This is a genomic window from Lentisalinibacter sediminis, from assembly GCF_040706615.1.
GTDB classification, from domain to species: domain Bacteria; phylum Pseudomonadota; class Gammaproteobacteria; order Steroidobacterales; family Woeseiaceae; genus Lentisalinibacter; species Lentisalinibacter sediminis.
In genome coordinates this window covers 112,055-338,308 of the sequence record NZ_JAPDRF010000002.1, presented here as the reverse complement: position 1 = coordinate 338,308, position 226,254 = coordinate 112,055, and the positions used below count along the sequence as shown (strand labels likewise).

Below are 226,254 nucleotides of genomic sequence, written 5' to 3'. Positions count from 1 at the left end.
TTTCTGTTCATCACGCAGAATCCCTGGACGCTGGCGGTGATCGCGGGCAGCCACTTCGTGCTGGACCGCTGGCACGTGGCGCGCTACGTCGCCTGGCTGAAGAACCGGCCCTGGCCGGGCTCGCGGCCGTGGGCGGAGTGCTCGCAGACCGGGTTCCCCCCGGAGACCCCGCCCTGGATGGCCGGCTGGCTGCTGATCATCATCGACAACACCCTGCACGTCCTGATCAACGGTCTGGCCATCCACTACATCGGCTGAGGAGCTACCAGCCGCCGCCCCCGCCGCCGCCTCCACCGCCGCCGGAGGAACCGCCGCCGCCGCTGCCCGAGGAAGAACCCGGCGGCGTGGCTGCCGAGGCAATCGCCGAGTTCAGCGAGCTGCCGACGGCCCGGCTCATCTTCACCGGGTTGCCGGCGTCCCAGCGCCCGGCGTACCAGCGCGGGTGCCAGTCGCTGCCGGTCTCGCTGCGCAGCCGGTCGAAGACATCCGCGAACTGCTCGGCCCAGGGCTGCTCCACCTCCAGCGCGAGGGCGAAGGGCAGGTAGGCTTCGAACAGTTCCGGCGTTCGCTCCGGCGGATTCCTCAGGTTCAGCTCGTCCTTCTCCGCCACCTCCAGATAGAGGCGGAAGCCTTCCACCTTGTCGAGCAGCCTGCGCCCGTGCGGCGTCGGCGCCTTCAGGAGCCAGGCGAACAGCAGGACGCCGGCGCCGCCGGCCGCGAGTGCGACGACGGCGAACAGGGTAAGCCGGTCGGCGATCGCAGCGCCGATACCGGCACCCACCAGCAGCACGATCGCGGGCAGCAGCAAGCCGCTGTTGCTGACGAAATAGCGCTGGTAGTAGTCCCGCTTCAACGCCTTCTCGTGGGCCTTCATGGCGCCGCCGACGATGCTGTGGTACTGGTTGTCCAGCGCCATCCGGTTGGCGCTGGCGAACAGGTGTGACAGCACGGCGGATTCGCCCGGGGCCAGGGAGCCGTCGTCGGTCTTCGCCGTGCGGTCAAGCGCGTAGTCGCCGTCGTCCTCCTCGATGGTGACGAAGCCCTTCACCGCCAGGTTGAGCACGGCCGCGGTGAAGGTGCGTTTGTCGTAGCCCATCTCCGCCACGTAGCGGAGCGAGGCCGGCGAATAGCCTTCAGGCGGCTCGTAGTGCGGGAAGATCACCCCGGGTTCCGGGTCGATGCCGGTGCGCCGCCAGGCGGTCAGCAGGTAGAACAGGGAGCCGGCGGCGCCCGAGAGGGCGATCAGCAGGCCCAGGTTCTGCGACAGCAGGAAGCGCAGGTCGTCCGCCGGGGAGGGTTCGGCCACATGGCCCTTCGGCCAGGAGACGACGATGGTCAGCCCCTCGCCGGGACCGAGCACGCGGGTGCTGCGGAAGAGCGCGTTGCCGCGGAAATCCACGCCCGCCTCATAGGCCTGTCCGGTTGCGCCGAGAGGCCCCGTATAGGCTTCCACCGCGATCGCGGCCGCATCAACGCTCTCGGGCAGACGCACGGTGGCCGCGGCCTCGTCGATGGGGAAGGCCCACTGGTTGCCGGTGACGTTCCAGTACAGCTCGTCGTGGTCGTCGAAGTAGCCGAGCACCCGGTCCACCGTGTAGGTGATCTCGTAGACGTGCCGGCCGGGCAGCACCAGCTCGTCTGCGGAGCCGACGTAAAGACGTACTCCGTTGCCGCGCCGCTCGGTATGGTGCGGCTCGGCCGATCCGTTCCGCCGCACGGAGCGGAACTCGGGCACGATGCGGATGCGGTTGCCGGCTTCGTCCTCGTAATCGGTGGGGAGGTCCCGGTAGATGCCCCGGCGGATGCGGTCGCCTTCGGCGGTGACCTCGATGGTCTCCGTGACGGTGATGGGGCCGGACGCCGGTACGTCGATCTCCGCGTGGTAGCGGTGGATGCGCTCTTGCGCGGCGGCAACCGTTGCCACCAGCGCCAGTGCGGCCAGCGCGGCCCTTCCCGCCCGCAGCATCAGGCGCCCAGCTTCACGGCCGGCGCGGCTTCGGTGCCGGCCTCCGCGTCGAAGTATTCGGCCTCCCGGAAGCCAAGGCTGCGGGCCACGATCAGGTCCGGGAACGACTGGATGCGCGTGTTCAGGTCGCGCACCGCGCCGTTGTAGAAACGGCGGGCGTACTGCAGCTTGTCCTCGGTGTCGACCAGCTGCTCCTGCAGGTCGAGGAAATTGCGGTTCGCCTTCAGGTCCGGGTAGCTCTCGGCCACGGCCAGCAGCCGGTCGATGCCGCGGGCGAGTTCGTCCTCGAGGCGGGCTTTCGCCGCCGGCCGGTCCGTCTCCTCGCTGCGGCGGCGCAGCTCCGTCACCGCCGTCATGGTGGCCCGCTCGTAGTCGGCGTAGGCCTTCACCGCCTCCACGAGCCGTGGGATCAGGTCGTGGCGGCGTTGCAGCTGTACGTCGATGTCACTCCAGCCGGCCCGGGTGCGGTTACGGTCGCGGACGAGGCGGTTGAAGATGAGGACGGCCCAGACGGCGAGGCCGAGCAGCGCAAGGATGGCCAGCGTCTCCGCCACCGGCGTGTCAGGCGTCCGCGGGGCCGCGAGCCGAAGCCAGCAGTTCGTGGAGGGCCGGGTTTTTCGCCTGCAGCTCGTCCGCGTCCAGACCCAGCACCTCGTGGGGGAAGACCAGCCATTCGTCGGTCTCGTGGTTCCAGTAGTCGGGCGTCATGCTGGTGCGGTTGCGCGCGGGCTTGAACCAGGGAACAGCGATACGCACGTCGCCGGGCATATTGGCCCGGGTCTTGCGCTTCAGCTCCTCCATCACGGCGGCGATGCTCTTGCCGCTGTCGAACACGTCGTCGACGATCAGCAGCCGGTCATCGTGGCAGATCTTGTCCACGATGTAGTCGAGGCCCAGTACCTTCACGACAGCGTCCTGCTGGTCGATCCCCCGGTAGGAAGAGGTACGGATGGCGATGTGATCCGAGTCCACGCCGAAATAGTAGAGCAGCTCCTGCACGGCCATGCCCACCGGGGTCCCGCCCCGCCAGATGGCCATGATCATGGTCGGCCGGAAGCCGCTCTCGAGGATCCTGGCTCCGAGCAGAAACGATTCTTCCAGCAGTCGCTGGGCCGAAATGTAGATTTTCTCCATCCTGTCCTTCGGAGCGTACGGCGGGCGACTCAACCTCTATAATGTGGAATCCCAGACCGCCGATGTTAACGTTTTTACCCGGGGGCATCGACACGCCATGGAACGCCGCTTCATCGCCGCCAACGACCTGCTGCTGGATTCCTTCCGGCTCGCCGTCGATATTCACGACGCCGGATTCCGCCCCGACTTCCTGGTGGGCCTATGGCGCGGCGGCACGGCCGTCGGCATCGCGGTGCAGGAGGGCCTGGAGTACCTGGGCGTGGAGACGGATCACATCGCGGTGCGTACCTCCTATACCGGGCCGGACTCCTACCACAAGCGCGACCCGGCGGTGGCAGGCATACGGGTGCACGCGCTGCAGTATCTCGTGGACCGCCTCGAGGCGGAGCACCGCCTGCTGATCGTGGACGACGTCTACTCGACGGGCGCAAGCGTGCAGGCGGTCATCGCCGAGCTGACCCGCAAGACGCGCCGTAATCTGCCCCAGGACATCCGCACGGCGACGGTCTGGTATCGGCCGACAGAGCGCACTGTCGCGCCGCCCGACTTCTTCATCCACGAGACGGCCGACTGGCTGGTGCTGCCCTACGAGCTGCAGGGGCTGAGCCGCGAGGAGATCCGGGCCAACAAGCCGGCGGCGGCCCGCCTGATCGAGGATCTGGCGGAGAAGCTGGCGTAAAAGACAGGGCCGGCCGGAAGCCGGCGTGCCTGCTGCGAATGGCCGGCCTCAGGCCGGCCGGACCGGCTCGGCGAGGACGTGCGTGGCGCGCACGCAGCGATCGTCGCCGAGCATCAACAGTGCGAACAGGAGTTCGGCGAGATCCTCCGCCGCCGCCGTCCGTCGCCGCTGCAGGGTACCGGCGGCGGGCTCCAGCACCACGAAATCCGCTTCCTTGCCGGTCTCGAAGTTGCCGATGCAATCGTCCCAGGCGAGCGCGCGCGCCGCGCCCAGGGTGGCGAGATAGAGTGCCTGCCAGGGCGACAGCATCTGGCCCTGGAGATGCAGCACCTTGTAGGCCTCGGCCGCCGTGCCCAACAGGCTGAGTGTCGTCCCGGCGCCGATGTCGGTGCCCAGGCCCACCGGTATGCCGTGGCCGCGCGCCCGCGCCAGATCGAACAGGCCGCTGCCCATGAACGAGTTGGAGGTCGGGCAGAACGCGATCGCACCGCCAGCGTCCGCCATGAGCGGGTAGTCCTCGTCCTGCAGATGCAGGCAGTGGGCGAAGACCGCGCGCTCGCGCAGGAGACCGGCGGCGCGGTACACGTCCAGGTAGCTGCTCCGCTCGGGGAAGAGCTCGGCCACCCAGGCCACCTCGTTGTGACTCTCGGCGAGGTGGGTGTGCACGAACACCTCCGGGAACTCCTCCGCCAGGCGGCCGGCCAGTGCCAGTTGCTCCGGGCTCGAGGTGGGGGCGAAGCGGGGCGTTATCGAATACTCGAGACGCTCCCTGCCGTGCCAGCGCTGCAGCAGTTTCCGGCTCTCGGCGTAGCCGCTCTCAGCCGTGTCCTGCAGATAATCCGGGCAGTTGCGGTCCATCAGTACCTTGCCGCAGGCCACCCGCAGCCGGCGCGCGAGCGCGGCCTCGAACAGCGCGTCCACCGAGGCGGCGTGGACCGTGGGGAAGATCAGTGCGGAGGTGGTGCCGTGGGCCAGCATCAGGTCCAGGAAGTCGCCCGCGACGCGGTCCGCCAGCGCGCGGTCGGCGTAGCGGCGTTCGGTCGGGTAGGTATAGCGCTCGAGCCACTGCAGCAACTGCTCGCCGTATGAGGCCACCATGTCGATCTGCGGATAATGGACGTGGCAGTCGATGAAGCCCGGTACCAGCAGGCAGCCGCTGTAGTCGGTGACGGTTAGCCGGGCGCCCTGCGGATCACCCAGTTCCGCGAGGAGCGGCTCGGCCGGGCCGAGCCTGGCCACCTTCCCGTCCTCGGTGACGAGCAGGCCGTCCTCGAAGTACTCCAGCGCAGAACCGGCGTCCCCGTCGCCCGGGTCGGCGAGCAGGTGCACGATGGAGGCCCGGAAGGCGTGGACCGCCGGGCCGCTCACGGCGACGCTCCGGCGTCGGAGGACGGCAGAGCGGGCACGGCGGGTACGACCACCGGGCGGTCCAGCGTGTGGCTGTCGCAATTGTCCGCGCTGGCGACGTCGTCGATGATCAGGAAGTTCTGCCCGGCGGCGAGACCGATCAGCGGCACGTGCCAGGTGCCGGCCCGGTAATTCACGCCCTGGCTGCCGTCGGTCAGGAAGGCGCGCAGGTCGTCGGCCGACGGCGGCGCGCCGGCCGGCGCCACCACCACGACGAAGCGGAACCCGGCGAGCGGCACGAACGCCTGGCTGCCGCGGGGATGACGCTCGACCATCGGGCAGGTCACCGGCTGGCTCGCCGCGCGGCGGCAGCGGGCGATGCTCATGCCGACGCGTCCCTCCGCCGTGAGCCGGGCCAGGTCATCGTAGCGCTCGAAGCGCGCATCGTTCATGGGGTCCGCGTTCACGGTCCCCGCAGCGATCACCTCGCCGTAGGGACGGAATGTCTCCGCCGACAGCGGCTCGAGGGTCAGCGTGCGCCGCGTGTCGGTATCAGTCACCGGCGTCTCCGGTTGCCCGGCCCGTGCCAGAGCCCCTTGCATGGCCCAGGAGGCGCAGTCGGCTCACGCCGCCGTCCGGATAGATGGCGAGGCGTACGTGGGTCACCGTGCCGAGGTCGTTCAGCTCGTCGCGGAAACGGTGGCGGCTATCGGCGCCGAGCGGCACGGCGGGCAGCAGCTCCGGCCAGTCGGCCGATTCCTGCTGCAGGGAGCCGAGGTCCGCGCCCTCGATGCGGGCGGCCTGCAGGGAGGCACGGGCCGGGTAGTTGCCCTTGAAGTGGGCGGTGTCGATCTCGGCTTCCTCGATATGCCCGGGCCGGCCGAGCGCCAGTATCACCCAGTCGTGGCCGGGGCCGCGCCGGCGCCGGGTCTCCCAGCCGTCGCCCATGTTGACGCCGCGGCCGGGCACGTTGAGGTTGTGCATGCTGCCGAAATGCTCGTCGCTGCAGGCCAGTGCCCGGCCGCCGTGCTCCAGCGCGAACAGGTCGATGGGTTCCGACGGTGCCGGGGCGTCCGGGTCGGGCCGCACTTCGCCGTAGATGCGCAGCCTCGCGACGCCGCCATCCGGGTAGATGTTCAGGCGCAGGTGCGAGACCGGGCCCCTGTCGTCCACCGGCAGATAGTGGTGGGAGTCGCCGGCGAGTTCGACGCGGGGCAGGAGCACCCGCCAGGCGGCATCCGCGCCCGGTATTTCGTCCGCCGTGAAGCACGCGTCGATGGAGGCCGCCTGGGGATAGTTGCCGGTGAAGTGAGAGGTGTCGATGTCCAGGCCGTGCACGATGCCCGGCAGGCCGAGCCGTACGATGCACCAGTCGTGGCCGGGCTCCCGGCGTCGGCGGGTCTCCCAGCCGTCCATCCACTTGCCGTGATCGTCGTACTCATCCGGCAGGAACACTGCTGCCTCCGGCTTGATGAGCCGTTCCTTCGCGCCGAAGAACTCGTCGTTGGCTTCCACCACGCGGGTGCCGAAGCGCGGCTGCTCGAGCGGCGTCCACTGGTGGAAGGGCTGGCGGTCGTCCATTGGCTCGTGCTCGCTCATCGGGGGTCTCGCTCACGCGGCTGCTCGCTCATCTGATCCAGGCGGAGCCGCGCGATGCGGTGGATCTCGTCCAGGGCCCGCCGGAACTCGGTCTCCGGCGCATTGCCCAGCCGCTCTCCGAACGCCGCCAGGATGTCGCCGCGGCTGGCGCCGCGCACCGCCATCACGAACGGGCAACCGAAGCGCCGGTGATAGGCCTCGTTGAGACGCTGGAAGCGCTCGTATTCCTCCGGCGTGCACTGGTCGAGTCCGGCGCTCTGCTGCTCGGCGGTGGATTCCTCGGTGAGCGTGCCCGCCACGGAGGCCTTGCCGGCGAGATCCGGGTGGGCGCGGATCAGCGCGAGCTGGCGCTCCCGGCCGGCGTCCTCCACCACCGCGGCGAGCCGCGCCGCCAGGACATCGATCGGGACATGGACGGGCGCATCGGCTTCCGCCGGCAGATCGCCACGGGCCCAGGCCTCTCGCGCCACCCAGGGCGAGGATTCGTAGACGCCGCCATAGCGCGCGACGAAGGTCGCCTCGTCGCCCGGGATCGGCAACAGCGCATCGCGGCAGGCGCTCATGAAGCGGGCGCCTCGTGACGCTCGCGCCAGTGACGGGCGATGTCGATGCGCCGCGCCACCCACACCCGGTTGTGGCGGGCGACATAGTCGAGGAAACGGGCCACCGCCTGCGCCCGGCCCGGGCGGCCGGCGAGCCGGCAGTGCAGGCCCACGGACATCATGCGCGGCCGGCGCTCGCCCTCCGCGTACAGGCAATCGAAGGTATCGCGGAGATACCGGTAGAACTGCTCGCCGCTATTGAACCCCTGCGCCGTGGCGAAGCGCATGTCGTTGGCATCCAGCGTGTAAGGCACCATCAGCTGGGGCGGGCCGCAGCTCGTGTCCCAGTAGGGCAGGTCGTCGGCGTAGCTGTCGGCGCTGTAGGCGAAGCCGCCGTGCTCGACGACGAGCCCGAGTGTGTTCGGGCTGCAGCGGCCGAGATACCAGCCTTGCGGCGGCGCCCCGGTGAGCGCCGTGTGGATGCGGACCGCTTCCCGCAGGTGCGCGCGTTCGGTCTCCCGGTCGACGAACTGGTAGTCAATCCAGCGGTAGCCGTGGCTGGCCACCTCCCAGCCGGCGTCGAGCATCGCCTCCACGGCGGCCGGGTTGCGCTGCATGGCCATGGCCACGCCGAATACCGTCACCGGCATGCTGCGTTCCGTGAACAGCCGATGCAGCCGCCAGAAGCCGGCGCGGGCGCCGTACTCGTAGAGGGACTCCATGTTCATGTGGCGCACACCCTCGTAGGCCTCGGCGCCGACGATCTCGGACAGGAAAGCCTCCGAATGGGTGTCGCCGTGGAGCACGCAGCGCTCGCCGCCTTCCTCGTAGTTGATGACGAACTGCACCGCGACGCGCGCACCACCCGGCCAGTCGGCTGCGGGCGGGCGGGAGCCGTAGCCGACGAGGTCCCGGGGATAGTCCGTGCCGCTCACGGCTGCCGCTCCGTCGCGAGTGAACGGTACCAGCCGTCGATGACGGCGCGCTCTTCCTCCGTTATCCGCGTGAGGTTGCCGATGGGCATGGCCCGCAGCACCACCGTCTGCTGATGGATGCGGGTGGCGGCGGCCAGCACCTGATCCGGCGTCTCGAGCATCACACCCCCCGGCGGCGCGGCGAAGCCGGGATGACTCGGCGCGGCCGCGTGGCAGGAGACGCAGCGCGCCTCCAGCACTGCCCGGGCCTGCGCGAGCGACACCGGGGCGCTGGCGCTGCCGCCGTCCGCCCGAGGCGCGATGGCGGCGGCCACGCCGGCCAGCAGCAGCGCCGCGGCCAGCGGCGGCAGCAGCGGATTGCGGCCGGAGTGGCGGGCCACGAAGTACACGCGGATCAACGCGCCGGCCAGCGAGATCGCGATCAGGATCAGCCAGTTGTATTCGTGGGCCCAGGTCATCGCGTAGTGGTTGCTGATCATCACGAACAGCACCGGCAGCGTGAAGTAGGTGTTGTGCACCGAGCGCTGCTTGCCGCGCAGGCCGTCCGCCGGGTCGGGCGTCTCGCCCGCGGCGGCGGCGGCCACCATCCGCTTCTGGCCGGGAATGATCACGAAGAAGACGTTGGCCACCATGATGGTGCCGAGCACGGCGCCGAAGTGGATGTAGGCGCCGCGGCCGCTGAAGGTCTGGCACAGTCCCCAGGCCGCCGCCGTCACCAGCACCAGCAGTACGGCAGCCAGGCCCTGCTCCGTGCGGCCCAGGGGCGAGCGGCACAGGGCATCGTAGACGAGCCAGCCGCCGGCCAGCCAGGCGACGGAGATCGCAATCGCCGCGGCCGGCGCGAGGTCCGCCACGGCGGGGTCGATGAGGTAGACCTCGGCGCCCAGCCAATAGATGAGCCCGAGCAGGAACATACCGGACAGCCAGGTGCTGTAGGCCTCCCACTTGAACCAGTGCAGCGTCTCCGGCAGTACCGGCGGTGATACCCGATACTTCTGCGCATGGTAGAAGCCGCCACCGTGCACCGACCAGATCTCCCCGCCCACGCCGCGCTCTGCGTCCTTGCGCGAGGCCGGCGGTACGAGGTGATTGTCCAGCCACACGAAATAGAACGACGAACCGATCCAGGCGATGCCGACGATGAAATGCAGCCAGCGGCCGAGGAGATTCAGCCACTCGATCGCATATGCCGTCATGCGCCGGCCCCGCTCTCCGCCGGCCGCGCCGGCGTGAGACCCGCCTCCGCCGTCATGCGCTCGTGCTCCCGCAGCAACTGGGCGGCGACGGCCACCGCAATCTCTGCCGGCCGCTTGCCGCCGATGCCCTCGATGCCGATGGGGCAGACCATGCGGCCGATCTCTTCCGGCGCCAGGCCAAGTGCACGCAGGCGCTTCTCGAAACGTCGCTTCTTAGAACGAGAGCCGATCAGACCGCAGAAGGGGATATCCTCGCGGGGCAGCAGTCGCGCGCAGATCTCGAGATCGAGCGGATGGCTGTGGGTCATCACCACGCAGTACGTGCCGGCGGAGAGATTGGCGGCCGCCTCGGACGGGTCTGCGGTGACCTGACCGTGGATGTTGTGCGGCAGCGATTCGTCGGCCAGCAGCGGCCGGCTGTCGATCCAGTCGACCCGGCAGGGCAGCGGTGCCAGCATGTGCACCAGCGCACTGCCGACGTGGCCGGCGCCGAATACGGCGATGCGGAAGTCGGGTTCGCGCTCCGCCGTCAGCAGATAATCGCGCCCGCCGAAGGGGTACACCGCCGCGCCGGCACCGTCCGCGAGGAATGTATCGATGGCCGAGCGGACGTCGTCATCGCCGTCGGCTGCCGCTGCGTCGGCATTGCCTGCCGCATGCACGCGTGCGATGCCGTCGGCGTCACCGTCGACGGGGGTGACGAGGACCGTGGTATCGCTCTCCGCCATTTCGTCTGCCATCCCGTCTGCCGTGCCGCCGGCCAGTTGTCCGAGCCAGTCGGCATCGTCGGCCCGGACCGTCTCGAAATGGATGTCGACGATGCCGCCGCAGCACTGGCCGAAACTCGGACCCAGCGGAAAGCACCGCAGCTCGAAACGCGGTTGCGGTGAGTCCGGCCCGAGGCGCTCCCAGGCGAGACGCGCACAGTGGTATTCCAGTTCGCCGCCGCCGATGGTGCCGAGGATCTCCTCGCGGGTGACGACCATGCGCGCGCCCGGCTCCCGCGGCGATGAGCCGCGCGCGCCCGCTACGGTGACGAGGACGAAGGGCTCGCCCCGCGCGCGAAGCTCGAGCGCGTTCGCCACCCACTCGTTCACGGAGCCTCCCGGCTGCGCAGCTCGCCGACCGCCGCCAGCACCGCCTCCGGCGTGGCCGGCGCCGCGAGGCGCGGGCTGCCACGGTAATCGCCGGCCGCGGCGACCGCATCCCGGATAGCGTGGAAGACCGACAGCGCCAGCATGAGCGGCGGCTCGCCCACCGCCTTGGAGCGGTGGATGGTCTCCTCCCGGTTACCCGCCGAGTCGAGCATGGTCACGCGAAAATCCACCGGCAGGTCGGAGCATACCGGTATCTTGTAGGTGGACGGCGCGTGGGTTCTGAGCGCGCCGGATTCGTCCCACCACAGCTCCTCGGTGGTGAGCCAGCCCATGCCCTGGATGAATCCGCCCTCGATCTGGCCGAGATCGATGGCCGGATTCAGCGAGCGGCCGCAGTCGTGCAGTATGTCCACCCGCAGGACCCGGGATTCGCCGGTGAGGATGTCAATCGCCACCTCGCTGACCGCGGCACCACAGGCGTAGTAGTAGAAGGGCCTCCCGCTCAGCGTCTTGCGGTCGTAATGGATCTTCGGCGTGCGGTAGTAGCCGGTGGCGGACAGCGGGATACGGGCGTAGTAGGCCAGCTGCACGAGTTCCGTGAAACCGGTCTCCTCCTCGCCGATGCGTACGCGCCCGTCGCCGAATTCGATACGGTCGGGAGCCACGCCGTAGCGCTCCGCCGCGAAGGTCACCAGGCGCTCGCGGATGGCCCGGCAGGCATCCCGGGCCGCCATCCCGTTCAGATCCGAGCCGGCGGAGGCGGCCGTGGCCGAGGCGTTCGGCACCTTGCTCGTGTCGGCGGCGGTGATCTTGATGCGGTCCATGTCGATGCCGAATTCCTCGGCGACCACCTGCGCCACCTTGGTGTTCAGGCCCTGGCCCATCTCCGTGCCGCCGTGGTTCAGGTGCACGGTACCGTCGGTGTAGACGTGCACCAGCGCGCCGGCCTGATTCAGATGGGTGGCGGTGAACGAGATGCCGAACTTCACCGGCGTGAGAGCGATGCCGCGCTTTATCACCGGCTCGTCCCGGTTGGCGGCGCGTATCTCCGCCCGGCGGGCATCGTAATCGCTGTCCTGCCGCAGCCGGTCGATCAGTGCGGGCAGCACGTTGTCCTCGAACTTCTGGCCGTAATGGGTGACGTCTCGCTCGCCGATGCCGTAGAGGTTGCGCAGCCGGATCTCCAGCGGATCGCGGCCGAGGTCGCGGGCGATCTCGTCGATCACGTATTCGATGCCGAACATGCCCTGGGGTCCGCCGAAACCCCGGAACGCCGTGTTGGAGACCGTGTGGGTCTTGCAGCGATGGGAGACCACGCTCACGTCGCTCAGGAAGTAGGCGTTGTCGCAGTGGAAGATCGTGCGGTCGTTCACGGCGCCGGAGAGATCCGCCGACATGCCGCAGCGCGAGGCGAAGGTGAACTCGACGCCGCGGATCAGTCCGTCGTCGTCGAAACCCACGTCGTAGTCGATAACGTAGTCGTGGCGCTTGCCGGTCATGATCATATCGACGTCCCGGTCCAGCCGCAGCTTCGCCGGGCGGCCCGTGTGCCGGGTCATGACGGCGGCGATGCACGCGATCAGCGCCGGCTGGCTCTCCTTGCCGCCGAAGCCGCCGCCCATGCGGCGGCATTCCACCACGACGTCTTTTGCCTTCAGTCCGACGGCGTGCGCGACCGCATGTTGGATCTCGCCGGGATGCTGCGTGGAGCTGTAGACGTAGAGATCGCCGTCTTCGCGCGGCAGCGCCATGGCGATCTGGCCTTCCAGGTAGAAGTGGTCCTGGCCGCCGACGGCGGTGCGGCCGGACAGCCGGTGCGCGGAGCCCTCGATCGCACTGCGGGCGTCGCCGCGCTCGAGGCGCACGGAGGGCAGCACGAAGGACTCGCTCCGCACCGCGGTATCGGGGTCGAGGATAGGCTCCAGGTCGCCGTATTCCACCCGCGCCAGGGCCGCCGCCTTGCGCGCCTGGTCGACGGTGGCCGCGGCCACGGCGAACAGGGGCTGACCCACGTACTGCACCACGTCCTCGGCGAATATCGGGTCGTCCGCCACGACGGGACCGTAGTTGTTCTCGCCAGCGATGTCGGCCGCCGTGATGACCGCCGCCACGCCGGGTGCTGCGGCGACGGCCGCCAGATCCAGGCGCTCGACCGTCGCATGCGCGCGTGCGCTCATGCCCACCGCCACGTGTAGCAGGTCGCGGGGTTCCGGGATGTCGTCGGTGTAGAGCGCACGGCCGCTGACGTGCAGGTGGCCGCTGTCGTGGGGTATCGCCCGTCCCACAGTGCGCAGGTCGCCGGTTGCGGTGCGCCCGTCACCGTCCATGAGAATACAGCCTCGTCGTGATGCCGGACTTGGTGCTCTCGATATGGAAACGGCGCAGCAGGTTCTTCGCCACCGCGCGCCGGTAGGCGTCGCCCGCGCGCATGTCGGTGATCGGATCAAAGTCGGTGTCCATCGCCGCCATGGCGCGTTCGACCGCGGCCTCGTCCCAGGCCCCGCCCGCGAGGGCCTGCTCGGCGGCAGCGGCCCGCTTCGGTATGGCCGCCATGCCGCCGCAGGCGATGCGGGCGCTCGCCACGCGGCCGTCTTCGACGTCCAGCGCGAAAGCCGCGCAGACGGCCGAGATATCCTGGTCGAACCGCTTGGAGACCTTGTAGGCCGCCACCAGCCGGCCGGGGCGGCGGCGCGCGATGCGCACGGCCGCCACGAACTCGCCCGGCGCGAGGTCGGTCTTGCGGTAGTCGTGGTAGAAGTCCTCGAGCGCGAGCTCGCGGCGGCCGTCGCGGCTCGCCAGCACCACCCGCGCGCCCAGCGCGATCAGTGCCGGCATCGAGTCGCCGATGGGCGAGCCATTGGCGATGTTGCCGGCCAGCGTGCCGGTGTTGCGGATGGGCGGCGAAGCGAAGCGAAGGAACAGCTCTTCCAGCTCCGGATACTCGTCGACGACGGGCTCCATCGCATCGGCCAGCGTGACGGCCGCACCGATGCTCAGCCACTCGCCGTCTGCCGAGACTTTCGCCAGCTCCCGCACGCAGCCCACATAGATCACCGTGTCCAGTTCCCGGTGCTGCTTGGCCACCCACAGCCCCACGTCCGTGCCGCCGGCGAGGAGGCAGGCGTCCGGGTGCTCGGCGAGGAGCGCCGCGAGTCCGGAGGCGGTTGTCGGCGCGTAATAGCGGCGCCCGTTGTGCTCGAGTGCGAGCATGCCGGCGCCGGCCGGGTCTTCCGCCAGGGACTTCAGCCTGGCCGGCGCGTCACCGTCGGCGGGCAGATCGGCCCCGTAGTCGTACATGCGCCGCGCGGCCTCCACGATGGGCCGGTAACCCGTGCACCGGCACAGGTTGCCGGCCAGCGCGTCGTCGATCTCCCGGCGGGAGGGATCCCGGCGCGTCCGGTACAGGGCGAACAGCGACATCACGAATCCCGGCGTGCAGAAACCGCACTGGGAGCCGTGGCACTCGTACATGGCTTTCTGCACCGGGTGCAGCCCGGTCTGCGGGCTGCCCAGGCTCTCCACGGTAATGAGTTCCCGCCCGTCCAGGGTCGGCAGGAACTGGATGCAGGCGTTGACGGAGCGGTAGCGCAGCCGCTCGCCGTCGCCGTCGAGATCCGCCAGCACCACGGTGCAGGCGCCACAGTCGCCCTCGGCGCAGCCTTCCTTCGTGCCGGTGCGCCCGGCGTCCTCACGCAGCCACTGCAGCACCGTGCGGGTCGGGTCCACGTCGCGCAGCTCCACCGCCTCCCCGTCCAGGAGGAAACGCACGGCATCACGCGTCGGCTCGGGCGCGGCCATCAGCTGCCCCGGTAGGTGGAATAGCTCCACGGGCTGACCAGGAGGGGTACGTGATAGTGCTGGTCGGCGTCGATGCGGAAACGCACCGGCACCACGTCGAGGAAGCCCTCATCCGGGAAGCAGTCGCGCACGTGGAAGAGGATCTCCCACTGGCCGGTGGCGAACGCATCCTCGTCGAGCAGGGGATGGTCGGTGCGGCCGTCCCGGTTGGTCTCGGTGGCCAGTACGCGTTCGCGTCCGCCGTGCAGGCGGTACAGTTCCACGCGGACACCGGCAGCCGGTTGGCCGCGGGCGGTATCCAGCACGTGGGTGGTCAGTCGGCCCATGATTTCTCTCCCTGACGGACAGGATTCCCATATCTGTCCATGTCCGTCGGAAGGGCCATTATCCGGCCCGCGCGACGGCCGTCGCAAGCGTGGCGCGCGCCGCCTGGCTTTATATGGCGACGCCGAGTGGCTACTATCGCAACCCCGGCGGTGCCCCGGCCTCGCCACTGACGCGCCGACCCGCATATCCAGCAAGGAGACCAGATGAGTTCTGCCGCACAGCTGCTCGGCATCAGCAATGCCATCGTCGACATCCTGAGCCACGTCGATTACGGGTTCCTCGAGCGCGTGGACGCCGCGCCCGGCAGCATGACCCTGATCGACGAGAGCCGCGCCGACGAGGTGTACGGCATGATGGGACCCGCCACGGAGAAGTCCGGCGGTTCCGTCGCCAACACTGTGGCCGTCTTCGCCGGGCTGGGGGGCAAGGCCGCCTACGTCGGCCGGGTGGCCGACGACCAGTTCGGACGGGTATTCCAGCACGACATGAACTCGCTCGGCATCGACATGCGCGTGCCGCCGTCGCCCGCCGAGAAGTCCACGGCCCGCTGCTACGTGCTGATCACGCCGGATGGCCAGCGTACGATGCAGACCTATCTCGGCGCCTGCACCGAGCTCGGTCTCGGCGACGTGAGCGAGGAGACCATCGGCGCGCCGGGCATCCTGCTGCTGGAGGGCTACATCTTCGACCTGCCGGAGGGGCCGGACGTGGCGCGGCTCGCCATCGAGACCGTGCGCCGGCGTGGTGGCAAGGTCGCCGTGTCGCTGTCTGACGCACTCTGCGTGGAGCGTCATCGGGCAGCATTCCGCGAACTCGTCGAAGAGCAGATCGATCTCGTCTTCGCCGACGAGGAGGAGATCTATCAGCTGTTCGCCACCGACTCGATCGAGGGCGTGATGTCCGAGGCCTCCATGCTCGAGGGGCTGTTCGTCGTCACCCGCTCGGAGAAGGGCTCGGTGGTGATCAATGGCGACGAGTTCATCGAACAGGCCGCCTTCCCGGTGGACAAGGTCGTGGACACCACCGGCGCCGGCGACACCTATACCGCCGCCTTCCTCGCCGCGCTGGTCAGGGGCGAGCCACTGGAACGCTGTGCCCGCATCGCCTCCTGGTGCGGTGCGCGGGTGATCCAGCAGGTGGGTGCCCGCTACCAGGGCGACATCCTGGAAGGCTACCCGGAGAGCTGAGCAAACCCCATGCGCCGCACGGGTACGACCGGCGCGACGGACGCGGGGGCGGGTGCCGCATTCCGGCCCTACGAACAGGACTTCGCACGGGACCCTTATCCGGTCTACGCCCGGCTGCGCCGCGAGTCGCCCGTCTTCCACTCCGCAGAGTTCGGCATGACCTTCTTCACGCGCTACGCGGACGTGGAGCGCCTGCTGCAGGATCCCCGGCTGGGCCGCACGGTGCGCCACCGGATGTCCCCCGCCGAGCGGGCGGCGGACGACGAGCCCTGGCAGCACCTGCCCAACTACGCCCGCTACGTTCGGGTGAACGTGCTGGAGACGGAGGGCGAGGAGCACGCGCGGCTGCGCCGTGTGCTGATGCGGGTGATGAACCCGAACCGGATCCGGCGCCTGAAGGCACGCATCGAGACCCTGGCGCGCGAGCGGGTGGCGGCGCTGGCACCGCGCGGCCGCATGGAATTCGTCTCCGAGCTAGCGACGCCGCTGCCCGTGCATCTCATCGCCGGGCTGCTGGGCTGGCCCGACGACGAGCACGATCGTCTGCGGCCCTGGTCTGCGGCGATCGTACGGCTGTACGAGAAGGATGCCACCGAGGCGGACGAGCAGGCAGCGGAGACCGCTTCGGCGGAGTTCGCCACCCGCATCGGCGAACTGGTGGAGGAGCGGCTGGGGCATCCTGACGACGGCGTCATTGGCGAGCTGGCCGCGCTGGCCCGCGACGAGGGGTTGCTGGACCGGGACGAACTCGTGGCCAGCTGCATGCTGCTGCTGAACGCGGGCCACGAGGCCACCGTGAATGCGGCGGGCAACGGCCTGCTGGCGCTGCTGCGCCACCCGGAGACCTGCGCGAGACTGCGGGCCGACCCGGCGCTGGTGGATACGGCCGTGGACGAGATGCTGCGCTACGACGCGCCGCTGCATCTCTTCCACCGCTACGTGCTGGAGGACATGGAGTACGCGGGGCGACGCTTCCGGCCCGGGGATACGCTGGGCCTGCTGTACGGCTCGGCGAACCGGGACCCGGAGGCGTTCGCCGAGCCGGATCGCTTCGACATCGCGCGGAGCCCCAACCGTCACTTCGCCTTCGGCGCCGGCGCCCATTTCTGCGTGGGCGCGCCCCTGGCCCGGCTGGAACTCCGCGCGCTGTTCACCGCGCTGCTGGAAGGTCTGCCGGAGCTGCACCTGGCGGATGAGGAACCGGAATATCACACCGGCCTCGTCTTCCGCGGCCTGAAAGCGCTGAACATACGCTGGCCATAAAGCGCATGTAGGAGGGCCTTCAGGCCCGATTTGCGGAAAGATATCGGGCCTGAAGGCCCTCCTACCATTCTATTGGGGCAGTGCGTCCAGCATCTGCTGCGCCGACTCGCTGATGCTCATATTGCCGCCCGTCTCGGTCGCCTTCGTCAACGCGGCGCGCGCCTCTTCCACGTTACCGAGCTGGCTCGAGACGAACCCCAGCGTGAGCCAGGTGCGCTGATGATCCGGATTCGCCTCGGCGCCCTCGCGCAGGTGTCGGAGGGCTTCCTCGTGGCGGCCGAGGTAATGCAGGGTGAGCCCGAGGTTGTTGCGGGCCTCCGCGTTGTCCGGCTCCAGTTCCATCAGGCGTGCGTACAGTTCCGCCGCGCGGCCGTATTGTTGCTCCCGGAAAAGCATGTCGGCCTGTCGTCCCATCTCTGCGGGGTTGTCCGTGGGCATCGTCATCGCCGAACTCAGCGCGATGTCGTTCGCGGAGATGCCGCCCGGCTGCGGCGCCGGGCGCTGACGGACGGTGGCCGGGTTCGTCGCGGCACCGGCGGCGGGGGTCGCCGTCGCATCGTCCGCATAATAGGCGCGTGTCGCGCCGAAGACCGCCAGGCCGAAAGCGATCTGGAAGACCGCCATGCCCGCCCAGAATTTCCCATTCGTTTCCATATGCATTCCCGTCGATCGAGCCAGCGGCGAGGATATCCGGACGGCGGCGGCACGCAAAGCCCCGGAAAACCACACCGGCCGTGGTAGGGTTGGGCCGGAGTCAATCAAGGAGAGATCGATGAGGATACCGACCCTGTTGCTGGCCATGCTGCTGCCCGTGGCCGTGGCGGCGCAGCCGGAACCCTGGATGCGCAGCGAGACGCCCGGCGAGCTGTCCATCGCGGCGGGCGCGGAGTCCGACTGCCCGGTGACCCCGGAAGACGTGAAGATCCACATGGAGAGCGTGCTGGAGCAGGCGGGCATCGAAGCGGTGCCATTCAGCGGCAAGCCGTCGGCACTGTTCCTGGCGGGCACCGTGGAATGCGAGAAGCATGGCGACGGGGTGTGGGTATTCCGGGCGGCGGTCGAGTTCGATTCGCCGGATCGGCAACTCAGCGACTGGATCGGCGGCAAGTCCTATGTCGGGCTCGGCATCGGCGGGCGCGGCGCCATCATCAGGGCGCTGATGGCGGACATGGAAGAGGCCATCGAGGACTACAAGGCCAGTAACCGGGATTACGATTTCTGAGCCGGCCGGCACTGCTTCGTCACAGGCCCGGATGGGAGCAATCAGATGGAACCAGCCACCTCGCTCGTCGCCGCGTGTTGCGTGCTCGCGCTGCTGACTTTCGTCGTGGGCTTCCGGATGCTGCACGTGCGTATCGGGGAGATGCGCAGGCGCGGCATCGAGCCGCAGGACGTCGCGTTGTCGGGCCAGCGTGCCCAGAGACTCGAGGATACGCGCGCCTCCGACAACTACAATCACCTGTTCGAACTGCCGGTGTTGTTCTACGCACTGGCCGGCCTCGCCGTCGCCACCGCACACGTCCCCGGCTGGCTGGCCTACGGCGCGTGGCTGTTCGTGGCGCTGCGGGTGGCGCACAGCCTGATCCAGTGCACCTACAACCGGGTTATGCACCGGTTCGCCGTCTTCGTGGCCGGCTACCTGCTGCTGCTCGTCATGTGGCTGGCATTCGGCGGTTCGTATCTGACGGCGTGAGCGTGTCGCGGCCCCGGTGGCCGATCTGTTGTGTCAGACTGCTGCCGGATCTTCGCCGGCCCCGCCGGCAGTCGGAGGGAATGCAATGCGTAGGGATGTCCGCCTGGTTCCGATAATCATTTTCTGTTGCCTTGCTGCGGGCTGTACGTCGTTCTGGCAGGCCGGGTCATCGTCCGGCAGCCGCGACGGCGTCTCCAGCAGCCTGGTCGACTATCTGTATCCGAAGGGAGAGGTGCCGCCGGAGCAACCCGAGGGAATCCCGAGGCTGGACCTTCCGCTGCGCGCGGGGATCGCGTTCGTGCCATCGCGCTACATTAGCGGGTTCGGTAGCGGCATCGGTATCCCCGAAGCCACGGTGCTGTACTGGACGATCGTCGGTGCCTATCTCGTCAAGGGTACGAAGAACGCGGTCAGTACCGGCCTGCAGTCGAATGAGGCGCTGCGTCGGGAACGGACCGGGAGTTTCGCTGCCGCCATGGACGAGATGACGGTCAATCTGGAGACCGAGCTCGAGCGGTTCGAGGATCGCCTGAAGAGCGAACCGACGCTCGCCGAAGTGAACTGGGAGGAGGGCAAGGGAGGCTCCGGCACTTTCGGCCTGTTCGCGTTGCCGGCGTTGCTGGCAATGGCCCTCGCCGCGCCGCAATTGACCTCCTCGGAGCGAAGATCATAGATATTGGACGCCGTCAGCTGCTGAAACTCCTCGCCGCGCTCGGCGTCTCCACGACGATGACGGCCGGGAGGTCACCCGTGGCCGCACGCGAGCGGGCGAAGTTCGACGTCGTGGTGGTCGGCGCCGGCGTGTTCGGCATCTGGAGCGCCTGGCAGCTGCACCGGGCCGGCCGGCGCGTCGCCGTCATCGATGCCGTCGCACCGGCTCACAGCCGGGCGTCCTCGGGCGGCGAGAGCCGGGTTATTCGGGCCGGCTATGGCGACAAGGAAATTTATTCGGAATGGGCCTGGCGCTCGCTGGCCGACTGGCAGGCGCTCTCGGCGCGCAGCGGGCTGCCCGTCTTCCATCCCATGGGCGTGCTGTGGCTGCACGAGGAGCGCGACGCGCTGGTGCGCGCCAGCGCCGACGTCCTGGCGCGTCTCGGCATCCCCCACGAATTCCTCCCGGCCGCCGATCTTCGCAGCCGCTATCCGGTGCTCAGGGCGGACGACGGCGAGGCTGGTTTCCTCGAACCCCGGGCCGGAGCGCTGATGGCCCGGCGGGCCGTGCAGTTCATGGCGGCGGAGCTGGCCGCCGATGGCGTGCCGTTCTTCGGCGCCCGGGTGAACGCGATACATACCGATCAGGCGAACGGCGGATCACTGCCTGCCGTCACGACCCGCGCCGGCGAGACCATTGCCGCAGAGCAGTTCGTCTTCGCGTGCGGACCCTGGCTCGACCAGGTCTGTCCGCAGGCGATGACCGGGCGGCTGTTCGTCACCCGGCAGGAGGTGTTCTATTTCGCCGTCCCGGCCGGCGCTACCGGTGCACTGCCGGTTTGGGCAGACCTGCCGTTCTACGGCTTTCCCGAACTCGAGGGCCGCGGCTTCAAGGTGGCCGATGACACCCATGGCGCGCCCATGGACCCCGACAGCGGCGACCGGCGTGCCAGCGAGGAGGGCGAACTGAGGGCGCGGGCGTTTCTGGTCCGGCGCTTCCCGGCTCTCGCGGAGGCCCCGCTCAGCGAGGCGCGCGTGTGTCAGTACGAGAACAGCTCGGACGGCCACCTGGTGATCGACCGGCATCCGGGTCTCGACAATGTCTGGGTCGTTGGCGGCGGCTCGGGTCACGGCTTCAAGCACGGACCGGCAGTGGGCGCGCATGTGGCGGCGCTGGCGGCCGGCAAGGCAAATCCTCGTGCGCCGTTTCTGCTGGGGGCAAAGGGGAGTCGCCAGCAGCGTGCGGTGCAATGACGATCGTGCGATATGTCGGAAAATGACCTCACCACAGCGCTGGAGAAGTTCCGCGACAAGCGCGGTTACCTGTTAGCCCATCACGGCCTCATGGCGCTCGCGGGCAACGGCCTCCTGGAGGCCTACGATGCGCTCTACACCCGCCTGACGTTGACGCCGGCGTACCTGAGCCGCCGCGAGCACGAGTTTGTCTGGATGGCCGTGCTCAGCTCCATCGACGAGCCGCTCGGCACCCACCACATCCCCCGCTACCTGGAGGCGGGTGGCAGTCGGGACGAATTCACCGCCATCCTCGCCTTCACCGCCCTCGCGAAAGGGGTGTCCTGCTATCAACTCGTGGAGGGCCACTGGCTGCCGCATCTGCCGGACATGGAGCCGGAGGCCGCCTACCGCGCCGCGTTCGAGCGGGCGGCGGAGGGCGCTCCGCTGCCGCTGGCGCACATGGCCGGCGCCGCCGTGCACATGTGCCAGGGAAATTTCGAGGCGCTGGCCTGGCAGATCCGCGCCGCCTATGCCGCGGCCGCGCCGGAGCAGGGCCTGGCGGAGGCGCTGTCGCTGGCGATGTTCCCGGGCAGCGTGCCCTATTTCGCCCGTGCCACCGAGGTGTGGCGCCGCCTGATCGCGGACGGCGAGGTGGAGGCGTCGGCGGCGTTTCGGGCCTGGGCGTCGCTCACCGGTCAGGGCGGCTACGACGAGGCGTCGGGAGTTGCCGGATAGGGGGGCTCGGCGTCCCAGGGATGACCGACGTGGAGGCATTCCTCCACCAGCCAGCGGAATTCCCGGAAGCTGTCCACGATCGCGTCGGGCTGATGGGGGTGGGCTTCGGTACCGGGGAAGATCTTCGCGATCCACTCGTGCTCCCAGCCCGTCCCGTTGAAGAACACCGACGTGATGCCCGCGCGTTTCGCAGCGACGACGTCGGTGGTGCTGTCGCCCAGGTACCAGCAGTGTGGACCGGGCTCCGCGTCGAGTTCGTCCAGCGCCTTCAGCACCGGCTCCGGATTCGGCTTGCGGCGGTAGGTGTCGCCGCCGCAGATGGTGACGTCGAACAGCTCCAGCCACGCGCCGTCGTCCACCAGCGCGAACTCGTGCTCGAAGAACTCCCGGTCACGGTTGGTGAGGATGCCCAGGTGCACGTCCAGTTCGACCATCTCGGTGAGTAACTCGAGTTCGCCGCCCTCGAAAGGATGCACCTCGCCGTAGTGGTGGCGGTAGGCGTCGTTGAAGGCCTCGTGGGCGGTGTGCTTCGCGTCCTCGTCGGCGCCGAACAGCACCTCGAAGATGTCGGTGCGCGAGATTCGCCGCTCCGCCTTGATCTTCGGATGCAACCGGCGGTGGTCGCGCACGTAGTCCACCAGGCGCGCGTCTTCCGGCGTCTTGCAGAGATCGCGCGGGATCAGTTTCTCCATGAGCCCCAGCTCGGGCAGCCGGGGCAGCACGTCGTCCACCGCGTGATACATCGCGTCCAGCGTATCAACCAGCGTGGCGTGCCAGTCGAACAGCACTACGCGGGGGGCGGGCAGGGCGCGGGCCGCTTCGTCCAGTTCGCGCAACATCGGGACCGTCTCAGCCGCCGATCGGGTGCCAGGTGGTCTTCACTTCCTGGGTGTCGCGGATGTGGTAGGGGCTCTGCGCCGCCGGGCGCCGCCAGTCGGTGTCCCTGCGGTCCACCACCCGCTTGAGATTCTCCGCCGCAGCAATCTGGATGTCCTTCGCCGCCTCGGCTTCGGCCTCGCAGAAGACCACGGCGTTCACGTCCATGTGGGAGGCGAACTGGCCGGTGAGTTCGTCGCGGAAGCCGGTCAGCAGGTTTACCACCCCGCCGGGCACATCGGAGGAATGCAGCACCTCGGCGAAGCTGATGGCGGTCAGCGGACGGCTGGCCGAGGCCAGCACCACGCAGGTGTTGCCGCCCACGATGGCCGGTGCCACGTTCGAGATCAGTCCGAGCAGCCCGCTCTCTTCCGGCGCGATGATCGCCACCACGCCGGTGGGCTCCAGCGCCGAGAAGTTGAAGTGGGACGAGGCCACCGGGTTCACGGCGCTGAATATCTGCTGATACTTGTCGGACCAGCCGGCGTAATGGATCAGCCGGTCGACCGCGGCGTCCACCTCGCTCTCCGCCCGGCGGCGGTTCACGCCCTGTAGCGCCAGCTCGGCGGCGAACTGTTCCCGACGGCCCTCCAGCATCTCGGCGATGCGGTACAGCACCTGCCCGCGGTTGTAGGCGCTTGCGCCGGACCAGGCGGCGACGGCGCCGCGAGCGGCCACCACGGCCTCGCGGAAGTCCTTGCGGCTGGAGCGGCAGACGTTGGCGATCACCGTCTCGCCGTCGGGCTTGAGCGGGTAGTAGCGCCCGGATTCGGTGCGCGGGAATTTGCCGCCGACGTAGATCTTGTAGGTCTTGGCGACCGGGAGCCGGCCGCCGACCTGCCTGCCCCTGTTCTTCCCCTTGCCTTTACGCTGGCGCTTCGTGGTGTCGTTCATGGTTCAGTCCAGTGCCAGGTAGGCGTCCAGCCCGTGCAGTCCGCCCTCGCGGCCGACGCCGCTCTCCTTGTAGCCGCCGAAGGGCGAGGTGGGATCGAACTTGTTGAAGGTGTTGGCCCAGATCACGCCGGCGCGCACGCCGCCGGTCATGCGGAAGATCTTGGCGCCCTTGTCCGTCCAGATGCCGCCGGACAGCCCGTAGGGCGTGTTGTTGGCCTTCTCCAGACCTTCCTGCATGCGCCGGAAGGTCTGCACGGCGAGCACCGGGCCGAATATCTCCTCCTGCACCACCCGGTTCGACTGGGCGACGCCCGTGAGCAACGTCGGCCGGCACCAGTAGCCCTTGCGGGGCAGGCGGCAGGACGACTGGTAGATCTCGGCGCCCTCCGCCTTGCCCACCTTCAGGTAGTCCCGGATGGTCTCGAGCTGCGCTGCAGAGTTGATGGCGCCCACGTCGGTATTCTTGTCCAGCGGATCGCCGACGATCAGCGTCTCCATGCGCTCCTTCAGTTTCTCGATCACCTCGTCGGCGACGGACTCCTGCACCAGCAGCCGGGAGCCGGCGCAGCAGACGTGGCCCTGGTTGAAGAAGATGCCGTTGACGATGCCTTCCACCGCCTGGTCGATGGCCGCGTCCTCGAAGATCACGTTGGCCGCCTTGCCCCCGAGTTCCAGCGTGTATTTCTTATTCGTGCCCGCCAGCGAGCGCATGATGATCCGGCCCACTTCGGTGGAGCCGGTGAAGGCGATCTTGTCGACGTCCGGGTGTTCGACGATGGCGGCGCCGGTCTTGCCCGCGCCGGTGACGATGTTCACCACGCCCGGCGGCAATCCCGCGTCGCGCACCACTTCGGCGAATTTCAGGGCGGTGAGCGGCGTGGTCTCCGCCGGCTTCAACACCACCGTGTTGCCGCAGGCGAGCGCCGGGGCGATCTTCCAGGCCAGCATCAGCAGCGGGAAGTTCCAGGGGATGATCTGGCCGGCGACGCCCAGCGGCCGCGCCTTGCGGCCCGGAAAGGCGTAGTCGAGCTTATCGGCCCAGCCGGCGTAGTAGAAGAAATGCGCGGCGGCCAGCGGGATATCGATGTCCCGGGACTCGCGGATGGGCTTGCCGCCGTCCAGCGACTCGATCACCGCGAACTCCCGCGCACGCTCCTGCAGGATGCGGGCGATGCGGTAGATGTACTTGCCTCGCTCGGCGGGGGCGAGCTTCGACCAGGGACCCTCGTAGGCGGTGCGGGCGGCGGCCACCGCCCGGCCCACGTCGGCCTCGCCGGCGTCCGCCACGCGGGACAGCACCTGTTCGCTGGCCGGGTTTATCGAGTCGAAGTAACGCCGCTTCGCCGGCGAGACGAATTCGCCGTCGATGAACAGGCCGTAGCGCTCGTCGACGGTGACGTGGTCCGTGCTCTCCGGGGCCGGGTCGTATTGCCAGCCGGTATCGAAAGCGAGAGGGCTCGTTTCTCTGTTCACGGTCAGTCCTTCGAGAAGTAGTCGGCGGATTGATAGACGCCGGTCCGTTGCTTGACGAGCTGCATCAGCACGTCGTTCGCGAGGCTGCTCGCGCCGAAGCGGAACCACTCCTTGGTCAGCCACGCCTCGCCGAGAGTCTCGCGCAGCATCACCAGATAGTGCACCGCGAGCTTGGCCTTCGAGATGCCGCCGGCGGGCTTCATGCCGACCATGCGGCCGGTCTCCCGGTGGTAGTCACGGATCGCCTGCAGCATGGTGAGGGTGACCTCCATGGTGGCGGCCGGCTGGATCTTGCCGGTGGAGGTCTTGATGAAGTCCGCGCCCGCGTGCATGGCCAGCACGCTCGCCTGGCGCACCCGGTCGAGGGTGCCCAGCTCGCCGGTCTCGAGGATCACTTTCAGGTGAGCCGGGCCGCAGGCCTCTTTCACCGCGGCGACCTCGTCGAACACCCGCCGGTAATCGCCGGCCAGGAAGGCGCCGCGGGAGATCACCATGTCGATCTCGTCGGCGCCCTCTTCCACGGCCATGCGGGTCTCGGCCAGGCGGATGTCCGTGAACGACATGCCGCTGGGGAATGCCGTGGCCACGGCGGCGACGGCGATGTCGGTGCCCGCGAGCGCCCGTTTTGCCACACCGATCATCGTCGGGTAGACGCAGACGGCGGCGACGCGGGGCAGGTCGGGCAGGGTGTCGTGCAGGTGGATCGCCTTCTGGCACAGCTGGCGCACCTTGCCCGGCGTGTCCTGGCCCTCGAGCGTGGTCAGGTCGATCATCGAGAGCACGAGTTTCAGGGCCTCGAGCTTGGAAGCCGTCTTGATGCTGCGGGTGCGGAAGCGTGCCGCCCGCTCGGCCACGCCGACTTCGTCCACACGGGGTACCCGCGAGAGGTCTGGCAGTGCCGGTCCGGTCGCTTTGGCCGCGCGCCGGCTCACTGGGCCTGGACCGAGACTGCGGTATCCAGCGCGATACGGATCATCTCGTCGAAGGTGGTCTGGCGCTCGTCGGCGCTGAGGGCGTCGCCCGAACGGATGTCGTCGCTGACGGTACAGATGGCCAGCGCCTCCACGTCGTGCTCGGCGGCCAGGGCATACATGCCGGCGGCCTCCATCTCCACGCCGTAGACGTTGTAGCGCTCCATCACGTCGAACATCTCCGGCTCGGGGGTATAGAACAGATCGGCGGAGAACAGATTGCCCACGTGGTGGCGGACACCGTGCTCGCGGGCGGTCGCCACCGCGGGTTCCAGCAGCGCATAGCTCGCGATGGGCGCATAGTCGTAACCGCCGAATCGCATCCGGTTCACGCCGGAGTCCGTGCAGGCGCCCATGCCGATTACCACGTCCCGCAGCCGGACGTCGGGATGCACCGAGCCGCAGCTGCCCACCCGGATCAGCCGCTTCGCGCCGTACTCGGTAATGAGCTCGCTCGTGTAGATGGACGCGGACGGGATGCCCATGCCGTGCGCCATGACGGACACCGGCCGTCCCTCGTAGCTGCCCGTGTAGCCCCACATATTGCGCACGTCGGTGACCCGGTTGGCGCCGTCCAGGTAGGTCTCGGCGATGTACTGCGCCCGTAGCGGATCGCCGGGCATGAGGATGGTCTCGGCGAAATCGCCCGGCCGGGCGTTGATGTGCTTGGCTGCCATGGGTTCCTGAGCGGAGTGGGGCCTGTGCTCGTTGATGACTGGTGATCGATTGCGGGACGAGTCGGTATTCTAGCGCAGGCCGTCGACCCTTGTTGATGGCGCGCCTGCCGTTTCAGGAGAGTACCGCCATGCCCGAAGAAGTCTGGACCGAAGAACGCTGTTTCATCACCGAACTCCTGAACGACGCGAGCGCGCCGGACGTATCGCTGGCGCGATGCCGCGTCGAGCCGGGCGTCACCACCCAGCGGCATCGTCTCTCGGTGCGGGAATGGTACGTGGTGGAGCAGGGCCGTGGCCTGATGGAGGTGGGCGGTCGGGAGCCCCTTTCGGTCGGGCCCGGCGACATCGTGGAGATCCCGGTCGGCACCGCCCAGCGCGTGACCAATACGGGCGCCGGAGACCTCGTCTTCCAGTGCGTCTGCCTGCCACGGTTCACACCCGGCTGCTACGAATCGCTGGAGTGACGGCCGGCGCTGCAGGGAGTTTGTAGGTTTTTCGCAACAAATCCGAAACGAAGGCATCGTAAGCCTACCGTTCTGCGTCACAAATACGTAAGATTCGCCCTACCTATCCCCGCCCCTCCAAGGAGAACAAGATGCGTGGCAGAAAACCGACAATCCTCGATGGCGCACGGCCGACCCGCCGGCTCTGCGCGCTGGCGCTCGCGAGCCTGATCGCGCTGCCCGCGCTGCCGGCTACGGCGCTGGCCCAGGAAGACAGCGTCCTCGAGGAGATCGTGGTCACGGCGCAGCGCCGTGAAGAGAATCTGCAGGAGGTGCCGATCTCGGTGTCCACCCTGTCCGGCGCGCGGTTCCAGAACCTGTTCGACGCCGGCGAGGACATCCGCGCCCTGGCCACGCGGGTGCCCAGCCTGTACGCCGAGTCCTCGAACGGCCGGCTGGCACCGCGTTTCTATCTCCGCGGGCTCGGCAACACCGACTTCGACCTGGCCGCCTCCCAGTCCGTGTCCATCATCATGGACGAGGTGGTGCAGGAGAACGTGATCCTGAAAAGCTTCCCGCTGTTCGACGTCGAGCGCGTGGAAGTCCTGCGCGGGCCGCAGGGCACGCTGTTCGGCCGCAACACGCCGGCCGGCATCATCAAGTTCGACACCCGCAAGCCCACCGACGAGACCGAGGGTCGCGTCGACCTGTCCTACGGCCGCTACGGCTCCACCGTGGTCGATGCCGCCGTCGGCGGTCCGCTGGCCGATAACCTCTCGGTCCGCGCGTCCATGCTGTACATGAACCGGGACGACTGGATCTCGAACGCCTTCACCGAGGAAGACGACGTGATGGGCGGCTTCGAGGATCTCGCCTACCGGCTGCAGGCCCTGTGGCAGATCACGGACAACCTGAGTGCGCTCGCCAACGTGCACGGCCGCACGATGGATGGCACCGCCTCGGTGTTCCGCGCCAATATCCTGGGCCCGGGCAGCAACGACCTGAACGTCAATTTCGACCGCAACACCGTGTTTTTCGACGAGGGCAACAACAACCCGCAGGAAGCCGACGCGCTGGGCGGCTCGCTAAAGCTCGAGTGGGATGTGAGCGACACCATGACGGTCACCTCCATCACCGCCCACGAGACGGTGGAGAACCGCAGCCTGGGTGACATCGACGGCGGTTTCGGTACCTTCGACGACCGTCCGTTACAGGGTCCGTGTCCTCCGGGCAGCGACCCAGCCACGGATCTCTGTATCCCGTTCAATTCCCAGACCCAGGACGGCATCGACAACCTGGATCAGTTCACCCAGGAAGTCCGCATTGCGGCGGATGCGAGCGACCGGCTGTTCTGGCAGGCCGGCTTCTTCTACTTCGATTCCGAGTTCGCCGTCACGACCGTGCCGTTCTTCGTGCCGCCGACCACGGTCGCCCACGAGAACACCTCCTGGGCCGTGTTCGGGCACGTCAGCTACGACATCAGCGACGTCTGGAACATCACCGGCGGCGTGCGCTATACGGATGACGAGAAGGATCTTTCCGCCTTCAACTCCCCGCTGCCGGTGACGCCGGTGAACGTCTCCGACGAGCAGGTGAGCTGGGACCTGAGTCTGAGCTACGCGCTGAGCGACGACGTGAACCTGTACGGCCGTCTGGCCAGCGGCTTCCGCGCTCCCACCATCCAGGGCCGCGACATCGCCTTCTTCGGACAGCCGTCAACGGCCGATTCGGAGACCATTACCTCCATCGAGGGCGGTTTCAAGTCGACCCTGCTGGGCGACCGGCTGCGTCTGAATGCTGCGATCTACTATTACGAGATCGAGGACCAGCAGTTCTCGGCCATCGGCGGCGCCGGCAACCTGATCCAGCTGGTCAACGCCGACACCGGCACCGGCACCGGCATCGACTTGGATGCCGAGTGGCTGGCGACGGACAACCTGAGCTTCACTGCCGGCTTCAGCTGGAACGACACCGAGATCGACGACCCGAACCTGCGGGTCGCGCCCTGCGGCACCGGCCTGTGCACCGTGCTCGACCCGCTGGACGGTAACGGCAACGCGATCGTCGACGGCAACCCGTTCCCGCAGGCGCCGGAGACCATGCTGAACTTCACGGCCCGCTACACGATGCCGGTCGGCGACGACGCCGAGTTCTTCGCCTACACCGACTGGGCCTACCAGGGTGAGACGAACTTCTTCCTGTACGAGTCTGCCGAGTTCTCCTCCGAGGACACCTTCGAGGGCGGCGTGAAGTTCGGCTACGGCAAGATCGACGGCTCCTGGGAGGTGGCGATCTTCGGCCGCAATATCACGGACGAGGAGAACGTGAAGGGCGGCATCGACTTCAACAACCTCACCGGCTTCGTCAACGAGCCGAGAATCTGGGGCGTGTCGTTCAGCGCCAACTTCTAGCGCCGACACCGTGCCGCCGCTCCGGCGGCGGCCGTCCCGAACTGCGAAGCCCGGCCTCAGCGCCGGGCTTCTTCTTTTCCGGCGGCCGGATTCCTGCGACTATGCCGCGCATGCCGCCCGCCGCCCGCCTCGTCACCTCCGTCCTCGTGCTCGCCGTCATCGTCGCGGCCTGTTCGCGCGAGACGCCGCCGCCGACGCCATCCGGCGCGGGCTACGTGCGCGCGGCCGTGGCCGGCACCCTGCACTCGCCGGCCATCGTGGAGGCCAGCGGTCTCGCGCATTCCCGCCGCCGGCAGGATCTGCTGTGGGTCATCAACGACGGCGGCGAAGAGCCGCTGCTGCATGCGGTCACGCCTGACGGAGAGGCTCTGGGAGCGGTGCGCATCAGCGGTGCCGACAATCGGGACTGGGAAGACCTGGCCGCCTTCAGCTACGAGGGCTCGTCCTGGCTGCTCGTCGCCGACATCGGCGACAACGGCGGCATCCGGGATCACCTGACACTGTACGTCGTGCCGGAGCCCGATCCGGAAGACGGCGAGGTCGTGCCTGCCTGGGCCGTGCGCTACACCTATCCGGACGGACCCCACGACGCCGAGGCCGTGGCCGTGGACGGCGAGGCCGGACGCATCTACGTGCTGACAAAGCGCACCGAGCCGGCGGAACTGCACGCGCTGCCGTTGCGCCCGCCGGCATCGGCCGGAGTGCTCACCTCCACTCTGGTGACCGGCGTCGACAGCCTGCCGGGCCGGGAGGAGGCGGTGGGCCTGCTGGCCGCGGCGGTGCCCTATCACTGGCAGCCCACCGGCATGGACATCGCCGCCGACGGCGGCGCCGTGGTCATACTCACGTACGCAGACCTCTATTATTATCCGCGGCGGCCGGCCGAGGACTGGGCCGACGCGCTGGCGCGGGAGCCGCTCCCGCTGGGCATGCCGCTGGTCCCGATCGCCGAGGCTGTCGCCTTCGACGGAAGCGGCCGCTCCCTGTTCATCACCGCGGAAGGAAGACATGCACCGCTGCTCAGATTCGACCCCGAACCGCAGGCCGACTGAATCCGGCATTCTGGTCCTCGCGACGCTCGCGCTGCTGCTGTTGCAGGCCTGCGCGCGGCCCGCCGGCGAGACGGACGCACCGACCCCCGCGCCTGATTCCCCGCCGTCGGCGGAGACCGTAACGCTGATGACCTTCAACGTCGAGAACCTGTTCGATGCCGAGGACGATCCGGGCAAGGACGACCGCACCTACCTGCCCATCGAGGCGAAGCGCAATCAGGGGCATCGCTCGGCCTGCGCGAAGATCGACAATCCCTACTGGCGCGACCAGTGCCTGAACTGGGACTGGGACGAGACCGTGGTGGAGCGCAAGCTCGCCGCGGTAGCCGCGGCCATCCTGCAGGTGGAAGACGGCAGGGGTCCGGATATCGTGGCGCTGCAGGAGGTGGAGAACATCCGCATCCTCGAGCGGCTGCGAACCGACTACCTGCAGGAGGTCGGTTATCGGCCGGCCATCCTGATAGAGGGCGCGGATAATCGCGGCATCGACGTGGCCTTCCTGAGTCGGCTGGAGTCAGTCGGCGAACCCGAACTGCATGCCATCCCGTTCCGCGGTTTCCCGGAGGAGCGCATCGCCGATACGCGAGGCATCCTGGAGGCGACGTTCCGCCTGCCGGACGGCACGCTGCTGACCGGTTACTCGGCTCATTTCCCGGCGCCCTACCATCCCCACGAGATGCGTATCCAGGCCTACCGCTTCCTGACGGAACTGCGCGAGTCCCTGCCGCCCGGCCGCCCCGCGTTCGCCGCGGGGGACTTCAACACTCCCGGCGATGAGGACCGTGAGCAGGGGATGCTGGAGCGTTTCGTGAGACCCACCTGGGAGGTAGCCCACGAGGCCGGGTGCCCCGGCTTCTGCCCGGGCACCCATTACTACTCGCGCGGCGAGAGCTGGTCTTTCCTGGACATGATCCTGTGGTCCGACGGCGACGCCGGCTGGGAGCTGGTGCCCGATTCCGCGCGTCTGGCGAACCGCACCCCGGCGCAGATGACGCGGGAGGGCCATCCGCGCCGATTCCGCATGCCGGAGGCGGAGGGCGTGAGCGACCACCTGCCGCTGGTGGTCGAGATTACGAAGCCCTGATGCTGTGTAGGAGGGCCTTCAGGCCCGATCTTCGTCTGAGCTGGCCGAGCGCTGATCGGGGCTGAAGCCCCTCCTACGGGTTCTTCTTGGCGGCCTCGATGGCTTCCATGACCGTGCGGCGCGCGGACTCCGCGTTCTCCCAGCCGACGACCTTCACCCACTTGTCCTTCTCCAGCGCCTTGTACTCCTCGAAAAAGTGGCTGATGCGCTCGACCAGGATGCTCGGCAGGTCCGTGTACTCGTCCACCTCGTCGTAGAAGCGGGTCAGCCGCCGGGAGGGCACGGCGAGGATCTTCTCGTCCATGCCGGATTCGTCTTCCATCATCAGCACGCCCACCGGACGCGCGCCGAGGACGCAGCCGGGGATCAGCGGCCGGTTGCCGACGCACATGACGTCCATCGGGTCGCCGTCGTCGGACAGCGTGTGCGGGATGAACCCGTAGTTGCACGGGTAGTGCATGGCCGTGTAGAGGAAACGGTCGACGAACAGGGCGGAGCTCGCCTTCTCCATCTCGTACTTGATCGGGTCGCTGCCCCGCGGGACCTCGATGATGACGTTGATCTCGTGCGGCGGATCGACGCCGATGGGGATGTTGTCGATATTCATGAGCCGATTATGGCCGACTTCGGCACCGGCGTCGCCCCGGCCAGGAACACCGGGCCCGTTAGCGCCGCGTGGGCGGCACGGGCATAATCATGTGCCGCGCATGCCGGCGTACGACGCCGCCGCTTACCGAATAGCCCGAGGAGATGCCCGCATGAGATCTGTTCGCCGGACCCTGTCAGCCATCGTCCGACCGCGCGCAAAGGCGCTGGTCGCCGTGCCTGCCCTGTTCGCCGTACTCGCCGGCTGCGTCTCGGTGGAAGTGGAGGAGAAGAGCGAGCCGGCCGCCGAGATCGAGCGGCCCGAACTCGCGGTGCGCTGGGTGACCGAGAGCGCTGAGTACCATGCGCTGAGCCGCCAGGTGTACCGGACGGCGGGCGCCACGCTCGACGCACTGATCGCCGACGAGGGCTGGTCGGCGCTGCCGTCGCACCCGGCGGATGCGTCCCTGCCGCCCGCCATCATCCTGGACGTGGACGAGACCGTGCTGGACAACTCCCCGTTCCAGATCCTGCTGGGCGACAAGCCGTTCAACCGGACGGACTGGGACCAGTGGGTGGCGCGGGCGCAGGCGGACGCCGTACCGGGCGTGGTGACGTTCCTCGAGCAGGCCCGGCAGATGGGTGTGGCGGTGTTCCTCGTCACCAACCGGGACTGCATGCGGCGGCCGGGCTCCGACGACCGTTGTCCGCAGGAGGACGATACCCTCGACAACCTGCGGCGGGTCGGCCTGCCGTTCGACGCCGAGCACCTCATGCTGAGCAACGAGCGTCCGGAATGGACCGACGAGAAGAAAGTGCGCCGGGACTACGTGGCCCGGGATCACCGGGTCATCATGCTGTTCGGCGACGATCTCGGTGACTTCCTCGACTGCGTCCGCTCCCGGGTGATCGCGCCCTGCGAACGCCCGGCCACGGCCGCCGAGCGACTGCGCATGGTGCGTGCACACGACGAATACTGGGGCCGGGGCTGGTTCGTCCTGCCGAACCCCATGTACGGCTCGTGGGTCTCGGCGCGATAGTCGGGCGCGCGGAGAGCCGAGGTCCGCCAATGACGGAATGGTCGGAGCTGATGGAGAGCGCGCTGGCCGTGTGCGAGCACGCCCACGCGCCGTATTCCGGCTATCGGGTGGGTGCGGCCGTGATGGACGAGGCGGGCCGGATACACGCGGGCTGCAACGTGGAGAACGCGGCGTATCCGGAGGGCCTGTGCGCGGAGGCCGGCGCCATCGCCGCCATGGTCGCCGCGGGCGGACGCTGCATCCGGGCCATTGCGGTGGCCGGCGGCCACGACACCGCCGGCCCCTGCACGCCCTGCGGCGGCTGCCGGCAGAAGATTCGGGAGTTTGCGGATGCCGACACGCGCATCGTCCTGCTGGACGGTGCCGGTGCCACGGTGAGCTACGGCATCGACGACCTGCTGCCGTATTCCTTTCTGCTACAGGCCGATTAGCACGCTCGCGAGCGCCGCGCTCATCAGGTTCGACAGCGAGCCCGCTGCCACGGCCCTGAGGCCGAAGCGGGCGATCAGGTCCCGCTTTTCCGGCACCAGGCTGCCGAGCCCGCCCAGCAGTATGGCGATGGACGAGAGGTTGGCGAAGCCGCACAGCGAGAAGGTGATCACGGCCTGGGCGCGCGGGCTGAGGCCCTCCACCAGCTCCCGGTAGTGCAGGAAGGCGACGAACTCGTTCAGGATCAGTTTCTCGCCGAACAGCGCGCCGGCCACCTGCGCCTCCTCCCAGGGCACGCTCAGCAGGAACATCAGCGGCCCGAATATCCAGCCGAGCATGTCCTGCAGCGTCAGCGCCTCGACGCCGGCAAGACCGCCGAGCCAGCCGACGAAGCCGTTGAACATGGCGATCAACGCGACGAAGGCGAGCAGCATGGCGGCGATATTGACCGCCAGCTTCAGGCCGTCCTGGGCGCCGACGGCGGCGGCCATGATCACGTTCTCGTAATGACTGGTGCCGGCTTCCACCGTCGGCGTCTCGCCGGGCTCCTCCCGCTCGCCGGGCTCGTCCGGGATGATGAGCTTCGCCATCAGCAGGCCGCCGGGGGCTGCCATGAAGCTGGCCGCGAGCAGATATTCGAGCTTCGCTCCCATGGAGGCGTAGGCGAACAGCACCGTGCCGGCCACCGAGGCGAGACCCGAGACCATGATGGCGAAGAACTGGGGCTCGGTCAGGCCGCGCAGATACGGCCGCACCACCAGCGGCGCCTCGGTCTGGCCGACGAAGATGTTGGCCGCGGCATTCAGCGACTCCACCGACTGGGTGCCGATGATGCGCCGGAGCGCGCCGCCCACCAGCCGCACGACCCACTGCATGACGCCGACGTGATAGAGCACGGTCATCAGCGAGGCGAAGAAGATAATGATGGGCAGCACGTTGATGGCGAACGAGAGGTTCTCGTAATCGGTGGCGAGCTTGCCGAAGACCATGTCGATACCGGCGCCGGAATAGCCGATGACCGTCCACACGCCGTTGGAGAGTGACTGGATCAACTGTTTGCCGAAGGGCAGGTAGAGCACGAAGGCGGCGACGGCCGCCTGCAGCGCGAAGGCGGCGCCTACCACGCGAAGGTTGATTGCGCGCCGGTTGGTCGATAGCAGCACGGCGATGCCGAGGATAACGGCCATGCCGATGAAGCTGATCCAGATGCCCATCCGGTTCTCCTGTATGTCGTCCGGGGATTCAGCCGGCGGGCAGCCGGCCGCGGATCACCGGCTGCAGCGCCGGCGCTGTGTCCTGTACGGTGCACGCGGCGCGCAGGTTCGCGGCCGCCTGTGCGGCGTCTTCCTCGCTCGCGGCGTGGACGCGCGCCAGCGGCGTCTCGTGCGGTCCCACCCGTGTGCCCGTCGGTGCCACTGCCGAGAAGCCCACGGACAGATCGAGCGCGTCTTCCACCCGCCGGCGTCCGCCGCCCAGTTCGATGATGGCGTTGCCCACGGCTCGCGCGTCGACCGCGGCCAGATACCCGTCCTGTTCCGCGCGGACCTCACGCACGGCCGGTGCGGCCGGCAGGTAGTGGTCGCTGCGTTCGAGGAAGTCGGACGGACCGCCGAGGGCGGACACCATGCCGGCGAACTTCTCGGCGGCGCGGCCCGAGGTGACCGCTTCGTCGGCCATGGCGAGCGCGGTTTCGCGGTCCTCCGCCAGGCCGGTCAGGTGCAGCATCTCGGCGGACAGCCCGAGCACGACCTGGTCCAGGCGTGCCTCACGCTCGCCGCCCGTGAGATAGGCCACCGACTCGGCCATCTCCAGGGCGTTGCCGGCCGTGAGGCCCAGCGTCTCGTTCATGTCCGTGATCAGCGCCCGGGTGGGCAGCCCTGCGCGCTCCGCCGTCGCGATGATGCTCTCGGCGAGCGTATGCGCATCGTCCAGGTTGGCCATGAAGGCGCCGGTGCCCCATTTCACGTCCATCACCAGCCCCTGGTTCCCGGCGGCGATCTTCTTCGACAGGATGGAGGCGGTGATCAGCGGTATGGACTCGACCGTCGCGGTGACGTCGCGGATGGCGTAGAAGCGCCGGTCCGCAGGCGCCAGGTCCGCCGTCTGGCCGATGATGGCGCAGCCGACCTCTGCCACGACGTTGCGGAAGCGGTCGAGATCCGGCGTCGACTCGTAGCCCGGGATGCTGTCGATCTTGTCCAGCGTGCCGCCGCTGTGGCCGAGGCCGCGGCCGGAGATCATCGGGACGAAGCCGCCGCAGGCGGCGACGATGGGGGCCAGCAGGAAGCTCACCTTGTCGCCGACGCCGCCGGTGGAGTGCTTGTCCGCCACCGGGCCGCCGAGGGCATCCGCGTCCCACTCCAGCATGGTGCCGGAGGCTGCCATGCGGCTGGTGAGCTCCGCCGCCTCGTCGAACTCCATGCCACGCAGGAAGACGGCCATGGCCAGCGCCGAGACCTGCTCGGCGGGGATGCTGCCGTTGGCGAGACCGGCGACGAAGAACGCGATCTCCTCGGCGGAGAGGCTGCCGCCGTCGCGTTTCCTGCGGATGACGTTGGTCATTAACATGATTAATCGGGATCGGGCCTGAAGGCCCTCCTACATGGCCTCCAACGGACGGGGCCAGACGCGGGCCTTTTCGTCGGCCGGGATGAAGCTCTTCGCTGCGGCCAGATCGTTCAGGCGCTCGAACTCGGCGCGGATGTAGCCCTGCTCCTCGGCCAGGATGCGGTATTCGTGGCAGAGGTCGATGCCGAACAGTCCCGGGTCGTCGGAGTTGATGGACACCGGCACGCCGGCCTCCATCAGCCGGCGGATCGGGTGTTCGGCGGTGGAGGGCACGGCGCTGGTCAGCCAGTTGCTGGTAGGGCAGATCTCCAGCAGCACGTCGCGCTCGATGACGAACTCCATCACCGCCGGATCGCGGATGATGTGGATGCCGTGGCCGATGCGCTCGGCGCCGAGCACCTCGATGGCGTCGCGGACCTGCTGTGCGGCGTCCGGCGTGGGCTCCTCGCCGGCATGGGTGGTGAAGTGCAGGCCGGCGTTGCGGGCCTTCTCCACCAGCGGCAGGAAGCGCGCCTGGTTGCCGTCGTCGTGGTCCGCCATGTCCAGCCCCACGAAGGTGTCGCTGCACCCGACGATGAAGTCGGCCGTGTACTCCGCCCGCTCCTCGCTCAGGGTCTTCTGGATGATGCCGATGAGCCCGGTGGCCACAGGCAGGTCGCGGGCGCGCTCGAGGCCGGCGACAATCGCCCGGTGGATGCGCTCGAAGTCGAGATGCGGATGGGCGGCGGCGATGAAGTCCGGCGAGTAGCGGAGTTCGAAGATGCGGATGCCCTGGTCGGCGGCGTACTCCACGGCCTCGTAGGCGAGCCGCTCGATGATCTCCTCGTTCGCCCACACCGACTGGATGTTGGCGAAAGCGCGCAGTGCGGTCTCGAGGTTCTGCAGCGGTTCGGTGAGGAGCCATTCCCGGCGGAAGGCGGCCTCATCGGCGGGCACGTCGCGGCCGAGCGCCGTGGCCACCTCGCGCAGGGTGCCGGGGCGCACGCAGGCCTCGAGATGACAGTGGAGTTCCGCCTTCGGCAGAGCCGCGATCTCCTCCGGACTCATCCCGGCGGCCGCCTGTTATCATTCCGCGCACGCCATGCCGCGCCCCTGTACGCACAGCCCATGCACGACCCGGTAGAAACCATGACGAAATCCGATCGACACCCCGACATCCGACGCTCCCTCGCATTGTTGTTGCTGGCGGCGCTGGCCGCCGCCGGTTGCAGCCCGGAAGCGCCGGCAGAGCGTAGCACATCGGCCGACGAGGATCGGACGCCGGTGGACCTGATCGTGGCCGGCGACTACGTCGTGGCCATGGACGACGACTGGACCCTCATCGCGGATGGTGCCGTCGCCGTCGACGACGGACGCATCATCGCCGTGGATACAGCGGAGGCGGTGGATGCGGCATACGCGGCCGCCGAGCGCATCGCCGGCGACAACCGGGTGGTGATGCCGGGGCTCATCAACGGCCACACCCACGCGGCCATGAGCCTGCTGCGGGGCATTGCCGACGACTACGCCCTGATGGACTGGCTGAACAACTACATCTTCCCCGCCGAGGTCGCCTTCGTGGATGCCGAGTTCGTGCGCATCGGCACCGAGCTCGCCTGCTGGGAGATGATCCGCGGCGGCACCACCATGTTCGTGGACATGTACTACTACCCGGACACCATCGCCGAGGTGGTCGAGTCCTGCGGGCTGCGGGCCATGGTGACCACCGCCGTACTCGATCAGAGGACGCCGGATGCGGAGGGCGCGGGCGACGCGCTGGCGAATGGCATCGAATACGTCAAACGCTGGCAGGGGCGATCCGAGCGCATCACCCCGGCGTTCGGTCCCCACTCGAACTACACCCTGAAGCCGGAGCATCTCGCCGCGGTCCGCGACGCGGCCCAGCAGCTCGGCGTGCCGATGAGCATCCATCTCTCCGAGTCGCCATTCGAGGTGCAGATGACCCGCGAGAACTACGGCACCACCACCATTACCATGCTGGAGGAGATGGATTTCTTCGCCGTGAAGACCATCGGTGCCCACGTCGTATGGCCGCAGCCGGAGGAGATCCCGGTACTGGTCGAGCGCAGAGTCGGCGCCATCCACAACCCGACCTCCAACATGAAGACCGCCGCCGGCGTCTCGCCGGTAACGGAGATGCTCGCCGCCGGCGTGCTGATGGGCCTCGGCACCGACGGCGCCGCCAGCAACAACGACCTGGACATGTGGGAGGAGATGCGCCTCGCGGCCTTCCTGCAGAAGGTGGAGGAGATGGATCCCCAGGCGCTGCCCGCCGAGGCGGTGCTGCGCATGGCCACGTCCGGTGGCGCGGAGGCCATCGGCATGGGCGACGAGATCGGCAGCCTGGCACCCGGCAAGCGTGCCGACATCATCCAGGTCTCCTTCGACGACGTGCACTTCGTGCCGACCTACGACGTCACCTCCCACCTGGTCTACGTGGCCGACGAGCAGGACGTGGTCACCACCATCGTCGAGGGCAAGGTGCTGATGCGCGACGGCGAGATCCTGACCATCGACACGGACCGCGTGGCGAGGGAGGCGCAGGCGCTGGCGGCGGAGATCACCGCCGGCCTGGCGGAGCGCGAACGCATGATGCAGGAAAACATGTAGCCACCATGTAGGAGGGCCTTCAGGCCCGATCCTCCCGGCCTCGACCCCGCGTTCTATCGAGGTTGGCCCATCATCGGGTGGGTAAGGGTCGCGGGGACGCTCATGTGGGAGGGGCTTCAGCCACGATCTCCGCCTGAGGTGGCCGAACGCTGATCGGGGCTGAAGCCCCTCCTACATGCCCATCGAGGCTTGCAGCGCGTTCCGGACGGCCCCGCAATCCTGGTCCACCCGCAGGGGCGGCCAGGAAAGAAAAGGAGTCAGGGCAGGAAGCTCTTCCCGTAGCCCATCGGCGCCAGCTCGAAGTAAGCTGCCAGTGTCTGCCCGATGTCCGCGAACGTAGCGCGCTCACCGATCGACCCCGCCGGCAGGCCGGCGCCCGTGGCCAGTACCGGGATGTGTTCGCGGGTGTGGTCCGAGCCTTCCCAGGTCGGGTCGCAGCCATGGTCGGCGCAGAAAACGACCAGGTCGTCGTCCCCGATGGTCTCCATCAGCTCGGGCAGCCGGGCATCGAAGGCCTCCAGTGCGGCCGCGTAGCCGAGTCCGTTGCGGCGATGGCCGTAGACCATGTCGAAGTCCACGAAATTGGTGAAGACGATGCTTCGCTCCGGCGCCGCCGCCACCGCCTCCAGTGTGGCATCGAACAGCGCGTCGTTACCGCTGGCCTTCACCTTCCGGGTGATGCCCCGGTGGGCGAAGATGTCGGCGATCTTGCCGACGCTCACCACCTCGCCGCCGGCGTCCACGAGCTTGTCCAGCACCGTGGGCGCGTGAGGCGGCGTGGTGTAGTCGCGCCGGTTGCCGGTGCGCTGGAAGGTGTCTGCGCTGCCGCCGACGAAGGGCCGGGCGATGACCCGGCCGATGCGCTGCTCGTCCACCAGTTCCCGGGCGACTTCCGAGAGTTGCAGCAGTCGTTCCAGGCCGAAGGTCTCCTCGTGGGCGGCGATCTGGAACACGCTGTCGGCCGAGGTGTAGACGATGGGCTTGCCGGTGGCCATGTGCTCCTCGCCGAGCCGCGCGATGATCTCGGTGCCCGACGCATGGCAGTTGCCCAGCACGCCGGGCAGGTTGCCGCGCTGAATCAGGGCCTCGAGCAGCTCCGGCGGGAAAGTGTTCTCTCGTGCGGTGAAATAGCCCCAGTCGAACAGCACGGGCACGCCGGCGATCTCCCAGTGGCCGCTGGGCGTGTCCTTGCCGCTGGAGAGTTCCTTCGCGTAACCCCAGGCGCCGTCCGTGGACGGCGGCAGGTGACAGCCGGCCGGCACGGCGCCGGTGCTCGCCTCGGCCGCATGCATGAGGCCGAGACGCGCGAGGTTCGGCAGCGCCAGCGGCCCGCTGCGCTCGCCGGACTCGGCCGCCGCCACGCAGACCCGGGCGATGCTGCCCAGGGTATCCGCGCCCGCGTCGCCGTAGCGCACTGCGTCGTCGGTGGCGCCGATGCCAAAGGAGTCCAGTACCAGGATAATTGCGCGTCTCATGATCCGTCCGTGTGTGGGGTCGCTCAGGCGGCCAGTGAGTAGAACAGCCCGGCGAGCACCGCACTCATCATGTTGGCCAGCGTCGCGGTCAGCACGGCCTTCAGCCCGAAGCGCGCGATGTCGTGCCGGCGGGCAGGGACAATACTGCCGAGCCCTCCGAGCAGAATAGCGATGGAGGTCAGATTCGCAAAGCCGCACAGGGCGAAGGTGACCACCGTCTGTGCATGGGTGGAGAGATCGTCCTTGATCTGCACGAAGTTCGCGTAGGCGTAGAACTCGTTGATGACGAGCTTCTGGCCGATCAGGCTGCCCGCCGCCGGCGCCTCCGCCCACGGGATGCCGAGCAAAAACGCGAGCGGCGCGAACAGCCAGCCGAGGATCTGCTGCAGTGTCAGGCCCTCGTAGCCGGCCAGCCCGGCCGCGCCGCCGATCAGCCCGTTCAGCAGCGCGATCATCGCCACGAAGGCGAGTAGCATGGCGCCGACGTTCAGCGCCAGCTTCAGGCCGAGCAACGCGCCGTTGCCGATGGCCTCGAAGACGTTGACCGGCTTCTCGTCCTCCTCCACCGGGCCCACCGCGATCTCCGCCTCCCGCGCATGGGCTTCGGGCATGACGATCTTGGCCATGGCGAGGCCGCCGGGCGCGGCCATGAAGCTCGCCGTGATCAGGTAGTTGAGATCCACCCCCATGGAGGCGTAGGCGGCCATGACGGCGCCGGCGATGGTGGCGCAGCCGCCGGTCATCACGGCGAACAGCTCCGACCGTGTCATGCCGGCGAGATAGGGTTTCACCACCAGCGGCGCCTCGGTGTGACCGACGAAGATGTTCGAGACCGCCGACATGGACTCCGTGCGGGTGGTGCCGAGCAGGCGCTGCAGCCAGCCGCCCAGCACCGAGACGACCCGCTGCATGATGCCGAGGTAGTAGAGCAGCGACATCAGCGCCGAGAAGAAGACGATCACCGGCAGCACGTTCACGGCGATGGTGAAGCCGAGACTCTCGGTGGTGCGCGTTCCGAAGACGAATTCGATGCCCTCGTTGCCGTAGTCGATCACGTTCTGCACGCCCCGGACCAGGCCGGCCAGGGCGCCGCGCCCGGGCGGGAAGTAGATGACCAGCGCCGCGATGGTCACCTGCAGGCCCAGCGCGATACCCACGGTGCGCAGCCTGATGCGCCGGCGGTCCTCCGACATCAGGACGGCCAGCACGAGCAGTGTGACGATGCCGGCGAGGGCGGTGAGGAACTGCATGGCGGGAGCGGCGCCGGCTCAGTCGCCGCCGGCGTAGAAGCGTTCCTTGAAGTGCCGGCGGCACATCGAGACGTAGCGGTCGTTGCCGCCGATCTCCACCTGGGAGCCCTCGGTGACTGCGCGACCCTCGCCGTCCAGGCGGATGACCATCGTCGCCTTGCTGCCGCAATGGCAGATCGCCTTGATCTCCTTCAGGTTGTCGGCCCAGGCGAGCAGGTACTTGCTGCCCTCGAACGGCTCGCCCTGAAAGTCTGTCCTGAGACCGTAGGCGAGCACCGGGACGCCCAGCCGGTCCGTGACCTCGCTCAGCTCGAAGACCTGCTGCCGGGTGAGGAACTGGGCCTCGTCGATCAGCACGCAGTGCAGGGGCCGCTCGCCGTGTTCGCGCTCGACGGTGGCGAACAGGTCGTCGCCCGTGCGGAAGGTGAGCGCGTCGGTCTCGAGGCCTATACGGGATGTCACGCGGCCCACGCCGTAGCGGTCGTCCAGCTCCGGCGCCAGCACGAGCGTGTGCATGCCCCGCTCCCGGTAGTTGTAGCTGGACTGCAGCAGCGACGTCGATTTGCCGGCGTTCATCGACGAATAATAGAAATAGAGCTTGGCCATGGCTGCGGGGCTTGCGGTGAGAGGCGGCTAGTTTACCGGTATCCGTGATCAGTCAGAAATCGCTGGTCAGTAACCGGTGTGCGGCGCCGCGGGTGGCGGCCGGCGGAGGCGGTATAATCGCCGCCGACTGCGTAGCACCATTCCGAGCGGCCAATCCGCGCAACCAACGACGAGGCCTGCCCATGTACGTCGAAGTGGATCACCCCTGCATCCAGCACAAGCTCGCCCTGATCCGGAACAAGGACACCGGGCACAAGAAATTCCGCGAACTCACCAACGAGATCACGATGTTTCTCTGTTACGAGGCGCTGAAGCAGGTGCAGGTCGAGGAGGTCGAAGTGGAGACGCCCGTGGCCCCGGCCACCTGCAAGCGCATCGCCAACGAGATCGTGGTGGTGCCGGTGCTGCGGGCGGGCGTCGGCATGCTGGAAGGCATCCTGGATCTCGTGCCCATCGCCAAGGTCGGCTTTGTGGGCATGCAGCGCGACGAGGAGACGGCGACGCCGGTGGAGTACTACCAGAAGCTGCCCACCTTCCACAAAGACGCGCTGTACATCGTGGTGGACCCGATGCTGGCTACCGGCGGCTCCACCATCGCCACGCTGGATCTGCTGAAGGCCGGCGGCGTTGAGAAGATCATCGTGATCTGCATGGTCACCTGCCCGGAGGGTATCGCCGCGGTCGAGAAGACCCATCCCGACGTGCAGATCTACACGGCCGCGGTCGACGATCACCTGAACGAGAAGAAATACATCGTCCCGGGCCTGGGCGATGCGGGCGACCGCCTGTACGGCACGATCTGACCGGGGCGGCGGCCACAGAGAGCCGCTATCCATGCGATACTGCGGTCGGGCATGGCCGGACGAGAGGCGTTGCAGCGCCCACCGGCGAAGGGGGAGTAACCGGCGTGAACAGGCAGTCACTGCAGGAAACGGCACTGGAGTCGGGAGCGGCGGATTCACCGTGGCCCGACGAGAGTCACGGCAGTGTGGTGTTCCTGCTCGATGCGCCCGACCGGTTCGAACACAAGCTGCTCAGGGACTGGATCGAGTCCACCCGCCCGGCGGGCGAGAAGACCGACTATCGCCTGCTCGACCTGCCCCAGGACGGCGAGGGTCTTGCCGGCGCGGATCACATGGAACCGGATACGTGGCTGCAGCCCGTGCGCATCGTGTGGCTGCCCGCAGACCGGGACGAGGGCGGCAGCCTGCTGCGGGATTTCTTTTTCGCGTGGACCGAGCGGCCGACCCTGTTCAGCCGCCGCAGGATCGCCCGCGGCCAGCCGGACCGGATGCGCTTCATCGCCGGTCAGGGGGCGCCGCTCGAGGACCTGAGGCAGCGCTATCGGGACCAGCACGGCAGCGACGCGCCGACGGTCGGGCTGTCGGATTTCGTCCGCCGTCAGGCGCTGATCACGCTGGAGCGGGCGGAGCGGGTCGCCCGTGGGACGCGCTACAAGGTGGCCAGACTGCTGCCGAAGGACGTGTTCGCCAACCGGGAATTCCGCGAACAGCTTGCCAACCTGGCGCAGCAGCGCGACGAGAGCGTGCAGAAGGTCACCGACAAGGCAGGCGACTACCTGGAGGAGATGGCCGCCCGACAGACGCCGTTCTCGCTGGACCTCGCCATGGCCATCTACCGGGCCGCCGCGCGCAGCAACCACGACCCGGAGATCGACGTGGACGAGGAGCAGCTTCGACACGTCGCTGAGCTGCTCGGCAGTCGACCGGTCGCCTTCCTGATCAGCCACAAGTCCATGCTGGACACGATCGCGCTGTCGATGGTGCTGTTCGATGCCAACCTGCCGCTGCCGCTCACCTTCGGCGGCATCAACCTGAACACACCGGGACTGGGGGCGCTCGGGCGTCGCGCCGGCATCATCTTCCTGCGCCGCTCGTTCCAGGATAACGAGATCTACAAGGCGACCTTCCGCCGCTATATCGACTACCTCATCGACAAGCGCTTCTCGCTGCTGTGGGCGCTGGAAGGTACGCGCTCGCGGACGGGCAAGCTGCTGCCGCCGCGTTACGGCCTGTTCAACTACGTGGTCGAGTCCATCCTGCGCACTCAGCTGCTCGACGTGGCGTTCGTGCCGGTGTCGGTGACCTACGACCAGATCACGGAAGTGGAGGACTACGCCACCGAGCAGCGCGGCCACGCCAAGAAGCCGGAGGGAGCGACGTGGATCGTGCGCTTCCTGCGCTCCTCGGCGCCCCACGGCCGCATCTTCCTGCGCTTCGGCGAGGAGCTGGCGCTGACCGACCTGGCGCCCCGGGACAGCCTCGAGGCGGGGCCGGACGAGTCGGAAAAGCAGTCGCTGGTGCAGAATCTCGCGCTGCAGGTCGCCTTCCGCATGAACGCGGCCACGCCCATCACCGCCACCGCCATCGTCACGCTGATCCTGCTCGCCGCCGGCAACCGGGCGCTGAGTCTGAAGGAGATCGGCTTCCTCACCCGGGTCGGCATGAGCCTGGTGCGGCGTCGCCATCTCGAGATCGCGGGCGACCCGGACTTCCGCCAGCCGGAGACGCTGCCGGCCACACTCGAGCAGCTGCGCTCCACCGGCATCGTGACCTTCTTCGACGAGGGCACGGAGCGGCTCTACGCCATCACGTCCGACCAGCACCTGAAGGCCGCCTATTACCGCAACACGGCCATCCACCATTTCGTCCTCGACGCGCTGGTGGAAGTGGCGCTGTACCGCGCCGCCGGCGCGCCGGAGGGCGAGCGGGAGGCGGCCGTGTTCACGCTGCTGGAAGAGCTGCGCGAGTTGTTCCTGTTCGACTTCTACTTCCCGCGCCGCCAGGACTATCCGGCGGCGGTGCAGGCGGTACTGGAGGAGCGTTTCCCGAGCTGGCGCGAGGCGCTCGCGGGCGGCGAGGAAGGCGTCGTGCGGGTGCTGCGCCAGAGCCGGCTGCTGCTGGCCCACGCCGTGCTGCGGTCCTTCGCGGATGCCTACCGGGTGGTGGCCCGGGCGCTGGCCGAGGCAGGCGCCGAGGCGGTGGAGGACCGGGCCGCCTTCGTCTCCGGCTGTCTGAAGCTCGGCCGGCAGATGCGCCTGCAGGGCCGGCTGTTCTCCGAGGAGTCCGTCTCGAAGTCCCTGTACGAGACGGCCCTGAAGCTGGCGGCACATCGGGACCTGCTGCAGGGTGGCGGCACCGCGGCCGAAGTGCGACAGGCTCTGCTGACCGAGCTGCGCGAGGTGCGGCGCGCGCTGGACGGGATTCTGGCGATTACGTTGAACGGTTCCGGGGAGAATTGAGGCGGCGGCGAGGAATCGGCGTTAGGGAATCGGGCCTGAAGGCCCTCCCACAGCGTTATGGCTTGCACAACGGGACTGTCAATCCCTAGAATCGTTCCACCCTCCACGGAGCCCGGGACGGAACCATGAGCAGCCTGTTCGAGAAACATCGCGCGACGCTGGAGAAGGCAGTGGATGCCTGCGAGAAGCGTTACGCCTGGACGGCGTACCCGGAATCGCCCAGCAGCAAGGTCCACGGCAAGGAGATTCCCGCCGCCGGCCTCGCGGCCTACGAGTCGATGCTGGGCCGGCCGTTCGACATCGAGCTGCCCGCCACCGTCGGCGAGGTGGGCGAGGAGGTCTCGCCACTCACCGGCGAGGCGCTCGGTATCACCTACCCGAAGCTCGACCCGGAGCGGGCGTTCGCCGCGGTCAGGGAGGCCCAGCGCGCCTGGCGTCGCGCGCCCACCGAGGAACGCGTGGGCGTCTGCCTCGAGATGCTGGACCGGCTGGGCAGCGCGGAGTCGCTGTTCGTCAATGCCCACGCCACCGTCCACACGGCCGGCCAGAGCTTCATCATGGCATTCGCCGGCTGCGGCGCGAACGCGCTGGACCGGGGCCTGGAGGCGCTGGCCTACGCCTGGAAGGCCATGGACGACGTGCCGGGCGAGGCGACCTGGCAGCGGCGCTTCGGCGCCGGACCGGAGACCGAACTCGAGAAGCGCTACCGCATCATGCCCCGCGGCATCGGCGTGGTGATCACCTGCGCCACGTTCCCCCAGTGGAACGGCTACCCGGCCATCATGGCGGACCTCGCCACGGGCAACGGCGTCATCGTGAAGCCGCACCCGAAGACCACGCTGCCGGTGGCGATCTTCGTGCGCACCATGCGCGAGGTGCTGGCCGAGGCGGGCCATAACCCGGACCTGATCCTGATGGCGGCGGATACCGAGGCGGAGCCGAACACCCTGGAGCTGATCCGCCATCCGGACTGCGCCATCATCGATTTCACCGGCGGACCCCGCTTCGGCGGCTGGATCGAGCAGCACTGCACGGACAAGCTCGTCTTCACGGAGACTGCCGGCTGCAACTCCGTGGTGGTGGAATCCACCGACGACTTCGACGGTATGCGCAGGGCCATCGCGCACTCGCTGTGCCAGGCGTCCGCCCAGATGTGCACCAGCGTGCAGAACATCTTTGTGCCGCGCGGCGGCATCGAGACCGGCGGGCGGCATCTCCCCTTCGACGAGGTGGCGGCAGGGATCGTCGATGCCGTGGAGGAGTTCCTCGCCAACCCGAAGCAGGCGGGCAACCTGTGCGGTGCGCTGGTGGACCCCCGCATCCTGGAGAGCATCGACCGCATCCGCGACGGCGTGTGGGACCGAGGGAGTATCCTGCGCGACTCCGGGCCCTACGAACACCCCGATTACCCCGACGCCCGCACCGCCACCCCGCTGATCGTGCAGGTGGACACCGACGCCGGCGACCTGTTCGGCGAGGAGCACTTCGGGCCGATCTCCTTCGTCATCGCCGCGGACGATGCCGACGCCGGGCTGGCCCGGGCGACCGACGACGTGCGCGCCCACGGCGCGATCACGTCCCACGTCTACTCGACCAACGATGCCTTCCTGGCCCGTGCGGAGGATGCCTACCACGACGCCGGCGCCTCGCTGTCGTGCAACCTCATCGGCATGCCCATCAACTTCGCCGCGGCCTACAGCGATTTCCACGTCACCGGCCTGAACCCGGCGGGCAACGCCTGTCTGGCCGACCTCGATTTCGTGACCCGGCGCTTCCGCTGGGTGCAGACCCGCTGGCCGCGGGCCTCCGATGCCGCCTGAAGCCGTGCCGTTCGACGGCAGGGTGGTGGTCATCACCGGCGCCGGCAAGGGGCTCGGCCGCGCCTATGCCCGCTACCTGGCCGCCCGGGGCGCGCGGGTGGTGGTGAACAACCGCAGCCACGCGGGCGAGGAGCAGGCCTCGGCGGACCGCGTGGTGGACGAGATCCGTGCCGCCGGCGGCGAGGCCGTGGCGGATTACTCAGAGATTACCGAGGCCGGCGCCGGCGAGCGACTGCTGCAACTGGCGCTCGATACCTGGGGCCGAATCGATGCCCTCATCGCGAACGCGGGCGTCTCCGAGGGTCGGAGCTTCCACAAACAGAGCATCGACGAGTTCCGGCGCAACTTCGAGGTGAACCTGTTCGGCACCGTCAACGTGCTGCATCCTCTGTTCCGGCATCTCTACGATCAGCGCGGCGGTGCCGTGCTGCTCAGCACCTCGGTGGCGGGACTGTACGGCGAGCACGGCCTGCCGGCGTATTCGTCGTCGAAGGCGGCGCTGCTGGGCCTCACGTACGCGCTGGCCCACGAGGGCGCCGGCCGGGAGGTGCGGGTGAACGCCATCGCGCCCTACGCCGCGACGCAGATGACCGAGGCCCACCTGCCCGACGCGCTGCGCGAGCGCATGGCACCGGATTACGTGGCGCCGGTGGCGGCCTGGCTGGTCAGCGAACGCTGCGCCTTGAACGGCGAGATCGTCATCTCGGGGGCCGGCCGGATCGCCCGCGCCCGCATGCAGGAGACCGACGGACGCTGGATGGAAGATGCGGATGCGGCTGCCGCCGGCGCCGTGCTCGAGGAATTGGCCGGGCTGCCCTTCGACGGCCACGCGCCCGCGGCCGTGGAACATTTCCGCCGCTTCGTCGCCGGCGCTCCAGGGAAGGGCTGACAGGGTGGGTTGACCGGACGGCCTGACGGTCCTCAGGGGACCCGTTTGGCGGCCTCGTATTCCTCGGCAATAGCGTCGACGATGTCGGCGAGCGGCTCCACCTTGTGGATCGTGCCCACGCCCTGGCCGGCCGACCAGACGTCCTTCCAGGCCTTCTTCTCGGACAGGTTCATGCCTGTGCCGGCCTCCAGGTTGTCCGGGTCCAGGCCGGCCGCCTCGATGCTCTGGCGCATGTAATAAGCGTGGGCGCCGGTGAAGAAGTCGGTGAGCACGAGGTCCGGGAACACCGAGTCGACGACCATCTGCTTGTATTCCCCGGAGGCGATGCTCTCCTCGGCGGCGATGAAGCGGGTACCCATGTAACCGAGGTCGGCACCGAGTACCTCCGCCGCGCGCACGGCCCGGCCGTCGCCGATGGCGCCGGCCAGTATGAGTATGCCGTCGAAGAATTCCCGCACCGCCGGCACGAACGCGAAGCCTGCCATGTGTCCGGTGTGGCCGCCGGCGCCGGCGGAGACCAGGGCCAGACCATCCACGCCCACCGCGGCCGCCTTGCGCGCGTACTCCACGCTGTTCACGTCGGCGATCACCAGCCCGCCCCAGCCGTGCACGGTATCCACCACGTCCTTCGGGCTGCCCAGTGCCGTAATGACGATGGGCGGGCGGTATTTCTCCAGGATCGCGAGCTCCTGGTCCAGCCGGTCGTAGGTGCGGTGCACGACCAGGTTCATGGCCCAGGCATCCGTGGCGCCGGCAACCTGGTCGCGGCGGAAGCCGGCCAGCCGCTCGCTGATGGTCGAGACCCACTCCTCGAACACGTCGATGGTGCGGGCATTCGGTGCCGGGAACGAGCCGAGCACCCCCGAGCGGGCGGCGGCCACCACTATCTCCGGACCGGAAACGAGGAACATGGGCGCGACGACGACCGGCAGGCGCAGGCCCGCACGGATCCCGTCGAAGCGCTGTCGTGCGCTGGCGTGTGTCATCCCCCCACCCTGAGGTTGTTTTCCGTTCTGCTGAGGTTCCCAGCCACCGATTGGCAATCAGTAACTTTCACGAATAGACTAACACAGGTTTTTCCAAGTGGCGCAACTCTGCAGGCGCCGGGGAGGGGTTATGGAGCCGCTCTGGCAGGATACGGGTCTGGTCTTGCTGGTCAACCTGGGTGTCACCCTGGGAGCCGTGCTCGCGCTCTGGCTGATCAGCATCCCGCTGCGGGACGTCAGCATCATCGACATGGCTTTCGCGGTGATCCTGCTGAGTGTGGCGGGGGTGACCTACGTGACGACGGACGGCGCCGAGCCGCGCAAGAACCTGATCCTGGCACTCGTGGCGCTGTGGGCCGTGCGTATCACCGTGCATCTGGTGCGGCGCAACTGGGGCCATGGCGAGGACCCGCGCTACACGAAGCTGCGCAGCTGGGTGAACGACGACCGCGCCTTCATCTGGCTGAGCCTCCGGCAGGTGTTCCTGCTGCAGGGCATCGTGCTCTGGCTGGTCTCGCTGCCGATCCAGGTGGGGCAGATCTACCGGGAACCGGCGAGCCTGGGCGTCGCTGCGTTCGCCGGCGCTGCCCTGTGGCTGGTGGGCTTCGTATTCGAGACGGTGGCCGATCATCAACTGGCCCGCTTCCGGGCCAATCCCGCCAACAAGGGCAAGGTGCTTGATACCGGGCTGTGGCGCTATTCCCGGCACCCGAACTATTTCGGCGAACTCTGCGTCTGGTGGGGCCTGTTCCTGATCGCCTGCGACAATCCGTGGGGTTTGCTGACCATAATCGGCCCGATCGGCTACACTTACCTCATCGTGAACGTCACGGGACAGCGTACGCTGGACAAGAAGATGGCGCGGGAGAAACCGGGGTACAGGGACTACATGGAGAAGACCAGCGGGATGATTCCCCTGCCGCCGCGACGCTCGAGGAACGGCGGGGGCAATGGCCGCGGATAGCCGCAGCGGCAAAGCCGAGCAGGACCTAATCCTCAACAGCCAGGTGGCCCAGGCCCTGGCGGTGATTGGTGACCGCTGGGCGATGCTGGTGATCCGGGACGTGTTCCTGGGCTTCCGCCGCTTCGAGGACCTGCGCCACCGCAGCGGTGCCGCGCGCGGCACGCTGGCGTCCCGGCTGAAGCGTCTGGTGGAGAACGGCATCCTGTACCGCAATCCGTACCAGATGTCCCCGCCGCGCTACGAATACCGCCTCACCGACAAGGGCCTCGACCTCTACCCTGTCATCCTGTCGGTCTGGAACTGGGATACGCGCTGGGGCTTCGGGGGCGAGTCGCATCCGGAATTGGTGCACAAGCACTGCGGACACGCCATGCAGGCCGAGTTCCGCTGCAGCGCCTGCGCCGAGCCCATTACCATGTACAGCGTGCGGTTTGAGCCCGGTGCGCCGGACAGCAAGGGTGCCGCAGTGCCGGCGCGGTTTCAGCGCCGCTCCAAGAAAGACAGCAAATCCAGCCAGGCCGCCGATCAGCGCTTCTTCCATACGCTGGACGTCATCGGTGACCGCTGGACCGGTCTCGTAACGGCTGCCGCCTATTTCGGTCTGCGCCGCTACGACGACATCGCGAAAGGCATCGGCATCGCCACCAACATCCTGTCAGACCGGCTGAAGCTGCTGGTCCACCACGGCATCATGGAGCGCAAGGCGTATCAGAAGCGGCCGGTGCGCTACGAGTACCGACTCACGGAGAAGGGGATGGACCTTTATCTGGTGGCGCTGACCATGCACGAATGGGCCAATCGCTGGATCGTCGCCCCGGACCGCCGCCCGCTGGAGCTGATCCACCGGCCCTGCGGCGAGCCGCTGGTCAGCGCCATGGTCTGCAGTGAATGCGGCGAGGCGCTGAAACCGGAAGACGTCGATTTCGACCGCGATGCCTACCGGCCGCGCCGGGGTACCGCCCGCGCCAACCGCTGATCAGGACGCCGCAACGCGCTCCACGATGAGCCCGGTGCCGATCCCGGCGGCGCCGGAGATGGCCACCAGGCCCACTCCCAGGTCCTGACGTTCCAGCTCGTCGAGCACGGTGCCGACCAGGCTCGCTCCCGTCGCGCCCATGGCATGGCCCAACGCGATGGCGCCGCCGTTGGGATTGATGCGCTCCGCGTCCCAGGGCATGTCGCGCAGGAACTTCACCGACACCGCGCCGAAGGCCTCGTTGAACTCTACGAGGTCCACGTCGCCGTGGTCCATGCCGGCTTTGGCGAGCACAGCGGCTACGACGTCGATACCGCCGGTCAGCGCCAGCAGTTCGCTGGACGAAACGTTGGCCATCGCCCGGATGCGCGCGCGGGGCTTCAGGCCGGCGGCCTCGCCTGCGGCGCGGCTGCCGAGCGCCACCAGCGAGGCGCCGTCCACCACGGCCGGCGAGTTGCCGGCATGATGCAGGTAGCGCAGCTCGCCCAGCTCCGGGAACGCCGCCTTGAAGGCCGCCGCATAGCCCTTCTCGCCGAACTCCGTGAACAGGGGCTCGAAGGTGGCGAGCTTTTCCGTGGTCACGCCCGGGCGCACGCACTCGTCCTGTTCCACCACGGCCCCGCTGGCGGGATCCGTCACGGCCACCAGCGACTTCGCGAAACGGCCCCCGTTCTGCGCCCGGGCCGCGCGCTGCTGGCTCATTACCGCGTAGGCATCGCAGTCCTCCCGACTGATGCCGTCGAGGCTGCCCACCAGGTCTGCGGCGAGCCCCATGGGGACGAATCGCGTCTTCTGCGCCACCGCCGGATCGGAATAGAAGGTGGCCTTGTCCGAGAGCATCGGCACCCGGGACATGCACTCCACGCCGCCGGCCAGCACCAGCTCGTCCATGCCGGTGGCGATCTTCATCGCCGCGAAGTTGCAGGCGTCGAGCCCGGACGAGCAGTAGCGATTTACGGTGATGCCCGGCACCGAGGTGGGCAGGCCGGCGTAGAGTGCCGCCACCTTGGCGATGTTGCCGCCCTGTTCGCCCACCTGCGTCACGCAGCCGAGGATGAGGTCGTCGATACGCCCGGCATCGAGCCCGGTGCGCTCCAGCAGCGCGCCGATCAGGGCCTTCTGCAGGTCCAGGGGAGTCAGCCCGTTCAGCGCGCCGCCCTCGCGGCCCTTGCCACGGGGCGTGCGCACGGCATCATAGATGAAGACGTCGGTCATGTCGGTCGCTCCGGGTGAGTCGGTGTTGGCGGCAGGCGGTCGGCTTCGATTGCCTGGATAGCTTCGATTGCGATCGCCCCACCGGCATTATATAGTCGCCCCGAGTCTAGTTATGAAAGCCATTGGTTTCAACGAGGTCCTCCGATGAAGAGAGCGATCGATTTCTACTTCGACTTCTCCTCGTCCTACAGCTACATCGGTCAGCACCGGCTGCGCGCCCTGGCGGATGAGTTCGGCGTCCGGGTCGACTGGCAGCCGATCGCGCTGGGAGCGATATTCAAGTCCCGCGGCCATGCGCCGCCGCAGCCGGATTCCCTGAAGGGCCGCTACGTCTGGCATGACGTGGAGCGCTCGGCGGCGGAATGGGGCCTGCCCTACCACTGGCCGGATCCGTTCCCCTTCAACAGCATCCTCGCCGCCCGCGCCTACTGGTTCCTGAAGGAGATCGACGAGGAAGATTCCGTGGCCTGGATCGCTGCGGTCTTCGACGCTAGCTACGGTCAGGGCCGGGACTGTTCGGATCCGGCGGTGCTCACGGAGGTGGCGAAAGGGCTGGACCTGGATGCGGAAGAAGTGCTGCAGGGCACGGCCCGGGATGAGGTCAAGCAGAAGCTGAAGACGGTCACCGACGAGGCGATGGAGCGGGGCGTGTTCGGCGCGCCCACCTTCTTCCTGGACGACGAGATGTACTGGGGTGCCGATCGCATCGACCAGATGTGGCGGACCCTCGAGCGTGAGCGGCAGGCGGAACGATGAGCGAGCGAGTCTACGTGCTCGGCGGCTATCAGACGGATTTCGCTGCCAACTGGGCCCGCAACGGGGACGAGCTGTTCGATGCCTTCGGGCATACCGTGCGTACCGGCGTCGGTACCGTGGGCATCGAGCCCGAGGAGATCGAGGTGGCCCATGTCGGCAACTTCGCCGCCGAGCTCTTCTGCAAGCAGGGCCATCTCGGCGGCTTCTTCGCCGCACTGCACCCGGCCTTCTCCGGCAAGCCGGCGTCCCGGCACGAGGCCGCCTGCGCCTCGGGCAGCGTTGCGCTCCTGTCCGCCGCTGCGGATATCGAGGCCGGCCGCTACAGCCTGGCTGCCGTGATCGGCATCGAGCAGATGCGCAACGTGCCCGGCCAGACCGCCGCCGATCTGATCGGCGGCCCGGCCATGTGGAGCGGGCACGAGTGCACGGGCGTGGAATTCCCGTGGCCCCATCTCTTCAGCGAGCTGGCAGAGGAGTACGACCGCCGCTACGGCCTGAAGCACGAACACCTGGCCGGCATCGCGAAGATCAACTTCGACAATGCGCGGCGCAACCCGAACGCGCAGACCCGGCGCTGGGAATTCACCGATGCCAGTTTCGCCGAGGACGACGAGGCCAACCCGGTCATCGAGGGGCGCATGCGCAAGCAGGACTGCGGCCAGATCACTGACGGCGCCGCCATCGTCTTCCTCGCCGGCGCGGAAAAGGCGGCCGGGTATGCGAAGCACCACGGCATGAGCCTGCATGACCTGCCCTGGATCCGGGGCTGGGGCCACCGCACCGCGCCGATCACCTATCAGCAGAAGATCGAGGAGAGCAGGGACGCGCCGTACATCTTCCCCCACGTCCGCGGCGCCATCACCGACGCCTTCGGCCGCGCCGGCATCGAGGGCGTGGATCAGCTGGACGGCATCGAGACCCACGACTGCTTCACCAGCACCGAGTACATGGCCATCGACCACTTCGGCATCACGGCGCCGGGCCAGAGCTGGCAGGCGGTGGAGAACGGCGACATCGCCCCGGGCGGCCGCATCCCCGTGAACGCGAGCGGCGGCCTGATCGGCCTGGGTCACCCGGTGGGCGCCACCGGCGTGCGGATGATGCTGGACAGCTACAAGCAGGTCACCGGCCAGGCCGGCGACTACCAGATCGAGGGTGCGAAGACGGTGGCGACGCTGAACATCGGCGGCAGCGCCACCACCACGGTCAGCTTCGTCGTCGGGCGCTGATTCCGGGTCCGGCAGTCGGGCGTCCGGTCCGACTGCGCACGAAACGGCGATTCGGTCGTGGGGCAGCTTCCGGTACACTAACCTGTTCCGTCGGTGCGGCGGGCGTCCGCCGGTGACCGCGGCTGCCCCGGGAGTCCGGTTCCTCGCGTCCGGGTCGTCCCCGCGGAATCGTCAGTTTCCAGATACAGAGAGGCCTTCCCCTGATAAAGAGACTCATCATCGTCGTCGTGATCACGGGGGCGCTGTTCGGCTCCCTGTTCGCGTGGAAATACGTGCAATGGCAGGGGGCAGGGCCGCGCAGCCAGCCCCCCGCGGTGGTGACTACCGTGGAGGTGAGCCGCGCCAGCTGGGTGCCGGTCCTCTCCGCCGTCGGCAGTGCCGTACCCACCAGCGGCATCATGGTAGCCGCCGAGGTCCCGGGCAAAGTCAGCGACATTTTCTTCATCACCGGCGACCGGGTGGAGCAGGGCGCGCGCATCGTGCAGCTCGACGACGAGGTGGATCGTGCGGAACTGGAGACGCTGCTGGCCGACCGCAAGCTGGCCGCGATTACGCTGGAGCGCACGCGCAAACTGGTGGCGGACAAGCTCGCCTCTGCCTCGGAGCTGGACGAGGCGGTGGCCCGGCTGGAGAGCCTGGAGGCCCAGGTCGCCGCGAAACGTGCCGTCATCCGCAAGAAGGATGTGCGGGCACCGTTCGCCGGGGAACTCGGCATACGGCGCGTCAGCCGCGGCCGCTATGTGGCCGCGGGCGAGGAAATCGTCAGCCTCGTCTCGCTGTCGCCGATCTTCGTCGAGTTCACGCTGCCGGAGCGCTACCTGGGGCGCCTCACCCCGGACGAGCAGGTGGAAGCGCAGGTACCCGCGCACCCCGGACGCACGTTCAGCGGACGCATCCATGCCATCACCCCGGGCATCGACGAGGGCACCCGCAGCGTGCGTGTCCGCGGCATATTCGCCAACGACGACCGGGCGCTGAGACCCGGCATGTTCGCCGAGGTGCGCATCCTGGAGGAGCGCCGGCGGGAGGTGCTGACGCTCCCGTACCAGGCCGTGACCTACGATCCCTACGGCAGCTCCGTGTTCCTGGTGGAGGAAGGCGAGGGCGGCCTCGTCGCGACCCGCCGTCAGGTGGCGACCGGCGAGGTGCGTGACGGCCGGGTGGAGATCGTGAGCGGCCTCGAACTCGGCGACCGCGTCGTCGGCGCCGGCCAGAACAAGCTCAGGACCGGCCAGCCGGTCACCGTGGACAATTCGGTCGAGCTGGAAGAGCGTCGGCCGGACGGCGCATGAAGTTCACCGACCTCTTCATCCGCCGGCCGGTCCTGGCCAGCGTCGTCAGCCTGCTGATCCTGGTGCTCGGGCTGCGCTCCATCACCGCGCTGGAGGTCCGGCAGTACCCGGAGACGAAGAACACGGTGGTGTCCGTCACCACCAGCTATCCGGGCGCGAGCAGCGAACTCATCAAGGGCTTCATCACCACGCCGCTGCAACAGGCCATTGCCGAGGCCGAGGGCATCGACTATCTGTTCTCCCGCAGCCTGCAGGGCCGCTCGGTGATCGAGGCCCACATGGTGCTGAACTACGACCCGAATGCGGCCGTGGCCGAGATCCAGGCGAAGGTGGCGAGCCAGCGCAACGTCCTGCCCGCCGAGGCCGAGGATCCGGTGATCGAGGCCACCGTCGGCGGCCGCACATCGCTCATGTATCTGGTCTTCTACGGCGGCGAGATGAGCGCCTCGGAGACCACCGACTACCTGCTGCGGGTGGTCCAGCCCCGGCTGCAGGCGGTGCAGGGCGTGGCGTCCGCCGATCTCTTCGGCGGCAAGACCTTCGCCATGCGTATCTGGCTCGACCCGGACCGGATGGCCGCGCTGGATGTGTCGGCGGCGGAGGTCCGCGACGTGCTGGTCGAGAACAACTACCTTGCGGCGGTGGGCAGCACGAAGGGGCAGTACGTCGCCATCGACCTCTCCGCCGATACCGATATCAGCGATGCCGACGCCTTCCGCAACCTGGTCGTGCGTACCGGCGACGACACGCTGGTGCGCCTGGGCGACATCGCCGACGTGGAGCTCGGCGCCGAGAACTACGACTCGATCAGCTGGTACAACGGCGAGCCTTCCGTGGTGATCGCCATCGATCCGGCACCCGGCGCGAATCCGCTGGACGTCTCGCGCCGGGTCAACGTCGCCATGGAGGACATCACTCGGCAACTGCCGGCCGGGCTCGCCGGCGAGGTTTCGTTCGACGCCAGCCGCTTCATTGAAGAGTCCATCGACGAGGTCTTCCGCACGCTGGCCGAGGCCGTGCTGATCGTGCTGACGGTGATCTTCCTCTCCCTGGGCTCCATCCGTGCCGCCCTGGTCCCGGCGGTGGCCGTGCCGCTGTCGCTGATTGGCGGCGCGTTCGTCATGCTGCTGCTGGGCTTCTCCATCAACCTGCTGACGCTGCTCGCCATGGTGCTTGCCATCGGGCTCGTGGTGGACGATGCCATCATCGTCCTGGAGAACGTTCACCGGCACGTCGAGGAAGGACTCTCCCGCCGTGAGGCCGCCATCATCGGCGCACGCGAAATCGGGCTGCCGATCATCGCCATGACCACCACGCTGATCGCCGTGTATGCGCCGATCGGTTTCATGGGCGGGCTGGTGGGCACCCTGTTCACCGAGTTCGCCTTCGCGCTGGCCGGCGCGGTACTGATCTCCGGCATCGTGGCACTGACACTCTCGCCCATGCTCTCCGCCCGCGCGCTGACCCGCTACGGCGAGCCCGGGCGCTTCGAGCAGCGTGTGGAGCACTTCTTCCAGTGGCTGGCCGACCGCTACCAGCGCCTGCTGCATGCATCTCTGGACACCGTGCCGGTGACAGTCGTCTTCGCGTTGATCGTGCTGGGCAGCATCTGGTTCATGTTCACCGCCGTGCCCGAGGAGCTGGCGCCGGTGGAGGACCAGAGCATCCTGTTCGTCCAGGCGCGCGGGCCCCAGACGGCGACGCCGGAATACAACGAGACCTGGGCCCGGCGCATGGTGGACCTGTTCCAGGAGGTGCCGGAATACGAGGACAGTTTCCTGTTCCTGGGCATGGGCGGCGACAACAGTACCGTCTTCGGCGGTTTCAAGATGGCACCGGGCCAGGAACGGGAACGCACCCAGATGGAGGTGCAGCCGGAGCTGCAGCAGGCCGTGTCGAGGATTGCCGGGCTGCAGGCGGCGGTGTTCCCGCGGCCGGATCTGCCGGGGTCCGCCGGCGGGTTGCCGGTGCAGTTCGTGGTGACCTCAGCGGCCGACTACGAGCGGGTGGACGGCGTGGTCGACGGCCTGATGGGCGAGGCCATGCAGAGCGGGCTGTTCGCCTTCGTGCGCAAATCCATCGATTTCTCGCGGCCGCGCATTACCCTGCACATCGATCGCGACAGGGCTGGCATCCTCGGCATCTCCATGCAGGATATCGGCCGGACGCTGTCCACCCTGGTGGGCGAGGGTTACATCAATCGTTTCAATCTGGAGGGCCGCAGCTACCGCGTCATTCCCCAGGTCGGACGCGATTTCCGGCTGGACGCCGCCATGCTGGAGGACTATTACGTGCCGGCGGCCGGCGGCGAGATGGTGCCGCTGTCCGCGCTGGTCACCTTCGAGCGCACGGTGGAACCGGCCGAGCGCACCCAGTTCCAGCAGCTGAACTCCATCGCCGTCGAGGGCGCAATGGCACCGGGCGTGACCCTCGGCGATGCGCTGGCGTTTCTGGAGGAACGCGCGCAGGCGTCCTTCCCGGTGGGCTTCAGCTGGGACTACAGCGGCGAGTCGCGGCAGTACAAGCAGCAATCGAGCGCGCTGGTGATCACGTTCTTCATCTCGTTGCTGGTCATCTACCTGGTGCTTGCCGCCCAGTTCGAGAGCTGGCGCGACCCCTTGATCATCCTGGTGTCGGTGCCGATGTCCATCGCCGGCGCGCTCATCTTCATGACGCTGGGCCTCGCGACGATCAACATCTACACGCAGGTGGGACTGATCACGCTGATCGGACTGGTGGCCAAGAACGGCATCCTGATGGTGGAGTTCGCCAACCAGGTCCGCGCCCGCGAGGGTCTGGACAAGCGCGCTGCCATGGAGAAGGCGGCAGCCGTGCGGCTGCGGCCCATTCTCATGACCACCGCGGCCATGATCTTCGCCATGGTGCCCTTGCTGACGGCCTCCGGCGCCGGCGCGGTGAGCCGGTTCAATATCGGTCTCGTCATCGCCAGCGGGCTCGGCATCGGCACACTGTTTACCCTGTTCGTGGTGCCGGCGTTCTACCTGCTGCTCACCGGCGAGATCGAGCACCAACAGGAGCAGGCGTAGGAGGGCCCATCTAGGGTGCCGTCAGGTCGGCGCTGGTGGGCTCAGTTCCCGTCGCACCACCTTGCCCAACGGGTTGCGCGGCAGCGCCTCCATGACCACCAGCTCCTGGGGCCACTTGTAGGAGGCGACCTGCAGGCTCTTCAGGTGTTCGATGAGGCCGTCCAGGGTGACACTCTCGCCCGGCTTCGGCACCACGGCTGCGCAGACCTTCTCGCCCAGTACCTCGTCGGGGATGCCGAACACCGCAGCCTCCTGCAGGGCGGGGTGACTCTCCACCAGGGCGTCCAGCTCCGCCGGCGATATATTCATGCCGCCGCGGATGATCAGCTCCTTGACCCGGCCGATGAAACGGTAGCGCCGCGGTATCGGTTCGCCGTCGTCCACGATCTCGAACAGGTCCCCGGAGTGGTAGTAGCCGTCGGCGTCGATCACCTCGGCATTCAGCTCGTCGTCCTGCCAGTAGCCGTCGAAGCGCATCGCGCCGTCGAAACAGAGCTCGCCGGGCCGCTCGGGCTCGGTGATGATCTCGCCGGTCTCCGGGTCCTTCAGGCAGGTGATGATCTTCTTCTGGAATCGCGACGGCCACTCCAGCCCCTCGACGCCGAAGCGGGGGAAGTACAGTGCGCGATCCTCCGGGTCCGGGAAATCCTCGCCCGTGCTGAACAGCGAGCAGCCTTCGTTGGAGCCGAAGATATTCACCACGACGATGCCATGCTGCTCCTGCCAGCCCTTCACCATCCAGGGCGCGAGCGGCGCGGAGCCCGAGCCGATGCAGCGCAGATGGCTGATGTCGGTCTTCGCCAGCAGCTCCCCGTTCTTCAGCAACAGGTTCAGGATGGCGGGCGGGGCCACGGTGTAGTTGATCTTCTCCTCCGCCATCTGGCGCAGGAAAACGGGCAGGTCGAAAGGGTGATGCTGCACCAGCTTGCCCCGGGTCATGAGCCAGGGCATGACCATGCCGCCGAGGGAGGCAATGTTCACCATCGGGAAGGGGTTGAGGATGTTCTCGCCCTCCTGCAGCTGTCCGCACTCGCTGCAGGACTCCCCGTTGACCACCCAGTGCGCGTGGTGGCGGGGTACGCCCTTCGGGCGCGACTCCGTCCCCGACGTCCAGCACAGTGTGAGGGTCTCGTGGGGATCGATCTTCAGCCCTTCGAGATAGGCTCGCAGCGGCGCCGGGTCGGCGCCGGCGAGCCGCTCGAGGGACAAATCCGTGGGGTCGGCCTCCTGCCCGCGCCACACCAGCAGGTGACGCAACCGTTCGAACTCGGGCACGAGCGTCTCGGCACGGGCGGCGGGCTCGGTGTCCTTGAACCGGGGCACCGTCATGAAGGCGGTGGCGCCCGACTTGCCAAGGATGTAGCGCAGCTCGTGCTCCCGGAACTGCATCGCGACCGGGCAGAACACGACGCCGAGGCGCGCGCAGGCGAGGAACGTCACCACGCCCTCCACCGTATTCGGCAGCTGCGTGGCCAGCACGTCGTTCTTGCGCAGGCCCAGCGCCAGCAGCCGGCTGGCCAGCCCGTCCACCAGCCGGTCCAGCTCGGCGAACGTATAGCGCTGCTGGGGCGCGCCCGTCAGCTCCTCCTTGTTCGGCGGGTCCACGACGGCTTCCTCGCCGCCGGCTCGAGCTACGGCGTCGCGGAATACGTCGTCCACGGTGGTTTGCCCCCACCATCCCCGCTGCTGGTACTCGGCGATCCGCTCCGGTGAACTCTGGATCATTTGCTTCCGCCTCTCTCCGCTGTGGGTTCCGACAACCGTTCCAAGTATAGAGTCATGTTATGCAAGCGACCATAGCAGGCGCGGTCACTGCCTGTCGCGATACTCGTCGCTGCGGACCGGCACCGTCACTTGCATTATTTGACTGAGTCGGCAAGGATCGGGCCATCGACGGACAGCGCCGAGGACACCATCCCCATGACCGATTTCCGCACCGCCCCGTTCCGGGAGGTCGCTTTCCCTTCGGCCAGCATGGCAGTGGAGGAACGCGCCGACGGCACGCTGATCGTGACGCCCGAGATCGGGCTCGAGCCCTGCGTGCCGAATCTGCTGCTCGAGCTGGAGCGCCAGGCGGGGGAGCGCCCCGACCAGTCCTACCTGATGGAGAGAGAGGGCGGCGACGGGGAGTGGATGGCCCAGACCTACCGGGAGACCCGCCGCGACGCCCACGCGGTGGCCCAGTGGCTGCTGGACAACGGCGTCGGCCCCGACCGCTCGCTGCTGATCCTGTCCGGTAATTCCATCCGCCACGCGGTGTTCAAGTACGGCGCCATGGCCGTGGGCGTCCCGGTCTGCCCGGTGAGCGTGAACTATGCGCTCATGGGCGGCGACTACGGACGGCTGAAGCACGTGCTGGAGCTGGTCAGGCCGGCGGTCGTGTTCGCCGAGCAGACGCCGCTGTACAAGGCCGCTCTGGAGGCGGTGGATTTCGGCGACGCCATCGTGGTCACCGAGGAGCCGGAACTGCTGGAGCGGCCCGCCGTCGCCATTACCGAGGTGCTGGCGCTGCGGGCGGGTCCGGAAGTGAAGGACGCCATCGAAGGGCTGGACCCGGACGCGCCGGCCGTCTACATGCTCACCTCCGGGTCCACCAGCCTGCCAAAGGCGGTCGTGCAGACCCAGCGCATGCTGGGGGCCAACCTGGCCCAGGCGAAACAGGTCCTGGGCGAGACGGCCGGCTGGAAGGACGTGATGCTCGACTGGCTGCCCTGGAATCACGTCTCCGGCACCTCGAGCAAGTTCGGGGTGATGATCGCCGGCGGCACCTTATATATAGACGGCGGGCGCCCGCTGCCGGGACAGTTCGACCTGACCATCCGCAACCTCAAGGAGGTCCCGGTCAGCTTCTTCACCAACGTGCCGGCCGGCTACGCCATGCTGGCCGACGCGCTGGAGCGCGACGACGAGCTCCGCGAGACGTTCTTCTCGAAGCTGAGGCTGGCATTGTATGGCGGGGCCGGCCTGCCCCAGGCGCTGTACGACCGGCTGCAGGAACTGGCCGTGCGCACGACCGGCAAGCGGGTCTTCTTCACGACCGGCTACGGGGCCACCGAAACGACCTCCGGCTGCATGGCCATCTACTTCGATACGGAAGAGGTGGGCATCGGCCTGCCGATGCCGGGGCTGACCATCAAGCTGGTACCCCGGGACGAGCGCTACGAGGTCCGCATGAAGGGCCCGATGATCACACCGGGCTATCTGCACATGCCCGAGAAAAATGCGGAGATCTTCGATGACGAAGGGTATTTCCTGATCGGCGACGCGGCGCAGTTCAACGAGCCGGGCGACATCGAGCGCGGGCTGAGATTCGCCGGCCGCCTGGCCGAGGAGTTCAAGCTCGCCAACGGCACCTGGGTCTCCGCCGGCAACCTGCGCGCGGCCGTGGTGCAGGCGTGCTCGCCGCTGGTGAGCGACCTGCTGGTATGCGGGCTCAACCGGGACTACGTGGCCGTACTGGCCTGGCCCAATCGAGCCGGGGTCGAACAGGTGCTCGGCGCAGCGCCGCCGGCCAGCGCCCGGGAACTGGCCGGCGAGCCCGCCGTGCGCGAGCGCATCGTGCAGGCGCTGGCTGCGCGCAACCGGGCCAACCCCGGCTCCAGCACCCGCATCCGGCGGTTCGCCTTTCTGGACGAGCCGCCGAGCATCGACGGGCACGAGCTGTCGGACAAGGGCACGGTGAACCAGTCCGTGGCGCTTCGCCGGCGGGCGGCCGACGTGGAACGGCTGTATGCGGCGTCGCCCGGCGAGGACGTGATCGTGCTCGAATGACGCCGGCGAGCGCCGATTGCGCCTTCGCGTGACCAGCGTAAGTATCTACCAGTATGGAGTCGAAGCGCCCGTACTCCAACAATAGACGCGGATGGGGGACAAGCGACTGAGAGACAAACAGGACGCTACGTGTCGAACCCGTCCGCGCTGGTAACGGCCAGCCGTGTTGCGGCCCTTCGATGGTGGTGCGCGCCGGCTGGCCGATTCAGCGACGAACATAGCAGCAGAAGAGGACGTCGCCATGGCAGCCCGAGAAACCTTATACGAGGTCATGCGCCAGCATGGCATAACCCGCCGCAGCTTTCTTAAGTTTTGTAGCCTGACCGCAGCCGGCCTCGGTCTCGGTCCGGAGTTTGCGGGCAAGATCGCCTACGCGCTCGAGACCAAGCCGCGTACGCCGGTGATCTGGCTGCACGGTCTGGAGTGCACATGCTGCACCGAGGCTTTCATCCGTTCGGGTAATCCCCTCGCCAGCGACGTCGTGCTGTCCATGATCTCTCTGGACTACGACGACACGCTCATGGCCGCCGCAGGTCATCAGGCGGAGGAGATCCTGAAGCAGACCATCGAGAAATACGATGGCGAGTTCATCCTGGCCTGTGAGGGCAACCCGCCGCTGAACGAAGATGGCGTTTACTGCATGACGGGCGGGGTTCCCTACCTCGACAAGCTCAAGGAGATGGCGGCTCACTGCAAGGCCATCGTCGCCTGGGGCTCCTGCGCTTCCTGGGGCTGTGTGCAGGCCGCGAAGCCGAATCCGACCCGCGCCGTCCCGATCCACAAGGTGATCAAGGACAAGCCCATCGTCAAGGTGCCGGGTTGTCCGCCGATACCGGAGGTCATGACTGGCGTGCTGACCTATATGATCGCCTTCGATCAGCTGCCCGAACTGGACCGCCAGGGTCGGCCGAAGATGTTCTACAGCCAGCGACTGCACGACAAGTGCTACCGGCGGCCACACTTCGACGCCGGCCAGTTCGTCGAGGAGTTCGACGACGAGGGCGCCAAGAAGGGGTACTGCCTGTACAAGGTCGGCTGCAAGGGCCCGACCACCTACAACGCCTGCTCCACGGTGGAGTGGAACGATGGCCTGTCCTGGCCGGTGAAATCGGGCCATGGCTGTCTCGGCTGCGCCGAAGACGATTTCTGGGACAAGGGCAGCTTCTACAGTGCGATCGGCAAACTCGACGTCTCTCCGACCGGCGCCGAGGCTACGGCCGATCAGATCGGCGGAGTACTCGCCGGTGCAGCGGCGATTGGCGTTGCGGCCCATGCGGCCGGCTCCGCTATCAGCCACATGACGCGCAAACAGCCTGAGGAGACGCAGTAATGGCTAGCATCACCACGCCGAACGGCTTCAATCTCGACGACAGCGGCCAGCGCGTGGTCGTGGATCCGGTCACCCGGATCGAGGGCCACCTGCGCATCGAAGTCAACGTCGACGAGAACAATGTCATCCAGAACGCCGTGTCCACCGGCAACATGTGGCGCGGACTCGAAGTGATCCTGAAGGGCCGCGATCCCCGCGACGCCTGGGCCTTCGTCGAGCGTATCTGCGGCGTGTGCACCGGTGTGCACGCGATCCAGTCGGTACGCTGCGTAGAGGACGCCCTCGGTATCGAGATTCCGACCAACGCCAACCACATCAGGAACCTGATGATGCTGGCGCAGTACACCCAGGATCATCTCGTGCACTTCTACCATCTGCACGCCCTGGACTGGGTAGACGTGGTCAGCGCGCTGAGCGCCGATCCGAAGGCCACTTCCCAGCTGCAGCAGTCCATCAGCAACTGGCCGAAGTCTTCGCCGGGTTACTTCAGTGACGTGCAGAACAAGCTGAAGCGCTTCGTCGAATCCGGCCAGCTGGGTATCTTCTCCAACGCCTACTGGGGCAGCCCGGCCTATAAGCTGCCGCCGGAGGCGAATCTGATGGCGGTGACGCACTATCTGGAGGCGCTGGACTTCCAGAAGGAGATCGTGAAGATCCACACGGTCTTCGGCGGCCGCAACCCGCATCCGAACTGGCTGGTTGGCGGTGCTCCCTGCTCAATCAACATGAACGACACGGGTGGCGTCGGTGCGATCAACATGTACTGGATGAACCTGGTGTCCGACATCATCACTCAGTCCATCCAGTTCGTGGATCAGGTCTACATCCCCGACCTGAAGGCCATCGCGTCCTTCTACAAGGACTGGGGTTTCGGCGGAGGCCTGTCTAGCAAGAACGTGATGTCCTACGGGGACTTCCCGCGCTTCGCCAACCAGTTCGACAACGACAGCTTCATGATCCCGCAGGGCGCGATCCTGAACGGCGACCTGTCGACGGTCTACGACGTCGATCCGAGGGATCCGGAGCAGGTGCAGGAATTCGTGACCCACTCCTGGTACGACTACCCGGGCGACCCGCACGCCGGTCTGCATCCCTGGGACGGCATCACCGAGCCGAAGTTCGAACTCGGTCCGAATGCCAAGGGTACGAAGACGAAGATCGAGGCTCACGACGAGAATGCCAAGTACTCCTGGCTGAAGGCACCGCGCTGGCGCGGCAACGCGATGGAGGTCGGCCCGCTGGCCCGGTACATCGTGGCTTACGCACGCGGTCACGAGGAGATGAAGGCACAGGTGGACAGCCTGCTGACCGACCTGGATCTGCCGATCACCGCTTTGTTCTCGACGCTCGGACGTACCGCGGCACGCGGGCTCGAGACCTCCTGGGCAGCCCACAAGATGCGCACTGTCTTCGATGAGATGATGGCTAACATCAAGGCGGGCGACAGCGCGACCGCGAACATGGAGAAGTGGGAGCCCGATACCTGGCCGGAGGACGCAAAGGGTGTCGGTTACGGCGAGGCGCCGCGCGGTTCGCTCGGCCACTGGATCCACGTCAAGGACGGCAAGATTGCCAACTATCAGGCGGTCGTGCCTTCGACCTGGAACGCCTCACCGCGGGATCACGAGGGCAATATCGGCGCCTATGAGGCTGCACTGCTCGGTACGCCCATGGCGGACCCGAAACAGCCACTGGAGATTCTGCGTACGATCCACAGCTTCGATCCCTGCCTCGCCTGCGCCTCGCACGTGATCTCGCCCGATGGCGAGGAACTCACGTCGGTGAAGATCCGCTAGGGGTTCTGGCTAACCGAGGAATCGACTAGGAGACGATCATGGCAACGAGCACAGAGGCGATGGGTGGGCGCAGTCCTGCGAACCTGAAGCCCGAGTATATCTACGAGGCGCCGGTCCGCATCTGGCACTGGGTCCATGCCATCAGCATCGTGGTGCTGTGCGTCACCGGCTATCTGATCGGGAATCCGCTGCCGAGTGTGCCGGGGGAGGCGAGTGAGTCCTTCCTGATGGGCAACATCCGGATGATCCATTTCATTGCGGGTTACGTATTCACCATCGGACTGCTGGTGCGGATCTACTGGGGCTTCGTCGGCAACAAGTACGCCCGGGAGTTGCTCTACCTGCCCGTCTGGAAGGCGAGCTGGTGGAAGGAGCTGTTCCATGAGATCAAGTACTACAGCTTCCTGACCCGGAAGACGTACAAGACGAAGGCGCACAACCCGCTGGCACAGAGCGCGATGTGGTTCTTCAATTTCATCCTGGGTCTGTTCCTGGTGATCACGGGCTTCGCGCTCTATTCGGAAGGGCTGGGTGACGGCAGCTGGGCGGATGTGCTGTTCGGCTGGGTATTCGTCCTCTTCCCGAACTCCATGGGCGTGAAGACCTGGCACAATTTCGGCATGTGGCTGATCATCGTGTTCGCGATCATCCATACGTATATGGCGATACGCGCCGATCTCATGGGGCGGCAGTCCAGCGTCAGCACGATCATGTCCGGCTGGCGGTTCTACAAGGACGATTACCCAGGTGACGAACCGCGGTGACGGACGACATAGCGCCAGTAACGCCCGACGGGGATCCCGTCGGCTTCGAGACCCTCATCCTCGGAATCGGGAATCCGCTCTGGGCCGATGAGGGTTTCGGTGTGCGCGCCGCCGAGCAGCTGAACGCTCAGTACGAATTCCCGCCGGAAGTCCGTGTGATGGACGGCGGGACGCTCGGCCTGATGCTGCTGCCCTATGTGCGCTCCGCGACGAACCTGCTGATCCTCGACGCCATCGACTTCGGTCTCGAGCCCGCCGAGATGAAGGTCATCGTCGGCGACGACGTCCCGAAATTCATGGGCGTGAAGAAGATGAGCATGCACCAGACCGGCTTCCAGGAGGTGCTGATGTCGGCCGAGATGTTCGGCCAGGCACCGGAGAAGCTGGCACTGGTCGGCGTACAGCCCGAGTTCCTGAACGACTACGGCGGCAGTCTGCGCGATTCCGTGAAGGCCCGCCTGCCGGAAGCGGTGGCAGCCGCCCTCGAAATCCTGAGTGACTGGGGTATTGATTACCGGAAACGCGACAAGCCTCTCGAGAATACGGATCTGACCGGTCCTGACGCCATCAACATGGACGAGTACGAGTCCGGGCGGCCGGATACGAAAGAGACCTGGAGATAGTCCATTGGGAGAGACCCTGAACCATCCGCTGATCCAGCGGCTGATCGACGAATACGCCTATCCTGCCATCGGCCTGGAAGAGCACGACGAATTCGTGGCCGACCCCGCGGTGAACGTACTGTTCTTCGCCGGTGAGCCGAAGAAGTTCGGTGAGACCGTGGACGTGGCCGTCGTGCTGCCGGAGATCGTTTCCGCATTCAATGGCAAGCTGAGGCCGGCCGTGGTGACGAGGGAGGCGGAGAAGGAGCTGCAGAAGAAATACGGTTTCCGGGAGTGGCCCTCACTGGTCTTTGTCCGCAGTGGTGGCTATCTCGGGGTCATCTCGCGGATCCGGAACTGGCAGGAGTACCTCGAGGAGATCAACGAGATACTACGCTCTGAACCGCGGCGTCCGCCGGGATTCAAGATTCCGGTAGTGACCGCCTGAACCGCCCAACGACCGATCGGGGGAAGCACAGATGAACATCAGAGACATACCCGTCGTCGCGATAGGTCCGGGCAGCCAGCCGAGCGAGAGCGACGGTGCCGAGCTGCAGTACATCGACATGCCTCGCGGCATGTCCATGTACGAACCGCCCTCCATCCCGGATCCGGAGTCCGTCGAGAATCTGACGGGAGCGCGCGCAGCGATGGACTGGCTGCAGCGCACACTCGACGACTGGCAGCCGGGCAAACCCGCCCTGGCCGATATCTCCGGGCTCGATGAAAAGAACCGCGAACTGGTCAATCAGGTGCTCGGGGAAGGCGAGGTGGCGGTGAAGTTCACCGGCGACTTCCTGGCCCAGACCCAGGAGTCGGTACTGACGGGTGTATGGCGTACGTTCTATTTCAACGATGATGGCAAGGTCACACATGATCTGCTGGAAGTGGCCGAGGCGCCATTCATTGCGCGTCTGGCCAGCCTGGGGCGCGACCGGACGCCCGCAGACATCAGCGGCCGCGAAGTGCCACCGGGAGCGCTGAATGCCCCGGCCATCCTGACCGAGATCGCCGACCGAGTCGCCAATCGGGAACCGGGTGACGAGACCCACGTCGTCAACCTGACGCTGCTGCCGGTGTCTGACGAGGATCTCTTGTTCCTGGACGAGACTCTGGGTAAGGGTCCGGTGGACATACTGGCCCGCGGCTATGGTCGCTGCATCATCTCGGCTACCCGCGTCCGCGACGTGTGGTGGGTGCGCTACGCCAATTCCATGGCCAAATTGCTCCTGAACTCGCTGGAGATCACGGATCTGCCCCACGTTGTCGAGGCCGCGCCGGAAGACGTACGCGATTCGGGCAAGCGCCTCGCACAGTTGCTCGAGGCCTACTGGACCGAGGACTGAGTGCGGGTCTGCCGCCGGGAGCGATATGGGAGAGCCGATGCACGACCGTATCAGCGACGGCACCCGCATGGAGTGTCGTATCTGCTGGCATGTGTACGATCCCGCCGAGGGAGACGACGTCGAGCAGGTGCCACCCGGGACGCCATTCTCGGCTTTGCCCGAACACTGGTGCTGTCCCCAGTGCGATGCGGAGCGGGACAAGTTCCTGCCCCTTGAGTGACTGAGTCCCCGGCCATGGGTGATGCGGCGATCGAACGGCTGCTGACGTTGTATCGGGCGACCGAGCCGCGGATGCGGGACCTGCCGTTCTACAACGACCGGCTCTCCATCGAGGCCGTCGGATTCCGCGACTGGGAGGGACACCGGCTCGGCATCCTCATCACCCCCTGGTTCATGAACCTGATCCTGCTGCCCGGCGCCGAGGACGACTGGTCGGCGGTGGAGCAGGGCGACCAGAGCGACTGGCACCTGCCGTCGGAGACCGTTCGTTTCACGGCCAATCGCTCCGAAGCCGATGGCCAGGTCTTCCTGGCCGCCCCGGTTTTCACCAACGTCATAGGCGTCCCGGATCATGAGGCGGCGAAGAACATCTCCGACCAGGTTTTGAAGAGCCTGCTCGCAAAGCCTGGCAGCGCAGAGGCTGCCCCGGGGCATGCGGTGAGTCGCCGAGACCTGTTCCGCGGCCGCCTGAAGAGGGGCAGCTGACAGTCGCCCGCCGGTGTCGTCTACACGACGTCCTCGTAGACCGCGTCGGCCCGCCGCAGCACTTCTGACGTAAGTGGTCGTGTCCCGCACGCCCGGGCGTTCCGCCGGCGATGCGTCACAGGGGCGTAGGACGACTAGGGGCAACCGGCGGCAGCCAGCGTGTCGAACTCGGCAAACGGTCGGGGCGATAGACCGGCCATCTGTCGATTACCTGTTTAGTATTCAGGTCCGCAATACATAGGCAACTGGCTTATCCTCGTGGCCTCAAGCCTGAGCCAAAGATAGCCATGAACGAGATACGATCAGCTGCGAGCATCGATGAGCGGGAGGTTCGGTATTACTCGGAGCTGGCCGAAACGTGGTGGGACCGGGACGGGCCCTTCTGGCCGCTGCACACGCTGAACCGGCTGCGGGTGGCGTGGATACGCGATCGTCTGTGCGAACACTGGCCGGACCGGTCGCCGGAAGCGCAGCGGCCGCTGGAAGGCCTGAGCGTCCTCGACGTCGGCTGTGGCGGCGGTATCCTGTCCGAGTCCATGGCGCACCTCGGCGCGAGCGTCCACGGCATCGACGTCGTCGAGAAGAACATCGGCATCGCACGCGCTCACGCCCACGAGAGTGGGCGCCGTGTTCGCTACGATTGCGTAACCGCGGAGTCACTTGCCGCTGCCGGCGCTCGCTACGACGTAGTGCTGAATATGGAAGTGGTCGAGCACGTGGCCGATCTGCCCGGATTCATGCGGGCCTGTACCCGTCTGGTCGGCGAGGACGGCGTTATGTTCGTCTCGACTATCAACCGGACACCGCTCTCCTGGCTGCCGAAGGGGACCCATCGCTGGAGCCTCTTCAGGAAACCGGATGAGATCAGGCAGCTGCTCGAAAGAGGCAGGCTGGAGACGCTCACCGAGACCGGGGTGCGCGTGAACCCCTTCACGAAGCGCATGTCACTGCAGTCGAGTAACGCGGTGAACTACATGTTGCTCGCCGCGCGGTAGCGAACCGACACCAACGAGATGGCCTACGGCCGGATCGCCCGCCCTTATCTGGCGCCGGCCCTGACGCCGGCCAGCGGTGGCTGTGCCGCGCCCTCCGGGGCGGGAACGCCGAGGATGGCGGCGAGCGTGGCCGCCACCCGGCCGGCGTCCGCGACCGTGTCGCCCACGACCCGCTCGATGTCGTGGCCCCACATCAGCACGGGCACCCTGCGGTCGTAGTCCCAGGGCGTGCCGTGGTTGGCGCCGCCGCCGGGGACGTCGTAGACGGCATTGAACCAGCCGGTGGCGGGTACCACCAGCAGGTCCGCGTCCACACCTTCGGGCATGGAGGCCGCGGCCAGCCGGTCGACGGCGTTCGGGCTTGCCGCCAGTGCCACGCGGTCGCGGAACGCATAGACCCGCTCGATGCCCGGCAGATCCGCGAGCGAAGCGGCCACGGCCGCGGAGAGCTCGGCGCCACGGGCGTCGCCTGCGGTGGTGAAATAGAGGCTGGAAGACTGGTAACCGGCGATCCAGTCGCCCTCGCCCAGCGCCGCCCGGGCGGCCTCACGGGCGGTGGCGATGATCGTCTCGCTGGGTAGACGCCCGCCGGGTTCGCCGGTCTGCTCCGGCAGCCGCGCGACGCCGTGGTCGGCCGTGATCACGAAGGTCACCCGCATCTCATCGGGGAGGGAGCGGGCCAGCATCGTCAGCTCTCGATCCGTGCGCAGCAGGTTGTCGACGTACTCGCAGGACGTGGCGCCCCAGACGTGGCCGATGCGGTCAGTGCCGGAGACGCCCAGCACGAGGAGATCCGGGACGTCGTCTTCGCCCATACCTTCGGCCTCGATCGCGGCCCGGGCCGCCGCGAAGAACCAGGGTGTGGAGGCCGCAGAGTAACCGAACGCCTTGTCGGGCTTGTGCGAGTCCGCGGGGTCGTAGGGGAAGACATTGTTCCAGCCGACGAATGGCCCCTCGCCGGGTGCGTCGTCCCGCGCGCAGGGGCTGTCGGCCTGCCGCTGCCAGGTGGTGAAGGTGCGCTCCACGGGCCAGTCGGCGTTGAAAGCCGCGAGCCACTCCGGGAGGCTGCCGTCCGGCCGGTACCAGGTGGAGGTGGTCATCGCCGGGATGTCGTCGTCGTAGAAGACGGCGAGATCGGCCGAGCGGCCGGTGGCGAGGATGGCGGCCCGCGCCTTCATGGAGATGCCGACGATCACGGCTTCCCCGCCGGTGGCCTCGTGCAGCCGGTCACCGGCGGTGTCGACCCTCAGCGCCGCCGGGCTGGCGTGGCTCTCCGGCTTGCCGATGACCCGATGCACGCCGTCGTCGACGATGGGCAGACGGCCGCGGGCGGCGTCGTGCACGGCGTTGGCGAAGGCCCCGTGCACGGCCGGGGCGACTCCCGTGACCAGCGTGGCATGCCCGGCCGCGGTGGCCGTGTTGGCGTAGCGCAGGTCCACCGCGTGGCGGGCGCCCTCGGCCCAGGCCCGCCGCAGCAGGCTCTCGGGCGGCAGCAGCGGCAGGTGCTCGGCAAGGACCCAGTCGCCGAACTGGTCCAGCACCACGAGGACCACGAGCTGCGGCGGTTCCGTGCGCGCGTCCGGTCCGGGGCCGGAGGATCGGTCGGAGTTCGCGGCGCAACCGGCGGCGAGCGCAACCAGCGCTGCGGCGAGTAGGGCGTAGAGTCTCACGGTGCGGGGTCCTTCTGTCAGACAACGCAGGAGCATAACGCAGCCTGCGCGGTCATCAAGACTGCCCGGCGGATGTTGCAGCGGGATGACGCGGCCGGCGGCTCAGCCCCAGCGGTTCTGATAGCTGTCCAGCACCCGCAGGTAGTTGGCGCGCTCGAAGGCGGCGGGTTCGGCCACGCGCCCCTGGCTCATGGCGCCGCGTACCTGGTCAACGTTCTCGTATCCCCGACCTTCCATCCAGTCCGCCAGGCCGTCGCGGAGACTAGCGAGATACGGCGGGCCCAGGCGCAGCAGGGCCGAGGCGGTCATGACCACGTGAGCGCCGGCGAGCAGGTACTTTGCCACCTCGGCCGCGCTGGTCACCCCGCTGGTGGCGGCGAGCGATCCCTGCACCCGGCCGTGCAGCAGCGCCAGCCAGAACAGGCCCTGGCGGATCTCGCCGGAGCGGCTCAGCTCCAGCGTCGGCTCAACCTCCAGCTTCTCGATGTCGAAGTCCGGCTGATAGAAGCGGTTGAACAGCACCAGCCCGTCCGCGCCGGCGGTCTCCAGCTGCAGCGCCATGTGCCCGAAAGAGCTGAACCACGGACCGACCTTCACCGCCAGCGGGATCGAGACCGCTTCACGCACCAGGTGCACCGTCTGCAGGTAGCGGCGCTCGACGTCGGCCCCGCACTCCGCCGGGTCTGCCGGCAGATAGTAGAGATTCAGTTCCAGCGCGTGCGCGCCGGCCTCCTCGATGAGTCGCGCGTAGTCGGTCCAGCCCTCGGGGCTCGAGCCGTTCAGGCTGGCGATGATCGGGATGCCCGTGGCCTCGCGGCAGCGGCGTATGTGCTCCAGGTACTGCTGGGGCCCGATCTCGGCGCCGCCCAGGTCCGGGAAATAGCTGAGAGCCTCGCCGAAGCTCTCGCTGCCGGCATCCATCAGATGGGCCTGGGCTGCCGCCTCGTGGCGGATCTGTTCCTCGAACAGGGAATGGATCACGACGGCGGCCGCGCCGGCGTCCTCGAGACGGCGGACGCCGTCGAGTGTCTGCGACAGCGGCGAGGCCGACGCGACGACGGGATGCTCGAGTTCGAGACCGAGATAGGTCGTATTGAGTTTCATGCCGGTTTCCCTCCGGGGCTGTCGCCGGCGGCGAGGTGGCGATAGGGATTGGCCTCGGTGCCGCGGCCGGCCATCTCCTCGTAGATGCGCCAGTGCCGGTCGATGTGTTCCTGCGCGCGGGTCATCAGCCACTCGGCCCGCTCCGGGTCGCTGGCCTCCAGCACCCGGTAGCGCATCTCCCGGCTGGCGTAGTCGCGAAAGCGCTTCGTCGGCCGCGGCGAGTCCAGCAGGAAGGGCGCCTGGTCCCGCTCGGCCAGCAGTGGGTTATAGCGCATCAGCGGCCAGTGTCCGCAGCTGACCGCGAGCTTCTGCTGCCTGAGGCCGTGCTCCATGTTGATGCCGTGGGCGATGCAGTGGCTGTAGGCGAGTATCAGGGAGGGCCCCGGATAGCGCTCCGCCTCGCGGAAGGCGAGCAGCGTCTGCTGCGGGTTGGCGCCGAGGGCGACGCGGGCGACGTAGACGTGGCCATAGGCGATGGCCTGCAGCGCCAGGTCCTTCTTGGCCACGCTCTTGCCGCCGGCGGCGAACTTCGCCACCGCGGCCGTCGGCGTGGATTTCGATGCCTGGCCGCCGGTGTTGGAATAGACCTCCGTGTCGAGCACCAGGACGTTCACGTCGCGCTCCAGCGAGAGCACGTGGTCGAGGCCGCCGTAGCCGATGTCGTAGGCCCAGCCGTCACCGCCGACGAGCCAGATGCTGTGCCTGACCAGATGGCGCGCCAGCGAGGCGAGGCGCGTCGCCCGGGGGTCGTCGATGCGGGCCAGGGCTTCGCGTAACGCGGCCACGCGGCGGCGCTGCTCGCGAATCTCGGACTCCTCGTCCTGCACCGCGTCGATCAGCCCGTCCACCAGGTCCGGCTCCAGCCGGGGCGCCAGTTCGCGCAGCAGCAGCTCGGCGTGACGGCGGTGCTGGTCGGCGCTCAGCCGGAATCCGAGGCCGAACTCCGCATTGTCCTCGAACAGCGAGTTCGACCAGGCGGGCCCGCGGCCCTCGTGATTCTTCGCCCAGGGCGTGGTCGGCAGGTTGCCCCCGTAGATGGACGAGCAGCCGGTGGCATTGGCGATCACCGCCCGGTCGCCGAACAGCTGGGACAGCAGTTTCAGGTAGGGCGTCTCGCCGCAGCCGGCGCAGGCGCCGGAGAACTCGAACAGGGGCGGCAGATACTGCACGCCGCGTATGTTGGAGAAGTCCACGTGGCCCCGGTCCACGTCGGGCAGCCCTTCGAACCAGGCGAGGTGCGCGCGTACCGGCTCGAGGTCCGCCGGCTTCGGGCGCATGTTGATGGCGCGCTCGGCGGGACGCTCGATATTCCTCGCCGGGCAGGCGTCCACGCACAGCGCGCAGCCCGTGCAGTCCTCGGCGTAGATCTGCAGCGTATAGCGGGTATCCGGAAAGCCCCGTGCGGAGACCGGTGCGCTGGCGAAGCCGGACGGCGCATCATCCAGCCCCGCATCGTCGAAGAACTTCGCCCGGATCACGCCGTGGGGGCAGACGGCGCCGCACTGGCCGCACTGGATGCAGATCTCCGGGTCCCACTCCGGCACGAAGTCGGCGATATTGCGCTTCTCCCAGGCTGCGGTGCCGGTCGGCCAGGTGCCGTCCGCGGGCAGGGCGCTCACGGGCAGCGCATCGCCACGGCCGGCCAGCAGCGGGCCGGTGACGCGGCGCACGAACTCCGGCGCATCCTCCGGCACGGGCGGCCGCCGGTCGGAGGTGGCCGTGACGTCGCCGGGCGGGACCGGCGCCAGGTTGGCGATGGCCCGATCCACGGCTGCGTAGTTCTGCTCGACCACTTCCGGGCCTTTGCGACGGTAACTCCTGCCGATGGCCTCCTTGATCTGCGCGATGGCCTCCTCCGCGGGCATGATGCCCATGAGCTGGAAGAAACACGTCTGCATGATCGTGTTGATACGCCGCCCCAGCCCGGCCTCCCGGGCCACCCGATAGGCGTCGATCGCCCACACGTCCAGGTCCTTGTCGAGGATCTCCCGCTGTACCGAACGGGGCAGTTGCGCCCAGACCTCGTCCGCGGGCCCCGGCGCGTTCAGCAGCACCCTCGCCCGGCGTCTTGCCAGTCCGAGTACGTCGCCGGTATGCAGGAAATCGAACTGGTGGCAGGCGACGAAATCCGCCTCCTCGATCAGGCAGGTGGAGCGGATGGGGTCAGGTCCGAAGCGCAGATGAGACACGGTCCGCGAGCCGGCCTTCTTGGAGTCGTAGACGAAGTAACCCTGGGCGCAGGTGCCCGGCCGGCTGCCGATGATCTTGATCGTGTTCTTGTTCGCGCTGACGGTGCCGTCGGCACCGAGACCGTGGAACACCGCCTGGAACGTCTCGCCCCGGTCGAGGCGGAAGTCCGTCGGCACGGACAGGCTGGTGCCGCTCACATCGTCGTCGATGCCGACCGTGAAGCCGCGCTTCGGCTCGTCCGCCGCCAGGTTGTCGAAGACGGCCCGGACCATGGCGGGCGTGAACTCCTTCGACGACAGACCGTAGCGTCCGCCGAACACCTCCACGCGGCCGCCATGACCCTGCCCGCGTTCGGCGAGCGCTGCGATCACGTCCAGGCACAGCGGCTCGGCGATCGAGCCGGGCTCCTTGGTACGGTCCAGTACGGCGATCCGGCGCACGGTGGGCGGTAGCGCCGAGCACATGGCCCCGGCATCGAAGGGCCGGAACAGGCGGACCTGCAGCAGTCCCACCTTCTCGCCATGGGCATTCAGGTGCTCGACCGTCTCGGTCGCCGTGCCCGCGCCCGAGCCCATCAGGACGATCACCCGTTCGGCTTCCGGATCCCCCGTGTAGTCGAACAGGCGGTAGCGGCGGCCCGTCAGGCCCGCGAAGCGCTCCATCGCTCCGGCGACGGCGGCCGGTACGGCCGCATACCAGGGGTTTGCCGCCTCCCGGGCCTGGAAATAGACGTCCGGATTCTGGGCGGTGCCGCGCAGTACCGGGGCATCGGGATCGAGCGCCCGCCCGCGGTGGGCCATCACCAGTTCTTCCGGCACCATCGCGGACAGCACGTCGTCGGGCAGCAGCTCCAGCGTGTTCATCTCGTGAGAGGTGCGGAAGCCGTCGAAGAAGTGCAGGAACGGCACCCGGGTTGCCAGCGTCGCGGCATGGGCGATCAGCGCGAGGTCCTGCGCCTCCTGCACCGAGGCGGATGCGAGCTGGGCGAACCCGGTCGGGCGGGTCGCCATCACGTCCTGGTGATCACCGAAGATCGACAACGCCTGACCGGCCACCGAGCGCGCGGCCACGTGGAAGACAGTCGGCGTCAGTTCGCCGGCGATCTTGTACATGTTGGGGATCATCAGCAGCAGGCCCTGGGAGGCCGTGAACGTGGTCGCCAGCGCGCCGGTCTGCAGCACGCCGTGCACGGCGCCGGCCGCCCCCGCCTCGCTCTGCATCTCCACCACCGACGGCACGTCGCCCCAGATATTCTGCCGACCGGTATTCGACCACTGGTCGGCCAGCTCGCCCATGGGCGAGGAGGGCGTGATGGGATAGATCACGCAGATCTCGCTGAGGCGGTAGGCGATGCGGGCGCAGGCCTCGTTGCCGTCCAGCGTCGTCACCGACGGTTGGCGTTCAGCGTTCAAGGCCGGGCTCCGGGATCATCTCGATGGCATGGCAGGGGCACTGTTCGAAGCAGGTGGCGCAGCCGGTGCACAGTGTGTAGTCGAAGCGGTAGCGCTTGCCGGGTCCGAGCTTGATGACAGCGTCCTCCGGACAGGCGGCGAGGCAGCCGTCGCACTCGTAGCAATTGCCGCAGGACAGGCAGCGCGCCGCCTCGTGCCTGGCCTCCGGTTCCGTGATGGTGGAGACGACCTCGCCGAAATCCTCCGCCCGAGTCGCCGCCGGCCGCTTCGGTTCCGCCTGCGCGAAGGTGCCCTGGTAGAGGCTGAGACGGAGCAGATCCCGTGTCACTACCGGGTGCTTCGGTGCCGGCTCGTGGCGCTCGCCGCGCAGCCATGCGTCGATGTGGCGGGCGGCCTTCTTGCCGTGGCCCACGCCCACGGTGACGGTGCGCTCGGAGGGCACCATGTCGCCGCCGGCGAATACGCCCTCGTGGCCGGTCATCATCCGTTCGTTCACCACGACGGTGCCGTCCCGGTGAAATTCGATGCCTTCCACCGCGCGCAGGAAGCCCGTATCGGTGTCCTGGCCGAGGGCGAGAATGAGACTGTCCGCCTCGAGGGTTTCGGTCTCGCCGGTGGGGCGCGGCCGGCCGTTCTCGTCGAGCTCCATCACCTCCACCGTCATGCGGGTGGAATCCAGCTCGCGGATGGAGCGCAGCCAGTTGATGCGGATGCCTTCCTCCTCGGCATCCGCCGCCTCGAAGGCATGCGCCGGCATGTGTTCCCGGTCGCGGCGGTAGACGATCAGCGCCTCGTCTGCGCCCAGCCGGCGCGCCACCCGAGCGGCGTCCATCGCGGTATTGCCGCCGCCATAGATCGCGATGCGCCGGCCCAGCCGCGGTGTCTGGCCGGCGTCGACGTCACGCAGGAAGGTCACCGCGTCCATGACCCTGCCGGCGTCCCGGGCCGGGATGTCGATGCGCTTGCTGAGGTGGGCACCCACCGCGACGAAGACGGCATCGAAACCGCCCTCGGCCCGCTCCCGCTCCAGGTCCTCCACTTTGTGATTCAGGGTGATGACGACGCCCGTTGCCTCGATCCGTGCGATCTCGGCCTCCAGCACGTTCCTCGGCAGCCGGTAGGCCGGGATGCCGACATGCATCATCCCGCCGGCGACGGGCCCCGCGTCACGGATCTCCACGGCGTGACCGGCCCGACGCAGGTGCCAGGCAGCGGACAGACCGCTCGGTCCGGCACCCACGACCAGCACGCGCCGGCCGGTCTCCCTGGCGGGCGCTTCCGCCTGCCAGCCCTCGGCCAGTGCCCGGTCGCCGAGGTATCGCTCCACGGCATGGATGCTCACCGCCTGGTCGATGGGCGTGCGGTTACAGTGTTCCTCGCAGGGGTGGTAGCAGACCCGGCCGTGCACCGCCGGCAGCGGGTTGTCCGCGACCAGTATCCGCCAGGCGGACTCGTAGTCACCGGCCTGGGCGGCGCCCAGCCAGGCCTGGATGTTCTCCCCGGCCGGGCAGGCGGCGTTGCACGGCGGCAGCAGATCCACATACACGGGCCGGCGCTCCCGCCTCGGCCCGGTCAGGGCGTCGTGGCGAAGATCCGCCGGGCGGGTCAGATCGCGGCTGCTCTCGTTCATCGGGGATACCGTGGGCCCACGCGGAGGAATGCTGCCCCCCAACACTCTAAATACCGGGTCCCCTAGGCGCCTGGATATCGGGGGATTCCACGACCCCGGCATCGCTTCGCCCAATCGTGAACTGGCTCAACAATGAGGCCTGCGCGAGGCGCTAGTCTCTGTCCCAACAACAGTTTCAATACGCGGGAGCCGCAACGGCTTTACATAATGCAATCCTGGACCCGGGAAAACGGATACGCGACCGGCGGCGAAGACTGTCAGGCTCTGGTGGTCGCCTCGCGGAGCGAGACCCGGGATCTCGTCGTGGCGGCGCTCGAAGAAGAGGGCTTCCATGTCGGCGAGATCCCGGCCGCCTCGACGCGGGCCGCCCGTTTCCCGGAGGAGCCGCCGGCGCTCATCGTCGTGGATGCCGGCGAGCTCACCGAAGACTGGTGCCGGCGTGTCCGCAGCCGCGTCCGGCTGGAGCACGTGCCCCTGATCGCCCTGACGGACGGCGACGGCCGTGAGGCGCTGCATCGCCTCTATGCCGCCGGCGCCACGGCGGTCTTCATCAAGCCTGTCGATCATGTCTTCCTGCGGGAACGGTTCCGCTCCCACGGCGATACCGGCCGCACGCTGACCGGCATGCAGCCCGCACTCATGGCCGATGCACGCATACTGCACGCGGTCCCGGACACGTTCTTCGTGCTGGGCGAGGACGGGATGGTGCGGGAGTATCTCGGCGGCGGTGAGAAGGACCCGCTGCTCCGGCCCGAACGACTCGCCCGCCGCCGCCTTTCAGAGGTACTGCCCCGGGACGTGGCGGCGCTGATCGTGCGCAACATCCGGCGCACCCTGTCCAGCCGCGGACCGTGCAACTTCGAGTTCGAGCTCGGCGGCGCCGGCGAGAAACAGCGCTACGAGATGCGGCTGCTGACACAGGGCCGGGACCGGGTAATGGCGATCACGCGCAACGTGACCGACATGGCCGTCGCGGGTCGTGCCGGCGGCGGCGGGCCGGACACGCTGACCGGCCTGCCCGGGCGTACCGCCTTCATCGGCAGGCTGGACGCGATGATCGAAGACGCTCGCCGGCTCGGCCGCGGTCTGGCAGTGATGAGTGTCGACCTCGACCGCTTCACGCGCATCAACGAGAGCCTGGGCCGCGCCGTCGGCGACGCCATCCTGCGTGTCGTCGGCAGCCGGCTCGAGCGCTGCCTGCGCGATGCAGACGCCGTGCAACGGGCCCGACCGGGAGAGGGCGGCGCGACCGAGCTCGCGCGCATCGGCGGCGACGAATTCGTCGTCGTGCTGCGCGACGTGGACGACCGCGGGACAGTGGCACAGGTCGCAGGCCGCATCCGCGCCGCTTTCGCCGACCCGGTCAGCTACCAGGGGCATAAGCTGGAGGTCACGCCCAGCATCGGCATTGCCCTCTACCCGGCGGACGGCAGCGACGCGCAGGGCCTGTTACACAGCACCCGGGCTGCGCTGGACGAAGCGCGCATGGGCGGCGACGCGGGCCAGGAATTCTACTCCGACACCATGCGCCAGCGCGCGCTGCGCCGGCTCGACCTGAAAGACGAGCTGCGACTGGCCATCGAGCGGGACCAGCTGGAATTGCGATACCTGCCGCGCATCGATCTCGAGACGGGACGGGTGGCCGGTCTGGAGGCGCTGCTGCGCTGGCAGCACCCGGCACGCGGCGCCGTATCCCTGCGGGAACTGATCCCGCTCGCCGAGGCGACCGGCCTGATGCGGCCCATCGGCAAATGGGTGTTGCACGCCGCCTGCGCCCATGCCGCCTACTGGGCCGAGACCTGGGAGACGATGCCGCCGGTATCGGTCAACCTCTCCGAGCAGGAATTCTGCCGCGAGGACCTGCCGCGGGTGATCCACAGCGCGCTGGAGGCGTCCGGACTGGCGCCCGCGCAGCTCGAGCTGGAGCTCACCGAGGCCATGCTGATGCGTGAGAGGCAGGCCGCAGTGATGCTGCAGAAGCTCAAGGCGCTGGGCGTCGGCATCGTGATCGACGACTTCGGCGTCGGCCATTCCTCCCTCGGCCGGCTGATCCAGTATCCGGTCAAGGCCATCAAGATCGACCGTTCGTTCGTCGAGCAGTGCCAGGCCGACACGGCCCAGCGCTCGGTCTGCTCGGCCATCATCGCGATGTCCCGCGAGCTCGGCCTCGCCGTCATCGCGGAGGGCGTCGAGACCGTGGAGCAGATCGATTTCCTGCGCGAGCGCGGCTGCCACGCGCTGCAGGGGTTCTTCTTCGCCGAGCCACTGCGCGTCGACGACGTGCCCGCCTTCCTGGCAGCCCATCTCGGCCGGACCCCGGAGGGCGCCGTGATCGATCTCGCCACCATCCGCAGCCGGTTCGCGCTGCGTAACACCGGCTGACCGCGGTGCGTCGGACGGCGACGATGATCCTGCTGGGCCTGGGCGCAGCGCTGCCGCTGCTGCTGGCCGACGTGCCCTGGTTCGGCTGGGAACTGCGCCTGCCCTGGCTCGCCTGCCTGGTCGCGGCCGGTGTCTGGGTGCACCGGGTGCGGGAGCGGGAACTCTACCAGGAGACCGAGTATTGCCGCCGGCTGGAGGCGCAGGTGCGGAGCCGCACCCGCGACCTGGCCGACCGCAACGCCGAGCTGCAGCTGGCGAACGCCAAACTGCACGAGGCGAGTCACACCGATGCACTCACCGGCCTCAGGAATCGCCGTTACCTTTTCGAGCAGATCTCCGACGACATCGACCTGGTGCAGCGCCAGCACGACGGCGGCAGCCGCGGCGGCGGCATGGACCGGAACAACGACATCGTCTTCCTGATGGTCGACCTGGACCACTTCAAGCCGGTGAACGATGCCCACGGACACGTGGCCGGCGACCGCATGCTGCTCGAGGTGCGCGACGTGCTCATCGGTGCCTGCCGCTCATCGGACGTCGTTATCCGCTGGGGCGGCGACGAGTTCCTGGTGATCGGCCGGGAAGCCACCAGCACCGAGGTCTCGTCCCTCGCCGAGCGGATCCGCTCGCACATCGAGAGCCACGTATTCGAACTCGGCAACGGCGCGGTAGCCCACACCACCTGCTCGGTGGGCTTCGCGAGCTACCCGTTCCTGGGCACCCGGCCGGACCTCTTGAGCTGGGAGCAGGTGCTCGGCATCGCCGACATCGCGATGTACCGCGCCAAGGAACTGCGTAACTCCTGGGTCGGCATCCATGGCGAGCACTGGGCGGGAGGCGCGGAGGCGCTGTTCCAGGGTCTGCAGGAACGAGTGCACGCGCTGGCCGCCGCCGGCCATGTTCGTCTCCAGCAGCCGGAAGCGGATCTCGCGCGCAAGCTGGCCTGAGCAGGGCCGGATGCTATAACGTCCTCCCCGCGGCGGCCCGGTTCGTGGCACTCTGCGCCGCGGAGCGATACGGATCCCATGCACACTCACAGTCACACCCACGCCGGTGGCGCACACCGGGAAGAGAAGTCCGACTCCAGGCGGCTGGCCCTCGCGCTGGCGCTGACCGGCGGCTTCGCTGTGGTGGAACTCGTCGGCGGCATCGCGGCGGGCTCCCTGGCGCTGATCGCCGACGCCGGTCACATGGTCACCGACGCGATGGCACTCGCCCTTGCGTGGATGGCAGCGCGGATGGCGGCGCGACCGGCCGATGCCAAGCGGAGCTTCGGCTATCACCGCTTCCAGATCGTGGCCGCCCTCATCAACGGCCTCACGCTGATCGGTATCGTCGGCTGGATCGTGATGGAGGCCTTCGAGCGCCTGCTCACCCCGGTCGACGTCACTGCCGGCCTGATGCTGGTGATCGCCGCCATCGGCCTGGCCGTGAACCTGCTGGTGTTCTTCGTGCTGCACGGCGGCAGTCGGGAAAACCTGAATATGCAGGGGGCGCTGCTGCACGTGCTGGGAGACCTGCTGGGTTCCGTGGCCGCCATCGTCGCCGGCGTGGTTATCCTCGGCACGGGCTGGATGCCTATCGATCCGCTGTTGTCGCTGGTGGTGGCGGCACTGATACTGCGCAGCGCCTGGAGTCTGGTGAAGCGCTCTGCCCACATCCTGCTCGAGGGCACCCCCGAGTGGCTCGACGTGCCGCAGATGCGCCGCGAACTCGCAGACTCGGTGCCCGGCGTGTGCGACGTCCACCACGTCCACGTGTGGAGCCTCACGCCGGCTCGTCTCATGCTGACGATGCACGTGACGCTGGCAGACGACAATGGCGATCCCGCGGCCGTCATACGCGTCATCAAGCGGCGGCTGCACCAGGAATACGGCATCGATCACTCCACCATCGAGATCGAGTATGGGGATTGCGCGGACGAATTCCCGGCGACCACCGAGCCGCCCCCGGGTTCGGTATGAGCGCCAGCGGGTCGCCGGAAGACCGTCCGGCCGGCGGCTGCTGAGGAACGCCCCGGGGCAGACTCAGCCGCCAGCCAGGGCGCGGGCGTGCCAGGCCAGATGCTCGCCGATGAAGGTGGAAACGAAGAAGTAGCCATGGTCGTAGCCGGGCTGGAGGCGCAGCGTCAGCGGATGTCCGGCCGCCTCGCAAGCCTCCTCCAGCAGGCCGGGCTTGAGTTGTTCGTCCAGGAAGTCGTCGGCGTCGCCCTGATCCACCAGCAGGGGGATGTCGTTGCCGCCCCGCCGGATCAAGCGGGTGGCGTCCCAGGCCTCCCAGGTGCTCTGGTCCTCGCCGAGGTAATGGGTGAAAGCCTTCCGGCCCCAGGGGCAGTCCATCGGCGCGCAGATGGGTGCGAAGGCCGAGACCGAGCGGAACATGCCGGGGTTCTTCAGCGCCGCGATCAGTGCGCCGTGCCCGCCCATGGAATGGCCGCTGACCGAGCGGCAATCCGGGATGACGGGGAAGGCGGATTCGACGAGCGCCGGCAGCTCGCAGGCTACATAGTCGTACATGTTGTAGTGACCGGCCCACGGCGCCTCGGTGGCGTTCACGTAGAAACCGGCGCCGGTACCCAGGTCCCAGTCGGCGTCCTCGCCCGGCAGCCCGAGCCCGCGTGGGCTGGTATCGGGTGCCACCAGCGCGAGGCCGAGTTCCGCGGCATAGCGCTGCGCGCCGGACTTGATGGTGAAGTTCTCCTCCGTACAGGTCAGGCCGGACAGCCAGTAGACTACGGGCACGGGCTCCGACTCCGCCTGCGGCGGCAGGTATAGCGTGAAGCGCATGGGGCAGCCGCACGCCTCGGACGGGTGCCGGTAGGTATGGGTGTAGCCGTCGAACAGTCTGCTGCGGTCGATCAGCTCGGGCACTCGCGTACTCATCGGCATCTCCTGGTCTGCCTGCGTCTGCCTGGTTGCCACCAGCAGGCCAGAGCTTAGCCCGCGCGTCCGGAGGGCGAAAGCCCGCCGGCGGATCGGGTATGGTGGTGCGGCATTCTTGCGAAGGAGCTCCACGCTATCACGACGTTGCTGCAGCTCGGAGGAGGCCTGCTCCTCCTGTTCGTCGGCGCCGAGATGCTGATCAAGGGTGCCGTCTCTCTCGGCGAGCGCTTCGGGCTCTCGCCCCTCGTCATCGGCCTCACGGTGGTTGCCTTCGGCACCAGTGCGCCGGAACTCGTGGTCTCCGTCGACGCGGCGCTGGCCGGCTACGGCGGCATCGCCGTCGGCAACGTCGTTGGCTCGAACATCTGCAATCTGGCACTGATTCTCGGCGCCGTTGCGGTCCTGCGGCCGGCCGGGGTCGACCGCGGGCTGATCCGGGGCGCGGGCCCGGTGATGATCGCGGCTGCCGTGATCCTGGTGGTGCTGCTGGCGAACGGCCGGCTGTCACGCCTGGACGGGCTGCTGCTCACCACCGCCATCGTGATCTACACCGTGGCCTCACTGCGCTCGCGCGACGCGGCGGCGGGGCTCGCGGACGAGATCCAGGGGGCCGTGCGCTCGACGGCCATGGCCATCGTGCTGTTCGCCGCCGGCCTCGCACTGCTGCTGGTCGGCGGCTCGCTGTTCGTGAAGGGCGGCGCGGGGCTCGCGCTGGCGCTCGGTGTGACCCCGGCAGTGGTCGGGCTGACAGTGATGGCTGTGGGCACCAGCATGCCCGAGCTCGCCACCTCGGTGGTGGGGGCCGTCCGCGGTCAGAGCGCGATGGCCACCGGCAACATCATCGGTTCGAATATCTTCAATGCACTGGCCATCCCGGGCATCGCGGCACTGGTGACGCCGTTCGAGCGGGGCGGCGTCGGTGCCGCCGACCTCGGCATCATGCTGCTGGTGTCCGTCGTCGCGCTCGGCTTCATGTACACGGGCTCGCGCCTGACCCGCGCGGAAGGCGCACTGCTGCTCGCCGGCTACGCCGGCTACTGCGCATGGCTTTTCGTCGCCTGAAGCGCTCGGCCGTCAGGCCGCACTGATCCTTCGTTCGCCGAAGGGCACGGAGGCGTTTCCGGCGCTGACCCGGTGCGACTCGCGCAGCGCGCGGCGCTCGTAGCGGCTGAGGATCTGGTCCAGCGCCCGGCTGATCTTGGACGCCGTGCGCAGGCGTTCGATCTTCGGGAACGTGGCCCGCTCGCCCTCCTTGATGTAGAACATCAGCTCCTTCTCGGTGGGCGGCGTCAGCAGTTTGGTCGGATTGAAGGTCCGGTAGCGCGGCATGATGTTGATGTCGCCGGTGTAGGTCTGGGTCGCCACCGAATAGAACATGTTGGCGAGTATCTGCAGGCGCGGCGCCGGCTTGGTCAGGCGCTGTGTGATCCAGTGGGTGGAGCGCAGCCACTCCTGGTAGGTCCGGAAACCGAGATGCAGGCCCGTGGACAGCAGGCTCGGCTCCTCCTTGGGATCCTGGATGAACCACAGCACGACCGGGTTGGTCTGGCTTGCCACGTAGTGGTTCACGCCGTACAGCCGGGCCAGGCGCTTCGCCGGGAGGTCCTCGCTGACGGACCCGTCCACCCAGCGCCGCTGGGGCAGATAGGGCTGGCGGCGGCCGTTCTTGTTCTTCGCCTCGAGGATCACGGGCGGGTAGATGCCGGGTACCGCGCAGGAGGCCATCACGGCCTTGCGGATGTAGACGTTCGGCGAGGTGATTGCGTTCAGAAGTCTGGAGGTCTGATGCACCTCGGCGGGTGCCACCGAGATGTTGATCTTGCGCCCGGTGAGCTCGTAGGCCTCCTGGAAGGTGAGGTCGGGGATCAGCCGGTCGACGGTGTCCTCGACGTCGTGCACGTCCATGCTCGGCGTGCTGGGGGACATCAGGCGGCCGAGCCAGCTCACCTCCTGGCGCGCCTCCATCAGCAGGTTTCGCGGATCGAACATCTCGTGCAGCTCGGCGGTGGAGTGAGTGCCGAGCACGCCGGCGATCAGCGAGCCGGCACTGGAGCCGGACACCACGGAGGGCAGCACGTCCTCTTCCAGCATGGCCTTGACCACGCCCACGTGGAAGTGGCCGAGCACGGCACCGCCCGAGAGCATGAGCGCCGAACGGCCGAAGCAGTGATCCGCCCGGCGGAAGAAATCCAGCCGCTCCTGGAAGCTGATCTTGTTGGAGCGCAGCTTGGACAGGTAATGGAGCGCGTCGACGATCTCGTCGACGTATTCCTCGATGAGCTGCTTGGTGCCGAACTTCGCGCGCTTGTACAGCGCCGTCTTGCCCATCCCGGCCATGTTGCCGTGGATGCCCTCGTTCAGTGTGAACAGCAGGCCGTGGTCGTCCTTGCTGGCACGCAATTCGCGCAGCATGTCGAGGCGCTGCCGGATGGAGTGGTGGTCGTACAGGCTGGTCTTCTCCACCGCCCGCCACTGATCCATGCCCGTCAGTTTGTCGTGGCTGATCGCGGCCTCGCGCCAGTCGGCGTAGCTGTTGGCCTCGTCCATCGCCCGCTGGAGCAGTCTGCGGCTGGCTGCCATATTCCCTACCTTCCGTCAGTCTCGTTGAACAACCATCATACCTCGGCAGCGGGACGCATGTCGCCGCAGGGGTCACGATTTCGGCATCGGCTTCTGCCGTAAGTCATTGAAATACGGTCATCCGGACGGGTAAATCGTGGAAAGCGGCTATGTCCTGCGAGTGGCGCCACAGTCGCTGCGGCAATTCCCGATGCGGCCGGCCGCCGGGATGCCCTGTAATAGCCGGAGAAGCCAGAGACGTCGGGGTCCCGGCACGCCGCTGCCGGTTTACGGCCGGGGCCGGGCGAGGCGGCGGCGAGGTAGCGGCAAGGGTTCGGTATGCACATCGAGTTCTGCGGCGCGACGCGTGAGGTCACCGGTTCCTGCCACCTCGTGCAGGTGGGCGGACGGCGGATCCTGCTGGACTGCGGGCTGATCCAGGGTCGGCGTGCCGACGAGGACCGCAACCGGGAGCCTTTCCCCTTTGCGCCTGCCGAGATCGACGCGGTCGTCCTGAGTCATGCCCACATCGATCATTCGGGACGCCTGCCGCTGCTCGCCCGGCAGGGCTTCGACGGGCCCGTCTACACCCACCGCGCGACCCGGGACCTGTGCCGCATCATGCTCCGCGACAGTGCCTTCATCACCGAGAAGGACACGGAGTGGGAGAATCGGCGCCGCGCACGCGCCGGCCTGCCGCCCAGGGAGCCGCTGTACACGCAGGAGGATGCCGAGGCGGTGATGAGACAGTTCCGCGACGTCGCCTACGGGCAGCCGACCGAAATCTGCCCCGGCGTCCGGCTGACCCTGCACGATGCCGGGCACATCCTCGGCTCCGCCATCGTCTCGCTCGACCTGGAGGAAGGCCGCGAACGCAGTCGGGCGGTCTTCAGCGGCGACCTCGGGCACCGGGACGCGCCGATCCTGCGCGACCCGGAACGGCTGGAGCAGGCCGACCTGGTGGTCCTCGAATCGACCTACGGCGATCGTCGGCACCGCAGCTGGGAGGAGACCCGCGACGAGATCCTCGACATCGTGGCCAGCGCCCGGGAGCGTGAGGGCAATATCCTCATCCCCGCCTTCGCAGTCGGACGCAGCCAGCTCATACTCTACTGGCTCGCGCGCCATTTCGAGGAGGCGAAGCTCGAGCGCTGGCGCATCTTCCTGGACAGCCCGCTGGCCATCCGCGCGACCGCCATCTATGGCCGCTACCCCGAACTCTATGATCGGGAAGCCGCCCAGTTCTGGAGCGGCGAGAACCATGAGTCCGCACTCCCCAACCTGGCGTTCTCCCGCACGGCGGACGACTCCCGGGCACTGAACTCAATGCGTTCCGGGGCGATCATCATCGCCGGCAGCGGCATGTGCACCGGCGGGCGCATCCGCCACCACCTGCTGCACAACCTGTGGCGCGAGGAGTGCCACGTGATCATCGTCGGCTTCCAGGCTGCAGGCACCACCGGGCGCCTGCTGGTCGACGGCGCACGGCGCGTGAAGCTGCTGGGGCAGAGCGTACGGGTGGCCGCGACCGTCCACACCGTCGGCGGCCTCTCGGCTCATGCCGACCAAAGGGGACTGGCCGACTGGTACGGCGCTTTTCGGGGCCGGCCTCCGGTCGCCCTGGTACACGGTGAGCCCGATGCCATGGACGCCCTCGCCGGCGAGTTGGAGACGCATTACGGCACGGTGGTCACGCGCGTCCAGCGGGGGCAGAAGATCGAGCTCGGTGGTCGCGGGTGAACGGCGCCGAGGGCCATGGTGTCCGGCTGGAAGCCGTGCGCCTGGGTGTCGACACCCGGCACGAGCCCGTCCTGTTCCTGCGTCGGGACTCGGAAGTGGCCCGCTCGGAGGGCTTTCAGGCCATGTCCCAGGTGCGCGTCGACACCGACGCGGCGTCCATCATCGCGACGCTCATGATCGTGGAATCGGAGCTGCTGAGGGCCGGCCAGGCCGGCCTGTCGGAGGCGGCCTGGCGGCGTCTCGGCCTCGAGGACGGAGCGACGCTGGTCCTGCATCACCCGCGGCCGGTGGACTCCCTCGCACACGTGCGGGCCAAGGTTTACGGTGCCGAGCTGGACGCCGGGCAGTTAGAGCGCATCATCGAAGACGTGGTCGCCGGCCGCTACATGGACGTGCAGCTCGCCGCCTTCGTCGCCGCGTGTTCCGGGGAACGGCTGACCCGCGAAGAGATCGTCCACCTCACCCGGGCCATGGTCAGGGCCGGCGAGCGCCTGACCTGGGCCGGATCGCCGATCATGGACAAGCACAGCGTCGGCGGCCTTCCCGGCAACCGCACCACGCCCATCGTGGTCGCGATCGCGGCCGAGGCCGGGCTCACGATGCCGAAGACCTCGTCCCGGGCCATTACCTCGCCCGCCGGCACCGCGGACACGATGGAGACGCTGACCCGGGTGGATCTCGGCCTCGACGAGATGCGGCGGGTGGTGGAGCGCGAGGGTGGCTGCCTCGCGTGGGGCGGGTCCGCCAGCCTCAGTCCGGCGGACGATATCCTCATCCGCGTGGAGCGGGCCCTCGATCTCGACAGCGAGGGCCAGCTGGTGGCCTCCGTCCTCTCCAAGAAGGTGGCCGCGGGTTCCACCCACGTGGTCATCGACATGCCCGTGGGACCGACGGCGAAGGTGCGCAGCCTCGCCGCTGCCGAACGGCTCTCCGGCCACTTCCATGCGGTCGGCGGGACCCTCGGGCTCGCCCTGCACATCGACGTGGGCGACGGCAGCCAGCCGATCGGCCGCGGCATCGGCCCCGCGCTGGAGGCGCATGACGTGCTGTCGGTACTGCGCGGTGAGCCCGACGCGCCTGCCGACCTCCGTCAGCGGGCGCTGCAACTCGCCGCCGGCATCCTGCGGCTGTCGGGCCGGGCCCGCGCGGGGGACGCGGTGGCGCAGGCGACGCAGCTCCTGGACTCGGGCCGCGCATGGGAGCGCTTCCAGCGCATCTGCGAGGCCCAGGGCGGTCTGCGCGAGCCGCCGCGGGCGGCTTATCACTACGACGTTTTCAGCGAGCATGAGGGTGTCGTCGACGCCATCGACAACCGCAAGGCGGCCCGGCTGGCGAAGTTGGCGGGCGCGCCGGCCGACAAGGCGGCAGGACTCGCGCTGTGCGTGCGGATCGGCGACCGGGTGCGCCGCGGCGACGTGCTCATGACGGTGCATGCGGAGAGCCCGGGGGAACTGGAATACGCGCTGGAGTACTTCCGTGCGCATCCGGATGTGATTACGCTGTCGGCTGACTGATGAACACCCTCGTATTCAATCTTGGCGACAGCCGCCCCCTGACCAACGAGGCCAACGAGGCCAACGAGGCGGTCGAGACGACCATCGAGGCAATGGTCGCGGCGATCGTCGCGGCCACCGGCGCGAAGAGGGGGGAGCTCGACACGCGGCGCTTCCCGGACGGCGAGGTCTACCTGCGGGTGGTCACCGGCTGCGCCGGCGCCGACGTCATCCTGTGCGCCGGCCTGCAGCCACCGGACGGGACGACCCTGCGGGCCCTGCTCACGGCCGCTACGCTGCGCGATCTGGGTGCCGCCCGCATCCTGCTGGTGGCGCCTTACCTGCCGTACATGCGCCAGGACAGCCGCTTCCGCGAAGGCGAGGGCATCACCTCTCGCTACTTTGCCGCTCTCCTCTCCGCGCATTTCGACGGCCTGATCACCGTGGACCCGCACCTGCACCGTTACGCCGCCCTCGCGGAGCTCTACACCATACCGGCGGTCTGCGTGCACGCCGCGCCCGCCATCGGTGCCTGGGTGCGCGAAAACGTCGCGGCACCCGTGCTCATCGGCCCGGACAGCGAGAGCCGCCAGTGGGTGGAGGCGGTCGCCGCGATAGCGGGTGCGCCCTATATCGTCCTGGAGAAAGTCAGGCGCGGCGACCGGGACGTCTCGGTGAGCGAGCCCGACCTCCTCGCTCACGACGGCCGCCAGCCCGTGATCCTCGATGACATCATCTCCAGCGGCCGCACCATGGCGGAGGCGATCGCGCGGGTGAACGGTCACGGCGGGCCGCAGCCGGTCTGCATCGCCATTCATCCGGTGTTCGCCGACGGCGCCGTGGCCGACCTTCGCGCGGCGGGCGCCGGCCGTGTGGTCTCCTGCAACACCATCGCACACGACACGAACGCCATCGATGTGTCGCGCCTGCTCGGGGAAGCCTGCCGTGGCTTCCTCGGCGACACCGTCCGTCACGCCATCGGTCCATGAGGCACACCTTCGCACCGCTGGCGGCGCTGCTGCTCGGCGTCGCCCTCATGCTGGTCGGCAACGGGTTGCAGGCGGTGCTGGTCCCGTTTCGGGCCGGCGCCGAGGCCTTCGCCCAATTGTCCGTGGGTCTGATCGGCGCCAGCTATTTCCTCGGCTTCACCATCGGTTGTGTGCAGGGCGGCAGCCTGATCCGTATGGTGGGCCATATACGGGCATTCGCCGCGATGACGGCATTGGCCTCGGCCGTGCCTCTCATCCAGGCGCTGTGGGTCGATCCGGTCGCCTGGTTCTTCTTCCGCGCTACGACGGGGTTCTGCTTCGCCGTCCTCTATATCGTCATCGAGAGCTGGCTGAACGAACGGGCGAGCAACGAGAACCGCGGTATGGTCTTCTCGACCTATATTTTCATCAGCTTCGGCGCCATGGCGGTGGGCCAGGAGTTGCTCCGTGCCTACGACCCGACCGGCGTGGAGCTGTTCGCCGTCATCGCCACGCTGGTGTCGCTGGCTGCAATCCCCGTGGCGCTGACCCGCTCGCCGACGCCGCGGCTGCCCGAGGTCACAGTCGTCAACCTGCGCGGCCTGTGGCGCGTGTCGCCGACCGGTGTCGCGGGCACGCTGGCCTCGGGGCTCGGCAACGGTGCCTTCTGGTCACTTGCGCCGCTGGTGGCGGCGGGCGATGTGCTGGACGTTTCGCGCACGGCCACGTTCATGAGCGCGGCGCTGATCGGCGGCGCGGCCGGCCAGTTCCCTTTCGGCGGCCTGTCGGACCGGATCGACCGGCGTCATGTCATCGCCGGCGTCGCGGCTTTCGGCGCGGCGGTAAGCTTCACCATCTGGCTGACGACCGGCGCCGGTGCAGGCAACCTGCTGCTCTATTTCCTCAGTTTCCTGTGGGGCAGCGCGTCGTTCACCATCTACCCGATCTCGGTGGCCCATTCCAACGATCATGCGAATCCGGACGATTTCGTAGCCGTCTCCGCCGGCTTGCTGCTGGCCTACGGCGCCGGCGCCACCGTGGGCCCGGTCATCGCATCGCTGCTGATGTCAGTGACCAGTGCCTCGGCACTGTATCTGTTCATCGCGCTGATGTACGTGCCGCTGGCCGTATTCGCCGTGAGCCGCACGTACCGCCACAAGCGGGTCCCGGCGGCGGAGCAGATCGCGTTCTCCGATGCGCTCAGCGCATCCGGCACGGCCTCCCATGCCTACGAGGAGGAATGGAGCGACCAGGTGCTGGAGGAACAGGCGGAGGCGGCCGCCAAGCCCAGGTGATACTCAGTGACCGGCGTGCTCCGCCGGCATGTCCGCGTCCGCCTCCCTGTCCATTTCCATGGCGCCGTGACCGCCATGGTCCGCCGTCATGTGCATGACCGGCATCGCCATGGTCCACAGGCCCGCCAGCACCACCAGGGCGCCCGCCGCCCGGCGCACGCCGGTGCGGCGCGTCAGCGAGGCCAGCCGCGCCGCGCCGGCGGTCGCCAGCACCATCGCCGGCAGCGTGCCGAGACCGAAAGCCGTCATCACGAGCGCGCCCTCTGCCGCGCCGCCGGAAACGGCGGCCGCCAGCAACACCGAATAGACCAGCCCGCAGGGAATCCAGCCCCACAGCACGCCGAGCGCGACCGCGTGCAGCGGGGTGCGGGCCGGCAGCAGGCGACGGGTGAGCGGGGCGAGTTTCTGCCAGCCCCGGGCTCCCCATGCCTCCAGCGGCCGCAACGGGTTCCAGCCGAAGGCGAGCTGCAGGCCGATCAGAACGATGACCACACCGAATGCGAGGCGCAGCGCCGGACCCCATTCCCGCAGACCGAATACGGAGCCGCCGGTAGCGCCGAGGAAACCGACCAGCGCGCCCAGCGCCACGTAGCCGCCGATGCGCCCGGTGTTGTAGGCGAGCGCGAAGCCGGAACGCCCGGCCGCGCCGCGTACAGCGGTATTGAGTCCGAGCCAGCCGGCGATACCGCCGCACATGCCGAGGCAGTGGGTGGAACCCAGCAGGCCGGCGACGAGGGCTGCCAGCAGGCCGCCTTCAGCGCTCATCCTCTTTCTCCTCGTCGCGGGCCGGCGGCGCCCGGTCGTCGTCCATGACCACCCGCCACGCGGGCGTGTCCATGTCGTCGAACTGCCCGCTGCCGACGGCCCAGAAGAAGGCCCACACGGCCAGACCGAGCAGCACCAGACCGAGCGGTATCAGGACGTAGAGCACGCTCACGACGAGGCCTCCAGCATGCCCGTCGAGGGGGTGCGCGCGCCCTCGACGGGGGCCTGCCGCAACCGTGCCGCGGTACCGTTCCGTCGCAGGCGCAGTGCGTTCAGGACAACGAGCAGGGAACTCGCCGACATGCCGATGGCCGCCATCCACGGCGCCAGCATGCCCGTGGCGGCGAGGGGAACGGCCAGCACGTTGTAGCCGATGGCCCAGCTGATGTTCTGCCGGATGATGCGGCGGGTCCGGCGCGACAGTTCCACCGCCTCCAGCAGCGGGGCCAGCGAGTCGCCGAGCAGTACCGCATCGGCGCTCGACTGCGCCAGCGTCGTGCCCGCGCCCATGGCGATGGAGACGTCGGCGCCCGCCAGGACCGGCGCGTCATTGATGCCGTCGCCGACGAGGGCGACCGTCTCGCCGCCAGTCTGCAGCTGCCGCACCCAGGCCAGCTTGTCCTCGGCGCGCAGACCCCCGCGGGCGTCGTCGATGCCGAGCCGGCCGGCGATGTCCTGCACCGTGCGGGGGCGGTCGCCGCTGGCAATCGCCGTGGCGATACCGGCGTCGCGCAGGGTGCGGACCACCTCGGCTGCATCGTCGCGGAGTGCATCGCGCAGCTCGAAGGCGGCCAGCACGCGGTCGTTCGCGTCGCCGAGGAAGACGACGGTGGACGCCGCGCCGGTCTCGATGCGCGCGAGCGCGGCGCCTGCGGCCTCGCCGACGAATTCCGCCGAGCCGATGCGGTAGCGTTCGCCGTCGATGGTACCCTCGATGCCCCGCCCGGGCACCGGGCGCAGGTCCGCGGGAGTATCGCCACCCGTATCGCCACCAATATTGCCCCGGCGCGGGAACGCGCGTGCCAGCGCATGCTCGGAACCGCTCTCCAGCCGGGCGGCGATGGTGAGGCACCGCCCGGCATCGATATCCCCGCTCAGCGGCAGCACCCGCTCCAGCTCCGGCCGCCCGCGGGTCAGGGTGCCGGTCTTGTCGAATACGATACGGTCGAAATTGGCCAGTCCCTCCAGGGCGCGGGAGCGGGTTACCAGGATGCCCCGGTCGGCCAGCGCCGTATTCGCGGCCGCCAGCGCGGCGGGCGTGGCCAGGGACAGGGCGCAGGGGCAGGTGACCACCAGCACCGCCAGCGCGGCGGGGAAGGCGACGCCCGGATCGATCCACCACCAGGCCGCGCCGACGGTCGCCGCGATGGCGAGTACGGCGACGACGAACCAGCTCGCTACCCGGTCGGCCAGCACGGCGACCGCCGGCCGTTCCGCCTGGGCCCGTTCCAGCAACCGTGAGATGGAAGCCAGCATCGTGTCCTGACCCACCCGCTCGGCCGTCAGCGTCAGGGCCCCGTCCAGGTTGATGCTGCCGGCCGCGACCTCGTCGCCCGGTGCCCTCGGCACCGGGTCCGACTCGCCCGTGATCAGCGACTCGTCCATGGATGCCTGTCCGTTGAGGATGCGGGCGTCGGCCGGCACGCGCTCACCGGGACGCAGCACGAACCGGTCGCCTGCACGCAGGCGGGCGACGGCGATGATCTCCTCGCCGCCGTCGCGCTCGTCGACCAGTCGCCGCACCGTGTCCGGCAGCAGCTGGCCGATGGCGGCCGAGCGCTCGGTTGCGCCATGGCGGGCGCTCATCTCGAGGAAGCGGCCCAGCGACAGGAAGAACACGAACATGGTCGCGGAATCGAAATACACCTCGCCCTGGCCGGTGACCGCGGCATACAGCGAAGCGGCATAGGCGCCGCCGACGGCGATGGAGACGGGCAGGTCCATGCCGGGACGCCCGGAACGAAGCCCGCGCCAGGCCGACTGGAAGAACGGGCGGCCGGCGTAGAACACCACCGGGGTCGTGACCAGCGCGCTCACCCAGACCAGGAAACGGCGCATCTCCGGGTCGATGCCCTGAAACGCGCCGGCGTAGAGCCCGACTGCGAACATCATCACCTGCATCATGCCTACGCCGGCGACGAGCAGACGCTTCAGTGCCTGACGCCGCTCCCGGTGCCGTGGCGAAAACGATTCCGTCAGGCTCTGCGGATGCGGCCGGTAGCCCAGCCGTTCTATGGTGCCGAGAATGGCACTGAAGCGGGTGTCTTCCGGCTGCCAGACGACGTGCAGTCGGGAGGACGCCGTGTTGACGGTGATCTCGTCCACGCCTGGCAGACGGCGCAGCACGTTCTCCAGCAACCAGCTGCAGGCGCTGCAATAGAGTCCTTCGACATGCAGCACGGCCTCGATGCGACCGTCCGCCCGGGTGGCGGCGAACAGCGGCAGCGTCTCCGGGTCGTCGAATCCGCGCCAGTGGTCGTCGTCGCCCGGCGGCGGCGCGGGCGCCTCGCCCGGCGGCAGCTCACGGAAGCGGTAGTAGGCATCGAAGCCCGAGGCGCCGATGAGTTCGGCCACCGCCTTGCAGCCGTGGCAGCACATCGGCCGGTCCTCGCCGTCGATGCGGACAGTCAGATCCAGGCCCGCCGGCACGGGCAGGCCACAGTGAAAACAGCTGCGAGCGTCAGCCATCGTCGCGGGAGCCGCCGGGCGTCAGCGTGCCGCGGCCGTCCCGCTGCGAGACCTCCCCCGTGAGCCGCCAGCCTGCGGCCACTTCTCCCAGCGATTCCAGCGCCGCGTACCAGCGCTCCGCCGCCATCGGCGTGAGGCGCGCCCGGTAGGTGGCCTCGCCGGCGGTCGGCGCGCGAGTGAGCAGGATGTCCATGTCTTTTGCCGGCACGGTCGGGTGCGAAAGCTCGAGCAGCAATGTCTCGGGCCAGGCGAGATGATCCGTGCCGGTGCTGCCGTCCCGCGCGAGCCGGACCTCCACCGCGCCCTGTCCTGCGGCGACCTGCAGCCGGCCCTGCAGCCCCAGCTCGGAGGCCGCGTCAGCCATGCGGAAGCGACGCTCCGTGGTTTCCGCGATGCGGCTGTAGTCGTCCACCACCAGCGAATCCGGCCGGGTGATTGCCAGGAAGATGGTGAACATGCAGCCGATCACGGTCGCGGCGGGGACCGAGATAATGAACCAGGGCCAGAACTGGCGATACCAGGGTTCGATCTCGGCAGTATTGTGGGCGTTGCGCTGATCCATGGTGCTTTGCCTCTCGCGCTTCGAGCGTGATGTAGTGTCGGTTACCGGTCGGTTGCGGTGCCGTTCAGCGGCCGACGGGCGCGACGAATTTCGTCTCCCGTGACTGCGTGATTCTAGCGTCATCCTCGGCCTGCAGCGTGAAGGTGACCTCACTTACGCCGCGCACCGCTTCCCGCGGTGCCTGGACGATCACGGGCACGCCCAGCACCTCGCCCGACGGGATGCGGATGTCGCCGCCCGGCACCTCCACACGGGCCCCCTCGATGCCCGAGACGCCGATCTCGTAGCTGTGGGCGCGGTCGGTCTTGTTGATGAGCTTCAGTTGGTAGGAATTCTCGATGAAGCCGTCGCCCACCTCCCGGTACAGCGCGTTGCGGTCGCGGATCACATCCAGAGTGAGCGCGGAGCGCTGGGAGAGGGCGTAGACGAAAGCGCCCATCAGAACGGTCAGCAGGACGGCGTAGACGATCACCCGTGGACGGACTACGCGTGTCTTCTCACCGTCCATGGCGTGCTGCGTGGAGTACTTGATGAGCTTCTTCGGGTAGCCCATCCGTTCCATGACGTCGTCGCAGGCGTCGATGCAGGCGGCGCACGCGATACACTCGTACTGCAGTCCCTCGCGGATGTCGATGCCGGTGGGGCAGACCTGCACGCACATCGTGCAGTCGATGCAGTCGCCCAGGCCGACCTCCTCGGGATCCACGCCGCGGCGGCGGCTGCCGCGCGGCTCGCCCCGGCCGGCGTCATAGGTGATGATCAGCGTGTCCCGGTCGAACATGGCGCTCTGGAAGCGCGCATAGGGACACATGTACTTGCAGACCTGCTCGCGCATGTAGCCGGCGTTGCCGTAGGTCGCGAAGCCGTAGAAGACTACCCAGAAGGTCTCCCATGGGCCCAGGGAAAAGGTGGCGAAGCTCGCCAGCAGCTCGCGGATGGGCGTGAAGTAGCCGACGAAGGTCAGGCCGGTGAACAGCGCGAAGGTGATCCACAGGAACTGCTTCGAACCCTTGCGCAGGAATTTCTCCCTGGTCCAGGGAGCCTTGTCGAGTTTCTTGCGCTGGGAATATTTGCCCTCGGTCCACTGCTCCATCCAGACGAAGACCTCGGTCCACACGGTCTGCGGGCAGGCGAAACCGCACCAGAGTCTGCCCGCCAGCGCCGTGAAGAAGAACAGTGACAGCGCTGCGACGATCAGCAGCAGGGCGAGGAAGATGAAGTCCTGGGGCCAGAGCGTCAGGTCGAACAGGTGGAACTTGCGCGCCGGCAGGTCGAACAGGATGGCCTGGCGGCCCTCCCAGGTGATCCAGGGCAGACCGTAGAAGATGCCCAGCAGCGCGAAGACGGCGGCCTTCCGCAGGCGGGCGAAAGTACCGTCCACCTCCCGGGCGTGGATCTTCTCCTCACTGCGGTAGAGCGCCGTCTCTGCTGCGGCGCCTGCATTGCTTCCTGCTGCCATCAATCCTTGCCCGTCGTGGTTCCGCGCGTACCGTCACGGCGGTCGCGGCGCATGAGGACCAGTGTGATGCCCGCGGCTCCGATGCCGATCGCCCAGAAGAAAAAGAAGAGCAGCGCGTAGCCGCCCATGCGCGAGAGTTCCAGGGGCCAGTCGGCGGCCTCTGCGAGACGCGCGGGGTCGAAGACGGCGAAGAAGAGCACGCTCGCGATGCAGGCCGTCAGGAACGACGCCCAGCCGCTCGCCATGACCTTGCGCAGTCCGCGGCTCCAGGCCGGCGACCGGGAAGTGTCCTCTTCCGCGGTTCGACCGCCGTGCAGGCTCATGGGGAGCCGGCACCTCCGCCGCCGTCCCCGCCCTGCGACAGGCTGTAGACATAAGCGGCCAGGATGTGGACCCGGTCTTCGCCCAGCAGGTCCTTGTGCGCCGGCATCACGCCCTGACGTCCCTGGATGATCGACGTCATGATGGCCTCGCGGCTGCCGCCGTAGAGCCAGATATCGTCGGCCAGATTCGGCGCTCCCAGCGCCTGGTTGCCGCGACCGTTGGGCCCGTGGCAGGAGGCGCACAGCATCTGGTATTTCTGTCCGGCCGCCGTCTCCAGCGCACTCGTCTCCGAGGGTGTGCCGAACTGGCGGATCAGGCCCACCATCGCGTCGAGTTCGTCCTCGGTGAAGTTCGCGGCCCAGCCGGGCATCACGGCCTGGCGGCCGTTCAGGATGCTCACCTTGATGTTCTGCGGGTCGCCGCCCCACTGCCAGTCGGCATCGGTGAGGTTCGGAAAGCTGGCTGCGCCGCGGGCGGCCGAGCCGTGGCACATGGCGCAGTGGTTCGCGTAGAGGTTGCGCCCGATCTGCAGCGCGTCGGGATCCTTCGCCAGCTGCGGTATCGGTTGCGCCGCGAACGATTCGAAGATCGGTGCGTAGCGGGCCTCTGCCGCCTGGACCTCCTGCTCGTACTGCTGCTCCTGGCTCCAGCCGAGGATGCCGTCAGTGACGACCAGTCCCGGATACAGCGCGAGATACACGCCGGCGAACAGGATCGTGAGATAGAACAGCATCAGCCACCAGCGTGGCAGGGGCCGGTTCATCTCCTGGAGATCACCGTCCCACGTGTGGTGAGTGGTCTCCGTCTCGGCCGCTTCGCCCGGGCGTCGTTTCATGGTCCAGGCGATCAGCCAGATGCAGGCTGCCAGGCTCAGAATGGTCGTGATGGCGACAAACCAACCCATCGGTGCAGACATCAGTTCGACTCCTTCTTCTCCACCGGCGGCTGCTCATCGTCCTCCAGCGGTATGTTCGCGGCTTCCTCGAAATCCTTCTTGCGTCTGGCGCTAAATACCCAGACGACCAGTACGAGGAACAGGATCATCAGCACCAGCGTGATGAGTCCCCGGAAAGTGTTTATATCCATCGTCTATCCACGCCTGCGGCTAGCGCTGCCTCTGCAGATTGGTGCCCAGACCCTGCAGGTAGGCGATCATCGCCTCCATTTCGGTCTTGCCTTCCACTGCGGCGGCGGCGCCGGCGATCTGCTCCTCCGTGTAGGGGTCACCGGCGACGTTCTTCAGCATGCGCATCTTGCGCTCCACCAGCGCGCCGTCGACCATTCGCTCCGACAGCCACGGGTAGGCCGGCATATTGGACTCCGGCACCAGGTTGCGCGGGTTTATCAGGTGCAGCTCATGCCACTCGTCACTGTAGCGGCCGCCCACCCGCGCGAGATCCGGCCCGGTCCGCTTGGATCCGAACTGGAACGGCCGGTCGTAGACGCTCTCGCCGGCCAGCGAATAATGGCCGTAACGCTCGGTCTCGCTGCGGAACGGCCGCACCTGCTGCGAGTGGCATACGTAGCAGCCCTCCCGCACGTAGATATCGCGGCCCGCCAGTTCCAGCGCCGGGTAGGGCTCGACTCCTTCGGCCGGCTCGCCGGCGGACTTGGACATCATCAGCGGGACGATCTCGACCAGCCCGCCAATGCTGATCACTACGACGATCAGCACGGTCATCAGGGTGATGTTTATCTCGACTTTCTCGTGGGACACGTCGGATCTCCTCCTGGATCAGGCGGGCTGGCGGACGGGTACCGGGCGAGGCTTCTCGCTCGCCACCGTCTTCCAGATGTTGTAGACCATGATCAGCATGCCGCTGAAGAACACCAGGCCGCCGAGCAGGCGCAGCCCGTAATAGGGATAGGTGGCCTCCAGGCTCTCCACGAACGTGTAGGTGAGCGTCCCGTCATCGTTGACGGCGCGCCACATCAGGCCCTGCATCACGCCCGCGATCCACATGGATACGGTGTAGAGCACGACGCCGATCGTCGAGGTCCAGAAATGCACGTCGATGAGCTTCGTGGAGTACATGGCCTCCCGGTTGAACAGCCGCGGTATCAGGTGGTACAGCGAGCCGATGGTCATCATCGCAACCCAGCCGAGAGCACCGGAGTGCACGTGGCCGATCGTCCAGTCGGTGTAATGAGACAGTGAATTCACCGTCTTGATCGACATCATCGGCCCTTCGAAGGTGGACATTCCGTAGAACGACAGGGAGACGATCATGAACTTGATGATCGGGTCCGTGCGCAGTTTGTGCCAGGCGCCGGACAGGGTCATGATGCCGTTGATCATGCCGCCCCAGGACGGCGCCAGCAGCACCAGCGAGAACACCATGCCCAGCGACTGGGCCCAGTCGGGCAGGGAGGTGTAGTGCAGGTGATGGGGCCCGGCCCACATGTAGATGGCGATCAGCGCCCAGAAGTGCACCACCGACAACCGATACGAGTAGATCGGTCGCTCGGCCTGCTTCGGCACGAAGTAATACATCATGCCGAGGAACCCTGCGGTGAGGAAGAAGCCCACCGCGTTGTGCCCGTACCACCACTGCATCATGGCGTCGATGACGCCGGTATAGATGGGGTAGGACTTGGTCAGCGAAACGGGGATGCTCAGGTTGTTGAAGATATGGAGCACCGCCACGGTGATAATGAAGGCGGCATAGAACCAGTTGGCCACGTAGATGTGTTTCACGCGCCGTCTGCCGATGGTCGCCAGGAAGACGATGCCGTATGCCACCCAGACAACGGCGATCAGCAGGTCGATGGGCCACTCCAGTTCCGCGTACTCCTTCGACTGGGTGATTCCCATGGGCAGCGTGATGGCCGCGAGCAGGATGACGACCTGCCAGCCCCAGAACGTGAATCCGGCCAGCTTGTCGAACGCCAGGCGCACGTGGCAGGTGCGCTGCACCACGTAATAGGACGTGCCGATCAGCGCCGAGCCGCCGAACGCGAAGATCACCGCGTTGGTATGCAGCGGCCGCAGGCGGCTGTAGGTCAGCCAGGGCAGGTCGAAGTTCAGGGCCGGCCACATCAGCTGTGCGGCGATGAACACGCCGACGAGCATGCCCACCACTCCCCAGACGACGGTCATGATCGTGAATTGCCGCACGACCTTGTCGTTGTAGGTTTCCTGGATTTCCATAGCGCTGTTCCTGTACGTGAGCCTGACGCGGGCGCGTGCTGATGCCGCCTGCCGGCCCGCCGGAGGGGCGCGCACCCGTCCTGCCCGCGCGCCAGGTTTCCGGCTACGGGTGGATGGTCGGCATTGTCGGTCGGCGGGGTCCCGTTGGAATCACCAATGGGATCGGGCGTGTGACCTGCCGGCCGATGGCCGGTGTGACCCTCCCCGTCACGCACCTGCGTCCCCGGATGATCAGGGAGTCGCCGGACACGCTCCATCTGTATTTGTACTTACTAATATACGCCTGTCGCAGCCGTGTCTTGAAAGGCCCGCCGGCAGGGTTCTAAATGGAGGTCACGGGATGCGGACCGGCGGTTTCCGGGCACGAGGGGAGCGAGGGATGGAGCTACGAAACAGGCTGTTGGTGATCGTCGACCAGGGCGATGAGCGGCATGCGGCGCTCGAGCGGGCCCGCTGGCTGGCGCGCCGGCTGGATGCGCCGGTCGATCTGCGGGTCTACTACCAGGCGGTACCGGGGCTGGGCGAGCAGTTCATCGACTCCCGGGTACTGGAGATGGCAGTGGAGCAGATGCGCCGGGAGAAGCTCGACTGCCTGGAGGCACTGGCGGGACCGCTGCGCGGCGAGGGGCTCACGGTGACCGTGGACGCGGTGGCGGGCACTCCCGTCGCCGAGTCGATACTGGCCGATATCATCCGGCTTCAGCCCCGGCTGGTGCTGAAGGCGGCCGACCACCACGCGCCACTCAGCCGCACGTTCTTTTCCGAGACCGACTGGCAGCTGATGCGTACCTCTCCGGCGCCCGTCCTGATGGTGCGGCGCGAGCACGAGATGCCAGGCCGGCCGGTACTGATCGCGGCCGTGGATCCGCTGCACGAGCACGACAAGCCGGCGGCGCTGGACGAGAAGATCCTCGCCACCGCGAGCGAGCTGGCGCGGGCGACGGCGGCGCGACTGGAGGTCGTGCACTGCTACGACGTGACGCCACTGGTCACCGGGATGTCGGCCAGCCCCATGCTACCGGCGCCGCTGCAGACCGAGGAGGTGGCGGAGAGTCTGGAGACCCATCACCGCCGGGCTCTGGACGACCTGGTGGTAGGTCACGAGCTCCCGGCCGACGCGATTCATCTGCTGGAGGGCGCGCCGCGCTGGCGGCTGCCGGAGTTCTGTACCGAGGCCGATGCCGACATCGTCGTGATGGGAGCCGTATCCCGGTCCGCCCTCGAGCGGATGTTCATCGGCGGTCTGGCCGAGAAGGTGCTCGACCGCCTGCCCTGCGACCTCCTCATCGTGAAGCCGGACGGTTTCGTCTGCCCGGAGATCCTCGAACTGACGGACGCGCAGGACAAGGACTTGTAGGAGGGGCTTCAGGCCCGATCCATTGAATTGAATCGGGCCTGAAGCCCCTCCTACGTATCGGGGGTCAGATGCGTATCCGGAGTCAGAAAAAGCCGGGGGCCTCTTGCGAGGCCCCCATTCGGTTTCGCTGAGGGAGAGAGATCAGCTAACCGGATTCTTTGCGACGGTCATTGCCGTCCTGCTGGCGAGTATGAGACACCGGGGGGCGTGCCAGCGTCTACTGTGGCTTTCCACTAGTCGCATTACGCGAATTCGCAGCCGGCGGCGGCCGCGCGTTAGGTAGATTTCGCGATTGCCCGTCCCGGCGCCCCAGCGGAGCATGGGAGCTGTCCCAACAGGAAGAGGGGACATTAATGGCAGAGACCGGAAAAGGAGCTGCACTGGTAGTCGTCGCAGACCGCCGGTGCGCGGAGTTCTACACCCAGGAGCAGCGATTCTCCGAACCGAAACCCCTGTTCATGCTGCAGGCATCCGCCGTCGAGGGAGCCGTGCCGGCCCAGGCGTCGGACCAGCCGGGCAAGTCCTTCGACAGTCACGGCCAGGGCCGACACAAGATGGAGCCGCCGACCACGCTGCGCGAAGATGCCGCAAGGGTATTCACGAACGCGATCGCCAGGCGCATGGAAGAGACCGTGACCCGGGAGGGGCTGGACGGGCTGATCGTCGTCGCGGAGCCGAAACTGCTCGGCTTGCTGCGCGAGGAGATCGGCGAGGAGTCGATTGCCAAGCACGACCGGCTGGAGATCGACAAGGATCTCGTGGGGCGCAGCGCCGCGACGGTGGCCGGGGCGATCAAGGATGCCGGCGGGCTCCCGCGGCTCGACTGACGGGCGCTGGTGACGGGGCTCGGTAAAGGGCCCGGGTGATCTGCCCGGGTAACGGGCCTCAGCGCCGGGCGGCCTCCCGGGCGCCCGCGCAGCGCAGACAGTGCTGTGCGTGGGGATGGGCCTTCAGGCGTGCGGGCTCGATCGGTTCCTCGCAGTCCACGCAGAGTCCGTAGCTGCCGTCCTCGATCCGGTGCAGTGCCTTGCGGATGAGCGTGAGTTCGCGCCGCGCCTCGTTGCCGAGCGCGTCGAGGACCTCGGCGTTCTCCATCTCGGTGGCTCTCTCGGATGAATCCGGATGGAAGCCGGAGAGACGGTTCTGCTTGATACGGTCGAGCCGGGTCTGCAGGAGTTGTTCCTTCTCCTTCAGCGCCTGCCGCGCTGCCGCTATCTGCTCTTCGCTGAGCATTTCGCCTGGCGAGTTCATAACGGTTCCCGGATCGACCCCCGAATCGACGATTGAGCGAATCGCGGCGCGCGCGCCGCTGGCCGGTCGATTGGTCAATTTCTGGCTCAACTTATCGGCAGGGCCACTCCCCAGGTAATGCGTATTCTTACCTAGAGTCCCGGTAGATGGGGTCGATGACTTCTTCCTCGGACGGGTTGTCCGGGCCGGCGGGGTCCAGGTGCACGGTGACGTCCACCGGCGAGTATCTCTCCTCGATTCGCCGCCGCAGCCTGTCGCCGGCCGCGTGTGCGGTGGAGAGGTCGGTTGTGCCCGGCAGCTCGAGATGGACCTGGACGATGCGCCGCGCCCCGGAGCGCCGCGTGCGCAGGCCGTGCACGCCGGTGACTTCGTCGGCGGACCGGGCGAGCTCCAGGATGTGCTCGCGCTCCGAGGCGGGCAGCTCCCGGTCCATGAGCACGTGGGCGGCCTCGCGGGCCACCGACCAGGCGCTCCAGGCGATCATCAGGCTGATGCCGAGGGCGATGGCACCGTCGGCGCGCAGCCAGCCGAGTTCGGCCAGCACGATCGCGACGATGACGCCCACGTTGGCGAGCCAGTCGGAGAGGTAATGCAGCGAGTCCGCCTGGATCACCAGCGACCCCGTGCGGCGGATGACCCGGCGCTGGTACCAGATGAGCAGCCCGGTCACCGCGATGCTGAAGACCATCACCGCGAGGCCAACGCCGGCCAGCGAGATCTCACGCGGCTCGACGAGACGGGTGACGGCGTAAGTGCCGGTGCCCAGCGCCGAGGCGCCGATGAACAGCGCCTGACCCAGGCCGGCCAGCGACTCGGCCTTGCCGTGGCCGAAACGGTGATCGGTATCGGCAGGACGCAGGGCGATGCGCAGGGCGACGAAATTGGCGCCCGACGAGACCACGTCCAGCGCGGAGTCGGCCATGGAAGCGAACAGGCTGGCCGAGCCGGTGGCCAGCCAGGTCACGAATTTGACCACGGTCAGCAGCAGCGCCGTCAGGAGTGAGACGGCGCTTGCCTGGCGGAGAAGTCGCTCGTCCTTCAAGATAGCGAGAGCCTCGAGATGGTCGCCGTCGCCCGGGGGTGCATTGCGCCGCAGCTTAAACCCCTCCAGCGGCGCTTGCCAGACGGCCGCGGCATCCCGTGGCATGCGGTCCGGCTGCCGCTAGGTAGTGCCCGCAGGGCGCTACGCAGCTTGGCGTATTCTAGCCCCGGAGGGGGCAGACTATGCTGACTTCAGGCCCTTCGGTTTACCGCAATAGCCGGAGGCGCCGGAGCGGTCAAATCGTCGTTGAAGGAGTCACCATCATGGCCGAATTCCGCAAACTCCTCGCAGTGATCGACCCGACCAGCGAGCAGCAGCCCGCCATGGAGCGCGCGGCCTGGCTCGCGGGGCAGGCCGGGGCCCGTCTGGAGCTGTTCGTCTGCTACTACAACCAGTACCTGTCCGGCGACCGCTTCTTCGATTCCCGCGGCCTGAAAGAGGCCCGGGAGGAGACACTGGAACATTTCCGCTCGAGGCTCGAGGAGTTCGCCGAAAAACTGCGTGGCGACGGGCTCGACGTGACCACCGACGCCGCCTGGGACAACCCGCTGCACGAGGGTATCGTGCGCAAGGCGGTCGGCACCGGCGCCGACGTGGTGTTCAAGGACACCCACTATCACAAGCCGGCGGCACGGGTGATCTTCACCAACACCGACTGGAACCTCATCCGCACCTGCCCGGTGCCCCTCTGGTTGGTGAAGCCCGGCGGCCACTGGCAAGACGATATCCGCTATCTGGCCGCGGTGGACCCGCTGCACGAGCACGAGAAGCCCGCAGCCCTCGACGACCAGATCATCAATACGGCGAAGCGTCTGGCTGGGGCCACCGGCGGCGAGGTGCACACGTTCCATTCCTACGATCCCATCATCGCCGTGGCTGATGCCGCCAACAGCACGTTCGTCCCGGTGACCCTGCCGGTGGAGGAGCTGGAGGCGAAGATGCACGAGCGTCACCGGGAGCACTTCAACGAGCTGCTCGAGTTCCACGGGCTGAGCAGCAAGACGGCTCATCTGCTGCCCGGGCGCACCCAGGAGGTGCTGCCGGCCCTTGCCCGCGACGTGGAGGCCTCGGTGGTGATCATGGGCGCGGTGGCGCGAAACCGACTGAAACGCATCTTCATCGGCAGCACGGCGGAGCAGGTGATGGACAATCTGCCGTGCGATCTGCTGGTGCTGAAACCGGCCTGGTTCGAGACGCCGGTGCACCTGGACAGGAAGCGGAGCAAGGACTGAAAGTCCCTCGGCCCGTATCGCGACGGAGTCACGAAGCCACTGACAGAGGAGGTGAGTCATGCGCGTCGGCGATATCTGCGCACGGCGTGTGGTCACGGTAGAACGGCGTACGTCCATCCGGGACGCCATCGCACTGATGCGTGACGAGCACGTCGGCGACGTGCTCGTGACCGAGCCGCATCCGTCCGGCGAGGCGCCGGTCGGCATACTGACTGACCGGGACATCGTCCTGGAGCTGCTGGCCCGGGACGTGGATCTCGACGCCGTGACCTGCGGCGACGTGATGAGCTACGACCTCGCGACGGTCGAGGCGGAGGACGAGATACTGGACGCAATCGAGGTCATGCAGACCCGCGCAGTCCGGCGGCTGCCCGTGCTGGGCAGTGACGGAGAGCTGGCCGGCGTGTTGAGTCTGGACGACCTGGTGGCGGCGCTGTCCGAAGCCATCGGCGGGCTGTGGCCCGTGGTACGGCGCCAGCAGCGCATCGAGCGCAAGCGCCGCCCCGACTGAAATCACCGCCCCGGTGCACCGGCACTACGGCGCCGGGGCGAGAGCCGGCGTGGGCATCGACGAGCCGAGCGGTTAGAATCCCGCTTTGGCCAGTATCCCTGCGTATCCGCGTGGTTCATATCATCCGACGGCTCACCCGACGGCGCCCTGCCGGTTTTTCTCCAGCGCTCTGGTTCGCCGCCCTGGCGACCGCCCCGCCGGCCGTCGCCGCGGCGCCGTCCGGGCCGGCACTGACGCAATGGCTGCCGTGGCTGGTGGCCGGTGTGGCCCTTTTTCTGCTGGGATTCGTGCTCTGGCAGGGCCGCCGGCGCGGCCTGCTCGCCTCCGTGCAGCTGGAGGATTCCCAGAAACTGATGCACTCGGTGGTGGAGACGGCGGCAGAGGCCATCATCACCATGGGCGTGGACGGGCGCATCCGCACGTTCAACCGGGCCGCCGAGGCCATGTTCGGCTACACGCGCGACGAGATCATCGGCGAGGACGTGAGCACCCTCATGCCGACGCCCCATGCGCAGCGGCACCACCGCTACGTGGCCCACTACATGGAGACCGGAGAGGCGCGCATCATCGGCATCGGCCGCTACGTGGAGGCGAAGCGACGCGACGGCAGCATTTTCCCCGTGCACCTCGCGATCAGCGAATTCCAGGACGGCGAGAAGATCTTCACGGGCATCCTGCGGGACATGACGCAGGTACGAGAGCTGGAGAGCGCGCTGCGGGACAAGGAGAAGTCGCTGAAGATGGCCCTGCGCGCGGCCAATCTGAATGTCTGGGAATGGGAGCCGGTCACGGACGCCTTCCGAACACTGGAAGGCGATTCGGTGGTGATGCCCGGGCTGGCGACCGGTGAGTCCATCCACGGTGCCGATCTCCGCCACCGGGTCCTGCCCGAGGATCGGAGCCGTATCGAGCGGGCTATCGGCAGGGTCCACGAGGGTGACTCCCAGGCATTCGAGTATCGCGTCAAGCAGGACGACGGCACGCTGCGCTGGTTCCGCTCCCATACCACCCCGGTGTTCGGGCCCGACCACCGGGTCGAGCGCGTTCTCGGCGTCACCCGGGACATCACCGAGTCGAAGGAGCGCGAGGCCGAACTCGCCTCCCAGCGTGAGCGCCTCACTCATGTGGCGCGCCTGAGCACCATGGGCGAGATGGCGGCCGGCATCGCCCACGAGATCAATCAGCCGCTGACCGCGATCACCACCTACGCGCAGGGCAGCAAGCGCATGATCGCGGCGGGAAATCCCGACACCGCGAAGCTCACCCGTGCGCTCGGCAATATCAGCGACCAGGCGCTCCGGGCCGGCGAGGTCATCCGCCGGCTGCGCGCCCTCATCCGCAAGACCGACCAGACCCGGGAAGTGCGCAACATCAACGAGCTGATCTCGGAGCTTGAGCCGCTGGTCAGCATCGACGTGCGCGGCAACGACATACCCGTCATCTACGACTTCGACCAGCCGCAGATTCCGGTGAAGGTCGATCCCGTGCAGATCCAGCAGGTGATGCTGAATCTGCTGCGCAACGCTTTCGACGCCTCCGAGGAGCGGCGCACCGGCGACATCGTCGTGCAGACCCGACTGAACGGCGACGACGAGGTCATGGTCCGCGTCACCGACCACGGCACGGGCATGTCGGAAGAGGTGAAGAGCAACGTCAGCAACCCCTTTTTCACTACCAAGAAGAACGGCATGGGCCTCGGCGTGTCCATCTGCATGTCCATCATCCGCAGCCACGGCGGAGAGGTAACCTACGAAGACAACCCAAAGGGCGGTACCATAGTGACTTTGACGCTGCCGACGGTAGAGGGAGGGGTCCGCGATGGCGGGAACAGCTGAACCGCATCAGCCTACGGTATTCCTGGTGGACGACGACGAGGCGATACGCGATTCGCTGTCGTTCCTGCTGCAGTCCGTAGGGATCACGTGCGAGACGTTCGCCTCGGCCCGCGACTTCCTGAACGCTTACAACGACGACCGGCCCGGCTGTTTGGTGCTGGACGTGCGCATGCCGGGCATGAGCGGGCTGGAGCTGCAGGAGGCGCTGAACGAGCGTCATTCCATCCTGCCCATCATCTTCATCACCGGCCATGGCGACGTGCCCATGGCGGTGGAGGCCATGCAGGGCGGCGCCGCCGACTTCCTGCAGAAGCCCTTCCGTGACCAGGACCTGCTGGATCGTATCAACGAGGCGCTGGCGAAAGACGCCGAGAACCGCCAGGCCCTTGAGGAGCACCACGACCTGCAGAAGCGCTGGAACTCCCTCACCAACCGGGAGCAGGAAGTCATGGAGCTGGTCGTCGACGGCAAGCCCAACAAGGTGGTCGCCTACGAACTCGGAGTGAGCCAGCGCACGATAGAGATTCATCGCGCCCGCGTCATGGAGAAGATGCAGGCGAATTCGCTGGCGCACCTGGTGCGCATGGCCGTCATGCTCCGCGCAGATACGGGTGAGGAACCCGAACACCACTGATCCCCCGCCGTCTCCCGGCGACCCCTGAACGACATCCGTGTGACTCCTGCTCGACCCTGCGGCGAGGACGTCCGCCGCTAGGTAGAAGCCCGTATGTTTAGGGTGGTTTGATTTCCTGATCATGCCACTGTCGCCAAATAGCATTCTTATTTTGAGCTGTGATGATTACTGGGGACGGTCAGTCCGCCGCGGGGGCAAATAATCACCAGGGCACCAAGGCATCGTGCGTTGCCGTCGTGGACCCGGATCCGACAGTCCGCGATGGGCTGGACGCGCTGCTGGGCGACCTCGCGACCGAGATCTGTCACTACGACTCCGCCGAGGAGTTCCTGCGGGCGACGGCGGAGCACGTTCCGGACTGCCTCATCACCGAGGTCTGGTTGCCCGGCATCTCCGGTGTCGAACTCCTGGAGCAACTCAACGAGGCCGGCCACCACGTGCCCACCATCCTGCTCGCCCGTGACGGCGACGTGGCGATGGCGGTGCGCGGCATACGGGCCGGCGCCGCGGAATACATCGAGAAACCCTGGGTCGACAGCCGTCTGCGCCAGTCGATCCGTTCGATACTCGCCCGCCACGATATCCACTGACGGACCCGCTGCCGGGAGCCCTCTCGGCTCGTGGACGGGCTGCGTCCGTCGGGAGCCTCGGGGATGAGCACCCAGCACGGGGACGGTAGTCATAACGACAAGGACGACCGCAGCCGGGCCATCTTCGTCGCCCGCGGACTGACCAAGGTCTACCGGGTCGGGGAAGTCGAGGTCCATGCCCTGCGCGGCGTGGACGTGGAACTCTATACCGGCGAGTTCATGGTGCTGCTCGGGGCTTCGGGCAGCGGCAAGTCGACCCTCCTGAATATCCTCGGCGGCCTGGATACGCCCACCGACGGTACGGTGCGTTTCGACGACATCGACCTTACCGGCGCGAGCGAATCCGAACTCACCGAATACCGCCGCCATGCAGTCGGTTTCGTCTTCCAGTTCTACAACCTGATCCCGAGTCTTACCGCACGGGAGAACGTCTCCATCGTTACGGAGATCGCCCGCAACCCGATGACACCCGAGGAGGCGCTGGAGATGGTGAACCTGGGGCCGCGGATGGACCACTTCCCGGCCCAGCTGTCCGGTGGCGAACAGCAGCGGGTGGCCATCGCCCGCGCCATTGCCAAGCGCCCCGAAGTGCTGCTCTGCGACGAGCCTACCGGTGCACTCGATTCGAAGACGGGCGTGCACGTGCTCGAGGCGCTGGCGCGGGTGAACGAGGAGTACGGCACGGCCACGGCGGTGATAACGCACAACGCCAGCATCGCCGACATGGCCGACCGGGTGCTGTTCATGAGCGACGGGCTGATCTCCGGCGAGCGGCGCAACGAGACCCGCAAGCCACCTTCGGAGATCAGCTGGTAGGCTGATGCGCGCGCTCGACCGCAAGCGCTGGCGGGAGCTCTGGCAGATGCGCAGCCAGGCCGCAGCCATCGCCATGATCATCGCGAGCGGCGTGGCCACCTACATCATCTCGCTCAGCACTCTCGATTCGCTGACGCTCACCCAGAACAACTACTACCAGGCCTACCGTTTCGCGGAGGTGTTCGCCTCGCTGAAGCGCGCGCCGCGCTCACTGGTGGAGCGGGTGCGCGACATCGAGGGCGTGCGCGAGGCCGAGGCGCGGGTCAAGGCACAGATCAACGTGGAGGTGCCGGGTTTCGAGGATCCGGTGACCGGCCTGCTGGTCTCGCTGCCGGACGACCGGGCGCCGCTGCTGAACCAGCTGCACCAGGTCCGGGGACGCACGCCGGCCTCGGACCGGCCCTGGGAGGTAGTCATCAACGAGGCATTCGCCGACGCCCAGAATCTCGCGCCGGGCGACACGATCATCGGCATCATCAACGGCCGGCGCGAGGATCTCGCCATCGTCGGGGTCGCGCTCTCGCCGGAGTTCATCTACCAGATCCGTCCCGGCGACATTTTCCCGGACTACGAGCGCTACGCGATCATGTGGATGGGCTACCGGGGGCTCAGCGTCGCCTACGACATGGACGGCGCGTTCAACGACCTGGTCGTGACGCTGGAACCGGGGGCCCGGGCCGAGGCGGTGATCGAACGTCTCGACGCGCTGCTCGAGCCCTACGGAGGCCAGGGGGCCTACACCCGGGAAGACCAGCTCTCGCACCGCTATATCACTCAGGAGATCGTCAGCCTGGAGGCCATGGCGAGGATCTTCCCGGTGATCTTCCTCGCCTTCGCCGCCTTCCTGATCAACTTCGTCACAAATCGGCTGATACGGGCGGAGCGGGACCAGATCGGCGTGCTGAAGGCGTTCGGTTACGACAACCTCACCGTCGGCTGGCACTACGTCAGCGTCATCCTCATCATCGTGCTCGCCGGCGCGGCCGTGGGCATCGGCTTCGGGGCATGGGCGGCGCGCGGCCTCACGGGCATCTACATTGAGTTCTTCCGTTTCCCGCGGCTGGACTATGCGCTGAGGCCCGACGTGCTCCTCACGGGCGTGCTCGTCACCCTGGGCGCCGGACTCGTCGGCACCCTGCATGCGTTCCACTCGGCGGTGCGCCTGTCGCCGGCGGAGGCGATGCGCCCCGACACGCCGCCGGTCTATCGGCAGAGCCTCGTGGAGCGGCTGTTCGGTCATGGTTTCCTGGATCAGCCCAGTCGCATGATCCTGCGCCACATCGGCCGCGCGCCCCTGAAGAGCGCACTGACGGTGTTGGGAGTGGCCCTGTCCACCGGGCTCGTGATGTCCGGCAATTTCCAGGAGGACGCCGTCGACTATATGATGTGGAGCCACTTCAATCTGGCGGCCAGGGAAGACGTCACGGTCACCTTCAACGAGCTCGCCGGCAACGAGGCGGAGTACGAGCTGGCCGCGCTGCCCGGCGTGCTGCAGGCGGAGGGGATGCGCGCGGTGCCGGTGCGCTTCCGCTACGGCAACCGTTCCTACCGCTCGGCCATACAGGGGTTCCGGCCCGACGCGGAACTCCACCGCCTCGTGGATACGTCGCTCGCGCCGGTGCCGCCGCCGCCGGAGGGCCTGCTGCTCACCAGCTACCTGGGCGAGGAGATTCTGGGAGTGCGTCCCGGCGACACGGTCACCGTGGAGGTGCTCACCGGCCGGCGGCCCATCATCGACCTGCCCGTGGCCGGTTTCGTGGAGGAGTACATCGGCATCTCCGGCTACATGGAGCTCGCAGCGCTGAACCGGCTGATGCGTGACGGCCACGTGCTGACCGGCAGCTTCCTCGCCATCGACCCGGCCGATCAGGCGCGGGTATTCGACGAGCTGATGCGCCGTCCCGGCGTCGGCGCCATCGCCCAGCGCAGCCAGTCCATCGCCAGCTTCTACGAGTCCTTCGCGGAGACCATCCTCGTGTTCACCTTCGTCAATACGCTGCTGGCGGCGAGCATCGCCTTCGGGGCGGTCTACAACAGCGCGCGCATCGCGCTCGCCGAGCGCAGCCGCGAGCTCGCGAGTCTGCGCGTGCTCGGATTCACCCGGGCCGAGATTGCCTATATCCTGATCGGCGAGCTGATGCTGCTCGTCATCGTCGGTGTCGGTTTCGGTTTCCTGGTGGGACGCGGCATCTGCGCGCTGTTCGCGGAGGCCATCTCCTCGGACATCTACCGGGTGCCGCTGGTGCTCGAGCCGAGCACGTATGCGTTCGGCGCCGCCGTCGTGCTCGGCTCGGGACTGATCTCCTCGGCCGTCATCAAGCGTCGGCTGGACAATCTGGATCTGGTGGCAGTATTGAAGACGACGGAGTAGCCCGTGGCGAGTCGCAGGAACATCATCATCGGCATCGTGGCGGCTGTCGCGGCGGTACTCCTGTACCTGGGCTTCCGCCCGCAGCCCCTGCCCGCGGAGACCGGCACGGTGAACCGGGGCCCGCTCAGCGTCACCGTCACCGAGGAGGGCAAGACCCGGATCAGGGAGCGCTACGTCATCACCTCCCCGGTGGCCGGTTTCGCCGCCCGCATCGAGCTGGAGGAGGGGGATACGGTGTCGGCGGATGCGCCCCTGGTGGCCATCGAGCCGGTGGCCCCCACGGTGCTGGACCGGCGCAGCCGGGCGGAGGCGCGCGCCGGCGTCTCGGCGGCGGAAGCCGCACTGGAGGCGGCGGAGACCCGGGTACGCGCGGCCGAGGCAGAAGCGGAGCTCGCCGAGGCGGAGCGCGAGCGCATCGAGCGGCTGTACGAGACCAATGCCGTGTCGCGTGCGGAATACGACCGCGTGATCTCCACGGCCCGGCGCGCCGCCGCCGGCCTGAGGGCGGCGGCGGCGGAGGCAGAGGTGGCTCGCTACGAGCTGCAGGCGGCCCGGGACGTGCTGCGCTATACGGCGGCGGAGCCGGACGGCGAACCGCCGGAAGAGGTGGTGGTGCGCTCGCCCGTCGACGGCAGCGTGCTGGACGTCATCCACGAGAGCGAGGGGGTGGTGGGCCCCGGCGAGCCGTTGCTGACGCTGGGTGATCCGTCCAACCTGGAAGTCGAGGTGGAGCTGCTGTCCGCGGACGCCGTCCGGCTTGCGCCGGGAATGCCCGTGCGGTTTCTGCGCTGGGGCGGCGACGGCGCGCTCGAGGGAGAGGTGCGGGTGGTCGAGCCGTCCGGCTTCACGAAGATCTCCGCCCTGGGCGTGGAAGAGCAGCGCGTGATCGTGCTGGTGGATATCCTGTCGCCGCCCGGGCGGTGGGCGCGGCTGGGCGACGGCTACCGGGTGGAGGCGGAGTTCATCCTCTGGTCCGCCGAGGACGTGCTGCAGGTGCCCTCCAGCGCGGCGTTTCGGCGCGGCGAGCAGTGGGCGGTATTCGTGGTGGAGGACGAGCGCGCCGTCTTCCGGCCGATCAGCGTCGGACGCAGAGGCGAGTTCCGCCTGCAGGTGCTCGACGGACTCGCCGAGGGCGAGACCATCGTGCTGTACCCGGATGACGAGGTGGAGGACGGGCGCAGCCTGGATGTCCGCTAGCGCCGGCCGCGTCACCCCTGCCGGGCGCGCAGTCGTTTCGCCGCCTCCACCATGAGGAACAGCGGCGCGCCCAGCGCCAGTATCAGCAGCCAGTCGCGCCAGCCGATGGCAACCGTGTGCAGCATCTCCTGCAACGGCGGCCAGTAGACCGCAGCGGCCTGGAGTCCGATCGCGAGTCCCAGCGCCAGCAGGATCCAGGGATTGCTGAAGAACCGCTTGCGCGAAAGCGGCTCTCGCAGCGAGCGGAAATTCAGCACGTTGATCTTCTCGAACACGATGATGCCGGTGAACGCCACCGTCTGCGCGTAGGCCAGACCCTGGGGATGGTGCGTCAGGTAATGGTGGAACAGCCACAGTGTCGCCGCGCCGATGTAGCCGCCCAGCAGCACGACCAGCAGCGTGCTGCCCTTGTCCATGATGCGGTGGCCGCTCGCCCGTGGCGGTCGGCGCATGACGTCGCCCTCCGCCGATTCCTCCCCGAGGGCGACCGCCACCATCCCGTCGGTAACCAGGTTCATCCACAGGATCTGGACGGGCAGCAGGATCAGCGGCCCGCCCAGCAGGATATTGCCGAGGATCGCGACCACCTCGCCCGAGTTCGACGACAGCAGGTAGCGCACGAACTTGCAGATGTTGTCGAACTGGCGCCGCCCTTCGCGCACAGCGGCCACGATGCTGGCGAAGTTGTCATCCGCGAGCACCATCTCGGCAGCGCCCCGGGCCACGTCGGTGCCCCGTATCCCCATGGCGACGCCGATGTCCGCCTTCTGCAGCGCGGGCGCGTCGTTCACGCCGTCGCCGGTCATCGCGACCACGTGGCCCTCGGACTGCAGCAACCCGACGATGCGCGACTTGTGTTCCGGCGAAGTGCGGGCGAAGACCCAGCCCTCCCGCAGCCGGTGCGCCAGCGCGGCGTCGTCGAGGCCTGCCAGCTCGCGGCCGTCCACGGTACCGGGTGGCTGCATGCCGAGCCGGCGGCAGACGGCCAGCGCGGTGGGGCCCGCGTCGCCGGTGATGACCACGACGCCGATGCCGGCGCTGCGGCAGCCCTCCAGCGCCTCGCGCACCTCGGGCCGCGGCGGGTCCACCATGCCGACGAGGCCGAGGAAGATCATGTCGCGTTCGACGACCTCGCCCGTCTCGTCCTCGATCCGCCGGCGCGCGACCGCCAGTACCCGCAGGCCGGCGGCCGCCATCGCTTCGTAGGCCTCGGCCACTTCCCGGCGGCCGTCGTCGTCGAGGGGGCGGGTCTCGGCTCCCACCTGCCAGCGGTCGCACAGCGGCAGCAGCGTGTCCGGGGCGCCTTTCATGTGAGCCACCGGGCCGTTCTCGCCCGGCAGGACGACCGTCATGCGTTTCCGCTCGGAGCTGAACGAGAGCTCCAACGTGCCTTCCGGGTGCGGCCGCTGTTCGAGCCCGCCCTTGAGTGCGAGCACGACCAGCGCGCCTTCGGTCGGTTCGCCGGCGAGCTGCCATTTCCCGTCCTGCCGGGTCAGTTCGGCATGGGTGCAGCGCAGCGAAGACTCGAGCAGCAGGCCCAGGTCGTGCCGGGACGCCGGGTCCACGGCGCTGCCTTCCAGCAGGAAACCGCCCTCCGGCTCGTAGCCGGCGCCCGTGACCGTCAGCTCGCCGGCCGGCAGCCAGACCCGGGTCGCCGTCATCTCGTTTTCGGTGAGCGTGCCGGTCTTGTCCGTGCAGATGAAGCTGGCCGCGCCGAGGGTTTCCGCCGCCTGCAGGTTTCTCAGCAGGGCCTTCTCCCGCGCCATCGCCCGGATTCCGAGGGCGAGCGTCACGGTGACTACCGCCGGCAGTCCCTCTGGCACCACCGCCACGGCCAGCGCGACGCCGGTCAGTAACATCTCGGTCGCATCCCGGCCGAGCAGCACTCCCGCACCGGCGACGGCGGCGGCCACGAGCAGCGAGGCGATGCCCAGCTGCCGGCCCAGGGTCGCAAGCTGGCGTTGCAGCGGGCTCTTCAGGTCGCCGGTCTCGGACGTCAGTCGTGCGATGCCGCCCAGTTCGGTCCGCATGCCCGTGTTAACCACCAGCGCCTCGGCATGACCGTTGCTGACGGTCGTGCCCATCCACAGCATGCTGGCCCGGTCGGTCACCTCCGCGTCCGCAGCGACCGGGCCGATGTCCTTGTGCACCGACACCGACTCGCCGGTCAGGGCCGACTCGTCCACGTCGACGTTGGCCGCGCTCACCAGCCGCAGATCGGCGGGCACCCGGTCGCCGGATTCCAGGGCGACCAGATCTCCCGGCACGAGCGACTCCGCCGCTACTGTCGCGAGCACGCCGTCCCGGCGTACGCGGCACTCCGGGCTGAGCATCCGGCGCAGGGCGCGCACCGCCCGCTCGGCGCGCCATTCCTGAGCGAAACCGAGGATGCCGTTCAGCACCACGATGGCCATGATCGTGACCGCGTCCGCCGTGTGGCCGATGGCGGCAGAGATGGCGGACGCCGCCACGAGTATGAGGATCAGCGGGCTGGTGAACTGCCGCAGCACGATCCGCGACCAGCGCACGCCTTCCCCCTCGCGGATGCGGTTCGGCCCGGCGGCCTGCAGGCGGGCGGCGGCCTCCGCGTGGCCGAGACCCCGGCGCGGGTCCGTATCGAGCGCGGCGGCGACCTCCGCTGCCGTACTGGACCAGGGCGCATTCAGTGCGCCTTCGTCGCGGCGCGTCCCGGCGCCGGCGCTCACCGGTTCTCCCACTGCTGCGTGCGCCGCCGGTATTCGCCGGGCGCCACGCCGTACCAGCGCCTGAACGCACGGCCGAAGTTCGCGGCGTCCTGGTAACCCAGCCGGTAGCCGATCTCCGCCACACCCCAGCGCGTGCTCACCAGGTACTCGTGGGCGAGGCTGCGGTGCACCTCGTCCAGGATGCGCCGGTAGGAGGTGCCCTCGCGCTTCAGGCGCCGGATCAGGGTACGGCGCGAGACGTTCAGCCGCCGCGCCACTTGCTCGAGGCCCGGTGAGCGCCCGCCGGCCATGAGCAGACACTGGCGCACCTCGACCTCGAGGGCCGAGCGCTCCGCTACCTGCTGCAGCAACTCCTCGCAGCGGGCCAGCGACACCTTGTGCATAGCCTCGTCATAGAGCAGGCACGGCGCCGCGAGCCAGGCTGCCGGCAGGGTAGTCGTGTACTGGTCTCCCTGGAAACGCAGGGTGCCTTCGAAGCGGGCTTCGAACCCTGCCCTCAGAGCCGCCCTGTCGGCGGGCAGGTGCCAGACGAGGCCGGGGCCCTTGCGCCCGGCCGCATGTCCGACCACGTGGGCGATTACCTGCAGCCCCGTCAGCTGCATGATCTCCATCAGGATGGGGCGCAGCGTGCCGAGGTCTTCGCGCTCGTGGTAACGGATCTGTACCGTATCACCCGTCTCGCGGATCTCGCCCCAGGCGAACGGCGCACGTATCTCACCGAATTTTGTCATGATATCCAGCGCGTCACCCAGCGTCGGCGAGGTGATCGCCGCGATGCCGAGGGGGCCGTGATGGGCCACGTCCATTCGCGCCGCCATCTCGAGATGCCAGCCCGGCTCGAGGCGCCGGTCGATGGCCTGCAGCAACCGTCGTACCGCGGAGAAGGGAACGTAGTGATCGGTGCCCTCGAGCTCCCGCGGCCGGATGCGGGCCGCCCTCAGGATCTCCCGGCGCTCGGGCCCGTCCAGGTCGAGCGCGCCGATGAAGGTCCTGACATAGGTGACGGGAAGGTGCATATTTTGGCACTTATAGACCAGTCACTGGCATTTCTAGCACTGTTTTCCGGCCCCGGTCAAAGCACAATGGGCACAGGGTGCGGCGAACGCGCCAGCGGAATGGTCGATTCGGGAGTATCTCCCGGCTCCGCAACAGGGGGAAAATATGAAGACCTTCACTTACAGCACGCCCGACGGCGTGGCCATGGCCTACACCGACCGCAAGCGCAGCTGGTGGTCGTTGTCCGTACTGTGGGCGCTTTACCCGCTGGTCGGTATCGGGCTGCATGCCTGGACCGGCGTCGAGGCGATGCTGCTGGTGCCGCTGTTCACGAGCTACGTCGTGGCGCCCGCCATGGACTGGCTGATGGGCGAGGACGAGAGCAACCCGCCCGAGCGTATCGTGCGCGAGCTGGAGGACGACCCGTACTACCGGATCCTCACCTACCTGACGGTGCCCATGCACTTCGTCTCGCTGATCGCGGCGGCCTGGTGGGCCGGCACCCAGGACCTGTCCTGGTGGGGCTACCTGGTGCTGGCGATGACGGCGGGCATGGCCAGCGGCCTCGGCATCAATACCGGCCACGAACTCGGCCACAAGAAGTCGAAGCTCGAACGCTGGCTGGCCAAGATCGTGCTGGCCGTGCCCTTCTACGGCCACTTCTGGATCGAGCACAACAAGGGCCATCACCGGGACGTGGCCACGCCGGAGGACCCGGCCAGTGCGCGCATGGGCGAGAGTATCTACAAGTTTGCGCTGCGCGAGATCCCGGGCGCGATGAAGCGGGGCTGGCACGAGGAGCGCGTGCGCCTGGAGCGCAAAGGCAAGTCGGTGTGGAGTCTCGACAACGAGATCCTGCAGTCCTATCTCATCTCCATCGCGCTGCAGGTGGGACTCATCGTGGCCTTCGGCTGGATCATGATCCCGTTCCTCGCCATCCATAACGTGCTCGCCTGGTGGCAGCTCACCAGCGCCAACTACATCGAACACTACGGCCTGCTGCGGCAGAAGCAGGAGAACGGTCGCTACGAGCGCTGCCAGCCGTATCACTCATGGAACTCGAACCACGTCTACTCGAACCTGCTGCTGTTCCACCTCGAACGCCACTCGGACCATCATGCGCATCCGACCCGGCGCTACCAGTCGCTCAGGCACTTCGAAGACCTGCCTCAGCTGCCCAACGGCTACTTCGGCATGTACCTGATCGCCTACATCCCTTCGCTCTGGTACCGGGTGATGGACAAGCGGGTGCTCGCACTGCCCCACATCGACGGCGACCTCTCGAAGGTGAATATCGATCCGGACCGGCGCGAGGAGATCCATGCCCGCTACGGCCGTCCCTCCGCGGAGCCCGCGGCGGCATGACGGAGGCGGATTCCATGGCCCGGTACGAATGCCCGGACTGCGGCTACGTCTACGACGAGGCGAGCGGCGACGATCACGAAGGCTATCCGCCGGGTCTGAAATTCCGGGACCTGCCCGAGGAATTCGTGTGTCCCGATTGCGCAGTGCGATACAAGGAGGATTTCGTCCGCATCGCGCAATGACGCCCTCGTCCCCGGGCGCCACCGCGTCTATACTGGCGGCTCCACGGCGGAGCAGCGAATAGGGACGTTCTGATGCGCGAACAATCCTGGGGACTGGTCATCGCGGTAGCCGCGACGCTGGTCCTTCTCGTCTTCACCGGCTATCAGCTGCTGCAGCGGGATGAGTCGGAGGAGGCGCCGGCAGAGCCGGTCCCGGCGGCGGAGACCGTCGAACCGGCGCCGCCGGCCGAACCGCGCTACCCCATTCAGGAGCCGGAGCCCGAACCGGCTCCTGCCGAGCCGGGATCGCAGGCCGCCGAAACGCCTGCTGAGCCGGCCGGGCCGGCGCTGCCGCCGCTGGAAGAGAGCGACGAGCCGTTCACCGAGTCGGTGGAGCAACTGCTACCGGAAGCCGCTGACCCGGCGCTGGAGCTGCGTGGTCGGCTCATCCGCAAGATCGTCGCCACCGTCGACGGTCTCGAACGAGAGGGGCTGCCGGAGCGTGTCCGTCCCATGGAGCCGGTGCCCGGCTCGTTCCGGGTCTCCGGCAAGGTGGACGGTGACCTCTACATCCTGAGCCCCGCGAACTACGAGCGCTACGACGGGCTGGTGAACGCGGCGGCGGAGATCGACCTGTCCCGCGCCGCCGACCTGTACCGGCGTTACTACCCCCTCTTCCAGCAGGCCTGGGCCGAGCTCGGCTACCCGGACAGCTACTTCAACGATCGCCTGGTGGTGGTGATCGACCAGCTGCTGGCGACCCCGGACGTGGCCGACCCCGTGCGGCTGGTCCGGCCGCATGTCCTGTACCGCTACGAGAATCCGGTGCTGGAGGGCCTGTCCAGCGGCCAGAAGTTGCTGATACGGATGGGCCCGGACAACCGGGCCACCGTGAAGACGCTGCTGCGTCAGTTCCGCGCGCAGATCACCGGCATGGCGGAGATTGCCGCGGAGCCGTCAGACTCCGACAATACGGGCGAAACTACCGATACGGAGTAATCGGATGGAGTACCTGCTCATCGGCCTCGCCATCGCTGGTTTCGCCATGGCGGTCAGTGCCTACGTGCGCGTCGAGCGGCTCGAGAGGATCCTGAAGGAAAAGAACATCGTCGACGACGGCTGAGCCAGGAGCGCTGTGGGGGAGGCAGATGAAGCGACTGTTCGTCACCATGGCCCTCGCGGCGGCCGTCCTGCTGGCTGTGGCCTATGCCTTCCGCACCGAACTCGCCACCCGTGCCATGCGCGGCGTCGTGGCTTCGAACCTGCAGACCGACCTGATCAGTGAGCTGCCGGACGGGCTGCACACCGCGCTGTGCGGAGCCGGATCGCCGCTGCCGGATCCGCTGCGCTCCGGACCGTGCACGGCCGTGATCGCCGGCGGGCGGCTCTACATCGTCGACGCCGGCGGCGGCGCCTCGCGCACGCTGTCCCGGCTGCGTATCCCCCAGGGCGCCATCGACGCCATCCTGCTCACCCATTTCCATTCGGATCACATAGACGGCCTGGGCGAGCTGCTGATGCAGCGCTGGGCGAACGGGACTGCCGTCGCCCCGACGCCGGTCATCGGTCCGGCCGGGGTGGAGGAGGTGGTGCGCGGTTTCGGCCTGGCCTATGCGGCGGACGAGGGCTACCGGATCGCCCATCATGGTGAGGCCGTCATGCCGCCGGCGGGCGCCGGTGCCGTCGCCAGGCCTTTCCCGCCCCCGCGCGCCGGGGAGCCGGTGGTCGTGCTCGAAGACGGCGGCCTGCGGATCACCGCGTTCCGGGTCGAGCACGCGCCGGTGGAACCCGCGGTGGGGTACCGGTTCGACTATGCCCGCCGCTCGGTGGTGATCAGCGGCGACACCAGTCCCTCGGACGAGGTGCGGCAACTGGCGGCCGGCGCCGACCTGCTGGTGCACGAGGCGCTCGCGCCTCACCTGGTTGCGCTGCTGACCGAGGGCGCCCGGGAGGGCGGCCGCGACAACCTGGTGACCATCACGCAGGACATCCTCGACTACCACACCACGCCGGTGGAGGCCGCCCGTATCGCGGCGGAAGCCGGGGTGGGCTTCCTGCTCTACAACCACATCGTGCCGCCGCTGCCGCTGGCCCCCCTGGAGGACGCCTTCACCGAAGGCGTCGATGCGGTCTACGCCGGTCCGTTTCGTGTGGGTCGCGACGGCACGCTCGTCGTCCTGCCGGCCGGCGGTGACGCGATCGAGGTCGACGAGTTGCTGTGATCCGCCGGAGGACCCCGCAATGCAGGCGCTGGAACTGAAGATACCGCCGGCCGCCGTCACCGTGCTGACGGGTATCGGGATGTGGGCGACGGCGGAGGCCTTCCCGGTACTGGACGTGCCCCTGCCGCCGCTGTGGCGCGCCGGGCTCGGCGTGTTGCTGGTGGCGGCCGGCGTCTTCATCGCGCTGGCGAGCGTGGGCGAATTCCGGCGTGCGGCCACCACCGTGAACCCGCTGTCGCCGGAGACGAGCTCCCGGCTGGTGACCGGCGGTGTCTACCGCTACACCCGCAATCCCATGTATCTGGGCATGCTGCTCGCCCTGGCCGGCTGGGCGGTCGCGCTTTCCCATCTCTCGGCACCGCTCTGGCTGATGGGCTACGCGGCGTATATGAACCGGTTCCAGATCCTGCCGGAGGAGCGCGCGCTGATGGAGCGCTTCGGCGCGGTCTTCGGCGAATACCGGCGGCGCGTGCGCCGCTGGCTGTGAGGGAGGAGGAGAATGACCGGGCCTGAGCGGATGGGGGAAGGCGGCTGCCAGTGCGGCGCGGTGAGATACCGGCTGCGCGGCGAACCGCTCACCTCCTACGCCTGCCACTGCACCGAGTGCCAGGCAGCGACGGGTGCCGCTTTCAGTCTCTCGCTGATTGTCCCGAGGGAAGCGCTGGAGGTGATCGGCGGCGAAGCGGCCGCGACGACATACTCGATGGGCGGCCGCGACCGGCAACGGGCCGGCTGCGCGGACTGCGGCAGCGTCCTGTGGTTCGCGAGTGCGGAGATGCCGGAGATCGCGGCGCTCAAGACCGGCACGCTGGACGACCCGGGCGCCTTCCCGCCCGTGGCCAACGTCTGGACGCGCAGCGCACAGCCCTGGTTCCGACTGCCCGCCGATGTGCCCGCTTGGGCCGGGCAGCCGGAAATGGAGGCCCTGATCGCGCTGTGGCGCGACCGGGCGGGAGGACCGGCACATGATGCTGTGCCGGCCGGGCCCCGGCAGGTCGTCAAGGCCTGGGTGGAGGCTTTCAACCGTGGCGATGCCGAGGAAGTGGCCGCTTTCTACGCGGCCGACGCCGTGAATCACCAGGTGACCCAGGTTCCGGTGGAAGGACGCGATGCCATCAGGGCGATGTTCGCCCGGGAATTCGCGGACGCGGAGATGACCTGCATCGTCGAGAATCTGTTCGAGGACGGCGAGTGGGCCATGCTCGAGTGGCGCGACCCGCTCGGGCTGCGGGGTTGCGGGTTCTTCCACGTCGTCGACGGGCTGATCCGGTTCCAGCGCGGCTACTGGGACCGGCTCTCGTTCCTGCGCCAGCACGGGCTGCCGCTGCCGCGCGAGTGACCGTTACCGGTCGGGATTATTGCCGGAACAGCCAGAGGACGAGCGAGAGCACCAGGCTTGCCAGGATCATCGTCGTGATCGGCAGGTAGAAGGTGAAGCCTTCGCGCCGGATCACGATGTCGCCGGGCAGGCGGCCCAGCGGCAGCGTGCTGAGCCACGGCCAGAGCAAGCCGACGAGCACGATGGCGATGCCGATGATGATGAGCGCCTTCTGCATGGGTGTCCTCCTGCGGCCGCGTTATGATAACGGCATCGATCCGGGACGGACGAGGAGGGGATATGAACGCGGCCCGCAGCGGCATCGTCGATGCCTGGATACAGCATCCCACGAAGCGCTTTCTGGCGCAGCCCATGTTCGCGTCGCTCCGGCGCTGGACCGGCCAGGGCGAGGTGCCGGATGTCCCGCTGTCCGCCACCATCGCGGCCATGGACCAGGCGGGCGTCGCCACGGCGCTGGTCTCGGCGTGGTGGGGACCGCAGGGCGCGCTGATCGACAACGACGAGGTGGCCGCGCTGGTGCGCGAGCACCCGGACCGGCTGGTCGGCATCGCCTCGGCGGACATCATGCGGCCGATGGAGGGGGTGCGTGAACTCCGGCGCGCGGTGCGCGAGCTCGGCTTCCGGGGGCTCCGGTTTCTGCCCTGGATGTGGGGACTGCCGCCGGACGATCGGCGCTACTATCCCTTCTATGCGGAGTGCATCGAGCTGGGCATCCCGTTCTGCCTGCAGGTAGGGCACACCGGGCCGCTGCTGCCGTCCGAACCCGGACGGCCGATTCCCTATCTGGAGCACGTGGCGCTGGAGTTCCCGGAGCTGGTGATCGTGGCCGGCCACATCGGCGCGCCCTGGACCCAGGAGATCATCTCGCTGGCCACCAAGTTCCCCAACGTCTACATCGATACCTCCGCCTACAAGGCCAACCGCTATCCGGCGGATTTCGTCGAGTTTCTGCGCGGGCGCGGCGCGAAGAAGGTGCTGTTCGGCAGCAACTACCCCATGCTGACGCCGGGGCGGTGCCTGGAGGACTTCGATGCCCTCGGGCTGGACGCCGAGGCGGAGGAGCGCTTCCTGCGCGGCAACGCACGCAAGGTGTTCGGCCTCGGCGACGTCGACCAGGCCGGCTAGGGCGACCGGGCCGGCCCAGTTCGACAAGGCCGGCGCTTCAGCCGATATCCAGCCAGCCTTCGGCGAACATCATAGCGCCGCCGCCGACCCAGGCGCCGGTCACCCGCCCGTCCCGTTTCACCGCACGGGCCTCGAGCGTGCTCGGGCGTCCCATTTCCGCACCCTGCAGGATGCGCCAGCCCAGATCGCAGTCGTCGCCGGGCGCGTAGTGGGCCAGCAGGGCCGCCAGCGCGCAGTTGGCGCTGCCGGTCGCGGGATCTTCCGGCACGCCGTCCAGCGGCGCGAACATGCGCGCGCGAATGTCGTACTCGTCGTCGCTGCGGACGTACATGTGGATGTCGGGCGGCAGCCCCGCCTCCGCGATCACCTCGAACATGTCCGCGTCGATCCGCGCGCGGGCCAGCGTCGCCGCGTCCGGCAGCTCGACCATCAGAAAGGGCAGGCCGACGGAGGCCGCCTGCGGCAGATGGGTCTCCGTGACGAGATCGTCGGGCTCCAGGGAGAGCGCGCCGGCGACCAGCTCGGCGGATGCAGGCTCCGAGAGCTGCAGCGGCTCCGGCGCGGCCAGCTCGCAGCGTATGCGGCCCTCGCCATCGCCATTGGCGCCGCGATCGATGCTGACGCGGACTTCCCCTGCGGCCTCCTCGAACCGTACCGAATCGCGGCCGTCCAGCTCGCCGTTCGCAGCCAGCACGAACGCGGTGCCGATGTTCGGGTGGCCGGCGAAGGGCACCTCGACCTTCGGGGTGAATATCCTGACCCGGCGGTCGCCGCCGGCTTCCGGCGGCAAGACGAAGCTGGTCTCCGAGAAGTTGAACTCGCGGGCGATCTGCTGCATCCGCCTGGTGTCCAGGCCGCTCGCATCCGGCAGGACGGCCAGCGGGTTGCCACCGAACAGCGTATCGGTGAAGACGTCGCAGATGAAGTAGCGATAGCGCACGGCGCGGCCGCTCAGTAATCGGCGGGCGGCGTCTGGCGCCGGCGCGGCGGGTCCCAGAAGGGCTTCTCCACCACCGTGGCGGCAGCCATCTTGCGCGACCAGTGCATCTCGCGCTGGTAGTAGATCTCCGCGAACAGCCGGCCGCCCGGCTCGCCGGCCGGCCGCCGGACGCTCGCGAGCGCGATATTCGCCTTCGCCACCGGTGACCAGGCCGCGGACGTCACGAAGCCCGCCTGCTTCTTGCGCGAGTCGTAGATGTAGGAATGGTGGGCGGGCTTGTTGCCCTCGATGTCCAGCTTCACCAGTCGCCAGGTGGAGCCGCGGCGCAGCTCCGCCGCCAGCGCCCTGCGCCCGTTGAAATTCGGCTTGGTGAAATCCACCAGCCAGTCGAGACCCAGCTCGAACGGCGAGCGGGCACGGCCGGGCCGCACGATCCCGTCGGCGGGCAGGAAGTCGACTCCGGCCTGGATGAAACCGGCCTCGATGCGGCAGAGCTCGAGCGCCTCGCTGCCGATCGCCCTTATGCCGCGGTACTTGCCGGCGAGGAACAGGCGGTCCCAGAGGATCTCGGCGTGGTCCGGGTCGATCCAGAGTTCGTAGCCGAGGTCGCCGGTGAAGCCGGTCCGCGACACGGTGAGCTCGGTGCCCTCGAAACGGAAACGGGTCAGTCCGAACGGTTTCAGCTGTTCGACGTCGGTGAGGCCCATCTCCTTCAGCACCGCGCAGGAGGTCGGCCCCTGCAGGGCGAGGGCGGCGACCTCCGCGGTCTCCTCGGTGACGGTGACGTCGAAGCCGTCGGCCGCATCGAGCAACCATTCCAGGTGACGCTCCTGGGAACAGAGTCGGTACTCGCCCTCGCGCAGGTGGAAGATGGTGCCATCGTCGATCACCTTGCCGGCGTCGTTGCACCACACGGCGTAGGCGACCCGGCCGGGCTTCAGCTTCGTCATGTCGCGGGTCACCAGGCGGTCGAGGTAGGGCAGCGCCTCGGGCCCGGTGATGCGGTACTTGGTCATGGGGCAGAGATCGAACACGCCCGCGGCATTGCGCATCGCGAAGTACTCGAGGTCCGCGGCGGTGTACTCGGCGGCGGTGGTGTAGCCTTTCCAGTCCTGCCAGGCATTGCGGTGATTCGCGGCGGCGGTGCGCGTATGGAAATGGGTGCGCAGGACGCGCTCGCTGACTCCCCGGGCGCTCATGACGGTCCCTCCCGTTTCAGTATCTCGGTCGCGGCATTGCGGCCCGCCGCGCCGGTGATGCTGCCGCCCGGGTGCGCGCCGGCGCCGCAGAGGTAGAGCCCCTCCGCCGGCAGCGCATACTGCGCGGCGCCGGGCACGGGCCGGGTGAACAGGAACTGATCCAGCGCGAGTTCCCCTTGGTGCCAGTGGCCGCCGCCCATGCGGTAGAGGCGCTCGATGTCCGCCGGACTCAGCAGCTCCGCAGCAACGATCCGGTCACGCAGCCCCGGCGCGTACGCGGCGATGGTGTCGATCACCAGATCGCGGAACACGCCGGTCTGCGTCTCGTCCCAGCCGCCGTCCAGCCGATAGGGCGCGTACTGCACCACGGCCGAGAGGACGTGCCTGCCCGGCGGCGCCAGCGACGGATCGCCGACGCTCGGGACCGTGATCTCGATGACCGGCTCCGCCGACCACTGCCCGTACTTGGCGGGGTTGAAGGCACGCTCGACGTAGTCCATGTCCGGCGCGATGACGAGGCGGCCGTCCAGCGCGGACGGATCGACGCCGGCGAACTCGGGCAGACCGTCGAGCGCGAGATGCAGCTTCGCCGCATTGCCCCGCATGCGCAGGTTGCGGATGCGCCGGGTGAAGCCCGTCTCGACGTGCCGGGCCCCGAGCAATCCCAGCACCGTGGTCTTCGGGTCGGCGTTGGAGACGACGGTGAGGGCGTCGATCCTCTCCCCGTCCTCCAGCTCGACGCCGACCACGCGGCCGTTGTCCACCCGGATGCGTCGCACCGGGGCATCGCAGCGGATGTCGACCCCGGCGGCTCGGGCGGCACCGGCGAAAGCCTCGCCGACGCGGCCCATGCCGCCCTTCGGTAGTGCAATTGCGCCGGGGTTACCGTCGATCTCGCCGGTGAGCCGATGGATGTAGGTGAGCAGGCTGTTGGGAGAGCGCGGTCCCAGATGGGTCCCGAGCACGGCGTCGAGTGCCAGGGCGCCCTGCACGAGTTCCGTGTCGAAATGCTCGTGCAGGACATCGTAGATATTGATGGCGATCAGACGCAGAAACTCCTGCATCTCTTTCCGCCCCAGGCGGCGGATGTCGAGTCCGAGCCGGCCGATCGTCATCTTGTCCGCCGTGTCGTTGTTCACGAGCAGCGGCGGGCGGCGATTCAGATACGGGCCGAGCAGCTTCGCGAATCGCAGCATGCGCTCGCGGAATTCGCTCAGACCGGCACGATCGCGCTCGGTCACGCGGCCTTCGAGGTCCGCGCCCCGGATGCGCACGTGGTGTCCGTCGGGTGACAGGGCCGTGGTCGCCGCATCGGCCACGGCCATCTCGAGACCGAAACGGGCGAGTTCGAGTTCACCGGCCACCTGCGGTTGCAGCTGGTAGAGGAGGTGAGCGCAGCCGGAGACGCGGAAGCCGTCGGCGAAACTCCGCGTGGCGGCGGCGCCGCCGACGCCGTCGGCGGCCTCCAGCACCAGCACGTCGCGTCCTGCGCGGGCAAGATAGGCCGCGCAGGCGAGGCCGTTATGCCCGGCACCGATCACGATCACCTCGGCCGTCTTCTTTTCAGTCATCGCCGAAGTTCTCCGGTACTGTCGAGGGCTTCCTGATGTCGCGCAGGATCTCCCGCGCCGCGTTGGCTCCCGGCGCAGCCATCACGCCGCCGCCGGGATGGGTGCTGGAGGAACACATGTAGAGTCCCTTCACCGGTCCGCGGTACTGGGCGAAGCCGGGCACGGGCCGGTTGAACAGGAGCTGGTCCATGGTGAGTTCGCCCTGGAAGATGTTGCCCTCGGTGAGGCCGACCTCGGCTTCGAGTTCCCGCGGCGTGCGGATCTCGACGTGCAGGATCAGATCCTTGAAATCCGGGCTGTACTCGGCGATCTGGTCGATCACCGTCTGGCCGAAAGCGTCGCGGTCGGCGTCGGTCCATTCGCCGGTATCCAGCTCCGGCGGGCAGTACTGCACGAAGCAGCTCATGAAGTGCTTGCCGGGCGGGGCCATGGTGGGATCGGAGACCGTGGGGATCACCAGGTCGACGTAGGGGTCCTTCGACCAGGTCTTCGCCTTCCAGTCGTCGTAGGCCCGTTCCATGCGCTCCAGCGAGTCGATGAAGTGCATGTCCGCGTTCATGAGCTGGCTCGACTCCGGCAGCGCAGGGAAGGTGGGCAGCCCGTCCAGTGCGATATTGAGCTTGCCGGAGGAGCCGCGGATGTGGAAGTTCTCCACCCGGCGGACGAACTCGTCGTCGAGGTCGCCGCGGTCCATCACGTTCAGGAAGGTCCGCTTCACGTCCAGGTTCGATATGACCCGGTGACCGCGGATCTCGTCGCCGTTGGCCAGTGCCACGCCCTGCACCCGTCCGTCTCTGACGATGATGCGGCTCACCTCGGCGTTGGTGCGTATCTCGCCGCCGAAGGACTGCAGTGCACTGGCGATCGCGTTGCTGACCGCGCCCATGCCGCCCCGCGCGAAGCCCCAGGCCCCGATGTTGCCGTCCACCTCGCCCATGTAATGATGCAGCAGCACGTAGGCGGTACCCGGCGAATACGGCCCGAGCGCCGTGCCGATGATGCCGCTGCCGGCGAGATGGGCCTTGATGACGTCCGTCTCGAAGAACTCCTCCAGATACTCGCCGATGCTCATGGTCCAGAAGCGGATCGTGTCGTAGATCGCCTCCTCGTCCATCTCGAGCAGCCGGCCGCCGATCAGGGCGAGTTCGCGCAGGTCGCGCGGTCGGAAGGAGGTGGGGTCCGGGGGCGTGCGCAGCAGGAAGTCGCGGATGAAGCGGGTCTGACGCATCACCTCGGCGGAGTAGCGCTGATACGCATCCGCATCGCGTTTGGAATGGCGCGCCATCTCCCGGTGGGCGACTTCGTGGTCCCAGTAGCTGCCGAGATAGTCGCCGTCCCGGGTGAAGGTGACGCTGCCGCCGTAGGGTGTGACCTGGAGGCCGTGCCGGGACAGGTCCAGCGCCCGGTAGATCTCGGGCCGCAGCAGGCTGCATACGTAGGAGCAGTTGGAGTAGATCCAGTCGTCGTAGAGATTGCGGCTCACCGCGGCGCCGCCGATGTAGTCGTTCTTCTCGACGACCACGACGTCGAGGCCGGCTTTCGCCAGGAAGGCCGCGGTGGTCAGGCCGTTGTGGCCTGCGCCGACGACGATGGCATCGTAAGTCTTCAAGTTATCCCTGCCCCGTCCGGTGCGCCCGGTTCATGAAGTTAGCGCCACGGGCTGCATGCCCGAGGCCTTGCGGAAGAAGGCGAGTGTCATGAGCGTGGAGGAGACGGCGACGCCGCCCGTCATGCCCCACCACAGGCCGACGCCGCCCAGACAGAAGACGAAGCACATCACCGTGCCGCTGCCGAGGCCGAGCAGCCAGTAGCCCAGCACGGCATAGAGCATCGGTGTGCGCGTGTCGCCCAGTCCTCGCATGGCGTTGGCGGCGATGATCTGCAGCCCGATCAGCAGCTGGAACAGGCCGGCCGCGAAGGCGAAGGAGGCCGCCGCCTCGCGTACCGCGCGCGCGTCCGGTTGCGCCGGGTCGAGGAACAGTTCGACGATCGCCGCCGGAAAGAACCAGAGCACTACGGCGGCGATGCCGAGCACCGCCAGCCCCATGCGCAGCGTGATGGCAGCGGCCTGACGCGCCGCCGGCGGACTGCCCTTGCCGGTGCCGAACGCGACGCGCACCCGCACGGCATCGCCGAGGCCGGCCGCGACGCTGAGCGAGACGTAGACCACCGTGTAGACGATCTGCTGCGCCGCCAGCTGTACGGCGCCCAGCAGTCCCACCAGCACGGCCGCCACCGTGAACATGCCCCCGGAGAGCAGCTGCGCCCCCGCCACCGGCAGGCCGAGCGACACGAGCTTCCCGGCCAGTGGCCGATCCGGACGCAGGATCGCGCGCGACCAGCGTACGCGCAGGCCGCCCCGTCCGCCCACATGGATGGCCAGCGCGACAAACATCAGCCAGCTGACGATGGTCGTGCCGAGGCCGGCACCGAGCACGCCCAGCGCCGGGAAGCCGAAATGGCCGAACACCAGCGTGTAGTTCAGCCCGGCGTTCAGTATCAGCGCCGCGACCGACAGAACGAAGATCACCATCGGCTTCTCGACCGCGGTGACGTAATTCCTGAGGACCGTGAACCACAGGATCGGCAGCACCGCGAACGTCAGTGCCTGGGCGTAGGGAGCGACGGCCGCCACCACCCGGGGGTCCTGGGCGGCCAGCCCGAGCAGCGGCGCGAGATACCAGGTGGCGATCATCACCGGCAGCGAGAACACCGTGGCGACGAGCAGGCCCTGCTCGACCACCCGCCCGGCCGCCTGCATGTCCCCGCGGCCCCGGGCCTGGGCCACCAGCACGGCGACCATCGAAACCGTGCCCATACCGATCAGCAGCAACACATAGAACCAGTCGCCGGCCAGGCCCACCGCGGCGAGTTCGATACTGCCGAGGTGGCCGACGATAATCATGTCGATGATCAGCATTGCCATCTCGACCAGGTACGCGGCGATCAGCGGCCCGCTTATCGCCGCCAGGCTGGCCCGCTCGCCCGCGCGGGTCGGCAGCCAGTAGTGTGCTCGGCCGGATTCCGGCTTCATTTTCCGGCTCCCCGGGAGCGTCGTTCAGACGTTCCTCAGATACCATTGGTAATCACGGTCGGTTATCTCGTTGTGGATGCGCTGGTTCTCGACCCGGCGCGCATGCTCGTAGACCCGGCAGTACTCGTCGCCCAGGTACTCATGCAGGAAGCCGCTGGCGCCGAAATGCTCCAGCGCCGCCTCCCAGCGTATCGGCAGGGTCACCTCGGGTTCGATGCTCGCGCCCTCGGCCACCATCGGGCCCGGCTCGATGCCGCGGCTGATGCCATGGTGGATGCCGGCGAGCACGGCGGCCGCCACCAGATAGGGGTTCGCGTCCGCGCCGGCCGTGCGGTGTTCGATGCGCAGGTTGTTCGGTCCCGACAGCGGGATGCGCAGCGACACGCCGCGGTGATTCACACCCCAGTTCGGCGTCACCGGGGCGAAGAAATCAGGCCGCAGCCGGCGGTAGGAATTGGCGTTCGGCGCGAAGATGGCCATGGCGTCCGCCATGGTCTCCTGCAGCCCGCCGATGGCATGGCGCAGCGCGGCGTCGAAGGGCGCTTCGGCGAGAGCCGGATCGCCGCCGGAGAAGAAATTGCTGCCGTCCGCGCGCACCAGGCTCACGTGCAGGTGCAGGCCGTTGCCCGTGTATTCGCCGAACGGCTTCGCCATGAAACAGGCCGCGGTACCGTGGCGGCGTGCGACGGCGCGGATGACCCGTTTCAGCAGCACCGCGTGGTCACAGGCCGCCAGCGGGTCCGCGACGTGATGGAGATTGACCTCGAACTGCCCCGGGGCGAACTCGGAGATGGTGGTGCCGACCGGCAGCGACTGCGCCTGGCACATCGCCATGAGCTCGTCCAGGAACTCCTCGATGTCCCACAGATCCTGCGGGTGATAGACCTGTTCGCCTCGCTGGCCGTGGCCGGTGCCGATGATCGCCGGCATGCGGGGCGCGACGCCGGTGTGCGCCGCATCCAGCAGATAGAACTCGAGCTCGACCGCCATGACGATCGTGAGCCCCATCTCTCTGAGAGGCAGCGCGGCGCGTTCGAGTACGTGGCGGGGGTCGGCGAAGTAGGGGGCGCCGTCGCGTTCGTACAGGGAGAAAAGCACCTGGGCACAGTCCCGCCGCGCCCAGGGGATCGGCGCCAGGGTCTCCGGGATCGGCCGGGCGTAGACATCCGGGTCGCCGTCGTCGGCACCGTAGGGCAGGCCGGCTATCACGGCGCCCATGGAGTCGAGCATGACCACGCTGCCCGGGATGTTGAAGCCCTTCGAGAAGACCTTTGCGAACTCCTCCGGCAGCACGCGCTTGCCGCGCAGTACGCCCACCATGTCGGCGATCAGCAGCTCCATCATGCCGCAGTCGGGGTGCGCGGCGAGGTACTCCTCCAGCCTTCCGTCGGGCGCTGCCATTCTTCTTCCTCCTCCCCTGCCTGCGGGTACCGTCGCCCGCCTCAGGCGAGGCTGATCCAGGCTGATTTGGTCTGGGTGTATTCCAGCAGGCTGTCGAAGCACTTGTCGCGGGCGTTGCCGGACTGCTTGTAGCCACCGAATGGCTGCGTCATGTCGGCTTCGTCGTAGGTGTTGACCCAGATGATGCCGGCCTCGAATTCCCGGATGAAGCGATGGGCGGTGCGTATGTCGCGGGTCCAGATGCTGGCGGCGAGGCCGTAGATGGTGTCGTTGGCGACCCGGATGGCCTCGTCGGCGCCGTCGAAGGGGATGACGCTCGCCACCGGCCCGAAGATCTCCTCGCGGGCGATGGTCATGTCGTTGTTCACGTCGACGAACAGCGTGGGATCCACGTAGGCGCCCTTGGGATACTGCTCGGAGGCGGTGCCGCCGAACATCAGTTTCGCGCCTTCCTTCCTGCCGGTCTCGATCATGCCGAGCACCCGCTTCTGATCCTGATGCGTCACGAGCGGACCGAGGTTCGTCGCGGGGTCGAGCGGATCGCCGGCCTTGTAGGCATTCTTGCCCTCGGCGACGAAACGCTCCACGAACTCGTCGTAGATCTTGCGGTCCACCATGATCCGCGAGCCGGCATTGCACACCTCGCCCATGTTGGCATAGATGGCATGGTAGGCGGTCTCGACCGCCCGTCCGAGGTCGGGCAGGTCGTCCATGAACACCTGCGGTGACTTGCCGCCGCATTCCAGTCCGACTTTCTTCATGTTGGATTGTCCGGCGTACTGCAGGATCAGCTTGCCGACCGCGGTGGAGCCGGTGAAGGAGATCTTGGCGACGTCGTTGTGCAGCGCCAGGGCCTTGCCGGCGGTCTCGCCCATGCCGTTCACCACGTTGAACACGCCCGGCGGACCGCCGGCCTCGACGAAGAGTTCGGCGATGCGCAGATTGGACAGCGGCGACTGTTCGGCGGGCTTCAGGACGACGGTGTTGCCGGCCGCAAGCGCCGGCGCATATTTCCACGCCGCCATCAGCAGCGGATAGTTCCAGGGAGAGATCGCCCCCACCACGCCCAGCGGCTCGCGCAGCACGAGGTTCATCGCGTCGCTGGCGGTATTCGTGATGGCGCCCTCGATCTTGTCGATGCTCTCGCTCATGAAGCGGATGGTGTCCGCCACCAGCGGCACGTCCACGGACAGCATGTCGGCGATGGGCTTGCCCATGTCCAGCGTGTCCATGAGTGACAGTTCCTCGGCGTGCTCCGCCACGAGATCGGCGAAGCGATACAGGATCTCCATGCGCTTGCGCGGCGCCATCTTCGACCACACGCCCGAGCGGAAGGCGGACTTCGCCGCGGCGACGGCGGCATCGATATCCTTCGCCGTGCCCTCGGCCATCTCGGCGAGCACTTCGCCGGTGGCGGGATTCACGGTCTCGAAGCGGCCGCCGTCGATGGCGTCCACGAATTCTCCGTTGATGAACAGCCGGGTCTCCAGCCGCTTCTTCAGTCGGTCCGCGGCCTGATGCCAGCGCGGGGCGTCGTATTCTGCCAGTGCTTCCAGTGTCATGCTGTTTGCCTCTCTGGGGTCTTGTCGTCGTGCATTACCGTGAGCGCGTCGACGGCGACGCAGCCTCCGGCATGGACGAGGAGGGGGTTGACGTCGATCTCCCGGATGACGTCGCCGAGTTCGGCTGCCATAACGGAGAATCTTGCGGCCGCGTCGCACAGGGCGTCAACATCGGCCGGCGGCCGGCCCCGCGCGCCGTCCAGCAGCGGGCGCAGTCGCAGGCGCTCGATCAGCCGCCGCGCCCAGGCCGCGTCGAAGGGCGGCAGGGCGAAGGCGACATCGGCGTGGAGCTCGGTATGGATGCCGCCGGTGCCTATGGCGATCACCGGACCCAGGTCCGGGTCCGTGCTCATGCCGAGCAGCACCTCGATGCCGGCGGGCTGCATGGCGGAGACCTCCACCGCAGGGCCGAAGCGGCCGGCGAGTTCCCGCCAGGTCTGCGCCACCCGGGTGCGTTCGTTCAGCCCCAGCCGCACACCGTCGACCTCGCTGCGATGGGCAATGCCCGGAGCCGAGGTCTTCAGCGCGACCGGGCCGCCGACGCGCCGCCAGGCGGCCACGGCCTCGTCCTCGGAATGCGCGATTTCGCTCGCAGTGACGGGGATGCCGAAATCCCCCAGCATCGCCAGTGCGGTGGCACTGTCCGGTGAGGCGCCGCCCGCCAGTCGTTCGCGCCAGCGCGGGCCGGCGTCGGCCGGGGCAGGAGGTGCCACGGGTTCGGACCGTTCGCGGCTGTCCCGCCAGGCGAGCAGGCAGCGCACTGCCGCCAGGGCGGCCGGGACGCCGTCGAGTACCGGAAAGCCGAGATCCCGGGTGGTGCTGATCACCAGCGGGTCGCTGCCGGTGCCCTGCCGCGAGCCGATCAGCACCACGGGTTTCCCGCTGGCCGCATGCGCGCGGCGCATGTAGTCCACATAGCTCTCGTAGATCCGGCCGTAGGGCGCGCGATCGTGCACCAGCAGGCCGATGGCGGCGCCCGGGTCGCTCATGAGGATACCGAGGGCCTCCGCCATCCGCTCTTCGGCCTCCGCGCCGCCGCGGCTCCAGCCGTCCAGCGGGTTCACGGCGGGCAGCTCCGGATCGAGCACGGCCTCCAGTCTGCGCACCGTGGCAGGGGCGAGGTCGGTCAGTTCGACGCCGGTGTCGGCCGCGAGATCCACCATGAGCTGCCGCTCGCCGCCGGAATCGTGCAGGGAGACGACCGCACCGGCGGCGGGCCGACGGGGCTGTGCGAACAGGATGAGGGCATTGGCGAGTTCGTCGAGGTCGCGCACGCGCTGCACGCCGTAGCGCTCGAACAGGGCGTCGTAGGCCGCGTCGTCGCCGGCCAGCATGCCGCAGTGGGAGACGGCCAGCTCGGCCGACCACGCCGTGCGGCCGGTCTTGACCACGACGATCGGGATGCCGCGCTCTCCGGCCTTGGCGAAGCCGGCGGCGAGGCCCGCCGCATTGCGTGCCCGCTCGAGGAACAGTCCCACCGCCCGCGTCTCGGGCAGCTCCAGGGCGAAATCGAGATATTCGTCGACGCCGGTCGTGAGCTCCTGGCCCGTGGACACGGCGAGGTTGAAGGCGAGGCGCTCGTCGCAGTCGACGATGCCGCACATGCCGGCACCGGATTGCGAGATCAGCGCGACGTTGCCCGGCGGCTCGTGCTGGCGGGCATCGAAGCCGGTGGCCCAGACCCGGTCCCGGACGTTGTAGTAGCCCATGCCGTTACCGCCGCAGCACAGCACGCCGGCTTCCGCCAGCCTTGCGGCGATGCGCTCGCGCAGCACCGGCCGCCCGGCTGCCCGCGCTGCGGCATCGTCAGGGGCGGCGAGTGCGGACATGATCGTGACGGCGGCCGTGCCCGCCTGCAGTGCATCTTCCAGCGCGGCTTCGATACGCTCGTCGGAGACTGCGAAGATCACCATCTCCGGCACCTCGGGCAGCGAGGAGAGGCTCGGCAGGCATTCCAGACCGGCCAGTTCGGTGTAGCGCGGATTGACCGGGTAGACGCGCCCCGCATAGCCGCTGGCGATGAGGTTTGCGAGGGCGAGCTGCCCCATGCTCGACTGGCGTGCGGAGGCGCCGACCAGCGCGATGGAGCGCGGCCGGAGCAGCGGGTCGAGGCGGTGAGCGGGGACGTTCAACCTGCGCCTGGCCTGTCGTCAGGAGGCAGTGCTGCGCCGCGCCGCGGCCCGCCCGGCGTCATGGGCCAGCTTGCGTTCCAGGGCCGCCTCGAAGCGTTCGAGGGTCTCGCCGAGGCAGTCGCCGGTCTCGTGCGCCTCGCAGATGAACCAGGGCTCCCGGGAGTCCGGCTCGACCAGTACGCCGAGGTCGTGCAGGTGAGGCGCCAGGCTGTCGTAGAACCCGTAGTCGGTGTTGACCCAGTCGCGGTAATCTCGCGGCGGCTCCTCGCGGAAGAACAACCCGCCCATCGAGGGATGGCCGACGAAGCAATGGGGTATCGACCGGCCGTCCAGTATCTCGCCGATGCCGGCCTGCAGGCGCCGGCCGTAGTCCTCGATGGTGGCGAGCGCGTCGGTCTCCTCGAGAATCTCGAGCGTCTTCTCGGCCGCCGCTAGCGCCACCGAATGGGCGGTGAACGTGCCGCCGTGGACGACGCCGTCCTCGATCTTTCGCATGAACTCCTCACGGCCTGCCAGCACCGCCAGCGGGTAGCCGTTGGCAACGGCCTTGGCGAAGGTGCAGAGATCCGCCTCGATACCGAACAACTCCTGCACGCCGCCCTTCGCCACCCGGAAGCCGGTCTTCACCTCGTCCACGATCATCAGCACGCCGTACCGGCTGCAGAGCTCCCGCACGTCCGCGAGATACTGCGCTTCCGCGGTGATCGAACAGCAGTTGCCCATGATCGGTTCGATCAGGAATGCGGCGATGTCGTCGCCGTGGCGGCGCAGCACGTCCTCCAGTGCCTGGGCGTCGTTCAGCGGCACCGTGTGATAGAGCTTTTTCATCAGGTTCGGCACGCCCTCGCTGTAGGGCATGACCTCGGGCTTGCCGTCCCCCGGCTCCCACTCCTCCACGTCGGAGTACCACAGCACGGAGTCGAACACGCCGTGGTAGCCTCCCTCCACAACCACGTAGGAGTCCTTGCCGGTATAGCCACGAGCCAGGCGCAACGCGGCCATGACCGCTTCCGTGCCGGAGTTGGAGTAGCGCACCAGCTCTGCCGAGGGAACCATGCGGGCGATCTTCTCGGCCACCTCGTACTCGCGCTCGGTCGCGAGCGCGAAGACGCCGCCGACGTCCATCCCGTCCCGTGCCGCGGCATCGACGCGGGGGTCGGCGTAGCCGAGGATGCAGGGCCCGTATCCGAGCCGGTAATCCACGTAGACGTTGCCGTCGATGTCGGTCAGGCGTCCGCCCCGGCCCTCGCGGATGTAGATGGTGCGGTCCTCTCCCCAGTAACGGAAGTTCGACGCCACGCCGAGAGGCAGTCGGGTGGATGCCTTGCGAAAGTGTTCATTGGATTTCGTCAGGTCACGCATGGTCCGTTCCTCGGCCGCGGCTGTCGGCGGCACACGCATCGTGTCAATAAAGTGAATGAACAATCATTCATTAAGCGCTATCATAGACCAATGACGAGACAGCGCGCCAGCCGCGCCGCACCGGAGGTCCGACGGCGCCAGCTCATCGATGCCACGCTCGTATGCATCGAGCGCTCGGGCATCAGCGGGCTCACGCTCGGCGAAGTGGCGGCGGAGGCCGGGCTGGCGCAGGGTATCGTAAATCTGCATTTCCAGAGCAAGGACAATCTGCTGAACGAGACGCTGCGCAGCCTTGCGGACCAGTACGAGTCCACCGTGGCGGAGGCCCTGGCGGGCGCCGGGCCGGAGCCCGGCGACAGGCTGGCAGCCGTGGTGGCGGCCGATTTCAGCCCGGCGGTCTGCAACCGGCGCAGCCTGGCCGTGTGGTTTGCTTTCTATGGCGAGGCGAAGTCCCGGCCCACCTACCGACGCATCTGCCGCGCGCGTGATTCCGCCAATGCGCGGCGGTTGACCGCCGTGGTGGAAGAGTTGCTGGCGCAGGGCGGTGGCGGGGGCATGGACGCGCGCACCATCGCCGATTCCCTGGCCGCGCTGACCGACGGGCTGTGGCTGAACTGCCTCATGAGTCCCAACGAATGGAGTCGGCGGCGGGCTCGGGACACCACCTTCGCCATGCTGGAGAGCCTGTTCCCGCGGCATCTGGCGGGACTGATGCAGGGCTGAACACAAGCGGCCGGGAGAAAGGCAAGAATGGACCTAGAGCTGGACGAAACGAGCCGGGAATGGCAGGAGAGGGCGCGGCGCTTCGCCGAGGATTATCTGCAGCCCCACGAGATCGAGGCGGAGCTCGACGAGGGCCGCCTCCCGCCCGACACCGGGGCTCGCAACAAGGCACGAGCGCTGGAACTGGGTTTCAGTGCCATGGACGTGCCGCAGGAGTATGGCGGCCTCGGACTGCCGATCGTGACCCAGGCCGCCGTCTGGGAGCAGCTCGGGCGCACCACCAATGCGCTGTCCTGGTGCTTCGCCGAGCCGCAGAGCTGGATGTTCGCGGCCTGCAGCGAGGAGCAGATCGAGCGCTACATCCTGCCGCTGATGCGTGGCGAGCGGCACGACTGCTATGCCATCACCGAGGCCGGCCCCGGTTCGGACGTGGCCGCCCTGACTGCGACCGCCGCCCGCGACGGCGACGACTATCTGTTGAACGGCGAGAAGTGGTACGTCACGAGCGCGAACCTCGCGGATTTTTTCTGGTTCCAGGGCCGTGTCGACGGGGGGGAGGAGCAGGCGCTGTTCTTCGTCGACAAGGACACGCCCGGCATCGAGATGATCGCCTGCCCCCACTTCAGCCATACCTTCGCCGCGCATCATCCCACCTATCGGTTCGCCGACGTCCGGGTGCCGGCCGCGGCACGGGTCGGGCGGGCCGGGGACGGCATGACCTACACACGGGCCTGGTTCCGGCGCGAGCGGCTGATGATCGGAGCGCGCTGCTGCGGTGCGGCGGCGCGGCTGATCGAGGAGGCCACGGTGTTCGCGGCGGGCCGTGAGGTCGGCGGCGAACCGCTGGCAAAGAAACAGGCCATCCAGGCACTGCTGGCCGACAGCGTCACCGAGCTGTGGGCGGCGCGGCTCATGACCTACGAGGCAGCCGCGGCCCAGGATCGGGGCGAGGACGTGAAGACATTGCACGCCCGTTGCTCGCTGGTGAAGCTGTACGCCTCGGAGATGGCCAACCGTGTGGCCGACCGGGCCGTGCAGATCTTCGGCGGCCGTGGCTACATGCGCGAGAACGTGGCCGAGCGGTTCTTCCGCGAACTGCGCGTCGACCGCATCTGGGAGGGCACCAGCGAGATCCAGCGCCAGATCATCGCCGGCTGCCTGCTGAAACGCGGACTCGATGGCATGTGAGGCCCGCCTGCGGCGGAATCGGCCGCCGCCGCCGCTTTACAACCCGCCGTATTTTGCGCATAAGGGGGCGATGCGATTCGTACCGGCCGTGTCGGCTCCATCGTCTGTCTGGGCGTTCATCCTCGTCGCCGGCCTCGTCCTCCTGGGCGCAGGCTGCGGCGATCGCGGCGATTCGGGTGGCGACGGCGGCGCGAAGGTGGTGAACGTCTTCAACTGGTCAGACTACATCGGCCCGGACACCATCGAGCGCTTCGAGCGCGAGACCGGCATCGAGGTGAACTACGACACCTACGATTCCTCCGAGATCGTCGATGCGAAACTGCTCGCCGGCAACACCGGCTACGACGTCGTCGTGCACTCGGGGCAGTTCTCGGCCCGACTGATCCCCATCGGCATCTACCAGCCGCTGGACCGCTCCAGGCTGCCGAACTGGAAGCACATGGATCCGAAGATCATCGAACAGGTGGAGGGCTACCCCGGTGCCAACGAACACTCCGCCGTGTACATGTGGGGCACGACCGGTTTCGCCTATAACGTGGACCTGGTGCGCGAGCGCATGCCCGATGCGCCCGTGCACAGCGCGAGGATGCTCTTCGACCCGGAGATCGTTAAGCGCTTCGCCGGTTGCGGCGTCACGCTGCTGGACTCGCCCACCGACGTCTTTCCGATGGTGCAGGCTTATCTGGGTCTGCCGCCCGGCAGCCTCGAGCCGGCGCATCTGCAGGCGGCGGAGGAGCAGCTGATGCGCGTCCGGCCCTATATCCGCTACTTCAGCTCCACGAAGATGATCAGCGATCTGCCGAATCGCGAGGTCTGCATCGCGATGAGCTGGTCCGGCGACTATGCGCAGGCGGCGGCGCGCGCGGCCGAGACGGCGGCGCCGGTGCACCTCGAGTACACGGTGCCGGCCGAGGGCACGATGCTGTGGTACGACGGGCTGTATATCCCGGCGGACGCGCCGCACCCGGACAATGCGTATCGCTTCATCAACTTCCTGCTGCGCCCCGAGGTGATCGCCGACATCTCCAACTACGTCTACTACGCGAACGGCAACCGCTCCTCGCTGCCGCTGCTCGACCCGGCGGTCGTGAACGACCCCGGCATCTATCCCGACGACGCCGTCTGGGAGCGTGCCCATCTCGCGCCGGTGGCTCCGCCGAAGATGGAGCGCCCGCGCACGCGGGCCTGGGCGCGGGTGAAGAGCGGCATCTGATGCAGGGGGCGGTGCCGGGCGCGCGGACGCCGGAGCAGAAGGCGGCGGAACGCCCCTGGGAGGAGCCCGGCGCGCGCCCGTTCATCGAGCTGCAGGGCATCGGCAAGCGCTTCGGCGATTTCGTGGCGGTGGACGGCGTGGATCTCGCCATCTACCGCGGTGAACTCTTCTCGATTCTCGGCGCCTCCGGCTGCGGCAAGACGACGCTGCTCAGAATCATGGCGGGCTTCGAGACGCCCAGCGCCGGCCGCGTGATCATCGACGGCGCCGACGTGACCGACCAGCCGCCCTACCGGCGTCCGGTCAACATGATGTTCCAGTCCTACGCGCTCTTCCCGCACATGAGCGTGCGGGACAACATCGCGTACGGCCTGAAGAAGGAGCGCCGGCCCCGCGGCGAGATCGACGACCGGGTGGCCGCCATACTGGAACTCGTGAAACTCACGGAGTTCGCCGGGCGCCGGCCCGGGCAGCTCTCCGGCGGGCAGTGCCAGCGGGTGGCGCTGGCACGCTCACTCGTGAAACAGCCGAAGGTGTTGCTGCTGGACGAGCCGCTGGCCGCCCTCGACCGCAAGCTGCGGGAGCACACCCAGTTCGAGCTCGCCAATCTCCAGGACGAGCTCGGCATCACCTTCGTCGTGGTCACCCACGACCAGGAGGAGGCGATGATGCTCTCCACCCGCATCGCGGTGATGGAGGCGGGGCGGCTGCGCCAGGTGGATACGCCGAAGCGCATCTACGAGTATCCCGCCTCCCGTTTCGTCGCGGAGTTCATCGGCAATATCAATATCTTCGAGGGCCGCGTGACGGAGGCGGGGCGGGGCCGCGTGGCCGTCGAATGCGCCGACGCCGGCACCGTCCTGCAGGCGGAGACGTCGCAGGACCTCGCCCCCGGCCGGCAGGCGAGTATCGCGATTCGCCCGGAGAAGATCTACATCGACAAGGAGCCGCCGGCCGGAGACGGTCAGACGACGCTGCGCGGCGTCGTCTGGGACTTCGGCTATTTCGGCAATCTGTCCCTCTATCAGGTGCGGCTCGCCAGCGGCAAGGTGGTGCTGGTGAGCGCGCAGAACCGGCGCCGCTCGGCCGATCGCCCGATCGACTGGGAAGACGAGGTCTACCTGTCCTGGGACGCGGCGAGCACGATACTGCTCGAGGACTGAACGGCGTGCATCATCCGGTCGGACAACGCCACCGCGACGCGCTCTGGGAGCGCATCGTGGTGGCGGCGCCCTACCTCTGGCTGCTCGCGTTCTTCCTCGCCCCGTTCGCGATCGTCCTGAAGATCAGCCTGTCCGATCCGGTGATCGCGCAGCCGCCGTTCACGCCGCTGCTGGACCCGGCGACCGGCGGGCTGCAGGCGAGCGCGGACAATTATCTGTTTCTGCTGCAGGACAAACTCTATCTCTACACCTATCTCCGCTCGGTGCTGCTGGCCGCGAGCGCGACGGTGCTCTGTCTCCTGCTCGGCTATCCGATGGCGCTCGCGATCGCGCGGGCGGGTGAGCGGATCCGCGGCTATCTGCTCCTCGCCATCATCCTGCCTTTCTGGATCTCGTTCCTGCTGCGCGTGTATGCCTGGATCGGGCTGCTGAACAACCACGGCTTCATCAACCAGCTGCTGCTCTGGCTGGGCGTCATCGATCAGCCGCTCGCGCTCCTCTACACGGATCTGGCGATCTACATCGGCATCGTCTACTCCTATCTGCCGTTCATGGTCCTGCCCCTGTACGCGACTCTGGAACGGCTGGACCAGGATGCCGTGGAGGCCGCTGCGGATCTGGGCGCACGGCCCTGGGAGGCGTTCCGCGACGTCACCTGGCCCATGTCGCGGCCGGGTGTCATAGCCGGTTGCCTGCTGGTCTTCATCCCGGCCATGGGCGAATACGTCATCCCCTATCTCCTGGGCGGGCCGGAGAGCCTGATGATCGGCCGCGTGCTGTTCGACGAGTTCTTCGTCAATCGGGACTGGCCGCTCGCGTCCAGTGTCGCGGTGGTGCTGTTGCTGCTGCTGGTCGCGCCGATCATGCTGCTGCAGCGCTACCAGGCGGGGACGGAGCGATGAGGCGCCGGTCCCGATTCCTGCTGAGCGTGCTCGCCTTCGGCTATGCGTTCCTCTACCTGCCTATCGTGCTGGTCGTGATCTACTCGTTCAACGACTCGAGGCTGGTCACCGTGTGGGGCGGCTTCTCAACGCGCTGGTACGGGGAACTCCTGCGCAACGAGCAGGTGCTCGATGCGGCGTTGCTCAGTCTGCGCGTCGCGCTGGTCACCGCGACCGTCGCGACCGTGCTCGGAACCATGGCCGGGCTCGCCCTGGCGCGCTTCCACCGCTTCCGCGGCAGGACGCTGTTCACCGGCATGATCACCGCGCCGCTGGTGATGCCGGAGGTGATCACCGGTCTCTCGCTGCTGCTCCTGTTCGTGACGCTGCAGGGGCTCATCGGCTGGCCGGGAGGGCGGGGCGCGACGACCATCACCATCGCCCACATCACCTTCGCCATGGCTTATGTGGCGGTGGTGGTGCGGTCCCGGGTCGTCGCGCTGGATACCTCGCTGGAGGAGGCGGCCATGGACCTCGGCGGGCGGCCGCATCGGGTGCTCTTCGACATCACGCTGCCCCTGATCGCCCCTTCCATGGCGGCCGGCTGGCTGCTCGCGTTCACGCTCTCGCTGGACGATCTCGTCATCGCGAGTTTCGTGTCCGGCCCGGGGGCGAGCACCCTGCCGATGCTGATCTTCTCGAAGGTGAAGCTCGGCGTGACCCCGGACATCAATGCGCTCGCCACCCTGATCATCGCCGTGGTCTCCGTGGGCGTCCTGATCGCGTTCGCCGTCACCCGTCGCTGCTCCACCGAGCCGCCGCCGGGATGACGGCCTCAGGTGACGAGCCCGACGAGGCCGGCACCCCCCAGATAGACGAGCAGCAGCAGGACGCTCTCGAAACCGATGTTGCCCACCCCGTGGCGTTCGCGGAACAGCAGCCCGGCCATCAGGACGGCGGTCATCAGCAGGGTGAGGGCCAGCCACAGCAGCTCGGCGCCGGCGAGTGCCGCATAGATCGAACCCTCGCGGTAGGCGAAGTCGGAGATGGCCACGAACAGCGTATCGAAGGCGTTGCCGCCGATGATGTCACCGACCGCCAGCGTGAGGGCGCCCATGCGCACGGCCGAGACGGCGATGACCAGTTCCGGCAGCGAGGTGGCGACCGCGGTGAGGGTACCGCCGACGAAACTCTCCGACAGTCCCGTGCGGGCGGCCAGCGGCACGGCGACCCGGGCCAGAACCCAGCCCGAGGAGCCCACCACCGCGGCACAGCCGGCGAAAGTCAGCCACAGCGAGGGAAGCCCCAGCCGGGTGCGCAGGGGGCGGTCGCTACCGTCCGGCCGCGTGTCCGCCGTGCGCTTCGGCAGCCACATGGGGCTCTTGTGGGTGCGCACCAGCAGCGACAGTCCCAGAAGATAGGCGCCGATCAGCACTGCGCTGCCGGGGTGTACGCCGAGCACGGCGAGTCCGGGCACGGCGAAGGCGATCATCTGCAGGGCGAGCAGGATCATCAGGAAAGCGCACATCATCAGGTTCTCGACCGACGCTGCCGCATGCTCCAGGTTGGCCCGGCGGTAGAAGATGTCCGCAATGGCGAGAAAAGCCGTCTGGGCCGCGATGCCGCCGAGCGCATTGCTGACGGCGAGTTCCGCATGCCCGTTCCAGGCGGCGGTCACCGAGGTGGTGATACCGGACAGCGACGTGGCACCACCGATCAGTACGGCGCCCGTGAGCGCTTCGCCGAGACCGGTGCGGTGGGCGAGGTCGCGCGCCGCCCGGGTCATGATCACTCCGAACACGCCGATCAGCGCCGCTGCCGCGCCGAACGCGGCCACCAGTGCCGTCAGCGGCCAGCCCGTCGGGTCCATGCCGATGCCCCGGTGTCCTGCTCGCAGCCCTTGACCATGTAGCCAGCCTACGCGAGAGCGCCGGCCCCTGTCTGCCGTGGCCGACCGCAGCGTGGCCGGAACAGGTGAAACCCGCGGCGGGAGCACGCATAATCGATGACTCGCGACACGGCTCGCCACGCCTTGCGCGGCGACGCAGACAACGATAACCGGAAGGGGGATGCCGGATGCAGGTACCGCTGCTCGTCGACGATTTCCTGGAGCGCCCCGTGCGCCTGTACCCGGACAAGACCGCGGTCGTGGACGGCGACCGCCGCTACACTTACGCGGAGTACGCCGAAAGGGTGTACCGCCTCGCCAACGCGCTGGCGGGGCTCGGCATCGGCCAGGGCGACCGGGTCTGCATCCTGAGTCCGAACTCCCACTTCTTCCTGGAGAGCTTCTTCGCCACCGCCCGCATCGGCGCGATCCTGGTGCCCCTGAACTACCGGCTGACGCCGGAGGACCACGCCTACATCATCGACCATGCCGGCGTGAAGGCGGTGCTGGTGGACTACGAGTACACCGACATGGTGGACGCCATCCGCGACCGGCTGCCTGCGGTGGAGCACTGGGTGGTGGCGGCCCACGACGGCGCCGAACGGGACGGCTGGACGGACTGGGAGACGCTCATCGCGGCGGCGTCGCCGGACGCTCCGGCGCCTCCGGCGCGGAACGAGAACGACGTGGTCTCCATCAACTACACGTCCGGCACCACCGCGCGGCCAAAGGGCGTCATGCTCACGCACCGCAACTGCTACCTCAACGCCTACAGCCTGATCGCCCATCTGCGCGTCGCCCATGACGACGTGGAGCTGTGGACGCTGCCGCTGTTCCACGTCAACGGCTGGGGCGGCGTCTACGCGCTGACCGGGATGGGCGGCACGCACGTCGTCCTGCGTGCGGTGGAGGGTCGGCGCATCTATGAGCTGATGGAGCAGGAGGGGGTGACCTTCGCCTGCATGGCGCCCGCGGTGTTGCGCACGATCCTCGACTACCCCGACAAGGACGCCCACGATATCGTCGTGAAGCCGCGGTTCACGGTGGCCGGTGCGCCGCCGCCCGCCGCCTTCATCGAGCGGTTGGAGCGCGAGCTCGGCTGGGAGTTCATCCAGCTCTACGGCCTCACCGAGACGTCACCGTTCCTGACTTACTCCAGCCCGGATTTCGCGACGGCGGAGGACGACTGGCAGCGCCGGGCGCGTGCCGGCGTGCCGGCCATCGGCGTCGATATCCGGTTGCTGGACGGCGACGACAACGAGGTGCCGAAGGACGGTGAGTCGGTGGGCGAGGTCTGCGCCCGCTCCAACGTCGTGTTCGAGGGTTACTGGGAGCAGCCCGAGGAGACGGACAGAGCCATCCGCGACGGCTACTTCCACACCGGCGATCTCGCTGTGTGGGACGCCGTCGGCAACATCCATATCGTAGACCGCAAGAAGGACGTGATCATCTCCGGCGGCGAGAACATCAGCTCGCCGGACATCGAGGACACGCTGTACCGGCATCCGGCCGTGCTGGAGTGTGCCGTCATCGGCGTGCCCCACGAGAAGTGGGGCGAGACGCCGAAGGCCCTGGTGGTACTGCGTGACGGTCACGAGCTCGGCGAGGAGGAGCTGATCGCCTTCTGCCGGGAAAACATGGCGCACTTCAAGTGCCCCACGTCGGTGGAGTTCATCGATGAACTGCCCCGTACCGCCACGGGCAAGCTGCAGAAGTTCAAGCTCCGCGACCGCTACTGGCAGGGCGGGCGCCGGGTGTCCGGCTAGTGCAGCCAGCCCGCGGGAGGGCGGACCGGTCGGGTCCGGGCGGTGGCTCGGGCGGCGACCCCGGCGTCACGCCGCGCTGACTGCTTCCTCCGCCGGCATGTAGCTGTAGCCGAGATCCTCCGCCACGGCCTCGTGGGTCACATGGCCGGCATGCACGTTCAGCCCGCGGGCCAGGTGCACGTCCGCCGCCAGCGCCTTGCGCCAGCCGTGGTCCGCCAGCGCGCGCACGAATGGCAGCGTCACGTTGGTCAGCGCGAACGTGGAGGTGCGCGGCACCGCGCCGGGCATGTTCGTGACGCAGTAGTGCACGACGTCGTCCACGATGTAGGTGGGCTCTGCGTGGGTGGTCGGCCGGCTGGTCTCGAAGCAGCCGCCCTGGTCGATGGAGATATCGACCAGCACCGAGCCCGGCCACATCGCCTTCACGTGCTCCGCCGTCACCAGCTTCGGCGCGGCGTGGCCGGTGATCAGCACCGAGCCGATCACGAGATCCGCGCGCGGCACCAGGGTGTCGATGGAATGCTGGGTGGAGAATTCCGTCTTCAGGCGGCCGCCGAAGATGTCGTTCAGCTGCCGCAGACGGGGCACGGAGCGGTCGATCACCGTCACCTCGGCGCCGAGGCCGATGGCCATCTCCGCCGCATTCGTGCCGGCGACGCCGCCGCCCAGCACGACGACCCGGGCGGGCCGCACGCCGGGCACGCCACCCAGCAGGATGCCGCGGCCGCCGCCGGCCTTCTGCAGCGCGAAGGCACCGGCCTGGATGGACATGCGTCCGGCCACCTCGCTCATGGGCGTCAGCAGCGGCAACGAGCCGCCGGGGCCGGTGACTGTCTCGTAGGCGATGGCCGTGCAGCCGGACTTGACCAGGCCCTCGGCCTGCTGGGGGTCGGCGGCGAGATGCAGATAGGTGAACAGCACCTGCCCCTCGTGCAGCATCTCGCATTCCTTCAGCTGGGGCTCCTTCACCTTGACGATGAGCTCGCCCTGCTCGAACACCTCGGCGGCGTCCGCGGCGATGCTGGCGCCGGCCGCGCGGTAGTCGTCGTCGGTCATGTTGATGGCGAGCCCGGCGCCGGTCTCGACGACCACCTCGTGACCTGCCTGCACCATCTCCTTCACGCCAGCCGGCACCATGCCGACCCGGTACTCGTGGACCTTGATCTCTTTCGGTACGCCGATACGCATGATGATCCCCCTGTCTCGCCGGCAGTCTCAGATAGAAACAGCATAACGCCGGGCGCGGGCGGGCGTTGCGAATCACGGGCATGCCGACCCACTTTCGTGGCAGAATCTGCGGTAACTAATTACTAATACGCAATCTCCTGCGATGAATATGGACCGATACGACAGAGCCATACTGCGCGCCCTGCAGCGCGACGGGCGCATCAGCAACGTAGAACTCGCGGCCCGCGTGAATCTCTCCGAATCCGCCTGCCTGCGCCGGGTGCGCGCGCTGGAGCGGGGCGGGCTCATCGAGCGCTACGCGGCGCTGCTCGACCAGAACCGGGCGGGGCTGCCGGGCAACGTCTTCGTCAGCATCACGCTGCAGCGCGAGGAGCAGAGCGATCTCGACGCGTTCGAGGCGGCGGTGCGCGAGCTGCCGGAGGTGATGGAGTGCTATCTCATGACCGGCGAGTTCGATTACCTGCTGCGTCTGGTGGTCGCCGACATGGCGGACTTCGAGCGCATCCATCGCCAGCACCTCGCCACGCTGCCGGGCGTCGCCCGGGTGCACTCCAGCGTCGCTCTGCGCACGGTGCGGCGCACGACGGAGCTGCCCATCCCCTGAACTTCTCCTGAGGCCCTCGTGCCGGCGGCATCTACTTATTGGTCCGGCCCGGGACCGGCGGTAGCGTGGAAGCGAGACCCGCAGGCGGCCGCTCGCAGACTGCCTCTTGCAGATAGCCCAGGGAGGTCGGGATGACAGACACACCCCGCAGCCGGCTCGTGACGCTGGATGTGTCGCGCCCCGTCTGGGAACGCTGCTTCACGGTGGCGCCGCTGGTACTGGTGGGCACCCGGGACGAGGACGGCAGCCCGGACTTCGCTCCCAAGCACATGGTCAGCCCAATGGGCTGGGAGAACTACTTCGGCTTCGTCTGCACGCCGTCCCACAGCACCTACCGCAACATCCGCCGCACGGGCGTCTTCACGGTCAGCTACCCGAGGCCCTCTCAGGTCCTGTTCGCCGGCCTGGCCGCCTCGCCGCGATGTGACTCCGGGGAAAAGCCGGTCCTGGATGCTTTCACCACGTTCCCGGCGGAGACTATCGACGGCGTGTTCATCGAGGACGCATATCTGTTCCTGGAATGCGAGCACCACCGGACCTACGATGACTTCGGCGTCAACAGCCTGGTCACCGGTCGCATCGTCGCCGCAAGGATCGATGCCGCCGCGCTGCGCACCTCCGACCGCGACGACCAGGAGCTCATCCGCGACGCGCCCCTGTTCGCCTATCTCCACCCCGGGCGCTTCGCGAGCATCGACGCGTCGAACGCCTTCCCGTTCCCGGCCGACATGAAGAAATAGGCCATGGACCGGCTGCGTGGACCCGAGATCCTGGCGCAGCTCGAGACCGAGCGGGACCGGCTCATCGCTTTCCTGCGCGACCTGGTCGAGGCGGAATCCCCCTCGTCCGTGCCCGAGACCCAGCGGCGCGTGCGCTCCGTGCTCGCAGCCGGCCTGGAAGAACTCGGCTACCACACGCAGCCGCTGCACGGCCATCGGACCGGGGGTCATCTCTATGCGCGGCCTCGCCACCGGCGCCGCGGCGCCGGCGTGCAGCTTCTGATCGGCCACTACGATACGGTCTGGCCCGTCGGCACGTTGGCCGAGCGGCCGTTCGAGGTGGACGGCAACGTCATCCGCGGGCCCGGCGTATTCGACATGAAGGGCGGGCTCGCGCAAATCGTCTTCGCGCTGGCGGCCCTGCGCGCCCTCGGTCTCGAGCCGCCCCTCACGCCGGTGGTGTTCGTCAACGCGGACGAGGAGATCGGCAGCCGCGACTCCGGCCGCCACGTCCGCCGGCTCGCGCGCATCGCCCGGCGCGCCTACGTGCTGGAGCCCTCGCTGGGCGCGGAGGGGCAGCTGAAGACGGCGCGCAAGGGAGTGGCGCGCTACACCGTGACCGTGCACGGCAAGGCGGCTCACGCGGGACTGGACCCGGAGGGCGGCGCCAGCGCCATCCTGGAACTCTCGCACGTCATCCAGAAGCTGTTCGCGCTGAATGACGGTGAGCGCGGCGTCTCCGTGAACGTGGGGACGGTGGACGGCGGCATGCGGCCCAACGTGATCGCGCCGCTCAGTCAGGCGGTGATCGACGTCCGCGTGCCGACCCATGACGATGCGCAGCGCATCGATGCGGCCATCCGGGGTCTCGAGCCGGAGACGCCGGGCGTGCGCATCCGCGCCGAGGGCGACTTCGGCCGGCCGGCCCTGGAGCCGACGCCCCGCAACCGTGCCCTGTGGGAGACGGCCCTGGCCCATGGCGAGGCGCTCGGACTCCATCTCACCGAGGCCCGAGCCGGCGGCGGCTCCGACGGCAATACCACCAGCCTGTACACCGCCACCCTGGACGGACTCGGCCCGGTCGGCGACGGCGCCCATGCCGAGCACGAGTTCCTGTACCTCGACCGCACGCTGGAGCGCACCGCGCTGCTGGGCTCCCTGCTCCTCGCGCCGGACATCGCCGGGGGAGGCGAGGCATGACCGGCCTATTCCTCGGTAGCCTGACCCGCATCGCGGACCTGGACGTGGAGCCGTTCGCCATCGAACGCCTCCCGCATACGGCCTGGGCGGGAGGCGACTACGTGGTGGGCGCCGTGACCGGTACGCCCGGTCCGTTGTACGAGATCGAGACCGCCACGGGCCGGCACGTGCGGGTGCTGCCGGGCGATCTCGTGGTGGGCGCCTTCGGCAACCGGGAGGCCACGCTGGAAGGGGTCGGCAGCTGGCGCGACATAGAAGGCGACGAGATGCATGCGATGACCGGCGCCGGCCTGTTCGGGCGCTTCGTCTCCCTCTCGCTCATATTGCCCCGGCCGCTCACGCTGGAGTACCGGGGGCATGTGCTGCGCGACGGCCGCAAGCTCGCGATGGGGGACTTCGTCGAGCCGGCCGAGCCGCAGCCCCTCGAGGTCCCGGTGGTGCTGCTGTACGGCACCTCGATGTCGGCCGGCAAGACGACCGCGGGACGCGTCATCGTCCACGAGCTCTCGACTGCCGGTCTCGACGTGGTCGGCGTGAAGCTCACGGGAGCCGGCCGCTACCGCGACGTGCTCAGTTTCCAGGACGCAGGTGCCGATGCGGTGTTCGACTTCGTGGACGCAGGCCTGCCTTCCACCGTGGTACCGGAGGACGTATTCCTTGCAGCCATCCGGCCGCTGCTCGGGCGCATCGCGCGGCGCCGGCCCGACGTGGTGGTGGTGGAAGCCGGTGCCTCGCCACTGGAGCCCTACAACGGTGCCGCGGCCATTGCCGAGCTCGGCGAGCGGATCCGCTGCGCCGTCCTGTGTGCCTCCGATCCCTATGCGGTCACCGGCGTCGAGCATGCCTTCGGCCTGCGCCCGGACGTGGTCATGGGGCCGGCCACGAGCACCAGCGCGGCGATAGCGCTGGTGCGCAAGCTGAGCGGCGTGCCGGCCATCAACGTGCTGGACCCGGCCTCGCTGCCGGCGCTGCGCCGGGTGCTCGCGGAGTGCCTGGGCGTCCGCTTCCGCTGAACCCGCGCCGCCGGTTATGGCATAGTGACCTACCCCATCCGCCCGGCCATCCGCAGGGCGGAAAACCGGTTAGCACAACAAAGGATGGATGATGAAGATGTCCGCCAGACTGCTGTTCGCATCCCTGTTACTCCCCCTTGCCGTCTTCGCGGCTGACGCGACCGACGAGGAGGTCGAGCCGGGACTCAACGCAGCCACCCTGGAAGGGCTGGAGCTCCGCAACGTCGGGCCGGCCTTCATGTCCGGGCGCATCGCCGACATCGTGCTGCACCCCGAGGACCCGAGCGTCTGGTACGTGGCGGTGGGCAGCGGCGGCGTGTGGAGGACGACGAACTCCGGCACTACCTGGGAGCCGATCTTCGACGACCAGAGTTCCTATTCGATCGGCTGCATCACCCTCGACCCCAACGACCCGGACACGGTCTGGGTGGGCACGGGCGAGAACGTGAGCGGGCGCCACGTGGGCTACGGCGACGGACTGTATCGCAGCCGGGACGGCGGCGAGACCTGGGAGCGCATGGGTCTCGAGCGGTCCGAGCACATCGGCATGATCCGCATCGACCCGCGGGACTCGGACGTCATCTGGGTGGCCGCTCAGGGCCCGCTCTGGTCCGCCGGCGGTCAGCGTGGTCTGTACAAGTCCGTCGACGGCGGCGAGACCTGGGAGGAGCTGCTCGGCGACGACGAATACACGGGCGCGAACGAGGTGCACCTGGACCCGCGCGACCCGGATGTGGTCTACGCGGTGACCTGGCAGCGCTATCGCAACGTGGCCGCGCTCATGAACGGCGGTCCGGGCAGCGGCATCCACAAGTCCGAAGACGGCGGCGAGACCTGGCGGGAACTGAGCGAGGGGCTGCCCGAGGACGACATGGGCAAGATCGGTCTGGCCATCTCGCCGCAGGATCCGGATGTCGTCTACGCCACCATCGAACTCGAGCGCCGCACCGGCGGTTTCTGGCGCTCCGCGGACGGCGGGGAGACGTGGGAGAAGCGCAACGACTATCTCTCCTCCGGCACCGGTCCCCATTACTACCAGGAGCTGTTCGCGAGCCCTCACGCCTTCGACCGGGTCTACCAGATGGACGTCTATCTGCACGTCACCGGCGACGGCGGCGCCAACTTCACGAAGATGGGCCGGGATGCCAAACACGTCGACCATCACGCGATGGCATTCCGCGCCGACGATCCCGACTACCTCATCGTCGGCACCGACGGCGGCATCTACGAGAGCTTCGATCTCGGCGAGACCTGGCGCTACGTCTCCAATCTGCCGATCACGCAGTTCTACAAGGTCTCGGTGGACTACGACGAACCCTTCTACAACATCTACGGCGGCACCCAGGACAATTCGACCCAGGGCGGTCCGGCACGCACGGCGAATATCCACGGCATCAGTAATGCGGACTGGTTCGTGGCCCTCGGCGGCGACGGACACGAGCCCGAGGCCGATCCGACCAACCCGGACATCGTCTACGTGCAGTGGCAGAGGGGTAACCTGAATCGGTACGACCGGCGCACCGGCGAGACGGTCTATATCCAGCCCCAGCCGGGCCGCGGCGAGCCGGAGGAGCGATTCAACTGGGATGCGCCCATCCTGATCAGTCCGCACGATCCGGCACGGCTGTACTTCGCCAGCCAGCGGCTCTGGCGCAGCGACAATCGCGGCGACGAGTGGCGCTCGCTGAGCGGCGACCTCACCCGCGACATCGACCGGCTGCGCCAGCCGATGATGGGCAAGCGCTGGAGCTTCGACGCCCCGTGGGACCTCTACGCCATGTCCCAGTACAGCACCATCGCCAACCTGGACGAGTCACCGCTGGTCGAGGGTCTGATCTACGTGGGCACCGACGACGGGCTCATCCAGATCACGGAGGACGGCGGCGAGACCTGGCGCGAGATCGACTCACTGCCCGGCGTGCCGGACTACTTCTACGTGAACGACATCAAGGCCGACCTGCACGACCCGGACACCGTCTACGTGGCGGTGGACAATCACAAGGCCGGCGACTTCCAGCCCCATATCCTGAAGAGCACCAACCGGGGCCGCAGCTGGCGCAGCATCGCCGACGACCTGCCTGACCGTCACATTGTCTGGCGGGTGATCCAGGATCACGTCGACCCGGACCTGCTGTTCGCGGCCACGGAGTTCGGCCTGTTCTTCACCGTGGATGGCGGCGGCAACTGGACCGAGCTGGACGGCGGCATCCCCACGATCTCTTTCCGGGACCTCGAGATCCAGCGGCGGGAAAACGACCTGGTTGTCGCCAGTTTCGGCCGCGGTTTCTTCGTGCTCGACGACTACTCGCCGCTGCGCGACCTGAGCGGGGAGACGCTCGCCGAAGAGACGGTGCTGTTCCCCGTGCGCGATGCCGCCTGGTACGTGCCCCGTGACCCCCTCGGCTGCGGCGCCCCGGGCTGCCAGGCATTCCAGGGCGCGAGCTTCTACGTGGCGCCGAATCCGCCCTTCGGCGCGGTCTTCACCTACTACCTGCCGGAGAAGATCCGCAGTCGGGAGGAGCAACGCCGGGAACGTGAGAAGAAACTGGAGCTCGAGGGGGCGCCGATCCCGTTCCCGGACTGGGATACCGTGCTGGACGAGGAACTGGAGGATACGCCGGCCGTGTGGCTGACGGTGCGCGACGCGGCGGGAGAGGTCGTACGCCACATCGAGGCGCCGGCCGAGGCCGGTTTCCACCGGGTGGCATGGGACCTGCGCTACCCGGACCTCAATCGCTGGGAGCCCGAGAGCGAGGAGGAGCCCTCGCCCTGGGAGATCCGTCACGGCGTGCTGGTGGAGCCCGGCGAGTATTCGGTGGCCCTGGCGCGGCGCGTCAACGGCCGCGTCGAGACCGTGGGTGCACCGCAGAGCTTCCGCGTCACCTCCATCCGCGAACCCGTACTCGCGGGCCCGGCCCAGAGCGAGCGTGTGCGCTTTGACCGCCGCGTGGCGGAGCTCGGCCGCGCGGTCAGTGCCGCCGTGGCGAGCGTGGAGGCGCTGACGAGCGAGACCGGCGCCATCAAGGAGGTGCTGACCCGCTCCACGGCGGATCCGGCGCTCTACGCCACGGCCCAGGACATCGAAGAACGCGCCAGGAGCCTCGCTGTGCGTCTCAGCGGCCACGGGGAACGCGCCGAGATGGGCGATGCGCAGCCGGTCTCGATCTCTCGCCGCCTGAACGTGGCAGGTTTCGGGAATACGAAGAATGCCTATGGCCCGACCGCCACTCAGCTCAATAGCCTCGAGATCGCGGAGGCCGAGTTCGCGGAGGTGAAGCAGGCGCTGGATCAGCTGATCGAGGCGGAACTGGCGGGTCTGAAGGAACGCCTGGACGGGGCCGGCGTGCCCTGGTCACCAGGCCGCGGCGTGCCGCTGCGCTGACACCGCGCTTTTCTTTCCTGGCCGGTCCCCCCTCTATTGTGGCCGCCCTGCGGGGGTATCCATCTTGCTCCCGACAAAAGGTCGCGGCGATGGATACCGCCGCATGACGGGCCTACGCCAAAAGAATAACGGGTCGGGCCTGAAGGCCCTCCCACCCGTCAGGCGGCCTTGCCGCCCTCGAACTGCTCCTTGTTCGCCAGCACCCGCTCGGTGAGGAAGTCGGAGACGGCGCGGATGCGGGCGCTGTGACGCAGTTCCTCGTGAGTGAGCAGCCACATCGGCGCCTCGAACAGGTTCGTCCCGGGCAGCAGCGGCACCAGCCCGCGCTGCAGCATGGCGACCCAGCGGTGTGAGAGTACCGCGATCCCGTAACCGGCCCGGGCGGCGGACATCTGCGCCGCCGCACTGTTGGTGGTGAAGACGAAGCGCCCGGTCGGCAGATGGGCGAGTTCGTCGCCGGGCACGAGGTGCGCCTGGCTGCCGGCCTGTTCCAGGCCGATCAGGTCGTGGTGCGCGAGATCGTCGAGGGACTCGAGCGGCGGCGCGTGCTGCAGATAGGAAGGTGCCGCGTACAGGCCGAAGCCCACGGTGACCAGCCGGCGGCCGATGAGTTCGGGCTCTTTCGGTTCGCCGAGGCGCAGCGCGATGTCGGCTTCCCGGCGCAGCAGATCCATCGTGCGGCTGTCCACACGGATGTTGAGCGTGATATCCGGATAGCGCCGCCGGAATTCGGTCAGCTCCGGCGGCAGCCATTCGGTGCCCGTTCCCTCCGTGGCGGTGATCACCACCTCGCCGGCAAGGCCTTTCGACTGCACGTCCACGGCGCGCTCGATGGCGAGCATCTCCCGTTCCATGCGCCGCGCGTTCTCCAGGATGGCACGGCCCGTGTCCGTGAGCTGCATGCGCCGGCCCGTGCGCACGAACAGTGGCACCCCCATGCGTTTCTCCATCGCCGCGAGGCGGCGGCCCAGCGTCGGCTGGGATACGGACAGGTGTTCGGAGGCGGCGAGCAGGCTGCCGTGCTCCACGATAGCGAGGAAGAGGCGGATGTCACCCCAGTCCCGCAACGACGTCTTGGTATTCATTAATGAATAGTAATTATATTTTTTCTTTATTGCTATGCGTATGTGCAATCCATACCGTATGTCCACGGTTCATCGAGAGGAAGATACCCATGAGCATCGCAATACAACTGGCCGCACTGGCATTGACACTGACCGGCGCCCTCGGCGCCACGGACGCGGCGGCGGCGGGCCTGGAACTGCAGACGACGCCGGAGTTCGTACACCGCGCCGAGGTGGCGCTCGCGGCCGGCAACACGGAGCGGGCGGTCGGCCTCATCGCGCCGCGCATCGATCGGCTGCGTGGCGAGTACGCCCGCAACCGGGCTTACGCGACTCTCTGCAACGCCCACCTGCGCCAGAAGGACTACGACCTGGCGGGCGAGGCCTGCAGGCTCGCCGCGGAAAACCGCTACGCCACCTGGAGTGACCACAACAACCTGGGTGCCTGGCACTACCTGACCGGCGATCTGGAGGCGGCGCGGGAGCAGTTCGAGAAAGCCGCGGAGCTGGCGCCGGGCCGGGAGGCGGTCGCCATGAACATCGAGGCCACCGTGGCCGCCCCGGGCAGCCAGGACCGCTGAGACTCGCGGCCCCTGCGCCGGACAGGATGCGGTCCAGCCTCCCCCGGATCGGATCCGCGCCCCTCGTCGTGCGCCGCAGCCGGGCCAGCAATGGCCCGGCTTTTTTGTTTTCTACGGCGCCAGCGGCCTTTCCGGCAGCAGCCCGCGCCGCTCCAGCAGCGGCTCGATGACCGGATCGCGCCCGCGGAAGGCCCGGAACAGCTCGAGGCCCGGCTTCGTGCCGCCCTTCGACAGGATCTCCTCGCGGAAGGCCGCAGCCGTCTCCCGGTCGAACAGCCCCTGCTCCCGGAAGGCCTGGAAGATGTCGGCGTCCATGACCTCGGACCACAGATAGCTGTAGTAGCCGGCGGAATAGCTGCTGGAGAATATGTGCCGGAAGTAGGTGCTGCGGTAGCGGGGGATGATGTCGTCGATCAGGCCGATGCGCTCCATCTCCGCGCGCTCGAACTGCTCGGGCACCACCTCCGCGCCGGGCTCCAGCATGTGGTAGGCCATGTCGAGATAGGACGCCGCCATGTACTCCACGGTGCGGAAGCCCTGGTTGAACTTCGCCGTCGCCTGGATCTTCCGTATCAACTCGTCCGGCAGCGGCTCGCCGGTCTCGTAGTGACGGAAGGTGTTCAGCATCTCCGGTTCGCCGAGCCAGTTCTCCATCACCTGCGAGGGCAGCTCCACGAAATCGCGCGCGGTGCTCGTTCCGGCCAGTGACGGATAGCGCACCTCGGAGAGCATGCCGTGCAGCGCATGGCCGAACTCGTGCAGGAGCGTCTCCGCCTCGGAGTAGCGGAGCAGGGCGGGCTGGCCGGGTGCCGGCGCCGGGAAGTTGAAGTTGTTGGTCACTACCGGGGTGACGAATCCGTCCAGGTCCGACTGCTGACGCAGCGCGTTCATCCAGGCGCCGCCGCGCTTGCTCTCCCGGGCGAACCAATCCATGTAGAGGATGGCGAGATGGGAGCCGTCCGCGTCGAATACCTCGAACACCTGCTGGTCCGGATGCCAGCGCGGCAGGTTCGGGCGCTCCTCGAAGGTCAGGCCGAACAGCCGGCCGGCCAGCTCGAAGGCTGCGCTGCGCACTGCGGAGAACTCGAACCAGGGCCTGAGCGCCTGTTCGTCGAAGTCGTAGCGCTGTTTACGCAGCTTCTCGGTGTAGTAGCGCCAGTCCCAGGGCTCCAGTTCACCCTCGATACCGTCGGCACGGAGCATCGCGGTCAGCGCATCCCGTTCCCGCTTCGCCATGGCCAGCGCCGGCTCCCAGACCTCGTCCAGCAATTCGTACACGCGCTCCGGCGTCTGCGCCATCCGGTCCACCAGCACCGAGGCGGCGTGATTGTCGAAGCCGAGCAGCCGGGCCCGCTCGGCGCGCAGCGCCACCATCTCGGTGACCAACGCGTTGTTGTCGGCCTCGTTGCCCCGGTCGCCGCGCAGGGCGTAGCCCATGAATATCGTCTTGCGCAGTTCACGGTTCGGCGAGTACTCCAGGAACGGCTCGATGCTCGGCCGCTGCAGCGTGAAGACCCAGCAGTCCTCGCAGTCGTGCCCGCGGCGCTCCGCCTCCGCTGCGGCGGTGGCCACCAGGCTCGCCGGCAGCGCACCGAGGTCGGCCCGGTCGGTGACCAGCAACTCGAACCGGTTGGTTTCCTCCAGCACGTTCTGCTGGAAGTCCTCTTCGAGCACGGCGAGGCGGCTGTTGATCTCCTTCAGCCCTGCGCGGGCTTCGTCGTCCAGTGCCGCTCCGGCCAGGACGAACGCCTTGTGCGTCTCCTGCAGCAGCCGCAGCGCCTCGGCATCCAGCTCGAGACCTTCCCGGGCCTGCCAGAGCGTGTCGATGCGTTCGAACAGGGCCGGGTTCAGCAGGATCTCGTCGTCGTGGGCCGAGAGCTCCGGCGCGATGGTCTTCGCCGTCTGCCGGATGACGTCGTCCGAATGGGCCGAGTTCACGGCATAGAAGACCCGCGCCGTGCGTTCCAGGGACGAACCCGTACGCTCCAGTGCCTCGACGGTGTTCGCGAATGTCGGCGGCTCGGGGTTGGCGACGATGGCCTCGACCTCCGCGCGCTCCCGGCGCATGCCCTCGCGCAGGGCCGGCAGGTAGTGCTCCGCGCGGATGCGGTCGAAGGGCGGCACCCCGTGGGGCGTGTCCCAGTCGTCGAGCAGCGGGTTACCGACGGCGGGAGGTTCGTCGTTGTCCGCGGCCGGTGCCGTGCCGGCTCCGGTGGCGGTGCCGGAGTCCTGGCCGCAGGCCGCGATCATCAGGGTCGTGAATGCGAGCAGACCTCGTGTGTACATGTTGCCTCTGCGGTGTCCGTGGGTGATAGGGAAGGCCGCGTCCCGCCGTGACGCGGCGAGGTCACGTCGTTCAGGCGTCCGCGAATACGATGTTCACGCGCCGGTTGTGCCGGCCCTTCTTCTCGATCTTGCTGACCCGAATGGGCCCGATCTCGCTCGTCCGCCGCACGTGGGTGCCCCCGCAGGGCTGCAGGTCGACGTTCGGGATCTCGAGCAGCCGGATGTGCCCGGCATCCATGGGCGGTGAGACCGACATGGTGCGCACGAGTTCCGGCTGATCGCGGAGCTCCTCGCCCGTGATCCAGCGCGACTGCACCTCGTGATCCCCGGCAATAAGGGCATTCACCGCAGCCGTTACTGCCTCCTTGTCCAGCGTCTCCTCCATGTCGAAGTCGAGCCGGCTCTTGGCGGCGCTGATATTGCCGCCGGTGACGCCGTGGGGGATCACGGCGCCCACCAGGTGCAGGCAGGTGTGCATGCGCATGTGCCGGTAGCGCAGCTCCCAGTCGATCACGGCGCGCACCTGCTCGCCGGGGGAGGGGAGTGCGGTGTCCTCGGCCGGGACGTGGCGGATGACACCGGCCTCCCCCTTGCGGGTATCGACGATGCCGATGCGCTCGCCCGCGGCCGTCTCCAGCCAGCCCCGGTCGCCGGGCTGGCCGCCGCCGAGGGGATAGAACACGGTGCGGTCGAGCACGATCCCGTCCTCTTCCGCCGCAACGACGGTCGCCGTGCAATCCTGCAGATAGGCGTCCTGCTCGAACAGTCTTTCGGTCATGAGGTCTCCGGTCCGGCGACGAGGCCGCCTCTTCCTGGTTGTGGCTTGGGGGCAACAAATTCGGCCGCCGGGTGGGGATGCCCGCCGGCCTGCCCGTCGGCCTTGTCTGAGTATTGTACATAAACGGAATCCGTAGCTGGCAGGTGGTCCAATGCCGCCGGAATTACCGGGTAACGCCTGAATGCCGTCCTCGCATCCACCGGTTTGTTGCAACAATCCGACAATTTTCTTGACCGCATCGAACGGCCCTCGCTATGCTTGATTCGCAGCCGGCGTCCGGCCACGGCCGATAGCCGCACTGCGCAAGATCGCGCGCCGGCTTCGGCACGTGCAGACATCAGAGGGGGAGAAATCGTGAAACATGGAATAACCGGTATCGCCCGGTGGGCGACCGCAGTGTTCGCTCTCGCCGCCATGACCGGCGCAGCAACGCTTGCGCAGGCCCAGTCGACCAGAGATGCCTTCGTCGAGGAGATCGTTGTCACGGCGACCAAGCGGGCAGGTGGCCAGGAAGTGCAGGACGTGCCTGTCGCTGTTACAGCGCTTGGCGAGGAACAGATCGACGCGCTCTATCTGCGTGACCTGAAGGCGCTCGGTTACGGCGTTCCGAACGTGCAGCTCGAGGATATCGGCACCACCCGGGGGGTCGCGAACTTCTCGATCCGCGGTATCGGCATCAGCAGTTCGATCCCGTCCATCGACCCGACCGTGGGAGTATTCGTCGACGGGATGTACTACGGTATTCCGGCGGGAGTCGTATTCGATACTTTCGACCTGGCCTCCGTAGAAGTTCTTCGTGGGCCGCAGGGCATTCTGTTTGGCCGGAATGTAACCGGCGGTGCCGTGCTGCTGCAGACGACCCGGCCGACCGAAGAACCGTCGATGAAGGTCAAAGCCGCCGTCGAGACGGGCAACAACGTTATTACTTCAGGCGTATTCTCGGGGCCGCTGAACGACTCGAAGACGCTGCTCGGTAAATTCGCCGTCTACCACAACAAGGACGGTGGCTGGCACACCAACGATTTCGATGGCAGCGATTTCGGTGAAGCCGATACCACGATAATCCGTACCGGCCTCACGTGGCGGCCTGCGGAGGCTGTCGAGTTTCTCCTTCGTACAGAGAACGCGCGTTCGGACGGGGACGGACCGGCGGGGCAGAACGGGGGCCTCTTCAGTCGTGATAGTTTCGACTTCGCCATCGACTTTCCGGGTTCCTACGATAACGAGTGGGACCAGGCCATACTCGAAACTTCGGTGGATGTCGGTTTCGGCAACGGCGAGATCGTGAATATTCTTGCGTGGCGCGAGTACGAGAACGCATCGACCGGCGACATAGATGCAACGCCGAACTTCCTCTTCCATTCCGAGGCGCTGACACAACAGGATCAGCTCTCCAACGAGCTGCGCTACTCAGGCAGCTTCGGCACTACTTTTGTGACCAGCGGCGTCTATTACCTGACACAGGATCTCGACTATCGCGAGGTCCGCAATTTCGGTCCCGCAGTTCAGGCAACGGGCGCGCCGCCTCGTATCGTCGGTGGCGGGCTTCAGGAGCAGACGACCTGGGGTGTGTTTACCCAGTTGGACTACCAGTTGTCAGAGCGCTGGACACTCACCCTGGGTGGCCGCTACAGCGCGGAAGAGAAAGAAGTGGATATTGCAACGCTCGGCCTGGGCCTCGCGCAGGGCTCACCAGCGTGCACTATCGCGGATGGTTGCACGTTCTATAACTTCGTTGATGATGAAGACTGGAGTAGCTTCACGCCCAAGGTCGGGTTTCAGTTCCGGCCCGATGACACGATGCAGATCTACGGTTTCTATACCCGTGGGTTCCGGAGCGGCGGCTATAACATGAGAAATACCGATCCTGACTTCCCGCCAGGACCGCTTGATCAGGAGACGCAGGATTCTTTCGAACTCGGTGTGAAGGCCGATCTCCTCGGCGGCATGATGCGCGTGAACGCCGCGGTTTTCTACAACACCATCGAGGATCTGCAGCGAGAGATTAATGAGCAGGCGCCAACCGGTGTTGTTCAGACGTTCGATAACACCGCAGACGCCACGATCCAGGGCTTCGACCTTGAAGCCTGGATGTTCGCCACCGACACGATCACTGTATCGGTGAATGCGGGCTACGTGGACGGTGAGTATGATGAGATTCGGGCTGACCTAACGGGTCCTTTCGGCCCCCCGTCGTCGAACGGCGTCGTCGATGAGGCGGATTTCGCACTCGATATCCCGCGACTCGCTCCTTGGTCTTATGGCGCCAGAGTGATCTATGACCGGGATATCGGCAACGGTATGGCCGTCAACGCTCAGGTCAGTTTCAACCATCGGGACCAAGCCCCCTACAATGACAATAACCAGGGCCAGCTGAAGGAGGCCGACATGCTGGATGCCAGCGTGTCGCTCTTCATGATGGACCGGGCTCTGAAACTCTCAGCGTTCGGCAAGAATCTCAAGGACGAGGCAACGATCGGCGGCGATACGCAGCTCGGTTTCTTCCCGGGCGCCACCTTCTCGCCGCTGAACAAGGGCCGGATTATCGGCTTTGAGGTCGAATACAACTACTGATCATCCAGCTCGGTAATAAGCGAAACAGACAGGAGGCCCCTGATCGCAGGATCAGGGGCCCTTCTCTTTCCGGAGACTGCCCATGCGAGTCAATGCGGACTTCGCCGCGCCGGCATTCGAGCGGACCAGCGAGATGGAGTGGGTCCCGTCGCCCACGGTCGGAGTGGAGCGGCGCATGCTCGACCGGGTCGGCGACGAGGTCGCTCGGGCCACCAGCCTGGTGCGCTACGCAGCCGATAGCCGCTTCCCCGAACACACCCACGGCAAGGGCGAGGAGTTCCTGGTGCTGGAGGGCGTGTTCGCTGACGAACACGGCGAGTACCCGGCCGGCACCTACGTGCGCAATCCGCCGGGCTCCTCCCACTCGCCTGCCAGTCCCGAGGGCTGCGTGCTGCTGGTGAAACTGCGCCAGTTCGCCGACGACGACCTGGCGCGCGTGGTGGTCGATACGCACCATGGCGCCTGGGAAGCGACCGGCGTCGAGGGTGTCGAGCGCCTGCCTCTGCACGCCCACGGCAGCGAGCGTGTGGCACTCTACCGCATGGCCTCCGGGTCCCGTATCCCGTCGCATGAGCACCCCGGCGGCGAGGAGGTATTCCTGATCGAGGGCGGGCTCTCGGACGGCGAGCGGGAATACGTTGCCGGCGACTGGCTGCGTCTGCCGTCCGGCAGCGGCCATGCCGTGCGTTCCGGCACCGGCGCCGTCTTCTGGGTGAAGAGCGGGCACCTGCCGCCGGCGGACGCCGCGGGGTGAGCCGTCGTCAGGCGGCGCCCATGCGGAAGGTGCCCGTCTGCATGTCGGGGTCCGGCGTCGCGATCTGCACCTGGTTGCGCCCGCCCGCTTTCGCGGCGTAGAGCGCCTCGTCTGCCATCTGAATGAGACCCTCCGAGCTGCGACGGTCGGCGGCGGGCTGGGTCGTGGCGACGCCTACGCTGACGCTCAATCTGGCGGGCCGGCCATCTACGCGGTGCGGGATGCCTAGCTGCAGGATGCTCACCCGGATGTGCTCGGCGAGTTTCGCGGCGTACTGCTCGGTGGTGCCCGTGAGCAGCACCACGAATTCCTCGCCGCCGTAGCGGGCCGCCATGTCGGTGGGCCGGCGCACGGCGGTACGCACCATCTTCGCCACGGTGATGAGCGCCCGGTCGCCGGCCTGGTGGCCGTACTGGTCGTTGTATTCCTTGAAGTGATCGACGTCGATCAGCAGCAGGCCCAGCCGGACTTCGTCGGCCGACGCCTTCTGCCAGGCGGAGCGGTAGCGCTCGTCGAAGGCGCGCCGGTTGCTCAGCCCGGTGAGCTTGTCCTGCCCGGCGACACGCTCCATCAGGTTGGCCTCCAGGAAGCTCCGCCGCCGGCCGCGCTCCAGCGAGTAGGCGCCGAAGATGCCGATGAAGTTCGTGAACAGGATGTACAGCCCGTTGTACATCAGGTCCACCGTGACGCCCTGCAGCGCCAGGCTGAGGCCGACGAAAGTGAAGAGCAGCGTGAGCGCCGTGGCCGTGGCGTAGTAGAAGCCGAGGCCGAGGAAGAAATAGATGTAGACCGTGATGGTCATGAAGCCGGAGAAGTAATAGGGCGTGCCGAGGTCGGCCGCCAGTGCGCCGATGGCGAGCGAGCCCAGGCCGGCGATGATCGCCGCGATCATGGTGAACAGCTTGATGATGCGTTGGGCAGGCTGCCAGTAGGAGAGCAGCAGGACGCCGAGGACCGCCGGGATGATGACGAAGAGCCGCACGGGGTTCGAGATCCGGGCATACTCCGGCGGCATGAAATAGTGGTCCACGGCTATCAGCGCGCATAGCAGAACCAGCCCCAGTGCCAGGCCGGCACGGGTCTGCAGGAGCGTCATCGACAGGTGATGCTGCTGGTACTCCGCTTCGAGCCGGCGGTCGAAGCGCAGCCACCGGAACCCGGACGCCAGCTGTCGGGCGTAGGGATTGTCGAGTACCGGCGAGTAGTCCGTCACCTGGATCTCCGCGGCCCCCTGGGCCTCCATATATTATGTCAAGCACGCCGGATGCGGCAGCGCCCTCGCTGTGGCCGGCGGCGACGGCACAGGCCGCTCCAAGCCCGATTGCACCGGAAACGCGGCCGGGTTGCCCGGGTGCAGGTCACAATCCGGCCGATCCATCAGTCGGTCCGTCTGCCGGCCCGACGACGAATACGGGCCGCGCGGGTTCGCTACAATATGGCGGTCCGCACAACGTCGAGCGCGGAAACGGAGGGGAGCATGAGTACACGTCGTCTGTGGATCGTCATCGGTATCGCCGCACTCTCGGCGGGTTGCGGCCAGCCGCCCGAAGGCGGCTCGGCCGACGACTCCGCAGAGCCGCCGGATACGGCGTATCAGGATCAGCTCCTGCAGGAACTTATCGAGGCCCGGCCCGGCGACGTCATCGAGATCCCGCCCGGCGTCCACCGCATCACCCGCAGCCTCACGCTGAACGCAGACGGGGTCACGATCCGTGGCGCCGGCATGGACCGCTCGGTGCTCTCGTTCGCCGGTCAGGTCCAGGGCGCGGAGGGGCTGCTCGTGAACGCCAGCGACTTCCTGATGGAGGACGTGGGCATCGAGGACACGGTGGGCGATGCGCTGAAGGTCAACGAGGGCCGCAATATCGTCATCCGGCGCGTGCGTGCCGAATGGACGGGCGGACCCGACACGGACAACGGCGCCTACGGCCTCTATCCGGTGCAGGTGGAGAACCTGCTGCTGGAGGATTGCGTGGCGATCGGCGCATCGGACGCGGGCATCTACGTCGGCCAGTCCCGCAACGTGGTGGTGCGCAACAACCGCGCCGAATTCAACGTGGCCGGCATCGAGATCGAGAACACCATCGGGGCCGACGTCTACGGCAATCTCGCCACCAACAACACCGGCGGCATCCTCGTCTTCAACATGCCGGACCTGCCCCAGCCCGGCCATTCGACGCGGGTCTACCGCAACCGGGTGATCGCCAACAATACCGGCAACTTCGCGGCCGAGGGCACGGCGGTGTCCGGCGTCCCGGCCGGCACCGGGGTACTGATCAACGCCAACGACCGTGTGGAGATCTTCGACAACGACATCGCGGACAACGAGACGGCCAACGTGATCGTCTCCAGTTATTTCTCGTCCGGCTTCGAAGGCATGATGGAGGTCGCCGAGGACTACGACCCCTATCCGGAGACCATCTACATCTACGGCAACCGTTTCTCCGGCGGCGGCGACTCGCCCGATACGCTCGCGCTGAAGACCCTGAAGGTGGCCATGTTCGGGCTCCGTGGCTCGCTGCCGGATATCCTCTGGGACGGTTACGCCAACCCGCAGAAGACCGACGAGACCGGCACGCTGAAGCCGCCGTACGCGATCTGCGTGGACAATGAGCCGGCCCTGGTGCTGAACGCCGACATGGGCAACGGCAGCGAAGACGTGACCACGGACATGACGGGCCACCGCTGCAGCCACGACAAGCTGCCGGCCGTGGAGCTGGCGCTGGCCGACGGCGAGGCATGAACCGGGGCCGCTCACTCGCTGCGATGGCAATCGCCGTGCTGGCGCTGGCGCTGGCCGCCGGCTGCAGCCAGCGCCAGGCACCCGCCTTCCACGAGTCGCCGCCCGAGCGTCTGAGCGAATGGGGGCTCGTGCTGGCCGACGGCGACCGGCTGGTGCCGAACGAGCGGGTGCTGCCCTACACCCTGAACACGCCGCTGTTCTCCGATTACGCGCAGAAGCTGCGCACGGTCTGGATGCCGGAAGGCCGCGCGGCCCGCTACCGGAAGACCGGTGACTGGGACTTCCCGGTGGGCACGGTACTCACCAAGACTTTCTACTATCCGGTCGCAGGGCCGGGCGCGGTCTACGCAGAGGCCAGGCAGCGCCTTTTCGACGGCGCCGCGCTGCCGCTGGAGGGAGTGCGCCTGGTCGAGACCCGCCTGCTCGCGAAACAGGCCGACGGCTGGGAGGCCTACCCCTACGTCTGGAACGAGGCGCAGACGGAGGCGACGCTGCGGCCGGTGGGCGACATGCTGGCGCTGCGTCTGGTCGCCGCCGACGGGCGCGAACGGCCGTTCACCTATGTCGTGCCCGATGCCAATCAGTGCGGCGGCTGCCATCGCCCCGACCACACCAGCAAGGAGCTCCGGCCCCTCGGGCCGAAGACCCGGCACCTGAACGCTGTCGGCGTGGACAGCGCGGCAGCCCCCGGCGGCGATCAGCTCGCCGCCTGGACGGATGCCGGCTATCTCACCGGGGCGCCGCCGGGCGAGCAGGCGCCGCGCCTCGCCCGCTGGGACGGGTCAGACGCTGGCGACGTCGCGGCGCGTGCGAGGGCTTACCTGGACGTCAATTGCGGCCATTGCCACAACCCCCGCGGTGCCGCGGATACCTCCGGCCTTTTCCTCGATATCGATACCGCCGGCCCTCGGCGGCTCGGCCGCTGCAAGCCGCCGATCGCGGCCGGCCGCGGCTCGGGCAACCGGCGTTACTCCATCGTGCCCGGCGATCCGGACGCCTCGATACTCGTCTACCGCATGGAGACCGGTGATCCGGCCGCCGCCATGCCCGAACTCGGCCGTGCGCTCGTGCACGAGGAGGGGGTCGCCCTGATTCGCGAGTGGATCGCCGGCATGCGCGGCGAGTGCAGCATGGTGCTAGCCGGGCAGCGCGACGAAGAAACCCTCTGATTCGACGAGCCGGACGGCCGTGCCGTAGAGATCGCTGAGCCGTGCCGCGGTGAGCAGTTCCGGTTTCGGCCCTTCCGCCACCACGCGCCCCGCCTTCAGCAGTATCACCCGGTCGATCTCGGGCGGGATTTCGTTCACGTGATGGGTGACCAGCACAATGGTCGTGCCCGCCCGGATCAGAGCGCGGATGCGGGCGAGGAAGGAGAACGCCGCCTCGGGATCCAGACCGGCCGTAGGCTCGTCCAGGATCAGCGCCTCCGGGCTGTGCACCAGCGCACGGGCCAGCAGACAGCGGCGTTGCTGGCCTGTGGAGAGCGAGCGGAATGGTCTGTCCTCGAGTCCCGTGAGTCCCAGTTCGGCCATCACCTCCCGGGCGCGCGCAAGGTGCTCCGGACCCGGCTCGAAGGGAACGCCCGCCAGTCCCTGGCTACCGGCGAATCCGGACAGCACGGCCGTCGCGAGCGGCACGCGGTCCATGGTCTCGTGCTGCAGGTCGTCGGAGACGAGCCCGAGCCGCTTGCGCAGGTCGCTCACCACCTGCAGGCCGTGTCCCAGCACGCGCACCGCGGGCTCGTCCCGCGCCTCCGGGTAGAGCTCGCGGCTCACGAGTTTCAGGAGTGTGGTCTTGCCGGCCCCGTTCGGTCCGAGTATCGCGGTGTGCTGCCCGGACTCGATGACGAGATCCAGGCCGTCGAAGACCCGTGTGTTGCCCCGCCAGACGACAGCATCGCGGATTTCGATCAGTGGGGGGAGAGGCGGCATCGCGGGAGCATGCCCGGCAGCCTGCAGGCGGTCAAACCGCCGTGCGGCACGGCCCGCGTGCCGGCGGGGTCTGCCCGCGAGCGTACGAGTGCAGTATGGTAACCGGGTCCGGACCTGGAGAGGCACCGCCATGACGATCGCAAAGAATCTGCCCGGTTTCCTGCGCCACCAGGGTTTCTGGGACGGGGAGTACCGCCACCTCGACGCCCGGGGCAGGATCGTCGAACGACACCACTCCACGGTCGAGGTGCGCTTCCCGAAGGACGGCCCCTGGGACTACGTCCAGAAGAACCGTTGGGTATGGCCGGACGGGCGCTCCAAGTACGCGGAATTGCCGGGCACTTACCGGGACGGCAGGGTCCACTTCGACAACGACATCCTCACCGGCGTCGCCTGGCAGGGGGCGCCGAACATCGTGCTGCTCACCTGGACCCGTCACGAGAATCCGGGCACGGAGTTGTTCGAGTTGATCGTGATCAACGAGTACGACGACCGCCGCTCGCGTACCTGGCACTGGCTGGAGGAGGGGGTCTGCGTGCGCAGGACACTGATAGACGAGATCAAGGTCGGCCCATAGTCCGTCCGCCGAACACAGGGAGAGAGTCATGACCGCCGAGAACAGCGACAGAACCATACTGGTGACCGGCGCATCCGGTTTCATCGCCATGCACTGCATCCTGCAGCTGCTGCAGGCCGGTTTCCGGGTGCGCGGCACGCTGCGCTCGCCGTCCCGGGAGACGGCGCTGCGTGGCACCTTCGCGAAGCACGTCGACGCGGACGACCGGCTCTCGTTCTTCACCGCGAACCTGATGGACGACGAGGGCTGGAGCGAGGCGATCGCTGGCTGCGACGCGGTTTTGCACGTGGCCTCGCCGCTGCCGCGCACGCCGCCGAAACACGAGGACGACCTTATCGTGCCGGCCCGCGAGGGCGTGTTGCGGGTGCTGCGTTTCTCGTCCGAGCTGGGCGTTCGGCGCGTGGTCATGACCTCGTCGGTGGCCGCCGTGCTTTACGGCCACGAGCGCGACGGCAGCAAGGTCTACGACGAATCCAGCTGGAGCATCCCCGAGAAGACCGCCGGCGCCTACGAGAAGTCCAAGACGCTGGCCGAGCGCGCTGCCTGGGAGTTCATGGAATCGCTGCCGGAGGACAACGCGCTCGAGCTGGTCGCGCTCAACCCGGGCCTCGTCCTCGGCCCCATCCTGGACGAGGACTACGGCACCAGTGGCGAGGCCGTACGCAAGCTCATGCGCCGCGATCTCCCCGGCTGCCCGCCCATCGGCTACGCGCCGGTGGACGTGCGTGACGTCGCGGATGCGCATCTGCGCGCCATGGACGTGCCGGAGGCCGCCGGCCAGCGCTTCATCCTGGCCATCGATCATGCCTGGTTCGGCGAGATCGCCGACATACTGGACGAGCACCTGCGCGAGCTGGGCTATCGCATCCCCACCCGCAGGCTGCCCGGCTTCGTGCTGCGTCTCGCCGCGCTGTTCGACAAGACCACGCGGCTGGTGGTCCCCGAGATCGGCCTGCGCATGGACATCTCGAACGAACGCGCGAAGCAGGTCCTCGGCTGGCAGCCGCGCTCGCTCCCGACCATGGTGAAAGACATGGCCGACAGCATGATCGAATTCGGTGTCGCCTGAGGGCATCGGCCCTCGTAAGCCGGAGCCTCAGCCCTTGTGTGCCAGCTCGTAGCGCGCCACCAGCTCGCTGTTGTCGTGCTGCCAGGGATGGAAGCCCCTGCGCAGGAACGAAAACCAGGCCGGCACGATGCGCCGGAGCGTGCCGGGCCGGCCGAACAGGAACTGGAAGCCGTCCCACCAGGTGCGCCAGCGCCATAGCTGACCGTCGCGCTTCAGCATGATGCGCGCGTTGCGGAAGGTGTCCTTCAGGAAGAAGACGCTGGACATGACCAGCGCGTGCCGGCGTTCCTTCACCGTGCCGCCCACCAGTTCGTGGACGTCGAAGGCGACGGCCTTGTGCTCCGTCTCCTCCACCGCGTGCCAGCGCCAGAGTTCGGCGATCTCCGGGTCGGCACCGGTCAGCACGTCGTCGTGGGAGAGGAGGTCGTGGGCCATGATGGCGGTCAGGTGCTCGTTGGCCACCGTGCCGGCCAGCAGGCGCCGCTCGTTGAAGTGGCCCTTCGCCCAGGCGATGCGGCGCCGGACCGGGCCCTCGAACGCCTCCAGGTCGTAGCCGCGCACCTCGCACAGCGCCTCGTTATAGCGCTGGTGCTCGCGGCGGTGGACGGATTCCTGACCCTGGAAGGCCCGCACCTCGGCACGCAGATCGTCGTCCTCGACGCGGTCCGACCAGGCCCGGACGCTGTCGATGAAGAACTTCTCGCCGAGGGGGAAGAGCATCGACATGGCGTTGAACCAGGCCGTGCGGAAGGCGCTGCCGCCGTGCCAGTCCCGCGCCAGAGCATCCTTCAGCTCGAAGCGCCGCTGGCGGGGGCGGAAGCCGCCCTCCGGTCCGTGGTAGGTGTCGCGGAGCAGGGTCATGATGCGGTCCGGTCGTCGGTTGCCTCAGGCGCCGATCTTAACCCGTCGCGGACGGCCGGCACAGGACGCACGGTCCGTACGACGGTTCCTCGAGTGCTAGCATGCCGCCCATGAGTACCGAACTGATTCTCGTCCTGATCTTCCTGGGCGCCGGCGCGATCTACCTGGTGACGTACATCCGCCAGATGATGCGGCGCAGCGAGGCGCAGTGGCGGGCCGCGGACAAGGACAAGCTGCGCACCTGGGACGACGAAGAGGACGAGGAGCGGGACTGAGCCGGGCCGTTCCGGTGTTATCCTTGGGCCGTCTGCAACCAGGGGCGGCCGCGCTGGTCCGCCCTCACAGGAGAGAGAGTATGACCAGTTCCGTTTTCTGTCGCTTTGTCACCGGCATCGTCGCCGCCGCCCTGCTGTCGTCCGGTTTCTCCGTCAGCGCCTCGGCCGGGGTGATCTCCACCGAGCAGGCCGCCACGGTCGCGGAGCGTATGGAGCGTCTCGATCGCGTGTCCTCGTTCCTGGCCCGCCAGGACGTGGCGGCCGAACTGGAGCGCTTCGGCGTCGATCCGGCCCTGGCCGCGGAGCGGGCCGCCGCCCTGTCCGATGCGGAACTGGCGGAGCTCGACGGTCGCATCGCCGACGCGGCGGCCGGCGGCGATCTCCTCGCTGTCATCGGCATCGTCTTCGTGGTGCTGCTGATCCTGGAACTCGTGGGCGTCACTAACGTCTTCAGCCGCATCTGAGGCAGACGCTCTGAGGCACTCCAAGCGCCGGGCGCCGATGCGCCGGCTGCAGCGGCTTGCAGTCTGCGTGGGCGTCCTGGCGCTCGGGGGGTGCGCCGCACCCGGCGTGCCGGTGGCCGACATGACGTCGGCGCCGCTCGAACTCGAGGACACGCCGTTCTTCCCCCAGGAGCGCTACCAGTGCGGTCCCGCTGCACTGGCCACCGTGCTGTCCGCCTCCGGCGTGGCAGTGGCGCCGGAGGCGCTGGTGGACGAGGTCTTTCTGCCCGGCAGGCAGGGTTCGCTGCAGGCGGAGCTGATCGCCACCGCGCGGCGCCGCGGCCGCGTGCCCTACCGGCTGCCACCGTTCCAGGAGGCCCTCGCCGCCGAACTCGCCGCGGGACGGCCCGTGCTGGTGTTGCAGAACCTCGGCGTCAGCGCCTTCCCGCGCTGGCACTATGCCGTCGTCGTGGGCATGGACCCGGAGCGGGATGCCTACGTGCTCCGTTCGGGTACCGAGCGGCGCCGTGTGACCGGCCGCGGCGTATTCCTGCGCACCTGGTCGCGCAGCGGGAACTGGGGGCTGGTGATGCTGGACCGCGCCGAGTTGCCGGCAGCCGACGACCCGGACGGCTATCTGCGCGCCCTCGCCGCCGTGGAGGCGACGGGCGGCATCGCGCTGGCCCGGGCCGGTTATCGCGCTGCGCTCGGGCGCTGGCCCGGCAATCGGCTCGCCCGGCTGGGCCTCGGCAATATCGCGCTGGCAGGGGGGCGACCGGAGGAGGCGGCATCTCACTACCGGGCATTGCTCGACGACGACCCCGACGACCTGGTCGCCCTGAACAATCTGGCAGAGGCCCTCGGCCGGGCCGGCAGGCCGCCGGAGGCGCTGCGATACATCGAGCGGGCGCTGGCCGCGGCCCCGCCCGGCCACCCGTTGCGGCCGGTGCTGGAGCAGACCCGGCGCGATCTCGCTGGCGCCGCGCAGAACTGACTGTCGATCAGTCTTTGCGGCGGTCGGCGCGGATCAGGGACTCGAGTTCCCGGGCGGCGTCCCGGGTGGTCTGCACCAGCTCGTCCATGTCATGGGCCACGGCTTGCTGGCGGCGGAGCGTGGCCTCGTCGTGTTCGGCGAACATCGCCACGATGCGCGCCGCCTCCTTCTCGCCGATGCCGTAGTCGTGCAGCAGGCGCTCGCTCATCACCAGGCTCGAGTGCAGCGTCTCGCGGATGATCACCTGCACACCGAGATCCATGAGCGCATAGGCGTGCAGGCGGTTTCTGGCGCGCGCCAGGATCGTCACTTTCGGATAATGCTGGCGGACGTAGCGAGCGAGCTTCACGGACTTGTCCACGTCGCCGAGCGCCAGGACGAAGAAGCGGGCGTGCTCTATCCCTGCCGCTTTCAGCAGATCGGGCCGGGAGGCATCCCCGAAATGCACGACGTTACCGAAGCGCCTCACCGCGTCCAGCCGTTCCGGGCTGTTCTCCAGGGCGGTGAACGGGATGCCGCGCGAGCGCAGGATGCGGCCGATGATCTGTCCCACGCGGCCGAAGCCGGCGATGAGGATGTCGTTGTGCTGGGCCGGCATCCGGTCGTATTCGGGTTCCGGCGCCAGGGGCGCCGTGCGCCGGCCCCAGGCCTCGTTGGCGATGTAGAGCAGCGGCGTCACCGCCATGGACAGGATCACGGCCACAATCAGCAGCTCGGAGGTCGCACGGTCGAGCACGCCGGCCGCGACGGCGGCCGTGAAGATGACGAACGCGAACTCGCCGCCCTGCGGCAGCACCAGCGACATGGAGCGGGACTCGTTATTGCCCAGGCCGAACAGTCGGGCGAGCGCGTAGATGACCGTGGCCTTGACCAGCAGGAGGGCGACGACGATGCCGAATACGTCCCCGGGCCGCGATGCGATGAGTCCGAGATTCACCGACATGCCGACGGCGATGAAGAACAGTCCGAGCAGCAGGCCCTTGAACGGCTCGATGTCAGCCTCGAGCTGGTGCCGATACTCGGAGTCGGCCAGCAGCATGCCGGCCACGAAGGCTCCCAGCCCCATGGACAGGTCCGCCACCTCCATCAGGGTGGCCGAGCCGATCACCACCAGCAGCGCCACGGCCGTGAACAGCTCCTCGATGCCGGTGCCGGCCACCCAGCGCAGCACCGGCCGCAGCAGGTAGCGGCCGCCGAATACCAGCGCCAGCAGGGCGGCGATACCGAGCAGCCAGCGGCCCGCCCCGGTGCCGCCGTCCGGCGCGGTGGTGGCCAGCAGCGGGACCACGGCCAGGATCGGGATCACCGCGAGGTCCTGGAACAGCAGGATGGAGAACGCCGAGCGGCCGAAGCGGCTCGTCAGCTGCTGCTTCTCGGCCAGCAGCTGCAGCACGAAAGCCGTCGATGAGAGGGCGAGGCCGCCGCCAGCGACCACGGCGGCCTCTGCGGGCATACCCGCCGCCCAGGCCAGCCCGCCGATCAGGACGCCCGTCACCAGCACCTGGGCCGCACCCAGCCCGAACACCATACGGCGCAATACCCAGAGCCGCGAGGGCTGCAGTTCGAGGCCGATCACGAACAGGAGGAATACGACCCCGAGTTCGGAGAAGTGCAGGATATGGTCGACCTCGGAGATCAGACCGAGCGCCCAGGGGCCGATCGCCAGCCCGCCCAGCAGATAGCCGAGCACGGAGCCGAAACCGAGTCGCTTCGCCACCGGCACCGCGATGACGGCCGTGATCAGGTAGACGAGCGCTTCGTGCAGATACCCCACGTTCTTCTTTCCCGGGCGGTCGGCGGTGGCGCTAGTGTGTCATCCGGTCCCCCGACCGGCAACAAGCACCGGCGACAAGCCCCGTCGACACGCTCCGGCGGCGATTGCCGACAATTGCCGGCGATTGCCGGGAACGAGCCGCGGCAGCCCGTTTTTGTTTACACTTCGGGCATGGTTATCTCAGTTCGCCGGTTCCTGCCCGCCTCCTGGTTCATCGTCGCAGCACTCGCCCTGATGTCTGCCGCCTGCGGTGGCGAGGGCAGCAATGGCGGCAATGGTGGCGCGGGGGGAGTCTCTCCGCCGTCCGGTGACAAACCGGCCGCTTCCATGAGCCGCGAGAACGTCGATGCCATGTCCCGGGAGCATGCGGATGACGAGGCGGTGCCGAGCGGTGCCGCGGGCGCGGCAGCCGGCGGCGTGGTAAGCGAGGAGCTGCCCTACGCCGACGTCGACGGCAGCCTGGTGCGCGGCTACTTCGCCGCCCCCGGGGACATGGTGGAGCCTCTGCCGGCGGTCATCATGATCCACGAGTGGTGGGGACTGAACGACAACATCCGGGCCATGGCCGATCGTCTCGCCGCGGCAGGCTACATGGTGCTCGCCGTCGACCTGTACGGCGGCCGGACGGCCGCCACGCCGTCGGATGCCCGCACGCTCATGATGGAGTTGCTCGAGAACCAGGAGCAGGCGGAGGAGAATCTGCGCCAGGCCTATGCCTTCCTGCAGGAAGTGGGCGCTCCCGGCGTGGCTGCCATCGGCTGGTGCCTGGGCGGCCACTGGTCACTGCGCACGGCGTTGCTGTTCCCGCAGCGCCTGGATGCGGCGGTGATCTATTACGGTCAGGTCATCCTGGACGAGGAGGAGCTCGCGCCGCTGGAGGTACCGCTGCTGGGTCTGTTCGCCGAGGAAGACACCGGCATCAGGCTCGAGTCCGTGCAGGCGTTCCGCGCGGCGATGGACGAGCTGGAGAAGGATCTGACCCTGAAGATATATCCGGACGTCGGCCACGCTTTCGCCAACCCAACGGGTAACAATTTCGATCGGGAAGCGGCCGAGGATGCCTGGGCGCTGACCCTCGACTTTCTCGCCGATCATCTGCCGGCGGGATCCTCCGGCGGCTGATCCGCGCCCGGGCACCAGTAGGAGACGTCCACGTCGGTGCTCGCGTAGAGCAGGCGCGAACCGCGTTCCGCGTGACTGCAGCGCGCCGATGCCGTGCCGCTGAACGCGCCCCGCAGCAGCTTCAGGGAACCTTCCGCGGCCTCGGTGTCCGAACAGAGCAGACGCCGGTTGATACCCTGTAGCTGGCGGGGCGAAACGGCCAGTGTCAGCTCCATGCTGTCTTCATCGTCCAGACTGGCGGGGTCCGGCGTAAGTCGGGTATCGGCGATGGATACGGACAGCGAGGCGAGCTTCTCGTCCTCGCCGCAGGCGGCCACGAGCCGCAGGAAAAAGCGCACGGGCTCACGTTCGCCGAGCAGCGGCGCCGCGCCGGATCCCTCGAGCGCCTGCTTCAGTTCGAGCACGCCGGCGCGGCCGGGCACAGCGCCGAGGCAGAGACAGGCCATTAGCAGAATGAGTCTTCGCATGGGGCGCAACGATAATCCGGACGCATATTGATGCACAATATGTGCGCTTGCCTCGGGCGGGCAGGGAGTCCTGAATGATCAAGAACGCCGCCAAAATCACCTACAAGGCCGCGAAGCGCACCGTGGTCTTCGTGGTGGGCGTCACCGTCGCAATCACCGGCGTGGTGATGCTGGTGACGCCGGGGCCCGCGTTCATCGTCATCCCTCTGGGCCTGGCCATCCTCAGTATCGAGTTCGCGTGGGCGCGGCGCTGGCTGCGCCGCATCCGGCAACGTATCAGCGACACGGCGTCCGCGAGCCGTTCGCGCCGGGCCGGTCAGCGCCGCAGCGCCGCCGAGGCGCAGGGCGGCCAGGGAGACGAGGAGAAAAGAAAACAGGGGCCGGAGGCATAACCGGCGTTCAGCAGGGGGGCATCCGACTCGGATCACCCTCCGGCCCCTGATGGTCGACACCGGCGGGGGAACTGGTGCCGACGGACCCGCAGCGGGTCCTGAGAGCCCGGCTTCGCGCCGGGGTTTTTGTCGGCGTCCGCTGCCGGCGGCGGGGGAGAGAATGACCGGCCGGGAAGGGACGCCTCGAAACACGTTGTCGGCCGGGAGGCTCGGGCCTGTCCGGCATTCGTGGCTTCCGTTGCACGGACCGTGCCAATTCAATTTTTCTCCGCTGGACAAGCAGTTAGCCCGGAAGCAGGTAGGCACGGAATTTCGTGATTTACGAAAATTCGTGATCTATTTGACGGAATTCCGTATATTCCGGTCATGGACGTAGCACAGGGATATCGGCGGTTGTTGCGGCGCGTGCCGGTGCTGGGCGCTCTCCTCGACGAAGAGGGCAAATTCATCGACGTGACCGACCGCTTCTGCGAGCGGCTCGGCTACGAGCGCAGCGACCTGGTAGGCCGGCGGCCGCTGGACTTCACCACGGTCAGCTGCGCCGCGCGCATCGAGCGGGAGATATTGCCGAAGCTGAGACGCACCGGGCGGGCGGTGGACGAACCGGTGGAGTTCCTCTCCGTCTCCGGCGAGGAAGTCTTCCTGGTATCCAGTGCCGTCATCGAGCAGGAACCGCAGAGCGGCTATATCCGCACCGTGGCGTTCTATCAGGAACTCGGCGATTCGGGGAAGGTGGAGCGCAAGTACCGTCAACTCTACCGGGCCACGCCGGCCATGCTGCACATCGTGGATGCCGAGGGGCGTATCACCCAGGTAAGCGACCACTGGTTGAAGACCATGGGATACCGGGCCGAAGACGTGCTCGGGCGTTCCATACTCGATTTCCTGTCGGAGTCCTACCGCTCCGAGCTCGGCGGCGGCCGGCTGCAGCGGGTGATCAGCGAGGGCAACGTAAGCGGCCGCGACCGGCAGATGGTGACCCGGGACGGGCAGGTGATCGACACGATCATGTCCAGCGTGTCCGAACGCGACGCGAAGGGACGTGTGGTGCAGCTGCTGGTGGCCTCCACCGACGTCACGGAGCGCAACCGGGCCGAACAGGCGCTGCGCGAGACGCTGGCCGAGAACGCCCGGCTGCGCGAGGAACTGGAACGCGAGCGCGACTACCTCCGCGAAGAGGTGAATGTGGCCATGAACTATGGCCGCATCGTCGGCGAGAGCCCGGTGCTCAAGGCGATGCTGGGCCGGCTCGAGGCCGTGGCCGGGACACCGGCGAACGTCCTCATCGAGGGCGAATCGGGCGTGGGCAAGGAACTCGTGGCGCGTGCCATCCACGCGCGCAGCCCGAGGGCCGACGCGTCGCTCGTGAAGGTGAACTGCGCCACCATTCCGGAAGAACTGTTCGAGAGCGAATTCTTCGGCCACGTGAAGGGGGCCTTCACCGGTGCGCATCGCGACCGGGTCGGGCGATTCCAGCTCGCCGATGGCGGCACCATCTTCCTCGATGAAGTGGGGGAGATTCCCGTCGAGCTGCAGGGCAAGCTGCTGCGGGTATTGCAGGAACGCGAGTTCGAGCGGGTGGGCGACGACGTCACCCGTACCGTGGACGTGCGCGTGATCGCGGCCACCAACCGGGACCTGCGCCAGGACGTGGAGCAGGGCCGCTTCCGCGAGGATCTGTTCTACCGGCTCGGGGTGTTCCCGATCGAGGTGCCGCCCCTGCGCAAGCGCGGCGACGACGTCGTGCAGATCGCCCAGCATTTCCTGGAGCAGGCCTGCCGCGAGTTCGGCCGCAAGCCGCTGACGCTGAGCACCGCGCACGTCGAAGCCATCCGCGCCTACGACTGGCCCGGTAACGTGCGCGAGCTCAAGAATGTGATCGAGCGGGCCGTGATACTCTCGGCGGGGAACGTTCTGCGGCTGGACCTGTCTCTACCTGAAGGAGAGGCATACGGCGAGCGAAAGCGCGACGCGCCGCTGCGCAGGGAGGCGCCGCGCGCTTTCCTGACGGAAGCGCAGATGAAGGAGCGCCTGCGGGAGAATGTCGTCGCCGCTCTCGAGCATGCTGACTGGAAAGTCTCCGGTCCCGGTGGCGCCGCCGAACTGCTCGGTGTGCGGCCGACGACGCTGACCGACCGCATGCGCGCCATGGGCATCCGCCGGCCCGAACGGCGGGGAGCGGCCTGACGCGGAGGGCAGCGATGACGGCAACGGGGGTGAAGGTTGTCACGACGGTGAAGACCACGGCCGTGGCGGCGGGTCTGGCGTTCATGCTGGCAGCCGGCTGTGCCGCCGTTCCCGCCCAGCGCTCCGCGCCACGCCTGGCACCGGTTCCCGAACCCTACCTCAGTCGCGTCGCTGCCGTGCGAACGCCGCCCAGCGCCGAGGACATCCTCGACCTCACGCCCGAGATGCTCGGCTATCTCGAGACCCACATCGACGATGGCTGGTTCCGGACCCACAAGGTCCGCTCCCTGTCGCGCCTGCTGCTGCATCCCGGGCTGCTCGGCATCGACTACGATGCGCGGCGCACCGGCACCGCCGCCGAGACATTCCGCACTCGGGCGGGCAACTGTCTCTCCCTTTCCATCCTGTTCGTCGCCATGGCCCGCGAGCTCGGGCTCGACGCCCGCTTCCAGCAGGTGGAGGTGGTGCCCGAATGGGACATGGAGGGCGACATCCTGTTCGCCGCGCGTCACGTGAACGTCTACGGCCGCCTGCGCGGGTGGGGCGATTACGTTATGGATTTCTATCCGTTCCCGGAGGAACCCCGCGGCCGCCGCAGGATGCTGACCGATGGCGAGGCGATAGGGCAGTTCTACAATAACCAGGGCGCGACGCGGCTGGCGGCCGGCGACTATGCCGGTGCCTGGGTGTACTTCCGCGCGGCCATCCGCGAGGCATCCCGCTGGAGCGACACCTGGTCGAACCTGGGTCTCCTGTATCAGCGCCTCGGCGATGACCGCAGCGCGGAGGACATGCTGCGCTACGCCCTCGTCCTGGAGCCGGACAACACTTCCGCCATCAATAACCTCGCCGTGCTGCTGCACCGCCAGGGCCGTGACGAGGAGGCGGGGAAGTGGCTCGACGAGATCCAGCGGGTCCGCAAGAGCAATCCCTATTACTACTACGCGCTGGCGCGGCAGGCGGAGGCGGACGGCGACTACGGGCGGGCGCTGTCGCACATCGAACGCGCCATACGCATGAAGCGCGAAGAGTCCCTGTTCCACCGCAAGGCGGCCGAGCTCGCGCGGCTGCTCGAGGACGACGGTACGGGCGAGGCGTACCGTACCACCGGCGACGCCCGGACCGCGCCCGGCGAACCGGAGCCCGCCCTCCTCTGAGCCACGTCGCTCTACCTCTGTACAATGACATGCCCGGCGCGCGCGGCCCGGCTGGGTATGGTCCGGCTCGTAGGATCCGGCCGACACGAGCAACAGGAGAGAGCATGAACGACGTCAATCGGCAACTGGTACTCGCCACGCGTCCCACGGGCATGGTGGGCGACGAACACTTCGAGTTGAAGGAGTCTCCCGTGCCCGAGCCGGGCGACGGCCAGGTGTTGCTGCGCACGCTCTGGTTCTCCTTCGATCCGGCCCAGCGAGGCTGGCTGAACGACGTGCGGAGTTACGTCCCGCCGGTGCAGATCGGCGAGCCCATGCGTGCCGGCGCGGTCGCCCAGGTGGTGGCGAGCCGCCATGCGGACTTCGGCGAGGGTGAGCTCGTGCAGGGCATGCTGAGCTGGCAGGACTACGTGGTGGCGGACCCGGAAGGCCCGCTGCCGCTGACGAAGATCCCGGCCGGGGTGCCGCCCACCTGGTTCCTCGGCGTACTCGGCATCACCGGCATCACCGCCTATTTCGGACTGCTGGATATCGGCCGGCCGCAGCCGGGCGACACGGTGGTGGTCTCGGGCGCTGCCGGCGCCACCGGCTCGGTGGCGGGCCAGATCGCGAAGATCAAGGGAGCGCGGGTCATCGGCATCGCCGGCGGCGAGGAGAAATGCGGCTGGCTCACCGACGAATTCGGTTTCGATGCGGCCATCGACTACAAGAACGAGGATGTCGGCGCGCGGCTGGCGGAGCTCTGCAGCGACGGCATCGACGTGTTCTTCGACAACGTAGGCGGGCCGATGCTGGATGCGGTCCTGGCAAACCTGGCGCAGCACGCCCGCATCGTGCTCTGCGGCGGCATCTCCACCGGCTACGGCACCGACCAGCCGCCGGGACCGAAGAACTACATGCAGCTGGTCGTGCGCTCCTCGCGCATGGAAGGCTTCATCGTCCTCAACTACCGGGAACGCTTCCCGGAGGCGGTCGAGGCGCTCGGCGGCTGGCTCGGCGAAGGGAAGATCCGCGTGAAGGAGGATATCCAGGAAGGCGGGATCGAGGATTGCCCCGCGACCCTCCAGCGGCTGTTCCGCGGCGCCAACCGGGGCAAGCAGCTGTTGAAGGTGGCGGAGCCACCGCTGCCGCAGCCCTAGGCGGGCCGACTATCGACCGCTTGTCGCCGGCGCGCGCTCAGCCGGCGCTGGCGACGACCAGCAGCGGGCCGTCCGAAACCACCACGCCGCCCGGCTGCTCGCGGGTGATCGCGAACGCCTGGGGATCGATAACGCCGAGCTTTGCCCGGATCGGCACGATCACCTCGCCGGTACCGGCCGGGATGTCGAAGACGCCGCCGTCCACCGGCTGCTCGTCCCGCTCGGGGTCGACGATCCAGAGCTGGTACTGGGAGCGCGCCGGGTCGTTGGCCGGCATGCCCGCGAGACGCAGATAGCCTTCCTGCTTCTCGTTGTTCCAGACCACGTCGCCGCTGACGCCCGCATAGTCGTCGATGTCCGGCGGACTCCAGGGCAGCACCATCGTGCCCGGCTCCTCGCGGATCAGCTCGGCACGGGTCTCCACCGGAATCGCGCCGCCCGGCTCTTCCGGCAGCGGACGATTCACGACCAGCAACGCCACCAGCAGCATCGCCGCCGCCGCCCAGCCGAGTCGATTGAATGTGCTGCCGGCGAGACCGTTGTTGCCGCTCCCGCCGCTCTTCTGCGTGTCTTCGCCCTTGCGCGTCCGGCTGCCGATGTCGGTGACTGTGGCCGATGTGCGCGGCGCATCGCCGCCCGCGCGGGCGCGGGCGTCCGCCAGCAGACGCTCCTTCAGTCCTGCCGGCATCTCCTCGCCGTAACCGGCGCCGGCGGCGAAGGCATTTGTCGCCGCGGCGGCCGCGAGCTCCATGTCTTCCGGGTCCGTCTCGCTGTCGGCGGCTGCGAGCAGCCGGTCGAGCTCCCGCTCCTCTTCCGGAGACAGCCCCTCGGTGGCCCTGGCCACCAGGAGGTCCAGCATTTCTTCGTTGCGTGCGTTCATGACAACGCCCCCCCGTCGGCGGCGCCAGTCTCACCGAGTTGCTCCCGGATCTGCAGCAGGCCCCGCCGCAGCAGACTCTTCACGGTGCCGAGTGGCATGCCGGTCTCCGCGGCGATGGCCGAGTGGGACATGCCGAGCCAGGTCGACATGCGGATCACCTGCTGCTGTTCCGGCTTCATGTTGTTCAGGACCTCGACCACTATCTCCGTCTCGGCCGAGGCTTCCAGGGCCCGATGGCCGTCGCCGGACAGCGCGTACTCGACGTCTTCGAGATTCTCCCGGTCCGGTTCGCGCCGGTGCTTGCGCAGTCGGTCGATGAGACGCCGCCGGGCGATCATGCTGATGTACGTGGCTTCCGCCGATTTGGATGGATCGAAACGGCCGGCCGTGTTCCAGATCTCGACGAAGATCTCCTGCACGGCGTCTTCGGCATCCGCCTCCACGGCGATGAAACGACGGGCCAGCGACCACACCAGCCCGCTGTAGCGCTCCACACACTGCGCCACCGCGGCCTGGTCGCCGCTGCCGATCCTCTCGAGTAAGCTTGCTTGCCCCGTCACCTGCCGTCCTGGTTGTCGAACTGGTTGCCTGCCGGTTCGGCGTGCCGGCTCGTTGTTGCGATAGCGCTGTGCCGCATCCGCGGCGGCATTGCCGCCGCGGACAGCGCGTAGCTGCACGCCGGCACTCACGGGAACCGCACTCCCGGACCGGCGATCACGGGGCGCAAGCTTAGCAATCTTTGCCGGTCCAGCGTAGCCATCCGCCGGCCGTGCGGGCACACGCCGGCACCGGCGTGGTCGCGGACAGGACGGGTGCCGTGCGGTTTCGTGGCGATGTTCAGGGTGATACTCATGTTCTGACCTCTGCCGGTGCTCCTGCGCCGGCTGGCTGTCAGAACCGGTTTTCGCCGTGGCACGGGCTTCGGATGCAGGATCTGCGCAGCCTCCCGGCACGCCGGGCGGTGTGATTGCTCAGGTATAATCCGCCCGTGGCCAATCTCATAACACTCAGCCGGTTGCTGCTGCTCATTGTGGTGGTCGCCATCGCCTACCAGCCCGAGCACCCGTGGTGGCAGTTGGCGAACGTGCCGCTGTTGATATTCCTGTTCGTCACCGATGGCCTGGACGGCTGGGTGGCCCGGCGCAGGAACGAGACCTCCCTGTTCGGCGCCATGTTCGACATCGCCGGCGACCGTATCGTCGAGCTCACCATGTGGATCGTGCTGGCGGACCTGGACCTGGTGCCGGTATGGGTGCCGCTGGTATTCGTCATCCGCGGCACGGTGGTGGATACCATCCGCGCCAATCAGGTGACCAGCGAGGGCAAGTCGCCGTTCAGCATGATCCGCTCGCCGCTCGGGCAGTGGCTGGTGGGCGGGCGCTTCATGCGTGGCTTCTATGCCGTGCTGAAGGCCACCGCCTTCTGCTGGCTGCTGCTGCTGCAGCCGCTGCCGACACTCGTCCCGGCCCTCTGGTCCGAGTGGTCGGGGGTGCTCGAGACGGTCGGCGCGGTCCTCGTCTATCTGGCGGTGCTGATCTGCATCCTGCGCGGCCTGCCCGTCGTCACCGAATTCGTCTACGAGGAACGCGACAGCCTGATCCCTGGATCGGGTCATGAGTCCGACCGACAGGGAAGGCGCTGATGCAGCTGGCAGTGTTCGACATCGACGGCACGCTGGTGGCCGGTCCCAGCACGGAGAAGCGCTTCTTCCTGTGGCTGCTGCGCCGGGGCAGGCTGGGCCCGCTGGGGCTGCTCGCCTTCCTGTTTTTCAATCTGCGCTGGCTGGCTCGCTATGGCCGGCACGTGGCGAAGAAGAACAAGGCGTATCTCCGCGGCATGGAGGCGGCAACGCTGGAGCGCGAGGCCCGGGCCTTCGTCGCCAGCGAGGTCGAGCCCGCCCTGCACGCACCCGCGGTCGCCAGACTCCGCCGCCACCGCGCGGCGGGCGACGGCGTGGTGCTGCTGTCCGGCACGCTCCAGCCCATCGCAGACGAGCTCGCCCGCCGACTCGGGGCCGACGAGGCGATCGGTTCCGTTTGCCTGGAGAGACGCGGACGCATCACCGGGCAGCCGCCGGCGCGTCATCCCTTCGGCGCGGACAAGTGCGCGCTGCTGGACGAGATCTGCGCCCGCCGTGGTGTGGCGGTCTCAGCCGTTGCGGCCTACGGTGATTCCCGCTGGGACCTGCCGCTGCTGGAGCGCGTCGGCACGCCGGTGGCCGTCCGTCCGGACCCGGAGCTGCAGGCGGCGGCCGAAGCGCGCGGCTGGGAGGTGCTGTCCGAAGACGCAGGCGGGGGCGTCGGACGCGCCAGCCAGGACACCGTCTGACCCGGTGAGCGGAGCCGGAAAAACCGGCGCCCGGCGCCGTCTCGTCGTCGGCGGGCTCTTCCTCACGGCAATGATCGTGGCGGTCTGGACGCTGCCGCTGGACGTCTGGCTGGATGCGGCCGCGGTCTGGATCGCGGAGCACCCGACGCTGGGTCGGGCCCTGTTCGTTGCCGGTTTCACCGTGGGCACCGCCCTGATGGTGCCGGGGTCGGTGCTGACCATGAGCGGCGGTTATCTTTTCGGACTCGCCGGCGGGGTGCCCCTGGTCTCGCTCGGCACGGCCCTCGGCGGCACGCTCTCCTATCTGGTCGGCCGTACGGTGGCGCGGGAATGGGTGCAGCAGAAGGTGGCGGGAGACCGCCGCATCGCGGCCCTCGACCAGGCCATCGCCCACCGGGGCTTCGTGGTGGTCATACTCACGCGCCTGTCACTGCTGCTGCCGTTCAATCTGCTGAACTACGCTTACGGACTCACCCGCATCCGGCTGGTGCCCTATTTCTTCGCGACCTGGATCGGGATGATCCCGGCCGTCACCCTGTACGTGTATCTCGGCTCCATCGCGAAGAACGTGGATCAGCTGGTGGACGGCGATGTGGAGACCGGCATCGCCGGCAAGCTGCTCTTCGGCGCGGGACTGCTCGCCATCGTGGCCGTCACCTGGATCATTCACCGCACGGCCACGCGGGCGTTGCGCCGCGAGATGGGAGAGGACCTGGAGTGAACCTTCAGCGACGGCCGAGGCGCAGCATGAATGTGATGTCCGGCGAGGTCTCCACGTTGATGTCCTCGGTAAAGCCGAGCTGCAGCCGATAGTGGTGGCCGATGTCGATGCCGGCACCGAGCCCCAGCATGAGGCTGCCGCCCCAGGCGTCCAGCCCGCTGTCGATCGGCGAGCTCGCGGCCTGCAACTGGCCGAGCAGCTCGATGCGTGGCGTCAGCCGCCAGCCGACGCCCGCCTGCGCCCAGCCGCCGAATTCCCGGGTAACGATCGCCGGCAGGTCCGTCTCGCCGAAACGGATGACGCCGGCCATGACATGTGCGCTCCAGCGGCCGGACCGGTCCGCCGTATCCCGTTCCCACGCGATACCCAGGGAATAGTCGGCGGCCCCGTTGCCGGTCAGTTCGTCCTCGTCGCCGGTGGGCAGTTCCACGGCGGCCCGCAGGGACAGCGAGCCGGTCGCGTCCTGGCGGAGCCGGTAACCGGCGCTAAGGCGGATGTCGCCCAGGCCGCCGCTGCTTGCTGTCAGGTCGAGCACGTCCCCGGCGCCGTTCCGGTAGGCGTAACGCAGTTCGTCCCGCGGCACCTGGTCGCGGATGCCGTCCGGCAACCCGAACAGGGCATGCCAGTCGTCGATGAGGCTGTCCAGGCTGCCGCCGCCGTGGCGGAGCCAGGGCACCTCCACGCCGAACTCCCAGCGCTCGCGGAAACGGGCCCGCAGGCGCAGCGCGGTGCGCCAGGTCTCGCCGTCCAGCAACAGTTCCTCGCCGGCGGCGGCTTCGCTGATGGAGTGGCTGGAGCCCTGCACGAGGAAGTCCAGTCGCCAGGATTCTCCCGGCGCCAGCGCAACGGACTCGCCGGGAGAGGGCAGGCCGAACAGCCCGGTGAGCGGACCGCCGTGGCGCACGTCCAGTTCCGTGGCGCCGGCCGGTTGCAGGACTGCGCAGGCGATCAGCGCCGCGATTGCGCCAAAGCCATTTGAACGTCGTCCGGATTTGCCCACACAATGCGCCATGCGCTGCTCCTCTCCGACGGTGACTGGAATGACCGCAACGGCTCGCGAAACCAGGCCGGAGTTTAACCGATGCTGATTGCTGTCCGGATTGTCGTCCTGGTCACCGCTCTTCTCGCGATGCCCGCAGCGGCGGCCCTGCCGCCCCGGGTGCAGGCCGTGCTCGACGGTCATGGTCTGAACCCGGACGACCTCAGCATCCACGTGCAGGCGCTCGACAGCGGCCGCGAGGTGCTCGCTCACAACGCGGATACGCCGCGCAATCCGGCCTCCGTGCTGAAGCTGCTCACCACCTTCGCCGCCCTCGACGAACTCGGGCCCGCGCATACCTGGAAGACGGAGGTGTACCTGGACGGCGGTCTCGAAGACGGTGTGCTCGATGGCGACCTGATCCTGCGCGGCGGTGGCGACCCGTACCTGGTCCAGGAGCGATTCTGGCTGCTGCTGCGGGAGTTGCGCCGCCGTGGCCTGCAGCGGATCGAGGGCGACCTGATCGTCGATACGGGCTATTTCCAGCCCGCGCCGGAGGATCGCGGTGCGTTCGACAACCAGCCCCTGCGCGCCTACAACGTCACGCCCCATGCGCTGCTGGTGAACTTCAACGTCGTGCGTTTCTGGTTCGAGCCGGCCGCCGAAGGCGTGCTGGTGGACATGGAGCCGCCGCTGGCCAACCTGCGTGTGGACAACCGCCTGCAACCTGCGGCGGGCCGTTGCCGCGGGTATCAGCGGGGCATCGCCGTGCGAGCCCGCCGGGACGAGCGTGCGGTGACCTTCTCCGGCGAATTTCCTGCCGCCTGCGGCCGCTACTCGCTGGCCCGCAGCGTGCTCGGGCACGAGGACTTCGTGTTCGGGCTGTTCACGGCCCTGTGGCGGGAGATGGGCGGCGAGTTCGGTGGCGAGTTCGGCGGTGGCCTGGTGGTGGCGGAGACGCCGGCCGGCGCCGAGCGGTTCTTCACCATGACCTCTCTGCCGCTGGGCGAGGTGATCCGCGCCATTAACAAGTACAGCAACAACGTCATGACCCGCCAGCTCCTCTTTACGCTGGGTGCCGAGCGTTACGGGCCGCCGGGCACGGAGGAGAAGGGACGCCGCGCGGTTGCAGAATGGCTGGACGGGCGCGGCTTCCGCTTTCCGGAGCTCGTGCTGGAGAACGGCGCCGGCCGTTCCCGCGAGGCGCGGATCACGGCCCGCCACATGGGCGAGCTGCTGAGCGCCGCCTGGGCCAGCCCCTGGATGCCGGAGTTCGCCGCCTCGATGGCCATCTCCGGCATGGACGGTACCTACGGCCGCCGGCGCGGGGGCTCCATCGCCGGCCGGGCGCGCCTGAAGACCGGATCGCTCGACCACGTCAGCACGCTGGCAGGGTACCTGCAGGCCGGGGACGGCGCCCGCTATGCGGCGGTGGTGCTGCACAATGCCGGCGACGTGCACCGGGGGCCAGGCGACGAGCTGCAGGATGCGCTGCTCGAATGGCTGAACCAGTTCTCACTTTCGGACGAGACGCCGTAGTAGACTGCCGCCGCATGGGATTATGTCACGCACAGGGCCGCTGGCCGCGGCGGTACGGTCGGGTGGCGGCGCTGCTCGCGCTGCTGGCGCTGGCGCCGCCGTCGTGGGCGCAGACGGCCTACGTGACCGATAACCTGCGCCTGGGCCTGCACCGGGCAGAGGACACCAGCGACCGTGCGTTCCGCACCCTCGAGAGCGGCCAGGAGCTGACCGTGCTGACCCGCGGCCCGCTGTATGCCCAGGTGCGGCTGCCCGACGGGACCGAAGGGTGGGTGAAGGCGGGCTTTTTGGTGGACGACAAGCCGGCGCGACTCATCGTCGATCAGACCCGGGCGGAACTCGAGCGCGTCAAACAGGAACTCGCCGACACCCGTGAGGCCTTCTCCGGCTCTGCCGGGCGCATCGCGGAGCTGGAGGGCACGACGGCCGCCCAGGCAGAGGAGCTGGCAACCGCCAGGGCCACCCTGGGCGAGCTTCGCGACGAGAACGAGGGTTTTCGCCGCAGCATGTCCCTGTACCAGTTCAGCCTGCCCTGGCCGATGGTTCTGGGTGCCGCCGTCGTCTCCCTGGCGCTCGGTTTCGTGGCGGGCATGTGGTGGATCGACCACCGCAGCCGCCGCCGTCACGGCGGCTTTCGTATCTACTGACGCGTCACCGGGTCATTCAGGCGGCCGCGGAATAGCCGTCCGCGCAGCCGCCCCGCAGCGGCAGCTCGATCTGCTCGAACAGCGCGTTCACGGCGTCCTGGTCCGGCGCGGCGAGGCAGCGGTCCACCAGACCTCCGGTCAGGTGCGGGGCGAACAACAGCATGAACTCCCGCATGTAGCGCTTCAGCACGGTGTCGCGGCGGAAGCCGATCCAGGTGGTGCTGCGCGGGAACAGGCCGGCCGCGTCGATGGCGACCAGGTCCGCCCGGTCGGCGCAATCGTGGGCCATGGCGGCGACTATCCCGACACCCATACCCATGCGCACGTAGGTCTTGATCACGTCCGCGTCGCGGGCGGTGAAGACCACATCGGGTTCCAGCCCTTCTGCGGCGAAGGCCCGCTTCAGGGATGATTCGCCGCTGAAACTGAAGACGTAGGTGACCAGCGGATAACGGGCGAGATCGCGGATGCCCGGCTTGCCGGCCCGCCGTGCCAGCTCGTGGTCCCGGGGGGCGAGTATCGTGCGGTCCCAGCGATAGCAGGGCAGGCAGACGAGATCCGAGAACAGATCCTCGCCTCCGCTGGCGATGGCGAAGTCGATGTTGCGGGCCTGCACCATGTCGGCGATCTGCTCGGAGGTGCCCTGGTGCAGCTCGAGACTCACGTTCGGGTAACGCTCCCGGAAACGCCGGATCACCTCCGGCAGGACGTAGCGTGCCTGGGTGTGGGTAGTGCCGATGGCCAGTGTGCCCTCGGTCTCCCGGTGGGCGTTCGCCGCCACCGTGCGTATGTTCTCCACCTCCTGCATGATGCTGCGCGCGCGGACCACCACTTCCTGGCCGCCGGCGGTAAGACCGGCGAGACTCTTGCCCTTGCGCACGAACAGCACGAGCCCCAGCTCCTCCTCGAGCTGGCGGATCTGCTTGCTGACGCCGGGCTGGGAGGTGTGCAGCCGCTCCGACGCCGCGGTGATGTTCAGGCCGTTGTCGACGATGGCCAGCAGGTATCTCAGCTGCTGCAGTTTCATGGCTCGGTCCGTTTCCGTTTCCCGTACTCTATATAACGACCGGGCATAAGCGAAGAAAATTTCATTATTTTTGGTGACTTGCTCCGGGCCGTTATAGTCTCGGACCTTATTCGCAACCGGATGCGACGATGATCTACGACAGCATACTCGACACCATCGGCGACACGCCGGTCGTGCGGCTGCACCGCACGGGCCCCGACCACGTGACGCTGTACGCGAAAGTGGAATCCTTCAACCCCATGGCTTCGGTGAAGGACCGGCTGGCCTACGCCATCATCATCGACGCCGAGCAGCGCGGCGTGCTGGAGCCCGGCCAGACCGTGGTGGAAGCCACCTCGGGCAATACGGGCATCGCGCTGGCGATGGTCTGCGCCGCAAGGGGTTATCCCTTCGTCGCCACCATGGCCGAGAGCTTCTCTGTGGAGCGGCGCAAGATCATGCGCGCGCTGGGGGCGAAGGTCATCCTCACGCCGGCGTCGGAGAAAGGCACCGGCATGGTGCGCCGCGCCGAGGAACTGGCCGAGGAGCGGGGCTGGTTCCTGGCCCGCCAGTTCCAGAACCCGGCCAATCCGGCCTTCCACCGCAGCACCACCGGCCCTGAGATCCTCCGCGACTTCGCCGGCCGCCGGCTCGACTACTGGGTGACCGGCTATGGCACCGGCGGCACGATGACCGGCGCCGGCGAGGTGCTGAAGGCCGCGCGCCCGGATCTGCGTATCGTGGCCACCGAGCCCGAGGCTGCCCAGCTGCTGGCCGGCAAGGAGTGGCATCCGCACAAGATCCAGGGCTGGACACCGGATTTCCTGCCCGACGTTCTGAACCGGGAGATCTACGACGATCTTATCCCGATCGACGACGATACCGCCGCGAAGACCTCGCGGGCGCTGGCGACAAACGAGGGCATCTTCACCGGCGTTTCCGGTGGCGCCACGCTGGCGGCGGCCCTGAAGGCGGCGGAATCCGCGCCGGAGGGCTCGGTGCTGCTCGCGATGTTGCCCGACACCGGCGAGCGCTATCTCAGCACCTTCCTGTTCGAGGACATCACCGAGGGCTCCGACGACGAGTGGCTGGCCGGCCTGCCGTGAAACCCCGGCCGCGGGGGTGTGCCCGCGCCGGCAGTGGCGCCTCGCGATCGCCCGGCCGACGGCTCTGACCGCCCGGGCAGCGCTGCGACGGGGATCACAGACAGCGCACCCCTGATTCCGCAGCATTCAGGCTCGGGGCGGACTATCGCCGGCGGTTGCCGGCAGGCCGCCGTACGCACGGAACGCGAATGGAAGCAACGGGGACAATCTCTGCCGGCGTCGATTTCCGCGCGGTCGGGGACGCGCTGTCGGCCCTGCTGCCGGAGGCGTGCCGCATCGACTTCTACGGTGATGACGGCCAGTTCGTCTGGAGCAGTGCCGGCGGACCGGACCGGGACGTGACCGGCGCTCTCCTGTCCCTGCCCCCCGAGTTGTTCTATGCGGCCTCGACGCCTGCAGAGCCCCGCAAGCTGACGCTGGCCGGCGGCGACGCCCTGCACGCATTCCCGCTGGACGATACCGCCGGCCGACGCGCCGGCGTGCTCGCCTGCCGCTGGTCCGGGGGCGGCGCCGGAGACTTCGGGCCGGTGGCTGTCGTCTCCCGGGCCCTGCCTCTGCTCGCCGGGCTGTTCGCCGACCGCGCTTCCGGAAGCCAGCCGGACGTCGCCGGCGCCCACGCCGAACTGGACCTGCTCTACGATCTGGAGCAACAGCTGGAGGAGGCGCCGCACGGCCAGGCGCAGCTCGCCGGCCTCGTGCGCGCGTGCGGACGCCACCTTGACGTGGGCTACAGCGTACTGATCCTGCCGTCGAAGCAAATCCGCATCGGCGCCACCCATCGCAGCTGGAAAGGCGCCGACCGGCGGGCGCTGGACGAGGTGATCGTGCGGCGCTTTCTGCCCCGCCTCAGCCGCCGCCGCACCCCCAGCGTGCTGGACATCGCGACGGTGCCCGACGGCGTGCGTCAGGCCGGTGACGGTGATAATGACGGTTACCAGTTGCTGCTCTGCCCGGTGCGCGAGCGCGGCGGTCGCGTGAGCGGCGTCTTCGCGCTGGCCGGACGTACCGACGGCAGCAGCTTCGGCGAGCGCGAGCGGCGTTTCGCGAGCCTGATCGCGAGACGCGCCGAACGGGTGATGGAGAGCTATTACGACGGGCTCACCGGACTCGTCAACCGGGTCGGTTTCGAGGCTCACTTGCGCGAGAGCTACCGGGAACTGGCCGCGGAGGACGACAGCCACGCGCTGGTAATCTTCGACCTGGACAAGCTCCAGCTGGTCAACGACAGTTTCGGCCACGATGCCGGCGACGATATCCTGCGCCGCTTCGCCGCAGAGCTGCAGAAGGCCGTCCCCCATGACGGTGTCGCGACCCGTCTGTCGGGCGACAACTTCGGCGTCCTGCTGCACCACTGCGACGTCGAGCGGGCGGCCGCCTTCGCCGAAGAGGTGCGCCGTCGTGCCCGCCGGCTCTCCTACCTGCGCGGCGACAAGGTCGTCACCATCACGGTCAGTGCCGGGGTGGCGGCGTGGCGCCAGGACTCGGGCGGCGCCGCCGCGGCCCTGGTGGCACCGAAGGTGGCCTGCACGGCGGCCAAGGAACACGGCCGCGACCGGGTCGAGATCTACGACCAGGACGACCGCAGCATCATCCGTCGGGCGGACGACATCCGCATCGTGGCGCACCTGCAGAACGCGCTCGACCGGGACGAGTTCGAGCTCCTGGCCCAGCCCATCGCGCCCCTGAACGGCAACGGTTCCGCTTACCACGAGGTCTTGCTGCGCATGCGCGGCGAGGGTGGCGAGTGGCTCGCACCCGAACAGTTTCTCTCCGCGGCCGAGCGCTACCAGCTCATGCCGCGGCTCGACCGCTGGGTGGTCGGCCGCGCCCTGGAGCAGGTCGCCGGTGCGCCCGTCGACGCGGGCCACGTCTTCGCCATCAATCTGTCCGGCCAGTCGCTGGGCGACGACGAGTTCCTCGGCTACGTCCGCGAGCGGGTCGAGGCGAGCGGCGTGCCCCCGGCCGCGCTCTGCTTCGAGATCACGGAGACGGCGGCAGTGGCCAACATGGATCGCGCCGCTGCATTCATCGCCACCATGCGCGAACTCGGCTGCCGCTTCTCGCTGGACGATTTCGGCGCGGGTCTCAGCTCCTTCGCCTACCTGAAGGACTTCGACGTGGATACGCTGAAGATCGACGGCAGTTTCGTCCGTGACGTCACCGCCAACCGGGTCTCGGAGGCGATGATCGCCGCCATCACCCAGGTGGCCCGGGTGATGGGACTCGCCACGGTGGCGGAGTACGTCACCAGCGATCCCATCCGGCGCAAGGTGCGCGAACTCGGCGTCGACTACGCCCAGGGCTATCACATCGGTGAGCCGACGCCGCTGACCGACGTCGTGGCGGGCCTGGCCGACGCGGAGCGCGTTGCAGCGACCGCGACCTGAGCGGACGGGAAGCCAGTCAGAATACGCCGGCTTCCAGCCCGGCGGCGACGGTCATACCCAGCTCCTCGCATTCGGTCAGGCGCGCCTCGTCGAATTCCCCGGCGATGACCAGCGGGGGCTGGATCTCCTTCAGCGCCAGTCCGGCGACGATGCGCTGCACGCTGCTAACGGCGCCGGTGCCGTCGTTGCCGGCACGCACGAACAGCGCGTACGGCTTGCCCTCGACCTTCTCGAGGCAGGGATAGTAGACCCGGTCGAGGAAGACTTTCAGCCCGCCGCTCATGTAGCCGAAATTCTCCGGCGTGCCGAGGATCAGCGCATCGCTCCAGAGCACGTCGTCGGCGCCGGCGTCGAGCGCGCCGAGCACGCGCACGGTGACGCCGTCGATGTCCTCGTGCCGGGCACCGCGGATCACGGCCTCGGCCATACGCTCGGTGCTGCCCGACTGGGAGTGGTAGACGATCAGCAGGTGTTTGTCCGCCATCTGTGCATGGTCGTCCAGCACCGGCGCCGCTGCAACCGCCCGCCGCTCGGGCTACACTGCCGACATGCCGGCGGACGCCCTCATCCGGACATTGTCACCCGCCATGGAGGCCGATCTGCCGGCGTCGCTGGCGGACGATCTCCATGCGTTCCTGAAGTCGCTGGATGCGCCTGTAGACGAGGTCGCCCGTGCCCTCGAAACCGCCGGCAGCGTGGCCGTCGCCGCGCGCGTGCTGGCGGCCAGCGAGTTCGTCCGCCAGACACTGCGCGCCGACCCGGCCGGGTTCGCGGAGATGATCGCCGGCGGTGAACTGGGCCGCCCGCGGCAGCCGGGCGAGATCGCCGCCGCGGTCGCCGCTGCCGTCGAGGACGGATCGACGAACGGATCGGCGAACGGATCGGCGGACGGGCCGGCGCGCCGGCTGCGGCGGCTGCGACGGCGGGAGATGGCGCGCATCGCCTGGCGCGACCTGGCCGGTCTCGCCACCCTGGACGAGACCCTGCACGAGCTGAGCGACCTGGCCGATGCCGCGGTCATCGCCGCCATCCGTCACGCCGGCGAAGTGCTGTCGGAGCGTCACGGGGTGGTGCGCGATGCCGCCGGCGAGCCGGTGTCCCTGATCGCCATGGCCATGGGCAAGCTGGGCGGGCGCGAGCTCAATTTTTCGTCGGACATCGATCTGATCTTCGTCTACCCGGATGCCGAGGACAGTGACGGGCCGAAGCCCTTGTCCGCGCCGGAATATTTCGGCCGCATGGTGCGCCGGGTGGTCGCGCTGCTGGGCGAGGTGACCGCCGACGGGTTCGTCTTCCGCGTCGACATCCGGCTGCGGCCGTTCGGCGACAGCGGTCCGCCGGTGGTGAGTTTCTCCGCCATGGAGAACTACCTGCTGCAGCACGGGCGAGACTGGGAGCGCTATGCCTATGTGAAGGCGAGGCCGCTCTCCGACGAGGCCGGCATGGCTGCCTGGGGCGAGCTCGAGGCGAACGCGCTGACACCGTTCGTCTACCGCCGTTATCTGGACTACGGGGTCTTCGAGTCGCTGCGCTCCATGAAGGCGATGATCCGTGCGCAGGTCGAGCGGCGCGAGATGCACGCCAACGTGAAGCTCGGGCCCGGCGGGATCCGTGAGATCGAGTTCATCGCTCAGTCCTGGCAGCTGGTCCGCGGCGGCAGCGATCAGGCTCTGCAGAGCCGGGAATTGCGTGCCGCGCTGACGGCGCTGGCCGAGCGGCGTTACCTGCCGGCGGAGAGCGTCTGGGAACTGCTCGACGCCTATCGCTTCCTGCGCCGGCTGGAGAACCGGCTGCAGGAGATGCGGGACCGCCAGACCCACGACCTGCCGGCGGGCGAGCTGGACCGGGCCAGGCTGGCGCTGGTCATGGATCATTCCGACTGGGAAAGCCTCGCGGAAGCGACGCAGCGCGTGCGCGCCGTCGTCGGCGGCCACTTCGAGGAGACCGTGTTCCGCGCCGGCGAGGACGTGCGGGCCGAGCGGCCCGCACTGCAGGCGTTGTGGGAATCCGCCGATGCCGACGGGCTGGAGGAGCGTGTGGCGGCGGCGGGCTACGCACAGGCGCAGGCGTTCGCGCGGGTGCTGGGCCGCCTGCGCGCGGACATCGAGACCCGCCGGCTGGACGAGATCTCCCGCCAGCGGCTGGATGAACTCATGCCGCCGCTGCTGGAACGGCTGCGGGCCCTGGACGAGCCCGACGTCGCGCTGCACCGGCTGACGGGGATACTGGGTGCGGTGCTCCGCCGCAGCGCCTACCTGGCCCTGCTGCTGGAGAATCGGCAGGCGCTGGAGCGGCTGGTGGAGCTGGTTTCGAAGAGCGCGTACCTGGCGACGGAGCTCGCCGCGCACCCGCTGCTGATGGACGAGCTCATCGATCCGCGGATCGCGGACCGGGAACCCGGCGCGGCGGACCTGCGGGTGGAATACGAGACCCGGCTGTCCGCGGTGGGCGCCGAGGACTCGGAGGCCGCGGTGGAGGAGCTGGCGCGCTTCCAGCGGGCGGCCACCTTCCGCGTGGCGGTGGCGGATTTCAGCGGCCGCCTGCCCATCATGAAGGTGAGCGACCGGCTCACGGAGATCGCCGAGATGGTGGTCGCCAGCGCCCTTTCGCTGGCCTGGAAGGACCTGGTGGCCCGCCACGGCCGGCCCTGGTGCACGGTGGAGGGGTTGCGCCGACGCGCCGGCTTCGCGGTGGTCGGCTACGGCAAGCTCGGCGGCATCGAGCTCGGCTACGGTTCGGACCTGGACCTGGTGTTCGTCCACGACTCCGCCGGCGACGATCAGGAGACCGATGGCGACAAGTGCGTGGACAACGCCGTCTTCTTCGGCCGGCTCGCTCGCCGCCTGGTGCACTTCCTCACCGTGCAGACGGTCTCCGGCGCGCTGTACGAGGTGGATACGCGGCTGCGCCCCAGCGGCCGCTCCGGTTTGCTGGTGAGTTCCGTCGGCGCTCTCGAGCGTTACCAGCGGGAGGATGCGTGGACCTGGGAGCACCAGGCGCTGCTGCGCACCCGGGCCGTGGCCGGCGATGCGCGCGTGCGCCGGACCTTCGAGAGCCTGCGGGTGGACATACTGCAGAACGCCGTACGCCGTGACACCCTGCGGGACGAGGTCATCGGCATGCGCGAGCGCATGTGGCGGGAGCTCTCCTCGGCCGAGTCCGGGACCTTCGACGTCAAGCGCGACCCCGGCGGCGTCGGCGACATCGAGTTCATCGTCCAGTACCTGGTGCTCGCCCACGCCGACCGCCACCGTTCGCTGCTGCACTACACCGACAACATCCGCCAGCTGGGCGTGCTGGCCACCTCCGGCATCCTCGACGGCGCCACCGCGCTGGAGTTGCAGGACATCTACCGGGCCTACCGCCGCCGGCTCCATCACCTGGCCCTGGATCACCAGGACTCGACCGTACCGGCCGCTGCCTTCGCCGCCGAGGCCGCCGCCGTGCGGCGGATCTGGCGGCAGACCTTCGGCTGAGGCGGTTGCTATACTTGCGCGGATTTCCGGCCCATGCCCGCAAGGGTCCAGAGAGGGAAGCAGCGATGAGAAGATCCGGCACCGTCGATCAGGAACTGATCCGGCCGAACGCCGAACACCGCTACGAGGTGACCAGGGCCGACCTGCCGCTGTCCTGCCCCATGCCGGGTATGTATCTGTGGAATTCCCACCCCAAGGTCTATCTGCCGGTGGAGCAGACCGGCGAGGCCAAGTGCGCCTACTGCGGCGCCGAGTACTACCTGCGCGACGCGGCCAACGAAGACGAGGCAGCCAATGACGCCGATGAAGCCGAGGAAGCCTGAGCAGGGCCCGGTCGGGGAGGTGCATCCTTGATCATCGTCACCGGCGGAGCCGGGTTCATCGGTTCCAACCTGGTGCGCGGGCTTAACCGCGCCACCGGCGAGGACATCCTGGTGGTCGACGACCTGACCGACGGCCACAAGTTCGAGAATCTCGCCGACCTGGACGTGGCCGACTACATGGACAAGGACGAGTTCATGGCAAAGCTCGAGACGGGCGGCTACCGACGCCGGGTCTCGGCGGTGTTCCACCAGGGCGCCTGCGCCACCACCACCGAGTGGGACGGCCGCTACATGATGGAGAACAACTTCCGCTACTCCCGCGAGCTCCTGCGCGACTGCCTGCGTCACAATACGCCGTTCATTTATGCCTCGTCGGGGGCCGTCTACGGCGCCGGCCCCGGCTTCAGCGAGACGGCGGAGCACGAGCGTCCGCTGAACGTGTACGGCTACTCGAAGCTGCTGTTCGACAACTATGTGCGCCGTCTGCTGCCCGAAGCCGGCAGCCAGATCGTCGGCCTGCGGTATTTCAACGTCTACGGGCCGCGCGAGCAGCACAAGGGCGGCATGGCGAGCGTGGCCTGGCATTTCCACAACCAGGTGGCGGAGTCCGGCGAGGCGCGTCTGTTCGAGGGCAGCGAGGGCTACGGGCCGGGTGAGCAGGAGCGGGATTTCGTCTACGTGGACGACATCGTCGACGTCAATCTCTGGTTCCTGCAGCACCCGGAGGTGAGCGGCATCTACAACGCCGGGACCGGCCGGGCACAGACCTTCAACGAGGTGGCCCGCGCCGTCATCGACTGGCACGGGCGCGGCGAGATCCGCTACATCCCGTTCCCGGCCGGCCTGAAAGAGGCCTACCAGAGCTATACCCAGGCGGACCTGACCCGCCTGCGCGGCGCCGGCTACAGCGGTGAATTCCGGCCGGTACAGGCCGGCGTAGCGGCGTATCTGGATCGTCTGGGTGCGCCTTCGGAGGGCGGCTCTGGCTGAGGCGTCCCACGGGCCCGTGCTCATCGTCGGCCCCTCCTGGGTGGGCGACATGGTCATGGCCCAGTCCCTGTTGCGGCTGCTCGCCGCACGCCACCCGCACGTCTCCCTCGACGTGCTGGCGCCGGGCTGGTCGCTGCCCATCCTCGCGCGGATGTCCGAGGTCCGCGAGGCGATAGAGATGCCGGCCGGCCACGGCGAGCTGCGCCTTGGCGAGCGGCGCCGGCTCGGCCGTGCGCTGCGCGAGCACGGCTATGCGCAGGCCATCGTCCTGCCGCGATCGCTGAAGGCGGCACTCGTGCCGTGGTTTGCCCGCATCCCGCGGCGCACCGGTTTCCGCGGCGAGCATCGCTATGGCCTCGTCAACGACATGCGGCCCTTCGATGCCGCCGTGCTGGACCAGACGGTGAAGCGATTCGCGGCGCTCGGGCTCGAGCCCGGCGAGCCGCTGCCCGACGTGCTGCCCCGGCCGGGCCTGCGGGTGGATACCGGCCGCCAGGCGCAAGCCATCGCGCGATTGCGTCTGGACCCGGCAGCCGACCCGATCGCGTTCATGCCGGGCGCGGAATACGGGCCGGCCAAGTGCTGGCCGCTGGAGTACTACGCCGAGCTGGCCGCACGGCTCACCGGTCGCGGTCACGCCGTGTGGGTATTCGGTTCGGCGAAGGATGCCGCCGCCGCGCGAGCGATTGCCGCGGCCGCGCCGGTGCAGGACCTGTGCGGGCGGACGAGCCTGGAGGAGGCCATCGACCTGCTCGCGGCCTGCCGCGCCGGCGTCACCAACGACTCCGGGCTGATGCACGTCGCGGCGGCAGTCGGACTGCCGGTGGCGGCGTTGTACGGCTCGTCGTCGCCGGCCTTCACGCCGCCGCTGACCGACCGGGCGGTGGTGCACTATCTCGGTCTGGACTGCAGCCCCTGCTTCGAGCGGGAATGCCCGCTCGGCCACTTCCGCTGCCTGCGGGAGATCATGCCGGAGGAGGTTCTGAAGTCGCTCGATGAGCTCGCCGCCTAGGCGGCCGGGGCCGCGCCGCCCAGCACCTCATCCAGCCGCGCCTCGACCGTGCCAGCCCGGATCAGGTCCATGGCTGCCGGGTCGCGCACCCGCCGACCCCACGCGATCTCGCTTACCGGCCTGCCGAATTCCTGTCGTACCGCCTCCGGGTAGGCATTCACGACCAGGTGGCGGCTGAGATACGGGCCGGTACGATCCGGATTGGAGGTGGCATAGAGGCCGATCACGGGCGTCGCCGCGGCCGTGGCCATGTGGGCGGGGCCCGAGTCGGGGCAGACGACGACGGTGGCGCGGCGGATCAGTGCGAACAGCTGTTTCAGCGTGCTGGCGCCCACCAGGTTGACGGGCGTGTTCGCTGCCGCAGCGGTGATGGCCTCGCCGTACTCTCTCTCCAGCGCCGTCGGGCCGCCGGTGATGACGGTGCCGGCGCCGTGGCGTTCGGCCGCATGATCGACCAGGCGCGCGTAGTTGGCGACGCTCCAGTTGCGGTAATTGCGGGCGCGCTGGGAGCTGCACGGGCTCAGCAGCATCCACGGCCGGCCGGCCGGCAGGTGCCCGACCGCGTACTCACGGTCGGCGTCGGAGACCGGTATGTCCCAGGCCAGGTGGCGCTCCCGCACGCCCAGATACTCGGCGAAGCCGAACAGGCCGTCCATGACGTGCTCGCGGGACCGGTGCGGGATGCGCTCGTCGGAGACCAGCCACTGCAGGTCCCGGGCCCGCTCCCGGTCGAAACCGATGCGCCGCCGTGCCGGGATCAGGCGGCTGGCGGCGTTGGCGCGCAGCGAGGCGTGCATCATCAGCAGCACGTCGAAGCGGCGCCCGGCGAGACGACGCCTGAGTTCCCGATAGCCGGCCAGGCCGGCCGACTTGTCGAAGGTGATAAACTCGAACTCCGGGATGTCCGCCATCAGGGACGCTTCGGTGCGGCCGATGATCCACGTGATGGCCGTCTCCGGCCAGGCGGCTTTCAGCGTCCGCAGCACCGGCAGGGTATGGCAGGTGTCACCTATCGCGGACAGGCGCACGGCGCAGAGCGAGCCGGGCGGAGCGCTGTTGTCTATGGGATTCGCCAATACCTCGGAGCCGACTAGCGTGGAAGAAAGGATCCTGCCCAGCGCGGACGGCGCCATCCTATACGATCCCCGTATCTTCAACCAATTTGAGCCGGCCTGGCTGGAACCCGGCACCTGGGACGCGCAGAGCGACGTGCCCGATGCGCCCGGCCGGGGTGCCGTGAGGTTCGTCACCGGCGAGGCGGGCGACTTCGCGCTGCGTCACTATTGTCGGGGCGGGCTCGTGGGCCGCGTCCTGGACGACCAGTTCCTGTGGCTGGGGCAGGCGGCCACGCGGCCGTTCCGTGAGTTCCGGCTGCTCGCCCGACTGGCCGCGGCCGGTCTGCCGGTGCCGGCGCCCGCCGCCGCGGGCTATCGGCGCAGCGGCCGGGTCTACCGCGGCGATATCCTGACCTGCCGCCTGCCTGATGTCCGCTCGCTGGCCGGCGTGCTCGGCGAACGTGAGCTGGAGACGGACGAGTGGCGGCGCATCGGCGCCACCATCCGGTGGTTCCACGACGCAGGCGCCTGCCACGCCGACCTGAACGCGCACAACATACAGCTCGGCGCAGACGGCGCCGTCTGGCTGCTGGACTTCGACCGCGGCCGCCTCCGCCGCCCGGGTGCCTGGCAGCGGCGCAACCTCGCCCGGTTGCTGCGGTCGCTGGACAAGCTCCGCGCAAGCGTGCCCGGGTTCCGCTACGAGGCCGGCGGCTGGCGGGAGCTCGTGGCCGGCTACAAGGCCGGTCGCGGCACCGACGTAACCGACCGATACGACCAATCTGCCGGCTGATTCAGACGTCGTCGTAGTGCGAGGGATCGCCCTTGAAGCGGCGGTGGACCCAGTAGTACTGATCGGGGACCGCACGGGCGTGACGCTCCACCACGGCATTCAGCCGCGCCGCATCGGCCACCTCGTCGCCGCCGGGAAAGCCCTCGAGCGCGGGCTCCACGGTGATGCGGTAGTGCCCGTCCGGCGCCCGTCGTCCCGCCACCGGCAGTACCGCGGCACCGCTCCGGGCGGCAAGCCGGGCAGGGCTGCCGGTGGTCGGTGCCGGCAGTCCGAAGAACGGCGCCAGCACCGGTCGGGTGCTGGTCTGGGCCTGGTCCACCGCCATCCACAGCGTACGGCCCCGCGCCAGTGCATCCAGGATGCCGCGCAGGTCGAATTTGGAATAAACATGGTCGACGGCTCGCAGCCGGCCGCGGATGAGCTGCCGGTCGAGGGCCGGGTAGCCGAACGGCCGCTGGATGCCGTCGTAGTCGACGGCGAGACCGAGCAGCCGACAGGTGATATCCATGGTGGTGAAATGGCCGGCGACCAGGATGACCGGTCGACCGGCCGCACGTGCAGCCTCGAGATGCTCCAGGCCCTCCAGCTCGACCATCGCGAGCAGACGCCGGTCGCTGGCCCACCAGGCCATCCCGAGCTCCATCAGGCCGATGCCGAGCGAGCGGAAGTGGCCGCGCAGCAGGCTGTGCCGCGCCTCGGCCGTGAGCTCTGGGAAACAGAGTTCCAGGTTGCGCGCCGCGATGCGGCGCCGACGCCTTGCGAGGCGGAAGGCGATCGCGCCGAGGCCGCGCCCCAGCAGCCGCTGCGCGGGCCATGGCAGCAGGACGAGGACGCGCTGAAGTGCTAGCGCGGCCCGGATCAGGGCCTCGCGGCCGCGCGACTCGCCTGCCGCGGACCGCGCGCCGGCGTCATTCATCGGGAAAACCTCGCTGCGGCGAAGGACATTACTGGGGAATTGTAGCGCCGCCGGCGGGTCATATTCGGGCTCCGGCGCTTGAATCGGCCGCCGGCGGACCCATTATCGATCGTTCTGCAGGGGTCTGCAGAGCATCGGGCTCGTACTGCCAGGAGTAGTTCCTATGAAGAGAATCCTGTTGTTCGTGGCGACCAACGTCGCGGTGCTGGCCGTCATCAGCATCGTATTCCGGGTCTTCGGTCTGGAGAGCATCGTCTCGGAGACAGGTGGGCTGAACCTGACGTCGCTGCTGATCTTCTCGGCGGTGATAGGATTTGCCGGCTCGTTCATCTCTCTCGCCATCTCGAAGAAGGTGGCGCTCTGGACCACAGGCGCGAAGGTCATCTCGCAGCCGTCCAACTCCACCGAGTCCTGGCTGCTCGCAACCGTGCAGAACCAGGCCGGGCGTGCCGGCATCGGCATGCCGGACGTTGCGATCTACGACGCGCCCGAGGTGAACGCGTTCGCCACGGGCATGAGCCGCAACAAGGCGCTGGTCGCCGTCAGCACCGGGCTGCTGCGCAACATGAGTCAGGCCGAGGCCGAGGCCGTGCTCGCCCACGAGGTCTCCCACGTCGCCAACGGCGACATGGTGACCATGACGCTGCTGCAGGGCGTGCTGAATACCTTCGTGATATTCCTCTCGCGGGTGGTCGGCTTCTTCGTGGACCGGGTGGTGTTCCGCAACGAGCACGGTGCCGGTATCGGCTTCTTCCTGACCAGCCTGGTAGCCCAGATCATCTTCGGTATCCTGGCGACGATCATCGTGCACTGGTTCTCTCGGCGGCGGGAATTCCGCGCGGACGCGGGCGGCGCCGAACTGGCGGGCCGGGAGAAGATGGTGGCGGCGCTCGAGAAGCTGCGCGCGACCTACGAGCCGAGCGAGCTGCCGAAGCAGCTGTCGGCCTTCGGCATCGCCGGCCTCGGCGCCCAGGGGCTGAAGAAGCTGTTCATGACTCACCCGCCGCTGGAGGAGCGCATTAACGCGCTGAAGGCGCGCGGCTACTGATCGCCCGCGCCGGTGCCCGGGGCGTCGGCCTCCCCGGCCGGCTCTTCGTCGCCGCGGGGCTCTGACGCGGCCACCGACGCTTCCTCGGCTGGCTGCTCCGGCGCCGGCTGGACATCTTCCTCCTCGCCGAGGCTGCTGCCGGCTTCCGCCGGCGCGGCCTCGGCGGTCTTCGGCTCGGGTCGCGGCAGCCCGATATGGAAGGCGGCGTAGCCGGGCATGACTACCTGATTCAGCGCCATGCCGATCACCCGGCCGCCCGTCGGCGCATAGATGTTGGTCCTGGCGTTGGTGATGGGGTCCGTGATCGTGCCGAGCAGGTCGCCGGCGCTCACGCGCCGACCGAGGTCTACCTCCGACAGCAGGATGCCGCCCCGGTTGGCGCGTACCCAGGTGGAGCGGTAGTAGACGGGCTCCGGGTCGCCCCAGAGGCTCACCTTGCGCACCATGCCGAGCGTATTCAGCAGGGTCTCGATGCCCTTGACGCCGTGGCTGACCTCCTCGGTCTCCAGACGGGAAGGCCCGCCCGCCTCCAGCGTCACCGTGGGGATGCCCGCATCCGTGGCCGCCTGTCGCAGCGTGCCGTCGGCCGGGATGCTGTTGATGATCACCGTGGCGCCGAAGCCCTGGGTCAGCGTGACCACACCCGGGTCGCGCAGGTCGGCGCGCAGCTGCGGCAGGTTCGCCCGGTCGAAGGAGCCGGTGTGCAGGTCCACCAGGGCGTCGCAGTGCCGCACGATGCTGGTGAAGAACGAGTGGGCGATCCGCGAGGCGGCACTGCCGTCCGGGTTACCGGGGAAATAGCGGTTCAGGTCCCGGCGGTCCGGCAGGTAGCGCGAGCCGCGCCGGAATGCCTGCAGGTTCACAATGGGCACGCCGATGACCGCGCCGGAGAGTTTCTGCGGGTCCAGGTCGTGGAGCACGCGGCGCACGATCTCAATGCCGTTCAGCTCGTCTCCGTGCACCGCCGCGGTGAGGCAGAGCACCGGGCCGGGATAGCGGCCGTTCATCACCAGCACCGGGGTGTCCACCGGGATGCCCTCGAAGAGCTCCGTGGCCGACCAGGAGAGGCGCTGGTAGCTCGCCGGCGGCACTGCGCTGCCGAGAATCTCGAGTGCCTCCGCGTCGGATTCGCGGACCCGGCCCCACTCCACCGGTGCCAGCGTGGTTATCGGGCGCTCGGCCTGCGGCCGTTGCCGAGCGCTGGCTTCGGGTTCGTCGTCGTCATGCTGCTCCCGGGCATCCTCCGGGTTGTCCACCACCTCTTCGGTGGCGCCTATGCCCGGGCCGGCGGCGGCGCCCGCGACGGCAAGCAGCAGCACGGCCGCCATCGCCATGGCGGCGGGGGCTGCTGCGGTGCGCCTGTTGTCCATCTCGGTATCCATAGTCGACATCCGGCGGCCTCGAGTCCGACCAATAGCCCGGCCAATATCCCGTGGGCTGCGGTCCATTGCTTCGGCAGGCGCAGCGGCCCGGGGTTCCCTTCCGCGGAGCCACCGCCCGCAAGGTTACGTAAACTATACGGAAACCGACAGCGAATCTGTGACCTGTTCTCGATATGCCGGATTTCGCTCTTTCTATCATTGATGCCATTGCCGCCGCCCGGAGGCCGCCCGCCATGCGCCGTGCCCTGCACATCCTGCCGCTGCTCCTGCTACCACTGTTCGCCGGCTGCAATGCCGGCGCCGACGACAAGGCCCTCGTCCGCGGTTATCTGCAGACGCTCGTCATCGAGGGCCGCTGGGAAGACTGGGACCGGTACTTCGCGCCCGGCGCCACCGTGAACGGCTCCCGCCATGCCCGCGAGGTACTCTCCTCGATCGGGCGCGGCCTGCACGGTGCCTTCCCCGACCTCACGCTGGAAGTGCTGGAGCAGATCGCCGAGGACGGTCGTGTTGCCACGCGGGTCCGCTTCAGCGGCACGCACGAAGGCGTGTTCGATGCGACGCCGCCGACCGGCGCCCGCGTGAGCTTCGAGGGCCTCCTGCTCGACCGCATTGAGGACGGGCGGGTCGTCGAGAGCCGGCAGCAGCTGGACATGCTGGGACTGAGCCGCCGGGTGAAAGGCATCGCCGCGGGTCGCGGCGGCGGCTGATGTTCGGCCACTGGCCGCTGGTGCCGCCCGTCGTCCTGCTCGCGGCGGCGGCCGTCGTGATCCTCGAGGCGGAGCACTACGGCCCCCACGCGCTGCCGAATCTGCTGCCGCCGGCACTCACGCTCGGCCTGCTGCTCTACGCCCTGGCGCGCGCCGGCTGGCGCTGGCGCAAGGCGGACTGGCGCTGGCTGCTGGGAGTCCTCGGTTTCGCCATTCCGGCGCTCGGACTCTCTCTCTACCTGCACCTCGGCCTGATGCTGGACTGGGGCGGCATGGCGAGCCGCGCCCGCACGCCGGAACTCCTGTTCCGCTTCCTGCCTTACTACACGACGGGTGCAGGCGCGATCGGATTCGCCATCGGCTGGATCATCGGCCGCAATGTGGACGGCGAGCGCCGGGCGCCGGGCGGGCGCCGACGGCGGGAATGAGACGGGTTTGTCTGTTACCGGCGCCGGCATTAGCATAATCTCCGCCCTCGGGGAGCCGGAGACGCGGTGACGATGAGCGGGAAGAGAGGACAGAGCATGCGACGCCGGATGCAATGGCACAGGCCGGGACGGAGGCGGCAGGCGGCGCTCTCGCCGGCGCTGTCAATCGCGCTCGCCGCGCTGGCCGTGCTCGCGCCGGGCGGGGCCGAAGCCACGCTCGAGGTCGCCGACAAGGTGGTGGTGGAGAAATCCGACCGCAAGCTCCTCCTGCTGAAGGGCGAGCGTATCCTCGCCAGCTACGAGATATTCCTGGGCATGGAGCCGGAGGGCCACAAGCAGGAGGAAGGCGATTCCCGCACGCCCGAGGGCCTCTATTATCTCGACCTGCGCAACGAGAACAGCGATTTCTTCCTCTCCATCCGCATCTCCTATCCGAACGCGCGGGACCGGGAGCGGGCGCGTCGGCTCGGTGTGGATCCGGGCGGCCAGATCATGATCCACGGCTACCCCAACGAGCCCCGCTATACCCCGGAGTTCTACCGCTCCGGTGACTGGACCGACGGCTGCATAGCGGTGTCCAATGCCGCCATGGTGGACATCTGGCTGATGACCCGCGAGAACACGCCGATCGAGATCCGCCCCTGAATCCGGCGCGCCCGACGGCGCTCACCCCCGACAGGCGAACAGCATGGATATCGAAGTCTCTCCGGAGGGCAGCCTCGAACTCCTGTCACAGGAGGAGGTGAACCGGTTGCGCAACCGCGGCGAGGGTGGCCTCTACGGGCTGCTCAGGCGCTGCGCCCTCGCGGTGCTCACCTCAGGGTCCATGACGGACGACACCCGGGAGCTGCTGGCCCGCTACCGGGATTTCGAGGTGGGCATCATCCAGCAGGACCGCGGCGTGCGGCTCGCACTGCGCAATGCGCCCGATTCCGCCTTCGTGGACGGCCGCATGATCCGCGGCATCCGCGAGCTGCTGTTCTCCGTGCTGCGCGACGTGGTGTTCGTGGACAACGAGCTGCGCGAAGGCGGGCAGTTCGATCTCGCCCGCTCGGACTCCATCACCAACGCGGTCTTCCATGTGCTGCGCAACGCCCGCATCGTACGGGCGCCGGCCGACACGAACGTGATCGTATGCTGGGGCGGCCATGCCATCAGCCGGGAGGAATACGACTACACCAAGACCGTGGGCTACGAGCTGGGCCTGCGTGGCCTGCAGGTGTGCACCGGCTGCGGCCCCGGCGCGATGAAGGGGCCCATGAAGGGCGCGACCATCGGCCACTCCAAGCAGCGCATCCGCGACGGCCGCTACATCGGCATCACGGAGCCCGGCATCATCGCGGCGGAGTCGCCGAACCCTATCGTCAACGAGCTGGTGATCATGCCGGACATGGAGAAGCGGCTCGAGGCGTTTGTCCGGGTCGGCCACGGCTTCGTGGTGTTCCCCGGCGGCGTGGGCACGGCGGAGGAGATCCTGTTCATCCTCGGCGTGCTTCTGCACCCCGACAATGCCGACACGCCGTTCCCGCTGGTATTCACCGGGCCGGCCGGCAGCGAGGACTATTTCCGCCGCATCGACGAGTTCGTCGGCGCCACCCTGGGCGAGGCGGCGCAGCAGCGCTACCGCATCATCGTCGACGACCCGGTGGCCGTGGCGAGGACGATCCAGGCCGGACTCACCGAGGTGCGCGATTTCCGCCAGCGCCACAGCGATGCCTACTACTACAACTGGCGGCTGAAGATCGATCACGACTTCCAGGTGCCCTTCCGGGCGAGCCACGAGTCCATGGCCTCTCTGGCACTGCATCCCGAACAGGCCCCCGAGGAGCTGGCCGTCAATCTGCGCCGGGCCTTCTCGGGGATCGTCTCCGGCAACGTGCGCGAGGACACCATCCGCATGATCGAGGAGCGGGGCCCGTTCCGCATCGAGGCCTCCGGGAAGATCATGCCGCTGCTGGACGATCTGCTCCGCGCGTTCGTGGCCCAGGGGCGGATGAAACTGTCCGGCAGTTACAGCCCCTGCTACGAGGTGGTCGCCTGATCCGTCCGGGGCGCGCTGCCGTCCTTTTTCCCTAATCGCCCCACTTAAGTCAAAAAGCCCGCAGCGTGGGGGCCGGCATCGACCGTTAAGTCAAATAGGGTGGCTGAACCCGCTGATTTAGCTGTCTTTTTTAACGCTGATCATTGTGATGCAGTTCCTCGCTGTGGCACCCCCCGCCAGCGTAAGGTTCGCTCATCTGCTGGGAGTGGGATCAGCCATGCCTGACGACAAGGACATCCGCTGGGCCGCGGGCCTGGAAGAGGACGCGGACCATGACGAGACGGTGGCCGCGACCGACCGGGACGACGGCCGCGACGGCGAGCCCTGGGACGCCTACCGCAAGTGGCTCTCACGACGCGGCGACCGCCCGCGCAGCCGCGGGGCTCTCGATCCCTCGCTCTACACCTGGAAGGGCTACCGCAACTGGGCGGAAGAGGTGAAACGGAACTGGAGCGATCGCAACCGCAGTGACCGTGACGAATCGTGAGGCCGGCCCGGGCAACACGAACCGACTGACAGAAGAACAACGGATTCTCCCCAACTCTCGATCTCGAAAGCTATGGCCAAACCGAAACCGTGCGCCGAAGAGCAACTGGCGCTGTTCAAGACCGAAGAGACCCGCGAGCGCTGGCGCTGGGTGCACGAAGCGATCGCCTACGCCAAGGAAGCCAATCGCACGGCGATGCTGATGGCGGAGGATCCGCCCCCGGACAGCCGCCCCGTCCTGCGGCGGGTACGCTGAGGCATCCGGACCGCCTGTGCCCCAATCTGCCATCTTATGGTCCAATTCACACCGCTGACACGAAGAAAGCGCTAGAATGCATTGATTGCTGAGGGATTCGGCGGAAGAGAAGATGGAACGGCTGCTGCAGTATCTGGATGATATGGACGACTTCGTCTGGTCCATGCCGTTGCTGTGGGAGCAGGTCCGCCGTCTCCTCGCGCGCCTCGTGGCGCTGCTGGCGGGCGCCCTCATCGGCGTGGGACTGGCTGTTGCAGCCGCGACCCTGCCGCTGGTTGCCGGCGCCTTGCTGGTGGCCGGCCTGATCGCCGCCCTGGTTGCCGCCATGTCCTGGCTGGTCCGTCAGCCGGCGGCACGCTGGACCGCCCGCCACTCCTGAGCCGTACCCGCACCGCGGGTTGAAAACACCGCGAACGCCCCCACACTCCGACCTGCCCGGCGGCCGGCGACGCGCCTTCGTGCCGCAGGCGGGCAAGGTACGGATTCCATCGAGGGGAGGGCGACATGACAGAGACCCGGAGCGCGGAGACGCTCGGTTTTCAGGCGGAGGTGAAGCAGTTGCTTCACCTGATGATCCACTCGTTGTACAGCAATCGGGAGATCTTCCTCCGCGAGTTGATCTCCAACGCTTCCGACGCCGCCGACAAGCTGCGCTTCGAGGCGCTCGCCGACCCGGCGTTGATGGAGGATCAGCCCGAGCTCCGTATCGACGTGGACTTCGACGCCGAGGCCGGCACGCTGTCGGTCAGCGACAACGGCATCGGCATGAACCGGGACGAGGTGATCGCCAATCTCGGCACCATTGCGAAGTCGGGCACGGCGGAATTCCTGCAGTCGCTGACCGGCGATACGCGCAAGGACTCGCGCCTCATCGGCCAGTTCGGCGTCGGCTTCTACTCCTCGTTCATTGTCGCCGACCGGGTGGAGGTGTACACGCGGCGGGCGGGCCAGCCGGCCGACACCGGCATCCACTGGGAGTCCGAGGGCCAGGGTGAATTCCGCATCGGCTCAATGGAGCGGCCCGAGCGGGGCACGCGCGTGGTGCTGCACCTGCGCGAGGACGCGAAGGAGTTCGCCGCCGCCGAGCGGCTGCGCCACCTGATCCGCCGTTACTCCGATCACATCGCGTTCCCGGTCACCATGCCCGCCGGCGACGGCGAGCGGGAGACGGTGAATGCGGCCACGGCGTTATGGACGCGACCCCGCGCGGAGATCGGCGACGAGGAATACCGGGAGTTCTACAAACACCTCACCCACGACCCGGCGGACCCGCTCGCCTGGTCGCACAATCACGTGGAGGGCAAGCGCCAGTACACCAGCCTGCTCTACATCCCCGGCCGCGCCCCTTTCGACCTGTGGAACCGGGAGTCGCCCCGCGGACTGAAGCTCTACGTGCAGCGGGTCTTCATCATGGACGACGCCGAACAGTTCCTGCCGCTGTATCTGCGTTTCGTCCGCGGTGTCATCGACACCGCCGACCTGCCACTGAACGTGTCCCGCGAGCTGCTGCAGTCTCATCCCACCCTGGACGCGCTACGCAGCGCACTGACCCGCCGCGCCCTGGAGCTGCTGGAGAAGACGGCCGCGGACGATCCCGAGACCTATCAGAAAATCTGGGACGAGTTCGGCGAGGTGCTGAAGGAGGGTATCGGCGAGGACCCCGGCAACGCCGAGCGCATCGCCGCGCTGCTGCGCTTCGTGACGACCCGCAGCGAAGAGGCCACCCAGGACCAGTCGCTGGACGACTATATCGGCCGCATGCAGACCGACCAGGAGGCCGTCTACTACCTGGTGGCGGACAGCCTGGAGAAGGCGCGCTCGGCGCCCCAGCTGGAGGTGTTCCGGGACCGGGGCATCGAGGTGCTGCTGCTGCACGACCGGCTGGACGAGTGGATGATCGGTCAGCTGCCGGAGTACAAGGGCAGCAAGCTGAGCGACGTCGCCAGGGGTGGCGCGGAACTCCCGGGCGGCGAGAGCGGTCCGGAACAGGAGGCGCTGGACGAGGAACAGAAGCCGCTGCTGAAGAAACTGCGGCGTCTGCTGAAGGACCAGGTCGAGACCGTGCGCGTCAGCCGCAGACTGGTGGATTCTCCCGCCTGTCTGGTGCTCTCGGAGCACGACGTCGGCCGCCAGATGCGCCATTTGCTGGAGGCGGCAGGGCAGAAGCTGCCGGAGACGAAGCCCGTCTTCGAGATCAACCCCTCCCATCCGCTGGTGCAGCGGCTGTCCGTCGAGAGCGACGAGGGCCGCTTCGAGGATCTGGCGAAGGTGCTGGTCGATCAGGCACGCCTGGCCGAGGGCGGCTCGCTGGCGGATCCGGGCGCCTACGTGCGCCGCATGAATCGGCTGCTGCTCGAGCTCGCCGGCGACGGGGCGCAATGAGACAGGGCCGAAGCGCTAGAATCCATACCCCACAACCGATACCCGGCAATTGATCGGGACTGACAGAGGACACGAGAGCCGATGACGGAAGAAACCAGAGAGGAGTTGCGCGCGCGCCTGGGCGACGAGGCGTACCGGGTGACCCAGCAGAAGGGCACGGAGCCGCCGTTCGCCGGCCGCTACGTGGACCAGAAGGCCGACGGCACCTATGCCTGCGTCGTCTGCGGCGCCGAGCTGTTCAGCTCGGAACACAAGTACGACTCCGGCTCCGGCTGGCCGAGCTTCTGGCTGCCGCTGGCCGGCGACCGGGTCCGCACCGAGCGGGACGCGAGTCACGGTATGGTCCGCGACGAGGTCCTGTGCGCGGCCTGCGGGGCCCACCTCGGCCACGTTTTCCCGGACGGGCCCGAGCCTACCGGGCTGCGTTTCTGCATCAATTCCTGCGCCTTGGACTTCGACGGGGAAGGGCCTCAGGGCGGCTGAGCGGTGCTGCGCTTCCTCGCCTCGTTCCTGGCTGCCTGCGGGGTAGTGGGTGCCATGCTGGTAGTCGCCGTCCAGCTCTGGGGCGGCTTCGAGCGGGCGACCGGGGACGAGGAGATAGCCGTGGACGCGCATCCCCTCGATCTCCTCATCGGCTATGACAGTCTCGACGTTGCCGAGCTGCTGGGCGAGCCGCGCCGCCGCCTGCCGGAACTGGAGGCGCCGCCGCCGATGCTGGAGCCGACGGCACCCGCCGCGGCAAGCGGGCGCGAGCGACGGGGCTTCGTGCAGGTGGAAGTCGAGGTGGATGCCAGCGGCCGGCCGGTGGATGCCCGGGTGCTCCAGGCCGCCCCCGCCGGCGTCTACGAGGACGATGCCCTGGCGGAGGTGCTGGACCAGCGCTACCCGGCGGGCGAGCCCGGCACCCGGATACGGATCGTGGACTTCACCGTCCGCCCGGATACCGTACGCTGAACCGCGTGCCGCTGCGGGGCGTCAGCCGACGTCCGGATTCAGTGTGTAGGTTCCCACCACCCGGGACTCGGCGAGGATGTGCCCTTCCAGTGCCGCCATCACGTCCTGGCCGGTGAATTTCCCCTCGACCGGCACCCGCGCGAGGTCCGTCGCGTAGAGCACGAAGTGGTAATGATGGAGCAGCTCGTCGTTCCACGGAGGGCAGGGTCCGTCATAGCCGAAGTACTCGCCCGCCATGTCGGGATTGCCGGCCATGAAGCTCGTGTAGTCGTTCAGTCCCTGTCTCGCGCCATCGGGTCCCGACGGGTCCTTCTTGCCTTGCGGGGTGACACCCTCGGAGCAGGAGCCCGCGGGTATGCCGGCGATGCCCGGCGGGACGTCCACCATCACCCAGTGATAGAAGTCCACCCGCGGCAGGTCGGCGGGGATGGTGCGTCCTTCCTGGTTCACGTCGTCGGCTTTGCTCGGCACGTCAACGTCGACGCAGAGCAGCACCAGCGAACGGGTGCCCTCCGGCAGGTTTGCCCAGGTGAAGTCCGGGTTGCGGTTCGCACCGAGCGTCATGTGACCCTCGTCCGCCGGATTGCCGAAGCAGTACTCGTCGGGGATGCGTTCGCCATCGCGGAAAGCCGTCGTCGTCAGATTCATGTTTCCGTCCTCCCTGTCCAGGATGTTCCACCGGCCCCGGGCCGGTACTCTGAGATCAATGTGCGTGCCTGCTCCACCCAGTGGTCGCGCTCGATGCGGTCCGGGAAGTCCTTCAGGGCCGCCTGCACCCGCTCGACATCGTCCGGGCCGAACTCGGCGATCTGCTGCAGCCGGTGGATGCCGAGATCGTTCAACAGGCGCTCGAGGACCGGGCCGATGCCGCGGATGCGCTTGAGGTCGTCGCGGGGCCGATTTACCGGCATCGTGCGCTCGCCCCCATCGCCCCCATTGCGGCGGTCACTATCGCCAATAGCGTCGCCATGGCCATAGCCAATTCCATCGCCAATTCCATCGCCATCTCCATCGCCAGTGACGCCGCCGTCCGCGTCGGGCGGCGGGTCGGTGAGCGGCAGAATGCGCGTGCGCAGCGTGTCCTCCAGCTCCCGCGCCCTGGCCCGCTCCATGTCCAGCGCCTGGTGGGCGGCAGTGGCCTCCCGCGCCTTCTCGCGGAATCGATACACCAGGGGCGGCAGACGCTCCTGCCAGCTCTCGAGTTCCCGGCTGAGCGTGAATATCTTCTCGTCCTTCGCCCGCGAGGCCGCCATGATCTCCCGGCTGCGCGTGAGCAGACGCTGCAGCTGGGTATGCAGTTCGTCGCGCTTGCGATTGGTTGCCGCCAGCGCCACGCGGCAGTCGGTGAGCGCGCTGGATGCCTCGTCCGCCGTGGCGGCCGCCCCGGCGAGTTCCCGCTCGGTGCGGGCCAGGCGCTGGCGCGCCTCGCGTTCGGCCCGGCGCGCGCTGTCCAGCCGCTCGGCCAGGCTGCGTATCTGCTTGCGCAGCCGCTCCTTGGCCAGTTCCTCCGCCTGCAGCTTCTCCTGCCAGGTAGCAGCCGTCGTCAGACGCTGGCGGCGATGGCGCTCGGCATGCAGGTACCACCCGAGCAAACCACCGGCCAGTGCCGAGAGCAACGCCAGGCCGATGATGATGATGGGTGGATCGGACATGCTCGGGCTGCTCCTGCTGCGCGTGCGTCACGACGCCTTGCGCAGATGCTCCATGTCGGCCAATACCTCGGCGATGCACGCCAGTGCCCACTGCAGCTGTTCCCGGGAGATGGACAGCGGCGGCGCCAGCCGTACGACGGTCTCGTGGGTCTCTTTGCTGAGTATGCCCTTCTGCATGAGGCGCTCCACGACGTCGCGGGCGCTGCCCTTGTCCGGGTCGATCTCCAGCCCGACGAACAGGCCCTGGCCGCGCACCTCCCGCACCAGCGGGCTGTCGATGCGGCGGAGCCCTTCCAGCAGGAATGTGCCCATCGCCTCGCTGCGCGCCGCCAGGTCTTCCTCGACGATGATATTCAGCGCTTCCAGCGCGACGGCGGCGGCCAGCGGGTTGCCGCCGAAGGTACTGCCGTGGTCGCCGGGGCGGAACACGTCCATGACGTCACGGCGGGCGAGGAACATGGACACCGGCAGGATGCCGCCGCCCAGTGCCTTGCCGAGTATCAGCCCGTCCGGCACCACGTCGTCGTGCTCCGAGGCGAGGAAGCGGCCGGTGCGGCCCAGGCCGGTCTGGATCTCATCGCAGATCAGCAGCACGTTGTGGCGGCGGCAGATCTCCCGGCATGCGGCAAGGTAACCGGGCGGCGGGATCACGATGCCGCCTTCGCCCTGCATGGGTTCCACCAGGAAGGCAGCGGTATTCGGTGTGATGGAAGCCTCCAGCGCCTCCGCGTCGCCGAAATCGACCAGTCGGAAGCCGGGCGGGAACGGGCCGAAGCCTTCCCGATACGACTCCTCGCTGGACATGCCGACGAGGGTGATGGTGCGCCCGTGGAAGTTGTTGCGGCAGGCGATGATCTCCGCCTTGTCGCGCTCTACCCCCTTGACGGTATAGGCCCACTTGCGGGCCGCCTTCAGCGCGGTCTCCACCGCCTCGGCGCCGGTATTCATGGGCAGCGCCCGGTCCTGCCCGGTCAGTTCGCAGACGCGTTTCAGGAACGGCCCGAGCTTGTCGGTGTGGAAGGCCCGGGAGACGATGCTGAGTTCGCTCGCCTGGCGGGTGAGCGCCTGGATCAGGCGGGGATGCGCGTGCCCGTGGCTGACTGCGGAGTACGCGCTCATCATGTCGAGATAACGGCGGCCCTCGTCGTCCCAGACGTAGACGCCCTCGCCGCGGCTGAGCACCACGGGCAGGGGGTGATAGTTCTGCGCGCAGTAGGTGTTTTCGAGTTCGATGCGCTTGTTGGGCACCATGTGGCTCCATTCCGCGGCGGCGTCTTGCGCCTGCCGTCGATTTCGGTCCGTAAATCACTAATTTTACGGTATTTAGGGCATCGACGGCCAGAAAATGGGCGGCGGCCCGGGCCGCCGCGGCGCGGCGTGCCCGCTGTTGCGGGCCGCGGGCGCGGCCGTTACCGTACGCGGCTTGTTCCTGTCGAGCATCCCCGATGCCTGAAGATCAGATCGTCCTCGTCATTGTCGGCGTCGTCGCGCTGGGCGTTGCAGCGCAGTGGGTGGCGTGGCGCCTGCGTCTGCCGGCCATCGTGTTGCTGGCCGGGTCCGGGCTGATCGTCGGCCCCGCGCTCGGCTGGATCAATCCCAGCGAGGAACTCGGCGATCTGCTGCGCCCGGTCATCAGTCTCTGCGTTGCCATCATCCTGTTCGAGGGCGGCCTCAGCCTCAGGCTGGCCGAGCTGAAGGAGGCGGCCCGTGGCGTCCAGCGGCTGGTCTATCTGGGGGCGCCGTTCGGCTGGGCGGCGGCCACCCTGTGCGCCCACTACATCGGCGGCCTGGACTGGGCGGTGTCGCTCGTGTTCGGCGCCATCATGGTGGTGACCGGGCCGACGGTGATCATGCCGCTGCTGCGCCAGAGCGCACTGAACCGGCGCACGGCCTCGTATCTGAAGTGGGAAGGCATCGTCAACGATCCCATCGGCGCGTTGCTGGCGGTGCTGGTGTTCCAGTTCTTCGTCTTCAGCGGCGAGGGCTCGGGGCTGGCGGAGGTAATGCAGGGCGTCGGCCTCGCCATCACCTCCGGGCTCGTGTTCGGCGGCATCGGCGGCTGGCTCACCGGGCGGGCGTTCCGCGCGGGGATGGTGCCGGAATATCTGAAGAGCCCGGTGATGCTGGGCCTCGTGCTCGTCGTATACGAGGCGTCCAACCTGATGCAGCACGAGGCGGGACTGCTGGCGGTCACCATCATGGGTATTGTGGTTGCGAACATGAACCTGCCGGGCATCGGCGACATGAAGCGGTTCAAGGAGTACATCACCATCATGCTCGTGTCGGTGGTGTTCGTACTGCTCACCGCCGATCTGAACGTCGAGTCCCTCACCTCGATCGGCTGGCGAGGCGCCGCCTTGATCGCGGCCATCATGGTGATCGCCAGGCCCGCGGCCATCATGCTGGCTACGATCGGCGCGAATATGGAATTCCGCGAGCGCCTGCTGCTCTCCTGGATCGCGCCGCGGGGTATCGTCGCCGCCGCCACCGCCGGTGTCATGGGGCCGCGGCTGGTCGACGCCGGCTATGACGCCGACGTGCTTCTGCCGCTGGTGTTTGCCGTGATATTCGCCACCGTCTTTGCCCACGGTCTGTCGCTGAACTGGCTATCGACACGGCTCGGGCTGTCGTCGCGCCATCGTGACAGTGTGGTGATCGTCGGTGCCTCGCCCTGGACCATCGAACTGGCACGCACGCTGCAGGGACTGAAGGTGAACGTGCTGGTGGCGGATTCCTCCTGGCACAATCTGCGCGCGGCCCGGCTGGCCGGCGTGCCCGTCTTCTACGGCGACATCCTCTCGGAGTTCGCCGAGGAGTCGGTGGAACTCGCGCACGTGCGCACGGTGCTGGCGGCCACCAGCAATGATGCCTACAACGCGCTGGTTTGCACCCAGATTGCGCCGGAGGTGGGCCAGCGCCACGTCTTCCAGCTGCCGATGGGGGCGGAGACCGAGGACGATCCCAAGTCGATCGCGCGGCCGCGCCGGGGCAACGTGGCATTCGACAAGGATGCGGTGTTCGAACGGCTCTGGCGGCTCTATGTGCGGGGCTGGGCCTTCTACAAGACGAAGCTCTCGGAAAACTACAGCTACAGCGACTTCCTGAGCGAACGGCCCGAGGACGCGATGCAGGTCATCCTGCTGGATTCGGACGGCGACGTGGATCTCTTCTCCGTGCAGCACGAGCTGGAACCCAAGCCCGGCGATACCATCGTCTACTTCGCGCCGGGCAAACCGAAGAAGGCCGCTGCCGAAGAGGGCGCGGATGCGCAAGCTGCCCCGGCGTGAAGAGGTGATGATCCCGGGTCCCGCCGGGGATCTCGAGGCGGAGCTCGAGCTGCCGCCGGCAGGCGAGCCCGCCGGTTACGGCGTCGCGTGCCATCCCCATCCCCGGCACGGCGGCAGCATGAAGAACAAGGTCGTGCACACGCTGTGCCGCGTGTTCAACGAGCAGGGTCTGGCGGCGGTCCGCTTCAACTTCCGCGGCGTCGGGGCCAGCGAGGGCAGTTACGACGAGGGGATCGGCGAGGTGGACGATGCGCTGGCGGTAATGGACTGGGCCGCGCGGCGTTTCGGTGGCGAAGCATGGCTCGCGGGGTTCTCGTTCGGCGCGGCGGTGGCGCTCCATGCCGCCGCCCGACGGACACCGGCGCGGCTGATCACCGTGGCGCCGCCCGTCGGTCGGCTGCCGGTGGCCACCGAGCGTCAGCCAGAGTGTCCGTGGATCATCGCCCAGGGCGAGGAGGACGAACTCGTGGATGCCGACGGCGTCGTCGACTGGGTCAACGAGCTTGCGCCGGGCCCGGAACTCCTGCTGCTGCCGGAGGTCGACCATTTTTTCCACGGTAAACTCACCCTGCTGCGTGAGCGGCTCGGCGAGCTGCTCCACGGCGAGGGGAAGGACGCGGACTGATCATGCTCGATGCGCTGGCGCGAAAACTCGAATCATTACTGGACGGTTCGGAGGAGGGTGCCTCGGCGCAGGACGAGGAGCACGCCATACGCCTCGCGGCCGCAGCGCTGCTGGTCGAGGTGGCCCGCGCCGATTTCGATTTCGACGCGGAGGAGGCGCTGGCCCTCGAGGAGCTGCTGCGCCGCCATTACGAGCTCACCGAAGAGGAAGCGGCGCTGCTGCGCGAGGAGGCCAGCGAGCGGGTCGAGCATTCTGTGTCGCTGTTCGAGTTCACCCGCACGCTGCACGAGCGGCTCGACGAACAGCAGAAGTCGGAGCTGATGGGCAGGCTGTGGGCCGTCGCCTTCGCCGACGGGCGGCTCGACAAGTACGAGGACGCGATGGTGCACAAGATCGGCGAGCTGCTCTACGTGCCGCGTTCCGAGGTCATACGGCGCAAACTGATGGCCCGCCCCGACGAGGCATAAAAAAGCCGGGCGGCTGCCCGGCTTTTCCGATCCCTGTCACGCGGACGTGACTCAGACCATGTCTTTCAGACCTTTCAGGGCCGTGACCTTCACCGTCTTGCTGGCCGGCTTGGCCTTGAACATCATCTCCTCGCCCGTGAACGGGTTGATGCCCTTGCGCGCCTTGACGGCAGGCTTCTTCTTGACGGTCATCTTGGCCAGGCCGGGCAGCGTGAACGTCCCGGGGGCGCCACGGCCGCCGAGGTTCTTCTTCATAAGGCCGGTCAGTGAGTCGAAGACCGCGGCGACGTCCTTGCGGGTGAGTCCGGTGTCTTCCGCGATGTGTCTGTAGATCTCCGACTTGGTCGGTGCCTTCTTGGCCGTGGTAGCGGCCTTTTTCTTTGCTGCCATGTATCAACTCCTGGATGGAACGCAAAACCCGGGCAAGCCCGGCTCGATAAAGCGCGGCAACTTACCACAACTCGCCCTGTCGTGACAGGTGGTGAAGTGCATTTCGCAGGGTTTTTTTCGGTGTTTCGTCAATCCGTGAAGAACTGGCGGCGAAACTTCAGCATGGTCGGCTGAGTGGCGCCGGGCGGCCTCGCCTCGATGTTGAAGACCAGTGTCTCCCGATGCGCTACCGGCACCTCGCCGATGTAGTAGGTCGCTTCACCGTCACGCACGCGGCGCATCGTGATGTTCTTCGTCTGCCCGGTGAGGTTCGCCGCCGATACCTCGACGCCGCCCTCCACCGTGTTGCCCGTCGCCTTCTCCACGAAGCTCACGTTCAGCATCGCCCGGTTCTTGGAACGGACGATACCCGTGCTCTGGGCGACCGTCGGCGTGAGCTGATCGGTGGTCATCGCGTTGTAGTGCACGATGTAATCGCCGACCTCGGCGGACGTCTCGCTCGACGGCATCGCCTCGGGCACGTTGCGCTCCGGCTGCCCGCTATCGCCGCAGGCGGAGGACAGCACAGCCGCCAGCGCAAGCAGTATGGTTTTCGTCGGCCTCATAGCGGTCTCCCCGTGCCTTTCCATGAGAGCCCTACTATAAACCATCCGCTTCCCCCGACCCGAACGCCCGGCTGCCGGGTCGCGCGCCGACCGTCCGGCCCTCTCGGCCGTCGCCGTCAGTGCAGTACGCCGGGCAGGCCGCCGCCGACCGCAATGCTGGCGGCCTGCAGCAGGATTGCGACCAGCAACGGCGAGAGATCCAGCCCGCCGATGGTGGGGATGATGCGTCGGGCGGGATCCAGTATGGGGTTGACCAGCTGGCTGAGCAGGCTCGTGACCGGGTTGTAGGTGCCGGGTGCCACCCAGCTCAGTATCACGTAGACGATGATGGCGAAGAAGAAGAAGCGCAGTGCCACCATGACCGTGCGCAGTATCGCGTAGTACAGCAGCCCGAAGCCGTGGGGGCTCATGTTGAGTGCGTAGGCCATGGCGGCGACGAACACGAGCTCGAACAGCAGGATGACCAGCAGCGTGGCCGTGTCGATCTTGCCCATGGGCGGCAGCACCCGCCGCAGCGGGACGATGAACGGCGAGGTGATGCGCACGATCGCCTGCGAGACGGGGTTGCGGAAGTCCGCCCGGAACAGCTGCATGAACAGTCGCAGCAGCAGCACGATCAGGAACAGGTCGGCCAGGGTCCGGAACAGGAAGATCAGCGCGTCGTCCAAGCTCTCACTCCATGCGGTCGCGTCCGGCGGGACTCAGTCCGTCGCGGCATCTCCGGCGAGCTCGCCGGCCCGTTGCCGCGCGGCATGAATGGCGCGCCTAAAGATAGCACGAACGTCTGCCTCCTCGAGGACGGCGAACGCAGCCGCCGTGGTCCCGCCCGGCGATGTAACGCGCTCGCGCAGCACGGCCGGCTCGTCGGCCTCGCTCTCTGCCGTGGCGGCGGCGCCCTTCGCCGTCTGCACCGCCAGGCGGCGTGCCTGCTCCGGCGTGAAGCCGAATTCGGTGGCCGTGGCGATGAGCGCCTCCAGCAGGTAGAAGAAATAGGCGGGGCCGCTGCCGGAGATCGCCGTTGCGGCATCGATCATCGATTCCTCGTCCACCCAGAGCGTCGGACCGGCGGCCGACAGCACGGCCTCGGCGCGGTCCCGGCCGGGCCGGGCACGTCGGTTGGCATAGAGCACGGTCATGCCCTCGCCGACCAGCGCCGGCTGATTCGGCATGCAGCGCACAACGGCGAGTCCGCCGCCGAGCCAGTCGTCGATATCGGCGCTGCGTATACCCGCCGCAATCGAGACGACCAGCGGCGCCGAGGCCTGCACGGTCGCGGCCAGCGGTGGCAGCACGTCGGCCATCATCTGCGGCTTCACCGCCAGCACGAGCACGTCCGCCGCGGCGGCCACGTCGCTGTTGTCCGCGCTCACCCGTCCGCCGGGCAGCAGCGCCGCCAGCGCGTTGCGCCGCTCCGCGCTGGGGTCGGCGACCGCGATACGTTCAGCTTCCACACCCCTGGCCAGCAGGCCGCGGATGATGGCGGTGGCCATGTTGCCGCCGCCGATGAAGCCGATGACCGGTTCGCTCATAGTGACCTCGTCAGCCGTCCGCCGGGCGCGGCCCGAATACGTCGGTGCCCACCCGGACCAGCGTCGCCCCCTCCAGTATGGCCGCCTCGAGATCGGCGGACATGCCCATGGACAGCGTATCCAGCCGATGTCCGCGGGCGTTCAGCTCCTCGAGTATGCCGCGCAGCCGGGCGAATGGCCGGCGCTGGGCCGCCAGCCCCTCGGCCGGCGCCGGTATGCACATCAGCCCGCGCAGCCGCAGGCGGGGCAGTTCGCCCACCAGGTCCGCCAGCGGCCCCGCCTCCTCCGGCGCGCAGCCGCTCTTCGACGCCTCGTCGTCGACGTTGACCTGGATACAGACGTCCAGCGGCGGCGCCTCCTGCGGACGTGCCTCGCTCAGGCGCCGGGCGATTTTCTCCCGTTCGATCGTGTGCACCCAGTCGAATCGCTCGGCGATCGGCCGGGTCTTGTTGGACTGGACGGCACCGATGAAATGCCAGACCAGATCCGTGTCGCCGAGGGCCTCCATGTGCGCGAGCGCCCCCTGCAGCGTGTTTTCGCCGAAATGGCGCTGCCCGGCCGCCACCGCCTCGCGCACCCGTCCCGGCGGTTGACGCTTGGATACCGCCACCAGCGTCACCGCGGCCGGATCGCGACCTGCCGAACGGGCGATGGAAGCGATGGATTCATTGATTTTCCGGAGGTTTTCCGTGACTCCAATCACGTTAATTTCCGATTGCTCCGCTATACTAGCCCATCCGGATTTATGGTAAATCCGGGTGTCTGGACACCTGCAAGCAAGGGATACGCATGGCCGTCGATATCGCGCAGCTCCTGTCGTTCACGGTGAAGAACAAGGCCTCCGACCTGCACCTGTCGGCAGGCGTCCCGCCCATGATCCGGGTCGATGGCGACATCAAGCGGATCAATATGCCCGCCCTTACGCACAAGGAAGTCAACAGCATGGTGTACGACATCATGAATGACAAGCAGCGTAAGGCTTACGAGGAGTACTTCGAGACCGACTTCTCCTTCGAGATCCCGAAGCTCGCCCGCTTCCGTGTCAACGCCTACAACCAGATGCGTGGGTCCGGCGCCGTATTCCGGATCATTCCCTCGGAGATCCTGACGCTGGACGACCTGGGTGCGCCGGCGATCTTCAAGGACATCGCGATGCAGCCCCGCGGCATCTGCCTGGTGACGGGCCCGACCGGTTCGGGTAAGTCGACGACGCTTGCCGCGATGGTGGATTACATCAACGACAACAAGCCCGATCACATCCTCACCATCGAGGACCCGATCGAGTTCGTGCACGAGAGCAAGAAGTCGCTCATCAACCAGCGCGAGGTGCATCGCGACACGCTCGGCTTCTCGGAGGCGCTGCGTTCCGCGCTGCGCGAGGACCCGGACGTGATACTGGTGGGCGAACTGCGCGACCTGGAGACCATCCGTCTCGCGCTGACCGCGGCCGAAACCGGCCACCTGGTGTTCGGCACGCTGCATACGAGTTCCGCTGCCAAGACCATCGACCGTGTCGTCGACGTGTTCCCGGCCGCGGAGAAAGAGATGGTGCGTGCGATGCTGTCGGAGTCGCTGAAGGCGGTGATCTCCCAGACACTGCTGAAGAAGATCGGCGGCGGCCGCGTGGCAGCCCACGAGATCATGATCGGCACGCCGGCCATCCGTAACCTCATCCGCGAGGGCAAGGTGGCGCAGATGTACTCGGCCATCCAGACCGGGCAGGGTGCCGGCATGCACACACTGGATCAGAACCTGGCCGAGCTCATGCAGAAGGGCCAGATCACCAAGGAAGAGGCCCGCTTCAAGGCGGTCAACAAGGAGAATTTCTAGGCCGCAGTGCTCTGACGCGGCCCGGGGGCGGATATGGATCGGGAACAGGCAGTACGACTGACGCAGAATCTTCTGAAGAAGCTGGTGGAGAAGAAGGGTTCGGATCTCTTCATCACCACGGGCTTCCCGCCGGCGATCAAGATCGACGGCGAGGTGCATCGGGCGACGGAGCAGCCGTTGTCCGCGGAGCAGACGTCGATCATCGTGCGCTCCATCATGAACGACAAGCAGGCCAAGGAGTTCGACGCCACCAAGGAGTGCAACTTCGCCATCAACCCCCAGGGCATCGGCCGCTTCCGTGTCAGCGCATTCGTGCAGCAGGGGCACGTGGGCGCGGTGATGCGTACGATCACCACCAAGATCCCTACCTTCGACGAGATGGAGCTGCCGCCCATCCTGAAGGACGTGGTGATGAACAAGCGCGGTCTGGTGATCGTCGTCGGCGGTACCGGGTCGGGTAAGTCGACCACGCTCGCGACCATGATCGGCCACCGCAACGAGCACTCCCGCGGCCACATCATCACCATCGAGGATCCGGTGGAGTTCGTGCATCCCCACCGGGGCTCCGTGGTCACCCAGCGCGAGGTCGGCGTCGACACCGAGAGCTGGCACATGGCACTCAAGAACACGCTGCGCCAGGCGCCGGACGTCATCCTGATCGGCGAGATCCGCGACCGGGAGACGATGGAATACGGCATCCAGTTCGCCGAGACCGGCCACCTGTGTCTGGCGACCCTGCACGCGAACAGCGCCAACCAGGCGCTGGACCGCATCATCAACTTCTTCCCGGAAGAGCGCCGGTCCCAGCTGCTGATGGATCTGTCGCTGAACGTGAAGGCACTCATCTCCCAGCGGCTGATCCCGCGCGAGAGCGGGGTGGGTCGCATCGCGGCCATGGAGATCATGCTGAGTTCGCCGCTGATCGCGGACCTGATCTTCAAGGGCGAGGTGGCGCAGATCAAGGAGATCATGGGCAAATCCACGCGGCTCGGCATGCAGACCTTCGACCAGGCGCTGTTCGCCCTGTACGAGGAAGGGCACATCTCCTACGAGGAGGCCATGCGCAACGCGGATTCGCGCAACGAGCTGCGGCTGAAGATCAAGCTGGAGAGCAAGCGCGAGACGGCGCTGGCGGACCAGCAGTCGACCAGCCTGCGCATCATGGAGGAGGACACCGCCAAGCACTTCTGACGGTGTCCCTGCACCGGTCAGTGTCAACGGGCGCTAACCCATGAACGTCAAACCGCTGTTCAAGCTGATGGCGGAGAAGAGGGCCTCGGACCTCTTCTTCACTTCCTATGCGCCGGTCAAGATCAAGATCGAGGGCAAGATCCGACCGGTGAACAAGCTCGAGCTGACGCCGAAGATGGTGAAGCAGGCCGCTCTGGAGCTGATGAACGAGGAGCAGCTCGAGGTCTTCTCCCGCGAGATGGAGATCGATTTCGCCCTTTCCGAGCCCGGTGTGGGGCGCTTTCGCGTCAACGTGTTCCAGCAGCGGGGCAACGTCGGCATGGTGCTGCGCTTCATCACGGCCGATCTGCCGACCTTCGAGCAGCTCGAGCTGCCGGACGTCCTGGAGGATCTGGTCATGCTGAAGCGCGGCCTGATCCTCATGGTGGGCGCCACCGGCAGCGGCAAGTCGACGACGCTGGCGGCCATGGTGAATCACCGCAACGAGAACACCTCGTCACACATCATCACCATCGAGGACCCGATCGAGTTCCTCCACCCCAACAAGAAGTCCATCGTCAATCAGCGGGAAGTGGGCATGGACACCATCTCCTACGCCCGCGCCCTGAAGAGCGCCATGCGGGCGGCACCCGACGTGGTGCTGATCGGCGAGATCCGTGACCGGGAATCGATGCAGGCGGCGCTCGACCTCGCCGGCACCGGGCAGCTGGCCATCGCCACGCTGCACTCGAACAACGCACCGGAGACGCTCGACCGCATCATCAACATGTTCCCGATGGAGCAGCACAACCAGGTGTTCATGGATCTCTCCCACTACCTGCGCGCCATCATCTCCCAGCGCCTGGTGCGCGACCGGGAGGGCAAGCGCGTGGCAGCCGTGGAGGTGATGCTGAACTCGCCGCACATCGCGGAACTGATCATGAAGGGCGACATCTCCGCGGTGAAGGAGGCCGTAAAGGACTCCAACGAGCGGGGCATGCAGACTTACGACGAGGCGCTGCTGAAGCTCTACCGGGACGGGCGCATCACGCTGGAAGAGGCGCTCGCCAACGCGGATTCCCGCAGCAACCTGGAAGCGAAGATCAACTTCGGCTGATTGCCTTTCTTTCATGGCCGTCCGGCGGGGGTATCCATCGCCGTGACCTTTTGTCGGGAGCAAGATGGATGCCCCCGCATGACGGCCGCCTCGCGGTGGCGTGAAGGCGCTGCCCAACAGCAACGCCTGCTGACTGGTGCCCGGCCTATCGGCTACGGGCCGGTCAGCGGGTGGGTAAGGGTGGCGGGGTCGTCCGGGCCGACTGGAGCCATGACGGCGGGAAGGAGGTCTGGCCGAAGCGAAGGAGGACAGGACGTCCGACCGAGCGTCCCCGCCACCCTTACCCAGCCGATGTCGGGCCAACACCAAGAGAAAGGCGGATCGGGCCTGAAGGCCCTCCTACACAGTTACGCGGGGAAGACGGCGTTGGCGTCGAAGACCGGGCCGTCCACGCACACGCGCTTCATCGCCGGCCCCTCCGCTGTCTCCACCCGCACGGCGCAGCCGGCGCAGCCGCCGACGGCGCAGGCCATGTACTCCTCCAGCGAGACCTGGCAGGGGATGCCGTAGCGGCGGGCGACGCGGGCCGCGGCCGCGAGCATCGGCGTCGGTCCGCAGGCGAACATCTCCACCCCGGCCAGTGCCGACTCGTCCAGGCTCTCCAGCCATTCGCCGGCGAGTTCGGTCACGAAACCCCGGTAGCAACCCTCGAAGCCCGAGCCGCTCGCGAGCCGTGACGGCACGCCGCGGTCTTCCAGCAGGGGCATGACGGAGCAGACGTCCGCCGCGATGCCGGGTACGTCCGCGGTTGCCCGAGCCAGTTCGAAGGGGAACGGTATCTCCGAGCCCATCAGCACCAGCGGCTCCCAGTCGTGCGCGCGGTCCGCCTTCAGCGCCTCTGCGAGGAAGACCATCGGCGGTATGCCGACGCCGCCGCCGACGAGCAGCGCGCGCGGGCGGACCGGGTCCGGATGGAAAGGGCGGCCGATGGGGCCGAGCACGCTGACGCGGTCGCCGGGTCGACGCCGGCTCAGCAGGCGCAGGCCGTCGCCGACGATCTTGTAGAGGAATTCGATCCAGCCCTCCGTGGCGTCCGCGCGCATGATGGAGAGCGGCCGGCGCATCGGCAGGGACTCGTCGCAGGTGACGTGGGCGAAGCTGCCGGGAAGGGCATGGGCGGCGCACTTCGGCGAGCGCAGGCGCATGATGAACTGCTCGCCCGGATAGTGCCGCACCTCCAGCACCTCGGCATCCTCCACGAAGAGGGTGCCCCGGTGGGCGCGGTCGCGGTGATCGTCGCGCGTGCCCTGCGTCGTGGCGGCGGTTTCGCTCTCGGTGTTCATCGCGCCGCGGATTCTACCACCTCGCGGGCAGGCGCCGGCCCGCTCACCGGCGGGCCAGCCATTGTTCGGCAATAATCCGGGCGGACAGGCTGTCGATATCCGCCTTGCTGACGCGCCGGCGGCGCGCACCGCTGCGCCGTTCGCCGGTCAGGCGTGACTGGGCCTCTGCGGAGGAGAACTGCTCGTCCACCAGTTCCACCGGGATGCCGAAGCCTTCGAGCCGCTGCCGGAACCGCTTCAGCGGCTCCTCGAGCACGGAGGTCTCACCCGGGGACAGCGGCATGCCGAGCAGCAGACGGTCCGGCTGCCAGTCGCCGATGAGCCTGGCCAGCACACCCTCGTCGGGCTCGCCGCCGACGGCGGCCAGGGTGGTCAGTGCCGTCGCGCTGCGGGTGACGGCCTGGCCCACGGCCACGCCGATGCGCCGCAGCCCGAAGTCGAAGGCCAGGACGGTCTCGGCCGGTTCGGCAGTCTCGACGGTCTCGGCGTCGTCCGCCGCGCCGGCGCTGTCAGGCGTGTCCGGCATCGCTGGCCAGACGTGTGATGTCGATGCCCAGCTGCCGGGCCGCCGCCTGCCAGCGCTGATCGAACGGGACCTCGAAGACGATGTCCGGGGTGGCCGTAACGTTGAGCCAGGCGTTGGCCATCATCTCGGACTCCAGCTGGCCCGCGTCCCAGCCCGCGTAGCCGAGGGCCACCAGCGAACGGGTCGGGCCGATGCCCGCAGCGATGGCGGCGAGGATGTCCCGTGAGAAGGTCACGCGAATGTCGTCGGACACCTCCAGCGTCGCCTCCCATTCCTGCTCGCCGGCATGCAGCACGAAGCCGCGCTCGTGCCCCACGGGTCCGCCGGCCAGCACCCGGGTATCACCGATCTCCTCGTCCTGCGCCGTGAGTTCGAGCTGGGCGAGCACGTCGCCGAGCCTCAGGTCCAGCGGCCGGTTGATGACGATGCCGAGAGCGCCCTCGTCCGTGTGCTCGCAGATCAGGGTGACCGTGGTCTCGAAATTCGGGTCCTGCATGCCGGGCATGGCGATCAGCAGCTGATTGACGTAATTGGGCTCGCTCATGCGCGTCAGTATCGACATTCGGGCGGGGATCGACAAGCGCGGCCGGGGGGGCGACCGGGGTTGGAGGGGTGGTCGGGCCTGAAGGCCCTCCTACCTGCGCGTGGCTATTCTCGGGCGGGCGCCGTCCTGGTTGAACTGCCACTGGTAGGCGAAGCGCAGCTCGTCGTAATCCTCGCGCAGATCCTCCGGGAACGGATCGAATGGCGCGGCACGACGCAGGATGTTCAGCGCCGCCTGATCGAGCAGCCCGTGCCCCGAGGAACGCCGCACGACAATGTCGGTGAGCTCGCCGTCGGCGTCGATCGCCACTTCGAGCACCGGACTGCCCTGCATCCCGCGCGTGCGTGCCTGCTCCGGGAAGTTCAGGGTGCCGACGCGCTCCACCTTGCGTTTCCAGCGGTCCAGGTAGCCGGCGATGCGGGATTCCCGGGTATCGGCGCTGATCACCAGATGGCGCGGATCGTCGTCGTGGATGAGAAGGTTTGCCTGCTCCTCCACCGGCAGTGGCAGGCTGCGGGGATCACTCGCCGGTGCCGCCTGCACCGTGGTCTGCTCCGTGCTCGGGGCAGGGCTCGTGTCCTCGGGCGCGAAATCGCGGCGGTCCGAGGCCGAGCGTGAGACGACGGTCGTGCGCGGGTCCGTCTCGCCCGGCGCCGACTCCACGGGTGTCTCGCCCGGGATCTCCTCCGGGAACGGCCGGGCCTCGGCAGAGCGGGGCCGGGCGCCGGGGCGCACCTGCTCGGTGGTGTTGCCGCCGCCGCGCTGGTTCGCCTGGGCCAGGTAGTCCGCATCGTCGCTGGGCTCGACGTGCTGGTTCGAGTCCGCGACGATCGTTACCTCGAGTGTCGTCGCTTCGTTGCTGCCGAGAGGCACGGCCTCGAAGGTGACACCCAGAATCACCACCGCATGGAACAGCGCCGCCAGGAAGAGCATGGGCGGCAGCCGGTCCGGCGTCGCCGGCACGGCGGGAAGCATCTCCCTCGTCAAACTCGGCCTGGTTTCTGCCACGTGGCTCCTGCCCCGGTTACCCCTGCCCGCTCCGTCGGACCGGTCCCTGCGACGGATCTCTGCGACCCGGCCGTCCGGCCTGGCGCCATTCTAACCGTTCCCGCCCGCCGCGTAATGAGACGGCGGTCACCGCGTGGCGGGCGCTCAGGCCAGGCGCTTTTCGATGGCGTCGAACAGCAGTCCGGCAATGTTGATGCCGTACTCGCGGTCCAGCTCGCGGATGCCCGTGGGGCTGGTGACGTTGATCTCGGTGAGGTAATCGCCGATCACGTCCAGCCCCGCGAACAGGACGCCCTCGCGCTTCAGCACCGCACCCACCGTCGTCGCGATCTCCCGGTCGCGCTCGCTCAGTTCGCGGCCCACGCCCTTCGCACCCATCACCAGATTGCCGCGACCGTCGGCCTCGGTGGGGATGCGGGCGAGCACATATGGCACCGGTTCGCCGTCGACGATAATCACCCGCTTGTCGCCCTCGGTGATCTCGGGGATGAACTGCTGGGCCATGGCGTAGCGGTGGCCGTGGCCGGTCAGCGTCTCCAGAATGACGTTGGTATTCGGCTCGCCCTTGCGCACCGAGAAGATGGAACGCCCGCCCATGCCGTCCAGCGGTTTGACGACCATGCGCTCCACCTCGTCGAGGAAGGTGCGCATCGTGTCCATGGAGCGTGTGATCACGGTGCGCGGCACGAACTCCGGGAACCAGGCGGTGTAGACCTTCTCGTTCATGTCCCGCAACGCGTCCGGACTGTTCATCACCAGGCAGCCGGCTTCGCGGGCGCGGCCGAGGAGGTAGGTGGTGTAGACGTACTCCATGTCGAAGGGCGGGTCCTTGCGCATGAGGATGACGTCCAGTTCGGCCAGCGGGCGGCGGCTCGGCTCGCCCAGCTCGTACCAGCGCTCGGGGTCGTCGGCGACTTCCAGCGGCTGCATCTCGCCCCAGGCGGTGCCGCAGTCGAGCCACAGCCCGCCCTGTTCCATGTAGCTGATCTCGTAACCCCGCGCCCGGGCCTCGAGCAGCATCGCGAGGCTGGAATCCTTCTTCGGGGTGATGCCAGCGATGGGATCCATCACGACGCCCAGCCTTGTCTTTCCGGCGTTCATATCCGCTCCTGCAGGTCTCGCGGGCGAACTATACCGCCTGCATGACGCGGCGACGATGCCCGCTGACGTCTGCATCGGGCTGCGTGTGTTCCCGATTGCGGGTGTCACCGCCTGCCATTAACATCGGACGAAATCCTCCCACAGGCACTGACTCCATGATCTCCAAGCTCCGAATCACCGCATTGCTCGTTGCCGTCCTCGCCCTGTTGCTCTCGGCCGGTCCCGCCGCCGCGCGCAGCCTGGACGAGATAAGGGAGGCCGGCGTACTGCGGGTGGGTACTTCGCTGTTCACGCCGTGGGCCATCCGCGCCGGCGAGGGGCAGCTGATCGGCTTCGAGGCCGACATCGCCCGCAAGCTGGCGGCCGATATGGGCGTTGAACCGGAGCTGAAGGTCTATCCGTGGAAGGACCTGGTCGACGCGCTGGAGGCGGACGAGATCGACATCATCGCGGCAGGCATGTCCGTGACGCCGGCGCGGGCGCTGCGGGTCTGGTTCAGCGATGCTTATCACGAGAGCGGCATCACGCTGGCGACCAATACGGCGAAGACGGCGGACGTTGCCCGGCTGGAAGACCTGAACGACCCCCGTTACCGCATCGGCGTGGTGAAGGGCACCGTGGCCGAAGACCTGGCGCGACGGGTGTTCGGGGAAGCGAAAATCAAGGTCTACGATCAGGACGACAAGGCATCCGGGGCGCTGCTGGCCGGCCGCATCGACGGCTACCTGGAGAGCTACCCGGGGCCCCAGTTCCTGGCGCTGGAGAATCCGGAGCGCATCGACACACCGCTCGCCAAGCCGTTGCTCACCACCCGTTCAGCGTTCGCCGTGGCGCGCGGCAATGCGGACCTGGTGTACTTCCTGAACGCCTGGATCACGGCGCGGCAGGCCGACACCTGGCTGCCGTCCACCGAGTCCTACTGGTTCCGCAGCCTGCGCTGGAGAGAGCGGCTTGAGGACTGACCTCCGTTTCTGGCCGTTCGCGGCAGCCCTCGCCCTGCTGGCCGCGCCCGGTTACGCCCAGGTGCCCGCGGGCGAGGAGCCCGACGCCGGGCCCGGTCCCGGTGCCGCGCCCTTCGAGCCGGCCCCCCGTGCCGACGAGGACGTGATCGAGGAGATCATCGTCTACGGGCGCCAGGACGAGTGGCGGCTGCCCGACATGGGCGACCGGCTCCGCCGCGAGCGCGAGGAACTGGAGCGGGCGAAGGTGGGCGAGGTCGACTTCGAGTTCCTGCCCTTGTACGACCCGGAAGAGGCCACGCGGGAGCCGGACCTGTTCCGCATGGACGATCCGCTGCAGCGCGTCGGCAAGGTCGAGCTGTTCCGGTTCCGTTTCGGAGGAGACCGGTCCGAGCGCTGAGGGGCGCGCCGGGCCCGGATCG

Annotated in this window: 209 protein-coding genes and 1 pseudogene (1 of these 210 running past the window's edge); 120 read left to right on the top strand and 90 right to left on the bottom strand. The window is 68.1% G+C overall.

All coding sequences use genetic code 11. From position 1 onward, the window contains the following. A protein-coding gene (locus ACJMKX_RS04430) for a DUF3307 domain-containing protein (protein WP_405221600.1) crosses the window boundary here: on the top strand, positions 1-258 show its 3' portion. It extends 129 nt beyond the left edge of the window; 258 of the gene's 387 nt are visible here — the last part of the coding sequence; its start codon lies beyond the left edge, outside the window; the stop codon is at positions 256-258. 4 nt (positions 259-262) lie between these two features. Here ACJMKX_RS04430 and ACJMKX_RS04425 read toward each other — a convergent pair whose 3' ends face one another. From ACJMKX_RS04425 to ACJMKX_RS04415, 3 genes are read right to left on the bottom strand one after another with little or no spacing between them, the layout of a single operon-like run. After that, positions 263-1,966 carry a DUF2207 domain-containing protein gene (locus tag ACJMKX_RS04425; RefSeq protein WP_405221598.1) on the bottom strand — a complete coding sequence of 568 codons (1,704 nt, stop codon included), beginning with the start codon at positions 1,964-1,966 and terminating at the stop codon, positions 263-265. Beyond that, positions 1,966-2,520, bottom strand: a complete 555-nt coding sequence (locus tag ACJMKX_RS04420) for a LemA family protein (RefSeq protein WP_405221595.1) — start codon at positions 2,518-2,520, stop codon at positions 1,966-1,968. The genes ACJMKX_RS04425 and ACJMKX_RS04420 overlap by 1 nt, the downstream gene beginning before the upstream one ends. Before the next feature lie 7 nt (positions 2,521-2,527). Next, positions 2,528-3,100, bottom strand: a complete 573-nt coding sequence (locus ACJMKX_RS04415) for a phosphoribosyltransferase (RefSeq protein WP_405221593.1) — start codon at positions 3,098-3,100, stop codon at positions 2,528-2,530. Between the two features lie 97 nt (positions 3,101-3,197). On the opposite strand from ACJMKX_RS04415, the gene ACJMKX_RS04410 reads away from it, so the two are divergent. Beyond that, complete coding sequence (locus ACJMKX_RS04410; protein WP_405221590.1) at positions 3,198-3,779, top strand: phosphoribosyltransferase; 582 nt, start codon at positions 3,198-3,200, stop codon at positions 3,777-3,779. Positions 3,780-3,827: 48 nt separating this feature from the next. Here the strand turns inward: ACJMKX_RS04410 and guaD are convergent, their stop codons facing one another. Genes guaD through uraH form a run of 10 tightly spaced genes read right to left on the bottom strand, consistent with a single transcriptional unit; the run spans position 3,828 to position 14,619 of the window. Continuing rightward, positions 3,828-5,147 (bottom strand): guanine deaminase, encoded by a 1,320-nt coding sequence (gene guaD, locus ACJMKX_RS04405; protein ID WP_405221587.1) that lies wholly within the window; start codon positions 5,145-5,147, stop codon positions 3,828-3,830. Further along, positions 5,144-5,686: an ureidoglycolate lyase gene (locus tag ACJMKX_RS04400; protein ID WP_405221584.1), complete on the bottom strand. Its 543-nt coding sequence runs from the start codon at positions 5,684-5,686 to the stop codon at positions 5,144-5,146. Before ACJMKX_RS04400 ends, guaD begins: the two co-directional genes overlap by 4 nt. After that, positions 5,679-6,725, bottom strand: coding sequence for an allantoicase (alc, locus tag ACJMKX_RS04395; protein WP_405221581.1), 1,047 nt, complete (start codon positions 6,723-6,725; stop codon positions 5,679-5,681). Before alc ends, ACJMKX_RS04400 begins: the two co-directional genes overlap by 8 nt. Further along, complete coding sequence (gene uraD / locus ACJMKX_RS04390) at positions 6,722-7,288, bottom strand: 2-oxo-4-hydroxy-4-carboxy-5-ureidoimidazoline decarboxylase (RefSeq protein WP_405221578.1); 567 nt, start codon at positions 7,286-7,288, stop codon at positions 6,722-6,724. The genes alc and uraD overlap by 4 nt, the downstream gene beginning before the upstream one ends. Next, complete coding sequence (gene puuE / locus ACJMKX_RS04385) at positions 7,285-8,202, bottom strand: allantoinase PuuE (protein WP_405221575.1); 918 nt, start codon at positions 8,200-8,202, stop codon at positions 7,285-7,287. The genes uraD and puuE overlap by 4 nt, the downstream gene beginning before the upstream one ends. After that, positions 8,199-9,398 carry a urate hydroxylase PuuD gene (locus ACJMKX_RS04380; protein WP_405221572.1) on the bottom strand — a complete coding sequence of 400 codons (1,200 nt, stop codon included), beginning with the start codon at positions 9,396-9,398 and terminating at the stop codon, positions 8,199-8,201. Before ACJMKX_RS04380 ends, puuE begins: the two co-directional genes overlap by 4 nt. After that, on the bottom strand, positions 9,395-10,495 hold the full coding sequence (gene xdhC, locus ACJMKX_RS04375) for a xanthine dehydrogenase accessory protein XdhC (RefSeq protein WP_405221569.1): 1,101 nt from the start codon (positions 10,493-10,495) through the stop codon (positions 9,395-9,397). The genes ACJMKX_RS04380 and xdhC overlap by 4 nt, the downstream gene beginning before the upstream one ends. Then, complete coding sequence (xdhB, locus tag ACJMKX_RS04370) at positions 10,492-12,822, bottom strand: xanthine dehydrogenase molybdopterin binding subunit (protein ID WP_405221566.1); 2,331 nt, start codon at positions 12,820-12,822, stop codon at positions 10,492-10,494. Before xdhB ends, xdhC begins: the two co-directional genes overlap by 4 nt. Then, the gene (xdhA, locus tag ACJMKX_RS04365) at positions 12,812-14,293 is read right to left on the bottom strand and encodes a xanthine dehydrogenase small subunit (RefSeq protein WP_405221563.1); all 1,482 of its coding nucleotides are present in this window, start codon (positions 14,291-14,293) and stop codon (positions 12,812-12,814) included. Before xdhA ends, xdhB begins: the two co-directional genes overlap by 11 nt. Next, positions 14,293-14,619: a hydroxyisourate hydrolase gene (gene uraH, locus ACJMKX_RS04360; protein WP_405221559.1), complete on the bottom strand. Its 327-nt coding sequence runs from the start codon at positions 14,617-14,619 to the stop codon at positions 14,293-14,295. The genes xdhA and uraH overlap by 1 nt, the downstream gene beginning before the upstream one ends. 204 nt (positions 14,620-14,823) lie before the next feature. Between uraH and ACJMKX_RS04355 the strand changes: the two genes are divergently transcribed. Continuing rightward, positions 14,824-15,807: an adenosine kinase gene (locus ACJMKX_RS04355; protein WP_405221557.1), complete on the top strand. Its 984-nt coding sequence runs from the start codon at positions 14,824-14,826 to the stop codon at positions 15,805-15,807. Positions 15,808-15,816: 9 nt separating this feature from the next. Continuing rightward, entirely contained in the window at positions 15,817-17,070 is a 1,254-nt protein-coding gene (locus ACJMKX_RS04350; RefSeq protein WP_405221555.1) for a cytochrome P450, read from the top strand. Between the two features lie 69 nt (positions 17,071-17,139). Here the strand turns inward: ACJMKX_RS04350 and ACJMKX_RS04345 are convergent, their stop codons facing one another. Beyond that, the gene (locus ACJMKX_RS04345; RefSeq protein WP_405221552.1) at positions 17,140-17,724 is read right to left on the bottom strand and encodes a tetratricopeptide repeat protein; all 585 of its coding nucleotides are present in this window, start codon (positions 17,722-17,724) and stop codon (positions 17,140-17,142) included. A 118-nt stretch (positions 17,725-17,842) separates the two neighbouring features. On the opposite strand from ACJMKX_RS04345, the gene ACJMKX_RS04340 reads away from it, so the two are divergent. The 5 genes from ACJMKX_RS04340 to ACJMKX_RS04320 all read left to right on the top strand — a co-directional run bounded on the left by ACJMKX_RS04340 (position 17,843) and on the right by ACJMKX_RS04320 (position 21,385). Further along, positions 17,843-18,292: a hypothetical protein gene (locus tag ACJMKX_RS04340; protein ID WP_405221549.1), complete on the top strand. Its 450-nt coding sequence runs from the start codon at positions 17,843-17,845 to the stop codon at positions 18,290-18,292. Positions 18,293-18,337: 45 nt separating this feature from the next. After that, complete coding sequence (locus tag ACJMKX_RS04335; RefSeq protein ID WP_405221547.1) at positions 18,338-18,763, top strand: MAPEG family protein; 426 nt, start codon at positions 18,338-18,340, stop codon at positions 18,761-18,763. A gap of 85 nt (positions 18,764-18,848) precedes the next feature. Then, positions 18,849-19,436 (top strand): hypothetical protein, encoded by a 588-nt coding sequence (locus tag ACJMKX_RS04330; RefSeq protein WP_405221544.1) that lies wholly within the window; start codon positions 18,849-18,851, stop codon positions 19,434-19,436. Positions 19,437-19,513: 77 nt separating this feature from the next. Then, positions 19,514-20,668, top strand: coding sequence for an FAD-dependent oxidoreductase (locus ACJMKX_RS04325; protein ID WP_405221541.1), 1,155 nt, complete (start codon positions 19,514-19,516; stop codon positions 20,666-20,668). A gap of 12 nt (positions 20,669-20,680) precedes the next feature. Then, positions 20,681-21,385, top strand: coding sequence for a hypothetical protein (locus tag ACJMKX_RS04320; RefSeq protein ID WP_405221540.1), 705 nt, complete (start codon positions 20,681-20,683; stop codon positions 21,383-21,385). On the opposite strand, the gene ACJMKX_RS04315 is transcribed toward ACJMKX_RS04320, so the two are convergent. Genes ACJMKX_RS04315 through deoD form a run of 5 tightly spaced genes read right to left on the bottom strand, consistent with a single transcriptional unit; the run spans position 21,355 to position 26,276 of the window. Beyond that, entirely contained in the window at positions 21,355-22,224 is an 870-nt protein-coding gene (locus ACJMKX_RS04315) for an HAD family hydrolase (RefSeq protein ID WP_405221538.1), read from the bottom strand. The two genes, ACJMKX_RS04320 and ACJMKX_RS04315, sit on opposite strands and share 31 nt — an antisense overlap. A 10-nt stretch (positions 22,225-22,234) precedes the next feature. After that, a complete protein-coding gene (locus ACJMKX_RS04310; RefSeq protein ID WP_405221536.1) occupies positions 22,235-23,155 on the bottom strand; it encodes an aldehyde dehydrogenase family protein in 921 nt (306 codons plus the stop codon). 3 nt (positions 23,156-23,158) lie between these two features. After that, the gene (locus tag ACJMKX_RS04305) at positions 23,159-24,628 is read right to left on the bottom strand and encodes an aldehyde dehydrogenase family protein (protein WP_405221533.1); all 1,470 of its coding nucleotides are present in this window, start codon (positions 24,626-24,628) and stop codon (positions 23,159-23,161) included. Between the two features lie 2 nt (positions 24,629-24,630). Then, positions 24,631-25,497, bottom strand: a complete 867-nt coding sequence (gene deoC / locus ACJMKX_RS04300) for a deoxyribose-phosphate aldolase (protein ID WP_405221530.1) — start codon at positions 25,495-25,497, stop codon at positions 24,631-24,633. Between the two features lie 59 nt (positions 25,498-25,556). Next, a complete protein-coding gene (gene deoD / locus ACJMKX_RS04295; protein ID WP_405221529.1) occupies positions 25,557-26,276 on the bottom strand; it encodes a purine-nucleoside phosphorylase in 720 nt (239 codons plus the stop codon). Positions 26,277-26,404: 128 nt separating this feature from the next. Between deoD and ACJMKX_RS04290 the strand changes: the two genes are divergently transcribed. The 4 genes from ACJMKX_RS04290 (at position 26,405) to ACJMKX_RS04275 (ending at position 31,266) form a co-directional block, all read left to right on the top strand. Further along, a complete protein-coding gene (locus ACJMKX_RS04290) occupies positions 26,405-26,740 on the top strand; it encodes a cupin domain-containing protein (protein WP_405221526.1) in 336 nt (111 codons plus the stop codon). A gap of 131 nt (positions 26,741-26,871) precedes the next feature. Beyond that, positions 26,872-29,130: a TonB-dependent receptor gene (locus ACJMKX_RS04285; protein WP_405221524.1), complete on the top strand. Its 2,259-nt coding sequence runs from the start codon at positions 26,872-26,874 to the stop codon at positions 29,128-29,130. A 101-nt stretch (positions 29,131-29,231) separates the two neighbouring features. Further along, positions 29,232-30,182, top strand: coding sequence for a hypothetical protein (locus ACJMKX_RS04280; protein WP_405221521.1), 951 nt, complete (start codon positions 29,232-29,234; stop codon positions 30,180-30,182). After that, entirely contained in the window at positions 30,139-31,266 is a 1,128-nt protein-coding gene (locus tag ACJMKX_RS04275) for an endonuclease/exonuclease/phosphatase family protein (RefSeq protein ID WP_405221519.1), read from the top strand. The genes ACJMKX_RS04280 and ACJMKX_RS04275 overlap by 44 nt, the downstream gene beginning before the upstream one ends. A gap of 73 nt (positions 31,267-31,339) precedes the next feature. Here ACJMKX_RS04275 and ppa read toward each other — a convergent pair whose 3' ends face one another. Then, a complete protein-coding gene (gene ppa, locus ACJMKX_RS04270; protein WP_405221516.1) occupies positions 31,340-31,873 on the bottom strand; it encodes an inorganic diphosphatase in 534 nt (177 codons plus the stop codon). Positions 31,874-32,024: 151 nt separating this feature from the next. On the opposite strand from ppa, the gene ACJMKX_RS04265 reads away from it, so the two are divergent. Both ACJMKX_RS04265 and ACJMKX_RS04260 read left to right on the top strand, forming a co-directional pair. Further along, positions 32,025-32,891, top strand: coding sequence for a 5'-nucleotidase, lipoprotein e(P4) family (locus ACJMKX_RS04265; protein ID WP_405221513.1), 867 nt, complete (start codon positions 32,025-32,027; stop codon positions 32,889-32,891). A 29-nt stretch (positions 32,892-32,920) separates the two neighbouring features. Then, the gene (locus ACJMKX_RS04260) at positions 32,921-33,322 is read left to right on the top strand and encodes a cytidine deaminase (protein WP_405221511.1); all 402 of its coding nucleotides are present in this window, start codon (positions 32,921-32,923) and stop codon (positions 33,320-33,322) included. Here ACJMKX_RS04260 and ACJMKX_RS04255 read toward each other — a convergent pair. The 3 genes from ACJMKX_RS04255 to add are packed head-to-tail and all read right to left on the bottom strand — an operon-like array spanning position 33,308 to position 36,935. Next, positions 33,308-34,534, bottom strand: a complete 1,227-nt coding sequence (locus ACJMKX_RS04255; RefSeq protein ID WP_405221508.1) for a NupC/NupG family nucleoside CNT transporter — start codon at positions 34,532-34,534, stop codon at positions 33,308-33,310. The genes ACJMKX_RS04260 and ACJMKX_RS04255 overlap by 15 nt on opposite strands. Positions 34,535-34,562: 28 nt before the next feature. Then, positions 34,563-35,882, bottom strand: a complete 1,320-nt coding sequence (deoA, locus tag ACJMKX_RS04250) for a thymidine phosphorylase (RefSeq protein ID WP_405221505.1) — start codon at positions 35,880-35,882, stop codon at positions 34,563-34,565. Between the two features lie 36 nt (positions 35,883-35,918). Then, positions 35,919-36,935, bottom strand: coding sequence for an adenosine deaminase (add, locus tag ACJMKX_RS04245; RefSeq protein WP_405221503.1), 1,017 nt, complete (start codon positions 36,933-36,935; stop codon positions 35,919-35,921). Positions 36,936-37,016: 81 nt separating this feature from the next. On the opposite strand from add, the gene ACJMKX_RS04240 reads away from it, so the two are divergent. Next, entirely contained in the window at positions 37,017-38,498 is a 1,482-nt protein-coding gene (locus tag ACJMKX_RS04240) for an amidohydrolase family protein (protein ID WP_405221501.1), read from the top strand. A 257-nt stretch (positions 38,499-38,755) separates the two neighbouring features. Here the strand turns inward: ACJMKX_RS04240 and ACJMKX_RS04235 are convergent, their stop codons facing one another. From ACJMKX_RS04235 to ACJMKX_RS04225, 3 genes are read right to left on the bottom strand one after another with little or no spacing between them, the layout of a single operon-like run. Further along, positions 38,756-39,973, bottom strand: a complete 1,218-nt coding sequence (locus ACJMKX_RS04235; protein ID WP_405221498.1) for a phosphopentomutase — start codon at positions 39,971-39,973, stop codon at positions 38,756-38,758. A gap of 23 nt (positions 39,974-39,996) precedes the next feature. Continuing rightward, positions 39,997-41,223 carry a NupC/NupG family nucleoside CNT transporter gene (locus tag ACJMKX_RS04230; RefSeq protein WP_405221495.1) on the bottom strand — a complete coding sequence of 409 codons (1,227 nt, stop codon included), beginning with the start codon at positions 41,221-41,223 and terminating at the stop codon, positions 39,997-39,999. 18 nt (positions 41,224-41,241) lie between these two features. After that, positions 41,242-41,829: a thymidine kinase gene (locus ACJMKX_RS04225; RefSeq protein ID WP_405221492.1), complete on the bottom strand. Its 588-nt coding sequence runs from the start codon at positions 41,827-41,829 to the stop codon at positions 41,242-41,244. A gap of 182 nt (positions 41,830-42,011) precedes the next feature. On the opposite strand from ACJMKX_RS04225, the gene upp reads away from it, so the two are divergent. The 4 genes from upp (at position 42,012) to ACJMKX_RS04205 (ending at position 47,800) form a co-directional block, all read left to right on the top strand. Beyond that, on the top strand, positions 42,012-42,632 hold the full coding sequence (gene upp, locus ACJMKX_RS04220; protein ID WP_405221489.1) for a uracil phosphoribosyltransferase: 621 nt from the start codon (positions 42,012-42,014) through the stop codon (positions 42,630-42,632). A gap of 104 nt (positions 42,633-42,736) precedes the next feature. Further along, the gene (locus tag ACJMKX_RS04215) at positions 42,737-45,091 is read left to right on the top strand and encodes a 1-acyl-sn-glycerol-3-phosphate acyltransferase (RefSeq protein ID WP_405221486.1); all 2,355 of its coding nucleotides are present in this window, start codon (positions 42,737-42,739) and stop codon (positions 45,089-45,091) included. A gap of 125 nt (positions 45,092-45,216) precedes the next feature. Next, entirely contained in the window at positions 45,217-46,911 is a 1,695-nt protein-coding gene (paaN, locus tag ACJMKX_RS04210) for a phenylacetic acid degradation protein PaaN (RefSeq protein ID WP_405221483.1), read from the top strand. Beyond that, on the top strand, positions 46,901-47,800 hold the full coding sequence (locus ACJMKX_RS04205; RefSeq protein ID WP_405221480.1) for an SDR family NAD(P)-dependent oxidoreductase: 900 nt from the start codon (positions 46,901-46,903) through the stop codon (positions 47,798-47,800). The genes paaN and ACJMKX_RS04205 overlap by 11 nt, the downstream gene beginning before the upstream one ends. Positions 47,801-47,832: 32 nt before the next feature. On the opposite strand, the gene ACJMKX_RS04200 is transcribed toward ACJMKX_RS04205, so the two are convergent. Then, complete coding sequence (locus tag ACJMKX_RS04200) at positions 47,833-48,786, bottom strand: NAD(P)H-dependent flavin oxidoreductase (protein ID WP_405221477.1); 954 nt, start codon at positions 48,784-48,786, stop codon at positions 47,833-47,835. Between the two features lie 130 nt (positions 48,787-48,916). Between ACJMKX_RS04200 and ACJMKX_RS04195 the strand changes: the two genes are divergently transcribed. Then, positions 48,917-49,750: a DUF1295 domain-containing protein gene (locus ACJMKX_RS04195; protein ID WP_405221475.1), complete on the top strand. Its 834-nt coding sequence runs from the start codon at positions 48,917-48,919 to the stop codon at positions 49,748-49,750. Beyond that, positions 49,737-50,726, top strand: a complete 990-nt coding sequence (locus ACJMKX_RS04190) for a winged helix-turn-helix transcriptional regulator (RefSeq protein ID WP_405221472.1) — start codon at positions 49,737-49,739, stop codon at positions 50,724-50,726. Before ACJMKX_RS04195 ends, ACJMKX_RS04190 begins: the two co-directional genes overlap by 14 nt. Here ACJMKX_RS04190 and ACJMKX_RS04185 read toward each other — a convergent pair whose 3' ends face one another. After that, positions 50,727-51,941 carry an acetyl-CoA C-acyltransferase gene (locus ACJMKX_RS04185; RefSeq protein WP_405221469.1) on the bottom strand — a complete coding sequence of 405 codons (1,215 nt, stop codon included), beginning with the start codon at positions 51,939-51,941 and terminating at the stop codon, positions 50,727-50,729. 144 nt (positions 51,942-52,085) lie between these two features. On the opposite strand from ACJMKX_RS04185, the gene ACJMKX_RS04180 reads away from it, so the two are divergent. The 4 genes from ACJMKX_RS04180 (at position 52,086) to ACJMKX_RS04165 (ending at position 58,265) form a co-directional block, all read left to right on the top strand. Further along, positions 52,086-52,697, top strand: coding sequence for a 2-hydroxychromene-2-carboxylate isomerase (locus ACJMKX_RS04180; protein WP_405221466.1), 612 nt, complete (start codon positions 52,086-52,088; stop codon positions 52,695-52,697). Next, positions 52,694-53,926, top strand: a complete 1,233-nt coding sequence (locus ACJMKX_RS04175; protein WP_405221463.1) for an acetyl-CoA acetyltransferase — start codon at positions 52,694-52,696, stop codon at positions 53,924-53,926. Before ACJMKX_RS04180 ends, ACJMKX_RS04175 begins: the two co-directional genes overlap by 4 nt. A 227-nt stretch (positions 53,927-54,153) precedes the next feature. Next, positions 54,154-55,218, top strand: a complete 1,065-nt coding sequence (locus tag ACJMKX_RS04170; protein ID WP_405221460.1) for an efflux RND transporter periplasmic adaptor subunit — start codon at positions 54,154-54,156, stop codon at positions 55,216-55,218. Further along, positions 55,215-58,265 carry an efflux RND transporter permease subunit gene (locus ACJMKX_RS04165; RefSeq protein ID WP_405221457.1) on the top strand — a complete coding sequence of 1,017 codons (3,051 nt, stop codon included), beginning with the start codon at positions 55,215-55,217 and terminating at the stop codon, positions 58,263-58,265. Before ACJMKX_RS04170 ends, ACJMKX_RS04165 begins: the two co-directional genes overlap by 4 nt. Before the next feature lie 21 nt (positions 58,266-58,286). Here ACJMKX_RS04165 and ACJMKX_RS04160 read toward each other — a convergent pair whose 3' ends face one another. Further along, a complete protein-coding gene (locus ACJMKX_RS04160; RefSeq protein WP_405221454.1) occupies positions 58,287-59,990 on the bottom strand; it encodes a class I adenylate-forming enzyme family protein in 1,704 nt (567 codons plus the stop codon). Between the two features lie 195 nt (positions 59,991-60,185). On the opposite strand from ACJMKX_RS04160, the gene ACJMKX_RS04155 reads away from it, so the two are divergent. From ACJMKX_RS04155 to ubiG, 10 genes are all read left to right on the top strand, one after another. Further along, positions 60,186-62,036, top strand: coding sequence for a feruloyl-CoA synthase (locus ACJMKX_RS04155; RefSeq protein WP_405221452.1), 1,851 nt, complete (start codon positions 60,186-60,188; stop codon positions 62,034-62,036). A gap of 241 nt (positions 62,037-62,277) precedes the next feature. Next, a complete protein-coding gene (locus tag ACJMKX_RS04150; RefSeq protein ID WP_405221449.1) occupies positions 62,278-63,366 on the top strand; it encodes a hydrogenase small subunit in 1,089 nt (362 codons plus the stop codon). After that, positions 63,366-65,162 carry a nickel-dependent hydrogenase large subunit gene (locus ACJMKX_RS04145; protein ID WP_405221447.1) on the top strand — a complete coding sequence of 599 codons (1,797 nt, stop codon included), beginning with the start codon at positions 63,366-63,368 and terminating at the stop codon, positions 65,160-65,162. The genes ACJMKX_RS04150 and ACJMKX_RS04145 overlap by 1 nt, the downstream gene beginning before the upstream one ends. A 38-nt stretch (positions 65,163-65,200) precedes the next feature. Next, complete coding sequence (gene cybH, locus ACJMKX_RS04140) at positions 65,201-65,926, top strand: Ni/Fe-hydrogenase, b-type cytochrome subunit (protein WP_405221444.1); 726 nt, start codon at positions 65,201-65,203, stop codon at positions 65,924-65,926. Further along, on the top strand, positions 65,923-66,549 hold the full coding sequence (gene hybD, locus ACJMKX_RS04135) for a HyaD/HybD family hydrogenase maturation endopeptidase (protein WP_405221441.1): 627 nt from the start codon (positions 65,923-65,925) through the stop codon (positions 66,547-66,549). Before cybH ends, hybD begins: the two co-directional genes overlap by 4 nt. A gap of 4 nt (positions 66,550-66,553) precedes the next feature. Next, complete coding sequence (locus ACJMKX_RS04130; protein WP_405221438.1) at positions 66,554-66,976, top strand: thioredoxin domain-containing protein; 423 nt, start codon at positions 66,554-66,556, stop codon at positions 66,974-66,976. Positions 66,977-67,007: 31 nt separating this feature from the next. Then, complete coding sequence (locus ACJMKX_RS04125; protein WP_405221435.1) at positions 67,008-67,874, top strand: hydrogenase expression/formation protein; 867 nt, start codon at positions 67,008-67,010, stop codon at positions 67,872-67,874. A gap of 37 nt (positions 67,875-67,911) precedes the next feature. Beyond that, a complete protein-coding gene (locus ACJMKX_RS04120) occupies positions 67,912-68,094 on the top strand; it encodes a rubredoxin (protein ID WP_405221432.1) in 183 nt (60 codons plus the stop codon). Positions 68,095-68,108: 14 nt separating this feature from the next. Continuing rightward, positions 68,109-68,579, top strand: coding sequence for a [NiFe]-hydrogenase assembly chaperone HybE (gene hybE / locus ACJMKX_RS04115; RefSeq protein WP_405221429.1), 471 nt, complete (start codon positions 68,109-68,111; stop codon positions 68,577-68,579). Between the two features lie 287 nt (positions 68,580-68,866). Further along, complete coding sequence (gene ubiG / locus ACJMKX_RS04110) at positions 68,867-69,574, top strand: bifunctional 2-polyprenyl-6-hydroxyphenol methylase/3-demethylubiquinol 3-O-methyltransferase UbiG (protein ID WP_405221426.1); 708 nt, start codon at positions 68,867-68,869, stop codon at positions 69,572-69,574. A 44-nt stretch (positions 69,575-69,618) separates the two neighbouring features. Here ubiG and ACJMKX_RS04105 read toward each other — a convergent pair whose 3' ends face one another. The 4 genes from ACJMKX_RS04105 to ACJMKX_RS04090 all read right to left on the bottom strand — a co-directional run bounded on the left by ACJMKX_RS04105 (position 69,619) and on the right by ACJMKX_RS04090 (position 77,580). Next, on the bottom strand, positions 69,619-71,244 hold the full coding sequence (locus tag ACJMKX_RS04105; protein ID WP_405221423.1) for an alkaline phosphatase family protein: 1,626 nt from the start codon (positions 71,242-71,244) through the stop codon (positions 69,619-69,621). 102 nt (positions 71,245-71,346) lie between these two features. After that, entirely contained in the window at positions 71,347-72,348 is a 1,002-nt protein-coding gene (locus ACJMKX_RS04100; protein ID WP_405221420.1) for a dihydroorotate dehydrogenase-like protein, read from the bottom strand. Further along, positions 72,345-75,950, bottom strand: coding sequence for a pyruvate:ferredoxin (flavodoxin) oxidoreductase (nifJ, locus tag ACJMKX_RS04095; protein ID WP_405221418.1), 3,606 nt, complete (start codon positions 75,948-75,950; stop codon positions 72,345-72,347). Before nifJ ends, ACJMKX_RS04100 begins: the two co-directional genes overlap by 4 nt. Next, positions 75,940-77,580, bottom strand: coding sequence for an NAD(P)-binding protein (locus ACJMKX_RS04090; RefSeq protein ID WP_405221415.1), 1,641 nt, complete (start codon positions 77,578-77,580; stop codon positions 75,940-75,942). The genes nifJ and ACJMKX_RS04090 overlap by 11 nt, the downstream gene beginning before the upstream one ends. Before the next feature lie 207 nt (positions 77,581-77,787). Here ACJMKX_RS04090 and ACJMKX_RS04085 point away from each other — a divergent pair, with 207 nt between their 5' ends. The 3 genes from ACJMKX_RS04085 to ACJMKX_RS04075 all read left to right on the top strand — a co-directional run bounded on the left by ACJMKX_RS04085 (position 77,788) and on the right by ACJMKX_RS04075 (position 81,926). Then, entirely contained in the window at positions 77,788-79,962 is a 2,175-nt protein-coding gene (locus ACJMKX_RS04085; RefSeq protein ID WP_405221412.1) for a putative bifunctional diguanylate cyclase/phosphodiesterase, read from the top strand. A 23-nt stretch (positions 79,963-79,985) separates the two neighbouring features. After that, positions 79,986-80,909, top strand: coding sequence for a GGDEF domain-containing protein (locus ACJMKX_RS04080; RefSeq protein WP_405221409.1), 924 nt, complete (start codon positions 79,986-79,988; stop codon positions 80,907-80,909). 78 nt (positions 80,910-80,987) lie between these two features. Continuing rightward, positions 80,988-81,926, top strand: coding sequence for a cation diffusion facilitator family transporter (locus ACJMKX_RS04075; RefSeq protein ID WP_405221406.1), 939 nt, complete (start codon positions 80,988-80,990; stop codon positions 81,924-81,926). Positions 81,927-81,989: 63 nt separating this feature from the next. On the opposite strand, the gene fghA is transcribed toward ACJMKX_RS04075, so the two are convergent. Beyond that, positions 81,990-82,844, bottom strand: a complete 855-nt coding sequence (fghA, locus tag ACJMKX_RS04070) for an S-formylglutathione hydrolase (RefSeq protein ID WP_405221403.1) — start codon at positions 82,842-82,844, stop codon at positions 81,990-81,992. A gap of 144 nt (positions 82,845-82,988) precedes the next feature. On the opposite strand from fghA, the gene ACJMKX_RS04065 reads away from it, so the two are divergent. Then, positions 82,989-83,906, top strand: a complete 918-nt coding sequence (locus tag ACJMKX_RS04065) for a calcium/sodium antiporter (protein WP_405221400.1) — start codon at positions 82,989-82,991, stop codon at positions 83,904-83,906. Between the two features lie 12 nt (positions 83,907-83,918). On the opposite strand, the gene ACJMKX_RS04060 is transcribed toward ACJMKX_RS04065, so the two are convergent. Next, positions 83,919-85,424 (bottom strand): DUF3336 domain-containing protein, encoded by a 1,506-nt coding sequence (locus ACJMKX_RS04060; protein ID WP_405221397.1) that lies wholly within the window; start codon positions 85,422-85,424, stop codon positions 83,919-83,921. Between the two features lie 318 nt (positions 85,425-85,742). Here ACJMKX_RS04060 and ACJMKX_RS04055 point away from each other — a divergent pair, with 318 nt between their 5' ends. The 4 genes from ACJMKX_RS04055 to ACJMKX_RS04040 all read left to right on the top strand — a co-directional run bounded on the left by ACJMKX_RS04055 (position 85,743) and on the right by ACJMKX_RS04040 (position 90,899). After that, positions 85,743-87,143: an MBL fold metallo-hydrolase RNA specificity domain-containing protein gene (locus ACJMKX_RS04055; RefSeq protein ID WP_405221394.1), complete on the top strand. Its 1,401-nt coding sequence runs from the start codon at positions 85,743-85,745 to the stop codon at positions 87,141-87,143. Beyond that, complete coding sequence (locus ACJMKX_RS04050) at positions 87,140-88,657, top strand: thymidine phosphorylase family protein (RefSeq protein ID WP_405221391.1); 1,518 nt, start codon at positions 87,140-87,142, stop codon at positions 88,655-88,657. Before ACJMKX_RS04055 ends, ACJMKX_RS04050 begins: the two co-directional genes overlap by 4 nt. Before the next feature lie 92 nt (positions 88,658-88,749). Continuing rightward, complete coding sequence (locus ACJMKX_RS04045; RefSeq protein WP_405221854.1) at positions 88,750-89,625, top strand: ribose-phosphate diphosphokinase; 876 nt, start codon at positions 88,750-88,752, stop codon at positions 89,623-89,625. After that, on the top strand, positions 89,622-90,899 hold the full coding sequence (locus tag ACJMKX_RS04040; protein WP_405221388.1) for an MFS transporter: 1,278 nt from the start codon (positions 89,622-89,624) through the stop codon (positions 90,897-90,899). The genes ACJMKX_RS04045 and ACJMKX_RS04040 overlap by 4 nt, the downstream gene beginning before the upstream one ends. A 3-nt stretch (positions 90,900-90,902) precedes the next feature. Here the strand turns inward: ACJMKX_RS04040 and ACJMKX_RS04035 are convergent, their stop codons facing one another. From ACJMKX_RS04035 to ccoN, 10 genes are all read right to left on the bottom strand, one after another. Next, the gene (locus ACJMKX_RS04035) at positions 90,903-91,664 is read right to left on the bottom strand and encodes a sulfite exporter TauE/SafE family protein (RefSeq protein ID WP_405221386.1); all 762 of its coding nucleotides are present in this window, start codon (positions 91,662-91,664) and stop codon (positions 90,903-90,905) included. Continuing rightward, positions 91,654-91,836, bottom strand: coding sequence for a cbb3-type cytochrome oxidase assembly protein CcoS (gene ccoS, locus ACJMKX_RS04030; RefSeq protein WP_405221383.1), 183 nt, complete (start codon positions 91,834-91,836; stop codon positions 91,654-91,656). Before ccoS ends, ACJMKX_RS04035 begins: the two co-directional genes overlap by 11 nt. Then, complete coding sequence (locus ACJMKX_RS04025) at positions 91,833-94,352, bottom strand: heavy metal translocating P-type ATPase (RefSeq protein WP_405221380.1); 2,520 nt, start codon at positions 94,350-94,352, stop codon at positions 91,833-91,835. The genes ccoS and ACJMKX_RS04025 overlap by 4 nt, the downstream gene beginning before the upstream one ends. Continuing rightward, positions 94,345-94,914: a FixH family protein gene (locus tag ACJMKX_RS04020; protein WP_405221377.1), complete on the bottom strand. Its 570-nt coding sequence runs from the start codon at positions 94,912-94,914 to the stop codon at positions 94,345-94,347. Before ACJMKX_RS04020 ends, ACJMKX_RS04025 begins: the two co-directional genes overlap by 8 nt. 64 nt (positions 94,915-94,978) lie before the next feature. Then, a complete protein-coding gene (gene ccoG, locus ACJMKX_RS04015; protein WP_405221374.1) occupies positions 94,979-96,373 on the bottom strand; it encodes a cytochrome c oxidase accessory protein CcoG in 1,395 nt (464 codons plus the stop codon). Further along, the gene (locus tag ACJMKX_RS04010) at positions 96,373-96,696 is read right to left on the bottom strand and encodes a hypothetical protein (protein WP_405221372.1); all 324 of its coding nucleotides are present in this window, start codon (positions 96,694-96,696) and stop codon (positions 96,373-96,375) included. The genes ccoG and ACJMKX_RS04010 overlap by 1 nt, the downstream gene beginning before the upstream one ends. Next, on the bottom strand, positions 96,693-97,613 hold the full coding sequence (ccoP, locus tag ACJMKX_RS04005) for a cytochrome-c oxidase, cbb3-type subunit III (protein ID WP_405221369.1): 921 nt from the start codon (positions 97,611-97,613) through the stop codon (positions 96,693-96,695). Before ccoP ends, ACJMKX_RS04010 begins: the two co-directional genes overlap by 4 nt. Next, complete coding sequence (locus tag ACJMKX_RS04000) at positions 97,613-97,783, bottom strand: cbb3-type cytochrome oxidase subunit 3 (RefSeq protein ID WP_405221367.1); 171 nt, start codon at positions 97,781-97,783, stop codon at positions 97,613-97,615. Before ACJMKX_RS04000 ends, ccoP begins: the two co-directional genes overlap by 1 nt. Positions 97,784-97,802: 19 nt before the next feature. Next, complete coding sequence (gene ccoO, locus ACJMKX_RS03995; RefSeq protein WP_405221364.1) at positions 97,803-98,414, bottom strand: cytochrome-c oxidase, cbb3-type subunit II; 612 nt, start codon at positions 98,412-98,414, stop codon at positions 97,803-97,805. An 18-nt stretch (positions 98,415-98,432) separates the two neighbouring features. After that, complete coding sequence (gene ccoN / locus ACJMKX_RS03990; RefSeq protein ID WP_405221361.1) at positions 98,433-99,848, bottom strand: cytochrome-c oxidase, cbb3-type subunit I; 1,416 nt, start codon at positions 99,846-99,848, stop codon at positions 98,433-98,435. A gap of 379 nt (positions 99,849-100,227) precedes the next feature. Between ccoN and ACJMKX_RS03985 the strand changes: the two genes are divergently transcribed. Together ACJMKX_RS03985 and ACJMKX_RS03980 are read left to right on the top strand one after the other, a co-directional pair. Next, positions 100,228-101,205, top strand: coding sequence for a universal stress protein (locus ACJMKX_RS03985; RefSeq protein ID WP_405221358.1), 978 nt, complete (start codon positions 100,228-100,230; stop codon positions 101,203-101,205). 353 nt (positions 101,206-101,558) lie between these two features. Next, positions 101,559-102,032, top strand: coding sequence for a host attachment protein (locus ACJMKX_RS03980; RefSeq protein WP_405221355.1), 474 nt, complete (start codon positions 101,559-101,561; stop codon positions 102,030-102,032). A gap of 58 nt (positions 102,033-102,090) precedes the next feature. Here the strand turns inward: ACJMKX_RS03980 and ACJMKX_RS03975 are convergent, their stop codons facing one another. Both ACJMKX_RS03975 and ACJMKX_RS03970 read right to left on the bottom strand, forming a co-directional pair. Continuing rightward, complete coding sequence (locus ACJMKX_RS03975; RefSeq protein WP_405221352.1) at positions 102,091-102,456, bottom strand: TraR/DksA family transcriptional regulator; 366 nt, start codon at positions 102,454-102,456, stop codon at positions 102,091-102,093. A gap of 127 nt (positions 102,457-102,583) precedes the next feature. Further along, positions 102,584-103,603, bottom strand: a complete 1,020-nt coding sequence (locus ACJMKX_RS03970; RefSeq protein WP_405221349.1) for a cation diffusion facilitator family transporter — start codon at positions 103,601-103,603, stop codon at positions 102,584-102,586. A 158-nt stretch (positions 103,604-103,761) separates the two neighbouring features. On the opposite strand from ACJMKX_RS03970, the gene ACJMKX_RS03965 reads away from it, so the two are divergent. From ACJMKX_RS03965 to ACJMKX_RS03930, 8 genes are all read left to right on the top strand, one after another. Continuing rightward, a complete protein-coding gene (locus tag ACJMKX_RS03965; RefSeq protein WP_405221346.1) occupies positions 103,762-104,730 on the top strand; it encodes a universal stress protein in 969 nt (322 codons plus the stop codon). 58 nt (positions 104,731-104,788) lie between these two features. After that, a complete protein-coding gene (locus ACJMKX_RS03960) occupies positions 104,789-105,241 on the top strand; it encodes a CBS domain-containing protein (RefSeq protein ID WP_405221343.1) in 453 nt (150 codons plus the stop codon). Positions 105,242-105,351: 110 nt separating this feature from the next. Then, the gene (locus ACJMKX_RS03955; protein WP_405221340.1) at positions 105,352-107,076 is read left to right on the top strand and encodes a PAS domain-containing sensor histidine kinase; all 1,725 of its coding nucleotides are present in this window, start codon (positions 105,352-105,354) and stop codon (positions 107,074-107,076) included. Next, complete coding sequence (fixJ, locus tag ACJMKX_RS03950) at positions 107,060-107,710, top strand: response regulator FixJ (protein ID WP_405221337.1); 651 nt, start codon at positions 107,060-107,062, stop codon at positions 107,708-107,710. The genes ACJMKX_RS03955 and fixJ overlap by 17 nt, the downstream gene beginning before the upstream one ends. A 236-nt stretch (positions 107,711-107,946) precedes the next feature. After that, on the top strand, positions 107,947-108,300 hold the full coding sequence (locus ACJMKX_RS03945) for a response regulator transcription factor (RefSeq protein ID WP_405221334.1): 354 nt from the start codon (positions 107,947-107,949) through the stop codon (positions 108,298-108,300). A gap of 63 nt (positions 108,301-108,363) precedes the next feature. After that, the gene (locus ACJMKX_RS03940; RefSeq protein ID WP_405221332.1) at positions 108,364-109,116 is read left to right on the top strand and encodes an ABC transporter ATP-binding protein; all 753 of its coding nucleotides are present in this window, start codon (positions 108,364-108,366) and stop codon (positions 109,114-109,116) included. A gap of 4 nt (positions 109,117-109,120) precedes the next feature. Beyond that, positions 109,121-111,487: an ABC transporter permease gene (locus tag ACJMKX_RS03935; RefSeq protein ID WP_405221329.1), complete on the top strand. Its 2,367-nt coding sequence runs from the start codon at positions 109,121-109,123 to the stop codon at positions 111,485-111,487. A 3-nt stretch (positions 111,488-111,490) separates the two neighbouring features. Next, complete coding sequence (locus ACJMKX_RS03930) at positions 111,491-112,684, top strand: efflux RND transporter periplasmic adaptor subunit (RefSeq protein ID WP_405221326.1); 1,194 nt, start codon at positions 111,491-111,493, stop codon at positions 112,682-112,684. Between the two features lie 11 nt (positions 112,685-112,695). Here ACJMKX_RS03930 and ACJMKX_RS03925 read toward each other — a convergent pair whose 3' ends face one another. Further along, positions 112,696-115,389, bottom strand: a complete 2,694-nt coding sequence (locus ACJMKX_RS03925) for a cation-translocating P-type ATPase (protein ID WP_405221324.1) — start codon at positions 115,387-115,389, stop codon at positions 112,696-112,698. After that, entirely contained in the window at positions 115,386-116,405 is a 1,020-nt protein-coding gene (locus ACJMKX_RS03920) for an AraC family transcriptional regulator ligand-binding domain-containing protein (protein ID WP_405221322.1), read from the bottom strand. The genes ACJMKX_RS03925 and ACJMKX_RS03920 overlap by 4 nt, the downstream gene beginning before the upstream one ends. A gap of 145 nt (positions 116,406-116,550) precedes the next feature. On the opposite strand from ACJMKX_RS03920, the gene ACJMKX_RS03915 reads away from it, so the two are divergent. The 7 genes and pseudogenes from ACJMKX_RS03915 to ACJMKX_RS03885 all read left to right on the top strand — a co-directional run bounded on the left by ACJMKX_RS03915 (position 116,551) and on the right by ACJMKX_RS03885 (position 121,472). Then, complete coding sequence (locus ACJMKX_RS03915) at positions 116,551-117,750, top strand: alkane 1-monooxygenase (RefSeq protein ID WP_405221319.1); 1,200 nt, start codon at positions 116,551-116,553, stop codon at positions 117,748-117,750. A 14-nt stretch (positions 117,751-117,764) separates the two neighbouring features. Then, positions 117,765-117,932, top strand: coding sequence for a rubredoxin (locus tag ACJMKX_RS03910; protein ID WP_405221316.1), 168 nt, complete (start codon positions 117,765-117,767; stop codon positions 117,930-117,932). A gap of 72 nt (positions 117,933-118,004) precedes the next feature. Then, positions 118,005-118,910, top strand: a complete 906-nt coding sequence (locus tag ACJMKX_RS03905; RefSeq protein WP_405221313.1) for a DUF3014 domain-containing protein — start codon at positions 118,005-118,007, stop codon at positions 118,908-118,910. A 149-nt stretch (positions 118,911-119,059) separates the two neighbouring features. Then, positions 119,060-120,133, top strand: coding sequence for an MBL fold metallo-hydrolase (locus tag ACJMKX_RS03900; RefSeq protein ID WP_405221311.1), 1,074 nt, complete (start codon positions 119,060-119,062; stop codon positions 120,131-120,133). A gap of 19 nt (positions 120,134-120,152) precedes the next feature. Beyond that, positions 120,153-120,620: a methyltransferase family protein gene (locus ACJMKX_RS03895; protein WP_405221308.1), complete on the top strand. Its 468-nt coding sequence runs from the start codon at positions 120,153-120,155 to the stop codon at positions 120,618-120,620. Between the two features lie 12 nt (positions 120,621-120,632). Beyond that, positions 120,633-120,977, top strand: a pseudogene (locus ACJMKX_RS03890) (GFA family protein); the annotation flags it as partial. Positions 120,978-121,106: 129 nt separating this feature from the next. Then, positions 121,107-121,472 (top strand): nuclear transport factor 2 family protein, encoded by a 366-nt coding sequence (locus ACJMKX_RS03885; protein WP_405221851.1) that lies wholly within the window; start codon positions 121,107-121,109, stop codon positions 121,470-121,472. A 16-nt stretch (positions 121,473-121,488) separates the two neighbouring features. Here ACJMKX_RS03885 and ACJMKX_RS03880 read toward each other — a convergent pair whose 3' ends face one another. Continuing rightward, on the bottom strand, positions 121,489-121,689 hold the full coding sequence (locus ACJMKX_RS03880; RefSeq protein WP_405221305.1) for a DUF2905 domain-containing protein: 201 nt from the start codon (positions 121,687-121,689) through the stop codon (positions 121,489-121,491). A gap of 62 nt (positions 121,690-121,751) precedes the next feature. Here ACJMKX_RS03880 and ACJMKX_RS03875 point away from each other — a divergent pair, with 62 nt between their 5' ends. Further along, positions 121,752-122,597: an amidohydrolase family protein gene (locus ACJMKX_RS03875; RefSeq protein ID WP_405221302.1), complete on the top strand. Its 846-nt coding sequence runs from the start codon at positions 121,752-121,754 to the stop codon at positions 122,595-122,597. Between the two features lie 37 nt (positions 122,598-122,634). Here ACJMKX_RS03875 and ACJMKX_RS03870 read toward each other — a convergent pair whose 3' ends face one another. The 9 genes from ACJMKX_RS03870 to ACJMKX_RS03830 are packed head-to-tail and all read right to left on the bottom strand — an operon-like array spanning position 122,635 to position 135,798. Then, positions 122,635-123,537, bottom strand: coding sequence for a PhzF family phenazine biosynthesis protein (locus ACJMKX_RS03870; protein WP_405221298.1), 903 nt, complete (start codon positions 123,535-123,537; stop codon positions 122,635-122,637). Between the two features lie 11 nt (positions 123,538-123,548). Further along, entirely contained in the window at positions 123,549-124,736 is a 1,188-nt protein-coding gene (locus tag ACJMKX_RS03865) for an aminomethyltransferase family protein (protein WP_405221295.1), read from the bottom strand. Beyond that, positions 124,733-126,307, bottom strand: coding sequence for a phytoene desaturase family protein (locus ACJMKX_RS03860; protein ID WP_405221293.1), 1,575 nt, complete (start codon positions 126,305-126,307; stop codon positions 124,733-124,735). Before ACJMKX_RS03860 ends, ACJMKX_RS03865 begins: the two co-directional genes overlap by 4 nt. Beyond that, complete coding sequence (locus ACJMKX_RS03855; protein WP_405221290.1) at positions 126,300-127,916, bottom strand: phytoene desaturase family protein; 1,617 nt, start codon at positions 127,914-127,916, stop codon at positions 126,300-126,302. Before ACJMKX_RS03855 ends, ACJMKX_RS03860 begins: the two co-directional genes overlap by 8 nt. Before the next feature lie 30 nt (positions 127,917-127,946). Beyond that, positions 127,947-129,341, bottom strand: a complete 1,395-nt coding sequence (locus tag ACJMKX_RS03850) for an MATE family efflux transporter (RefSeq protein WP_405221287.1) — start codon at positions 129,339-129,341, stop codon at positions 127,947-127,949. A gap of 24 nt (positions 129,342-129,365) precedes the next feature. Then, positions 129,366-130,742, bottom strand: coding sequence for a glutamine synthetase family protein (locus tag ACJMKX_RS03845; protein ID WP_405221284.1), 1,377 nt, complete (start codon positions 130,740-130,742; stop codon positions 129,366-129,368). A gap of 41 nt (positions 130,743-130,783) precedes the next feature. Next, positions 130,784-132,304 carry an aldehyde dehydrogenase gene (locus ACJMKX_RS03840; RefSeq protein ID WP_405221281.1) on the bottom strand — a complete coding sequence of 507 codons (1,521 nt, stop codon included), beginning with the start codon at positions 132,302-132,304 and terminating at the stop codon, positions 130,784-130,786. Beyond that, on the bottom strand, positions 132,301-134,436 hold the full coding sequence (locus tag ACJMKX_RS03835) for an acetate--CoA ligase family protein (RefSeq protein ID WP_405221278.1): 2,136 nt from the start codon (positions 134,434-134,436) through the stop codon (positions 132,301-132,303). Before ACJMKX_RS03835 ends, ACJMKX_RS03840 begins: the two co-directional genes overlap by 4 nt. Before the next feature lie 18 nt (positions 134,437-134,454). Then, a complete protein-coding gene (locus ACJMKX_RS03830; protein WP_405221275.1) occupies positions 134,455-135,798 on the bottom strand; it encodes an aspartate aminotransferase family protein in 1,344 nt (447 codons plus the stop codon). 90 nt (positions 135,799-135,888) lie between these two features. Between ACJMKX_RS03830 and betI the strand changes: the two genes are divergently transcribed. The 6 genes from betI (at position 135,889) to ACJMKX_RS03800 (ending at position 141,796) form a co-directional block, all read left to right on the top strand. Then, complete coding sequence (betI, locus tag ACJMKX_RS03825) at positions 135,889-136,521, top strand: transcriptional regulator BetI (protein WP_405221272.1); 633 nt, start codon at positions 135,889-135,891, stop codon at positions 136,519-136,521. Between the two features lie 27 nt (positions 136,522-136,548). Then, positions 136,549-137,709 (top strand): acyl-CoA dehydrogenase family protein, encoded by a 1,161-nt coding sequence (locus ACJMKX_RS03820; protein ID WP_405221270.1) that lies wholly within the window; start codon positions 136,549-136,551, stop codon positions 137,707-137,709. Between the two features lie 70 nt (positions 137,710-137,779). Then, positions 137,780-138,922, top strand: coding sequence for a polyamine ABC transporter substrate-binding protein (locus ACJMKX_RS03815; RefSeq protein ID WP_405221267.1), 1,143 nt, complete (start codon positions 137,780-137,782; stop codon positions 138,920-138,922). After that, entirely contained in the window at positions 138,922-140,085 is a 1,164-nt protein-coding gene (locus ACJMKX_RS03810) for an ABC transporter ATP-binding protein (protein ID WP_405221265.1), read from the top strand. Before ACJMKX_RS03815 ends, ACJMKX_RS03810 begins: the two co-directional genes overlap by 1 nt. Positions 140,086-140,090: 5 nt before the next feature. After that, positions 140,091-140,987 (top strand): ABC transporter permease subunit, encoded by an 897-nt coding sequence (locus ACJMKX_RS03805; RefSeq protein ID WP_405221262.1) that lies wholly within the window; start codon positions 140,091-140,093, stop codon positions 140,985-140,987. Then, positions 140,984-141,796, top strand: coding sequence for an ABC transporter permease subunit (locus ACJMKX_RS03800; RefSeq protein ID WP_405221261.1), 813 nt, complete (start codon positions 140,984-140,986; stop codon positions 141,794-141,796). Before ACJMKX_RS03805 ends, ACJMKX_RS03800 begins: the two co-directional genes overlap by 4 nt. A gap of 5 nt (positions 141,797-141,801) precedes the next feature. Here the strand turns inward: ACJMKX_RS03800 and ACJMKX_RS03795 are convergent, their stop codons facing one another. Beyond that, a complete protein-coding gene (locus tag ACJMKX_RS03795; RefSeq protein ID WP_405221258.1) occupies positions 141,802-142,836 on the bottom strand; it encodes a sodium:calcium antiporter in 1,035 nt (344 codons plus the stop codon). A 206-nt stretch (positions 142,837-143,042) separates the two neighbouring features. On the opposite strand from ACJMKX_RS03795, the gene ACJMKX_RS03790 reads away from it, so the two are divergent. Then, positions 143,043-144,620: a long-chain-fatty-acid--CoA ligase gene (locus tag ACJMKX_RS03790; protein WP_405221256.1), complete on the top strand. Its 1,578-nt coding sequence runs from the start codon at positions 143,043-143,045 to the stop codon at positions 144,618-144,620. A 66-nt stretch (positions 144,621-144,686) separates the two neighbouring features. Here the strand turns inward: ACJMKX_RS03790 and ald are convergent, their stop codons facing one another. Further along, positions 144,687-145,808, bottom strand: coding sequence for an alanine dehydrogenase (ald, locus tag ACJMKX_RS03785; RefSeq protein WP_405221253.1), 1,122 nt, complete (start codon positions 145,806-145,808; stop codon positions 144,687-144,689). Between the two features lie 142 nt (positions 145,809-145,950). Between ald and ACJMKX_RS03780 the strand changes: the two genes are divergently transcribed. The 5 genes from ACJMKX_RS03780 to ACJMKX_RS03760 all read left to right on the top strand — a co-directional run bounded on the left by ACJMKX_RS03780 (position 145,951) and on the right by ACJMKX_RS03760 (position 152,726). Beyond that, the gene (locus tag ACJMKX_RS03780; protein WP_405221250.1) at positions 145,951-146,412 is read left to right on the top strand and encodes an Lrp/AsnC family transcriptional regulator; all 462 of its coding nucleotides are present in this window, start codon (positions 145,951-145,953) and stop codon (positions 146,410-146,412) included. Positions 146,413-146,543: 131 nt separating this feature from the next. Further along, positions 146,544-147,152 (top strand): flavin reductase, encoded by a 609-nt coding sequence (locus tag ACJMKX_RS03775; protein ID WP_405221247.1) that lies wholly within the window; start codon positions 146,544-146,546, stop codon positions 147,150-147,152. Between the two features lie 3 nt (positions 147,153-147,155). Beyond that, complete coding sequence (locus ACJMKX_RS03770; RefSeq protein ID WP_405221244.1) at positions 147,156-148,331, top strand: M20 family metallopeptidase; 1,176 nt, start codon at positions 147,156-147,158, stop codon at positions 148,329-148,331. Continuing rightward, positions 148,328-149,344, top strand: coding sequence for a hypothetical protein (locus tag ACJMKX_RS03765; RefSeq protein ID WP_405221241.1), 1,017 nt, complete (start codon positions 148,328-148,330; stop codon positions 149,342-149,344). The genes ACJMKX_RS03770 and ACJMKX_RS03765 overlap by 4 nt, the downstream gene beginning before the upstream one ends. A gap of 91 nt (positions 149,345-149,435) precedes the next feature. Beyond that, positions 149,436-152,726: a VPS10 domain-containing protein gene (locus ACJMKX_RS03760; RefSeq protein WP_405221848.1), complete on the top strand. Its 3,291-nt coding sequence runs from the start codon at positions 149,436-149,438 to the stop codon at positions 152,724-152,726. Positions 152,727-152,884: 158 nt separating this feature from the next. Here ACJMKX_RS03760 and ACJMKX_RS03755 read toward each other — a convergent pair whose 3' ends face one another. Then, entirely contained in the window at positions 152,885-153,811 is a 927-nt protein-coding gene (locus ACJMKX_RS03755; RefSeq protein ID WP_405221238.1) for a LysR family transcriptional regulator, read from the bottom strand. Between the two features lie 89 nt (positions 153,812-153,900). Between ACJMKX_RS03755 and ACJMKX_RS03750 the strand changes: the two genes are divergently transcribed. Then, complete coding sequence (locus tag ACJMKX_RS03750) at positions 153,901-154,371, top strand: tetratricopeptide repeat protein (protein WP_405221235.1); 471 nt, start codon at positions 153,901-153,903, stop codon at positions 154,369-154,371. A gap of 111 nt (positions 154,372-154,482) precedes the next feature. On the opposite strand, the gene ACJMKX_RS03745 is transcribed toward ACJMKX_RS03750, so the two are convergent. Further along, positions 154,483-156,657: a M3 family metallopeptidase gene (locus tag ACJMKX_RS03745; RefSeq protein WP_405221232.1), complete on the bottom strand. Its 2,175-nt coding sequence runs from the start codon at positions 156,655-156,657 to the stop codon at positions 154,483-154,485. A gap of 70 nt (positions 156,658-156,727) precedes the next feature. Then, the gene (locus tag ACJMKX_RS03740) at positions 156,728-157,435 is read right to left on the bottom strand and encodes an alanyl-tRNA editing protein (RefSeq protein ID WP_405221229.1); all 708 of its coding nucleotides are present in this window, start codon (positions 157,433-157,435) and stop codon (positions 156,728-156,730) included. A gap of 354 nt (positions 157,436-157,789) precedes the next feature. On the opposite strand from ACJMKX_RS03740, the gene ACJMKX_RS03735 reads away from it, so the two are divergent. After that, a complete protein-coding gene (locus ACJMKX_RS03735; protein ID WP_405221226.1) occupies positions 157,790-160,009 on the top strand; it encodes a TonB-dependent receptor in 2,220 nt (739 codons plus the stop codon). Between the two features lie 82 nt (positions 160,010-160,091). Next, complete coding sequence (locus tag ACJMKX_RS03730) at positions 160,092-160,763, top strand: cupin domain-containing protein (RefSeq protein WP_405221223.1); 672 nt, start codon at positions 160,092-160,094, stop codon at positions 160,761-160,763. Positions 160,764-160,770: 7 nt separating this feature from the next. On the opposite strand, the gene ACJMKX_RS03725 is transcribed toward ACJMKX_RS03730, so the two are convergent. Then, entirely contained in the window at positions 160,771-162,006 is a 1,236-nt protein-coding gene (locus tag ACJMKX_RS03725; RefSeq protein WP_405221220.1) for a GGDEF domain-containing protein, read from the bottom strand. Between the two features lie 234 nt (positions 162,007-162,240). Here ACJMKX_RS03725 and ACJMKX_RS03720 point away from each other — a divergent pair, with 234 nt between their 5' ends. Both ACJMKX_RS03720 and ACJMKX_RS03715 read left to right on the top strand, forming a co-directional pair. Beyond that, positions 162,241-163,506: a parallel beta-helix domain-containing protein gene (locus tag ACJMKX_RS03720; protein ID WP_405221217.1), complete on the top strand. Its 1,266-nt coding sequence runs from the start codon at positions 162,241-162,243 to the stop codon at positions 163,504-163,506. After that, a complete protein-coding gene (locus ACJMKX_RS03715; RefSeq protein ID WP_405221214.1) occupies positions 163,503-164,675 on the top strand; it encodes an SO2930 family diheme c-type cytochrome in 1,173 nt (390 codons plus the stop codon). The genes ACJMKX_RS03720 and ACJMKX_RS03715 overlap by 4 nt, the downstream gene beginning before the upstream one ends. On the opposite strand, the gene ACJMKX_RS03710 is transcribed toward ACJMKX_RS03715, so the two are convergent. Further along, complete coding sequence (locus ACJMKX_RS03710) at positions 164,643-165,437, bottom strand: ABC transporter ATP-binding protein (RefSeq protein ID WP_405221211.1); 795 nt, start codon at positions 165,435-165,437, stop codon at positions 164,643-164,645. The two genes, ACJMKX_RS03715 and ACJMKX_RS03710, sit on opposite strands and share 33 nt — an antisense overlap. A gap of 130 nt (positions 165,438-165,567) precedes the next feature. Between ACJMKX_RS03710 and ACJMKX_RS03705 the strand changes: the two genes are divergently transcribed. Both ACJMKX_RS03705 and ACJMKX_RS03700 read left to right on the top strand, forming a co-directional pair. Then, positions 165,568-166,014: a hypothetical protein gene (locus tag ACJMKX_RS03705; protein WP_405221208.1), complete on the top strand. Its 447-nt coding sequence runs from the start codon at positions 165,568-165,570 to the stop codon at positions 166,012-166,014. 28 nt (positions 166,015-166,042) lie between these two features. After that, positions 166,043-167,083: an SDR family oxidoreductase gene (locus tag ACJMKX_RS03700; protein ID WP_405221205.1), complete on the top strand. Its 1,041-nt coding sequence runs from the start codon at positions 166,043-166,045 to the stop codon at positions 167,081-167,083. A 27-nt stretch (positions 167,084-167,110) separates the two neighbouring features. Here ACJMKX_RS03700 and ACJMKX_RS03695 read toward each other — a convergent pair whose 3' ends face one another. Continuing rightward, positions 167,111-167,944 (bottom strand): metal-dependent hydrolase, encoded by an 834-nt coding sequence (locus ACJMKX_RS03695; protein ID WP_405221203.1) that lies wholly within the window; start codon positions 167,942-167,944, stop codon positions 167,111-167,113. A gap of 110 nt (positions 167,945-168,054) precedes the next feature. On the opposite strand from ACJMKX_RS03695, the gene ACJMKX_RS03690 reads away from it, so the two are divergent. The 3 genes from ACJMKX_RS03690 to ACJMKX_RS03680 all read left to right on the top strand — a co-directional run bounded on the left by ACJMKX_RS03690 (position 168,055) and on the right by ACJMKX_RS03680 (position 169,656). After that, positions 168,055-168,219: a hypothetical protein gene (locus ACJMKX_RS03690; protein WP_405221200.1), complete on the top strand. Its 165-nt coding sequence runs from the start codon at positions 168,055-168,057 to the stop codon at positions 168,217-168,219. 80 nt (positions 168,220-168,299) lie between these two features. Further along, entirely contained in the window at positions 168,300-168,683 is a 384-nt protein-coding gene (locus ACJMKX_RS03685) for a PA2779 family protein (RefSeq protein WP_405221197.1), read from the top strand. Between the two features lie 37 nt (positions 168,684-168,720). Then, positions 168,721-169,656, top strand: a complete 936-nt coding sequence (locus tag ACJMKX_RS03680) for a PA2778 family cysteine peptidase (protein WP_405221194.1) — start codon at positions 168,721-168,723, stop codon at positions 169,654-169,656. Between the two features lie 7 nt (positions 169,657-169,663). On the opposite strand, the gene ACJMKX_RS03675 is transcribed toward ACJMKX_RS03680, so the two are convergent. Then, entirely contained in the window at positions 169,664-171,430 is a 1,767-nt protein-coding gene (locus ACJMKX_RS03675; RefSeq protein ID WP_405221191.1) for a monovalent cation:proton antiporter-2 (CPA2) family protein, read from the bottom strand. A gap of 171 nt (positions 171,431-171,601) precedes the next feature. Here ACJMKX_RS03675 and ACJMKX_RS03670 point away from each other — a divergent pair, with 171 nt between their 5' ends. Then, entirely contained in the window at positions 171,602-172,552 is a 951-nt protein-coding gene (locus ACJMKX_RS03670; protein ID WP_405221189.1) for a dienelactone hydrolase family protein, read from the top strand. Here the strand turns inward: ACJMKX_RS03670 and ACJMKX_RS03665 are convergent. Next, complete coding sequence (locus ACJMKX_RS03665) at positions 172,522-173,019, bottom strand: hypothetical protein (RefSeq protein WP_405221186.1); 498 nt, start codon at positions 173,017-173,019, stop codon at positions 172,522-172,524. The genes ACJMKX_RS03670 and ACJMKX_RS03665 overlap by 31 nt on opposite strands. Positions 173,020-173,093: 74 nt before the next feature. On the opposite strand from ACJMKX_RS03665, the gene ACJMKX_RS03660 reads away from it, so the two are divergent. The 4 genes from ACJMKX_RS03660 to ACJMKX_RS03645 all read left to right on the top strand — a co-directional run bounded on the left by ACJMKX_RS03660 (position 173,094) and on the right by ACJMKX_RS03645 (position 177,894). Continuing rightward, on the top strand, positions 173,094-173,411 hold the full coding sequence (locus ACJMKX_RS03660) for a PGPGW domain-containing protein (RefSeq protein WP_405221183.1): 318 nt from the start codon (positions 173,094-173,096) through the stop codon (positions 173,409-173,411). A gap of 366 nt (positions 173,412-173,777) precedes the next feature. After that, positions 173,778-175,598 (top strand): sigma 54-interacting transcriptional regulator, encoded by a 1,821-nt coding sequence (locus tag ACJMKX_RS03655; protein ID WP_405221180.1) that lies wholly within the window; start codon positions 173,778-173,780, stop codon positions 175,596-175,598. Between the two features lie 14 nt (positions 175,599-175,612). After that, positions 175,613-176,755, top strand: a complete 1,143-nt coding sequence (locus ACJMKX_RS03650) for a tetratricopeptide repeat protein (protein WP_405221177.1) — start codon at positions 175,613-175,615, stop codon at positions 176,753-176,755. 104 nt (positions 176,756-176,859) lie between these two features. Further along, positions 176,860-177,894, top strand: coding sequence for an NADP-dependent oxidoreductase (locus tag ACJMKX_RS03645; protein WP_405221174.1), 1,035 nt, complete (start codon positions 176,860-176,862; stop codon positions 177,892-177,894). A 37-nt stretch (positions 177,895-177,931) separates the two neighbouring features. On the opposite strand, the gene ACJMKX_RS03640 is transcribed toward ACJMKX_RS03645, so the two are convergent. Both ACJMKX_RS03640 and ACJMKX_RS03635 read right to left on the bottom strand, forming a co-directional pair. Continuing rightward, a complete protein-coding gene (locus ACJMKX_RS03640; RefSeq protein ID WP_405221172.1) occupies positions 177,932-178,774 on the bottom strand; it encodes an anti-sigma factor domain-containing protein in 843 nt (280 codons plus the stop codon). Next, entirely contained in the window at positions 178,771-179,334 is a 564-nt protein-coding gene (locus tag ACJMKX_RS03635; protein WP_405221169.1) for an RNA polymerase sigma factor, read from the bottom strand. Before ACJMKX_RS03635 ends, ACJMKX_RS03640 begins: the two co-directional genes overlap by 4 nt. Positions 179,335-179,762: 428 nt before the next feature. On the opposite strand from ACJMKX_RS03635, the gene ACJMKX_RS03630 reads away from it, so the two are divergent. The 3 genes from ACJMKX_RS03630 to ACJMKX_RS03620 are packed head-to-tail and all read left to right on the top strand — an operon-like array spanning position 179,763 to position 181,823. Continuing rightward, positions 179,763-180,416: a CDP-alcohol phosphatidyltransferase family protein gene (locus tag ACJMKX_RS03630; RefSeq protein ID WP_405221166.1), complete on the top strand. Its 654-nt coding sequence runs from the start codon at positions 179,763-179,765 to the stop codon at positions 180,414-180,416. Then, positions 180,416-181,102 carry an HAD family hydrolase gene (locus tag ACJMKX_RS03625; protein ID WP_405221163.1) on the top strand — a complete coding sequence of 229 codons (687 nt, stop codon included), beginning with the start codon at positions 180,416-180,418 and terminating at the stop codon, positions 181,100-181,102. Before ACJMKX_RS03630 ends, ACJMKX_RS03625 begins: the two co-directional genes overlap by 1 nt. Positions 181,103-181,106: 4 nt before the next feature. Beyond that, positions 181,107-181,823 (top strand): TVP38/TMEM64 family protein, encoded by a 717-nt coding sequence (locus ACJMKX_RS03620; protein ID WP_405221160.1) that lies wholly within the window; start codon positions 181,107-181,109, stop codon positions 181,821-181,823. 4 nt (positions 181,824-181,827) lie between these two features. On the opposite strand, the gene ACJMKX_RS03615 is transcribed toward ACJMKX_RS03620, so the two are convergent. After that, positions 181,828-182,835, bottom strand: coding sequence for a DUF3187 family protein (locus ACJMKX_RS03615; protein ID WP_405221156.1), 1,008 nt, complete (start codon positions 182,833-182,835; stop codon positions 181,828-181,830). Positions 182,836-182,904: 69 nt separating this feature from the next. Between ACJMKX_RS03615 and dacB the strand changes: the two genes are divergently transcribed. Together dacB and ACJMKX_RS03605 are read left to right on the top strand one after the other, a co-directional pair. Continuing rightward, positions 182,905-184,341, top strand: a complete 1,437-nt coding sequence (gene dacB / locus ACJMKX_RS03610) for a D-alanyl-D-alanine carboxypeptidase/D-alanyl-D-alanine endopeptidase (RefSeq protein WP_405221153.1) — start codon at positions 182,905-182,907, stop codon at positions 184,339-184,341. Positions 184,342-184,403: 62 nt separating this feature from the next. After that, positions 184,404-184,988: a TIGR04211 family SH3 domain-containing protein gene (locus ACJMKX_RS03605; protein WP_405221150.1), complete on the top strand. Its 585-nt coding sequence runs from the start codon at positions 184,404-184,406 to the stop codon at positions 184,986-184,988. 16 nt (positions 184,989-185,004) lie between these two features. On the opposite strand, the gene ACJMKX_RS03600 is transcribed toward ACJMKX_RS03605, so the two are convergent. Continuing rightward, positions 185,005-186,015 (bottom strand): LysR substrate-binding domain-containing protein, encoded by a 1,011-nt coding sequence (locus tag ACJMKX_RS03600; RefSeq protein ID WP_405221147.1) that lies wholly within the window; start codon positions 186,013-186,015, stop codon positions 185,005-185,007. Between the two features lie 128 nt (positions 186,016-186,143). On the opposite strand from ACJMKX_RS03600, the gene cysK reads away from it, so the two are divergent. Together cysK and ACJMKX_RS03590 are read left to right on the top strand one after the other, a co-directional pair. Next, a complete protein-coding gene (gene cysK, locus ACJMKX_RS03595; protein ID WP_405221144.1) occupies positions 186,144-187,100 on the top strand; it encodes a cysteine synthase A in 957 nt (318 codons plus the stop codon). 188 nt (positions 187,101-187,288) lie between these two features. Next, complete coding sequence (locus ACJMKX_RS03590; RefSeq protein ID WP_405221141.1) at positions 187,289-189,487, top strand: putative bifunctional diguanylate cyclase/phosphodiesterase; 2,199 nt, start codon at positions 187,289-187,291, stop codon at positions 189,485-189,487. A 16-nt stretch (positions 189,488-189,503) separates the two neighbouring features. Here the strand turns inward: ACJMKX_RS03590 and ACJMKX_RS03585 are convergent, their stop codons facing one another. After that, entirely contained in the window at positions 189,504-189,971 is a 468-nt protein-coding gene (locus tag ACJMKX_RS03585; RefSeq protein ID WP_405221138.1) for a flavodoxin family protein, read from the bottom strand. A gap of 64 nt (positions 189,972-190,035) precedes the next feature. On the opposite strand from ACJMKX_RS03585, the gene glnE reads away from it, so the two are divergent. From glnE to waaF, 4 genes are all read left to right on the top strand, one after another. Further along, complete coding sequence (gene glnE / locus ACJMKX_RS03580) at positions 190,036-192,963, top strand: bifunctional [glutamate--ammonia ligase]-adenylyl-L-tyrosine phosphorylase/[glutamate--ammonia-ligase] adenylyltransferase (protein ID WP_405221135.1); 2,928 nt, start codon at positions 190,036-190,038, stop codon at positions 192,961-192,963. A 65-nt stretch (positions 192,964-193,028) separates the two neighbouring features. Beyond that, positions 193,029-193,286, top strand: coding sequence for a zinc-finger domain-containing protein (locus tag ACJMKX_RS03575; protein ID WP_405221132.1), 258 nt, complete (start codon positions 193,029-193,031; stop codon positions 193,284-193,286). Positions 193,287-193,313: 27 nt separating this feature from the next. Beyond that, positions 193,314-194,276, top strand: coding sequence for an ADP-glyceromanno-heptose 6-epimerase (gene rfaD / locus ACJMKX_RS03570; RefSeq protein ID WP_405221129.1), 963 nt, complete (start codon positions 193,314-193,316; stop codon positions 194,274-194,276). Continuing rightward, entirely contained in the window at positions 194,248-195,288 is a 1,041-nt protein-coding gene (gene waaF / locus ACJMKX_RS03565; RefSeq protein WP_405221126.1) for a lipopolysaccharide heptosyltransferase II, read from the top strand. The genes rfaD and waaF overlap by 29 nt, the downstream gene beginning before the upstream one ends. On the opposite strand, the gene ACJMKX_RS03560 is transcribed toward waaF, so the two are convergent. Then, the gene (locus ACJMKX_RS03560; protein WP_405221123.1) at positions 195,285-196,364 is read right to left on the bottom strand and encodes a glycosyltransferase family 9 protein; all 1,080 of its coding nucleotides are present in this window, start codon (positions 196,362-196,364) and stop codon (positions 195,285-195,287) included. The genes waaF and ACJMKX_RS03560 overlap by 4 nt on opposite strands. A gap of 19 nt (positions 196,365-196,383) precedes the next feature. On the opposite strand from ACJMKX_RS03560, the gene ACJMKX_RS03555 reads away from it, so the two are divergent. Beyond that, entirely contained in the window at positions 196,384-197,136 is a 753-nt protein-coding gene (locus tag ACJMKX_RS03555) for a 3-deoxy-D-manno-octulosonic acid kinase (protein WP_405221120.1), read from the top strand. Position 197,137: 1 nt separating this feature from the next. Here the strand turns inward: ACJMKX_RS03555 and ACJMKX_RS03550 are convergent, their stop codons facing one another. Further along, complete coding sequence (locus ACJMKX_RS03550; protein WP_405221117.1) at positions 197,138-198,052, bottom strand: LpxL/LpxP family acyltransferase; 915 nt, start codon at positions 198,050-198,052, stop codon at positions 197,138-197,140. A 163-nt stretch (positions 198,053-198,215) separates the two neighbouring features. Here ACJMKX_RS03550 and htpX point away from each other — a divergent pair, with 163 nt between their 5' ends. Next, the gene (gene htpX / locus ACJMKX_RS03545) at positions 198,216-199,100 is read left to right on the top strand and encodes a protease HtpX (protein WP_405221115.1); all 885 of its coding nucleotides are present in this window, start codon (positions 198,216-198,218) and stop codon (positions 199,098-199,100) included. On the opposite strand, the gene ACJMKX_RS03540 is transcribed toward htpX, so the two are convergent. Then, positions 199,094-200,482, bottom strand: a complete 1,389-nt coding sequence (locus tag ACJMKX_RS03540) for a succinylglutamate desuccinylase/aspartoacylase family protein (protein ID WP_405221112.1) — start codon at positions 200,480-200,482, stop codon at positions 199,094-199,096. The genes htpX and ACJMKX_RS03540 overlap by 7 nt on opposite strands. Positions 200,483-200,715: 233 nt before the next feature. Here ACJMKX_RS03540 and ACJMKX_RS03535 point away from each other — a divergent pair, with 233 nt between their 5' ends. From ACJMKX_RS03535 to ACJMKX_RS03490, 10 genes are all read left to right on the top strand, one after another. Continuing rightward, positions 200,716-201,192 carry an ester cyclase gene (locus ACJMKX_RS03535; RefSeq protein WP_405221110.1) on the top strand — a complete coding sequence of 159 codons (477 nt, stop codon included), beginning with the start codon at positions 200,716-200,718 and terminating at the stop codon, positions 201,190-201,192. After that, positions 201,192-201,620, top strand: coding sequence for a hypothetical protein (locus tag ACJMKX_RS03530; protein WP_405221107.1), 429 nt, complete (start codon positions 201,192-201,194; stop codon positions 201,618-201,620). The genes ACJMKX_RS03535 and ACJMKX_RS03530 overlap by 1 nt, the downstream gene beginning before the upstream one ends. Positions 201,621-201,692: 72 nt before the next feature. Beyond that, complete coding sequence (locus ACJMKX_RS03525) at positions 201,693-202,265, top strand: L,D-transpeptidase family protein (protein ID WP_405221104.1); 573 nt, start codon at positions 201,693-201,695, stop codon at positions 202,263-202,265. 43 nt (positions 202,266-202,308) lie between these two features. Continuing rightward, a complete protein-coding gene (gene ppnN, locus ACJMKX_RS03520) occupies positions 202,309-203,661 on the top strand; it encodes a nucleotide 5'-monophosphate nucleosidase PpnN (RefSeq protein ID WP_405221101.1) in 1,353 nt (450 codons plus the stop codon). 217 nt (positions 203,662-203,878) lie between these two features. Continuing rightward, positions 203,879-204,148, top strand: coding sequence for a hypothetical protein (locus ACJMKX_RS03515; protein WP_405221099.1), 270 nt, complete (start codon positions 203,879-203,881; stop codon positions 204,146-204,148). A gap of 72 nt (positions 204,149-204,220) precedes the next feature. After that, positions 204,221-204,403 carry a hypothetical protein gene (locus ACJMKX_RS03510; protein WP_405221096.1) on the top strand — a complete coding sequence of 61 codons (183 nt, stop codon included), beginning with the start codon at positions 204,221-204,223 and terminating at the stop codon, positions 204,401-204,403. A gap of 85 nt (positions 204,404-204,488) precedes the next feature. Next, positions 204,489-204,782 carry a hypothetical protein gene (locus tag ACJMKX_RS03505; protein ID WP_405221093.1) on the top strand — a complete coding sequence of 98 codons (294 nt, stop codon included), beginning with the start codon at positions 204,489-204,491 and terminating at the stop codon, positions 204,780-204,782. 125 nt (positions 204,783-204,907) lie between these two features. Further along, positions 204,908-206,785, top strand: coding sequence for a molecular chaperone HtpG (gene htpG / locus ACJMKX_RS03500; RefSeq protein WP_405221090.1), 1,878 nt, complete (start codon positions 204,908-204,910; stop codon positions 206,783-206,785). Between the two features lie 81 nt (positions 206,786-206,866). After that, entirely contained in the window at positions 206,867-207,268 is a 402-nt protein-coding gene (gene msrB, locus ACJMKX_RS03495; protein ID WP_405221087.1) for a peptide-methionine (R)-S-oxide reductase MsrB, read from the top strand. 3 nt (positions 207,269-207,271) lie between these two features. Further along, complete coding sequence (locus ACJMKX_RS03490; RefSeq protein WP_405221084.1) at positions 207,272-207,739, top strand: energy transducer TonB family protein; 468 nt, start codon at positions 207,272-207,274, stop codon at positions 207,737-207,739. Between the two features lie 21 nt (positions 207,740-207,760). Here ACJMKX_RS03490 and ACJMKX_RS03485 read toward each other — a convergent pair whose 3' ends face one another. From ACJMKX_RS03485 to rocD, 3 genes are read right to left on the bottom strand one after another with little or no spacing between them, the layout of a single operon-like run. Further along, positions 207,761-208,387, bottom strand: a complete 627-nt coding sequence (locus ACJMKX_RS03485; RefSeq protein WP_405221082.1) for a YbhB/YbcL family Raf kinase inhibitor-like protein — start codon at positions 208,385-208,387, stop codon at positions 207,761-207,763. Further along, entirely contained in the window at positions 208,384-209,391 is a 1,008-nt protein-coding gene (locus ACJMKX_RS03480; protein ID WP_405221079.1) for a hypothetical protein, read from the bottom strand. The genes ACJMKX_RS03485 and ACJMKX_RS03480 overlap by 4 nt, the downstream gene beginning before the upstream one ends. A gap of 27 nt (positions 209,392-209,418) precedes the next feature. Then, positions 209,419-210,642: an ornithine--oxo-acid transaminase gene (gene rocD, locus ACJMKX_RS03475; protein WP_405221077.1), complete on the bottom strand. Its 1,224-nt coding sequence runs from the start codon at positions 210,640-210,642 to the stop codon at positions 209,419-209,421. Positions 210,643-210,836: 194 nt separating this feature from the next. Here rocD and ACJMKX_RS03470 point away from each other — a divergent pair, with 194 nt between their 5' ends. From ACJMKX_RS03470 to ACJMKX_RS03460, 3 genes are read left to right on the top strand one after another with little or no spacing between them, the layout of a single operon-like run. Continuing rightward, on the top strand, positions 210,837-212,678 hold the full coding sequence (locus ACJMKX_RS03470; RefSeq protein WP_405221074.1) for a cation:proton antiporter: 1,842 nt from the start codon (positions 210,837-210,839) through the stop codon (positions 212,676-212,678). Continuing rightward, positions 212,656-213,303, top strand: a complete 648-nt coding sequence (locus ACJMKX_RS03465; RefSeq protein WP_405221071.1) for an alpha/beta hydrolase — start codon at positions 212,656-212,658, stop codon at positions 213,301-213,303. Before ACJMKX_RS03470 ends, ACJMKX_RS03465 begins: the two co-directional genes overlap by 23 nt. A gap of 2 nt (positions 213,304-213,305) precedes the next feature. Beyond that, positions 213,306-213,770: a tellurite resistance TerB family protein gene (locus ACJMKX_RS03460; protein ID WP_405221068.1), complete on the top strand. Its 465-nt coding sequence runs from the start codon at positions 213,306-213,308 to the stop codon at positions 213,768-213,770. 51 nt (positions 213,771-213,821) lie between these two features. On the opposite strand, the gene ACJMKX_RS03455 is transcribed toward ACJMKX_RS03460, so the two are convergent. From ACJMKX_RS03455 to ACJMKX_RS03435, 5 genes are all read right to left on the bottom strand, one after another. Beyond that, a complete protein-coding gene (locus ACJMKX_RS03455; RefSeq protein WP_405221065.1) occupies positions 213,822-214,160 on the bottom strand; it encodes an HU family DNA-binding protein in 339 nt (112 codons plus the stop codon). A 128-nt stretch (positions 214,161-214,288) separates the two neighbouring features. Continuing rightward, positions 214,289-214,765: a DUF4426 domain-containing protein gene (locus ACJMKX_RS03450; RefSeq protein WP_405221062.1), complete on the bottom strand. Its 477-nt coding sequence runs from the start codon at positions 214,763-214,765 to the stop codon at positions 214,289-214,291. 116 nt (positions 214,766-214,881) lie between these two features. Next, on the bottom strand, positions 214,882-215,433 hold the full coding sequence (locus tag ACJMKX_RS03445; protein ID WP_405221059.1) for a YggT family protein: 552 nt from the start codon (positions 215,431-215,433) through the stop codon (positions 214,882-214,884). Between the two features lie 33 nt (positions 215,434-215,466). After that, a complete protein-coding gene (gene proC, locus ACJMKX_RS03440; RefSeq protein WP_405221056.1) occupies positions 215,467-216,294 on the bottom strand; it encodes a pyrroline-5-carboxylate reductase in 828 nt (275 codons plus the stop codon). A 10-nt stretch (positions 216,295-216,304) separates the two neighbouring features. Beyond that, the gene (locus tag ACJMKX_RS03435) at positions 216,305-216,997 is read right to left on the bottom strand and encodes a YggS family pyridoxal phosphate-dependent enzyme (protein WP_405221054.1); all 693 of its coding nucleotides are present in this window, start codon (positions 216,995-216,997) and stop codon (positions 216,305-216,307) included. An 86-nt stretch (positions 216,998-217,083) separates the two neighbouring features. Between ACJMKX_RS03435 and ACJMKX_RS03430 the strand changes: the two genes are divergently transcribed. From ACJMKX_RS03430 to ACJMKX_RS03420, 3 genes are read left to right on the top strand one after another with little or no spacing between them, the layout of a single operon-like run. After that, the gene (locus ACJMKX_RS03430; RefSeq protein ID WP_405221051.1) at positions 217,084-218,124 is read left to right on the top strand and encodes a type IV pilus twitching motility protein PilT; all 1,041 of its coding nucleotides are present in this window, start codon (positions 217,084-217,086) and stop codon (positions 218,122-218,124) included. 33 nt (positions 218,125-218,157) lie between these two features. Then, entirely contained in the window at positions 218,158-219,315 is a 1,158-nt protein-coding gene (locus ACJMKX_RS03425) for a PilT/PilU family type 4a pilus ATPase (protein WP_405221048.1), read from the top strand. 40 nt (positions 219,316-219,355) lie between these two features. Then, positions 219,356-220,411, top strand: a complete 1,056-nt coding sequence (locus tag ACJMKX_RS03420) for a PilT/PilU family type 4a pilus ATPase (RefSeq protein ID WP_405221045.1) — start codon at positions 219,356-219,358, stop codon at positions 220,409-220,411. A gap of 347 nt (positions 220,412-220,758) precedes the next feature. On the opposite strand, the gene ACJMKX_RS03415 is transcribed toward ACJMKX_RS03420, so the two are convergent. The 5 genes from ACJMKX_RS03415 to gshB all read right to left on the bottom strand — a co-directional run bounded on the left by ACJMKX_RS03415 (position 220,759) and on the right by gshB (position 224,873). After that, entirely contained in the window at positions 220,759-221,694 is a 936-nt protein-coding gene (locus ACJMKX_RS03415) for a dihydroorotate dehydrogenase electron transfer subunit (protein ID WP_405221042.1), read from the bottom strand. 43 nt (positions 221,695-221,737) lie between these two features. Beyond that, on the bottom strand, positions 221,738-222,220 hold the full coding sequence (ruvX, locus tag ACJMKX_RS03410; RefSeq protein WP_405221039.1) for a Holliday junction resolvase RuvX: 483 nt from the start codon (positions 222,218-222,220) through the stop codon (positions 221,738-221,740). Continuing rightward, the gene (locus ACJMKX_RS03405; protein ID WP_405221036.1) at positions 222,204-222,764 is read right to left on the bottom strand and encodes a YqgE/AlgH family protein; all 561 of its coding nucleotides are present in this window, start codon (positions 222,762-222,764) and stop codon (positions 222,204-222,206) included. The genes ruvX and ACJMKX_RS03405 overlap by 17 nt, the downstream gene beginning before the upstream one ends. A gap of 90 nt (positions 222,765-222,854) precedes the next feature. Continuing rightward, a complete protein-coding gene (locus ACJMKX_RS03400) occupies positions 222,855-223,727 on the bottom strand; it encodes an energy transducer TonB (protein WP_405221033.1) in 873 nt (290 codons plus the stop codon). Between the two features lie 189 nt (positions 223,728-223,916). Next, the gene (gshB, locus tag ACJMKX_RS03395) at positions 223,917-224,873 is read right to left on the bottom strand and encodes a glutathione synthase (RefSeq protein ID WP_405221031.1); all 957 of its coding nucleotides are present in this window, start codon (positions 224,871-224,873) and stop codon (positions 223,917-223,919) included. A gap of 155 nt (positions 224,874-225,028) precedes the next feature. Between gshB and ACJMKX_RS03390 the strand changes: the two genes are divergently transcribed. Together ACJMKX_RS03390 and ACJMKX_RS03385 are read left to right on the top strand one after the other, a co-directional pair. Next, the gene (locus tag ACJMKX_RS03390; protein WP_405221028.1) at positions 225,029-225,835 is read left to right on the top strand and encodes a transporter substrate-binding domain-containing protein; all 807 of its coding nucleotides are present in this window, start codon (positions 225,029-225,031) and stop codon (positions 225,833-225,835) included. Further along, positions 225,825-226,232 carry a hypothetical protein gene (locus ACJMKX_RS03385; protein ID WP_405221025.1) on the top strand — a complete coding sequence of 136 codons (408 nt, stop codon included), beginning with the start codon at positions 225,825-225,827 and terminating at the stop codon, positions 226,230-226,232. Before ACJMKX_RS03390 ends, ACJMKX_RS03385 begins: the two co-directional genes overlap by 11 nt. The last annotated feature ends 22 nt before the right edge of the window (positions 226,233-226,254 follow it).

Excerpts from the sequence above, each read along its gene's own strand:
- ACJMKX_RS03860 (WP_405221293.1), bottom strand. The coding sequence starts at position 126,307 with ATGACTGAAAAGAAGACGGCCGAGGTGATCGTGATCGGTGCCGGGCAT.
- ppnN (WP_405221101.1), top strand. The coding sequence starts at position 202,309 with ATGGATATCGAAGTCTCTCCGGAGGGCAGCCTCGAACTCCTGTCACAG.
- ACJMKX_RS04085 (WP_405221412.1), top strand. The coding sequence starts at position 77,788 with ATGCAATCCTGGACCCGGGAAAACGGATACGCGACCGGCGGCGAAGAC.
- ACJMKX_RS03695 (WP_405221203.1), bottom strand. The coding sequence starts at position 167,944 with ATGACCCTGCTCCGCGACACCTACCACGGACCGGAGGGCGGCTTCCGC.
- ACJMKX_RS04145 (WP_405221447.1), top strand. The coding sequence starts at position 63,366 with ATGGCTAGCATCACCACGCCGAACGGCTTCAATCTCGACGACAGCGGC.
- ACJMKX_RS03680 (WP_405221194.1), top strand. The coding sequence starts at position 168,721 with ATGCGCCGGCTGCAGCGGCTTGCAGTCTGCGTGGGCGTCCTGGCGCTC.
- ACJMKX_RS03615 (WP_405221156.1), bottom strand. The coding sequence starts at position 182,835 with ATGGCGCATTGTGTGGGCAAATCCGGACGACGTTCAAATGGCTTTGGC.
- ACJMKX_RS03450 (WP_405221062.1), bottom strand. The coding sequence starts at position 214,765 with ATGAGGCCGACGAAAACCATACTGCTTGCGCTGGCGGCTGTGCTGTCC.
- ACJMKX_RS03720 (WP_405221217.1), top strand. The coding sequence starts at position 162,241 with ATGAGTACACGTCGTCTGTGGATCGTCATCGGTATCGCCGCACTCTCG.
- ACJMKX_RS03780 (WP_405221250.1), top strand. The coding sequence starts at position 145,951 with ATGAATATGGACCGATACGACAGAGCCATACTGCGCGCCCTGCAGCGC.
- ACJMKX_RS03770 (WP_405221244.1), top strand. The coding sequence starts at position 147,156 with ATGGACCGGCTGCGTGGACCCGAGATCCTGGCGCAGCTCGAGACCGAG.
- alc (WP_405221581.1), bottom strand. The coding sequence starts at position 6,725 with ATGAGCGAGCACGAGCCAATGGACGACCGCCAGCCCTTCCACCAGTGG.
- deoA (WP_405221505.1), bottom strand. The coding sequence starts at position 35,882 with ATGACCAACGTCATCCGCAGGAAACGCGACGGCGGCAGCCTCTCCGCC.
- ACJMKX_RS03430 (WP_405221051.1), top strand. The coding sequence starts at position 217,084 with ATGGCCGTCGATATCGCGCAGCTCCTGTCGTTCACGGTGAAGAACAAG.
- ACJMKX_RS03585 (WP_405221138.1), bottom strand. The coding sequence starts at position 189,971 with ATGGCGGACAAACACCTGCTGATCGTCTACCACTCCCAGTCGGGCAGC.
- ACJMKX_RS03755 (WP_405221238.1), bottom strand. The coding sequence starts at position 153,811 with ATGAATACCAAGACGTCGTTGCGGGACTGGGGTGACATCCGCCTCTTC.
- ACJMKX_RS03895 (WP_405221308.1), top strand. The coding sequence starts at position 120,153 with ATGCAGGCGCTGGAACTGAAGATACCGCCGGCCGCCGTCACCGTGCTG.
- ACJMKX_RS03795 (WP_405221258.1), bottom strand. The coding sequence starts at position 142,836 with ATGGACCCGACGGGCTGGCCGCTGACGGCACTGGTGGCCGCGTTCGGC.
- ACJMKX_RS03850 (WP_405221287.1), bottom strand. The coding sequence starts at position 129,341 with ATGAAGCCGGAATCCGGCCGAGCACACTACTGGCTGCCGACCCGCGCG.
- ACJMKX_RS03940 (WP_405221332.1), top strand. The coding sequence starts at position 108,364 with ATGAGCACCCAGCACGGGGACGGTAGTCATAACGACAAGGACGACCGC.
- ACJMKX_RS04175 (WP_405221463.1), top strand. The coding sequence starts at position 52,694 with ATGAGCGAGCGAGTCTACGTGCTCGGCGGCTATCAGACGGATTTCGCT.
- ACJMKX_RS03730 (WP_405221223.1), top strand. The coding sequence starts at position 160,092 with ATGCGAGTCAATGCGGACTTCGCCGCGCCGGCATTCGAGCGGACCAGC.
- ACJMKX_RS03415 (WP_405221042.1), bottom strand. The coding sequence starts at position 221,694 with ATGAACACCGAGAGCGAAACCGCCGCCACGACGCAGGGCACGCGCGAC.
- cysK (WP_405221144.1), top strand. The coding sequence starts at position 186,144 with ATGATCTACGACAGCATACTCGACACCATCGGCGACACGCCGGTCGTG.
- ACJMKX_RS03480 (WP_405221079.1), bottom strand. The coding sequence starts at position 209,391 with ATGTCCGATCCACCCATCATCATCATCGGCCTGGCGTTGCTCTCGGCA.
- ald (WP_405221253.1), bottom strand. The coding sequence starts at position 145,808 with ATGCGTATCGGCGTACCGAAAGAGATCAAGGTCCACGAGTACCGGGTC.
- ACJMKX_RS04120 (WP_405221432.1), top strand. The coding sequence starts at position 67,912 with ATGCACGACCGTATCAGCGACGGCACCCGCATGGAGTGTCGTATCTGC.
- ACJMKX_RS03705 (WP_405221208.1), top strand. The coding sequence starts at position 165,568 with ATGACGATCGCAAAGAATCTGCCCGGTTTCCTGCGCCACCAGGGTTTC.
- ACJMKX_RS04410 (WP_405221590.1), top strand. The coding sequence starts at position 3,198 with ATGGAACGCCGCTTCATCGCCGCCAACGACCTGCTGCTGGATTCCTTC.
- uraD (WP_405221578.1), bottom strand. The coding sequence starts at position 7,288 with ATGAGCGCCTGCCGCGATGCGCTGTTGCCGATCCCGGGCGACGAGGCG.
- proC (WP_405221056.1), bottom strand. The coding sequence starts at position 216,294 with ATGAGCGAACCGGTCATCGGCTTCATCGGCGGCGGCAACATGGCCACC.
- ACJMKX_RS04185 (WP_405221469.1), bottom strand. The coding sequence starts at position 51,941 with ATGACCGACGTCTTCATCTATGATGCCGTGCGCACGCCCCGTGGCAAG.
- glnE (WP_405221135.1), top strand. The coding sequence starts at position 190,036 with ATGCCGGCGGACGCCCTCATCCGGACATTGTCACCCGCCATGGAGGCC.
- ACJMKX_RS04080 (WP_405221409.1), top strand. The coding sequence starts at position 79,986 with ATGATCCTGCTGGGCCTGGGCGCAGCGCTGCCGCTGCTGCTGGCCGAC.
- ACJMKX_RS04275 (WP_405221519.1), top strand. The coding sequence starts at position 30,139 with ATGCACCGCTGCTCAGATTCGACCCCGAACCGCAGGCCGACTGAATCC.
- ACJMKX_RS03840 (WP_405221281.1), bottom strand. The coding sequence starts at position 132,304 with ATGACACTGGAAGCACTGGCAGAATACGACGCCCCGCGCTGGCATCAG.
- ACJMKX_RS04255 (WP_405221508.1), bottom strand. The coding sequence starts at position 34,534 with ATGGGCATCTGGATCAGCTTCATCGGCATGGCCGTTATCCTCGGCATC.
- ACJMKX_RS03640 (WP_405221172.1), bottom strand. The coding sequence starts at position 178,774 with ATGAACGCACGCAACGAAGAAATGCTGGACCTCCTGGTGGCCAGGGCC.
- add (WP_405221503.1), bottom strand. The coding sequence starts at position 36,935 with ATGAGTCCGGAGGAGATCGCGGCTCTGCCGAAGGCGGAACTCCACTGT.
- ACJMKX_RS03425 (WP_405221048.1), top strand. The coding sequence starts at position 218,158 with ATGGATCGGGAACAGGCAGTACGACTGACGCAGAATCTTCTGAAGAAG.
- ACJMKX_RS03465 (WP_405221071.1), top strand. The coding sequence starts at position 212,656 with ATGCGCAAGCTGCCCCGGCGTGAAGAGGTGATGATCCCGGGTCCCGCC.
- ACJMKX_RS04025 (WP_405221380.1), bottom strand. The coding sequence starts at position 94,352 with ATGGCTGACGCTCGCAGCTGTTTTCACTGTGGCCTGCCCGTGCCGGCG.
- ACJMKX_RS04200 (WP_405221477.1), bottom strand. The coding sequence starts at position 48,786 with ATGACACACGCCAGCGCACGACAGCGCTTCGACGGGATCCGTGCGGGC.
- ACJMKX_RS03935 (WP_405221329.1), top strand. The coding sequence starts at position 109,121 with ATGCGCGCGCTCGACCGCAAGCGCTGGCGGGAGCTCTGGCAGATGCGC.
- ACJMKX_RS03725 (WP_405221220.1), bottom strand. The coding sequence starts at position 162,006 with ATGGAGGCCCAGGGGGCCGCGGAGATCCAGGTGACGGACTACTCGCCG.
- ACJMKX_RS03525 (WP_405221104.1), top strand. The coding sequence starts at position 201,693 with ATGAGCGGGAAGAGAGGACAGAGCATGCGACGCCGGATGCAATGGCAC.
- ccoP (WP_405221369.1), bottom strand. The coding sequence starts at position 97,613 with ATGTCTGCACCGATGGGTTGGTTTGTCGCCATCACGACCATTCTGAGC.
- ACJMKX_RS03710 (WP_405221211.1), bottom strand. The coding sequence starts at position 165,437 with ATGCCGCCTCTCCCCCCACTGATCGAAATCCGCGATGCTGTCGTCTGG.
- ubiG (WP_405221426.1), top strand. The coding sequence starts at position 68,867 with ATGAACGAGATACGATCAGCTGCGAGCATCGATGAGCGGGAGGTTCGG.
- ACJMKX_RS03715 (WP_405221214.1), top strand. The coding sequence starts at position 163,503 with ATGAACCGGGGCCGCTCACTCGCTGCGATGGCAATCGCCGTGCTGGCG.
- ACJMKX_RS04010 (WP_405221372.1), bottom strand. The coding sequence starts at position 96,696 with ATGAGCCTGCACGGCGGTCGAACCGCGGAAGAGGACACTTCCCGGTCG.
- ACJMKX_RS04285 (WP_405221524.1), top strand. The coding sequence starts at position 26,872 with ATGCGTGGCAGAAAACCGACAATCCTCGATGGCGCACGGCCGACCCGC.
- fghA (WP_405221403.1), bottom strand. The coding sequence starts at position 82,844 with ATGAGTACGCGAGTGCCCGAGCTGATCGACCGCAGCAGACTGTTCGAC.
- ACJMKX_RS03510 (WP_405221096.1), top strand. The coding sequence starts at position 204,221 with ATGGCCAAACCGAAACCGTGCGCCGAAGAGCAACTGGCGCTGTTCAAG.
- ACJMKX_RS03670 (WP_405221189.1), top strand. The coding sequence starts at position 171,602 with ATGGTTATCTCAGTTCGCCGGTTCCTGCCCGCCTCCTGGTTCATCGTC.
- ACJMKX_RS03645 (WP_405221174.1), top strand. The coding sequence starts at position 176,860 with ATGAACGACGTCAATCGGCAACTGGTACTCGCCACGCGTCCCACGGGC.
- ACJMKX_RS04330 (WP_405221544.1), top strand. The coding sequence starts at position 18,849 with ATGCGTAGGGATGTCCGCCTGGTTCCGATAATCATTTTCTGTTGCCTT.
- cybH (WP_405221444.1), top strand. The coding sequence starts at position 65,201 with ATGGCAACGAGCACAGAGGCGATGGGTGGGCGCAGTCCTGCGAACCTG.
- ACJMKX_RS03765 (WP_405221241.1), top strand. The coding sequence starts at position 148,328 with ATGACCGGCCTATTCCTCGGTAGCCTGACCCGCATCGCGGACCTGGAC.
- ACJMKX_RS04045 (WP_405221854.1), top strand. The coding sequence starts at position 88,750 with ATGGTCGCGGCGATCGTCGCGGCCACCGGCGCGAAGAGGGGGGAGCTC.
- ACJMKX_RS04100 (WP_405221420.1), bottom strand. The coding sequence starts at position 72,348 with ATGAAACTCAATACGACCTATCTCGGTCTCGAACTCGAGCATCCCGTC.
- ACJMKX_RS03590 (WP_405221141.1), top strand. The coding sequence starts at position 187,289 with ATGGAAGCAACGGGGACAATCTCTGCCGGCGTCGATTTCCGCGCGGTC.
- ACJMKX_RS04240 (WP_405221501.1), top strand. The coding sequence starts at position 37,017 with ATGACGAAATCCGATCGACACCCCGACATCCGACGCTCCCTCGCATTG.
- ACJMKX_RS03745 (WP_405221232.1), bottom strand. The coding sequence starts at position 156,657 with ATGTACACACGAGGTCTGCTCGCATTCACGACCCTGATGATCGCGGCC.
- ACJMKX_RS03655 (WP_405221180.1), top strand. The coding sequence starts at position 173,778 with ATGGACGTAGCACAGGGATATCGGCGGTTGTTGCGGCGCGTGCCGGTG.
- ACJMKX_RS03800 (WP_405221261.1), top strand. The coding sequence starts at position 140,984 with ATGAGGCGCCGGTCCCGATTCCTGCTGAGCGTGCTCGCCTTCGGCTAT.
- ACJMKX_RS03660 (WP_405221183.1), top strand. The coding sequence starts at position 173,094 with ATGATCAAGAACGCCGCCAAAATCACCTACAAGGCCGCGAAGCGCACC.
- ACJMKX_RS03975 (WP_405221352.1), bottom strand. The coding sequence starts at position 102,456 with ATGAACTCGCCAGGCGAAATGCTCAGCGAAGAGCAGATAGCGGCAGCG.
- ACJMKX_RS03965 (WP_405221346.1), top strand. The coding sequence starts at position 103,762 with ATGGCCGAATTCCGCAAACTCCTCGCAGTGATCGACCCGACCAGCGAG.
- ACJMKX_RS04355 (WP_405221557.1), top strand. The coding sequence starts at position 14,824 with ATGAGTTCTGCCGCACAGCTGCTCGGCATCAGCAATGCCATCGTCGAC.
- ACJMKX_RS04345 (WP_405221552.1), bottom strand. The coding sequence starts at position 17,724 with ATGGAAACGAATGGGAAATTCTGGGCGGGCATGGCGGTCTTCCAGATC.
- ppa (WP_405221516.1), bottom strand. The coding sequence starts at position 31,873 with ATGAATATCGACAACATCCCCATCGGCGTCGATCCGCCGCACGAGATC.
- ACJMKX_RS03820 (WP_405221270.1), top strand. The coding sequence starts at position 136,549 with ATGGACCTAGAGCTGGACGAAACGAGCCGGGAATGGCAGGAGAGGGCG.
- ACJMKX_RS03650 (WP_405221177.1), top strand. The coding sequence starts at position 175,613 with ATGACGGCAACGGGGGTGAAGGTTGTCACGACGGTGAAGACCACGGCC.
- ACJMKX_RS03550 (WP_405221117.1), bottom strand. The coding sequence starts at position 198,052 with ATGAATGACGCCGGCGCGCGGTCCGCGGCAGGCGAGTCGCGCGGCCGC.
- ACJMKX_RS03405 (WP_405221036.1), bottom strand. The coding sequence starts at position 222,764 with ATGAGCGAGCCCAATTACGTCAATCAGCTGCTGATCGCCATGCCCGGC.
- ACJMKX_RS03685 (WP_405221197.1), top strand. The coding sequence starts at position 168,300 with ATGACCAGTTCCGTTTTCTGTCGCTTTGTCACCGGCATCGTCGCCGCC.
- ACJMKX_RS04205 (WP_405221480.1), top strand. The coding sequence starts at position 46,901 with ATGCCGCCTGAAGCCGTGCCGTTCGACGGCAGGGTGGTGGTCATCACC.
- ruvX (WP_405221039.1), bottom strand. The coding sequence starts at position 222,220 with ATGCCGGACACGCCTGACAGCGCCGGCGCGGCGGACGACGCCGAGACC.
- msrB (WP_405221087.1), top strand. The coding sequence starts at position 206,867 with ATGACGGAAGAAACCAGAGAGGAGTTGCGCGCGCGCCTGGGCGACGAG.
- ACJMKX_RS04230 (WP_405221495.1), bottom strand. The coding sequence starts at position 41,223 with ATGCAGTTCCTCACCGCCCTCGCCGGCATCGTCACACTGCTCGTGCTG.
- ACJMKX_RS03810 (WP_405221265.1), top strand. The coding sequence starts at position 138,922 with ATGCAGGGGGCGGTGCCGGGCGCGCGGACGCCGGAGCAGAAGGCGGCG.
- ACJMKX_RS03455 (WP_405221065.1), bottom strand. The coding sequence starts at position 214,160 with ATGGCAGCAAAGAAAAAGGCCGCTACCACGGCCAAGAAGGCACCGACC.
- ACJMKX_RS03390 (WP_405221028.1), top strand. The coding sequence starts at position 225,029 with ATGATCTCCAAGCTCCGAATCACCGCATTGCTCGTTGCCGTCCTCGCC.
- ACJMKX_RS03790 (WP_405221256.1), top strand. The coding sequence starts at position 143,043 with ATGCAGGTACCGCTGCTCGTCGACGATTTCCTGGAGCGCCCCGTGCGC.
- ACJMKX_RS04225 (WP_405221492.1), bottom strand. The coding sequence starts at position 41,829 with ATGGCCAAGCTCTATTTCTATTATTCGTCGATGAACGCCGGCAAATCG.
- ACJMKX_RS03905 (WP_405221313.1), top strand. The coding sequence starts at position 118,005 with ATGCGCGAACAATCCTGGGGACTGGTCATCGCGGTAGCCGCGACGCTG.
- ACJMKX_RS03515 (WP_405221099.1), top strand. The coding sequence starts at position 203,879 with ATGCCTGACGACAAGGACATCCGCTGGGCCGCGGGCCTGGAAGAGGAC.
- ACJMKX_RS04040 (WP_405221388.1), top strand. The coding sequence starts at position 89,622 with ATGAGGCACACCTTCGCACCGCTGGCGGCGCTGCTGCTCGGCGTCGCC.
- ACJMKX_RS03985 (WP_405221358.1), top strand. The coding sequence starts at position 100,228 with ATGGAGCTACGAAACAGGCTGTTGGTGATCGTCGACCAGGGCGATGAG.
- ACJMKX_RS04340 (WP_405221549.1), top strand. The coding sequence starts at position 17,843 with ATGAGGATACCGACCCTGTTGCTGGCCATGCTGCTGCCCGTGGCCGTG.
- ACJMKX_RS04290 (WP_405221526.1), top strand. The coding sequence starts at position 26,405 with ATGCCCGAAGAAGTCTGGACCGAAGAACGCTGTTTCATCACCGAACTC.
- ACJMKX_RS04160 (WP_405221454.1), bottom strand. The coding sequence starts at position 59,990 with ATGATCCAGAGTTCACCGGAGCGGATCGCCGAGTACCAGCAGCGGGGA.
- upp (WP_405221489.1), top strand. The coding sequence starts at position 42,012 with ATGTACGTCGAAGTGGATCACCCCTGCATCCAGCACAAGCTCGCCCTG.
- ACJMKX_RS03700 (WP_405221205.1), top strand. The coding sequence starts at position 166,043 with ATGACCGCCGAGAACAGCGACAGAACCATACTGGTGACCGGCGCATCC.
- ACJMKX_RS03775 (WP_405221247.1), top strand. The coding sequence starts at position 146,544 with ATGACAGACACACCCCGCAGCCGGCTCGTGACGCTGGATGTGTCGCGC.
- ACJMKX_RS03910 (WP_405221316.1), top strand. The coding sequence starts at position 117,765 with ATGGCCCGGTACGAATGCCCGGACTGCGGCTACGTCTACGACGAGGCG.
- ACJMKX_RS04380 (WP_405221572.1), bottom strand. The coding sequence starts at position 9,398 with ATGACGGCATATGCGATCGAGTGGCTGAATCTCCTCGGCCGCTGGCTG.
- ACJMKX_RS04155 (WP_405221452.1), top strand. The coding sequence starts at position 60,186 with ATGACCGATTTCCGCACCGCCCCGTTCCGGGAGGTCGCTTTCCCTTCG.
- ACJMKX_RS03970 (WP_405221349.1), bottom strand. The coding sequence starts at position 103,603 with ATGCCACGGGATGCCGCGGCCGTCTGGCAAGCGCCGCTGGAGGGGTTT.
- ACJMKX_RS03960 (WP_405221343.1), top strand. The coding sequence starts at position 104,789 with ATGCGCGTCGGCGATATCTGCGCACGGCGTGTGGTCACGGTAGAACGG.
- uraH (WP_405221559.1), bottom strand. The coding sequence starts at position 14,619 with ATGGGCCGACTGACCACCCACGTGCTGGATACCGCCCGCGGCCAACCG.
- ACJMKX_RS04090 (WP_405221415.1), bottom strand. The coding sequence starts at position 77,580 with ATGAACGAGAGCAGCCGCGATCTGACCCGCCCGGCGGATCTTCGCCAC.
- ACJMKX_RS04150 (WP_405221449.1), top strand. The coding sequence starts at position 62,278 with ATGGCAGCCCGAGAAACCTTATACGAGGTCATGCGCCAGCATGGCATA.
- htpG (WP_405221090.1), top strand. The coding sequence starts at position 204,908 with ATGACAGAGACCCGGAGCGCGGAGACGCTCGGTTTTCAGGCGGAGGTG.
- ACJMKX_RS04060 (WP_405221397.1), bottom strand. The coding sequence starts at position 85,424 with ATGGCAGCCAGCCGCAGACTGCTCCAGCGGGCGATGGACGAGGCCAAC.
- ACJMKX_RS04265 (WP_405221513.1), top strand. The coding sequence starts at position 32,025 with ATGAGATCTGTTCGCCGGACCCTGTCAGCCATCGTCCGACCGCGCGCA.
- ccoN (WP_405221361.1), bottom strand. The coding sequence starts at position 99,848 with ATGGAAATCCAGGAAACCTACAACGACAAGGTCGTGCGGCAATTCACG.
- ACJMKX_RS03915 (WP_405221319.1), top strand. The coding sequence starts at position 116,551 with ATGAAGACCTTCACTTACAGCACGCCCGACGGCGTGGCCATGGCCTAC.
- deoD (WP_405221529.1), bottom strand. The coding sequence starts at position 26,276 with ATGGCAGCCAAGCACATCAACGCCCGGCCGGGCGATTTCGCCGAGACC.
- ACJMKX_RS03980 (WP_405221355.1), top strand. The coding sequence starts at position 101,559 with ATGGCAGAGACCGGAAAAGGAGCTGCACTGGTAGTCGTCGCAGACCGC.
- ACJMKX_RS03815 (WP_405221267.1), top strand. The coding sequence starts at position 137,780 with ATGCGATTCGTACCGGCCGTGTCGGCTCCATCGTCTGTCTGGGCGTTC.
- ACJMKX_RS03760 (WP_405221848.1), top strand. The coding sequence starts at position 149,436 with ATGAAGATGTCCGCCAGACTGCTGTTCGCATCCCTGTTACTCCCCCTT.
- ACJMKX_RS04415 (WP_405221593.1), bottom strand. The coding sequence starts at position 3,100 with ATGGAGAAAATCTACATTTCGGCCCAGCGACTGCTGGAAGAATCGTTT.
- ACJMKX_RS04180 (WP_405221466.1), top strand. The coding sequence starts at position 52,086 with ATGAAGAGAGCGATCGATTTCTACTTCGACTTCTCCTCGTCCTACAGC.
- ACJMKX_RS04055 (WP_405221394.1), top strand. The coding sequence starts at position 85,743 with ATGCACATCGAGTTCTGCGGCGCGACGCGTGAGGTCACCGGTTCCTGC.
- ACJMKX_RS04310 (WP_405221536.1), bottom strand. The coding sequence starts at position 23,155 with ATGAACGACACCACGAAGCGCCAGCGTAAAGGCAAGGGGAAGAACAGG.
- ACJMKX_RS04350 (WP_405221555.1), top strand. The coding sequence starts at position 15,817 with ATGCGCCGCACGGGTACGACCGGCGCGACGGACGCGGGGGCGGGTGCC.
- ACJMKX_RS03750 (WP_405221235.1), top strand. The coding sequence starts at position 153,901 with ATGAGCATCGCAATACAACTGGCCGCACTGGCATTGACACTGACCGGC.
- betI (WP_405221272.1), top strand. The coding sequence starts at position 135,889 with ATGACGAGACAGCGCGCCAGCCGCGCCGCACCGGAGGTCCGACGGCGC.
- ACJMKX_RS03900 (WP_405221311.1), top strand. The coding sequence starts at position 119,060 with ATGAAGCGACTGTTCGTCACCATGGCCCTCGCGGCGGCCGTCCTGCTG.
- gshB (WP_405221031.1), bottom strand. The coding sequence starts at position 224,873 with ATGAACGCCGGAAAGACAAGGCTGGGCGTCGTGATGGATCCCATCGCT.
- fixJ (WP_405221337.1), top strand. The coding sequence starts at position 107,060 with ATGGCGGGAACAGCTGAACCGCATCAGCCTACGGTATTCCTGGTGGAC.
- xdhB (WP_405221566.1), bottom strand. The coding sequence starts at position 12,822 with ATGGACGGTGACGGGCGCACCGCAACCGGCGACCTGCGCACTGTGGGA.
- ACJMKX_RS03665 (WP_405221186.1), bottom strand. The coding sequence starts at position 173,019 with ATGCGAAGACTCATTCTGCTAATGGCCTGTCTCTGCCTCGGCGCTGTG.
- ACJMKX_RS03740 (WP_405221229.1), bottom strand. The coding sequence starts at position 157,435 with ATGACCGAAAGACTGTTCGAGCAGGACGCCTATCTGCAGGATTGCACG.
- ACJMKX_RS03420 (WP_405221045.1), top strand. The coding sequence starts at position 219,356 with ATGAACGTCAAACCGCTGTTCAAGCTGATGGCGGAGAAGAGGGCCTCG.
- ACJMKX_RS03600 (WP_405221147.1), bottom strand. The coding sequence starts at position 186,015 with ATGAAACTGCAGCAGCTGAGATACCTGCTGGCCATCGTCGACAACGGC.
- ACJMKX_RS04020 (WP_405221377.1), bottom strand. The coding sequence starts at position 94,914 with ATGGATCAGCGCAACGCCCACAATACTGCCGAGATCGAACCCTGGTAT.
- ACJMKX_RS04075 (WP_405221406.1), top strand. The coding sequence starts at position 80,988 with ATGCACACTCACAGTCACACCCACGCCGGTGGCGCACACCGGGAAGAG.
- ACJMKX_RS03865 (WP_405221295.1), bottom strand. The coding sequence starts at position 124,736 with ATGAGCGCCCGGGGAGTCAGCGAGCGCGTCCTGCGCACCCATTTCCAT.
- ccoG (WP_405221374.1), bottom strand. The coding sequence starts at position 96,373 with ATGGCAGCAGGAAGCAATGCAGGCGCCGCAGCAGAGACGGCGCTCTAC.
- ACJMKX_RS04165 (WP_405221457.1), top strand. The coding sequence starts at position 55,215 with ATGAAGTTCACCGACCTCTTCATCCGCCGGCCGGTCCTGGCCAGCGTC.
- xdhA (WP_405221563.1), bottom strand. The coding sequence starts at position 14,293 with ATGGCCGCGCCCGAGCCGACGCGTGATGCCGTGCGTTTCCTCCTGGAC.
- ACJMKX_RS04035 (WP_405221386.1), bottom strand. The coding sequence starts at position 91,664 with ATGAGCGCTGAAGGCGGCCTGCTGGCAGCCCTCGTCGCCGGCCTGCTG.
- ACJMKX_RS04315 (WP_405221538.1), bottom strand. The coding sequence starts at position 22,224 with ATGTTGCGCGAACTGGACGAAGCGGCCCGCGCCCTGCCCGCCCCCCGC.
- ACJMKX_RS03535 (WP_405221110.1), top strand. The coding sequence starts at position 200,716 with ATGCGCCGTGCCCTGCACATCCTGCCGCTGCTCCTGCTACCACTGTTC.
- ACJMKX_RS04335 (WP_405221547.1), top strand. The coding sequence starts at position 18,338 with ATGGAACCAGCCACCTCGCTCGTCGCCGCGTGTTGCGTGCTCGCGCTG.
- ACJMKX_RS03690 (WP_405221200.1), top strand. The coding sequence starts at position 168,055 with ATGAGTACCGAACTGATTCTCGTCCTGATCTTCCTGGGCGCCGGCGCG.
- ACJMKX_RS04190 (WP_405221472.1), top strand. The coding sequence starts at position 49,737 with ATGGCCGCGGATAGCCGCAGCGGCAAAGCCGAGCAGGACCTAATCCTC.
- ACJMKX_RS04235 (WP_405221498.1), bottom strand. The coding sequence starts at position 39,973 with ATGAGACGCGCAATTATCCTGGTACTGGACTCCTTTGGCATCGGCGCC.
- ACJMKX_RS04280 (WP_405221521.1), top strand. The coding sequence starts at position 29,232 with ATGCCGCGCATGCCGCCCGCCGCCCGCCTCGTCACCTCCGTCCTCGTG.
- ACJMKX_RS04425 (WP_405221598.1), bottom strand. The coding sequence starts at position 1,966 with ATGCTGCGGGCGGGAAGGGCCGCGCTGGCCGCACTGGCGCTGGTGGCA.
- ACJMKX_RS03830 (WP_405221275.1), bottom strand. The coding sequence starts at position 135,798 with ATGCGTGACCTGACGAAATCCAATGAACACTTTCGCAAGGCATCCACC.
- ACJMKX_RS04125 (WP_405221435.1), top strand. The coding sequence starts at position 67,008 with ATGAACATCAGAGACATACCCGTCGTCGCGATAGGTCCGGGCAGCCAG.
- ACJMKX_RS03530 (WP_405221107.1), top strand. The coding sequence starts at position 201,192 with ATGTTCGGCCACTGGCCGCTGGTGCCGCCCGTCGTCCTGCTCGCGGCG.
- ACJMKX_RS03540 (WP_405221112.1), bottom strand. The coding sequence starts at position 200,482 with ATGGATACCGAGATGGACAACAGGCGCACCGCAGCAGCCCCCGCCGCC.
- hybE (WP_405221429.1), top strand. The coding sequence starts at position 68,109 with ATGGGTGATGCGGCGATCGAACGGCTGCTGACGTTGTATCGGGCGACC.
- ACJMKX_RS03470 (WP_405221074.1), top strand. The coding sequence starts at position 210,837 with ATGCCTGAAGATCAGATCGTCCTCGTCATTGTCGGCGTCGTCGCGCTG.
- dacB (WP_405221153.1), top strand. The coding sequence starts at position 182,905 with ATGCTGATTGCTGTCCGGATTGTCGTCCTGGTCACCGCTCTTCTCGCG.
- paaN (WP_405221483.1), top strand. The coding sequence starts at position 45,217 with ATGAGCAGCCTGTTCGAGAAACATCGCGCGACGCTGGAGAAGGCAGTG.
- ACJMKX_RS03625 (WP_405221163.1), top strand. The coding sequence starts at position 180,416 with ATGCAGCTGGCAGTGTTCGACATCGACGGCACGCTGGTGGCCGGTCCC.
- ACJMKX_RS04195 (WP_405221475.1), top strand. The coding sequence starts at position 48,917 with ATGGAGCCGCTCTGGCAGGATACGGGTCTGGTCTTGCTGGTCAACCTG.
- rocD (WP_405221077.1), bottom strand. The coding sequence starts at position 210,642 with ATGGTGCCCAACAAGCGCATCGAACTCGAAAACACCTACTGCGCGCAG.
- ACJMKX_RS03485 (WP_405221082.1), bottom strand. The coding sequence starts at position 208,387 with ATGAATCTGACGACGACGGCTTTCCGCGATGGCGAACGCATCCCCGAC.
- ACJMKX_RS03845 (WP_405221284.1), bottom strand. The coding sequence starts at position 130,742 with ATGGCAGCGCCCGACGGAAGGCTGGAGGAGTACCTCGCCGCGCACCCC.
- ACJMKX_RS03875 (WP_405221302.1), top strand. The coding sequence starts at position 121,752 with ATGAACGCGGCCCGCAGCGGCATCGTCGATGCCTGGATACAGCATCCC.
- ACJMKX_RS03575 (WP_405221132.1), top strand. The coding sequence starts at position 193,029 with ATGAGAAGATCCGGCACCGTCGATCAGGAACTGATCCGGCCGAACGCC.
- htpX (WP_405221115.1), top strand. The coding sequence starts at position 198,216 with ATGAAGAGAATCCTGTTGTTCGTGGCGACCAACGTCGCGGTGCTGGCC.
- ACJMKX_RS04000 (WP_405221367.1), bottom strand. The coding sequence starts at position 97,783 with ATGGATATAAACACTTTCCGGGGACTCATCACGCTGGTGCTGATGATC.
- ACJMKX_RS04260 (WP_405221511.1), top strand. The coding sequence starts at position 32,921 with ATGACGGAATGGTCGGAGCTGATGGAGAGCGCGCTGGCCGTGTGCGAG.
- ACJMKX_RS04320 (WP_405221540.1), top strand. The coding sequence starts at position 20,681 with ATGTCGGAAAATGACCTCACCACAGCGCTGGAGAAGTTCCGCGACAAG.
- ACJMKX_RS03920 (WP_405221322.1), bottom strand. The coding sequence starts at position 116,405 with ATGCACCTTCCCGTCACCTATGTCAGGACCTTCATCGGCGCGCTCGAC.
- ACJMKX_RS03460 (WP_405221068.1), top strand. The coding sequence starts at position 213,306 with ATGCTCGATGCGCTGGCGCGAAAACTCGAATCATTACTGGACGGTTCG.
- ACJMKX_RS03880 (WP_405221305.1), bottom strand. The coding sequence starts at position 121,689 with ATGCAGAAGGCGCTCATCATCATCGGCATCGCCATCGTGCTCGTCGGC.